At 62.9% G+C, this 221879-nt stretch carries 218 protein-coding genes, 1 tRNA gene, 10 pseudogenes and 1 riboswitch (2 of these 230 only partly in view); of the genes and pseudogenes, 110 read left to right on the top strand and 119 right to left on the bottom strand.

Features of this window, described 5'->3' with window-relative positions:
* The 3 genes in view from ACWTU8_RS14625 to ACWTU8_RS14615 are tightly spaced (each overlapping or abutting the next) and all read left to right on the top strand, a layout consistent with a single transcriptional unit that may run on beyond the window.
* On the top strand, positions 1–487 hold the 3' portion of the coding sequence (locus ACWTU8_RS14625; protein ID WP_455848715.1) for a mannitol dehydrogenase family protein. The gene continues 992 nt to the left of window position 1, outside the view; 487 of the gene's 1479 nt are visible here — the last part of the coding sequence; its start codon lies off the left edge, out of view; the stop codon is at positions 485–487.
* Positions 488–1171 carry an HAD family hydrolase gene (locus ACWTU8_RS14620; RefSeq protein ID WP_455848714.1) on the top strand — a complete coding sequence of 228 codons (684 nt, stop codon included), beginning with the start codon at positions 488–490 and terminating at the stop codon, positions 1169–1171.
* The gene (locus ACWTU8_RS14615) at positions 1168–2754 is read left to right on the top strand and encodes an FGGY-family carbohydrate kinase (RefSeq protein ID WP_455848713.1); all 1587 of its coding nucleotides are present in this window, start codon (positions 1168–1170) and stop codon (positions 2752–2754) included. Before ACWTU8_RS14620 ends, ACWTU8_RS14615 begins: the two co-directional genes overlap by 4 nt.
* 26 nt (positions 2755–2780) lie before the next feature.
* On the opposite strand, the gene ACWTU8_RS14610 is transcribed toward ACWTU8_RS14615, so the two are convergent.
* Entirely contained in the window at positions 2781–3359 is a 579-nt protein-coding gene (locus ACWTU8_RS14610; RefSeq protein WP_455848712.1) for a histidine phosphatase family protein, read from the bottom strand.
* 274 nt (positions 3360–3633) lie between these two features.
* Here ACWTU8_RS14610 and ACWTU8_RS14605 point away from each other — a divergent pair, with 274 nt between their 5' ends.
* Positions 3634–5037, top strand: a complete 1404-nt coding sequence (locus ACWTU8_RS14605; RefSeq protein ID WP_095517539.1) for an MATE family efflux transporter — start codon at positions 3634–3636, stop codon at positions 5035–5037.
* A gap of 30 nt (positions 5038–5067) precedes the next feature.
* Here ACWTU8_RS14605 and ACWTU8_RS14600 read toward each other — a convergent pair whose 3' ends face one another.
* The 4 genes from ACWTU8_RS14600 to speB form a co-directional block, all read right to left on the bottom strand.
* Positions 5068–5712 carry an amino acid ABC transporter permease gene (locus ACWTU8_RS14600; RefSeq protein ID WP_287201892.1) on the bottom strand — a complete coding sequence of 215 codons (645 nt, stop codon included), beginning with the start codon at positions 5710–5712 and terminating at the stop codon, positions 5068–5070.
* Entirely contained in the window at positions 5709–6377 is a 669-nt protein-coding gene (locus ACWTU8_RS14595) for an amino acid ABC transporter permease (RefSeq protein WP_455848711.1), read from the bottom strand. Before ACWTU8_RS14595 ends, ACWTU8_RS14600 begins: the two co-directional genes overlap by 4 nt.
* 97 nt (positions 6378–6474) lie before the next feature.
* Entirely contained in the window at positions 6475–7278 is an 804-nt protein-coding gene (locus ACWTU8_RS14590) for a transporter substrate-binding domain-containing protein (RefSeq protein ID WP_128345475.1), read from the bottom strand.
* 149 nt (positions 7279–7427) lie between these two features.
* A complete protein-coding gene (gene speB / locus ACWTU8_RS14585) occupies positions 7428–8489 on the bottom strand; it encodes an agmatinase (RefSeq protein WP_455848710.1) in 1062 nt (353 codons plus the stop codon).
* Positions 8490–8723: 234 nt separating this feature from the next.
* Between speB and gcvA the strand changes: the two genes are divergently transcribed.
* The 8 genes from gcvA (at position 8724) to ACWTU8_RS14545 (ending at position 17555) form a co-directional block, all read left to right on the top strand.
* Entirely contained in the window at positions 8724–9698 is a 975-nt protein-coding gene (gene gcvA, locus ACWTU8_RS14580; protein WP_128344525.1) for a transcriptional regulator GcvA, read from the top strand.
* A gap of 239 nt (positions 9699–9937) precedes the next feature.
* Positions 9938–11242: a nicotinate phosphoribosyltransferase gene (pncB, locus tag ACWTU8_RS14575; RefSeq protein WP_455848709.1), complete on the top strand. Its 1305-nt coding sequence runs from the start codon at positions 9938–9940 to the stop codon at positions 11240–11242.
* Positions 11243–11266: 24 nt separating this feature from the next.
* A complete protein-coding gene (locus ACWTU8_RS14570) occupies positions 11267–12706 on the top strand; it encodes a hypothetical protein (RefSeq protein WP_455848708.1) in 1440 nt (479 codons plus the stop codon).
* A 165-nt stretch (positions 12707–12871) separates the two neighbouring features.
* Positions 12872–14176, top strand: a complete 1305-nt coding sequence (locus tag ACWTU8_RS14565) for an ABC transporter substrate-binding protein (RefSeq protein ID WP_455848707.1) — start codon at positions 12872–12874, stop codon at positions 14174–14176.
* Positions 14177–14276: 100 nt separating this feature from the next.
* Positions 14277–15158: a branched-chain amino acid ABC transporter permease gene (locus ACWTU8_RS14560; protein ID WP_455848706.1), complete on the top strand. Its 882-nt coding sequence runs from the start codon at positions 14277–14279 to the stop codon at positions 15156–15158.
* On the top strand, positions 15155–16117 hold the full coding sequence (locus ACWTU8_RS14555) for a branched-chain amino acid ABC transporter permease (RefSeq protein ID WP_455848705.1): 963 nt from the start codon (positions 15155–15157) through the stop codon (positions 16115–16117). The genes ACWTU8_RS14560 and ACWTU8_RS14555 overlap by 4 nt, the downstream gene beginning before the upstream one ends.
* Positions 16114–16839 (top strand): ABC transporter ATP-binding protein, encoded by a 726-nt coding sequence (locus tag ACWTU8_RS14550; protein WP_455848704.1) that lies wholly within the window; start codon positions 16114–16116, stop codon positions 16837–16839. Before ACWTU8_RS14555 ends, ACWTU8_RS14550 begins: the two co-directional genes overlap by 4 nt.
* On the top strand, positions 16836–17555 hold the full coding sequence (locus ACWTU8_RS14545) for an ABC transporter ATP-binding protein (RefSeq protein ID WP_455848703.1): 720 nt from the start codon (positions 16836–16838) through the stop codon (positions 17553–17555). The genes ACWTU8_RS14550 and ACWTU8_RS14545 overlap by 4 nt, the downstream gene beginning before the upstream one ends.
* Here ACWTU8_RS14545 and ACWTU8_RS14540 read toward each other — a convergent pair whose 3' ends face one another.
* A complete protein-coding gene (locus tag ACWTU8_RS14540; protein ID WP_455848702.1) occupies positions 17556–18986 on the bottom strand; it encodes a sodium:proton antiporter in 1431 nt (476 codons plus the stop codon). It abuts the gene before it with no gap.
* A 41-nt stretch (positions 18987–19027) separates the two neighbouring features.
* The gene (gene pncA, locus ACWTU8_RS14535; RefSeq protein WP_029347234.1) at positions 19028–19627 is read right to left on the bottom strand and encodes a bifunctional nicotinamidase/pyrazinamidase; all 600 of its coding nucleotides are present in this window, start codon (positions 19625–19627) and stop codon (positions 19028–19030) included.
* 300 nt (positions 19628–19927) lie between these two features.
* On the opposite strand from pncA, the gene ACWTU8_RS14530 reads away from it, so the two are divergent.
* From ACWTU8_RS14530 to ACWTU8_RS14505, 6 genes are all read left to right on the top strand, one after another.
* On the top strand, positions 19928–20791 hold the full coding sequence (locus tag ACWTU8_RS14530) for an FAD binding domain-containing protein (RefSeq protein ID WP_455848701.1): 864 nt from the start codon (positions 19928–19930) through the stop codon (positions 20789–20791).
* 80 nt (positions 20792–20871) lie between these two features.
* On the top strand, positions 20872–23799 hold the full coding sequence (locus ACWTU8_RS14525; RefSeq protein ID WP_455848700.1) for a molybdopterin-dependent oxidoreductase: 2928 nt from the start codon (positions 20872–20874) through the stop codon (positions 23797–23799).
* A complete protein-coding gene (locus ACWTU8_RS14520; protein WP_455848699.1) occupies positions 23796–25337 on the top strand; it encodes a 6-hydroxynicotinate reductase in 1542 nt (513 codons plus the stop codon). Before ACWTU8_RS14525 ends, ACWTU8_RS14520 begins: the two co-directional genes overlap by 4 nt.
* Positions 25337–26218 carry a UPF0280 family protein gene (locus tag ACWTU8_RS14515; RefSeq protein ID WP_455848698.1) on the top strand — a complete coding sequence of 294 codons (882 nt, stop codon included), beginning with the start codon at positions 25337–25339 and terminating at the stop codon, positions 26216–26218. Before ACWTU8_RS14520 ends, ACWTU8_RS14515 begins: the two co-directional genes overlap by 1 nt.
* A complete protein-coding gene (locus ACWTU8_RS14510) occupies positions 26211–26795 on the top strand; it encodes an amino acid synthesis family protein (protein WP_455848697.1) in 585 nt (194 codons plus the stop codon). The genes ACWTU8_RS14515 and ACWTU8_RS14510 overlap by 8 nt, the downstream gene beginning before the upstream one ends.
* The gene (locus tag ACWTU8_RS14505) at positions 26792–27253 is read left to right on the top strand and encodes a MarR family winged helix-turn-helix transcriptional regulator (protein WP_455848696.1); all 462 of its coding nucleotides are present in this window, start codon (positions 26792–26794) and stop codon (positions 27251–27253) included. Before ACWTU8_RS14510 ends, ACWTU8_RS14505 begins: the two co-directional genes overlap by 4 nt.
* A 91-nt stretch (positions 27254–27344) precedes the next feature.
* Here ACWTU8_RS14505 and ACWTU8_RS14500 read toward each other — a convergent pair whose 3' ends face one another.
* The 4 genes from ACWTU8_RS14500 to ACWTU8_RS14485 form a co-directional block, all read right to left on the bottom strand.
* Entirely contained in the window at positions 27345–27473 is a 129-nt protein-coding gene (locus tag ACWTU8_RS14500; RefSeq protein WP_455848695.1) for a hypothetical protein, read from the bottom strand.
* Positions 27474–27817: 344 nt separating this feature from the next.
* Positions 27818–28819 carry an LLM class flavin-dependent oxidoreductase gene (locus ACWTU8_RS14495; protein WP_455848694.1) on the bottom strand — a complete coding sequence of 334 codons (1002 nt, stop codon included), beginning with the start codon at positions 28817–28819 and terminating at the stop codon, positions 27818–27820.
* A gap of 155 nt (positions 28820–28974) precedes the next feature.
* A complete protein-coding gene (locus ACWTU8_RS14490; protein ID WP_029347250.1) occupies positions 28975–30144 on the bottom strand; it encodes an AI-2E family transporter in 1170 nt (389 codons plus the stop codon).
* 222 nt (positions 30145–30366) lie between these two features.
* Positions 30367–31428: an LLM class flavin-dependent oxidoreductase gene (locus tag ACWTU8_RS14485; protein WP_455849061.1), complete on the bottom strand. Its 1062-nt coding sequence runs from the start codon at positions 31426–31428 to the stop codon at positions 30367–30369.
* Between the two features lie 231 nt (positions 31429–31659).
* On the opposite strand from ACWTU8_RS14485, the gene ACWTU8_RS14480 reads away from it, so the two are divergent.
* Positions 31660–32088 carry a DUF6481 family protein gene (locus tag ACWTU8_RS14480; protein WP_065011625.1) on the top strand — a complete coding sequence of 143 codons (429 nt, stop codon included), beginning with the start codon at positions 31660–31662 and terminating at the stop codon, positions 32086–32088.
* A gap of 190 nt (positions 32089–32278) precedes the next feature.
* Here ACWTU8_RS14480 and sugE read toward each other — a convergent pair whose 3' ends face one another.
* Both sugE and ACWTU8_RS14470 read right to left on the bottom strand, forming a co-directional pair.
* Entirely contained in the window at positions 32279–32593 is a 315-nt protein-coding gene (sugE, locus tag ACWTU8_RS14475; RefSeq protein ID WP_455848693.1) for a quaternary ammonium compound efflux SMR transporter SugE, read from the bottom strand.
* Positions 32594–32781: 188 nt separating this feature from the next.
* Positions 32782–32907, bottom strand: coding sequence for a hypothetical protein (locus ACWTU8_RS14470; RefSeq protein ID WP_082982715.1), 126 nt, complete (start codon positions 32905–32907; stop codon positions 32782–32784).
* Positions 32908–33109: 202 nt separating this feature from the next.
* On the opposite strand from ACWTU8_RS14470, the pseudogene ACWTU8_RS14465 reads away from it, so the two are divergent.
* Positions 33110–33918 (top strand): annotated as a pseudogene (locus tag ACWTU8_RS14465) (transglutaminase-like domain-containing protein).
* Between the two features lie 13 nt (positions 33919–33931).
* Here ACWTU8_RS14465 and ACWTU8_RS14460 read toward each other — a convergent pair.
* Both ACWTU8_RS14460 and ACWTU8_RS14455 read right to left on the bottom strand, forming a co-directional pair.
* A pseudogene (locus ACWTU8_RS14460) lies at positions 33932–34051 on the bottom strand (IS5/IS1182 family transposase); the annotation flags it as partial.
* 71 nt (positions 34052–34122) lie between these two features.
* Positions 34123–35709, bottom strand: a complete 1587-nt coding sequence (locus ACWTU8_RS14455; protein WP_455848692.1) for an adenylate/guanylate cyclase domain-containing protein — start codon at positions 35707–35709, stop codon at positions 34123–34125.
* A 606-nt stretch (positions 35710–36315) separates the two neighbouring features.
* Between ACWTU8_RS14455 and ACWTU8_RS14450 the strand changes: the two genes are divergently transcribed.
* Positions 36316–36720, top strand: coding sequence for a GFA family protein (locus ACWTU8_RS14450; RefSeq protein ID WP_455848691.1), 405 nt, complete (start codon positions 36316–36318; stop codon positions 36718–36720).
* A gap of 4 nt (positions 36721–36724) precedes the next feature.
* On the opposite strand, the gene ACWTU8_RS14445 is transcribed toward ACWTU8_RS14450, so the two are convergent.
* Positions 36725–37999 (bottom strand): DNA recombination protein RmuC, encoded by a 1275-nt coding sequence (locus tag ACWTU8_RS14445; protein ID WP_455848690.1) that lies wholly within the window; start codon positions 37997–37999, stop codon positions 36725–36727.
* 106 nt (positions 38000–38105) lie between these two features.
* On the opposite strand from ACWTU8_RS14445, the gene def reads away from it, so the two are divergent.
* Genes def through truA form a run of 4 tightly spaced genes read left to right on the top strand, consistent with a single transcriptional unit; the run spans position 38106 to position 40871 of the window.
* Positions 38106–38648 carry a peptide deformylase gene (def, locus tag ACWTU8_RS14440; RefSeq protein WP_455848689.1) on the top strand — a complete coding sequence of 181 codons (543 nt, stop codon included), beginning with the start codon at positions 38106–38108 and terminating at the stop codon, positions 38646–38648.
* Positions 38649–38661: 13 nt separating this feature from the next.
* On the top strand, positions 38662–39591 hold the full coding sequence (gene fmt / locus ACWTU8_RS14435; protein ID WP_455849060.1) for a methionyl-tRNA formyltransferase: 930 nt from the start codon (positions 38662–38664) through the stop codon (positions 39589–39591).
* The gene (locus ACWTU8_RS14430; RefSeq protein WP_029347266.1) at positions 39588–40097 is read left to right on the top strand and encodes a GNAT family N-acetyltransferase; all 510 of its coding nucleotides are present in this window, start codon (positions 39588–39590) and stop codon (positions 40095–40097) included. Before fmt ends, ACWTU8_RS14430 begins: the two co-directional genes overlap by 4 nt.
* Positions 40098–40115: 18 nt before the next feature.
* A complete protein-coding gene (gene truA / locus ACWTU8_RS14425) occupies positions 40116–40871 on the top strand; it encodes a tRNA pseudouridine(38-40) synthase TruA (RefSeq protein ID WP_455848688.1) in 756 nt (251 codons plus the stop codon).
* A gap of 100 nt (positions 40872–40971) precedes the next feature.
* Here the strand turns inward: truA and ACWTU8_RS14420 are convergent, their stop codons facing one another.
* The 6 genes and pseudogenes from ACWTU8_RS14420 to dapD all read right to left on the bottom strand — a co-directional run bounded on the left by ACWTU8_RS14420 (position 40972) and on the right by dapD (position 46303).
* Positions 40972–41565, bottom strand: a complete 594-nt coding sequence (locus tag ACWTU8_RS14420; RefSeq protein WP_029347269.1) for a hypothetical protein — start codon at positions 41563–41565, stop codon at positions 40972–40974.
* 2 nt (positions 41566–41567) lie between these two features.
* Positions 41568–42767: a succinyl-diaminopimelate desuccinylase gene (gene dapE, locus ACWTU8_RS14415; RefSeq protein WP_455848687.1), complete on the bottom strand. Its 1200-nt coding sequence runs from the start codon at positions 42765–42767 to the stop codon at positions 41568–41570.
* A 282-nt stretch (positions 42768–43049) separates the two neighbouring features.
* Positions 43050–44057 (bottom strand): GGDEF domain-containing protein, encoded by a 1008-nt coding sequence (locus ACWTU8_RS14410; RefSeq protein ID WP_455848686.1) that lies wholly within the window; start codon positions 44055–44057, stop codon positions 43050–43052.
* Between the two features lie 247 nt (positions 44058–44304).
* A pseudogene (locus tag ACWTU8_RS14405) lies at positions 44305–45027 on the bottom strand (hypothetical protein).
* A 21-nt stretch (positions 45028–45048) separates the two neighbouring features.
* Entirely contained in the window at positions 45049–45420 is a 372-nt protein-coding gene (locus tag ACWTU8_RS14400; protein WP_029347278.1) for a DUF805 domain-containing protein, read from the bottom strand.
* 28 nt (positions 45421–45448) lie between these two features.
* The gene (dapD, locus tag ACWTU8_RS14395) at positions 45449–46303 is read right to left on the bottom strand and encodes a 2,3,4,5-tetrahydropyridine-2,6-dicarboxylate N-succinyltransferase (RefSeq protein WP_455848685.1); all 855 of its coding nucleotides are present in this window, start codon (positions 46301–46303) and stop codon (positions 45449–45451) included.
* A gap of 143 nt (positions 46304–46446) precedes the next feature.
* Here dapD and ACWTU8_RS14390 point away from each other — a divergent pair, with 143 nt between their 5' ends.
* Positions 46447–47286 carry an LOG family protein gene (locus tag ACWTU8_RS14390; RefSeq protein ID WP_127315468.1) on the top strand — a complete coding sequence of 280 codons (840 nt, stop codon included), beginning with the start codon at positions 46447–46449 and terminating at the stop codon, positions 47284–47286.
* A 44-nt stretch (positions 47287–47330) separates the two neighbouring features.
* Here ACWTU8_RS14390 and ACWTU8_RS14385 read toward each other — a convergent pair whose 3' ends face one another.
* A complete protein-coding gene (locus ACWTU8_RS14385) occupies positions 47331–48038 on the bottom strand; it encodes a pyrimidine 5'-nucleotidase (RefSeq protein ID WP_127315467.1) in 708 nt (235 codons plus the stop codon).
* 162 nt (positions 48039–48200) lie between these two features.
* Here ACWTU8_RS14385 and ACWTU8_RS14380 point away from each other — a divergent pair, with 162 nt between their 5' ends.
* The 3 genes from ACWTU8_RS14380 to ACWTU8_RS14370 all read left to right on the top strand — a co-directional run bounded on the left by ACWTU8_RS14380 (position 48201) and on the right by ACWTU8_RS14370 (position 50717).
* Complete coding sequence (locus tag ACWTU8_RS14380; protein WP_029347283.1) at positions 48201–48962, top strand: GGDEF domain-containing protein; 762 nt, start codon at positions 48201–48203, stop codon at positions 48960–48962.
* A gap of 163 nt (positions 48963–49125) precedes the next feature.
* Positions 49126–49281 carry a hypothetical protein gene (locus tag ACWTU8_RS14375; protein ID WP_101918682.1) on the top strand — a complete coding sequence of 52 codons (156 nt, stop codon included), beginning with the start codon at positions 49126–49128 and terminating at the stop codon, positions 49279–49281.
* Positions 49278–50717, top strand: coding sequence for a GMC oxidoreductase (locus ACWTU8_RS14370; RefSeq protein WP_455848684.1), 1440 nt, complete (start codon positions 49278–49280; stop codon positions 50715–50717). The genes ACWTU8_RS14375 and ACWTU8_RS14370 overlap by 4 nt, the downstream gene beginning before the upstream one ends.
* 79 nt (positions 50718–50796) lie before the next feature.
* Here the strand turns inward: ACWTU8_RS14370 and phhA are convergent, their stop codons facing one another.
* Positions 50797–51633 carry a phenylalanine 4-monooxygenase gene (phhA, locus tag ACWTU8_RS14365; protein WP_455848683.1) on the bottom strand — a complete coding sequence of 279 codons (837 nt, stop codon included), beginning with the start codon at positions 51631–51633 and terminating at the stop codon, positions 50797–50799.
* Between the two features lie 133 nt (positions 51634–51766).
* On the opposite strand from phhA, the gene ACWTU8_RS14360 reads away from it, so the two are divergent.
* The gene (locus ACWTU8_RS14360; RefSeq protein ID WP_029347288.1) at positions 51767–52243 is read left to right on the top strand and encodes an Lrp/AsnC family transcriptional regulator; all 477 of its coding nucleotides are present in this window, start codon (positions 51767–51769) and stop codon (positions 52241–52243) included.
* Positions 52244–52301: 58 nt separating this feature from the next.
* Here ACWTU8_RS14360 and argB read toward each other — a convergent pair whose 3' ends face one another.
* A complete protein-coding gene (argB, locus tag ACWTU8_RS14355; RefSeq protein ID WP_455848682.1) occupies positions 52302–53195 on the bottom strand; it encodes an acetylglutamate kinase in 894 nt (297 codons plus the stop codon).
* A 99-nt stretch (positions 53196–53294) separates the two neighbouring features.
* Positions 53295–54791, bottom strand: coding sequence for an amidase (locus ACWTU8_RS14350; RefSeq protein WP_455848681.1), 1497 nt, complete (start codon positions 54789–54791; stop codon positions 53295–53297).
* A gap of 130 nt (positions 54792–54921) precedes the next feature.
* On the opposite strand from ACWTU8_RS14350, the gene ACWTU8_RS14345 reads away from it, so the two are divergent.
* The 4 genes from ACWTU8_RS14345 to msrB all read left to right on the top strand — a co-directional run bounded on the left by ACWTU8_RS14345 (position 54922) and on the right by msrB (position 57647).
* Positions 54922–55461 carry a sigma-70 family RNA polymerase sigma factor gene (locus tag ACWTU8_RS14345; RefSeq protein ID WP_065011610.1) on the top strand — a complete coding sequence of 180 codons (540 nt, stop codon included), beginning with the start codon at positions 54922–54924 and terminating at the stop codon, positions 55459–55461.
* Positions 55458–56156 (top strand): anti-sigma factor, encoded by a 699-nt coding sequence (locus ACWTU8_RS14340; protein WP_455848680.1) that lies wholly within the window; start codon positions 55458–55460, stop codon positions 56154–56156. The genes ACWTU8_RS14345 and ACWTU8_RS14340 overlap by 4 nt, the downstream gene beginning before the upstream one ends.
* A gap of 213 nt (positions 56157–56369) precedes the next feature.
* Positions 56370–56927, top strand: coding sequence for a fasciclin domain-containing protein (locus ACWTU8_RS14335; RefSeq protein WP_455848679.1), 558 nt, complete (start codon positions 56370–56372; stop codon positions 56925–56927).
* Positions 56928–57143: 216 nt separating this feature from the next.
* The gene (gene msrB, locus ACWTU8_RS14330) at positions 57144–57647 is read left to right on the top strand and encodes a peptide-methionine (R)-S-oxide reductase MsrB (RefSeq protein ID WP_455848678.1); all 504 of its coding nucleotides are present in this window, start codon (positions 57144–57146) and stop codon (positions 57645–57647) included.
* Positions 57648–57792: 145 nt separating this feature from the next.
* Here the strand turns inward: msrB and ACWTU8_RS14325 are convergent, their stop codons facing one another.
* Together ACWTU8_RS14325 and ACWTU8_RS14320 are read right to left on the bottom strand one after the other, a co-directional pair.
* The gene (locus ACWTU8_RS14325) at positions 57793–59385 is read right to left on the bottom strand and encodes a DHA2 family efflux MFS transporter permease subunit (RefSeq protein WP_455848677.1); all 1593 of its coding nucleotides are present in this window, start codon (positions 59383–59385) and stop codon (positions 57793–57795) included.
* Positions 59386–59407: 22 nt separating this feature from the next.
* Positions 59408–60589 carry an HlyD family secretion protein gene (locus tag ACWTU8_RS14320; RefSeq protein WP_455848676.1) on the bottom strand — a complete coding sequence of 394 codons (1182 nt, stop codon included), beginning with the start codon at positions 60587–60589 and terminating at the stop codon, positions 59408–59410.
* 161 nt (positions 60590–60750) lie between these two features.
* Between ACWTU8_RS14320 and ACWTU8_RS14315 the strand changes: the two genes are divergently transcribed.
* Positions 60751–61470 carry a TetR/AcrR family transcriptional regulator gene (locus ACWTU8_RS14315; protein ID WP_065011606.1) on the top strand — a complete coding sequence of 240 codons (720 nt, stop codon included), beginning with the start codon at positions 60751–60753 and terminating at the stop codon, positions 61468–61470.
* A 100-nt stretch (positions 61471–61570) separates the two neighbouring features.
* Here ACWTU8_RS14315 and yihA read toward each other — a convergent pair whose 3' ends face one another.
* The 5 genes from yihA to rpmH all read right to left on the bottom strand — a co-directional run bounded on the left by yihA (position 61571) and on the right by rpmH (position 65474).
* Positions 61571–62230, bottom strand: coding sequence for a ribosome biogenesis GTP-binding protein YihA/YsxC (gene yihA, locus ACWTU8_RS14310; protein WP_455848675.1), 660 nt, complete (start codon positions 62228–62230; stop codon positions 61571–61573).
* Entirely contained in the window at positions 62227–62865 is a 639-nt protein-coding gene (locus ACWTU8_RS14305) for a CatB-related O-acetyltransferase (protein ID WP_455848674.1), read from the bottom strand. The genes yihA and ACWTU8_RS14305 overlap by 4 nt, the downstream gene beginning before the upstream one ends.
* A 267-nt stretch (positions 62866–63132) precedes the next feature.
* A complete protein-coding gene (gene yidC, locus ACWTU8_RS14300) occupies positions 63133–64956 on the bottom strand; it encodes a membrane protein insertase YidC (protein ID WP_455848673.1) in 1824 nt (607 codons plus the stop codon).
* Positions 64957–64969: 13 nt separating this feature from the next.
* Complete coding sequence (gene rnpA / locus ACWTU8_RS14295; RefSeq protein ID WP_455848672.1) at positions 64970–65323, bottom strand: ribonuclease P protein component; 354 nt, start codon at positions 65321–65323, stop codon at positions 64970–64972.
* 16 nt (positions 65324–65339) lie between these two features.
* Positions 65340–65474, bottom strand: coding sequence for a 50S ribosomal protein L34 (rpmH, locus tag ACWTU8_RS14290; protein ID WP_008833937.1), 135 nt, complete (start codon positions 65472–65474; stop codon positions 65340–65342).
* A 306-nt stretch (positions 65475–65780) separates the two neighbouring features.
* On the opposite strand from rpmH, the gene ACWTU8_RS14285 reads away from it, so the two are divergent.
* On the top strand, positions 65781–67268 hold the full coding sequence (locus tag ACWTU8_RS14285; RefSeq protein ID WP_455848671.1) for an ATP-binding protein: 1488 nt from the start codon (positions 65781–65783) through the stop codon (positions 67266–67268).
* A 213-nt stretch (positions 67269–67481) separates the two neighbouring features.
* Positions 67482–67558 (top strand) — tRNA-Arg (locus ACWTU8_RS14280).
* A 309-nt stretch (positions 67559–67867) separates the two neighbouring features.
* Here the strand turns inward: ACWTU8_RS14280 and ACWTU8_RS14275 are convergent.
* From ACWTU8_RS14275 to ACWTU8_RS14225, 11 genes and pseudogenes are all read right to left on the bottom strand, one after another.
* Positions 67868–68581, bottom strand: a complete 714-nt coding sequence (locus ACWTU8_RS14275) for an SDR family oxidoreductase (RefSeq protein ID WP_455848670.1) — start codon at positions 68579–68581, stop codon at positions 67868–67870.
* 109 nt (positions 68582–68690) lie between these two features.
* Positions 68691–69725 (bottom strand): alpha/beta fold hydrolase, encoded by a 1035-nt coding sequence (locus ACWTU8_RS14270; RefSeq protein WP_455848669.1) that lies wholly within the window; start codon positions 69723–69725, stop codon positions 68691–68693.
* 29 nt (positions 69726–69754) lie between these two features.
* A complete protein-coding gene (locus ACWTU8_RS14265; protein WP_455848668.1) occupies positions 69755–70876 on the bottom strand; it encodes a redoxin domain-containing protein in 1122 nt (373 codons plus the stop codon).
* Between the two features lie 67 nt (positions 70877–70943).
* Positions 70944–71606, bottom strand: coding sequence for a VOC family protein (locus ACWTU8_RS14260; protein WP_455848667.1), 663 nt, complete (start codon positions 71604–71606; stop codon positions 70944–70946).
* 65 nt (positions 71607–71671) lie between these two features.
* Complete coding sequence (locus ACWTU8_RS14255) at positions 71672–72949, bottom strand: epoxide hydrolase family protein (protein ID WP_455848666.1); 1278 nt, start codon at positions 72947–72949, stop codon at positions 71672–71674.
* Positions 72946–73374 (bottom strand): DUF6130 family protein, encoded by a 429-nt coding sequence (locus ACWTU8_RS14250; protein ID WP_455848665.1) that lies wholly within the window; start codon positions 73372–73374, stop codon positions 72946–72948. Before ACWTU8_RS14250 ends, ACWTU8_RS14255 begins: the two co-directional genes overlap by 4 nt.
* A gap of 89 nt (positions 73375–73463) precedes the next feature.
* Positions 73464–74825, bottom strand: coding sequence for an epoxide hydrolase family protein (locus tag ACWTU8_RS14245; RefSeq protein WP_455848664.1), 1362 nt, complete (start codon positions 74823–74825; stop codon positions 73464–73466).
* A 229-nt stretch (positions 74826–75054) separates the two neighbouring features.
* Positions 75055–75441, bottom strand: coding sequence for a response regulator transcription factor (locus ACWTU8_RS14240; protein WP_455848663.1), 387 nt, complete (start codon positions 75439–75441; stop codon positions 75055–75057).
* Between the two features lie 73 nt (positions 75442–75514).
* Positions 75515–76177 (bottom strand): response regulator transcription factor, encoded by a 663-nt coding sequence (locus ACWTU8_RS14235; protein WP_455848662.1) that lies wholly within the window; start codon positions 76175–76177, stop codon positions 75515–75517.
* A gap of 13 nt (positions 76178–76190) precedes the next feature.
* On the bottom strand, positions 76191–77774 hold the full coding sequence (locus ACWTU8_RS14230; RefSeq protein ID WP_455848661.1) for a sensor histidine kinase: 1584 nt from the start codon (positions 77772–77774) through the stop codon (positions 76191–76193).
* A 679-nt stretch (positions 77775–78453) separates the two neighbouring features.
* Positions 78454–78640: pseudogene (locus tag ACWTU8_RS14225) on the bottom strand (LysR substrate-binding domain-containing protein); the annotation flags it as partial.
* A 206-nt stretch (positions 78641–78846) separates the two neighbouring features.
* Between ACWTU8_RS14225 and ACWTU8_RS14220 the strand changes: the two are divergent.
* Positions 78847–80718: an adenylate/guanylate cyclase domain-containing protein gene (locus tag ACWTU8_RS14220; RefSeq protein ID WP_455848660.1), complete on the top strand. Its 1872-nt coding sequence runs from the start codon at positions 78847–78849 to the stop codon at positions 80716–80718.
* 333 nt (positions 80719–81051) lie between these two features.
* On the opposite strand, the gene ACWTU8_RS14215 is transcribed toward ACWTU8_RS14220, so the two are convergent.
* Entirely contained in the window at positions 81052–81474 is a 423-nt protein-coding gene (locus ACWTU8_RS14215; RefSeq protein WP_128342185.1) for a RidA family protein, read from the bottom strand.
* Positions 81475–81604: 130 nt separating this feature from the next.
* A complete protein-coding gene (locus ACWTU8_RS14210; RefSeq protein WP_455848659.1) occupies positions 81605–82453 on the bottom strand; it encodes an SDR family oxidoreductase in 849 nt (282 codons plus the stop codon).
* A 97-nt stretch (positions 82454–82550) separates the two neighbouring features.
* Here ACWTU8_RS14210 and ACWTU8_RS14205 point away from each other — a divergent pair, with 97 nt between their 5' ends.
* Complete coding sequence (locus ACWTU8_RS14205) at positions 82551–83510, top strand: LysR family transcriptional regulator (protein WP_455848658.1); 960 nt, start codon at positions 82551–82553, stop codon at positions 83508–83510.
* Between the two features lie 75 nt (positions 83511–83585).
* A complete protein-coding gene (locus ACWTU8_RS14200) occupies positions 83586–84116 on the top strand; it encodes a dihydrofolate reductase family protein (protein WP_287087084.1) in 531 nt (176 codons plus the stop codon).
* Positions 84117–84163: 47 nt separating this feature from the next.
* Here ACWTU8_RS14200 and ACWTU8_RS14195 read toward each other — a convergent pair whose 3' ends face one another.
* Together ACWTU8_RS14195 and ACWTU8_RS14190 are read right to left on the bottom strand one after the other, a co-directional pair.
* Positions 84164–84901 carry an alpha/beta fold hydrolase gene (locus ACWTU8_RS14195; RefSeq protein WP_455848657.1) on the bottom strand — a complete coding sequence of 246 codons (738 nt, stop codon included), beginning with the start codon at positions 84899–84901 and terminating at the stop codon, positions 84164–84166.
* A gap of 348 nt (positions 84902–85249) precedes the next feature.
* On the bottom strand, positions 85250–85432 hold the full coding sequence (locus tag ACWTU8_RS14190; protein WP_029347328.1) for a DUF1127 domain-containing protein: 183 nt from the start codon (positions 85430–85432) through the stop codon (positions 85250–85252).
* A 196-nt stretch (positions 85433–85628) separates the two neighbouring features.
* On the opposite strand from ACWTU8_RS14190, the gene ACWTU8_RS14185 reads away from it, so the two are divergent.
* A complete protein-coding gene (locus ACWTU8_RS14185; protein WP_455848656.1) occupies positions 85629–87146 on the top strand; it encodes a winged helix-turn-helix domain-containing tetratricopeptide repeat protein in 1518 nt (505 codons plus the stop codon).
* Positions 87147–87251: 105 nt separating this feature from the next.
* Here ACWTU8_RS14185 and ACWTU8_RS14180 read toward each other — a convergent pair whose 3' ends face one another.
* Positions 87252–87644: a GFA family protein gene (locus ACWTU8_RS14180; RefSeq protein ID WP_455848655.1), complete on the bottom strand. Its 393-nt coding sequence runs from the start codon at positions 87642–87644 to the stop codon at positions 87252–87254.
* A gap of 146 nt (positions 87645–87790) precedes the next feature.
* Between ACWTU8_RS14180 and ACWTU8_RS14175 the strand changes: the two genes are divergently transcribed.
* Both ACWTU8_RS14175 and ACWTU8_RS14170 read left to right on the top strand, forming a co-directional pair.
* Complete coding sequence (locus ACWTU8_RS14175; RefSeq protein WP_455848654.1) at positions 87791–88393, top strand: ArsR/SmtB family transcription factor; 603 nt, start codon at positions 87791–87793, stop codon at positions 88391–88393.
* Positions 88347–89180 (top strand): SRPBCC family protein, encoded by an 834-nt coding sequence (locus tag ACWTU8_RS14170; RefSeq protein WP_455849059.1) that lies wholly within the window; start codon positions 88347–88349, stop codon positions 89178–89180. The genes ACWTU8_RS14175 and ACWTU8_RS14170 overlap by 47 nt, the downstream gene beginning before the upstream one ends.
* A gap of 103 nt (positions 89181–89283) precedes the next feature.
* On the opposite strand, the gene ACWTU8_RS14165 is transcribed toward ACWTU8_RS14170, so the two are convergent.
* Both ACWTU8_RS14165 and ACWTU8_RS14160 read right to left on the bottom strand, forming a co-directional pair.
* Complete coding sequence (locus ACWTU8_RS14165) at positions 89284–89646, bottom strand: LysR substrate-binding domain-containing protein (protein ID WP_455848653.1); 363 nt, start codon at positions 89644–89646, stop codon at positions 89284–89286.
* Between the two features lie 42 nt (positions 89647–89688).
* Positions 89689–90111 carry a hypothetical protein gene (locus ACWTU8_RS14160; RefSeq protein ID WP_455848652.1) on the bottom strand — a complete coding sequence of 141 codons (423 nt, stop codon included), beginning with the start codon at positions 90109–90111 and terminating at the stop codon, positions 89689–89691.
* A 92-nt stretch (positions 90112–90203) separates the two neighbouring features.
* Here ACWTU8_RS14160 and ACWTU8_RS14155 point away from each other — a divergent pair, with 92 nt between their 5' ends.
* Positions 90204–90638 (top strand): YybH family protein, encoded by a 435-nt coding sequence (locus ACWTU8_RS14155; protein WP_455849058.1) that lies wholly within the window; start codon positions 90204–90206, stop codon positions 90636–90638.
* A gap of 72 nt (positions 90639–90710) precedes the next feature.
* Here the strand turns inward: ACWTU8_RS14155 and ACWTU8_RS14150 are convergent, their stop codons facing one another.
* Positions 90711–91379, bottom strand: coding sequence for an ArsR/SmtB family transcription factor (locus ACWTU8_RS14150; RefSeq protein WP_455848651.1), 669 nt, complete (start codon positions 91377–91379; stop codon positions 90711–90713).
* A gap of 72 nt (positions 91380–91451) precedes the next feature.
* On the opposite strand from ACWTU8_RS14150, the gene ACWTU8_RS14145 reads away from it, so the two are divergent.
* From ACWTU8_RS14145 to ACWTU8_RS14120, 6 genes are all read left to right on the top strand, one after another.
* A complete protein-coding gene (locus tag ACWTU8_RS14145) occupies positions 91452–91643 on the top strand; it encodes a hypothetical protein (protein WP_455848650.1) in 192 nt (63 codons plus the stop codon).
* Between the two features lie 3 nt (positions 91644–91646).
* Positions 91647–92933, top strand: coding sequence for an MFS transporter (locus tag ACWTU8_RS14140; protein WP_455848649.1), 1287 nt, complete (start codon positions 91647–91649; stop codon positions 92931–92933).
* Between the two features lie 187 nt (positions 92934–93120).
* Complete coding sequence (locus tag ACWTU8_RS14135) at positions 93121–93576, top strand: EF-hand domain-containing protein (protein ID WP_455848648.1); 456 nt, start codon at positions 93121–93123, stop codon at positions 93574–93576.
* A gap of 105 nt (positions 93577–93681) precedes the next feature.
* Positions 93682–94269, top strand: coding sequence for a cysteine desulfurase family protein (locus tag ACWTU8_RS14130; protein WP_455848647.1), 588 nt, complete (start codon positions 93682–93684; stop codon positions 94267–94269).
* On the top strand, positions 94155–94586 hold the full coding sequence (locus tag ACWTU8_RS14125; RefSeq protein ID WP_455849057.1) for an aminotransferase class V-fold PLP-dependent enzyme: 432 nt from the start codon (positions 94155–94157) through the stop codon (positions 94584–94586). Before ACWTU8_RS14130 ends, ACWTU8_RS14125 begins: the two co-directional genes overlap by 115 nt.
* On the top strand, positions 94583–94798 hold the full coding sequence (locus tag ACWTU8_RS14120; RefSeq protein ID WP_455848646.1) for a hypothetical protein: 216 nt from the start codon (positions 94583–94585) through the stop codon (positions 94796–94798). Before ACWTU8_RS14125 ends, ACWTU8_RS14120 begins: the two co-directional genes overlap by 4 nt.
* On the opposite strand, the gene secDF is transcribed toward ACWTU8_RS14120, so the two are convergent.
* The 4 genes from secDF to ACWTU8_RS14100 all read right to left on the bottom strand — a co-directional run bounded on the left by secDF (position 94793) and on the right by ACWTU8_RS14100 (position 99864).
* Positions 94793–97348, bottom strand: a complete 2556-nt coding sequence (gene secDF, locus ACWTU8_RS14115; RefSeq protein WP_455848645.1) for a protein translocase subunit SecDF — start codon at positions 97346–97348, stop codon at positions 94793–94795. The two genes, ACWTU8_RS14120 and secDF, sit on opposite strands and share 6 nt — an antisense overlap.
* Before the next feature lie 142 nt (positions 97349–97490).
* Positions 97491–97853 (bottom strand): hypothetical protein, encoded by a 363-nt coding sequence (locus ACWTU8_RS14110; RefSeq protein WP_455848644.1) that lies wholly within the window; start codon positions 97851–97853, stop codon positions 97491–97493.
* 458 nt (positions 97854–98311) lie between these two features.
* Complete coding sequence (locus tag ACWTU8_RS14105; RefSeq protein ID WP_455848643.1) at positions 98312–98686, bottom strand: hypothetical protein; 375 nt, start codon at positions 98684–98686, stop codon at positions 98312–98314.
* A 176-nt stretch (positions 98687–98862) separates the two neighbouring features.
* Positions 98863–99864: an NAD(P)-dependent oxidoreductase gene (locus ACWTU8_RS14100; RefSeq protein ID WP_455848642.1), complete on the bottom strand. Its 1002-nt coding sequence runs from the start codon at positions 99862–99864 to the stop codon at positions 98863–98865.
* On the opposite strand from ACWTU8_RS14100, the gene ACWTU8_RS14095 reads away from it, so the two are divergent.
* Positions 99863–100186: a winged helix-turn-helix transcriptional regulator gene (locus ACWTU8_RS14095; protein WP_455848641.1), complete on the top strand. Its 324-nt coding sequence runs from the start codon at positions 99863–99865 to the stop codon at positions 100184–100186. The genes ACWTU8_RS14100 and ACWTU8_RS14095 overlap by 2 nt on opposite strands.
* A gap of 31 nt (positions 100187–100217) precedes the next feature.
* On the opposite strand, the gene ACWTU8_RS14090 is transcribed toward ACWTU8_RS14095, so the two are convergent.
* Together ACWTU8_RS14090 and ACWTU8_RS14085 are read right to left on the bottom strand one after the other, a co-directional pair.
* Positions 100218–101150 carry a polysaccharide deacetylase family protein gene (locus ACWTU8_RS14090; protein ID WP_455848640.1) on the bottom strand — a complete coding sequence of 311 codons (933 nt, stop codon included), beginning with the start codon at positions 101148–101150 and terminating at the stop codon, positions 100218–100220.
* A gap of 281 nt (positions 101151–101431) precedes the next feature.
* Entirely contained in the window at positions 101432–102571 is a 1140-nt protein-coding gene (locus ACWTU8_RS14085) for a LacI family DNA-binding transcriptional regulator (protein ID WP_455848639.1), read from the bottom strand.
* Positions 102572–103177: 606 nt separating this feature from the next.
* Here ACWTU8_RS14085 and ACWTU8_RS14080 point away from each other — a divergent pair.
* The 3 genes from ACWTU8_RS14080 (at position 103178) to ACWTU8_RS14070 (ending at position 106887) form a co-directional block, all read left to right on the top strand.
* On the top strand, positions 103178–104140 hold the full coding sequence (locus tag ACWTU8_RS14080) for a sugar-binding protein (protein ID WP_029347363.1): 963 nt from the start codon (positions 103178–103180) through the stop codon (positions 104138–104140).
* A 122-nt stretch (positions 104141–104262) separates the two neighbouring features.
* Positions 104263–105807: a sugar ABC transporter ATP-binding protein gene (locus ACWTU8_RS14075; RefSeq protein WP_455838717.1), complete on the top strand. Its 1545-nt coding sequence runs from the start codon at positions 104263–104265 to the stop codon at positions 105805–105807.
* Positions 105808–105891: 84 nt separating this feature from the next.
* A complete protein-coding gene (locus ACWTU8_RS14070; protein WP_455848638.1) occupies positions 105892–106887 on the top strand; it encodes an ABC transporter permease in 996 nt (331 codons plus the stop codon).
* 47 nt (positions 106888–106934) lie between these two features.
* Here the strand turns inward: ACWTU8_RS14070 and phnN are convergent, their stop codons facing one another.
* The 9 genes from phnN to ACWTU8_RS14025 form a co-directional block, all read right to left on the bottom strand.
* Positions 106935–107564, bottom strand: a complete 630-nt coding sequence (phnN, locus tag ACWTU8_RS14065) for a phosphonate metabolism protein/1,5-bisphosphokinase (PRPP-forming) PhnN (RefSeq protein ID WP_455848637.1) — start codon at positions 107562–107564, stop codon at positions 106935–106937.
* Entirely contained in the window at positions 107561–108700 is a 1140-nt protein-coding gene (locus ACWTU8_RS14060) for an alpha-D-ribose 1-methylphosphonate 5-triphosphate diphosphatase (RefSeq protein WP_029347370.1), read from the bottom strand. The genes phnN and ACWTU8_RS14060 overlap by 4 nt, the downstream gene beginning before the upstream one ends.
* An 81-nt stretch (positions 108701–108781) precedes the next feature.
* Positions 108782–109489, bottom strand: a complete 708-nt coding sequence (locus ACWTU8_RS14055; protein ID WP_455848636.1) for a DUF1045 domain-containing protein — start codon at positions 109487–109489, stop codon at positions 108782–108784.
* 150 nt (positions 109490–109639) lie between these two features.
* Positions 109640–110452, bottom strand: a complete 813-nt coding sequence (iolB, locus tag ACWTU8_RS14050) for a 5-deoxy-glucuronate isomerase (protein WP_455848635.1) — start codon at positions 110450–110452, stop codon at positions 109640–109642.
* A gap of 6 nt (positions 110453–110458) precedes the next feature.
* Positions 110459–110677, bottom strand: a complete 219-nt coding sequence (locus ACWTU8_RS14045; protein ID WP_455848634.1) for a DUF3329 domain-containing protein — start codon at positions 110675–110677, stop codon at positions 110459–110461.
* 47 nt (positions 110678–110724) lie between these two features.
* Positions 110725–111642, bottom strand: a complete 918-nt coding sequence (iolE, locus tag ACWTU8_RS14040) for a myo-inosose-2 dehydratase (protein ID WP_455848633.1) — start codon at positions 111640–111642, stop codon at positions 110725–110727.
* Between the two features lie 152 nt (positions 111643–111794).
* Positions 111795–113645 carry a 3D-(3,5/4)-trihydroxycyclohexane-1,2-dione acylhydrolase (decyclizing) gene (gene iolD / locus ACWTU8_RS14035; protein ID WP_455848632.1) on the bottom strand — a complete coding sequence of 617 codons (1851 nt, stop codon included), beginning with the start codon at positions 113643–113645 and terminating at the stop codon, positions 111795–111797.
* A gap of 35 nt (positions 113646–113680) precedes the next feature.
* On the bottom strand, positions 113681–115615 hold the full coding sequence (locus ACWTU8_RS14030) for a bifunctional 5-dehydro-2-deoxygluconokinase/5-dehydro-2-deoxyphosphogluconate aldolase (protein WP_455848631.1): 1935 nt from the start codon (positions 115613–115615) through the stop codon (positions 113681–113683).
* A gap of 130 nt (positions 115616–115745) precedes the next feature.
* Positions 115746–116591 (bottom strand): MurR/RpiR family transcriptional regulator, encoded by an 846-nt coding sequence (locus tag ACWTU8_RS14025; protein WP_036267530.1) that lies wholly within the window; start codon positions 116589–116591, stop codon positions 115746–115748.
* A 154-nt stretch (positions 116592–116745) separates the two neighbouring features.
* On the opposite strand from ACWTU8_RS14025, the gene ACWTU8_RS14020 reads away from it, so the two are divergent.
* Complete coding sequence (locus ACWTU8_RS14020) at positions 116746–117855, top strand: Gfo/Idh/MocA family protein (RefSeq protein ID WP_455848630.1); 1110 nt, start codon at positions 116746–116748, stop codon at positions 117853–117855.
* A 210-nt stretch (positions 117856–118065) separates the two neighbouring features.
* Here the strand turns inward: ACWTU8_RS14020 and ACWTU8_RS14015 are convergent, their stop codons facing one another.
* The 7 genes from ACWTU8_RS14015 to ACWTU8_RS13985 form a co-directional block, all read right to left on the bottom strand.
* Positions 118066–119157, bottom strand: coding sequence for a 3-deoxy-7-phosphoheptulonate synthase (locus ACWTU8_RS14015; protein ID WP_455848629.1), 1092 nt, complete (start codon positions 119155–119157; stop codon positions 118066–118068).
* 210 nt (positions 119158–119367) lie between these two features.
* Positions 119368–120162 (bottom strand): SDR family oxidoreductase, encoded by a 795-nt coding sequence (locus ACWTU8_RS14010; protein ID WP_455848628.1) that lies wholly within the window; start codon positions 120160–120162, stop codon positions 119368–119370.
* Positions 120163–120189: 27 nt separating this feature from the next.
* Positions 120190–121191, bottom strand: coding sequence for an inositol 2-dehydrogenase (gene iolG / locus ACWTU8_RS14005; RefSeq protein ID WP_455848627.1), 1002 nt, complete (start codon positions 121189–121191; stop codon positions 120190–120192).
* Between the two features lie 129 nt (positions 121192–121320).
* The gene (locus ACWTU8_RS14000; protein ID WP_029347391.1) at positions 121321–122088 is read right to left on the bottom strand and encodes an ATP-binding cassette domain-containing protein; all 768 of its coding nucleotides are present in this window, start codon (positions 122086–122088) and stop codon (positions 121321–121323) included.
* A 2-nt stretch (positions 122089–122090) separates the two neighbouring features.
* The gene (locus ACWTU8_RS13995; protein ID WP_455848626.1) at positions 122091–123167 is read right to left on the bottom strand and encodes an ABC transporter permease; all 1077 of its coding nucleotides are present in this window, start codon (positions 123165–123167) and stop codon (positions 122091–122093) included.
* A 156-nt stretch (positions 123168–123323) separates the two neighbouring features.
* On the bottom strand, positions 123324–124265 hold the full coding sequence (locus tag ACWTU8_RS13990; RefSeq protein WP_029347393.1) for a sugar ABC transporter substrate-binding protein: 942 nt from the start codon (positions 124263–124265) through the stop codon (positions 123324–123326).
* A gap of 380 nt (positions 124266–124645) precedes the next feature.
* Positions 124646–125677 (bottom strand): LacI family DNA-binding transcriptional regulator, encoded by a 1032-nt coding sequence (locus ACWTU8_RS13985; protein ID WP_455848625.1) that lies wholly within the window; start codon positions 125675–125677, stop codon positions 124646–124648.
* Positions 125678–125850: 173 nt separating this feature from the next.
* Between ACWTU8_RS13985 and ACWTU8_RS13980 the strand changes: the two genes are divergently transcribed.
* The 3 genes from ACWTU8_RS13980 to ACWTU8_RS13970 all read left to right on the top strand — a co-directional run bounded on the left by ACWTU8_RS13980 (position 125851) and on the right by ACWTU8_RS13970 (position 128572).
* Entirely contained in the window at positions 125851–126960 is a 1110-nt protein-coding gene (locus ACWTU8_RS13980; RefSeq protein WP_455848624.1) for a fatty acid desaturase family protein, read from the top strand.
* 62 nt (positions 126961–127022) lie between these two features.
* Entirely contained in the window at positions 127023–127337 is a 315-nt protein-coding gene (locus tag ACWTU8_RS13975; RefSeq protein WP_455848623.1) for a MocE family 2Fe-2S type ferredoxin, read from the top strand.
* Positions 127338–127342: 5 nt separating this feature from the next.
* Entirely contained in the window at positions 127343–128572 is a 1230-nt protein-coding gene (locus ACWTU8_RS13970; protein WP_455848622.1) for an NAD(P)/FAD-dependent oxidoreductase, read from the top strand.
* Between the two features lie 72 nt (positions 128573–128644).
* On the opposite strand, the gene ACWTU8_RS13965 is transcribed toward ACWTU8_RS13970, so the two are convergent.
* Positions 128645–129337, bottom strand: coding sequence for an SDR family oxidoreductase (locus ACWTU8_RS13965; protein WP_455848621.1), 693 nt, complete (start codon positions 129335–129337; stop codon positions 128645–128647).
* 39 nt (positions 129338–129376) lie between these two features.
* Positions 129377–129811 carry a DUF4437 domain-containing protein gene (locus tag ACWTU8_RS13960; RefSeq protein ID WP_455848620.1) on the bottom strand — a complete coding sequence of 145 codons (435 nt, stop codon included), beginning with the start codon at positions 129809–129811 and terminating at the stop codon, positions 129377–129379.
* Positions 129812–129909: 98 nt separating this feature from the next.
* Between ACWTU8_RS13960 and ACWTU8_RS13955 the strand changes: the two genes are divergently transcribed.
* A complete protein-coding gene (locus ACWTU8_RS13955; protein ID WP_455848619.1) occupies positions 129910–130893 on the top strand; it encodes an AraC family transcriptional regulator in 984 nt (327 codons plus the stop codon).
* A 157-nt stretch (positions 130894–131050) separates the two neighbouring features.
* Here ACWTU8_RS13955 and ACWTU8_RS13950 read toward each other — a convergent pair whose 3' ends face one another.
* The 5 genes from ACWTU8_RS13950 to hslV all read right to left on the bottom strand — a co-directional run bounded on the left by ACWTU8_RS13950 (position 131051) and on the right by hslV (position 135361).
* Positions 131051–132010: a DUF1402 family protein gene (locus tag ACWTU8_RS13950; RefSeq protein ID WP_455848618.1), complete on the bottom strand. Its 960-nt coding sequence runs from the start codon at positions 132008–132010 to the stop codon at positions 131051–131053.
* A gap of 255 nt (positions 132011–132265) precedes the next feature.
* Positions 132266–133579 (bottom strand): ATP-dependent protease ATPase subunit HslU, encoded by a 1314-nt coding sequence (gene hslU, locus ACWTU8_RS13945; protein ID WP_065011538.1) that lies wholly within the window; start codon positions 133577–133579, stop codon positions 132266–132268.
* A gap of 4 nt (positions 133580–133583) precedes the next feature.
* Entirely contained in the window at positions 133584–134183 is a 600-nt protein-coding gene (locus ACWTU8_RS13940; protein WP_455848617.1) for a DUF2585 domain-containing protein, read from the bottom strand.
* Positions 134184–134220: 37 nt separating this feature from the next.
* A complete protein-coding gene (locus tag ACWTU8_RS13935; protein ID WP_455848616.1) occupies positions 134221–134736 on the bottom strand; it encodes a GNAT family N-acetyltransferase in 516 nt (171 codons plus the stop codon).
* Positions 134737–134809: 73 nt separating this feature from the next.
* The gene (gene hslV / locus ACWTU8_RS13930; protein ID WP_029347417.1) at positions 134810–135361 is read right to left on the bottom strand and encodes an ATP-dependent protease subunit HslV; all 552 of its coding nucleotides are present in this window, start codon (positions 135359–135361) and stop codon (positions 134810–134812) included.
* Between the two features lie 224 nt (positions 135362–135585).
* Here hslV and hisB point away from each other — a divergent pair, with 224 nt between their 5' ends.
* The 10 genes from hisB to ACWTU8_RS13880 all read left to right on the top strand — a co-directional run bounded on the left by hisB (position 135586) and on the right by ACWTU8_RS13880 (position 141961).
* Positions 135586–136185 (top strand): imidazoleglycerol-phosphate dehydratase HisB, encoded by a 600-nt coding sequence (gene hisB, locus ACWTU8_RS13925; protein ID WP_455848615.1) that lies wholly within the window; start codon positions 135586–135588, stop codon positions 136183–136185.
* A gap of 3 nt (positions 136186–136188) precedes the next feature.
* Positions 136189–136662, top strand: coding sequence for a DUF2628 domain-containing protein (locus ACWTU8_RS13920; RefSeq protein ID WP_065011534.1), 474 nt, complete (start codon positions 136189–136191; stop codon positions 136660–136662).
* Between the two features lies 1 nt (position 136663).
* Positions 136664–137314, top strand: a complete 651-nt coding sequence (hisH, locus tag ACWTU8_RS13915) for an imidazole glycerol phosphate synthase subunit HisH (RefSeq protein WP_455848614.1) — start codon at positions 136664–136666, stop codon at positions 137312–137314.
* A 4-nt stretch (positions 137315–137318) separates the two neighbouring features.
* Positions 137319–137609, top strand: a complete 291-nt coding sequence (locus ACWTU8_RS13910; RefSeq protein WP_455848613.1) for a DUF1330 domain-containing protein — start codon at positions 137319–137321, stop codon at positions 137607–137609.
* Positions 137610–137611: 2 nt separating this feature from the next.
* Positions 137612–138361 carry a 1-(5-phosphoribosyl)-5-[(5-phosphoribosylamino)methylideneamino]imidazole-4-carboxamide isomerase gene (gene hisA, locus ACWTU8_RS13905; protein ID WP_095517448.1) on the top strand — a complete coding sequence of 250 codons (750 nt, stop codon included), beginning with the start codon at positions 137612–137614 and terminating at the stop codon, positions 138359–138361.
* Positions 138358–139194, top strand: a complete 837-nt coding sequence (locus tag ACWTU8_RS13900) for an arginase family protein (protein WP_455848612.1) — start codon at positions 138358–138360, stop codon at positions 139192–139194. Before hisA ends, ACWTU8_RS13900 begins: the two co-directional genes overlap by 4 nt.
* Positions 139194–139985: an imidazole glycerol phosphate synthase subunit HisF gene (gene hisF / locus ACWTU8_RS13895; RefSeq protein WP_455848611.1), complete on the top strand. Its 792-nt coding sequence runs from the start codon at positions 139194–139196 to the stop codon at positions 139983–139985. Before ACWTU8_RS13900 ends, hisF begins: the two co-directional genes overlap by 1 nt.
* Positions 139986–140076: 91 nt before the next feature.
* Positions 140077–140403 carry a phosphoribosyl-ATP diphosphatase gene (locus ACWTU8_RS13890; protein ID WP_029347429.1) on the top strand — a complete coding sequence of 109 codons (327 nt, stop codon included), beginning with the start codon at positions 140077–140079 and terminating at the stop codon, positions 140401–140403.
* A gap of 24 nt (positions 140404–140427) precedes the next feature.
* Positions 140428–141387 (top strand): type I pantothenate kinase, encoded by a 960-nt coding sequence (gene coaA / locus ACWTU8_RS13885; RefSeq protein ID WP_455848610.1) that lies wholly within the window; start codon positions 140428–140430, stop codon positions 141385–141387.
* An 85-nt stretch (positions 141388–141472) separates the two neighbouring features.
* Positions 141473–141961: a GtrA family protein gene (locus ACWTU8_RS13880; RefSeq protein ID WP_455848609.1), complete on the top strand. Its 489-nt coding sequence runs from the start codon at positions 141473–141475 to the stop codon at positions 141959–141961.
* 46 nt (positions 141962–142007) lie between these two features.
* On the opposite strand, the gene ACWTU8_RS13875 is transcribed toward ACWTU8_RS13880, so the two are convergent.
* From ACWTU8_RS13875 to ACWTU8_RS13860, 4 genes and pseudogenes are all read right to left on the bottom strand, one after another.
* Positions 142008–142625: an alpha-ketoglutarate-dependent dioxygenase AlkB gene (locus tag ACWTU8_RS13875; RefSeq protein ID WP_455848608.1), complete on the bottom strand. Its 618-nt coding sequence runs from the start codon at positions 142623–142625 to the stop codon at positions 142008–142010.
* 115 nt (positions 142626–142740) lie between these two features.
* Positions 142741–143210, bottom strand: a pseudogene (gene lysM / locus ACWTU8_RS13870) (peptidoglycan-binding protein LysM).
* Between the two features lie 187 nt (positions 143211–143397).
* A complete protein-coding gene (gene arfB / locus ACWTU8_RS13865) occupies positions 143398–143835 on the bottom strand; it encodes an alternative ribosome rescue aminoacyl-tRNA hydrolase ArfB (protein WP_455848607.1) in 438 nt (145 codons plus the stop codon).
* A gap of 105 nt (positions 143836–143940) precedes the next feature.
* Positions 143941–145551, bottom strand: coding sequence for a phosphoenolpyruvate carboxykinase (locus ACWTU8_RS13860; RefSeq protein ID WP_455848606.1), 1611 nt, complete (start codon positions 145549–145551; stop codon positions 143941–143943).
* Positions 145552–145897: 346 nt separating this feature from the next.
* Between ACWTU8_RS13860 and ACWTU8_RS13855 the strand changes: the two genes are divergently transcribed.
* From ACWTU8_RS13855 to ACWTU8_RS13815, 9 genes and pseudogenes are all read left to right on the top strand, one after another.
* On the top strand, positions 145898–146599 hold the full coding sequence (locus ACWTU8_RS13855; RefSeq protein ID WP_065011523.1) for a response regulator transcription factor: 702 nt from the start codon (positions 145898–145900) through the stop codon (positions 146597–146599).
* 84 nt (positions 146600–146683) lie between these two features.
* Positions 146684–148465, top strand: coding sequence for a stimulus-sensing domain-containing protein (locus tag ACWTU8_RS13850; RefSeq protein WP_455848605.1), 1782 nt, complete (start codon positions 146684–146686; stop codon positions 148463–148465).
* 115 nt (positions 148466–148580) lie between these two features.
* On the top strand, positions 148581–149042 hold the full coding sequence (locus tag ACWTU8_RS13845; protein WP_127211913.1) for an HPr kinase/phosphorylase: 462 nt from the start codon (positions 148581–148583) through the stop codon (positions 149040–149042).
* A 164-nt stretch (positions 149043–149206) separates the two neighbouring features.
* Positions 149207–149608, top strand: a complete 402-nt coding sequence (locus tag ACWTU8_RS13840; RefSeq protein WP_029347440.1) for a PTS sugar transporter subunit IIA — start codon at positions 149207–149209, stop codon at positions 149606–149608.
* Complete coding sequence (locus tag ACWTU8_RS13835) at positions 149605–149901, top strand: HPr family phosphocarrier protein (protein WP_455848604.1); 297 nt, start codon at positions 149605–149607, stop codon at positions 149899–149901. The genes ACWTU8_RS13840 and ACWTU8_RS13835 overlap by 4 nt, the downstream gene beginning before the upstream one ends.
* Before the next feature lie 252 nt (positions 149902–150153).
* Complete coding sequence (gene ahcY / locus ACWTU8_RS13830; protein WP_455848603.1) at positions 150154–151554, top strand: adenosylhomocysteinase; 1401 nt, start codon at positions 150154–150156, stop codon at positions 151552–151554.
* Between the two features lie 188 nt (positions 151555–151742).
* Positions 151743–154307 (top strand): ATP-binding protein, encoded by a 2565-nt coding sequence (locus ACWTU8_RS13825; RefSeq protein ID WP_455848602.1) that lies wholly within the window; start codon positions 151743–151745, stop codon positions 154305–154307.
* Positions 154308–154315: 8 nt separating this feature from the next.
* Positions 154316–155827, top strand: coding sequence for a tRNA (adenosine(37)-N6)-threonylcarbamoyltransferase complex ATPase subunit type 1 TsaE (gene tsaE, locus ACWTU8_RS13820; RefSeq protein ID WP_455848601.1), 1512 nt, complete (start codon positions 154316–154318; stop codon positions 155825–155827).
* Positions 155824–156546, top strand: a pseudogene (locus ACWTU8_RS13815) (nucleotidyltransferase family protein); the annotation flags it as partial. The gene tsaE and the pseudogene ACWTU8_RS13815, both read left to right, overlap by 4 nt.
* On the opposite strand, the pseudogene ACWTU8_RS13810 reads toward ACWTU8_RS13815, so the two are convergent.
* Positions 156544–156588: pseudogene (locus ACWTU8_RS13810) on the bottom strand (hypothetical protein); the annotation flags it as partial. The pseudogenes ACWTU8_RS13815 and ACWTU8_RS13810 overlap by 3 nt on opposite strands.
* A gap of 23 nt (positions 156589–156611) precedes the next feature.
* On the opposite strand from ACWTU8_RS13810, the gene addB reads away from it, so the two are divergent.
* The 5 genes and pseudogenes from addB to ACWTU8_RS13785 all read left to right on the top strand — a co-directional run.
* A complete protein-coding gene (gene addB, locus ACWTU8_RS13805) occupies positions 156612–159731 on the top strand; it encodes a double-strand break repair protein AddB (protein ID WP_455848600.1) in 3120 nt (1039 codons plus the stop codon).
* Positions 159728–163240, top strand: coding sequence for a double-strand break repair helicase AddA (gene addA / locus ACWTU8_RS13800; RefSeq protein WP_455848599.1), 3513 nt, complete (start codon positions 159728–159730; stop codon positions 163238–163240). The genes addB and addA overlap by 4 nt, the downstream gene beginning before the upstream one ends.
* A gap of 74 nt (positions 163241–163314) precedes the next feature.
* Positions 163315–163638, top strand: coding sequence for a thioredoxin (gene trxA / locus ACWTU8_RS13795; RefSeq protein ID WP_027152031.1), 324 nt, complete (start codon positions 163315–163317; stop codon positions 163636–163638).
* A 228-nt stretch (positions 163639–163866) separates the two neighbouring features.
* On the top strand, positions 163867–164148 hold the full coding sequence (locus ACWTU8_RS13790; RefSeq protein ID WP_065011517.1) for a cupin domain-containing protein: 282 nt from the start codon (positions 163867–163869) through the stop codon (positions 164146–164148).
* A 24-nt stretch (positions 164149–164172) separates the two neighbouring features.
* A pseudogene (locus ACWTU8_RS13785) lies at positions 164173–164391 on the top strand (RES domain-containing protein); the annotation flags it as partial.
* Positions 164392–164543: 152 nt separating this feature from the next.
* On the opposite strand, the gene ACWTU8_RS13780 reads toward ACWTU8_RS13785, so the two are convergent.
* From ACWTU8_RS13780 to ACWTU8_RS13760, 5 genes are all read right to left on the bottom strand, one after another.
* Entirely contained in the window at positions 164544–165869 is a 1326-nt protein-coding gene (locus ACWTU8_RS13780) for a bifunctional folylpolyglutamate synthase/dihydrofolate synthase (protein ID WP_455848598.1), read from the bottom strand.
* A gap of 123 nt (positions 165870–165992) precedes the next feature.
* Entirely contained in the window at positions 165993–166919 is a 927-nt protein-coding gene (gene accD / locus ACWTU8_RS13775) for an acetyl-CoA carboxylase, carboxyltransferase subunit beta (protein ID WP_254024134.1), read from the bottom strand.
* A 95-nt stretch (positions 166920–167014) separates the two neighbouring features.
* Complete coding sequence (gene trpA / locus ACWTU8_RS13770) at positions 167015–167854, bottom strand: tryptophan synthase subunit alpha (RefSeq protein WP_455848597.1); 840 nt, start codon at positions 167852–167854, stop codon at positions 167015–167017.
* A gap of 2 nt (positions 167855–167856) precedes the next feature.
* Positions 167857–169107: a tryptophan synthase subunit beta gene (gene trpB / locus ACWTU8_RS13765; RefSeq protein ID WP_065011514.1), complete on the bottom strand. Its 1251-nt coding sequence runs from the start codon at positions 169105–169107 to the stop codon at positions 167857–167859.
* Positions 169108–169140: 33 nt separating this feature from the next.
* The gene (locus tag ACWTU8_RS13760; protein ID WP_455848596.1) at positions 169141–169800 is read right to left on the bottom strand and encodes a phosphoribosylanthranilate isomerase; all 660 of its coding nucleotides are present in this window, start codon (positions 169798–169800) and stop codon (positions 169141–169143) included.
* Between the two features lie 141 nt (positions 169801–169941).
* Here ACWTU8_RS13760 and ACWTU8_RS13755 point away from each other — a divergent pair, with 141 nt between their 5' ends.
* A complete protein-coding gene (locus ACWTU8_RS13755) occupies positions 169942–170160 on the top strand; it encodes a hypothetical protein (protein ID WP_455848595.1) in 219 nt (72 codons plus the stop codon).
* Between the two features lie 9 nt (positions 170161–170169).
* Here the strand turns inward: ACWTU8_RS13755 and ACWTU8_RS13750 are convergent, their stop codons facing one another.
* The 4 genes from ACWTU8_RS13750 to ACWTU8_RS13735 form a co-directional block, all read right to left on the bottom strand.
* Positions 170170–170928: a M48 family metallopeptidase gene (locus tag ACWTU8_RS13750; protein ID WP_455848594.1), complete on the bottom strand. Its 759-nt coding sequence runs from the start codon at positions 170926–170928 to the stop codon at positions 170170–170172.
* Positions 170929–171028: 100 nt separating this feature from the next.
* Positions 171029–171514, bottom strand: a complete 486-nt coding sequence (locus tag ACWTU8_RS13745; RefSeq protein WP_455839681.1) for a DUF2852 domain-containing protein — start codon at positions 171512–171514, stop codon at positions 171029–171031.
* Positions 171515–171631: 117 nt separating this feature from the next.
* Positions 171632–172774 (bottom strand): benzoate/H(+) symporter BenE family transporter, encoded by a 1143-nt coding sequence (locus ACWTU8_RS13740; protein WP_455848593.1) that lies wholly within the window; start codon positions 172772–172774, stop codon positions 171632–171634.
* A gap of 4 nt (positions 172775–172778) precedes the next feature.
* Positions 172779–173555, bottom strand: coding sequence for an alpha/beta hydrolase (locus tag ACWTU8_RS13735; RefSeq protein ID WP_455848592.1), 777 nt, complete (start codon positions 173553–173555; stop codon positions 172779–172781).
* Between the two features lie 211 nt (positions 173556–173766).
* Here ACWTU8_RS13735 and infC point away from each other — a divergent pair, with 211 nt between their 5' ends.
* From infC to pheT, 8 genes are all read left to right on the top strand, one after another.
* Positions 173767–174303: a translation initiation factor IF-3 gene (gene infC, locus ACWTU8_RS13730; protein WP_455849056.1), complete on the top strand. Its 537-nt coding sequence runs from the start codon at positions 173767–173769 to the stop codon at positions 174301–174303.
* Between the two features lie 127 nt (positions 174304–174430).
* Complete coding sequence (locus tag ACWTU8_RS13725) at positions 174431–175075, top strand: methyltransferase family protein (protein ID WP_095517430.1); 645 nt, start codon at positions 174431–174433, stop codon at positions 175073–175075.
* A gap of 144 nt (positions 175076–175219) precedes the next feature.
* On the top strand, positions 175220–175876 hold the full coding sequence (locus ACWTU8_RS13720; RefSeq protein WP_455848591.1) for a methyltransferase family protein: 657 nt from the start codon (positions 175220–175222) through the stop codon (positions 175874–175876).
* A gap of 160 nt (positions 175877–176036) precedes the next feature.
* On the top strand, positions 176037–176240 hold the full coding sequence (gene rpmI, locus ACWTU8_RS13715; protein ID WP_006201248.1) for a 50S ribosomal protein L35: 204 nt from the start codon (positions 176037–176039) through the stop codon (positions 176238–176240).
* A gap of 38 nt (positions 176241–176278) precedes the next feature.
* Entirely contained in the window at positions 176279–176680 is a 402-nt protein-coding gene (rplT, locus tag ACWTU8_RS13710) for a 50S ribosomal protein L20 (RefSeq protein WP_006201247.1), read from the top strand.
* A 95-nt stretch (positions 176681–176775) separates the two neighbouring features.
* Positions 176776–177861 (top strand): phenylalanine--tRNA ligase subunit alpha, encoded by a 1086-nt coding sequence (gene pheS / locus ACWTU8_RS13705; protein WP_455848590.1) that lies wholly within the window; start codon positions 176776–176778, stop codon positions 177859–177861.
* On the top strand, positions 177858–178283 hold the full coding sequence (locus tag ACWTU8_RS13700) for a GFA family protein (RefSeq protein WP_455848589.1): 426 nt from the start codon (positions 177858–177860) through the stop codon (positions 178281–178283). Before pheS ends, ACWTU8_RS13700 begins: the two co-directional genes overlap by 4 nt.
* Positions 178280–180688 carry a phenylalanine--tRNA ligase subunit beta gene (pheT, locus tag ACWTU8_RS13695; RefSeq protein ID WP_455848588.1) on the top strand — a complete coding sequence of 803 codons (2409 nt, stop codon included), beginning with the start codon at positions 178280–178282 and terminating at the stop codon, positions 180686–180688. Before ACWTU8_RS13700 ends, pheT begins: the two co-directional genes overlap by 4 nt.
* 66 nt (positions 180689–180754) lie before the next feature.
* On the opposite strand, the gene ACWTU8_RS13690 is transcribed toward pheT, so the two are convergent.
* Positions 180755–181750 carry an aldo/keto reductase gene (locus ACWTU8_RS13690; RefSeq protein WP_455848587.1) on the bottom strand — a complete coding sequence of 332 codons (996 nt, stop codon included), beginning with the start codon at positions 181748–181750 and terminating at the stop codon, positions 180755–180757.
* Positions 181751–181846: 96 nt separating this feature from the next.
* Here ACWTU8_RS13690 and ACWTU8_RS13685 point away from each other — a divergent pair, with 96 nt between their 5' ends.
* The 5 genes and pseudogenes from ACWTU8_RS13685 to ACWTU8_RS13665 all read left to right on the top strand — a co-directional run.
* Complete coding sequence (locus ACWTU8_RS13685; protein ID WP_455848586.1) at positions 181847–182737, top strand: LysR family transcriptional regulator; 891 nt, start codon at positions 181847–181849, stop codon at positions 182735–182737.
* Positions 182738–182926: 189 nt separating this feature from the next.
* Positions 182927–183505, top strand: a complete 579-nt coding sequence (locus ACWTU8_RS13680; RefSeq protein WP_455849055.1) for a cytochrome b — start codon at positions 182927–182929, stop codon at positions 183503–183505.
* 68 nt (positions 183506–183573) lie between these two features.
* The gene (locus tag ACWTU8_RS13675; protein ID WP_455848585.1) at positions 183574–184149 is read left to right on the top strand and encodes a YceI family protein; all 576 of its coding nucleotides are present in this window, start codon (positions 183574–183576) and stop codon (positions 184147–184149) included.
* Between the two features lie 184 nt (positions 184150–184333).
* The gene (locus ACWTU8_RS13670) at positions 184334–185320 is read left to right on the top strand and encodes a Gfo/Idh/MocA family protein (RefSeq protein WP_455839671.1); all 987 of its coding nucleotides are present in this window, start codon (positions 184334–184336) and stop codon (positions 185318–185320) included.
* 40 nt (positions 185321–185360) lie between these two features.
* Positions 185361–185509, top strand: a pseudogene (locus ACWTU8_RS13665) (FAD-binding protein); the annotation flags it as partial.
* 99 nt (positions 185510–185608) lie between these two features.
* Here ACWTU8_RS13665 and ACWTU8_RS13660 read toward each other — a convergent pair.
* From ACWTU8_RS13660 to ACWTU8_RS13630, 7 genes are all read right to left on the bottom strand, one after another.
* A complete protein-coding gene (locus ACWTU8_RS13660; protein WP_455848584.1) occupies positions 185609–186550 on the bottom strand; it encodes an alpha/beta hydrolase in 942 nt (313 codons plus the stop codon).
* Positions 186551–186769: 219 nt separating this feature from the next.
* Positions 186770–187552 (bottom strand): carnitinyl-CoA dehydratase, encoded by a 783-nt coding sequence (locus ACWTU8_RS13655; protein WP_455848583.1) that lies wholly within the window; start codon positions 187550–187552, stop codon positions 186770–186772.
* Complete coding sequence (locus tag ACWTU8_RS13650; RefSeq protein ID WP_455848582.1) at positions 187545–189623, bottom strand: acetate--CoA ligase family protein; 2079 nt, start codon at positions 189621–189623, stop codon at positions 187545–187547. Before ACWTU8_RS13650 ends, ACWTU8_RS13655 begins: the two co-directional genes overlap by 8 nt.
* 3 nt (positions 189624–189626) lie before the next feature.
* Positions 189627–190790 (bottom strand): acyl-CoA dehydrogenase family protein, encoded by a 1164-nt coding sequence (locus tag ACWTU8_RS13645; protein WP_455848581.1) that lies wholly within the window; start codon positions 190788–190790, stop codon positions 189627–189629.
* A gap of 4 nt (positions 190791–190794) precedes the next feature.
* Entirely contained in the window at positions 190795–191868 is a 1074-nt protein-coding gene (locus ACWTU8_RS13640) for a 3-hydroxyacyl-CoA dehydrogenase NAD-binding domain-containing protein (protein WP_455848580.1), read from the bottom strand.
* Positions 191865–192494, bottom strand: coding sequence for an HD domain-containing protein (locus ACWTU8_RS13635; RefSeq protein ID WP_455848579.1), 630 nt, complete (start codon positions 192492–192494; stop codon positions 191865–191867). Before ACWTU8_RS13635 ends, ACWTU8_RS13640 begins: the two co-directional genes overlap by 4 nt.
* Before the next feature lie 28 nt (positions 192495–192522).
* Positions 192523–193434 carry a BKACE family enzyme gene (locus tag ACWTU8_RS13630; RefSeq protein ID WP_029347504.1) on the bottom strand — a complete coding sequence of 304 codons (912 nt, stop codon included), beginning with the start codon at positions 193432–193434 and terminating at the stop codon, positions 192523–192525.
* Between the two features lie 110 nt (positions 193435–193544).
* Between ACWTU8_RS13630 and ACWTU8_RS13625 the strand changes: the two genes are divergently transcribed.
* Positions 193545–194525, top strand: coding sequence for a GlxA family transcriptional regulator (locus ACWTU8_RS13625; protein WP_455839666.1), 981 nt, complete (start codon positions 193545–193547; stop codon positions 194523–194525).
* Positions 194526–194531: 6 nt separating this feature from the next.
* Here the strand turns inward: ACWTU8_RS13625 and ACWTU8_RS13620 are convergent, their stop codons facing one another.
* Positions 194532–194741 carry a hypothetical protein gene (locus tag ACWTU8_RS13620; RefSeq protein WP_029347507.1) on the bottom strand — a complete coding sequence of 70 codons (210 nt, stop codon included), beginning with the start codon at positions 194739–194741 and terminating at the stop codon, positions 194532–194534.
* A 184-nt stretch (positions 194742–194925) separates the two neighbouring features.
* Positions 194926–196251, bottom strand: a complete 1326-nt coding sequence (gene xylA / locus ACWTU8_RS13615; protein ID WP_455848578.1) for a xylose isomerase — start codon at positions 196249–196251, stop codon at positions 194926–194928.
* Between the two features lie 113 nt (positions 196252–196364).
* Between xylA and ACWTU8_RS13610 the strand changes: the two genes are divergently transcribed.
* Positions 196365–196727 carry a nuclear transport factor 2 family protein gene (locus ACWTU8_RS13610; RefSeq protein WP_455848577.1) on the top strand — a complete coding sequence of 121 codons (363 nt, stop codon included), beginning with the start codon at positions 196365–196367 and terminating at the stop codon, positions 196725–196727.
* Positions 196728–196762: 35 nt separating this feature from the next.
* On the opposite strand, the gene xylB is transcribed toward ACWTU8_RS13610, so the two are convergent.
* The 3 genes and pseudogenes from xylB to ACWTU8_RS13595 all read right to left on the bottom strand — a co-directional run bounded on the left by xylB (position 196763) and on the right by ACWTU8_RS13595 (position 200254).
* A complete protein-coding gene (xylB, locus tag ACWTU8_RS13605) occupies positions 196763–198217 on the bottom strand; it encodes a xylulokinase (RefSeq protein ID WP_455848576.1) in 1455 nt (484 codons plus the stop codon).
* 81 nt (positions 198218–198298) lie between these two features.
* Positions 198299–199621, bottom strand: a pseudogene (locus tag ACWTU8_RS13600) (tetratricopeptide repeat protein).
* Positions 199622–199630: 9 nt separating this feature from the next.
* Positions 199631–200254 carry a LysE family translocator gene (locus tag ACWTU8_RS13595; RefSeq protein ID WP_065011045.1) on the bottom strand — a complete coding sequence of 208 codons (624 nt, stop codon included), beginning with the start codon at positions 200252–200254 and terminating at the stop codon, positions 199631–199633.
* A gap of 206 nt (positions 200255–200460) precedes the next feature.
* Between ACWTU8_RS13595 and ACWTU8_RS13590 the strand changes: the two genes are divergently transcribed.
* From ACWTU8_RS13590 to ACWTU8_RS13560, 7 genes are all read left to right on the top strand, one after another.
* Positions 200461–201234, top strand: coding sequence for a L,D-transpeptidase (locus tag ACWTU8_RS13590; RefSeq protein WP_455848575.1), 774 nt, complete (start codon positions 200461–200463; stop codon positions 201232–201234).
* Between the two features lie 120 nt (positions 201235–201354).
* A complete protein-coding gene (locus ACWTU8_RS13585) occupies positions 201355–202521 on the top strand; it encodes a diphosphate--fructose-6-phosphate 1-phosphotransferase (RefSeq protein WP_455848574.1) in 1167 nt (388 codons plus the stop codon).
* Between the two features lie 33 nt (positions 202522–202554).
* Positions 202555–203280, top strand: a complete 726-nt coding sequence (locus tag ACWTU8_RS13580; RefSeq protein ID WP_029347519.1) for an MBL fold metallo-hydrolase — start codon at positions 202555–202557, stop codon at positions 203278–203280.
* Positions 203281–203289: 9 nt separating this feature from the next.
* Positions 203290–203514 carry a hypothetical protein gene (locus ACWTU8_RS13575; protein ID WP_455848573.1) on the top strand — a complete coding sequence of 75 codons (225 nt, stop codon included), beginning with the start codon at positions 203290–203292 and terminating at the stop codon, positions 203512–203514.
* Positions 203515–203691: 177 nt separating this feature from the next.
* On the top strand, positions 203692–205230 hold the full coding sequence (locus ACWTU8_RS13570; protein ID WP_455848572.1) for a DegQ family serine endoprotease: 1539 nt from the start codon (positions 203692–203694) through the stop codon (positions 205228–205230).
* Between the two features lie 108 nt (positions 205231–205338).
* On the top strand, positions 205339–205950 hold the full coding sequence (locus ACWTU8_RS13565; RefSeq protein ID WP_095517706.1) for a molybdopterin-dependent oxidoreductase: 612 nt from the start codon (positions 205339–205341) through the stop codon (positions 205948–205950).
* Entirely contained in the window at positions 205947–206693 is a 747-nt protein-coding gene (locus ACWTU8_RS13560; protein WP_029347524.1) for an FAD-binding oxidoreductase, read from the top strand. Before ACWTU8_RS13565 ends, ACWTU8_RS13560 begins: the two co-directional genes overlap by 4 nt.
* Positions 206694–206811: 118 nt before the next feature.
* Here ACWTU8_RS13560 and ACWTU8_RS13555 read toward each other — a convergent pair whose 3' ends face one another.
* Together ACWTU8_RS13555 and ACWTU8_RS13550 are read right to left on the bottom strand one after the other, a co-directional pair.
* On the bottom strand, positions 206812–207942 hold the full coding sequence (locus ACWTU8_RS13555) for a 2Fe-2S iron-sulfur cluster-binding protein (protein ID WP_455849054.1): 1131 nt from the start codon (positions 207940–207942) through the stop codon (positions 206812–206814).
* A gap of 23 nt (positions 207943–207965) precedes the next feature.
* On the bottom strand, positions 207966–209213 hold the full coding sequence (locus ACWTU8_RS13550) for an aromatic ring-hydroxylating oxygenase subunit alpha (protein WP_455848571.1): 1248 nt from the start codon (positions 209211–209213) through the stop codon (positions 207966–207968).
* A gap of 215 nt (positions 209214–209428) precedes the next feature.
* Positions 209429–209631, bottom strand: a riboswitch (cobalamin riboswitch).
* Between the two features lie 520 nt (positions 209632–210151).
* Between ACWTU8_RS13550 and ACWTU8_RS13545 the strand changes: the two genes are divergently transcribed.
* From ACWTU8_RS13545 to ACWTU8_RS13535, 3 genes are all read left to right on the top strand, one after another.
* Positions 210152–210358, top strand: a complete 207-nt coding sequence (locus ACWTU8_RS13545) for a DUF680 domain-containing protein (RefSeq protein WP_029347529.1) — start codon at positions 210152–210154, stop codon at positions 210356–210358.
* Positions 210359–210449: 91 nt separating this feature from the next.
* Positions 210450–210677, top strand: a complete 228-nt coding sequence (locus ACWTU8_RS13540) for a DUF680 domain-containing protein (protein WP_455848570.1) — start codon at positions 210450–210452, stop codon at positions 210675–210677.
* Between the two features lie 72 nt (positions 210678–210749).
* Complete coding sequence (locus ACWTU8_RS13535; RefSeq protein WP_455848569.1) at positions 210750–210968, top strand: DUF680 domain-containing protein; 219 nt, start codon at positions 210750–210752, stop codon at positions 210966–210968.
* Positions 210969–211064: 96 nt separating this feature from the next.
* Here ACWTU8_RS13535 and ACWTU8_RS13530 read toward each other — a convergent pair whose 3' ends face one another.
* From ACWTU8_RS13530 to ACWTU8_RS13510, 5 genes are all read right to left on the bottom strand, one after another.
* Positions 211065–212177, bottom strand: coding sequence for an ABC transporter ATP-binding protein (locus ACWTU8_RS13530; protein WP_455848568.1), 1113 nt, complete (start codon positions 212175–212177; stop codon positions 211065–211067).
* A 24-nt stretch (positions 212178–212201) separates the two neighbouring features.
* Positions 212202–213866, bottom strand: coding sequence for a beta-galactosidase BglA (bglA, locus tag ACWTU8_RS13525; RefSeq protein ID WP_455848567.1), 1665 nt, complete (start codon positions 213864–213866; stop codon positions 212202–212204).
* A 4-nt stretch (positions 213867–213870) separates the two neighbouring features.
* A complete protein-coding gene (locus tag ACWTU8_RS13520; RefSeq protein ID WP_455848566.1) occupies positions 213871–215025 on the bottom strand; it encodes a carbohydrate ABC transporter permease in 1155 nt (384 codons plus the stop codon).
* Between the two features lies 1 nt (position 215026).
* Positions 215027–216040: a carbohydrate ABC transporter permease gene (locus tag ACWTU8_RS13515; protein ID WP_065006607.1), complete on the bottom strand. Its 1014-nt coding sequence runs from the start codon at positions 216038–216040 to the stop codon at positions 215027–215029.
* 222 nt (positions 216041–216262) lie between these two features.
* Entirely contained in the window at positions 216263–217618 is a 1356-nt protein-coding gene (locus tag ACWTU8_RS13510; protein WP_455848565.1) for an ABC transporter substrate-binding protein, read from the bottom strand.
* A 363-nt stretch (positions 217619–217981) separates the two neighbouring features.
* Here ACWTU8_RS13510 and ACWTU8_RS13505 point away from each other — a divergent pair, with 363 nt between their 5' ends.
* The gene (locus tag ACWTU8_RS13505; RefSeq protein WP_455848564.1) at positions 217982–219004 is read left to right on the top strand and encodes a substrate-binding domain-containing protein; all 1023 of its coding nucleotides are present in this window, start codon (positions 217982–217984) and stop codon (positions 219002–219004) included.
* 55 nt (positions 219005–219059) lie between these two features.
* On the opposite strand, the gene ACWTU8_RS13500 is transcribed toward ACWTU8_RS13505, so the two are convergent.
* From ACWTU8_RS13500 to ACWTU8_RS13485, 4 genes are all read right to left on the bottom strand, one after another.
* The gene (locus ACWTU8_RS13500; protein WP_455848563.1) at positions 219060–219188 is read right to left on the bottom strand and encodes a hypothetical protein; all 129 of its coding nucleotides are present in this window, start codon (positions 219186–219188) and stop codon (positions 219060–219062) included.
* 102 nt (positions 219189–219290) lie between these two features.
* Entirely contained in the window at positions 219291–220130 is an 840-nt protein-coding gene (locus tag ACWTU8_RS13495; protein WP_455848562.1) for an alkaline phosphatase family protein, read from the bottom strand.
* 8 nt (positions 220131–220138) lie between these two features.
* The gene (locus tag ACWTU8_RS13490) at positions 220139–221791 is read right to left on the bottom strand and encodes an ABC transporter ATP-binding protein (RefSeq protein WP_455848561.1); all 1653 of its coding nucleotides are present in this window, start codon (positions 221789–221791) and stop codon (positions 220139–220141) included.
* Positions 221791–221879 carry the final stretch of an ABC transporter permease gene (locus ACWTU8_RS13485; RefSeq protein WP_287333039.1) on the bottom strand. It continues 736 nt past the right edge of the window, so the window shows 89 of its 825 coding nt (coding positions 737–825); its start codon lies beyond the right edge, outside the window — the gene reads right to left on this strand; the stop codon is at positions 221791–221793. Before ACWTU8_RS13485 ends, ACWTU8_RS13490 begins: the two co-directional genes overlap by 1 nt.

Here is a 221879-nt window from a genome sequence, read left to right as displayed (position 1 = left end):
CGACAGACTGGAGCATGACGAGATCATCCCGACCGTGCCGCCGGTGCCGGACACCGTGCTGGAGGACTATTATCAACTCATTGAGCACCGCTTCTCCAATCCGAAGATCGGCGACACCATCCGCAGGCTCTGCCTCGACGGCTCCAACCGGCAGCCGAAATTCATCATCCCGACCATCGCCGACCGGTTGAAGGCCGGCAAGGGCGTCGCCGGCCTGGCGCTGGAATCGGCGCTGTGGTGCCGCTACTGCTTCGGCACCACAGATAGCGGCGTCGTCATCCAACCCAATGATCCGAGCTGGGACCGGCTGCAGACGACCGCCAGGGCGGCAAAGGATACGCCTGCCGCCTGGCTGGCGATGGACGACATCTATGGCGAGGTCGGACGCTCGGCGCCGTTCGTCGAGGCCTTCGCCCATGCGCTCGAGGCGCTCTGGGCCGATGGTGCGCGTGCGACACTGATGCGTTACCTCGCCGGCAATCTCTGAATGGCGCCTGAACTGGTCATTTTCGACTGCGACGGCGTGCTGGTTGATAGCGAGGGGCTGTCCGTTTCGGCGCTGCTTAGCATGATCACGCTCGCCGGCGGCAGTGTCAGCGAGGACGCCGCCTATGAGCATTTCCTCGGCAAGAGCATGAAAAACGTCCGCGAAATCCTCGGCCGCGACTTCGGACTTGATATCACCGACCAGCACCTGAGCGAGATGCGCGTAGAGCTGATGCGCAAATTTCGCGAGGAGCTGAAACCGATCCCCGGCATCGGGCAGGTTCTGCCGAGGCTCGCCATGCCATGCTGCGTTGCTTCCTCCGGCACGCTGGACCGCATCCGCTATGCGCTCGACGTCACCGGGCTGCTCGGGCTGCTCGAGCCGCATCTGTTCAGCGCCGCCATGGTGGCGCGGGGCAAGCCGGCGCCGGACCTTTTTCTCCACGCAGCCGCCAACATGGGAGCGATCCCGCAAAATTGTCTCGTCGTCGAGGACAGCCCCGCCGGCGTCAGGGCGGCACGGGCGGCGGGCATGCGCGTCCTTGCCTTCACCGGCGGCTCGCACGCCGGCAACCCGGCACTGAAAGCGCGGCTTGCGTCGAGTGAACCGGACTTTATATTCGCTGACATGCTGCAATTGCCCGATCTGATTGCAGGCCTGGGAGCGAGAGCAAGAACACCTTGACGAAAAGTTTCGTTTGCGCGGTCGATGTCGGCACCGGGAGCGCCCGTGCGGGCATTCTCGACACCGGAGGCACCTTGCTCGGCCGCGCCGAGCACCCGATCGTCATGAACCGGCCGAAGGCCGATCACGCCGAGCACGATTCGCAGGATATCTGGTCGGCGGTCTGCATTGCCGTGCGCGCCGCCCGCGAAAAAGCCGGCGTGGCAGCGGAGGACATTCTCGGCATCTCCTTCGACGCGACCTGCTCGCTGGTGGTGCGGGGCAAGGATGGTGGCCAGCTCAGCGTCTCGGTGTCGGGCGACAGGCGCTGGGACACCATCGTCTGGCTCGATCACCGCGCCATTGCCGAGGCCGATGAATGCACCGAAAGCCGCCATACCGTGCTCGACTATATCGGCGGCGTCATGTCGCCCGAAATGGAGACGCCGAAGCTGATGTGGCTGAAGCGCAACCTGCCCGGAACATGGAACGAAGCCGGCTATCTATTCGACCTCGCCGACTTTCTCGGTTGGAAGGCGACCGGTTCGCTCGCCCGCTCGCAATGTACGCTGACCGCCAAATGGACCTATCTGGCGCATGAAGAGACCGGCTGGCGGCACGACTTCTTCGAAGCGGTCGGGCTCGGCGATCTCTTCGAGCATGGCAATCTGCCTGACAAGGCCAGCCCGGTGGGCGCCGATCTCGGCCGGCTGAGTGCGGAAGCTGCGGCTGAGCTTGGCCTGACCGAAAAATGCCGGGTCGGCGCCGGCGTCATCGACGCCTACGCCGGCGCGCTCGGCGTGCTCGGCGGCTTTGCCGGCGATGAAACCAACATCGGCCGGCATCTGGCGCTGATCGCCGGCACCTCGAGCTGCGTCATGGCGATGTCGCCCGACCCGCAACCCTTTGCCGGCGTCTGGGGCCCGTATTATGGCGCAGCGCTGCCCAGCCTTTGGCTGTCGGAAGGCGGCCAGTCGGCCACCGGCGCGCTGCTCGATCACATCATCCGCTGGCACGGCGCCGGCGGTGAGCCGGATGCCGCCATGCACGCCAGGATCGCTCGGCGCGTTGCCGAACTGCGCACCGTCGAGGGCGAGAACCTTGCCGGAAGGCTGTATGTGCTTCCGGATTTCCACGGCAACCGCTCGCCGCTCGCCGACCCGCATGCCGTCGGCGTCATCAGCGGGCTGACGCTGGATTCCTCCTTCGACAGCTTGTGCAAGCTCTATTGGCGTACCGCCGTAAGCATTGCGCTAGGCGTGCGCCATGTGCTGGAAGCCCTGAACGAGAACGGCTATCTGATCGACACGCTACATGTCACCGGCGGCCACACCAAGAACCCGCTCCTGATGGAGCTTTATGCCGACGCCACCGGCTGCACGGTGGTCGAGCCGCTGGCCGACGAGGCGGTGCTGCTCGGCACCGGCATGATCGCCGCCACCGCCGCCGGCCTTTTTCCCGATTTGAACGCCGCCTGCGTCGCCATGCAGCAAGGCGGCAAGACGCGAGAGCCCAATTCGGCGGCCGCCGGCCGGTTCGACCGCGACTATCGTGTGTTTTTGGAGATGCACCGGCAGAGGCAGGCGCTGGACGCAATCAGATAGACGCGAACAAGCCTTTAAAGCGTCTGCTATCTCTGGTTCCAGCGCCGGATAATTGGTTCGCTAATGTCGTGCTCATAGCCGAGTACGCTTGTGCTGGCGGTATCCAGCACGAACAGAGCTCCATTTTGCGGCGGCAGGCCGAGCCAGCGCGTAGCCAGCACCCGCAGGAAATGAGAGCTTGAAAACACCAGGACATGGCCGTTGACGCCACGCAGCTCGTCGATGATCCGATCCGCCCTTGCGCCGACGTCCTCTGCCGCCTCGCCATCAGGGCAGCCGTCGCGAAACAGACGCCAGCCGGGGCGTTCGATGAGGATCTGCTTTGTGGTCAGCCCCTCGTAAGCGCCGTAATCCCATTCCGCCAGATCGGCCTTCTTCACGCCGGCCGAACCGAAGCCGGCCAGCGTACAAGTCTTGAAGGCGCGCTGCGACGGGCTCGACCAGACAGCCTGGAACGAAAGGCCCTGCAACTGCTCAGCGACCCGCCCGGCGGCCTCCTCGCCGGCAGGCGTCAGCGGTATGTCGGTCAGGCCGGTGTGCTTTCCGGAGGCGCTCCATTCCGTCTCGCCATGCCGAACCAGATAGATTTCGGGAAACGCGCTCATCCGCATGCCTTTCGATGGAATCTGATATCATGCCTGCTCTTCAGGTCAGTCAGCGACGCAACCATAGCGGCTTCTGCGCTCTCTCCAAACAAGCGGGAATGAGACCGTACGCGCTGGCTCAACTCTTCCTCTGAGTCAGCCTCTTGCCATAGCTGCCCATTTCGTAGACAAGCCGGGCTGTTAATGCGGAATCCGGGCCGATCACGGCTATATTCCGCGCTGAGACGCGGCTTCCGGCCTTTTTGCCGACGCGCCGCAATCGGATAGGCGAAAAATGTCTGCGATCGAAGCCGGCGCTCGCGCGCCGGAAAATCTTTGGCGTCAGGAAATCAGGGCGACGCTGGCGCTCGCCTGGCCGATGGTGCTCACCAATCTCGGCCAGACCGCGATGACCGCCACCGACGTCATGATGATGGGGCGGCTGGGTCCGGACACGCTGGCCAGCGGTGCGCTCGGCGCCAACCTCTATTTCATGCCGCTGATCTTCGGGCTCGGCCTGATGCTGGCGACCTCGCCGATGATTGCCACGGAACTCGGCCGCCGTCGCCATTCCGTGCGCGATCTGCGCCGCACCGTGCGGCAGGGCCTGTGGCTGGCGATCCTCATCTCAATCCCGATCTGGATATTTCTCTGGTACGGCGAGGCCGTGTTGCTGGCCATGGGTCAGGAACCGGCGCTGGCACATCAGGCCGGCATCTACCTGCGCTGGCTCGAATGGGCGGTGCTGCCCTTCTACGGCTATATCGTCCTGCGCTCGTTTATCTCGGCGCTGGAGCGGCCGGGTTGGGCGCTGGTCATCGTCTTCGTTGCCGTCGCGTGCAATGTCTTCTTCAACTGGGTGTTCATGTTCGGCAATCTCGGCGCTCCTTCAATGGGCATCGCCGGCTCCGGCCTCGCCACCACGCTGTCCAGCACGCTGATGTTCGTCGGCATGGCGGCGGTGGTGATGCTTGAGCCGAAGTTTCGCCGCTACCAGCTGTTCGGGCGCTTCTGGCGGGCCGACTGGCCGCGCTTCAAGGGCCTGCTGCGGCTCGGCCTGCCGATCGCCGGCCTGCTCGCCTTCGAGGTGACGATCTTCAACGCGGCAGCCCTTCTCATGGGGCTGATCGACGCTGCCTCGCTTGCAGCGCATGCCATCGCCATCCAGATCGCCTCGATCAGCTTCATGGTGCCGCTCGGCCTCAACCAGGCGGCGACGGTGCGTGTCGGGCTCGCCCATGGCGCCGGCAATCCGGAAGGCGTTTCCCGCGCCGGCTGGACCGCCTTTGTCATCGGCGTCTCGTTCATGGCGCTGATGGGGCTGGTGATGATCCTGTGGCCGCAACTGCTGATCAGCGCCTTCATCGATCTTGGTGAACCGGCCAATGCCAGGGTGATCGGGCTTGCCGTGTCGTTCCTGGCCTTTGCCGCGCTGTTCCAGATTTTCGACGGCGCGCAGGCGGTTGCCGCCGGCATGTTGCGCGGCCTGCACGACACCAAGGTGCCGATGATCTATGCAGCGATCGGCTATTGGGGTATCGGCCTGCCGCTCGGCGTGCTGCTCGCCTTCTATTCCGGGCTCGACGGCGTCGGCATCTGGATCGGCCTGTCGTTGGGGCTGGCGGTGGTGGCGGCGCTGCTTCTGGCCCGCTGGCTGCGGCGCGACAGGATCGCGCCGCCGCTCTCCTTTGGGCATTGAAGCAGAATCCCGACGGTCGACCGGTGCGGCTCAGCGGGCCGCCGCGCGTTCAAGCCTGCGTGCATATTGCGTCAGCGGAAAACACATGACGAAGAAGATCAGCGCCACCAGCCCATAGACGGTGAAGGGTTCGAAGGTCGCATTGTTGATCGCGTTGGATGTCCTGACCAGTTCCTCGAAACCGATGATCGAGGTCAGCGCGGTCGACTTGATCAGCTGCACCAGGAAACCGACAGTCGGCGCACGGGTGATCGAGAACGCCTGCGGCAGGATGATCAGCCGGAGTTCCTGCAGATAGTGGAGGCCGAGACTGGCGCCGGCATCCCACTGGCCGCGCGGCAGCGCATCGACGCCGCCGCGCCAGATCTCGGCGAGATAGGCGCTGGCGAAAAAGGTGAGGCCAAGCGCTGCGGCGGTCCACGGTTCGATGCGCAAGCCCAGCATCGGCAGGCCGAAGAACATCAGGAAGAGCTGCATGAGCAGCGGCGTTCCCTGAAAAAGCGCGATGTAGCCCGATGCAAGCCGTCGCGCCCATTTATTCTTGGCGATCCGGAAGAACAGCACGAGCATCCCGACCACGCCGCCACCGACGAAAGCCGCCAGCGACAGAAGCACCGTCCAGCGCGCGGCGAGCACAAGGTTTCGGACAATATCCCAGAAGGTGAATTCGATCATGACACGCCGGCTCCCAGAGCGCGGCGGCCGCCGCTGACCAGCAGCCGGCGCAGCCCCATCGACAGAAGGAGATAGACGATCGTCACCACGAAATACGTCTCGAATGCGCGGAAGGTGCGCGCCTGCAGCATGTCGGCCTCGTAGGTCAGTTCGCGCACCGCGATCTGCGACACCACGGCGGACTCCAGCATCATGATGATGATCTGGCTGGTCAGCGCCGGATAGATCACCTTGAGCGCCTGCGGCAGCACGATCTTGACGAACACCTGACGTGGCCTGAGCCCAAGCGCCAGTGCTGCTTCCGTCTGCCCGCGCGGCACCGCGTCGAGCCCGGCGCCGACGATCTCGATCGTGTAGGCCGCCATGTTGAGCGTCATTGCCAGCATGGCGGCCAGCAGCGGATCGAGCCTTATGCCGATGCTGGGCAGCCCGAAGAAGATGAAGAACAGCTGCACCAGGAACGGCGTGTTGCGCATCACCTCGACATAGACGGCGATGGCCCGCTTGAGCAGTACGGGCCCGTTTCGCCGCCCTGCCGCGCCGAGGATGCTAAGCAGCGTCCCCGCCAGTGTGGTCACCGCGATCAGCAGGATCGTCGTGCCTGCACCGCGCGTGATCGCGCCCGCGGCACCGGCAAGCCAGCCGAAGTCCAGGTTATAGCCCATGAGGATAGGTCCTGACCCTTGAGCATTTTGGGGCTAAATGCGGCAAGACAAACGGAAAGCGGTGCCGGTTCCAGGAGAACCGGAGCCGCTCTGGAGGTCAATCCTTGAGGTTGTCGGGATTGAGCGGCGTCTTGAGCCAGGCCTTCGAGCTTTCGTCCAGCTTGCCGTCGGCCAGCATCTTGGCGACCGCGTCGTTGACCGCCTGCTTCAGGCGGTCCTCGTTCTTGTTGAGGCCGATATGCGAGGGCGAGGTGAGAAGCTGGAATTTCTGCTCCGGCTTCAGTGCCTCCTGGCGGGCGAGCACCTGAGCGCCGACATCGTTGCCGACGACCATCAGCTGGGTCTGGCCCGAGATGAAGGCCTGGATGACGGAATTGTAGTTGTCGAAACGGCGAATGTCGGCCGAGGCGGGTGCTGCCTCGGTAAGTGACGTATCTTCCAGCGTGCCGCGGTTAACGGCGATCGACTTGTCGGCGAGGTCGTCCTTGCCTTCGACCTTCAGCGCGGCCGGGCCGATCACGGCGATATAGTAGGGTGCGTAGGCGGCGGCGAAATCGATCACCTGCTCACGCTCCTTGGAGTAGCCGACGCTCATCAGGACATCGACGCGCTTGTCGGTAAGATACGGAATGCGGTTCTGGCCGGTCACGCTGACCAAATTGAGCTTGACCTTGAGCTGGTCAGCGATGAACTGCGCCACGTCGATGTCATAGCCCTTGATGCTCATATCGGCGCTGGCCGAGGAGAAGGGCGGAAAGTCCGAGAAAATGCCGACATTGATGGCGCCGGCCTTGGTGATGTCATCGACCGCGTCGGCATTGGCGGCCTGGGTGGCAAGACCAAAGCCGGCGAGCATCAGCACGCCGGCGATGGATGATTTGAGCTTCATATGAAGTGCCATTGTCGTTCCCCTGCTGGAAGCTTGCTTGTTTTGAAAGCGGCCGCCGGCTCCAGCGCGGCGCTCGCCTTGGAACTTCTGATCGGACCATGATCTGTAGGTCAGCGGAGCAACAAACCGGTGTCCGTCGTCGGGATCATGGTCTGAATGCGTCAGGCCCCTTTGCCTGAGATCGCCGGGCTGAAGACCATCAGGCTGAGGATCTCGAACAGCACCTGCGCGCCGGCTTGGGCCGTGTTGGTGGTCGCGTCATATTGCGGCGCCACCTCGACGACGTCGCCGCCGACGATATTGAGGCCCTTCAGGCCGCGCAGCAGTTCAAGCACCTCCCGCGTCGTCAGCCCGCCGACTTCCGGCGTGCCGGTGCCGGGCGCGAATGCCGGGTCGATGCTGTCGATGTCGAAGGACACATAGGTCGGGCCATCGCCGACGATCTGGCGCGCCTTCGCGATGATGGCGGGCATGCCGAGGCCGGTCACCTCTTCGGCATGCACGACGGTCATGCCGGATTCGTAGGTGAACTCCCACAGATACTCGGCCGAGCCGCGGATGCCGATCTGGATGGTCCGCGACGGATCCAGCACCCCGTCCAGCACCGCGTTGCGGAACGGCCCGCCATGGTGGAACTTGGTCATGTCGAACAAGCCGCTGGTGTCGCAGTGGGCGTCGATATGGATCATGCCGACCGGCACTTTTTTGCCGACAGCCTTCAGGATCGGATGGCTGATCGAGTGATCGCCGCCGACCGATAGCGGGATGACGCCGGCATCGACGATCTGGTTCGTCCGACGCTCGATGTCGTCATGGCTGGTTTCCAGCCGGTAGCGGCTCTGGAATGGCACGTCGCCGATGTCGGCCACCTTCAGCTCGTGTGTCGGCGCGCATTCCAGCACGTGGTTGTAGGGGCCGATGCGCTCGATGGCGCGCAGCGCCCTTGGCCCGAAGCGGGCGCCCGGCCGGTTGGTCACGCCAAGGTCCATCGGCACGCCGATCATCGCCACCTGCAGATCGCCGAAATCAGGATTGTCGGCGGCAATTTCCCGGTAAGGCGCGGCGAGGAAGGTCGGGATGCCGGAATAGGGCGCCAGCCGCGTGCCGCTCTTGGAGAAGATCTTGTCGGCGACGCGCCGGAATTTGGGGTCGAACATCTCGCCGCCATGGCTTTCGCCATATTTGCGGCGCAACGCTTCGAGCTTGCCGCGATCATAACCCATGTCGGTCCTCCATGGCTGGTGCGGAGCGGCCATCAAATGACGGTCGCCGTCCTGCCGGCTGCCTGCGGATTTCACGTCTTGATGCTGTTCGATTCAAAGTGTCTTGCAGCTGCTTTGAAAAATCAATTGATATTGTTAGGGTCTTTGCTGTGAGAAAATCTCACATTAAGGTTGAGCACGGTCGTATCCGGAGACCGGGTTCCACTTTCGGGATCGTGCTCCTTTGAGGCTCCGATGGCCAAGCGTCTGCCTCCCCTGAATCCGCTGCGCGCCTTCGAGGCAACGGCGCGCCATGCCTCGCTGACCAAGGCGGCGGCTGAGCTCAACGTCACCCACGGCGCCATCAGTCACCAGATCAAGGCGCTCGAACAGTCGCTTGGCGTCAAGCTGTTCGAGCGCGCCGGTCAGCGGGTGAAGCTGACGCCGCACGGGGCCGAATTGCTGCCGGCGGTGTCGACCGCCTTCGACGGCATCGCCGCCGCCACGCAGCGCATGACAAGGCCGGCGAGCACCGGCGCCCTCTCGGTATCCTGCGTGCCGGCGCTGCTGTTGCTGTGGATGATCCCGCGGCTCGGCAGCTTCACCTCGCAATATCCGGACATCAGGCTGACGCTGATCCCGTCCAATGACGCCAAGGACGTCCGCGCGCCACATATCGACGTCTGCGTGCACTATGGCGACGGCAGCTGGACCGATTGCTGGATGCGCAAATGGTCGGGTCTCGAACTGTTCCCGGTGGTCAGCCCGACGCTGATCAACAACCGTCCGATCCGCACCGTGCGCGATCTCGCCGACCACGTCTTCCTGCATGGCGACGACGGCCGCGAGTGGCACACCTGGCTGGCCGCCGCCGATGCGCTCGATCTGGAGCGCGGCCGCCGGCACCATCTCGGCGACGCGCGCATGGCGAGTGAGGCGGCCGTTCATGGTCACGGCGTGGCGCTTGGCGATACTGTGACGGCAAGCGGGCTGCTCGCCCGGGGACTGCTTGTCGCGCCGTTCAGCCTGTCGGTGCCGGCGGTCGACGATTTCTACGTCGTCTGTCGCAACGAGATGAGGTCGGCACCGATCGTGCAGCTGTTCATCGACTGGCTGTTTGCCGAGAAAGAACAGGCCGACGGCCGCGCCGATGCGCCGGTGGCGGGCCGCATCGGCATCCGCCGGAAGCGCCCGGCGCTGCGAGTGGTCGGCGCCAAGACCGCTTCCTGAGGCCGCGATAGCCGAAGCCGTATGCTTGCCGCCGGCTTTTCTTTTTGTCAGGCCAGCCCGCAAAGCGGGAGGCGCTTTCAAAAATTCAATGCTAAGAGGCATTTCGCTAAAGCAATTCCAGGAAAAGTGCGCAGCGGTTTTCTGTTCGGAATTGCGTGAAAACAAATTTAGAGCGGTTCAGCGTTTCTATCCAGAAACTGAACCGGTCTAGGAGCGAGCAGTGAAGGCGGCATCGAGACATGACCAAGACCGATATAGCGCGGCGCGTCTACAACCACACCTGGAAGCTCGACCCGATCGTCCGCAGCCTGCTCGACACCGATTTCTACAAGCTGCTGATGCTGCAGATGATCTGGGGCATGTATCCCAAGATCGACACCACCTTCTCGCTGATCAACCGCACCACTTCGGTTCGCCTTGCCGATGAGATCGACGAGGCGGAACTGCGCGATCAGCTCGACCATGCCCGCACCTTGCGCTTCTCCAAGAAAGAGATGATCTGGCTCGGCGGCAATACCTTCTATGGCCGCAAGCAGATCTTCGAACCGGAATTCCTCGCCTGGCTTGAAAATTTCCAGCTGCCGGAATACGTGCTTTCCAAGCGCGATGGCCAGTACGAGCTCACTTTCAGCGGTCCGTGGATGTACACGACGCTGTGGGAGATCCCGGCGCTCGCCATCATCAACGAATTGCGCTCGCGCGCCGCCATGCGGGCGCTCGGTCCGTTCGCGCTCGACGTGCTCTATGCCCGCGCCAAGGCCAAAATGTGGGCCAAGACGGAGCGGCTGAAAGCGCTGCCGGATATCCGCATTTCGGACTTCGGCACGCGCCGCCGCCATTCCTTCCTGTGGCAGCGCTGGTGCGTCGAAGCGCTGAAGGAAGGCATCGGCGAGGCTTTCACCGGCACCTCCAACGTGCTTTTGGCCATGGATAACGACCTCGAGGCGCTCGGCACCAATGCGCATGAATTGCCGATGGTGCTCGCCGCCCTCGCCAATTCCGAAAAGGAGTTGAAGCAGTCGCCCTACAAGGTGCTGCAGGACTGGCAGCGCTACTATGGCGGCAATCTGCTGATCGTGCTGCCCGATGCTTTCGGCACCGCTTCGTTTCTGCGCGATGCGCCGGACTGGGTCGCCGACTGGACCGGCTTTCGGCCCGACAGCGCGCCGCCGATCGAGGGCGGCGAGAAGATCCTTTCCTGGTGGCGTGAAAAGGGCAAGGACCCCAGGCAAAAGCTGCTCATCTTCTCCGACGGGCTCGAGGTCGAGACCATCGAGGAAACCTACCGCCACTTCCGCGGCAAGGTGCGCATGTCCTTCGGCTGGGGCACCAACCTGACCAATGATTTCGAAGGTTGCGCGCCGACCAACACCAACCGGCTCGACGCGATCTCGCTGGTCTGCAAGGTCACCGAGGCCAATGGCCGCCCGGCGGTCAAGCTCGCTGACAACCCAGCCAAGGCCACCGGCGACGAAAAAGAGATCGAACGCTATTTGCGCATCTTCGGGGAAAAGGATCGCGTGGAGCAGCTGGTCAAGGTGTGAGGGGCGAGGGAACTCTTGGATAGCATGAGTTCCTTCGCCGTAGAGCGCTGCCGGTTGGCAATAGCAATAGCCTTTGCGGCTTCATTGATCCTCCTCGCGCCCACCCCCGCCTTTGCCCATGCCTCCGATCGCGGCCACGTCCTGCTTCTGCCGACGGGCTACTACGTCGCCGGCGGCGCGCTTGCCGTTGCCGCCAGCTTTCTCGTCCTGGCGCTGCTGCCGTCAGACTTTCCCGCCCGCTTCTGGCGGCGGCGCCTGCCGCTTTTCGCATTCGGCAACGGCGCACGGGCAATCGTCAGCCTGATATCCTTTGCCGGCTTTGCAATTCTTATTGCGGCCGGCTTGTTCGGCAGCCGCGATCCGCTTTCCAACCCGCTGCCGCTGGCCATCTGGACGCTGCTCTGGGTCGGGCTGGTTTTGCTGCAGGGGCTGCTCGGCAATCTCTGGTCATGGCTGAACCCATGGTACGGGCCTTGGCGTGTCATTTCCCGCCTGTTCGGCAAGCGGCAGACATGGCGCCCGCCTCCGTGGCTTGGCTGCTGGCCGGCCGTCGTGCTGTTCTTCGGCTTCGCCTGGTTCGAGCTGATCGACCCGGCGCCCGACGATCCGGCGCGGCTCGCCTGGGCCGCCGGTTTCTATTGGCTGCTGAGTTTTGCCGCCATGCTGGTGTTCGGCTACCGCGACTGGAGCCGGCGAGGCGAGTTCCTGGCCGTCTTCTTCGCCATGATTGCACGATTCGCCCTCCTTGAGCGCAATGAAGTCGAGCGCAGTGAAGGCGGTCGGCTCAGTCTGTGCTGGCCGGGCGCCACGCTCAGCGATGCCGCGCCGCTGTCGCTCAGCGGCATTGCTTTCCTGCTGCTTGCGCTGTCGTCAGTCTCCTTCGATGGCCTGTCGAAAACCTTCTTTTGGCTCGGCCTGTTCGGCCTCAATCCGCTGGAGTTTCCGGGCCGCACGGCGGTGATCGGCATCGGCACCTTCGGGCTCGTGCTGACATTCGTCTTGCTTGCAGCCGCGTTCATCCTTGCCATTGTCCTTGGCCAGCGTCTTGCCGGCAGCCCGCATTCCCTCAGTCAGGCCGCAGGGCTGCTGGTCTGGTCGATCGTGCCGATCGCGCTCGCCTACCATGTCGCGCATTACCTGACGGCGCTGCTGGTCGATGGCCAATACGCCATCGCCGCTCTTTCCGACCCGTTTGCGCTGGGCTGGAACCTGCTCGGCACCGCCGGCATGCAGATCGAAGCCGGCGTGGCGGCTGGCGCCGGCTCGGCATGGTGGCTGTGGAATCTCCAGGCCGGCGTCATCATCGCCGGCCACATGCTCGCCGTGCTCGTTGCCCATGGCCTCGCCTGGCGATTGCACCCGGTTCCCGCTCGCGCCGCGCTCAGCCAGTTTCCGCTCACCGTGCTGATGATCGCCTATACGGTCTTCGGCCTGTGGTTACTTGCCACGCCTTCAGTCGGATGAGACAAAAGCCCGGCTCGATGGCGTCGATTGAATGTTGGGGAAAGCCCGCTTGCCACACCAGGGCTTTGATGATTTAGTTTGTACACATGCAATTTCGGCGCTCTTACCAGAGTGGCCCGCTTCGCTACAGCCATTGGTCAAAACTCAAAAACAAGGGGAACTGCCGTGACTGACAAGAATGGGTTTTTAGATCTCTCCAAAACCGGTCTCACCCGCCGCACGGCGCTAATGGGGTTGGCCGCAGGCGCCGGCCTTGCCGTCGCGCCTGGGTTCGTGCGTTATAGCCAGGCGCAGAGCTCGGCGCCGATAAAGATCGGCTTCCAGTCCCACCGCACCGGCATCGGCGCCGCCTATGGTCGCTGGTACGAGAGGACCACCGCCGCCGCGGTCAAGGCGATCAACGAAGCCGGCGGCATCAACGGCCGGCCGGTCGAGGTGATCATCGAGGATGACGGCACCGATCCCGGCCGCGGCGCCGAAGTGGTCGGCAAATTCGCCACCCAGCACAAGACCGACATCGTCTACGGCACGCTGTTTTCGCATGTCGTCATCGGCTCGGCGCCGGCTGCCGGCGAGGCCAAGATGCCCTATTTCGTCGTCAGCGAAGGCCACCACGTCGCCTCGACCAAGCTCAACCGCTACGTCTTCCAGCCCGGCATCACCGACGTGAAGAGCCAGATCCAGGCGATGGCGCCCTGGATCGCGGCGAATGCCGGCAAGAAGGTGACGCAGATATTCCCAGATTTCGCCTTCGGCTACGACCATCGCGACTATCTTCCGCCGGCGCTGAAGGCACAAGGCGCCGAAGTCATTGCCCAGATCGCCATCCCGCCGACGGAATCGTCCTTCACCAAATACTTCCCGCAGATCCCAGCCGAGACCGAGGTGATCTACCACGTCATGGTCGGTCCGGCGGTGCTCACCTTCGTCAAGGAACTCGGCGAGTTCTATGGCTCCAACCGGCCGCAGCTGTTCGGCTTCATCGATTCGCTCGAAGCCACCGACATCAACAGCCCCGGCCTCGAATTCCTCGACGGCAGCCATTTCTGGGAAGGCTCGCCGCGCTACGCGCAGCCCAATGATTCCGCCGCGCAGAAGGCCTATCGCGCCGCCGTGGGCATCGACGACAATGGCGCTGCCGTCGGCGATCCGAAGGATGTCTCCACCGCCGCGCACATGTTCGGCTGCTGGGAAACGCTCTATGTCGTCAAGAAGGCGATGGAGGATGCCGGCTACAAGGGTCCGGAAGACCGCGCCAAGCTGGTCGAGGCGACCGAGGCCTTGACCGAGTTCGCCGAGGGCCCCGAGCATCCGCAAGGGCCGAAGACCTTCAACGGCAAGATCCATCAGTGTTTTGGCATCCAGAACATCTCCAAGGTCGAAGGCGGCCGGCTGAGCGTCGTCCACAAGACCAAGATCGAGGACGGCCTCTATGAGCCGGAAGGGGATTACACGACCCAGGCCCTGTGAGATTAGCTGTTTTAGCCGTAGTGCGCTTCGAGCCACCCCCCTCTGTCCTGCCGGACATCTCCCCACAGAGGGGGGTGCTTCTCGCACCTGCCAGCGCATAATGGCCTTCGGACCCCACCTTCTCCTCGCCGCCCTCGAAGGCCTCGTCACCTCCGCCGTGCTGGCGCTGACGGCGCTTGGCCTGTCGCTGGTGTTCGGCGTCATGCGCGTCGTCAATGTCGCCCATGGCGAGTTCTTCATGCTCGGCGCGGTGCTTGCCTGGGCGATCTCCACGGCGATATCAGGCCATCCGGCGGTCGGCTTCCTGGCCGCCCTCGTGCTGGGGCCGCTCATCGTCGGTCTGATCGCGCTCGTCTCCGAACGGCTGGTGCTGCGCCGGCTGAATTACAATCCGGAGGCCACCATCGTCGCCACCATCGGCATGCTCTACATCATCCAGCAACTGGCGCTGACCTTCTACGGTCCGGAGGCACGGCCCGTGGAGCCGCCCTTCAGCTATCGCATCCTTTTGCCGTGGTTCGGCTACTCCGGCTACAAGCTGTCGATCATCGCCGCATCGGCGCTTCTGCTGGTCGCGACGTGGTTCGTGCTGACGCGTACGAAAATCGGCCTCGTCATGCGCGCCACGCAATATGACCGCGAGACGGCGCAGGCCTTCGGCATTCCGGTCGACCGCGTCTATGCCGGCGTCTTCGCGCTCGGCGCCATGCTGGCGGCGGTGGCCGCCGTGCTGATCGTGCCGATCAGCCAGGCGCACTATCTGATGGGACAGGACCCGCTGCTGCTGTCCTTCATCGTCGTCATCATCGGCGGGCTCGGCTCGCTGCGCGGCACCGTCGTCGCTGCCGTGCTCATCGGCTTGTCGGACGGCATCATCTCGGTGTTTTTCTCGCCGACTCTGGCCAAGATCATCGCCACGCTAGTGGTTGCCATGGTGCTGGTGTTCCGGCCGCAAGGCCTGTTCGGGACGGCATCGCGATGAAGGAGGCTTCACCGGTAAAAGCCTATGCGTTGCATGTGGGCGTCATCGCGCTGTTTTTCGCCCTAAGCTTCGTCCTGCCGGAATATCACCACGGGCTGCTCGCCCGCATCATGGTGCTGGCGGTTTTCGCCATCGGCTACAACATGCTGTTCGGCTATGTCGGGCTGCTCAGCCTCGGCCATGCCATGTTCTTTTCGGCTGGACTCTATGGCGCAGGCCTTGCCGTCATCCATCTCGGCTGGAGCGTGCCGGCCGCCTTCGCCGCCGGCCTTGCATGCGGCGCGCTTCTCGCGCTGGTGATCGGGGTGCTGGCGCTGCGTACTTCCGGCGTTGCCTTCATGATCGTGACCATGATGTTCGCGCAGGTATTTTATCTCATAATCCTCTATTTCGCGGCCTGGACCGGCGGCGATCAGGGCCTGGTCGTGCCGCAGTCGGCGCGTGTGCTTGTTTTGGGCGACACGTCGCTCGGCCTCACCGACCCGACCGTGCGCTACATGAGCGCGCTCGCCCTGTTCTCGATCGTGCTGCTGGTGGCGCTCGTTATCGTCCGCTCCAGGTATGGCCGTGTGCTGGTCGCCATTCGCGAAAACGAGGAGCGGACCAAGATGCTCGGCTACGACACGTTTTCCAACAAGCTCGCCGCGGTCGTAGTCTCCGGCACGATCTGCGCGGCTTCGGGCGCCGCCTACGCCCTGCTGTTCGGTTATGTCGGCTCGACCTTCGCCTCGGTGCAATATTCCATCCTACCGCTGCTCTGGGTGCTGCTCGGCGGTGCTGCGACCGCGCTCGGTCCGCTGATCGGCACGCTGTTCATGTACTATGTCGTCGACATCACCAGCGGCTACACCTCGGCCTATCTGCTGATCGTCGGCATCGCCCTCATCCTGCTGGTGCTGTTCTTCCCCAAGGGCATTCTCGGCACCGTCCGCCAGCGCTGGCTTGGATGGCTGCCATGATGCCGCTGCTGACAACCAAGGGCCTGTCCCGCAATTTCGGCGGCCTGCGCGCCGTCGACGGTGTCGAATTCGCCCTCATGCCGGGCGAGATTCGCGCCGTCATCGGCCCCAACGGCGCCGGCAAGACCACCTTCGTCAGCCTGGTCAGCGGCCGCATCCAGCCGTCCTCGGGCATGATCGTCTTCGACGGCGCCGACATCACCAGCCTGCCGGCCTACGCCAGGGTCCGCCTTGGCATTGCCTACACCTTCCAGATCACCAGCGTCTTTGCCAACCTCACCGCTTACGACAACGTCGCACTGCCAGTGCAGCGCACGCTGACCGGTGGCCGCTCGAAAGGTGCCGTGCATGCCGGCGTCATGGCGGCGTTGGAGCGCACCTGCCTTGCCGACCGCGCGCACATGCCGGCCGGGCAATTGTCCTATGGCCATCAGCGCCTGCTCGAAGTGGCGATGGGGCTCGCGCTAAAACCGCGCCTGCTGATTCTTGACGAGCCGACGCAGGGGCTCGCCGACAGCGAGATCGAAAATTTCATCGGGCTGGTGCGCGAGATCGCCAAAAGCGCGACTGTGCTTCTGATCGAACACAACATGCCGGTGGTCATGCAGCTTGCCGACCGCATCACCGTCTTCAACGCCGGCAAGATCCTGGCCGAAGGCACGCCCGAGCAGGTCCGTGCCAATGCCGACGTGCAGGACGCCTACCTGGGGACCGCCCCATGACTGAAACACGGTCTGAAGCACTGACCATCTCCGGGCTCGACTGCTTCTACGGCGAGGTCCAGGTGCTCTACGGCCTCGACCTCGTGTTGAACAAGGGCGAGGTGCTTTGCCTGTTTGGCCGCAACGGCGCCGGCAAGACGACGACGCTGAAGGCGATCATGGGCCTCGTTCCGTCACGCGCCGGCTCGATCAGGCTCGACGGCAAGGAGTTGACTGGCCTGCTGGCGCATGACGTGCCGAAGGCCGGCGTCGCCTATGTGCCGCAGGGCCGGCGGCTGTTCGCCGAGATGACGGTGGCTGAAAACATCGAGATCGGCCTGATGGTCCGCGGCAAGGGCAAGACGACGCGCGAAAACGTGCTCGACCTTTTTCCGCTGCTGCGCCAGCGGCTCAGACAGCGCTCCGGCACGCTGTCGGGCGGCGAGCAGCAGATGCTGGCTATGGCGCGGGCCCTGTGTCTCGAACCGCAGGTGCTTCTACTCGACGAGCCGACCGAAGGGCTGATGCCGTCGATGATCGCCAGGATCCGTGAGACGGTGTCGAAGCTGCGCAATCTAGGCGTCTCGACGATCCTGGTCGAGCAGCGGGTCGATGCCGTGCTATCCGTCGCCGACCGGGTCTCGTTCATTGAGAACGGTCGCAACCGCGAGACCGTCGATGTCGAGGAGCTCCGCGCCGATCCGTCGGCGGTCCGCCGCTATGTCGGCGTGGGTTGATCAGCCAAAGAACAGAAAACCCGCGATCAGGAATATCGGGATCAGCACCGCGCCCGACCATGCCATGTAGCCGAAGAAGCCCGGCATCTTGACGCCGCGATGTCTGGCAATCGCGTAGACCATGAAGTTCGGCGCATTGCCGATATAGGTGTTGGCGCCCATGAACACCGCGCCGGCCGAGATCGCCGCCAGCGTGGAGGCGAAGGTGGTCATCAGATGCTGCGGATCGCCGCCGGCGAGCTCGAAGAACACCAGATAGGTCGGCGCATTGTCGAGGAAGGATGACAGCGCTCCGGTCATCCAGAAATAAGCGAGGTCGTTTGGCTCGCCCGTCGGCGAGCTGACAAGCGAGACCAGCGGTGCCAGCGCGCCGTCGGGGCCGGCCCTGAGAATGGCGATAACCGGCACGATGCAGATGAAGATGCCGGCAAATAGTTTAGCCACTTCGGCGATCGGCTCCCAGTGGAAGTTGTTCGCCTGCCTGTGGCTCTTGGGCGAGACGCCGAGCGAAAGGAAGGCAAGCGCCAGGATGACGGCGTCGCGCACGAGGTTCTGCAATTCAAGGCTCACGCCGTGGACGGAGAAAGCCACGCCCGGCTTCCAGGTCGCGGAAAGCAGGATCGCGCCGATGACCCCGGCCAGCAGCGGGACGTTGGGCAGGCCGCGGATGCGCACCTTCGTGTCCGGTGTCGGATCCTTGATCTTCGGCGCGCCGGCCTCGCGGCGATGCAGGATGATGTCCATGGCCAGGAAGACGGCCAGCACCAGGCCGCCGACGAACAGTGTCTCCTGATAGAGGTTGGTGGTGGTCCAGAAGAAATCGACGCCGCGCAGAAAGCCGACGAACAGCGGCGGGTCCCCGAGCGGCGTCAGCGACCCGCCGATGTTGGACACCAGGAAAATGAAGAAGATGACGACATGGGCATTGAACGCCCGGTTGTCATTGGCGCGCAGGATCGGCCGGATCAGGATCATCGAGGCGCCGGTCGTGCCAATGACTGAGGCGAGCATCGCCCCGATCAGCAGCAATCCGACATTCACCAGCGGCGTGCCATGGATGTTGCCGGCGACGAGGATGCCGCCTGAAATGGTGAACAGCGCAAACAGAAGAATGATGAACGACATGTATTCGGTCAGCAGTGCGTGCAATACCGCCTCTGTGGCCGAAGGCATGCCGAACGCCACCGCCAGCGGCACGACCGCGAGCGCCGCCCAGAAAAAGGTGATCTTGCCGTAGTAATGCTCCCAGACATGGTGGAAGAGCAATGGTCCGGTGGCGATCGACAGAAGCAGGCCGGCAAAGGGCAGCGCCCACCACAGCGACATTGTTTGGCCCGGCAACTCGTGGGCCTCGGCTGCGAGCGCTATTCCCGGAAACAGGGTTGCGACTGCCACCACTGCGCCCGCCGTCAAAGCCGCCGCAAACCGCATAAAGCCCCCTCTGGAATTGTGTCGGATGCGATTGGTGATGTTCAAGCCAGCGTCACGCCGGCATCGCGCATCCGATTCAGCATCGTCTCGACGGACCCGTTGAGATTGATGCCGCGGCAGGCGTCGAGCCGCACTGTTGTGTGGAAGCCCTGCTTGACCGCATCGAGCGCCGAAAAGGCGACACAGAAATCGGTCGCGAGACCAACCAGGGTCAGCGTGTCGATGCCGCGCTCCCTGAGATGGCCGGCAAGACCGGTCGGCGTCGTATGGTCGTTCTCGAAGAAGGCCGAATAGCTGTCGATCGCCGGCCGGAAGCCCTTTCGGATGACCAGTTCGGCCTTGGTCCAGGCGAGGCCGGAGTGAAAGTCCGAGCCTAGGCTGCCCTGGATGCAGTGGTCCGGCCACAGCGTCTGCTGGCCGTAAGGCATCTCGATCGTCTCGAACGGCTTCTTGCCGGGATGACTGGAGGCAAAGCTCGAATGGCCGGCGGGATGCCAGTCCTGCGTCAGCACGACATGTTCGGTCCGCCGGATCAGGTCGTTGACCAGCGGCACGATCTCGTCGCCGCCGGCCACCGCCAGCGCGCCGCCCGGGCAGAAATCGTTCTGCAGGTCGATGATGACAAGCGCTTCGTCGGCCATAGAGCCTCCCTCTTGTTTGTCCGGAGGCATGACCCGAACCGGAAGTCTGCCGAAACGTGGATCGGTGTTCGAAGCCAGGTCCCACCGAAAAATGCCGCTGACGCGACCGGATGGAGAAACTCGACCAGATGGCCGGCTGCGTCAACCTCCAACGGTATAACAAATGCGTGCCGCCGCGCCGAGGCGGAGCGGCCCCAAACTCTGGCTTTGACAAATCTTGCCGGCTTGATATCATTTGCATACGAATGAATTTGACCGGCCTGAGTGCCGGAAGGATCCCTATTTCTGGGAAGGCAAAGCGTGATCCGTTACGCGAAACCCACCACCGTCGACGAGGCTCTCGCTTTGCTTGGCGAGGCTTCGTGGCGCATCCTTGCCGGCGGCACCGATTTCTACCCGGCACAAGGGGCTAAGCCTTTCCGCGAGAATGTCCTCGACATCAACGGTCTGAAGGCGCTGCGTGGTATCGCCGAAACCGAGGGCCATTGGGTCATCGGTGCGCGCACGACGTGGACTGATCTCGTCCGTCATCCGCTGCCGGCGGCTTTCGATGCGCTGAAGCAGGCGGCGCGTGAAGTCGGGTCCGTGCAGATCCAGAACGTCGCCTCCATCGCCGGCAATCTCTGCAATGCCTCCCCGGCCGCCGATGGCGTGCCGGCTCTGCTCATTCTCGACGCCGAGGTCGAACTGCGCTCGACGGCGATGGTCCGCCATCTGCCGCTGCAAAAGTTCATCCTGGGAAACCGCCGCACGGAACTGCAGCCGGGCGAAATGGTCACCGCCATCCGCGTGCCGAAGAACGCGGCCACCGGGGCGTCGGCTTTCGTAAAACTCGGCGCGCGTCGCTATCTCGTCATTTCCATAGCCATGGCGGCCGCCCGCCTGACCGTTGAGGGCGGCATCGTCGGCAATGCTGCCGTCGCCGTCGGCTCCTGCTCCATTGTCGCCAAGCGTCTCTTGGGCGTCGAAGCAGCCTTGCGGGGGCTCCCGGTCGACCACGCTCTCGCCACCGCGATCCAGTCCGCACCGATGGACGAGCTGTCGCCGATCGGCGATGTCCGCGGCAGCGCCGAATACCGGCTGGACGCCGCGCGTGAGATCGTCGTCCGCGCCGTACTAGATGCCGCGGGCCATATGCCTACGGCAAGGGTGGCGGCGGCATGAACCAAGCTCAACCTGACATGACCGAAGCTCAGCCTGGCATCAGCGGAGCTCAGCCTGGCATGAGCGGAGCTCAGCCTGGCATGAGCGAGGCTCAGCCTGGCATGAGCATGGAACGCGCCGACATCGCTTTCAAAGTCAACGGCGCCGCCGTTTCTGTCTGCGTGCCGCCGGTTCGCCGTCTCTCTTCGGTGCTGCGCGACGAATTGCACCTGACCGGCACCAAGGTCGGCTGCGACGCCGGCGACTGCGGCGCTTGCACGGTGCTTGTCGATGGCGAACCGGTCTGCGCCTGCCTCATGTCAGCGGCTTCTGCCGCTGGCACCGTGGTGACGACCGTCGAGGGTCTCGCCAACGGCAGATTATCGGCGCTGCAGGCCTCGTTCCTCGATCATGGCGCAGCGCAGTGTGGCATCTGCACACCCGGCCTGCTGGTCGCGGCGACCGCACTTCTCGACAGCAAGCCCAACCCAACCGAGGCTGAAACACAGGATGCACTGGGCGGCGTCCTCTGCCGCTGCACTGGCTACCGCAAGATCATCGCTGCGGTGATGAATGCTGGACGGTTCGCGAGCGAACTCTCGACCCACGGCGCTGCCCCCAATCCGCCTGCCGGCACCTTCTCCCCGTATAGTGACGAGGAGAAGGGACAAGCTCCAGCGCCGGCGTCCCCCTCTCCCCGTCTTTCACGGGGTGAGGGGCAGCACCAACTTAAGCGGCTGGATCTCGACCTTGACCGCAGAATGCCAATCTCAGGCCACGCCGTCGGTTCGTCGCCGATCAGGCTCGACGGCCTGCCGAAAGTCACCGGCGGTGAAAAATTCGGCGGCGATTCCTTTCCGGCCGATGCGCTGGCGGTGCTGGTGGTCCGCTCGCCGCATTATCATGCCCGCTTCGCTTTCGGCGATCTCGACGCCTGGATAAAAGCTCATCCCGGCATCGTCGGCGTCTACACCGCTGCCGACATTCCTGGAAAGAACAGCTTCGGCGTCATTGCGCCTTTTGCCGATCAGCCGGCGCTGGCCGAAGGATTTTCGCGCTTTCGCGGCGAGGCGGTGGCGCTGGTTGCCGGTGAGCGCGAGGCCATGCTCGATCTCGACCTTTCGGATTTCCCTGTTCGTTGGACTGAGTTGCCGCACGTTCTGCAGCCCTGCGAGGCGCAAGCCGGCGGCGCACAACTGATCCACGAAAATAGGCCGGCAAACCTGCTCACATCAGGCTTTGTCGAGCGCGGTGACCCCGAAGCTGCGCTTGCCGGCGCGGCTTTCACGGTTTCCGGCGCCATCGACACGTCCTACGTCGAGCACGCCTATATCGAGCCGGAAGCCGGCTATGCCTATATAGACGGCGACATGCTGGTCGTCGTCGCCTGCACGCAGGCGCCGTACATGGACCGCGACGACGTGGCAAAGGTGCTTGGCCTTGCCGTCGACAAGGTGCGCATCGTGCCAACCGCCACCGGCGGCGGCTTCGGCTCGAAACTCGATGTCTCGTTGCAGCCTCTCATCGGCCTAGTCGCCATGAAGACCGGCCGGCCGGCCGCACTCGCCTACACACGCAATGAATCGATGATCTCGACCACGAAGCGCCATCCCGCTGAGATGAAGGCGACGATCGGCGCCGATGCCGATGGCCGCATCATCGGCATGGTCTTTGCAGGCGATTTCAACACCGGCGCCTATGCGAGCTGGGGTCCGACCGTCGCCAACCGCGTACCGGTGCACGCCTCCGGTCCCTATGCGACGCCGAACTATCGCGCCGAAGGCCGCGCCATCCACACAAACGGCCCGATCTCCGGCGCATTCCGCGGCTTCGGCGTGCCGCAGGCGACGATCATCCAGGAGACGCTCTATGACGAGCTGGCCGAAAAGCTTGGGTTGGATCGGCTCGATTTTCGTTTGAAAAACTGCCTTCGGAACGGGTCCGAAACGGTTACGGGCCAGAGGCTGGAATCGGGCGTCGGCATCGCCGAGTGCCTTGAAGCGCTGCGGCCGCATTGGATGCGCGCCCTTGTCGATGCCGAGTTGTTCAACGCCGGCAGCAGCACAAAAAAACGCGGCGTCGGTGTCGCCTCTTGCTGGTATGGCTGCGGCAACACCTCGCTGCCCAATCCGTCGACCATCAGGGTCGGCATCTCCGCCTCCGGCGATGTCGTCCTGCATCAGGGTGCGGTTGACATCGGGCAAGGCTCGAACACGGTCATTGCCCAGATCTGCGCCGACGCGCTCGGCCTGCCGCTGGAAAAATTCCGGCTGAAAAGCGCCGACACAGCGATCACGCCGGACGCCGGCAAGACGTCCGCTTCGCGCCAGACCTTCGTGACCGGCAAGGCCGCCGAAAAGGCCGGCCGCGCCTTGCGCGAGACCATGCTGCGCTTTGCCAACGTGTCGGAGAAGGCGGTGATCGCTCTGGACGGCGCAAGCCTGGTCATCCGTGAAGGCGAAGCGACCCGGCATATCGATTTGTCAACGTTGAAGGCCGATGCCGATGGCTTCGTTTTCCGCGCCGAGGAAAGCTACGACCCGCCGACATTGCCGCTCGACGCCAAGGGCCAGGGCAAGCCTTACGCGGTCTACGGCTACGGCGCACAGATCGCCGAACTGGAAGTCGACCTCAAGCTCGGTACGGTGAAGCTGATCAAGATCACCGCCGCGCATGATGTCGGCAAGGCGATCAATCCGCTGCTCGCCGAAGGCCAGATCGAGGGCGGCATCGCGCAAGGCATCGGCATGGCGCTGATGGAGGAATACATCCCCGGCCGCACCGAGAATCTGCACGACTATCTCATCCCGACCATCGGCGACGTACCGCCGATCGAGACCATCCTGATCGAAATTCCGGATCCGGAAGGACCCTTTGGCGCCAAGGGTCTGGGCGAACACGTCCTGATCCCGACGGCGCCCGCGATACTCAATGCCATCCGTCATGCCACCGGTGTCCTGGTCACCAAAATTCCGGCGACGCCGAGCCGCATCCGCGCGGCGATACGGGACAAGGAGGCACCCCGATGAGCGAGCTGGCCGAACGCTTCGAAACGCATGATCCCGGCGAGAAGCAGGTGGCGGAGAAGATCCGCTGCGATGCCTGCCCGGTGATGTGCTACATATCAGACGGCCGTACCGGCGCCTGTGATCGCTACGGCAATGTCGACGGCAGGATCGTGCGGATGGATCCGCTGACCATCCTCGATCACGCGACCGAGACCGGTGGCGCGGTCGTACCGTTTATCGCCGAGGGCGAAGAATGGGACGGCGAACTGGTCAACACGGGCCGCCGCTTCGTCACCGCGATCGGCGCCGGCACCACCTACCCCGACTACAAGCCGGCCCCTTTCATCGTCAGCCAGCAGGTCGAAGGCGTCGATCTCGTCACCGTAGTCACCGAGGGCATCTTCTCCTACTGCGGCGTCAAGGTGAAGATCGATACCGACCGTCATATCGGCCCCGAAACGGCAACGGTGCGCGCCGGAGGCGAAGCGATCGGCCATGTCACGACAGGCGAATACGGTTCGCAGATGCTGTCGCTCGGCGGCGTGCATCATCTGACCGGCGGCTCGAAAGCCGAAGGCCGCGCCACCTGCGATGCGCTGCTTAATCTATGCAACCGCAAGCCGGTCGAACTTGCTATCGATGGCGGTGCCACGGTGATCGTCGAAGCCGGCAAGCCGCCGGTCATCGACGGCAAGCTCGAACACCGCATGCGCGTCGGCTGCGGCTCGGCCACGATCGGCATGTTCGCCACCCAGTGGCGCGGCCTGGTCGACGAGGTGGTGGTGGTCGACGACCACATCACCGGCGTCGTCTCCGAGCATCAGGCAGGCAAGGTGCTCGGCTGGCAGGAGACGGGGATAAAAATCATCGGCCGCCGTTCGACCCCGGGCCGCTATTTCAAGGTCTCCGAGCCCGGCCTCGGCTGGGGCGGCACCAGCATTTCCGACCCGCTGTCGATCCTAGGCGAATGGAATGGTAAGAAGGGCGCGCGACCGGGCCTGTCGCTGCTGATGGTCTCGACCACCGGCGAGCAGTTCGCCTATTACGAGCTCGACGACGAGTTGAAGCCGGTGCAGAAACCTTTCCCGGAGCGGCTGCAGAAGTCTGTCGGCCTGATCGAGGACAATTGCGAGCCGGCGCTGTGCACCGTGCTTTTCGTCGGCGGAGCTGGCGGCTCGCTGCGCGCCGGCGTCACTGAGAACCCGGTCAATCTGACCCGCTCCGTGCAGGGCCTGACGACTTATGTGACCGTTGGCGGCGCGCCGGTCTATGTCTGGCCGGGCGGCGGCATCACGCTGATGGTCGATGTCACCCGCGTGCCGGAAGGCGCCTTCGGCTATGTGCCGACGCCGGCGCTGGTGGCGCCGATCGAGTTCACCCTGCGCCGCGACGATTATATCAGGCTCGGCGGCTACGAAGCCGAGATCCGCAGCGTTGACGACATTCTGGCCAAAGGCGGCGAGTATCTCAACCCGCGCCGCGGCACGGCTGCGCCGGCCAGCAATCCGTGGCCGCCGCTGGCGCAGTTGCGCCGCGCAGCGGGCAACGGGGTCAAGTGATGAACGGCCCGCAGGCGCATTGGCTTGAGGACGGCAGGCGGCTGCATCTCAATCATGGCCCGATCGACCTGATCATTGAGGCATTTGGCGATGCGAGCGAATGCCGCGCCGCCTATGGCCAGGCGCTGGCGCGGTTTCAAACAATCCTGTCGGAACTCGTCGAAGAGCTGCCAGAACTGCGCCGCCCAGCCTCCTTGCGGCCACGTGCTTTCGCTGGCCCGACGGCGCGGCGCATGGAAGCGGCGGTCAATCCGCTGGCGGAACAATTCATCACACCCATGGCCGCCGTCGCCGGTTCGGTAGCCGACGAAATGCTTGGCGCGCTGCTGGTCGGGCGCCGGCTCGATCGCGCCTACGTCAACAATGGCGGCGACAGCGCGATCCATCTCGGCAACGGCCGGTCCATGACCGTCGCCATTGCCGGGACGGGCCATGGACTGGCAGACCGGATCACGATCCGTGCCGAAGACGGGATCCGCGGCATCGCGACAAGCGGCTGGCGCGGCCGTTCCTTTTCGCTCGGCATCGCCGACGCTGTTACCGTACTGGCGCGGACCGGTGCTGAAGCCGATGCCGCCGCGACCCTGATCGCCAACGCCGTCGACCTGCCCGGTCATCGCGCCATCGAGCGCATGCCGGCGCGCGATCTGGCGCCTGACAGCGACCTTGGCGATCGATTGGTCACCCAAGCCGTCGGCGCGCTTTCATCGGGCGAAATAGCCGCCGCGCTCGACAGTGGGATTGCTGTCGCCGAAGATTTTCGGCGACATGGCCTGATTGCCGCTTCAGCCTTGTTCCTTGCCGGTCAGGCACGGATCGCCGGTCCCATGGCGCTCGCTGCGCCCAACGAGAAATCAAGGAAGGAAATTGCCCATGTCTGAGTTTGCGATCCGCAAGATTGCGGTGCTGACGGAGGAGATATTTCATGAGGGCGGGCCGGTGGCGAAGGTACCGCGCCGCCGCGCCGCCGCCATGGCGGTGGTGAAGAACCCATTCGCCGGCCGTTACGTGGAAGACCTCCAGAGCGCCATGGACGATCTGAAGCCGCTCGGGTTGCTGCTCTCCGACAAGCTCATCGCCGCATTGGGTGGCGACGTGAAACAGATCGATGGCTACGGCAAGGGCGCCATCGTCGGTATCGCCGGCGAACTGGAGCATGGCGCACTGTGGCATGTGCCTGGCGGCTATGCCATGCGCGAGCGGCTCGGCGACGCCAAGGCGATCGTGCCATCGGCAAAGAAGGTCGGCGCCTTCGGCTCGCGGCTCGACGTGCCGCTCGGCCATATCAACGCCGCCTATGTGCGCAGTCATTTCGATGCCATGGAGATCGGCATCAGCGACGGGCCTCGTCCCGACGAGATCCTGTTCTGCCTCGCCATGACCTGCGGTCCGCGCGTGCACGACCGCATGGGCGGCCTCGCGGCAAAAGACATCAAGGCTTGGGACGGACTGCGGTGAGCGCCGAGGACGTCAAGCTCAAGCTGGTCGAGGCCGAGGAGCCAGACGAAAACGATTACCGCTTGCAGGAGCAGGTCGGGTTCATCCTGCGCAAGGCGCACCAGCGACATGTCTCGATCTTCGCCGCGCACATTGCCGACCTGACACCGCCGCAGTTCGCCGCCCTGGCCAAATTGCACGATGTCGGCGAGACCTCGCAGAACCAGCTTGGCAGCCTGATCGCCATGGATGCGGCGACGGTGAAAGGCGTCATCGACCGGCTCAAGGCGCGGGGCCTGGTCGAGCTTTCCAAGCATGAGGTCGACAAAAGGCGCCTGCTGGTCAGTCTGACTGCCGAGGGCCGCAATGCCGTCGAGCGGCTGATCCCGATCGCCCGCGAGATCACCGAGGAAACGCTGGCGCCGCTTTCCGCCAAGGAGGCCGCCATTTTCATGAAGCTTTTGGCCAAGCTGGCGTGAACACGGCCTTGGTCAGCGCTGCCCCTCACCTGCCTGCCGGCATCCTCTCCCCGTAGAACGGGGAGAGGTACTCGTCATCGACGACTTCGTCTCAAACCCCATTCTCCTTCAGGAACGGGGCGGCATTTTCCTTGGTGATCTTCTGCATCGGAAGCGTGATGGACTTTTCTCGCCGTTCAGGAACTTGATCGCGCCGCAGCCCTTCGGCACCCGGCGTCATGTAGGCGAACGTCACCGTTGGCAAGAGCTGAACGCCTTCGATCAGGGGCTGTCGACGCCGAAAAACTTGATGTCTTGCTCGCGACCGGCGTCCTTGGCGGCAAGGTAAGCTCCGTAGCTTGTGACCGTCGACGAGGACTCCTCGTTGGCGCTCCGGCCATCTCCCCACTTTGGGGGTGTTTGGACCGGGCGATCGGCAGCGTCAGCACCGCGCCCACTCACTCCCGCGACGTTGGCGACTGGCGAAAGCCGTGATGACGGCAAATTCCCAACCGGGGAGGTGTCCGGCAGGCCAGAGGGGGGCGCGAGGCATCGCTACACAACGGCTTTCCAGCCGCGCCGCTGTCAGGCCGCTTCCGACAGCGATTTGTGGGCGTCGCTCAGGATCTCGAAGGATCGCACCCGCGCTGCGTGGTCGAAAATCTGCGCGGTGACCATCAGCTCATCGGCACCGGTGCGACGGATAAACGCTTCTATGCCTTGCCTGACCGTTTCCGGGGCGCCGACGACGGCGCAGGACAGCGCCTGGCCAAGCATGGTTTTGGCCATCGGATCGAGGTCGCGCTCATATCCCTCGACCGGCGGCGGCAATCGGCCGGGCCGGCCTGTGCGCAGATTGACGAAGGCCTGCTGCAGCGAGGTGAACAGCAGCCGCGCCTCAGCGTCGGAGGGCGCCGCGAACACGTTGAGGCCGAGCATGACATAGGGCTTGTCGAGCTGTTTCGATGGCTGGAAGCGCGAGCGGTAGATCTCCAGTGCGTGGTCGAGTTCGGCCGGTGCGAAATGCGAGGCGAAGGCGTAGGGCAGGCCGAGCATGGCTGCGAGCTGTGCGCCATAGAGGCTTGAGCCCAGGATCCAGATCGGCACCTGCTCGCCCTCGCCGGGTACGGCGCGGATACGCTGACCGTCTTCGGCCGCCTGGAAATAGCCCATCAGCTCGACGACATCCTGCGGGAAACTGTCGGCGCCGGCCTCGAGATTGCGGCGCAGCGCGCGCGCCGTACCCATGTCGGTGCCCGGCGCCCGGCCGAGGCCGAGGTCGATGCGGCCGGGATGCAATGCGTTAAGCGTGCCGAACTGCTCGGCGATGACCAGCGGCGAATGGTTGGGCAGCATGATGCCGCCGGCGCCGACGCGTATCGTCCTGGTACCGCCTGCGACGTGGGCGATGACGACGGAGGTGGCGGCGCTGGCGATGCCAGGCATGTTGTGATGCTCGGCCAGCCAATAGCGCCTGTATCCCAGCCGCTCGGCATGGCGGGCGAGATCGAGTGAATTGGCGAGCGATTGCGAAGCGTTGCTGCCTTCGACGATCGGCGACAGGTCGAGAACGGAAAGAGCGGTCATGGGCGGGGATCCTATGGACGGGAGGGATGTAGGAAGCGACCGCCAAGGCAGCAAATTCAAAAAATTGAACAGACGCCGCGCGTCCAGCAGCCGCAAAGGACGCTCTGGCATTTGAGTCCGAGGGATTCCCTCCGGAACTTATCTCGGTTCCCGGGTCATACGCCCGCCGCCTTCTCGGTCTCTGAAATCTGTTCGTCCTCAACCGCCGTATGCTGCGCCGCCAGGAAATTGCCGACATGGCTGAGGCCGTCGAAATGATCGCAGAACACCTTGATGACGACCAGCAGCGGCACCGCCATCAGCGCGCCGACGAAGCCCCACAACCAGGACCAGAAGGCAATGGCGATGAGGATCGCCACGGCGTTGATCTCGAGGCGGCGGCCAACCACAGTCGGCGTCACAAACTGGCCTTCGATGACGTCGCACAAAATGACGAATGCTGGCGCCAGCAGCGCATAGGAGATCGTCTCGAAGCTGATCAGCGAGATGACGGTAACCAGCGTGATCGTAATCAGCGCACCGATATAGGGCAGGAAATTAAGCAGAGCCGCTGCCGCGCCCCAGACCTGAGCGTTGGGCACGCCGAGGGCCCACAGGCCGAGCCCGATGACCGTACCGAGGCCCGCGTTGATGACCGTGACGGTGAGCAGATAGTGCGAGATTTCACGTTCAACGTCGTAGACGACGCGCAGCGCCCGCTTCTTTTCGCTGAGACTGGGGAAGGACTGGACAATCTTCTCATAGAACATCGTGCCGGAGGCGAGCAGGAACAGCGACAGGACGAAGACAATGGTGACGCTGGTGCCGGCCGACAGCACATTGCCGGCGGCTTGCGAGAGAATGCCCGATGGCGCCATGGCCACCCTCTGAACGCCGGGCTCCTGGGAGGTCTGCGTTAGTCCCTCTATCTGACGCGAAATCTCCACGATCCTTTCGAACGGACGGCGCAGTTGCGCCAGACGTTCCGCAAGCTGCTGGCCGATCGACGAGGTGTTGTTGATGAGGTCGATGACCGGGCCGCTGAGCAAATACCCTGCGACAGCGATGACGCAGAACGACAGCAGCACCAGCAATGTCGCCGACATGGCATCGGGCAAGCCGTGCTTGCGCAGGAAGCGGACGATCGGCGTCAGCGTCAGTGCCAGCAGGAAAGCCAGAATGACCGGCATGAAGAAGGCACGGGCGAAGTAGAGCGCGAAGATCGCCATAAGGATGAAGATGCCAACGAGCAGCGAACGAATCAGATGGGTATCCGCGCGCGCCTCGGCGCGCGAATCCGGGCTATCGGCAGCGCCTGCGCCCGAAGCGGCGGGTTCGGCTTTCATTCTGGCCCTCGGCGGCACACCGCGATTGGCGTAGACCGTGGGCGGAAACGCCTTTGCGGCTTCAAAGTTCCGTTAGAGCGACGTGCGTCCACTTGGACGCACAAAGTGCGCTCTGACACTTTGAATCTACGCATCGTGCTTTCCGAAAATCGATTCCGATTTTCGGGCCGACGCGTTAGCCGGCGTTGATGATGACCTTAGCCCTACGATCTTGCCGACGAATCAGGCGGCCGGCGCTGCCACGGCAGGGATGGCCTTCGCCGTTTCCTTGCGCACGATCGGCGCGACCATGGTGCCGTAGAGTTCGATCGCCTTCATGACCTTGGCATGCGCCATGGTGCCGATCGCCATTTGCAGCAGGAAGCGATCGTTGCCGAACATCCTGTGCTGGGCAACGATTTTTTCGGCCACCTGTTCTGGATTGCCGACGAACAGCGCGCCGTTCGGGCCGCGCGACTGGTCGAAATGTGCCCTCGACGTCGGACCCCAGCCGCGCTCGCGGCCAATGCGGTTCATCACCTCGGCCTGCGGCCCATAAAAATCGTCAGCCGCTTGGTCGGTGGTCTCGGCGATGAAGCCGTGGACGTTGAGGCTGGTAGCGAGATCAGCCGGATCGTTGCCCGCCCGTTTGGCCGCTTCCCTGTAAATGTCGAACAGCGGCGCGAACCGCGCCGGCGCGCCGCCGATGATGGCCAGCGCCAGCGGCAGGCCGAGCGCACCGGCCCGCGCGGCGGATTGCGGCGTGCCGCCGATCGCGATCCAGATCGGCAATCTCTCTTGGAACGGGCGGGGGTAGACGCCGCGATCGTTGATCGAAGCGCGCAGCCTGCCCGACCAGGTCACCTTGACGCTGTCGCGTATGGCAAGCAGCAGGTCGAGCTTTTCGGCAAAGAGCTCGTCATAGTCTTCGAGATTGTAGCCGAACAGCGGAAAGGATTCGATGAACGAGCCTCGCCCAGCCATGATCTCGGCCCGACCGCTGGATAGAAGGTCGAGCGTCGCAAACTGCTGGAAGACGCGAACCGGATCGTCGGAGGATAGCACGGTGACCGCGCTGGTCAGCTTTATGCGCCGGGTGCGTTCGGCCGCCGCGGCCAGGGCTACGACCGGCGCTGAAGCCGCATAATCGGGACGGTGATGCTCGCCCAGCCCAAACACGTCGAGGCCGACCTGGTCGGCCAGCTCGATCTCCTCGATCAGGTTTCGCAGCCGCTCATGCGGACCGATGGCACCAGGGCCCGGTTCCGGGCCGACGTCGGCGAAGGTATAGAGACCGAGTTCCATCATGTGTCATCCTGGTGTTTTGTTTTTCGCGCTACAGGTAGCGACCAGTCCGCCGCGCCACCAGAGGGGCGGATGGTGAACAGTGCATGTCCGTTTCAGCCGAATTCAGCCGAAAAGGCGTCTCCCGACTGCAACAGCTCAGAATTTCATGGCTGGCATACCGTTTTGGCGCTTGAACTCTGGGTTTTCACGCGTATGTAAGCCTCGCAAATTGACTCCAGGGAAGTGGACTTGGCTATCTATAGGGAAAAGGACGTTTTCGAGCGGCGCAATGCCGCAAACGAGGCAAAGAAGGCGCTTCTCGAGCGCTTCAAGGCAAGGCCGGCAGCAGACGATCCGGCGGTGCTGGCACGACAGGCCGAACGCAAGGCAATCCTCGAAGCTCGTGCGATACGCGAGGCCGAAAAGGCTAGGCTGAAGCAGGAAAAGCTGGCGCGCGAAGCGGCCGAAAAGGCCGAGCGCGAAGCTGCTGCCGAAGCAGCGCGTATTGCTGCGGAAGAAGCGGCGCAGGCGGAAGCGAAGATCCGGGAAGCCGAAGAGAACGAGCGCATCGCTCGTTTGCTTGCCGACGAGGCCGAGCGCAAGGCCAAGCGCGACGCGCGCTATGCGGCGCGCAAGCAGCGCACCGGCAGGACGCCTCCGGGCTTTTCTGCTCGCTAGCGCTCCTACAGCGCGATAGCACCAATCAAATTCAGGGCCGCCTTGCAGCGGCCCTGAAGGCGTTTGTGCTGCGGCCTTGCAGCAAAACTAATGCATGTCGCCCAAAAGTGCGCAGCGGTTTTGGGACGACGACATGCTAAAAACAAGAACTTAAAGCGCGCCGCATGAATCTCTTCAGACGCGACGCGCCTTAGGCCGCGAGTTTCAATCCCATGATGCCGCAGACGATGAGTGCGATGCAGGCCAGCCTGATCGCGGTCGCAGGCTCGCCGAGCAGCCAGATGCCAAGCAGCGCCGTGCCGACGGTGCCGATGCCGGTCCACACCGCATAGGCCGTGCCGACCGGCAGCGTCTTCAGCGCCAATCCGAGCAAAGCGAGACTGACCGCCATCGAGACAACCGTCAGGACAGTCGGCAGCGGCCTCGAAAAGCCATCAGTGTATTTAAGGCCGATCGCCCAGCCGATCTCGAACAGACCAGCGAAGAAGAGAAGAATCCACGACATCGGAACGCTCCATTGGATTGCGGGTCGTCCCGGTCTTTTCGCAAAGCGCGAAGTCGTCTTCGCTGCATTGATATAGAAATTTAGGGTGCCCAATCAACAGCAGCGCCGGCGGCATTTCAGGACCAACCGGTGAATGTCGATTGGCACTGAAATGCCGCCGGTCATACCTCGCGTCGAAACGCCCAGGCTTACCTGTCCTTGAGTTTGGTCGCTTTGACGGGCGGCGCTTTCAGGGTCGGGGCAGCGGCGGGTTTCTTCGCGTCCTTTTTCGGCTTGCGGGCTTCTTTGCCCGCCTTCATCGCACCTTTAGCCATGATTCGTTTCCTCCGATTGTGGCAAGCGAAATGAACCAAGAGAAACGCCCGACCGCAAGAGGCATAATCTGGCGCCGGCGCCAGCCGGCTGACGTCAACCGTTCCTAATTCGCTCGTTGGTCCGTGCGATGATCTTTTTTGCACTGCGGCAACAGCCCGTGCCTTCGCCGGGTGATGATCCGGCAGGCCGGTCAGGACGACAATGCGAATCTACATCGGCTGCGAGATGAGCTTCGATTGTCCGCAGGAAACGCCGCTGATCGCGATGCTTAAAGTCCACTATTCCTGCGCGTCGGATCTCGAACGGCCGGACTTCCTGACCTCGAGCCCACCGGTGCCGATCGAGAGCTACCGGGACAGTTTCGGCAACTGGTGCAACCGTCTTGTCGCCCCGCCGGGTCGCTTCAGCTTCGGCACCGACGCGGTGATCCGCGATACCGGCACTTTCGAGATGGGCGATCTGAGGCCTGGCAGAACGAGGTGCGCGACCTGCCGTCCGATACGCTGCTGTTCCTGCTGCCCAGCCGCTATTGCGAGAGCGACGTGCTGGCAAACGAAGCGTGGCGGCTGTTCGGCCACACGCCGCTCGGCATTCCACGCCTGCAGGCGGTCTGCGACTTCGTCCACAACCACATCATCTTCAATTACGGCAATGCGCGGCCGACGCGCACGGCGGCCGAAGTCTATCGAGAGCAGAGCGGGGTCTGCCGCGACTTCGCCCATCTCGCCGTCGCCTTCTGCCGCGCCTTGAACATCCCGACGCGCTACTGCACCGGCTACATCAGCGACATCGGCCTGCCGAAACCGTGGTCGGACATGGACTTCGCCGCCTGGATGGAGGTCTATCTCGGCGGCCGCTGGCATGCCTTCGATCCGCGCAACAACGCGCCGCGCATCGGCCGCATCCTGATCGCCTCCGGCCGCGATGCAGCCGATGTGCCGCTGACCCATATTTTCGGGCCCGGCACGCTGGCCGGTTTCAAGGTCTGGACGAACGAGATCGTCGACTAGGCCGTGTGGACAGTTACCGCAACCACAAGACAATAGCCGTGAGAGTGACAACGGCGCGGTAATTGCGGGCGGGTTTCTCGAAGCGGGTTGCGACCCGGCGGAACTGCTTGAGTTTGGAGAAGGAGCACTCAATGTGCTCTGTAACTTCACACGGCATGGAAATCACTTCGTTGAAGTCTCAAATGCGGTCAGACGTTCAAAAACCTAAAAAGCGGCGGGCTTGCTTCGGATGGTTAAGGCCAGGAGCGCCTCCGAAAGTCGTTTCTTCGCTCGCTCGACCCCGTTCTCGTCGATTGCCTCAACATCGAGGAACAAGTCGAGGCCAGTCGCGTGCTCGCTGATGACCTGAGGGCGCTGGGCCAGTTCACCCAGGAGGCCCTCGACTTCGTAGGGGACAACCTCCCGGCTGATCCCCTTCATGGCAATCGGTGCTAACGGACGCGCCCGGACAAGGTCGCGGACGAGCGCGTAAGTCTCATAGCTGAGGCAGATGCCGCCGGGTTTGGCAATCGACTGCAAACGGGCCGCCAAGTTCGCTTCGGCTCCGATGATCGTGTAGTCCATCCGATCATCGGAACCGAAGTTTCCAACATTGCAATAGCCCGTGTTGATGCCCATGCGAGCTTGGAAGGGCCGTTCAACTCCGCGGTCACGCCACACCCTGTTCAACTGCTCCAGCCGACGCTGCATGTCGACAGCCATGCGCAAGCAGGCTCTCGCGTCTTCCTCGATGCCTTGCGTCTCGGGGTCTCCGAAGAACACAAGAAGCGCGTCGCCGATGAACTTGTCGACGGTGGCGCCGTGTTTGAGCGCGATCGTCGACATCTCGGTGAAGTACTCGTTGAGGAGAACCGTCAGGTCCTCGGGCTGGAGCCGTTCTACGATCGCGGTGAAATCCTTGACGTCGGAGAAAAAGATCGTGAGCTTCTTGCGCTCGGTCGCGATGGTGACGTCCTTCTGGCCGCTGAAGATGCTTTTGTAAATTTGAGGCGAGAGGTATTTGGCGATCTTCAATGAAATTGCGGCCAGGAAGTCGTTTGCCTCGGAAAGCTCTTTATTGATGCCCTGAACCAAGGCGGACTGACGACGCTGCAGGAGAATGAACGTCAGGCCCGCCGCCGCCGCGAAGCCGAAATATAGGAGCAGATATTTGAAAGCGAGGACGTTCGCAGCGATGGGCTGATTGACTGATATCTCCTGGATCCCTCGGACATCCCCAACCTTCCAGTCCGTCTTGGGGCTGTCCGGGTGTGAGTTATGGCAGGTCACACAGACTTGTCCCATTACAACCGGGGCCGCGGCGCGGACGTGCCGGTCAAACAGCGAACCCGAGACTTCGATGATCGGCTCCCTCGGGTTGGCGCGCAAAGCAAAGATTGCGTTCCGCTCGAATGCATCGAGCTGATGGGGGTCGCGACCTTTGAAAGGTAGATCCGAGACGAACCGATATTTGACGGACCCGTCGTGAGCGCTGATGCGCTTGCCGAGTTCGATCGAGAGGGTTGCTGGAATAGGGATCGCGCCAGGCACGTCCCGGTAGTTGTGCGTCGCGGTTACGGCGTCGTCTGCTTGCAGCACGCGTCCCACGACTTCGCTGCCGTAGAATCCGCGCATTTCGTCGATGATCCGGCTGATTTCGCTGGCTTGCGTGCGCAGCATCCGTTCCGATAGGTCTCGGAGGTCGAGCCAGGCTGCGACGGGCAGACCTATAAGGCCGATGACCACTGCCGCTACCAGGAGCGGTCCCATGGTGCGCTGCTGACGCGCAATCTGTTCACCCAGTCCAGCCATTGTGCAAGCGCCCGGCAGTCACTAGCATCTGAATTATAGCTCATTCCGGGCAAGGTACTAGCGTCAGTCTTGGCTCGATGAAAACACGTCAGCCCTGCAACGACCGACCGACCTTGAGCGGTTGTTGCCAAGCCCCACCCTCACAGCGGACTAGACGGGCAGTGAATCAGTGAAGGGGATGTCGCAAATGGGGCCCGGAATGCGCTCCGGGATAACGGCTCAGGGTCAGAAGTTCACCTCCGGCAAGGCTGAGACTTCTGCGGCCGGAGAGCGCTTCGGAAAAGAAAGTGTCCCGCGAAGCGTATCCTGCGGCGCCCGGCCAACTGGACTGTTCTCACGCTTGGAGAAGGAACGCTCAAAGCCACTGTCCGACTCTCCAGGGCTTTGGCCTATCGCTTTGAACGACTGGACGGCTCGTGCGTTGTGCTGCGTGTGGAGCTTCGGCGCATGGATCGATAGGCTCACAGCGGATGGAAACGATGCGGTACACCATGGCGGCGCATGGCGGGTCCCGAATGTGATCTACGCCGCGCTCGCCACATACTATGTGTCCAAACGGGCGCACCTCGCTCAAGCATTGCCGAACGGATTTTGGGAGGAATGAAAATGAAGATCGACGGCGGGTGCCATTGCGGCGCCATCACTTACGAGGCGGAAGTCGATCCGGAAAAGACCAGTATCTGCCACTGCACCGATTGCCAGCAACTGACGGGCACGGCCTTCCGCGTGACCGTGCCGGCGCCGGAGGACCACTACCGGATCACCAAGGGCACGCCGAAGATCTACATCAAGACCGCACCGAGCGGCGCCAGGCGCGCCCAGGCTTTTTGCGGCGAGTGCGGTTCGCATCTCTATGCCACGTCGGTCGGCGACGGGCCGAAAATCTACGGCATCAGGGTCGGCACGGCGCGACAGCGCGAACAACTGATCCCGAGAAAACAGATCTGGCACCGCTCGGCGCTGCACTGGCTGCCGGAATTCGCAGGCACGACGATCGTGGAGGAGCAGTAGCCTCTTAGTCGTCGCCTTCGACCACCCTTAGCCTCAGCTGGCCGGTCTTGGAGTCGGCGACGCGTGCGCCTGCTTCGGCCCTCGCGCCGGTCCCATGTGACATCCCGGCCGATCCGGCGTCTTCCTCCGTCGGCTGCGCACCGAACTCCAGCGCCTCGATCTTCTGGCCGCGCTTGGTCACCTTCGACGTCGAGACGAGGATGTCGTCGATATCCTTCGCCGACTGGCCGAAATGGCTCTGCAGCTTGCGCACCCGCTCGTCGAGGCGCGAGACATCCTCCATCAGCCGGATGACTTCGCCCTGGATCAGATGCGCCTGCTCGCGCATGCGGGCGTCCTTGAGGATCGCCTGGATGACCTGGATCGACAGCATCAGCAGCGACGGCGAGACGATGACTATTCGGGCGCGGTGCGCTTTGTGGACAATCCCCTCGAAATTCTCGTGGATCTCGGCGAACACCGATTCCGACGGAACGAACATGAAGGCGGTGTCCTGCGTCTCGCCCTGGATCAGGTATTTTTCGGAAATATCGCGGACATGCACCTCAATATCGCGCCGGAACGCTTGTGCGGCGACCTTCTGCAAATCGGCGCCTTCGGCGGCACGGATGGCATTCCAAGCTTCCAGCGGAAACTTGGCGTCGATGGCAAGTGCGGGCGCCCCATTCGGCATCTTCACCAGGCAGTCGGGCCGGCTTCCGTTCGACAGGGTCGCCTGGAATTCATAGGCGCCGTGCGGCAGGCCGTCGGCGACGATCGCCTCCATGCGCGACTGGCCGAAGGCGCCGCGCGTCTGCTTGTTGGAGAGGATCGCCTGAAGCTGAACGACCTGGCCGGCGAGCGACTGGATGTTGCCCTGCGCCGTATCGATGACCGCCAGCCGCTCCTGCAGCTTGGCGAGGCTTTCATGCGTCGACTTCGTCTGCTCGGTCATGGTCTGGCCGAGACGGCCGGTCATCGCGTCGAGGCGTTGGCCGATCGACTGTGTGAGTTCGGCCTGCCGCGCCCCGAACACTTCGGCGATGGCGCCCATGCGGCCCTGCATCTCGGCCTGGCTTTGCAAGATACCGGCCATCCGCGCCTCGGCGTCGCGGGCGTGGTCGGCGGCTTCGGCGGCAGCCACCGCACGCGCCTTGGCCGAGCGCCACAGCGCGACGACGAGCGCCACGAACAGCCCGAGGAACAGGATCGCGCCGAATGCCAATGCGTGGCCGAGCGTGATCGTGGTGGCGCCGAGCCGGGCGATCGGTTCGGACAGGATGGTGGTCAACTCGTTCATATGGGACAGCATAGATGATTCGGCCTGACGGGACAGATCAAAACGTGAACGGCGCTGCAAATGCCCCGGGTTGACGCTTTTCGTGCGAGGTCTTAGGTGAGACGCCATGTCGATCAAGCCGCTTATCATCCTTCCCGATCCCGTCCTGCGCCAGGTTTCAAAGCCGGTCGAGCGTGTCGACGGCGCTTTGCGCAAACTGGCCGACGACATGCTGGAGACCATGTATGATGCGCCGGGCATCGGTCTGGCGGCGATCCAGGTCGGCGAGCCGCTGCGCATGCTGGTGGTTGACCTCGCCAAGGAAGACGAGACGCCGGCGCCGCATGTCTTCATCAATCCCGAAATCCTCGAGAGCGCCGATCAGCGCTCGGTCTACGAGGAGGGTTGCCTGTCGATCCCGGATTACTATGCCGAGGTCGAGCGCCCCGCCGCCGTGCGGGTGAAATATCTCGATCGTGACGGCAAGCTGCAGGAGATCGAGGCCGAAGGGCTGATGGCGACCTGCCTGCAGCATGAGATCGACCATCTCAACGGCGTTCTGTTCATCGACCACATCTCGAAGCTGAAGCGCGACATGGTGGTGAAGAAGTTCAAGAAGCTCGCCAGGGACAAGGCAGGCAACAACGCGCCGGGCAAGTTGGTGGGATAGGCTCAAAATGCCCCTGCGCGTCATCTTCATGGGTACCCCCGAATTTTCCGCTCCGACGCTGCGGGCGATCGCGGAAGCCGGGCATGAGATAGAAGCAGTCTATACCCAGCCACCGCGCGCCGCCGGTCGCCGCGGGCTGGGACTGACGCGGTCGCCGGTTCAGCGCGAGGCGGAGCAACTGGGCGTCGAGGTGCGGACGCCGGTGTCGCTGAAAAGCGAGGTCGAGCAGCAGGTGTTCCGCGCCTTGCGGGCCGATGTCGCCGTGGTCGTCGCCTATGGATTGCTGTTGCCCAAACCCATTCTCGAGGCGCCGCGGCTCGGCTGCCTCAATGGTCACGCGTCGCTGTTGCCGCGCTGGCGCGGCGCCGCCCCCATCCAGCGCGCCATCATGGCCGGCGATTCCGAGACAGGCATGATGGTCATGCGGATGGAAGAAGGCCTGGACACCGGCCCGGTAGCCATGGTCGAAAAATGCGCCATCGGACCCGATATGACGGCCGGCGACCTGCACGATCGGTTGATGCTCATTGGCGCCGCGCTGATGGCGGAAGCGCTGGCACGGCTGGAACGGGATGCCCTGACATTTACCACTCAGGCGACGGCGGGGGTGACCTACGCCAAAAAAATCGATAAAGCGGAGACGCGCATGGACTGGACGCGGCCTGCGGGCGAAGTCCACAATCATATTCGCGGCCTGTCGCCCTTTCCCGGCGCATGGTGCGAGACCGAAATCGGCGGCCGTCTGGAACGGCTGAAACTGCTTCGCTCGACGCTTTCGCAAGGCGCCGGCGAGCCGGGAGGAATTCTCGACGACCGGCTGACGGTCGCCTGCGGGTCAGGCGCGATCAGGTTGGTCGAAGTTCAACGTGCGGGCGGAAGGCCCATTGCCGCGCAGGAGTTTCTGCACGGGGCCAAGCTCGGAAAAGGAATGAAGTTCTCATGAGCATGATGTCGATACGCGCGGCGACGCCGCGAGACCGCGAGGCGATTCGCCTTGTCGAGGAACACGCATTCGGCCAGCAGGCGGAGGCCGGATTGGTCGATGCGCTGGTCAGCGGCGGCGACGCCGTCGTCGAACTGGTGGCGGAAGAAGATGGACAGGTGGTCGGCCATATCCTATTTTCGCGGCTTTTCGTGCAGAACGGCGGCAAGAGCTTTTCGGCGGTGGCGCTGGCGCCCCTGGCGGTCGAGCCATCATTCCATGGCACCGGCATCGGCGGCGCGCTGATCCGCGAGGCGCATATCCGCCTGAAGGAAGCCGGCGAGGCGCTGGCGGTAGTGCTTGGCGATCCTGCCTATTATGGCCGCTTCGGCTACAGCCATGCGCGCGCCGAAAAGTTCGAAAGCGAGTACCAGGGCGAAGCGTTGCAGGCGCTGGCCTGGGGCGAGGCGCCTGAGACCGGCAGGCTGGTCTACGCTTCAGCCTTTAGCTCCGCGCTCGCCGCCTAACCTCAATCCCGCTTAGGAATGCCGCGTTTTCGCCTCGACATCGAATATGACGGCAGCCTCTATGCCGGCTGGCAGCGTCAGGCAGACCAGCCTTCGGTGCAGCAGGCGATCGAGCAGGCGATCGAGAGGTTCTGCGGCGAACAGGTCTCGCTGCGCAGCGCCGGCCGCACCGATGCCGGCGTCCATGCGACTGCTCAGGTGGCGCATGTCGATCTCGTCAAGGCATGGCCTGATGACAAGGTGCGCGATGCCGTCAATGCCCACCTGCAAACGGCCAAGGCGCGCATCGCCATCCTCAAGGCGGCCGTCGTACCGGATGGGTTCGACGCGCGGTTCTCGGCGATCGGCCGCCACTATCTCTATCGCATCGTCAACCGGCGCGCGCCGGCGGCGCTCGACAAGGGCAAGATCTGGTGGGTGCCGAAGCGTCTCGACGCCGAGGCCATGCACGAGGCGGCAAGGGTGCTGCTGGGGCGGCATGATTTCACCACGTTCCGCTCGACCCAATGCCAGGCCGACAGCCCGATCCGGACGCTCGATCGGCTGGATGTCAGTCGGCTGGGTGACGTTGTCGAAGTGCGAGCCTCGGCGCGCTCGTTCCTGCACAATCAGGTGCGCTCCATGGTCGGTTCGCTGAAGCGCGTCGGCGAAGGCGGTTGGACAACTGCCGACCTGAAGGCGGCGCTCGATGCGCGCGACCGTGCAGCCTGCGGCCAGGTGGCGCCGCCCGACGGACTTTTTCTCGTCGGTGTGGATTATCCGAAGGTCGACTAAAGCGCGTCGCGTCTGAAAGGATTCATCCGACGCGCTTTAAGTTCCTGTTTTTATGCATGTCGTTGTCCCAAAACCGCTGCGCACTTTCGGGCGACATGCATTAAGCCGGCGCGCCGATGCCGAGCAGCGCCCGCAGGCCGAACACAACGACCAGCGACGCCACGAACATGCCGGCGAAGACAGCGGTACCGACAGCTGCGCCCCTGCCGATGACGACGTTTGTCATTCGCCAGGTCAGGATCATCGACAGCGCAAACAAAAGCAGCGACGCCAATACGGCGAATTCGTTGGTGGACGGCAGGAAAAGCCCGATCAACGCTGCTGGCAGCATCATCCAGGCGATGATCGCCGACGTCCAGTTGCTGGCCACGACATAGTGAACAAAACGCCCGCCAATGCCGGCGCGCGGCGCGACAAGGGCAAGGCCGACGAGCGGCAACACCCAGGCGCCGATGTCGACCGTCGCCAGACGGATCAGCATGCTGAACCGGCCCGCGAATGCACTCGGATCGCCGATCTCGTTGGCAAGGCCGACCCAACCGACGATCAGCGCCGGTGCCGCGACGACGATGGCGAAGAAGGAATTCCAGAAACCGTCGGCCGAAAGGTCGAGCTGGCGCAGCCCGTCGGCCTTGCCGAGCATCAGTCGCCAGGCGCCGGTCAGCGATGCATAGGTTTCATCGGACGAAAGCATGATTACGATGCGCCTTGCTCGAACCAGTCTTCGATGAAGCGTTGATAGATCTGCGTCAGCGTCTCGAGCTCGGCAAGCGCGACGCGTTCATCGACCATGTGCATGGTCTTGCCGACCAGCCCGAATTCGACCACTGGACAATAGTCCTTGATGAAGCGCGCGTCGGAGGTGCCCCCGGAGGTGGAAAGCGCCGGCTTCCGGCCGATCACCGCCTTGACCGAACCACTGAGCGCTTCGATCAGACGGTCGTCGCGGGTGAGGAAGACGTGGCTCGGCCGGTCGCGCCAGACAAGCTCGTAATCGACCGGCGTCGTCTTGCCGGCCCGGTATTTCTTGCGCTTCGCCGCCTTGTCGAGGCGATTGTGGATTTCCGCCTGGATGGTCTCGGCGGTCCATGTGTCGTTGAAGCGGATGTTGAAGGTGGCCGTTGCCTTTGCCGGAATGACATTGGTGGCCGGATTGCCGACATCGATCGAGGTCACCTCCAGATTGGTCGGCTGGAAGTCCTTGGTGCCGTTGTCGAAGATGGGGTGCAGCAAGGCTTCGACCAGCGTCATCAGCCCGCGCACCGGATTGTCGGCAAGCTGCGGGTAGGCGGCGTGGCCCTGGCGGCCGTTGACGGTGATGCTGCCGGACAAGGAGCCGCGCCGGCCAATCTTGATCATGTCGCCCAACGCGTCGGGATTGGTCGGCTCGCCGACGATAGACGCATCCCATTTCTCGCCCTTGGCGGCCGCCCATTCGAGCAGCTTTGTCGTGCCGTTGATGGCCGGCCCTTCTTCGTCGCCGGTGATCAGCAGCGAGACCGAGCCTTTCAGGCCGCCTTTCGAACCGAGATGGCGCGCCACCGCGGCGATGAAACAGGCTATGCCGCCCTTCATGTCGACGGCACCGCGGCCGAACATCTCGCCTTTGGCGATCTCCGCGGCGAAAGGCGGATGCGTCCATGAGGCCTCGTCGCCGACCGGCACCACGTCGGTATGCCCGGCGAACATCAGGTGCGGACCGTTGCCGGAGCGCCGCGCATAGAGATTTTCGATATCGGGCGTGCCGTCATCCGAAAACACCGGGCGCTCGACGGAAAAGCCGAGTGGTTTCAGCATTTTTTCCAGCGTGCTCAGTGCCCCGCCCTCAATGGGCGTCACCGAGGGGCAGCGGATGAGGGCGGCGAGATTTGCAGCGGGATCGGTCGGCAACGTCATGGGCAAAAGCGATAGTCGAAAGCGCAAGGCCTGTCACGGCCAGACATAAGGGCCAGCCATCCCGCCAAGATTATGGTTTCATGCCGTATAGCCGCAGGCCTAGTGTCGCCCAAAAGCATGCCCTAGGGCTTGATCCCTGGGTGCGCAGCGGTTTTGGGACAACGACATGCATAAGAGATAAAGACTTAAAGCGCGTCGCATGAATCGCGTCATACGCGGCGCTTTAGGCGGGGATGTTGGATGGACGGAGGCGACAAAAGGCCCCAATGATCGCTGTGATCGTCAGTTCGCGGCCCGCACATGTGCCCAGTAACGGCCCTTGCCGGTGCGCTTGGCTTCATAGAGCGCGTGATCGGAACAGGTGAGAAGAATTTCAGGCTCGCCGCCGTCGGCAGGCGCGAAGGCGCTTCCAATGCTCAACCCAATGGGTATTGCGGTGCCCAGGCCAAGGTCGAAAGGTACCGAAATCTTCTCAATGGCCCGCTTTGCCAGGTAGGTGGCTTCGATCTCGGACGTGCCGGGCAGCAGGATTACGAATTCGTCACCGCCGATGCGAAAGACCACATCCCCCGGTCGGAAAGCGCGTTTCAATCGTTCGGCCACCTTGCGCAGCAGCATGTCGCCGACCGCGTGGCCGAAGCGGTCATTGACGTGCTTGAAGCCGTCGAGGTCCATGCTGAGAACGGCAAACGGCCTGCCGCCATTTGCTGCCGGCGCCGCAAGCTCGCTGCACATGCCGCGCAGTTTCTCCTGAAGGAAAATGCGGTTTGGCAGGCCGGTCAGCGCGTCCTTGATCGCCAGATCGCGATTGTCCAGTTCGGCGCGGATCATGCGGACGTTGATCGCATGATTTTGAAGCAGCACGATGATGACGCCGGCTACATAGAACGGCACTTGAAATCCGACGATAGACATTCCGGGCGCCGGAGAAAACAGCGCGCCAAGCAGGAAAGGCAGGCTTACGGCCAGCATGACGAATATGGCGTAGCGCGGGGTCGCTGCGTTGCGGGACGACACCACGCCGACGACGCCTGCGACATTCAGGGCAGCCAGCACGGCGAGCGCCACATTCCCGCTGACGACGCAGCCATAGCAGCCGAGGCCGAAAATCACCGACCATGGCCCTCCGGCGGCCATGAGGCCTGCCAGCGGCCCCGTTCCCCCGCGCTTGCGGGCCCGTTCACATTCCCGCATCAGCAGGAAGCGGGCGGCAAACAGGACGAGGTCGGCCGCGATCCAGGCGTAAGGCCACCGGTCGCCGGTGACGACCGCGGCGCTGACTGCCAGCACCAGGACGCTGATGCTGCCGAACAGGACAGCGAATTTGCGGTCGAAAGTGGTATCGAGAAGCCGTGCGCGGACAGCTTCCGGCTCCGCTCTGATCGGTGAAGAAAACCAGGCGAACAGCCGCGCGCCGGCGCTTCGCTTTCCGCGCGTTTTCGGGTTGGCCAGGGGTTCGTCGTATGCCAGTCGAGTGCTCCGTGCCGGTCGACACAGTCTCCACGGGGCATGCTGGACCAAGGTGATTAAGATTAGTTTAGGTACCTGGACGAGCCGACCGCAAGGGACCGTCGATCAGTGTGATCTTTTGCCAGATCTTCCGCGACAGGTTGGAGCTTAGGGACTCGATGTCGTTGACGCCATCGACGACCACATTGTCGTTCACCGACTGGGCGAACAGCGCGGCGACCTTGCCGGTGATCGACAGCATTTCGGAGCAATAGTCGAGATAGCGGGCGAGATCGGCACGGTCGGTTATGCGTGCCGGTGAATGCTATGTCGGCTTGAATTCGGTTGAAAGCGCTGCCGGGTCCTTGGTCAGCTGATGCATGTCGATGACGTGGATCAGCGATCGCAAGCCATGAAGCTTGCGAAACACCTGCTTGCGCTTGATGCGCTCCTCGGTTCGGATCAAGGCCAGGAAGCCGAGCACCGCGAGGATGATCATGTTGATCAACGATTCGATGCCTTGCACCGACTGGACGGCATCGTCGGTTCCCGAGATACGGCCGAGCGGCAGGATGGTGCCGACGAACAGGAACATCAGCGCACCGGCGGCAATGGCGGCGATGACGACGCCGCGCAGCCACCAGATCGGCGCCTCCAGCGCCTTCGCCGCCTTGGCCAGATCACGCGACAGCGACACAAGTTCTATGGCGACGCCACGCAAGCCTGCATGGGGAAACCGCTCGGCGACGCGTTTTTCCAGTCGTTCGGCGGTTTCGATGATCAGTTTCGAATCAAGCGTACGGTAGCGCATGGCTAGATACCCGATCGGCGCTCAGGATTCGGCCGGCGCATTGGTGCGTTTGCCGTAGCGGTTGGGTCCGGGATCACTTTTGAAAAAGGCCAAAATGATAAGGAGAATGGCGCCGACGATGAGAGAGATCAATGCGTAGTAGGTAGGCTTGCCGAAATCATGGAACCGCTTCGCCGTTAGCGCAAACGTCGACCATGTCGAGACAACCACAGCGATCCACCAGGCGAGCGCCCAGTACTGACTCGCGGCAGTGCCTAGCGGCGTTCGCGAGAACTGGTAGAGCAGAAAAAGCTGAACCAGGAGCGGTAAAAGACCCGCCAAAACATAGGCACTTGGGTTCACTCGCCCGGAAAGGCTGAAGAAAAGCCATAGAAATCGAGGTCTGTCGAGCAAGCGGGTGCGTCCGTTTTTTTGCGAAGGATCAATCGCGAAGCAGTTCATTGATCGAGGTTTTGGAACGGGTCCCGGCATCGACCCGCTTGACGATGACGGCGCAGTAAAGGCTCGGACCGGGCTCGCCATTGGGTAACGGCTTGCCGGGCATCGAGCCGGCGACAACGACGGAATTGGCCGGCACATCGCCGTAGAAGACCTCGCCGGTGGCGCGGTCGACGATCTTGGTCGACTGGCCGATGAAGACGCCCATGCCGAGCACCGAGCCCTCGCGCACAATGCAGCCTTCGACCACCTCGGAGCGTGCGCCGATGAAGCAATTGTCCTCGATGATAGTGGGGCCGGCCTGCATCGGCTCCAGCACGCCGCCGATGCCAACGCCGCCCGACAGATGCACATTCTTGCCGATCTGGGCGCAGGAGCCGACCGAGGCCCATGTGTCGACCATTGTGCCGCTGTCGACATAGGCGCCGACATTGACGAAGGACGGCATCAGCACGGCACCTGGCGCGACATAGGCGGAGCGCCGCACGATCGACGACGGCACGGCGCGGAAACCTGCCTTCTCGAAATCGATGGCACTCCAGCCGTCGAATTTCGACGGCACCTTGTCCCACCACACGGCCTGGCCCGGACCACCCTTGATGATCTCCATCGGGTTGAGCCGGAACGACAGCAGCACCGCTTTCTTCAGCCACTGGTTGACATGCCATTTGCCGTCGGCCTGGCGCTCGGCAACGCGGGCGATACCCCGGTCGAGCAGGTCCAGCGCTGACCGGATGGCGTCGCGCGTCGCGCCGCGGGTTGCCGTCGAAATCGTCTCGCGTTCCTCGAAGGCGGTTTCGATAGTCTTTTCGAGGCTCCCCAGATCGGGCTTCGACATGAATTCGCTCCATTACCAAGCTGTTAAGGGGCCGCACCTTAACCTGTTTTGAAAGTCGCCGGACCCTATGTGAAGGCTTGGTGAGGGTCAATCGCGGCTGCGTCACGGGACGGCGCAAGTGAATAATTGGACGGGCAGGTAATATGACTCCTATGGAAAAGGCGGGGTGGACGCCGCTGCCGCATTCGGACGAGGATCTGGAGCGGTCGAAAAGCGTGCCGGACACGCCGCAGACGCGTGCCGAGACCTACCGGCTGGCCTGGAACGATCCCGACTTCATGACGCGGCGCGAATTGCGCGCGGTCAGGCTGCAGCTCGAACTGTTGAAGCCGGAGATGATCCTGGCCGAGCGCGGCATCCGCTCGACCGTCATCCTGTTCGGCGGGGCGCGCATCCCCGAGCCGGACGGCGAAGCCTGGGCGGCCAAAAACGAGACGCAGAAGAAGAACCTCGAGAAAAACAGTAAATATTACGAGGAAGCACGAAAATTCGCCCGCCTCTGCTCGCAGCAGTCGGCCACCTCTTATTATCGCGAATTCGTCGTGGTGACAGGCGGCGGACCCGGCGTCATGGAAGCCGGCAACCGCGGCGCCGACGATGTTGGCGCACCGTCGATCGGCCTCAACATCGTGTTGCCGCACGAGCAGGCGCCGAATGCTTATGTGACGCCGGAGCTCTGTTTCAACTTCCACTATTTCGCTGTCCGCAAGATGCATTTCGTCATGCGCGCCAAGGCTGTCGCGGTGTTTCCGGGCGGCTTCGGCACGATGGACGAATTCTTTGAGACGCTGACCCTGATCCAGACCGGCCGCATGGAGCGCGTGCCGGTGATCCTGTTCGGCAAGGCGTTCTGGAAAAGGGCGATCGACCTCGATTTCCTCGCCGAGCAAGGCACAATCACCCCCGGCGACCAGGACATCATCGATTTCGTCGACACCGCCGACGAGGCCTGGGGGATTATCAGCCGTTTCTACACGCTTTAGGCCGCGGGGCTGCGGTATCGATCCGGCTGCGCGAAGCAACTGCCTCAAGCAGTGACGTCGACGATCGCGGTGAGGAATTCGGCAAGATCGTCGGTGACGAAATCCACATCATCTTCATTGGCCGGGTCACGTTCCCAGATCTCCGAGAAGGTCGGCTCGAAGTTGCGCGGCACGACCAGCACCGTGGTCATGCCCAGCGATTTCGGCACGGACAGGTTGCGGGCCAGATCCTCGAACATCACCGCATTGTGCCCGGTGACGGCGTGAAGTTCCGCAAATTTCTCGTAGGTCTGGCGCGCCGGCTTGGGGTTCAGCCCGGCAGCGACGATATCGAAGATGTCGTCGAAATGGTCGAGGATGCCGAGTTGGCGCGCGGTGCGTTCGGCATGCCTCCGGTCGCCATTGGTGAAGATGAACTTGCGGCCGGGAAGCTGGCGGATGGCGGTGCCGAGAACGGGATCGGGAACCAGCCAGGAATAGTCGATGTCATGAACCTTCTCGAGAAAGTCGTCGGGATCGATGCCGTGGCGCGCCATCAGACCGTTCAGCGTCGTGCCGTATTCCCGGTAGAGTTCCTTCTGCAGCTTGCGGGCATCGTCGCGTGGCAGCGTCAGCAGTTCTCCGACATAGGCAGTCATCTTTACGTCGATCTGCGAGAACAGGTTCGAATGGTGCGGATAGAGCGTGTTGTCGAGGTCGAACACCCAGTCGGTGACATGGGCAAAGCGGGCGGGATCCGGGAGCGTGGTCATGCAATCCTTATGGCACGAAACCATACTTTTGGCAGAGGCTTTATCCACAACTTATGCGCGTTGCGAGTGGCGGAAATGGCGCGATGATTCAAAATTTAGGCATCGCCGAAAGGTGGCATTCAGGGCTTGCTGGCACAGAGACGGTTCAGGGGGGAGCCAGCGATGAGCCGCATATTTCTGAAGTCCGCCGCCGTCGCTTTCGCCTCCCTCGCAGTCTCGCTTTTGTTGACGCTCATCGTCGTCCCGGCAATGGGCTTTCCGATCAACCGCACGATCTGGCTGACATCCACGGTCTGCCCGCTGGCGCTCGCCTGGATGGCCGGCGCCTACACGTTCTGGCAGGGCGAGAGGTTGAAAAGCGCCCATCGCGACCTCGCCCGCGCTCATGCCCAACTCGCCGCAGCGCATCGGCGCCTGTCGGAAAAAGCGAGCCGCGACGACATGACCGGCATGCTCAACCGCGAGAGCTTCTTTGCCGCGCTCGACGCCTCCCGGCGTAAATCCGATCGCGGTGCTTTGCTGATCATCGACGCCGACCACTTCAAGATCATCAACGACAGCTACGGCCACCTGACCGGCGACGAGGCGTTGCTCCTTATTGCAAGCGCGATCGAGCGCGGCGTGCGCAGCGGCGACGTGATCGGCCGCATCGGCGGCGAGGAATTCGGTGCGTTTCTGGTCGGCGCCACCGAACAGGAAGCCAAACGCGTCGCCGAACGCATTCGCCGTGAAGTCGAACTGATCCGCTTCCGTCCCGTCGATGAGCGGGTCATACCCCTCACCGTCAGCATCGGCGGTGTCACCTGCGGCGAGGATGCCGGCGTATCGGATCTGATGCGTGCCGCCGACCATCGCCTTTACCAGGCCAAGCATCGCGGCCGTAATCTGACCATCCTGGACAGGGACATTTCCGAAGCGGCCTGAGCGGTCTCGCTCATTAAGGAAAACCTAACGCTGTTTGCACTCAGCCAGACCGCTTACACGGCTTAAGCAAAGTGTGACGCTAGGTTTGGCACGGAATTGGCTTCTCCTGGCGAGTATGTTCAGGGAACGCCATGCGTGGATCGAAGCCATCGAGAGACGTGCCATGAGTTTCTTCACCAAGAAAATATCGCGCCGCACGATCGTGCAGGCGCTGATCGCATTGCCGGCCCTGTCGCTGTTCCGCAAGCTGCCCGATACCGATCCGGACGCGATCGTCGAGGTCAATGGTTGGATCCTCAAAAGGAGCGACCTCACTTGATCTTCGACAGCTATGAGGCATTTCGCGCTGCGAACTTCGCCGCCAAGGTCTGCATTCTCGGCTCCGGGCCGGCCGGCACCACGATCGCCAGGAAGCTTGGCGCAGCCGGCATTCCGGTTGTGGTGCTGGAGGCGGGCTCCCGCGAATTCAGCGATGACTCGCAGGATTTCTACCGGGGCGTCACGGTCGGCGACCCATATTTCGATCTCGACATCACCCGGTTGCGCCTCATGGGCGGCAGCTCCAATCACTGGGCCGGCTGGTGCCGGGTGCTCGACAGCCAGGATTTCGAGCCCAAGGCCTGGGCGCCGGATACCGGCTGGCCGATCAGCCGTGCCGACATCGAGCCTTATCTGCCCGAAGTCCAGGACATCCTGGAACTTCCCGACTTCCGGCCGGATGTGCCGATCTCGGACGACATTCGCTGGGTGCAACTGATCAAGAGCCCAGCCGTACGCTTCGGCGAAAAATTTGCCGACGAACTCGATAAGAGCAGGAACGTGGCCGTGGTGCTCAGCACCTATGCCACCGAGCTTACCGGCGACGGCAAGAGGGTGACCGGCGCCAAACTGTGGTCGAACGGCCGGGATGCCGGCTCTTTTACCGCCGACTATTTCATCGTCTGTACCGGCGGCTTGGAAAACTCGCGGCTGCTTCTGTGGTCGAACCAGCGCTCGAACGGCGGCGTGGTGCCGAAGGCGACGGCGCTCGGCCGCTACTGGATGGAGCATCCGACTTTCGAAGGCGGCAATGCCATCCTCGCCGACTATAGCGAGTTCGAGGTCGACGCCACCAACGAGGCCTTCTTCTCGCCGACGCTGGCGGCCATGGAGCGCCTTGAGATCATGAATTTCGGCATCAGGCTGATCGAGACGCCGTACCCCGGCATCAAAAGCGTCATCGCCGACCTCGCCTGCACGGTGCCGGAGATGGCGGAATGGGTATCCCATCAGCTCAGCCAGAACCTGCGCTGCGCCGCCCAGCTCTATGTCGCCTGGGAACAGGCGCCGCTGGCCTCGAACCAGATCCGGTTGTCGAAGACCGATGTCGACCATGCCGGCGTGCCGCGCATCGAACTGCACTGGAAAAAGTCGGAGCTGGAGCGCCGCACGCTCCTCGAGGGCTTGAGGCTGTTCGGCAAGACGCTCGTCCGGAAGGATCTCGGCCGGGTGCGCATCGCCGACTGGCTCACCAATGGCGGGGACTATCCGACGAACGAGGAACTGGCCGGCCACCACCACATGGGCGGCACCCGCATGGGCGCGGACGTGACCAAAAGCGTGGTGGACGCCAACTCGAAGGTGCACGGCATGGATAATCTCTATGTCGGCGGTTCCTCCGTGTTTTGCACGTCCGGCGAATGCAACCCGACGACGACAATCGTCGCACTGGCCTGCCGGCTGGGCGACCACCTCGGCAAGCTCATCGGCGTGTAGAAGCCCGGCTCAGCCGCGCTGCCGAGGGGATCGCAGACGCCCGCGCCGATCGGCTGCGAGCGTCCGAGCCTGCCCAGGCCTAAAGTTTCGCCGGGTCGAGCGCCGGCTTGCCCTTGTGTCGTCCGACGATCGCTGCCAGGCCAGCGACGTTCTGGAAGGCATCGCGCAAAACGTCGAAGGACGGCAGCACGAAATAGGCGCGCTGGAACTTGTCGATCTCATAGCTGGTGCGCATCACCGTTTCCAGATCGAAGGGGACATGGTGCGCGTCCTTGCTTTCAATCGCGAATTGAAGTTCCGCAAAGGACGACATCAGCCCGGCGCCGAAAGCCTTCAGCGGTTGGCCTGCTTCCTGGATCAGCCCGTATTCGACAGTGTACCAGTAGAGGCGGCTGATCATCTCGTCGCCGCCGAGCGCGATCAGATGCTCGGCCTTCTCGCCATACATCTGCATGAAATCGGCAAAGACCGGCTGCGTCAGCGCCGGCACATGGCCGAAGAAGTCGTGGAACATGTCCGGCTCGACGATGTAGTCGAGCTCTTGTTTCGTCCGTAGCCAGTTGGTCACCGGGAAGCGGCGGTTGGCGAGGTGGACGAAGAAGGCTGGTGCGGGAATGAGGCCCGGCACGGCGACGATTTCCCAACCTGTAAGCTTGCGCAGTTTTTCGCTGACGACACCGAAATCCGGAATCTTGTCGAGCAGGCCCAGCGTGGCGACGCCGTCGAGATAGGACCGGTGTGCCAGCTTTTGCGTCAGCTTCGTCTGGCGGTCGCACAGTGTACGCCACACCGCCTGCTCGTCAGCGGTGTAGTTGTAGCTCTGCTCCACGGTGAAATCGGGACGGCAGACCGAATAGTCGCCGCGAAGGCCTTGCGCCGCGCATTCGCGGGCATAATCGGCAACGCTCATCGTCATGGCTGTTCTCCCTGGAAATCACGATTAATCATAAAAGTTTAGCCGGGTCCGGTGAGGCAAATCCGCTTTGATGATGGCCCGAACAGGCGATTTGAGGTAAAAGCCACCACAGCAAAGCTGTAGGAGAGTGAAAGTGCCTCAGTTTGACGATTTTGAGATCAAGATGCTCGATATCTTGCAACGTGACGGACGCAAGCCGGTGTCCGAACTGGCCCAGGAGATCGGCCTTTCGACGACGCCATGCGCGCGCCGCTTCGAGGCTCTTCAGAGCGCCGGCATCATCAAGGGCTTTGCCGCTGTGCTCAGCCGCCGCGCCATCGGCCTGATGGTCGAAGTGTTCATTCAGGTGCGCCTCGTAACCCACAGCGATGGTTCGCCCGAAACCTTCATCGCCGCCGTGCAGCGCATGGACGAGGTGTCGTCCTGCTGGACGATGACCGGCGACTACGATTTCCTGCTGCATGTGATGGTGCCGTCGGTCGACGAGCTCAACGCCTTCGTCATGCATCGGCTGATGCGGCTCGACGGCGTGCGCGATGTCCACACGCAGCTCGTGCTGCAGAACATCAAGGGGCCGGGCCACGTGCCGCTTGGGCACCTCAGGCGATGAGTTTGCCCTGGCGCCTGCGCCGCCCTGGATTTCTGGCCGACAAGCTGTCAGCCTGCGCTCACGGCACGATCAGCGTGCCGGCGCCGTGTTCGGTAAACAGTTCGAGCAGCACAGAATGCGGCGTCTTGCCGTTGAGGATGACGACGCCTTCGACGCCGCGCTCGATCGCCTCGATGCAGGTCTCGACCTTGGGGATCATGCCGCCCGACACCGTGCCGTCCCTGATCAAGGCCTTGGCCTCGGCCACGGTCAGCTCATCGATCAGCTTCTTGTTCTTGTCGAGCACGCCGGGCACGTCGGTGAGGAACAGAAGGCGTGTCGCCTGGCAGGCGCCGGCGATGGCGCCGGCAAAGGTGTCGGCATTGATGTTGTAGGTATGGCCGTCGCGGCCGGGCGCCACAGGCGCCAGCACCGGGATCATTTCGGAGCGCGCCAGAAGGTCGAGCAACGTGCGGTCGACCTCAACCGGCTCGCCGACAAAGCCGAGATCGAGCACGCGCTCGATATTGGAGTCCGGGTCGATCAAGGTCTTGCGTGCCTTTTCGGCGAAAACCATGTTGCCGTCCTTGCCGCACAGGCCGATGGCCCATTCGCCCTCGGCATTGATCAGCGCCACGATTTCCTTGTTGATCGAGCCGGCCAGCACCATCTCCACGATCTCGACCGTCTTCTGGTCGGTGACGCGCAGGCCGCCCTCAAACTTCGATTCGATGCCCATCTTGCTTAGCATGGCGCCGATCTGCGGCCCGCCGCCATGGACGACGATCGGATTGACGCCCGATTGTTTCAGCAGCGCGATGTCGCGGGCGAAGGCCTTGCCGAGCGCAATATCGCCCATGGCGTGGCCGCCATATTTCACCACGACCGTCTTGTTTTCGTAGCGCTGCATGTAGGGCAGTGCCCTCGAAAGCAGCGCGGCCTGCATTTCGGCGGTGGCGGCGACGTCCGTCATCGGCATGGTTCCCAGCTTGGCATGAACGGCGGCGTCTTAGCGGGAATTGGAGCAGGGGGCAAACGGCTTTGCTGTCACATCAGGTGGAATCGGCCGCTTCTATGCTGGCATTCGCAGCGGCGCCCGCCGCGCCTGCCATCCCGAAATCTTCTCCATTTGCGCGGCGAAGGACAACAAGGTCTCCTCATCGCCGGGTCGGCCGGCGGCCTGGATGCCGAGCGGCAGGCCGGCATCGGTGACGTGAACAGGCAGCGCGATCGATGGCTGGCCGCTGACGTTCTGGATCGCCGGCCAGTGCGTGAACCACAGGCTTTTGTCCATCAACTGGCCGAACAGCGGCTTGAATTTCAGCAGACGGGCGAGGCGCAGCCTGTCGAGGACGTCCTCTATGAACGCGTCGGCGCCCTTCGGGTCCATGGCCCCGCAGGCGAGCGGCGGATGGGCGATAACCGGCATCAGCACGGCATCGTACGGCGTGGTCTCGGTGATCAGGCGGCGCGACGTGGCATGCAGCCGCTGCAGGCCGGCATAGATCTCGCCGGCCGAGACGATCTCGCCGAAGCGGCTCATCAGACGGGTGGCGCGCTCGACGTCGCCCGAAACGGAGCGGCCGACACGCAAGACCTCAATGCGCATCGCGCCGGCGACTGCCGCAGCCACCGTCCTGGCGAAATCGGCGATGAAGTCGCGACCGATATAGGGGAGATCGATCTCCTCGATCGTGTGGCCACCTTCGCGCGCCAATGCCACAGCGGTGTCCAGCGCCGTCAGCGTCTCGGCCGATATCGGCAGGCCGAGCGGCGATTTCCGGTAGACGGCCAGTTTCAGCTTGCCGGGGTCACGCACTGCTGCGGCGGCAAAAGTTCCTCTCGGGGGCGGCGCCGCATACGGTGACAGCGGATCGGGTCCATGGGTTAGGTCGAGCAGAAAGGCTGAATCACGGACCGAGCGGGCAACGGCGTGGTCGACGACCAGACCGTACCAGCTTTCGGTGACGAGCGGCGACAGCGGCACACGGCCGCGCGAGGTTTTCAGTCCGACCAGCCCGGTGCAGGCGGCGGGAACGCGGATCGAGCCGCCGCCATCCGAAGCATGTGCCACCGGCACGACACCGGCCGCGACCAGCGCCGCCGCACCTCCAGACGAGCCGCCGCTGGTATGCGCCGTATTCCACGGATTGCGGGTGATGCCGAAAGCGGCGGATTCGGTCATCAGCCTCAGCCCATGTTCGGGCGAAGTGCTGGTGGCGATCGGGACAAGGCCGGCGGCCAGATGGCGTTCGGTCATCACCGAATCGAAATCGGCAACGAAAGCCGGAATGCGGCTGCCGCCATGCGTAGGCACGCCTTTCATGGCGATGCCGAGATCCTTCAGTGCAAAGGGCACACCGGCCAGCGGCAGCTTGCGGTCGATGGTTTTCGCCCGCGTCCGCGCCGCCTCGTAAAGCGGCTCGGCGATGGCGTTGATGTCCGGGCGGGTGGCCTCGGCTCGCGCAATCGCGGCATCGACGAGCTCCTGCGGCGCGATCTCGCCCTTGCGCACCAAGCTGGCAAGCCCGGTTGCGTCGTGCTCCCACAAGACCCGTTCAACCGACATTGCCGCTCTCCCCGCTATGAGAAGGCTAGCGGTTGGGGATTTTCTTGGCAATCGAAGTCGACGACGCTCCCGGTGCACAAGAACGCTTCGGCCGTTGCAAATACATTGCAATTGCCTAATTTGGCAGCCGATGACGCCGCAGGACATCAGCAACCTGATGGTCCGGACTTCGATGAAGGACCGGGCTGCGTTCGATCTGCTGTACCGGCAGACCAGCGCGAAACTGTTCGGCGTCTGCCTTCGTGTATTGAAGGACCGGGGAGAGGCAGAAGAGGCGCTGCAGGAGGTCTTCGTCAAGATATGGACGAAGGCGGACCGTTTCGCCGTCTCGGAGCTAAGCCCGATCTCCTGGCTGGTGGCCATTGCGCGCAATCATGCGATCGATCGGATAAGGGCGCGGCGAGAGCCTGCCACCTATATCGATGCTGCGCTCGAGGTGGCCGATCCGGCACCGGGACCGGAGGCTGCGGTTGTTGCGGGCGGTGAATCGGAGCGCATCTATCGTTGTCTCGATGAATTGGAAAAGGACCGGGCGGCGGCCGTCCGGGGCGCCTATCTCCAGGGCGAAAGCTATGCCGAACTGGCCGTACGCCATGGCGTGCCGCTGAACACGATGCGGACCTGGCTGCGGCGCAGCCTGTTGAAGCTCAGGGAGTGTCTGGAAAGATGACGCTGGCGCAGGATGACGGATCGGAACCTGGGGGCGACGACCTGTTCGCCGCCGAATACGTTCTTGGTGTGCTGGACGCGGACGAACGCGAGATCGCGTCACGCCGTATCGACGCGGACGCCACTTTCGCGCGCCTTGTCGATGCCTGGGAGGCGCGTCTTTCGCCGATGGCCGCCGCCTATCCGGAGACAGAGCCGCCGATTAGGGTCAAGGAGGCATTGGATCGCCGGCTGTTCGTGGCAGAACCTCGCTCCGGCCTCTGGTCGAGCCTTGCCTTCTGGCGCGGTCTTGCTGCCGCTTCTGTCGCAGCGCTGGCGATCACCATCGCCGTGCCTTACCTCAACCCGCCGGTCGAACCGCCGCGGCTTGTCGCATCACTGACCGCTGACGGCAGCGACGTCAGATATCTTGCCGTCTATGACGCTGCCCATCGCAAGATCGGCCTGTCGCATGTCTCCGGTGAGCGTGCCGCCGGCAAGGATTTCGAACTGTGGATGATCGAGGGCAAGAATGCGCCGGTCTCGATGGGCATCATCCCGGCCGGTCAGATCGCCCATATGACCATTGCGCCGGCCGTGCAGGAAAAGCTTGCACAGGGCGCCGTGCTTGCGGTCAGCCTCGAGCCGGCCGGCGGTTCGCCGACAGGTCAGCCGACCGGCCCTGTGGTCGCTGCGGGCGATTTGAAGAGCATCTGATCGCCACCTATCTGCTTTCCAGAAGATGTCAAATCTATCGCCTGTGATGGCGTTGGCCCGTAAGAATACATCCTTGAACGGCTAACCCTTTGAAAACCCCCGCTCGAATTGCGAAAAACTAAATTTTTCCCGAACGTCGAAACTCAAACACTCATCTTCCGTATCTGCTTGCGCCCCAAAGAGGGGAACGACAAACCCGAGGAGATTGAGATCATGCGTAAATTCGCCACCCTTTTGCTTGCCGGCACGGTCGCCGTTTCCGCGCTCGCCACTGCCGCCTATGCCCAGAATCCGATGGTCGGCGGCGCCGCCATGTATGCCACCAAGAACATCGTCGAGAACGCCGTCAACTCGAAGGATCACACGACGCTGGTTGCAGCCGTCAAGGCCGGTGGTCTCGTCGACACGCTGCAGAGTGCCGGTCCCTTCACTGTGTTCGCGCCGACCAACGAGGCCTTTGCCGCCCTTCCGGCCGGCACCGTCGACACGCTGCTCAAGCCCGAAAACAAGGACAAGCTGGTCAAGATCCTGACCTGCCATGTCATCGGTGCCAAGGCGATGGCCGCCGACGTCGCCAAGATGGCCATGGACGATGGTGGCGCGCATAAGGTCAAGACGGTTGGCGGCTGCGAACTGACGCTCAAGGCCGACGACGGCAACGTCACCGCGACGGACGAGAACGGCAATGTCGCCAATGTGACGGTCGCCGATGTCGAGCAGTCGAACGGCGTTATCCACGTCATCGACAAGGTTCTCCTGCCGAAGATGTAACAAAGCGGTCGTCGCCAACGAAGATATGGCTGAGGTTCCATGCCGACTGCGCGGGTTCCGCTTGCGTGACCCGCGCAATCGACAAGCGTACAATCCGCGCCGTCCGCTGTAGGCGTGGGGCAGGTGCGGAATGCCGGTTGTCAGGAACTGGCCGTCACTAGCTTTTGATTTCCATGTGACTGTCGAATTTGGCAAATGGACAGAGGAGGAATGGTGATGATCCGGCGCGACTTTCTTTGGAGCGGTGCCGCCGCTGTGGCATTGTTGGCAGGCACGGCAGCAACGCTGCGCATGGGCCGGCCGCAGGATGCGCACGCCGCCGAAACCTTCGAGGTCACCAAGACCGAGGCCGAGTGGCGCGCCATCCTGTCCGATGCGGCCTTCAATGTGCTGCGCAAGGAAGGCACCGAATATCCCGGCACCAGTCCGCTGCTCAACGAGCACCGCAAAGGCATCTTCGCCTGTGCCGGCTGCGACCTGCCGCTCTATTCCTCTGAGACGAAGTTCGATTCCGGCACCGGCTGGCCGAGCTTCTGGCAGGAGCTTCCCAACGCCGTCGGCAAGACCGTGGACAGGTCTCTCGGCATGACCCGAACCGAGGTCCATTGCCGCCGTTGCGGTGGTCATCTCGGCCATGTCTTCGACGATGGCCCGCCGCCGACCGGCCTGCGTCATTGCATCAACGGCGTCGCCTTGACCTTCAAGCCGGCCACCGCCTGACCTAAAGCGCTCGCGTTTGACCGGCCTCACGCGACGCGCTTTAGGTTGTTGTCTTATGCATGTCGTTATCGCAAAACCGCTGCGCACTTTTGCGCGACATGCATTAGAGCGCCGCGCGTCCTTTTGGACGCGCAAAGTTGCACGATCAATGTCCGCCACCTCCGCCAGCCTGCTCTGCCGGCTTGCGGATGACCATGGTGAAGATCGCCAGCGTGGCGAACAGCGCCGTCAAGAGATAGAACACGTCCATGAAGGACAGCAGCGAAGCCTGCTGCTGGACCATAGCAGACAGTTTGGAGATCGCCGCCTTGGACGCGTCCAGGCCGGAATTCTGCTGGAAGTCGAGCGTCATGTTCTGCAGCTTGGTTTGCGCCTCGGCACTGCCCCATTGCACATGCTCGGCCAGCCTTGCGTAGTGGAATGCGTTGCGGTCGATCAGCACGGTGTTGATGACGGCAAGGCCGACGGCGCCACCGAGATTGCGGGTGAGGTTGAACAGGCCGGATGCATTCTTAAGCCGGTCAGGCGGCAGCGTTCCCAGTGCGATGTTGTTGATCGGCACCATGCACAGCATCATCGAGGCACCACGCAGGATCTGCGGCACCAAAAGCTCCCAGAAATCCCAGTCGGCGGTCAGATAGGTCATGCGCCAGGTGCCGGCAGCGAAGCCGAAGAAGCCGATCATCATCATCAGCCGCGGATCCATCTTGCGCGACAGAATGCCGGAAATGGGCGCGGTGACGAACATCGCCAGGCCGCTGACGAACAGCGCCTCACCGATCATCAGGGAATCGTAGCCGCGGATACGCCCGAGATATACCGGATAGAGATAGGTCAGACCGTAGAGACCGATGCCGATGACGAAGGAGAACAGCGAGCCGAAAGCGAAGTTGACGTTGGTGAAGGCCTTCAGGTCGACGATCGGCTCCTCGGCTGTGAAGGCGCGCCAGAAGAACAGCACGGCGCCGGCTGTCATCAGGATGGCGCAGATGAACACGGCCTGGTCCTGAAGCCAGTCGTTGTTAGGACCTTCCTCGAGCACATATTCCAGCGAACCGAGGAAAGCCGCCATGCCGGCAAGGCCCCACCAGTCGAACTTGCGGAACAGGCTGAGATTTGGCTTGTCGAAGTCGATCAGCGACCACGCCGCGGCGGTCACCAGGATGCCGGGCACCACGTTGATCAGAAACAGCCAGTGCCAGGACGTGGCATGGCTTATATAGCCGCCGACAGTCGGGCCGATGGTCGGCGCCAGCGTCGCCACCAGACCGATCATCGGCGACACCATGGCGCGGCGCGACGGCGGGAAGATGGTGAAGGCGGCAGCGAAGACGCTTGGAATCATGCCGCCGCCGATGAAGCCCTGGATGGCGCGGTAGACGATCATCTGGTCGATGTTGGTGGCGGTCGCCGCCAGCGCGCTCGCGGCGGTGAAGCCAGCCGCGGAGACGGTGAACAGCACGCGCGTCGACAGCATCCGGCTGAGAAAACCGGACAGCGGGATCATGATGACTTCGGCGATCAGATAGGCAGTCTGCACCCACGGGATTTCGTCGGAGCTGGCGCTCAAGCCCGCCTGGATCTCGGCCAGCGAGGCCGAAACGATCTGGATGTCGAGGATCGCCATAAACATGCCGAACACCATCGCCAGGAAGGCGATGATGCGGCGTGTGGAAATCGTGTCAGGCGTAGCCGGCCTCGCCGGCGGCGATCCTGCTGTCAAGGTCGCGGTTGCCATGCCAGTGCTCCCAAGCGGCCGCTCAGTTCGACGCGGCCGGCGCGGTGCGGCTGTCGACGGCCACGACGACGCTGAGGCCGGCGCGCAGCTTGCCTGTCTTCAGCACATCCGCCGGCACGTCGATGCGAACCGGGACGCGCTGCACGACCTTGGTGAAATTGCCGGTGGCGTTTTCCGGTGGCAGCAGCGAGAACACCGCGCCGGATGCCGGCGCCAGGGACGAGACGGTGCCTTCGAAATCCTGGCCGTCGATCGCGTCGACCGATATCCGGACCTTTTCGCCGGGCACCAGCCGGGCAAGCTGGGTCTCCTTGAAATTGGCGACGATGTAGAGCTTGTCCATCGGCACGATGACGGCGAGCTTCTGTCCGGGGCTGATCAGGTCGCCCTGCTCGACCGAGCGGTTGCCGACCACACCGTCATAGGGCGCGCGCAGCACGGTGAAGGACAGGTCCCGCGCGGCCTTGTCCCGGGCAAGCTGCAGCGACGCCAGCGTGCTCGCCGTCTCCGCGCGCTGCGCCTGAAGCACACCGATATTGGCCTGCGCCGCGGCGATCTGGGCGTCGGCACCTACAAGGGCGGCATTGGCCTGTTCGACCGCGGTCTGGGCATCATCCAGCTGGGCCTGGGTGCCGACATGTGTCTTGAGCAATTGGGCGGCGCGCGTTTGAACACGCGCCGCATTGGCGGCGGCGGCCTGATCGGCGGTCTTCTGCGCCTGCGCCTGCTCGAGCGATGCACGCGCCGCCTCGGTCTGGGCGTCGATACGGTCGAGCGTCTTGCTCAAGGTGGCGATCTGGGCCTCGGCTTGGGCGACCGCTATTTTGTAGTCGCCATTGTCGACGACCAGCAGCGGGTCGCCGGCCTTGACCTGCTGGTTCTCGGTCACCTTGACCTGATCGACATAGCCGGAAATTTTCGGCGAAATGAATGCCATGTCGGCCTGGACATAGGCGTCGTCGGTTGAGATCATGAAGCGCCCGTCGGTCCAGTAATCGTAGCCATACCAGGCAGCTGCGCCCAGCAAGCCAAGCGCGATGATCGGCAACAGAAGGGAGCGTGCCGAACGTTTCTTTTTCGTCGGCGCCTCGGCCGGAGGACTTATTGCCGGCTCAGTCGGTGCGTTCGGCGCTTCCGTTGCTGGCGCGATCTTGGCGTTGGGGAAGGGACGGACTTCGGCGGTTGGGGTCGCGTTCGAGGACATGGGATCTCTCTTGGCATCTCTCTGGAAACTGGGCATCTCTCTGGAAATAATCAGCAAGACTGAACCGTTCGGTTCGATGCGAACTTGACTTAGCGCGGAGAGCGGCCCATATCAAGGGTGATCGAACCGATCGGTTCGAATATTTTTCGAGGTGTGACACTATGACCGAACCCGACAAGGACCAATGCGATCTGCTGGATGGCCTGCGTCGCGGCCGCCCCGCGGCGGGACAGGACCCGGTCAAGCGCAGCCAGATCATTGAGGGCGCGCGCCGCGTCTTCATCGACAAGGGCTTCGAAGCGGCGTCGATGAACGACATCACCCGCGAGGCCGGCGTCTCCAAGGGCACGATCTATGTCTATTTCGCCAACAAGGAAGAACTGTTCGAGGCGCTGATCGAGGAAGAGCGCGGCACGATCTTCAAGAACATGTACGATATGCTCGACCGCGCCGACGACCTTCGCGAGACGCTGGTGAAGTTCGGCAAGGTGCTGTCCCTCAAGATCACCTCGGCCAAGGTCATCCAGGCGCAGCGCACGGTAATCGGCGCGTCCGACAGGATTCCCGAACTTGGCGCGCGTTTTTACGAACGCGGCCCGAAACGCGGCCACGACAAGGTCGTTGTTTTTCTCAATGCCGCCGTCGAACGCGGCCTGCTCAAGATCGACGATGTCGACCTTGCCGCCTATCAGTTCACCGAACTGTGCCTGGCAGGTCTCTTCCGCCAGTGCATATTCGCCTACCGCACCAAAGCGCCGAGCCCGGATGAAATCGACCACATCGTCAGGTCGGGCGTCGGCATGTTCCTGAAGGCTTACGGCACAGAAAGGCTTGCTACGGAAGAAAGCACCCAGACGATAGCACTAGAGGCAAAGTCCTAAAAGCGCGTCGGGTTTGACCGGCCTCACGCGACGCGCTTTAGGTTGTTGTTTTATGCATGTCGTTATCTCAAAACCGCTGCACACTTTTGCGCGACATGCATTAGCCGCCATTGGCCGCCAGCACGATCGCCGCGCGCAATTCCTCAAGGCCCTCGCTCTTTTCCGACGACGTGGCGAGAACGAACGGAAACGCGGCCGGCCGCTTCTTGATCTTCTGCAGTGTCTCTTCGATCAATCGCGGCACGCCGGCCGCCTTGATCTTGTCGGTCTTGGTCAGCACGATCTGGTAGGAGACCGCCGCCTTGTCGAGCAGCGACAGCACTTCGTCATCCTTGGCCTTGATGCCATGGCGGGCGTCGATCAGCACATAGACCCGCTTCAGCGTGACCCGGCCCTTGAGATAGTCGAAGACGAGTTTCGTCCAGTCGTCGACCTTCTCCTTGGGCGCGGTGGCGTAGCCGTAGCCCGGCATGTCGACCAGCGCCATCGGCGGCAGGTCGGTGCCTTCGCCGGAAAATCCACCCGGAACGAAATAATTGAGTTCCTGCGTCCGCCCCGGCGTGTTGGACGTGCGCGCCAGCCCCTTCTGATTGACCAGGGCGTTGATCAGGGACGATTTGCCGACATTCGAGCGGCCGGCAAAGGCGATCTCCGGCGGCCCCTCAGGCGGCAGGAACTTCATCGCTGGCACGCCGCGGATGAAGATCCACGGCCGCGTGAATAGCTCGATGCCGATCACGCTCTTGTTCAACGCGTTCAAACCGCTGCCTCCAGAAGAGAAATATCGGCGCCCCGAATGGCGTTGAGGTTGCGGCTGATCTTTTCCACCGGCCAATCCCACCACGCCGCCGCCAAAAGCCGCCGGATGGTCCTGTCGTCGAAGCGCATTTTCACCACCTTGGCCGCATTGCCGGCGACGATCGCATAGGGTGGCACGTCATGCGTCACCACCGATTTTGCCGCAACGATGGCGCCATGGCCGATCGTCACGCCGGGCAGGATCGCCGCTTCCATCCCGATCCATACATCATTGCCGAGCACTGTGTCGCCGCGCAATTCCTTCGACCAAGTCGCCGGGTCGAAACCCTCTTCCCAGCCATGACCGAAGATGTTGAACGGATAGGTCGAAAAGCCGGACATGGCATGATTGGCGCCGTTCATGATGAAGCGCGCGCCCTCGGCGATGGCGCAGAACTTGCCGATGATCAGCCGGTCGCCGATGAATGGATAATGATGCAGCACGCATCGCTCGGCGAATTTGTCCGGCCCGTCCGGATCGTCATAATAGGTGAAGTCGCCGATCTCGATGTTCGACGCCGTGACCAGTCCCTTCAGGAAACCGACGCGACTATGCATCGGGATCGGGTGCTTGATATTGGGGTTGGGTCCGATCATGGTGTGGCTCCATCGACGAAATAACAGGCAAGGTCAAAATAGCGTGATCCGCCAGGCAGCACCAACCGCGTGCGCAGCGGATCATCCTTACCTGTTCATCGACGGAGCGCTCCTGAAACGAGAGCGAGCTATAGGGATGTGCCGCGGCGGCGTCTACCGCCGGACCACTGGTTTCGCCATTTGCTGGCGGCTCGGCTTGTTTGAAAAAAAGGCCCCGGTCTGTGAACTGACCGGGGCTTTTCTGGATTCACAAAAAGCGAGCGCCTTCTATTCCGCCGGCGACGGTTTCTTCCGGAACAGCGCGACCAGATTGTCCCACAATTCGATCTTGGCGCCCTGCCGCTTCATGATCACGCCTTGCTGGATGATCGAAAGCAGGTTGTTCCAGGCCCAGTAGATGACGAGGCCGGCCGGAAAACCCGCCATCATGAAAGTGAAGACCACCGGCATCCAGGTGAAGATCATGGCCTGCGTCGGGTCCGGCGGCGTCGGGTTCATGCGCATCTGCAGGAACATGGTAACGCCCATGATCAGCGGCCAAACGCCGATCATCAACATATGCGGCAGGTCGATCGGGATGAGGCCGAACAGGTTGAAGATCGAGGTCGGATCCGGCGCCGCCAAATCCTGGATCCAGCCGAAGAACGGTGCGTGCCGCATCTCGATGGTGATGTAGAGCACCTTGTAAAGCGCGAAGAAGACCGGGATCTGCAGCGCCACCGGCCAGCAGCCGGCGAGCGGATTGATCTTCTCGGTCTTGTAGAGCTCCATCATCGCCTGTTGCTGCTTCATCTTGTCGTCCGCGTATTTCTCGCGGATCTCGAGCATCTTGGGCTGCACCTTCTTCATGTTCGCCATCGATGCGTAGGACTTGTTGGCGAGCGGGAAGAAGAGGGCCTTGACGACGACGGTGGTGGCCAGGATAGCCACGCCGAAATTGCCGAAGAATTTGTACATCGTGTCGATCAGGTAGAACATCGGCTTGGTGATCCAGATGAACCAACCCCAGTCGATCAAACGGTCGAACAGCCTGATATGGCGATCTTCCGCATAGGCGTTGACCTTGGCGACTTCCTTGGCGCCGGCGAAGATTTCGGTCTCGACCGTCGCCGACTGGCCGGCATCGACGGTGATCGGGTCGGTGAGGAAGTCGGCTTGGTAGCGCGGGCGGCCGTCCTCGAAATAAGCGTAACGCGGCTGGAACGGCTGCTTCTCGGTCGGCACCAGCGTCACCGCCCAGTATTTGTCGGTGATGCCCAGCCAGCCATCGGTCGACTTGCCCGGCGTGTACTGCTTGTCCTCCTCGACGGCCGCGTATTTGTGTTCCTGCAGGCCTTCCGTGCCGGTGACGCCGATCAGCCCTTCATGCAGCACATAGATGCTGGCAACGGCAGGCTTGTCGAAGCGGGTGACGCGGCCGTAATTCGACAGGGTGACTGGGGTTGAGCCTGAATTCTGCACCGTGTCCGAGACCGTGAACATATAGTCGCTGTCGACGGAGAAGGTGCGCTTGAAGGTCAGGCCCTTGTCGTTGGTGAAGCTCAGCGTAACCGGGGTTGCCGGCGTCAGCGTCGCATTGCCATCGACGGTCCACACGGTTTCCGGGCCTGGCACCGTGCCGGTCTTGTCGCTGCCGACAAATCCGATCTCGGCATAGTAGCCGGTGGGCAGCGCTGCCGGGTTGAGTAGTTCGATCTCGGGCGAGTTTTTGTCGACCGTCAGCGTGTAGTGCTTGAGCTTGAGGTCGTCGAGACGGGCGCCGGTGAGATTGATCGAGCCCTCCAGGCTCGGCGTGTCGATCCTGACGCGCGTCGTCGACGCCAGCGCCTGCTCGCGGCCGGCAGGCGTCGCGCCATCGGTCCCCGGTGCATTGGGTGCATTAGGAATGGCGCCTTGCTGCGGCACCGGCGTTTCGCTGCTGCCCGGACTGGCGCCTTCGGCCGCCTTCTTCTGCTCCGCAATCCGCTGCTCTTGTATACGGGCCGCCTCGCGTTGCGCCTCGCTGTAAGGCATCACGTAAAAATACTGCCAAAGCGACAGGATCAGCACCGACAGCGCGATGGTGATGAAGAAGTTCCGGTTGTTTTCCATCGAAAGCCTTGGCCTATCGTGTTCCGCGCAGTCTGCGGGAGAGTTCGGCTTTCAACTGGCCGAACGGAATAGTAAGCACATCTTCGCGCCCGACGATGACATAGTCATTGCCAGGCTCCATGTCACCCGTGGCATGCGTGCGCACGGCTTCTCTCAGCCGCCGCCGGATGCGGTTGCGGACGACTGCATTGCCGACCTTCTTGGTGACCGTGTAGCCGACGCGAGGCGCGTCTGCATCGCTGCGGCCCAGAACCTCGACGAGAAAAAGCCGCCCGCGGCGCTTCTCGCCACGCCGGACAGCCAGGAATTCCGCGCGTTTCAGAAGCCGCTTGGGATGTGCTCCCACTGGCTTGCCGGTTGCGGGCAACGATCTCGTCTTCCGTTCAGGCGCTGAGCCGCTTGCGACCGCGGTTGCGGCGGGCTGCGACGACGCCACGACCACCCTTGGTGGCCATGCGGGCACGAAAACCGTGCCGGCGTTTGCGGACGAGTTTGGACGGTTGGTAAGTACGCTTCATTTGTTTTAATACCGCGGGGTGCGGCCCTTCTTGATTCTGTCACTCTGTAACAGGAGCTTTGCCGGGCCGGCTTTGGCGCGATCGAAACCGCGCCGGGACGAATGGCCCGAGCGTGAGCGGGCTTATAGAAAGAAGGGTTTTGGAAGTCAATCCGGCGCCGACATCCGGCGCCTCAGCCGATTGGCTGAAGTGTGATGGCCGAAGTCTGGGCGGTATCATCCCGTATTGGGACGAAGGATGAAATTGGCAAAAAAGCCGCAATGGCCTAATCTTGGCTGATCAAGCGATCGTGAAGAAAAAAGCTACATGAGTGAAATCCCATCCGCGGAGGAAAGGACCGATCGGGCGACGGCGGCCGCCCGGAGGGTGCCTTTGTCGCGTGGATTGTCGACAAAGCTCCTGCTGCTTACCATCGTCTTCGTGCTCCTGGCCGAGGTCCTTATCTTTCTGCCCTGGATCGCCAGCTACCGGCTGAGTTGGCTTAAGGAGAGGCTGAGCACCGCTGCGGCCGTCTCGATCGTGCTGGTGCAGGGAGAGCCCGCCTCGCTGTCCCGCGCCGCCCAGAACGACGTGCTGATGGCGATCGGCGCCAAGGCGATCGCCGTGCGCGACGGCGGCGTCTCGCGGCTTCTGGTCGTGGCTGAGATGCCGCCGCACGTCGATGAACATATCGACATCGCCAATGTCGGCCTGGTCGAGGGCATGACCGGCGCTTTGGACACGCTGTTTTTCGGCGGCGAGCGGATGCTGCGCGTTTTCGGCCCGGTCGGCGACAGCGACAAGGAATTCGAGCTGATCATGCCCGACTACAGCCTGCGCGATGCCATGCTCATCTATTCGCGCAACGTCGCCTTCGTCTCGCTGCTGATCTCGCTGTTCACCGCCATGCTGGTCTATGCCGCAATAGACCTGATCATGATCGGCCCGATCCGGACGATGACGCGCTCGATGCTGGCCTTCTCCGAGGCGCCCGACGACCCCGGGCGGATCATCCGCCCTGCTGCCCGCGCCGACGAGATCGGCGTTGCAGAGCGCGAGCTCTCGCAGATGCAGGAGCGGCTGCAAAAGATGCTCTCCGAGCAGAAGCATCTCGCCGACCTTGGCCTCGCCGTGTCGAAGATCAACCATGATATGCGCAATATCCTGGCGTCGGCGCAGCTGATGTCGGATCGTCTGCGCCAGGTCAAGGACCCGACCGTGCAGGCCTTCGCGCCGAAACTGCTGCGGGCGCTCGATCGTGCCGTGTCCTATTCGGAAGGTGTGCTCGCCTATGGCCGCACCCAGGAGCCGCCGCCCTCGCGCCGCAGGCTTAGGCTGCGCCAACTGGTCGACGACGTCCACGGCCTGCTCGACACCGAAGGCGGCATCGAATTCGTCAATGCCGTCGATCTGGCTTTCGAGGTGGATGCCGATTCCGATCAGCTTTTTCGCGTGCTCACCAATCTTTGCCGCAACGCCGTGCAGGCGATGGCGGCGGACGCGGAAAGTGCGGTGGTGCGCCGGTTGGCAGTGTCGGCCGAGCGCGTCGGCAGCGTCAGCCGCATCACCGTCACCGACACCGGCCCCGGCCTGCCGCCGAAAGCGCGCGAGAACCTGTTCGCGGCGTTCCGCGGCTCGGCCCGCAGTGGCGGCACCGGGCTCGGCCTGGCAATCGCCTATGAATTGATCCGCGCCCATGGCGGCACGGTGGAGCTTGTCGAAAGCAGAGGCGGCCGCACCACCTTCGCGGTAACCATTCCCGACCAGCCGGTCCGGCTCGACCAGGCCCGCAACGGCCTGCGCCGCCCGGCCTGACCCGCATCAATTCCCTGATCCGGAGCAATTCCAGAGAAGTGTGTGACGGTTTTCCGTCCGGAATTGCGCAGAACAAAGAGCAGGCCAACACGCGAACAGCAAAACTTTTGCCTATCGGCTTGCTTTTCGGAAATTCAGTCGCTAGGGAACACGTCACATCGCGGCCGGTCGTTAAGGATCGGATCGTGGGCTATGCAAAGCATGGCCTGTTGCGCGCCCGTAGCTCAGCTGGATAGAGCACCAGACTACGAATCTGGGGGTCAGGAGTTCGAATCTCTTCGGGCGCGCCAATAATTGCAAGAGCTTAGCTAAAGGCTGCCATACTAAAATCAAAATTAGTATGGCAATTAGCATGGCGCGGCTTCGTGGATTTCTGCCGCCTGCATTGATGGCGCGTTTGCCGCCGATTGGGTACGGGCCCGCTCTCTGGTTGAGCCACGCTTGCTCGACCCCAGGCTGCGTCTTTGCGCGGCATCGTCGTGCGCGAAGATATGACTCGTCGCTGACATTGAGCAGCAACGAACGAACGGCGGGTTTCAGCACAAGCGGTCTTTGGACAGACGGCCGGGACGACTGGAGTTGCCAATAGCGCTATGCGATTAGCCAAGTGGTGGCGGGTCGAGGTAGATTGGCTTTCCGTTGGAGAGGCTTCGCTTAACCTCTTTGGTGAAATCATCAGCGAGCACCTCTTCCTTGTTAGCCTCAAGGCCGATCAAGGCGGCTTCCGCAGCCTGCTGCGGACTGATTTTCTTCATGTCGAATCCAAGGGTCATGTCCGTATCCATGAAGCTCACATGCAGACCGAGCACTGCCGTCTTCTGACCGCGGAGCTCGATACGCAAGGCGTTTGTGAAGCTCCAAGCCGCGGATTTCGAAGCCGAATATGCGGCAAGCACAGGCCGGGCATACCAGGTCGCGTCGGACAACACATTGATGATTGCTCCGCCGCCGTTCCTGGCAAGGATCGGAGCGAATGCCTGGCTGACGGCGATCGTTCCGAAATAGTTTGTCTCGAGAATCTCCCGCGCTCCCTCGATCATAATCGGGTCAAGAGTGCTGCTGGTCAGGCGGGCAATGCCAGCGTTGTTGATCAGCAAGGTAGTATCGCCGCATTGATTCGCGGCTTCGGCTATTGAGGCGTGATCGGTTACATCCAGTCCGACCTGTATGATGCCCGGCCTGCTCTCATCAGTGGGTTTGCGCACACCGGCATAGATCTTTCTTGCGCCGCGTTGAAGGGCTTGCTCAGCAAAGGCCAAACCCAGCCCGCGATTTGCGCCCGTTATGAACAGTACGGAGTCTTGGATAATCATGTTCGTCCTCTCTGGCGGGCTGGTTCAAATCGGCCAAAAGCCGTTCATAGTCCGCGTAGCTGAAGTAGCTCTCTCTTTGAGTCCATTGCCAGCGGCGCCTATAGGCCGATCAATGACTGTCCGCTTCGACGACAGCTTTGGCGAAGGCTTGGGGAGCTTCCTGCGGTAAATTGTGCCCGATGCCGCCATCGATCGTCCGGTGCTCATACTTGCCGGAGAATTTCCTGGCGTAGGCGCTCGGATCCGGATGTGGCGCGCCGTTGGCATCACCCTCAAGCGTGATGGTTGGCACGGTGATGACGGGAAACTCGGCAAGCCGCTTTTCGAGATCGTCATACTTCGGCTCGCCTTCGGCTAAGCCGAGCCTCCAGCGATAGTTGTGGATCACGATCGCGACATGATCCGGATTGTCGAAGGCCGCAGCGCTGCGGTCAAAGGTCGCGTTGTCGAACGTCCATTTCGGCGAAGCGATCTGCCAGATGAGTTTTGCGAACTCGTGCGTGTATTTCTCGTAGCCGGCCTGGCCGCGCTCGGTTGCGAAATAATACTGGTACCACCATTGCAGCTCCGCCTTCGGCGGCAGCGGCATCCTGTTGGCCTCCTGGCTGCCGATCAGATAGCCGCTCACGGAAACCAGCGCCTTACAGCGCTCCGGCCACAGCGCCGCGACAATGCAGGCTGTTCGAGCGCCCCAGTCGCAACCGCCGATGGTTGCCTTGTCGATCTTGAGAGCATCCATCAAGGCGATGATGTCGAGCGCGATCGCCGACTGCTGGCCGTTTCGGACCGCGCTTGAAAGAAAGCGCGTCGTGCCATAACCGCGCAGATACGGCACGATCACGCGGTATCCCTTCGACGCAAGCAAGGGCGCGACATCGACATAGGTGTGGATGTCGTATGGCCATCCGTGCAGCAGGATTACCGGGGGGCCGCCGGCAGGTCCTATATCGGCGTAGCCGACGCTCAGCACGCCGGCGTTGATCTGATTCAATGGCCCGAAAGATGTTGCTGGCTCTTCGGTTGCCTGCTGTGCTGCTGCCGGAGCGATCAGCCCGAGCTGAGTGGCTGCGACAGCCATCGCGGCGTTGCCTAAGAAGCGGCGGCGATCTTGGTCGATCCCATCCGGGACACTGAGCGAATGCATTTGGGAAACCTCTATCGTTGCGCAGGCAATCAGCCGAACGTGAATGCGAAGACCTCCACATCCGAGTCGAGAAACTCGATCTCGAACTGGCGATCGACGATGGGGTGCGGTTGGCGGATCAGTTGGTACAGGCGCTGCTCCGTCACCGTGCCTTCGCCTTTTTCGTCAATGTCAATTCCGTGAGCCGCGCCTGGCGGCTGTCCGTCGATCAGCACCCGAAATCTCACGGAAGTTCCCGTCGCTGCCGGCCCCATGACGAGATGAAGATCGCGGGCGTGAAAACGATATGCGATGCGGCCATTGGGCTTGTTCAGTACAGCGGTTTCCTTCGTTACCGTCCAACTGCCAGACAGCCCCCACTCGTTCAGACCCAATCGAGCCGGCACTTCGTAGATGCGCGGGTCCTCCAAGGTCGGTTTGCCGCCGGACGCAAAGTTCTGGGTGCGATCATACCCGAGGTAATTTTCTGGAGACTTGAGGCTGTCCCAATCGGCCGCCGCTTCGATGCCGCGGACATCTACCGAAACCGGCTCACTGTCGAATCCGCTGGCTCCAGCCTCGGCCAGCAATTCCTGAATGATCTTTTCCGATTGTTCGTATGAGCCTTCGCCAGAATGATGATGCCGAACACGTCCCCGCGAATCGACGAAATAGAGCGCCGGCCAATACGGGTTGTCAAAGGCCCGCCATATGAGATGGCCGTTGTCTACCGCGATCGGGTAATCGACTGCCAAATCCTTCGCGGCGCGACGTACGTTGTTCAAGTCTTTCTCAAAAAAGAACTCGGGTGAATGCACACCGATCACCACCAAACCTTGATAGCGATACTTCTCCTCCCACGCTCGGACATAGGGCAGCGTGCGCAGCCAGTTGATGCAGGTATAGGTCCAGAAATCGATAAGGACGACCTTGCCGCGCAAAGCCGATGCCGTCAGGGGCGGTGAGTTAATCCACTCGTCCGCACTCTCGAGAGAAGCAAGCTCGGATTGACCCGCAACAGCCCCGGCGGAAAGCCCGTGAAGGAACGGAACCTTTGCCTGTTTGGAGGTTATCGGCGCCGTCATATTCGTATCTCCTACAAAGCCTGCAATCGATGCGCCGATTGCTGTCGCGAGTACCGCGGCTACCAACAGCCTGTTAGTTTTCATCATGACGCCTCTGGGTACGATTGAAATTGGCGCGCGCACAGGAGTGGACACAACGCGCGCGCCGAATTTCTCAGAGTGGCAGCGGCTTGCCGGTTTGCTCCGCCACCATGTACTCGGCGTACCAGTCGGGCCAGTTCTCGTCGCGCTGGCCGCCGTTGCGCTTTTCGTGCTCGCCATGGGCTCCCGACGCGCGCCGCATGGCAGCAGCAAGGTCCGCTATGGAAGCGTAGTTGGTGGTGTTGGAGTCGACCCGGCCGGGGAGCCGGGTGGTGACCTCCTGCAGCAGCCACTCATTGCCATCCGGATCCTTGAAGGTCGCGTAGGAGGAATAGCTCTGCCGCTCCGGATGCCTGCCGCTAACCGCCGGCTTGCCTGGACCGGCGCGGTGGAACACTTCGCTCACCTCGACGCCGTGGCCGATGAGTTCGGCGCGCGCCGCCTCGATGTCTGGCACGACGAGGAAAAGCCCACTGGCGGAGCCGGGCGCTGCCGGCGTGATGCCGGTGCCGAAATGGATCGAGGCCGGCGAACCCGGAGGCGTGAACTGCATCGCCCGGAACGTGTCGCCGACGACGAAATCGCCGTCGAGCCTCCAGCCCAGGCCTTCGTAGAACTGCTTGGAGCGCGCGGCGTCCGAAACGGGGATGACTACGGCCTCGAGCTTCATGTCGAGGGGACGCGTTCCGGGGGTTTCGATCGGGTCTTCGCTATGCGCCAGGATAATGCTGCTCATGTCGATCTCCTTAGGTTTAACCTGTTGAGCGTTGAACGCGTCCGGGCTGGCGCCTGGTACGCGCCTCAGAAATCTTGTCGGAGCGGTCGGAACGCCGCGCGCAACTCGGCGGAAAACAGTTCGGGCTGCTCCCAGGCGGCGAAGTGGCCGCCCTTGTCGACCTCATGAAAGTAAATCAGGTTTGGATAGGCGCGCCGGGCCCATGTCTCCGGCGCGCGATAGCTCTCCCCCGGAAACACGGTGATCGCCACCGGAAGCGATATCTCGGAGGTCATCTCCGGGCCTGCAAAGGCAGGACTGCGTCCGCCGTACTCCCAGTAAATTCGCCCTGACGAGGTTGCGGTGTCCGTCAGCCAGTAGAGTGTAATGTCGTCCAGCACCTCATCGGGCGATTTTTCGGGATCGCTGCTGTCGTAGGTCCAATGCGAGAAGCCAGGGTGCCCGAGCATCCACGCCGCGAGCCCGGCGGGGGAGTCATTGATAGCGTAACCGACCGTCTGCGGGCGCGTGCCCATCATCACCGCGTACGATCTGTTCCCCATTTTTGCGCCTGCGCTGAAGGCGTCGAATGCCACGCGTTCCTTTTCGCTCAGTCCCGCAGGCGCTGGCCCGCCGGCGGCGAGCACCGCGGCAATCTCGGGTGGCACGATCGCCGGCAGATTGATGTGGATGCCGAGCAATCCTGCTGGCGCCTGGCGCGCCATCGCGCTCGAAACGGGAGAGCCCCAGTCGCCGCCCTGGGCGACGTAGCTTGTGTAGCCGAGGCGTCTCATCAGCTCGGCCCAGGCTTGCGCGATGCGGTCGGGGCCCCAACCGGTGTCCGTCGGCTTGCCAGAGAAGCCGAAGCCCGGCATCGACGGCAGGACAAGATCGAATGCATCCTCCGAGCGCCCGCCATGCGCGGTGGGATCCGTGAGCGGGCCGACGGTCTTGAGCAGTTCGAGCACCGAGCCCGGCCAGCCATGCGTCATGATCAGCGGCATGGCGTTCGCATGACGCGAGCGGACGTGAATGAAGTGAATGTCCACGCCATCGATCGTTGTCAGGAATTGAGGCAGGGCGTTGAGCTTGGCCTCGGCCTTTCGCCAGTCGTAGCCGGTGCCCCAGTATGCGACGAGCGGCTTGAGTTTCGCGAGTTGGATGCCTTGGGACTGGTCATCGACCGTCTCGCGATCCGGCCACCGTGTTTCGGTGATGCGCCCACGAAGGTCCTCGAGCGCCGCTTGCGGGATGCTGACGGTGAAGGGCCGGATCGAGCGATCTTCGGCCGCACTGGCGTTGGCCAAGGCGGAAAAGATGCAAAGCCCGAATGCCAGCACGGTCGCCAACTTGTGGAGCTTCATGGCTGAATCTCCTTGCCCGGCGAGTGGAAGGTCACCGTTTGCTTGGTGAAGACGTTGCCTTCGGCGTCCACCACCTCGATTAGGACCTTGTGCTGACCGCGCGGCATGCCCACCAGGATGATGGTGTCGCTCTGACCGTAATCCGCCCACGCCCAGGGCAGGTCGTCGACGGTGAGGTGCAGGTGCCCGACCCGCGGAGACACGCTACGCGCGGCCGGCCCACCGACAGGCAGGATGCGCAGGTTCTCCACCCGGTACGGGATGAACACCACGCCCCCGGCCAACGGACCCGGAAGCGGCGGCTCCACGATCAGCTTGGGCGCGGGCTCGTTGTCGACGGGCACGACCGTGCTCTGGGCGAACGCACCCGTGGCGAACACGGTGCAAGCCGCGAGTGCGGTGAGCGTCTGGATGAGGAGGTTCATTGCATTCTCTCCTTTGGAGATGCGCTACGGGGTTAATCGCCAGGCGGAGGGTGACGCGCACGTCCGGCGCGCCATCCCCGCTCAACACTTCACACCGTCCGTAGGGTCTTGAACGATGCACGCACGTCGTCGGTGAAGTACTTCGGCTGTTCCCATGCCGCGAAGTGGCAGCCCTTGGGCGGGCGGCCGTAATGCAGGAGCTTCGGGAACGCGCGCTCGGTCCAACTCTTCGGCGCGGTGTAGATCTCGCTGGGGTTCGCGCTCACGCCGACGGGAATGGTGATGCCTTTGGCGTCAAAAAAGCCCGCCTTCGCGGTTTGCCGGTGTTCCCAATAGAGGCGGGCCGACGAGATGGCCGTGTTGGTCAGCCAATAGAGCGTGATGTTATCGAGGATGTCGTCGCGGGTAAGGCCCTCCGGCTCCCCATCGAAGGAGCGGGCTATCAGTGCATAACTGTCCGCATCGTGATCGAGAATCCATGACGCCAGGCCGGCCGGTGAATCGACGAGCCCGTAAAGCGTCTGCGGACGAAGCGCCATCTCGTTGGCATAGCCCAGGCCGAACTTGTAGAAGAACGCGACCTGTTCGTAAGCGCGCTTTTCGTCGGACCCGAGATCGGCGGGAGGCGGACTGCCAGCGGCAAGCGCCTTCACAATCTCGGGCGGAATGGTCGCGGGCATATTGGTGTGGATGGCGATCAGCTCGGGAGGCGCCATCAGAGCCATCTGTTCGGTGATGAGGGCCCCCCAGTCGCCACCCTGCGCGACAAACCGGGTGTAGCCGAGGCGCTTCATCAGCACGGTCCACGCTTTCGCGATGCGCACCGGGTCCCAGCCGGGTTGCGTCGGTTTGGCGGAAAAGCCGTAGCCCGGCATCGACGGGATCACCACGTCGAAGGCATCGGCCGCGGTTCCACCATGCTCCGTAGGGTTCGTGAGCGGATCGACGACCTTTAGCAGCTCGATGACGGAACCGGGCCAGCCGTGCGTGATGATGACCGGCAACGCACCCTGATGCTTGGACTTCACGTGGATGAAGTGGATGTCGAGGCCGTCGATCTCGGTGATGAAATGCGGCAGCGACTTCAGATGCGCCTCGCACTTGCTCCAATCGTATTCGGTTCCCCAGTACTGGATGAGCTTCTGCATTGTGGAGAGTTGCACGCCTTGTGTGTCGCCTGCCGCCAACGTCGCCGAAGTCCGCCGGGAAGCTGCCTCGGTCACCAGCTCCCGCTCGGGCCAGCGCGTGGCAGCGATACGGCGGCGTAGCTCGTCGATCTCCTCCTGCGGGAAGCTGACGGTGAAAAGGCGGATTGAATTGGCTTCGGCCGCGGCCGCCGGCTGAGACGATGTGAAGTTGAACGCGGCAGCGCCTGCCGAAGTGGCAAGCAATACGGTGGCCGATGTGGCAAGAAAGTCGCGCCGATTTGGCGCCGGTGATGCCGTGGACATGATCAGTCTCCTTCGTTGCGCGGTGCCATTAGAGTGGTTGAACACTTTTGTTGTGCTCTCACTTCAGCGCGTGCTCCATCGGACGTAGGTTGGTCGTGACCGCGTGTTCGTTTATGGCCGTCATACCTAGGTTTATAGGCCCCTACGGGCCCGGGCGTCCTCGGATGCGCTTCGACGATTGGACTTTGCGGTCTGCCGAGCCTGATCGCGCCCAGCGATCAGCGACGCACTAGTCGCTCTCACCAGCATTGTTTTTCAATGCAACGTCCAGGCAGCGAGACAGCGTGTCGCCGTCAAAAGGCTTGCTCAAAAAGCAGACGGCGCCTCGAACCAACGCTTGAGCGTGCGCCTTTTCATCGGGAAAGGCCGTGATGAAAATGATGGGAGTGTGATGTCCACGCGTGCGCAAAATGTCGTGCAACTCGATTCCGCTCATCTCCGGCATCTGGATGTCTGAAATCAGACACGAGGTTTGAGCCAGTTGTTCCGAATGCAAGAACGCACGTGCGGATGGGAAAGCGTGGGCGACAAACCCAAGCGACCGTACAAGACTCGTAGTTCCGCTTCGAATGGATTCATCATCGTCGACGATCGAAATAACGGGGGTGTCTGGCAAGCGATTGGCCCATCAATGCGCACCGACAATGGTACGAGTCGGCTGTGTTCGAAAGTCATACATAGATATGAGGCTACGAGGACATTTCCCGGCCGATACCGAGTGCTTCGGCCATTTTGACCAGGTCCGCGAGCGATTTCGCGCGCATCTTCTTCATCGCGTGGCCGCGATGAATCTTAACCGTAATCTCGCTGAGGCCGATGTGAGCGGCGATCTGTTTGTTCATTAAGCCGGTAGCGACCAGCGCCATCACCTCCTGCTCGCGCGACGTCAGGCTGTCGAACAGGCTCTTTAAATCGAGCCGTGTGCGATCGGCATCCAGCCTGGCCCGGTCGCGGGTGATCGCGGCGGTGACGGCATCCAACATATCCTGGTCGCGAAACGGCTTGGTAATGAAGTCGACGGCGCCGGCTTTCATCGCCCGTACGGACATGGGAACATCGCCATGTGCAGTGATGAAGATGATGGGAATATGGACATCGGCCTTGGTCAACTCGGCATGAAGCTCGAAGCCGCTTAACCCGGGTAGGCGAACATCGAGAACCAGGCAGCTCGGAATCGGAGGCAGCTTGCTTTGCATGAGTTCGTTCGCCGAACGGAATAGTTCGGCGCGCAAACCGACCGAGCGGAATAACAGGCCGAGCGAGTCGCGGATACCGGCGTCGTCGTCGATCACATAGACAGCAGGCTCGACCTCTGTCGTCGGCTGTAAACTGTTCGGTGCGACTTTGATCACAGACGGATCCTCGTCATGCAGAGACAGAGCGAATTGCGCTAAAATAAAATATTGCACCCTGGGGCGTGTTCGGGGCCGCCCACAACCGACCGTCGTGGGCTTCGACGATCGATCTGCAGATCGACAGGCCCATCCCCATGCCGTCGGGCTTTGTCGTGAAGAGCGGGTTGAATATTCGATCCACGTCTTGCGGACCAATTCCTGTTCCGGTGTCCGCAACCGAAACCGTTACGTGGCCATCGTCATGCAACTTGGATTTCACGGACAGCACCCGCGCCCCGCCGACCGCGGCCATGGAATCGATGGCGTTCGTGATCAGGTTTACAAGCAACTGCTGTAGCTGGATTCGATCGCCTATTACCCGCGGCAGACGTTCATCCAGCTCGGCTTCGACCATTATCCGGTGTTTCGCCAGACCCTCTCGCACCAGGGCGAGTGTTTCCCCGATAAGGCTGTTAAGGTCGAGCGGAGCTCGCTTGCGGTCTTCTTTCTTGAAGATCGTTCTAATTCCATCGATCACCGCTGCCGCGCGATGACCACCGGCGATAATCTGCTTGAATGCCTCCTTTGCTTCCTCCAGATCGGGCATCGAGCGACCGAGAAAGCGCAGGCCGGCATCGGCGCTCGTTATCATGCCAGATAAAGGTTGTTTGACTTCATGCGCAACCGTGGCAGCGACTGCGTCGCCGGTTACCAGTCGCGCCTCGCGCTCGTGACGCTGGCCACGGACCGCTCCGAGAAGCCGCGTATAAAGGGTCGTTATCTCGTGAAGCAGAACCATAAGAACGAGACCGCTGGACAGAACTCCGAAGATGCGGACGGTATACCAGCCAAGGCTGAAGCGAGCCGGATCGGGGTAATAGCTTAAAGGCATCTCTATCGTGAATAAGAGCATCACGACCATCAACCAAAGATCGAGCATTGAGTGTCGCCGGATCCAGAGCACGACCATCGCGGCGATACTTAGCAGCGCGACGGGCGCGCCCACATAGGGCCACACCGGGCTAAGGCGAGTGGAATCGAGGGTCACGCGCGGCAACAACGCTTCGCCCGCTATGAAAAAAAACGACGCCAACAAGACCATAACTGCGGTCAGGGCGACACTGAGGATAATCTCCGCACGCACGGTACCCTGCCAAAATCGTTTGCTGGGGTTCGAGCCCTTTGAGAGGGCATAGCCTATGACGAATAGGGGAAAGCCAGCGTGCTGGAAAAAGTAGATCCATGATGTGCTCTGCATGCCGCCCACCAGGCCGCCCTTTGGCGTGAACAGACCTGGAAACGCCAGGACAAACGGGATTAGCATGAGCGCTGTAAAGAGATATCCGCTTGCAATCAGGAGCGTGGCACGTGAGCGCAAGATGGAAAACTGAGTGTACAGGAGGATTGCGGTGATCGAATCGTTCACGAACATCGCTGTCGCATAGGCCGGGACGAAGGCGTCGACCCGGCTCAGATGGATGCCCGAGAGCGGACCAACAGCGATCAACACAGAGACGACCAACAAGCCTAGCACAAAAACAAGAGCGAGCTGTTTCTGCGTCCGACTTGGCGGCAAGCTCGAGAGGACGAAAAAATCGTCCTCCGGGACTGTCACGGCTGTTCTCTCCATAGAATTACTCATCGCAGCTGCTGCAGCGCGCGGCACGAAAGTCATGACGCTTGGAATGTCACAAAGCTATTTTGCCTGAACTCACCGCCACTCTACCACTCGGGCTGCCGGGCAACAACGAACGAGGAAGGCGGCACCGGCGGTGATCGAACTTCCTGCCAACGACCCGATCTCGAACGTGCATCTTCCCGATCGGCGATTGGGTCGTGGCCCGTCAAAACCGAGCAGCGGCGGGCTGCCCTGCTACTCGTTTGGCTTTGTGCCCTGATCAACTCGAGTCCGTAGGTCCGTAGGCTCGCGCGCCAAAGATTCGTCAGCACGTGCCAATGACAGCAATGGGTCCGGCTCCGGCCGCTCGGACTTGATCGCCTAACGACTGCTTCTGGCACAAGCACGCCATTTATGAACGGCAACAGAATGCTGGCCGGACTGAAAAAAGCCGATGCGAAGCTCGAGACTTCCGAAGATCTATCAAAGGCAGGGATTTCTTAAGCTACTGATTTTAAGCACAATTTAAACACTGATAACTACGAATCTGGGGGTCCGGAGTTCGAATCTCGTCCGGCGCGCCAATTGGAATGTACATCCCAACCTAGTTAAATGGCACAAACCAAATTGCGATGAAGGGTGAAGCAGCGGTGAACTTGTTGTTGGCCCTGCCGAGCTATCCTCGCCAGCGGAGCGCTTCGACCAGGAGAGCGAACGCGGGGGAATTCTGGCGGCGGCCTGGATAATAGAGATAATAGCGGGCACCAGTCCTCCAGCACCTGCTGAAGCCGTCCTTCAGCAAGGAAGGGGCGCAGCGGGTGGTCGGGCAGGCAGGCAAGGCCCAGGCCGTTCAATGCGGCGTCGCCCTCCGCCAGTGCGGCGACGGACGGCGCCGGACGAAGCAGATGATGGCTGACGAAGGTCAGAACGGTATAGGCCACAATCGTCACGCATTTGTGAGCTGTGTTGATAGTCTATCCGGGATTATGGGTCTAATCTTGGGCCGTGCGTCGCCTTAAGTGTCAGTGGTAACAGTCCGTGGATGGCCCGCCGCTCAGGAATAATGCTGATGGAACGCAAGCTCGCGGCAATCCTGGCCGCCGATATCGTCGGCTACAGCCTGCTGATGGCTGAAAACGAGGCTTCCACCTACGCGAAGCTGCGCGCTGTTTTTGATGAGCTCATTGACCCGACCATTGCCCGCCATGGCGGGCGCATCGTCAAGACGACGGGAGACGGCTTTCTCGCCATGTTTCCCAGCGTCAACGAAGCGGTTGATGCGGCGCTGGCCATACAGGAAGGTTTCGACAAGGGCCCGTTCGAGCTGCGCATCGGCATCAATCTTGGCGATGTCATCGAAGATGACGGTGACGTATACGGCGATGGCGTCAATGTGGCCGCGCGTCTTGAGGCCATGTGCGATCCTGGGCAGATATTCGTCAGCGGCGCCGTGGTGATGGCTGCCGACCGCAACAGCGCTGACAGGTTCGTCCGCATCGGCCGCAGGCGGGCCAAGAACATTCCCGAACTTCTCAACGTCTACCGCGTAAGGCGTGCGGGCTCTCCGTGGTCGCCATGGCGGCAGGTGCCGCAGGTGCTGCGCAGCACCGCCGCCCGCTGGTCTTATGGCGCGGCCGCCATAGCCCTCATCCTCATCGGCACCCAAATCCAGCCGCTCTCCCTGGCAGCCATGGTCAGCCGCATCCCGGCGGCCTTGTCGATGGACCAGAGCCGCGCCGACCCCAGGCCGTCAGTGGCGGTCGTGCCTTTTGCCGCGATGAGCGGCAGCGGCGAGCAATCGTATTTCGCGGACGGACTGACCGAGGATGTGACGACAGCCCTTGCCCGCAATTCAGAGCTGCAGGTAATCGCGCGCGATTCCACCTACGCCGTGCACGGGCAGGATACGGACGTGCGCAAGCTCGGGGCGAAGCTCGGCGTTGATTATGTGGTTGAAGGCAGCGCCCGCCGTGAAGGCGACCAGCTTCGCGTGTCGGCGCAGCTGATCGATGTAAAGACAGGCGCGCATCTGTGGTCGCGCAGTTTTGACCGGCAGGTCGCCGACGTGTTCACCGTCCAGAGCGAGCTGACCACCGAAATCGTCGCGCAGATCGCGCCCTATATCGGCAGGAGCGAGGCGGCGGCGGCAGCGGAGCGCCCGACCGACAATCTGCAGGCCTATGACCTCGTGCTGCAGGCCCGCAACCGCTACCGGCACGGCGCCAATGACCCGCAGGACATTCTGGAAGCGCGGAGCCTCTACCAGCGCGCCGTTGAAATGGACCCGTCCTATGCGGCCGCCCGCGCAGGCCTCGCGCTGACCTATATCGCCAGCGTGGCGCAGAGCGGTGACGGCCGGGCAAACGCCCCGGAGCTCCATCTTGGGCTTAGCGAAGCTCGGCAGGCGGTCCGTCTCGACCCCAATCTTGGCCTTGGCTATCAGGTCATCAGCTTCGGGCTTGCCGTCCAGGGCGACTATTCAGGCGGCTTGCAGGCCGCACGGCGCGCTGTGGAGCTCAACCCTAACGATCCCGACAGCATGATGGCGCTTGCAAAGGCGCAGGTTCGCTTCGGGGAATATGATGATGCCGTCGCCAACGCAGAGCGGGCCCGCCGCCTTCATCCTATGGCGCCCGAGTATTATGCCTATGTGCACGGGCAGGCGCTCTACGCGGCTGACCGCCGCGATGAGGCTTCCGCTGTCATAGAGGAATGCCTGATCCGGGCGCCGCGCGATGCAAACTGCCTTCTGATTCAGGCCGCTTTGCAGGGCGGGGGCGGAGAGGTCGAGGCAGCCCAGCAGACGATGGCAAAGCTGATCGAGGCGCATCCGGAATTCTCGCTGGAAGCAGAGCGCGCCTACCGCCGGTTCGGTGACAGGCCGCTGATGGAAGAGTTCCTGCAGGACCTCGCAAAGGCCAAAGCTCCTGAAACCGCCTGAAAGTTTTTACGGAGCGACTTCAATCAAATAATGATGCCCAGTTTCATCCTTTCCGGCGGGCCAATTTTGTCATTTCCACCACACCAGCACCGAAATTGCCGCCCATTTGCCGCTGGAACTACGTCCGCGCGAGGAGCGCGGAATAGCCAGAGGCGAGAAAGCGTAGTAACGGCGGTGATCGGAATCGTTTTGCGGCCGAATGACGTATTTTGGCCCAAGGCAAAGCTCGCATATTCATCGTTGGACGGACATCGCGAGCCCGTGCTGGGGCGCGCCGCGCTGCCGTTTCCGTCGTCGGATGCAATCGCCAATACAGAACTGCAGGGCGAGCGATCAGCGCTTGTCCGCTGGATGACTGCTGGTCGTCGAAGGGATGCGGGCGATGACCTTGATCTCGAACTCGAAGCCGGCAAGCCAATTGACGCCCACTGCCGTCCAGTTCGGGTAGGGAGGTGCGCCGATCTCTTCCGCCCGGACGGCTAGCACCGTTTCGATCTGTTCGTCCGGGTTTGTGTGGAAGGTGGTGACGTCGACGACGTCGTCGAAGCTGCACCCGGCGGCGGCCAAGACCGCGCGCAGATTGGCGAAGGCCCGCCGAACCTGATCCTCGAATACCGGCTCGGGCGAGCCGTCCTCACGGCTCCCGACCTGACCCGACACAAAGAGAAGATCGCCGGAGCGAATGGCCGCGGAATATCGATGAATATCGTATAACGCGTGGCGTTTGGCCGGATAGATGGCGTCACGTGCAGGCATTTCGTGTTCCTTTCTGTCTTGATAGCGGGAGCGGACCGGCAGCGGGCCGGAGCCGGGGGAATCTATCGGGATCAACGGGCGGAGCTGCACGACGGTGCCATGCAGCTGTGGATCGGCGGGACAGGGTGGGTCATAGCCGCGCCAGCTCCTCGTCGGTGAAATCCGCCGCGACGGCGATGTCCTTCTGCCGGTCGAGCTCCTCGATGCGCCCGCCGAGAGCCTTGCGGATGCCGGCATAGGCCTCGGCACCGAGCACCAGCCGCTTCGGAAGCGGACCATTCTGATCGGCAAGCCTGATCATTGCGTCCGTCATGCCCTCGGGGTTGCCCTTGATCACCCAAGAGCCACGGAGCGCCTCGCGGATCTGACCGGCGGGTGTTCCCTCATAGGCCGCGAGCGGCTTGGTCCGCGCGAGATTGCCGCCGAACCCGGTCCGCACCGGCCCAGGTTCCACAAGGGTGAACTCGATGCCGAAGGGAGCAGCCTCCTGCGCCACGGACTCGACGAACCCCTCGATACCCCACTTGGTCGCGTGATAGAGGCTGAAAGCCGGATAGGCGATCTGGCCTCCCTCGCTCGACACCTGTAGAATCCGGCCGCCACCCTGGCTGCGCAGATGCGGCAACACCGCCCGGATGAGTGCGATCGAGCCGATGAGATTGGTGTCGATGATGTCCCGAACCTGCACATCGCCAGCCTCTTCCGCCGCGCCGAGCAGGCCATACCCAGCATTGCTGACGACGATGTCGATCCGACCGGATGCGGCGAAAGCGCGGTCGACCGCGGCGCGGACCGAGCTCTGGTCCTTGAGGTCCACTGCGACGATGCGGAGCCGTTCTGGGTAGCGTGCACGCAGGTCGGGAAGTGCGTCCTCGCTGCGGCTGGCACCGCCGACGCGGTCCCCCCTGATCAGGGCCTTCTCCGCCAGCAGCCGGCCTAGACCGGATGACACACCCGTTATGAGCCAGGTCTTTGCCATTTCCCATATCTCCAATTGATGCAGGCACGAGATAGGGCAATCGCATTGCGCGCACTAGCCGTTGAAATCGGCATGAGATGATGCAAAATCCCCATCAATGCCCCGCCCGTCGCTCAACGATCTCACCGCCTTCGTGGCCGTTGCCACACACCGCAGCTTCCGCCGCGCAGCGGACGAGATCGGCACGGCACCTTCCACATTGAGCCATGCGATGCGTGCGCTCGAGGAACGCATGGGGGTGCGCCTTCTGAACCGCACCACACGCAGCGTCTCGCCGACAGAAGCCGGGTTCCGGTTGCTCGATCGCCTTCAGCCGGCGCTCGCCTCGCTGGACGAGGCGCTCGACAGCGTCGCGGGGTTCCGGGGCAATGTCGCGGGCACGGTCCGCATCAACGCACCGCGATTGGTGGCCGGGCTTCTCGTTCGCTGGGTTCTTCCGCAGATGGCGGCGCGCCATCCGGACGTGACCGTGGACATCGTCGTCGAGGGGCGGCTCATCGATATCGTGTCCAGTGGGTTCGATGCCGGCGTGCGCCTCCTCGGATCGGTCCCCAAGGACATGATCGCCGTGCCGTTTGCACGCCCGTTGACGTTCATCTGTGTCGCCTCGCCCGGCTATCTCGATCGCTTCGGCGACCCGGGAACGCCCGAGGAATTGCAACGCCACCACTGCATCGGCCATCGTATGCCCAGCGGCAAATTCTATCGATGGGAGTTCGAACGCGCCGGCCAGGAACTCGTGATCGACGCAAACGGCTCCATCGTCCTCGATGACGAGGAACTGATGGCCGAAGCCGCAATCGAGGGTCTGGGCATCGCCTATGTGGCGGATTGGGCCGCCGAAGGGGCCATATCCGATGGCCGGCTGCGTAGGGTCCTGACCGCATGGATGCCCGCTCCGGAAGGGGTCGCGGTCTACTATCCCGGACACCGAACCGTGCCGCCGGCACTACGGGCTTTTCTCGATGTCGTGAAGGACGTGCGAAAGAAAGAACCTCAGCTGGATCAAAGAAGCAGCAATCCGGGCAATTGTAGTGCAGAAGGAGGTCCGGCATGATTTCTCGCTTCTGCAACCGATTGCATAACGCAATCAGAACCGCGCGGATGTGCCGCGCAAGGAAAGGAGGTGGGTATGGCTAAGCTCGTGTTCGGAATGAACCAGTCCCTGGACGGCTACGTCGACCATATGGCATTTGCGCCAAGCCGCACACTCTTCCGCCACTTCATCGAGGAGGCTCAGGGGCAGGCGGGCAGTGTGTATGGTCGCCAAATGTATGAGGTCATGCGTTACTGGGACGACGATCATCCTGAATGGGATGCAGAGCGACACGCCTTCGCGGCGGCGTGGCGGAACCAACCGAAATGGGTCGTCTCGCGCTCGTTGAAGTCGGTTGGCCCCAACGCCACGCTTGTTGAGGATGATCTCGAGGGCGCAATCCGCGAGCTGAAGGCCGAGCGCGACGGGGAGATCGAAGTTGCTGGCCCGGACTTGGCGCAAAGCCTCACCGAACTTGGCCTGATCGATGAGTATCGAATCTACCTGCACCCCGTCGTGCTTGGTCGCGGCAAGCCATATTTCGCCGGACCCCGGCCGCCGCTCCGCCTTATGACTAATGACCGGATCGGCGAGGATGTGATCAGGTTGACCTACGTCCCTGCTTAATCTCGCGACTCGCCGGATGGAAATCGCCGCTGAAGTCTGGTTTGGGCCTAAAGCGACGGGAATTGCGTGAGTCTCTTCTGTGTTCGCCTGATGAAGTCCATCATGAGGGAGAGTGCTGGTTCGGCATGCGTCTCGAGCAGGAAATGCCCGCCGTCGAAAATATGAGCCTCCATACGTGGCAGATCCTGCATCCAAGACAGCGTTTCGGCGATATCGAAATAGGGCTGGTGACGGCCCCACAGCATGAGCGCCGGCGGTTGCCATTTCTTGAGATAGCCGGCGATCGCATCGAAACGCGCGGCGTGGTTCTTATAATCGGCGATGGGCGCGCGGTGGGTCTCCATGCGGCCGGGAAGAGTCATCACCCTCCAGTCCTCGACCCAGGGTTCGCCTTTGATCGTGGCGGCGACCTCCTCCGGCAGACCGCCCGTATATTGCTCGCGCGTGAATTCAAAGGTCAGGTCGGGGGTTGCGGCCGCTTCGTTCTCTTTGGTCGGTTCTGACCAGAACTTCAATGCGGCGTCCCAAAGGGGCCGGAAGCCGGTACGATGTGCGTTTGCGTTCTGGATGATGGGGCCCGAAACCAGATCGGGCGCTTGCATGGCGATCTGAAGGCCCACAGCGGTGCCCCAGTCATGCACGTAGATGAAGCGACGCCCGATCACGAGGTGGGCAAGCAACTCGGAAATTGCCTCGCTGATCCCGGCGAAAGAGGGTGTCGGCGGAACGTCGGACTGGCCATGGCCCGGGAGGTCGGGCGCGATCACATAGGCGACGCGCGCCAAGCCAGGAATTACGTCGCGAAATGTTCGCGATGAGCTCGGGAAGCCGTGCAGGGGAGCAAAGCGGGGTTGGATGGACCGCCCGCAGTGACGTAAGCAAGCTCGGTTCCACCGGAGAGACGCCTTCGTCGTTGGGCGGGCGGGCTCATGGCAAGATTCCGTTTTGCTGTCTAGAACTGGAGTTCAACTCAAACGAGCGGCGCGAGTTCCCGACATTGCCGAAGAGCGTCGGCCGGTCTTCTCATGGTCGGGCTGTCCGCGCGGCGACCGGCCTGGGCGAGTACTGTTCTGAGGTGCTTTTGGCGCACCAAGGACGAGGATGACGCTATCACCGCCTTGAGCCGACGGGGATTATCGCCGCCAGAACGGCTTGGCGATCTCTGCCTCGACCTGCCGTCTCGTCAGACCGATATCGTCGATCAAATGAGGATTGTCCTTCGACATTTGCTCCAGTTCCCAGCGAAAGCGCTTCCGCTCGTCCCAGGCCGCGACAATGCTTCGCAGGGTCGCCAGGCTGTAGTGCCGACGCGACATTTCCGCTGGCGCCACGGGCGTTCCCGGCCGCGCTGCCTGATGCCGGACCGATGCAAGAGCATCGTTCATAGCAACCTCCATATGGTTTGAAGGTCCGGGGACCCTCGACCTGAAAGAGGCTGAATTCTGCAGGATACGAACAATGTCGTAATTAAGCTCTCCCAAATAGTTCTCAAAACTTCCAAACGGGCTATAAATGCGCCGCATGCAGGGATCGCGCTTTGCCTTTGGTCCGTTCGTGCTTGATTCCGGTGCGGGAACGCTGCTTCGCAACGATGTTCCCGTTGCCGTTGGCTACCGCGGGCTAAAGCTACTTGCGGCGCTCGTTGGACGGCCCGGGGAAATCCTTGAGAAGGCCGAGTTGATGGACGCGGCGTGGCCGGGCACCGCCGTCGAGGAAGGCAATCTCACCGTCCAGATCGCGCAGCTGCGCAAGCTGCTTGGTCCGGCCGGGGACGGCGGCGAATGGATCGCCACGGTTCCGCGCGTCGGCTACCGCTTCACTGGGGCCGTCGAACAGCTCGGTGGCGCGAAGCGAAAGCCTTTGCCGCTGCCCGATAAACCATCGATAGCCGTGCTGCCCTTCGTCAATCTCAGCAACGATCCCGAGCAGGAATCCTTCGCGGATGGGTTGACCGAAGATCTGATCACCGACCTGTCCAGGATCTCCGGCCTGTTCGTCATCGCACGCAACTCGGCCTTTGCCTACAAAGGAAAGGCGATGGCCGTGCGCGAGATCGCTGAGGACCTTGGCGTGCGCTATCTGCTGGAGGGGAGCGCAAGACGCGCTGCAGGGCGCGTGCGCATCAACGCCCAGCTGGTCGACGCGGTGAGTGGCGACCATCTATGGGCGGAACGCTTCGATCGCAGCCTGGAAGACATCTTTGCCGTTCAGGACGAGGTCACCGGCAAGATCGTGGAGGCGTTGCTCGGCCGGCTGCGCGGACCGCCGCCGCGCAACCGGCCCAAAAATCTCGAGGCTTACGGTCTCTGCGTGCGGGCGCGCAAGCTGATGGATGATTCGCCGCAGACGGCGCGCGAAGCGCATCTGATGCTCACCCGCGCGGTTTCGCTCGATCCGGAATATGCCGAGGCCTATCGCTGGCTTGCCATAAACCACTGGATGGGATGGGTGCATTCCGGCGGACCAACCGGAACATCCCGTAGGGTTGCTTTGGAACTGGCGCGCAAAGCCGTGGCGATCGACCCCAACGATGCCGGCTGCCGCTGGGTTTTGGCTTACCTGCTTGCCTATGAGCACAGCTTCGCCGAGGCGGATGCGGAATTCGCCAAGGCGATCGAGCTGGACCCGAACGAGGCCGATGCCTGGGCGGCATTATCCGACATCGCGGTCCTGGCCGGACGGGTCGAGGAGGGGCTTGAGCACATTCGCAAGGCATTCCGGCTGAACCCGTTTCCGGCAAGTTGGTACTATCTGGCGCTCGGCCAGGCGCAATATGCGGCCGGCGCATACGAAGCCGCTGTCGAGACACTGCGCAGGGACGAGACTTATCGTACGAGCTCGCGCCGTTTCCTGGCGGCAAGCCTTGCCCAATTGGGCCGGCTCGACGAGGCGCGCGCAGAGGTCGAACTGTTCCTCGTTGGCAACCCGCATTTCACAACCCGCCACTGGGCCACGACGGAGCCATTCCGCGACGCTGCGACGCTCGAGCATTTCGTTGATGGCTTCCGCAAGGCCGGTCTTCCGGAGTGACGCGCCGGCGTGACCGAAGGCGCTGCCCTCAAGCAGCTGGTTCGAGATGTCGATCAAAGCATACATCTCTGTCTCGTAACGGCGCCTTTGCAGCGTTCGTGCGACCTATTCCTCAAAGCGACTCGTGGCGTCACGATCACGCTCGTATCGTCTCGTGAGCGGAAACGGCGGCAACCAGGACTCGCGACGGATGATCCAGCTTTCGTATGTCGGCATCAGTTGGTCAGGGGCATCCAGGGATCCCAGGTTCACTTCGATTTCGTCTGCGGTACGACCGAAAATTGTCGAGCCGCAGCGGGGACAGAAAAACCGCCCGGCGTAGTCGCGCGTCTCGCCTTCGACCGTCACCGCATCCTGGGGGAACACCGCGGAAGCGTGGAAAAGGGCCCCATGATGCTTGCGGCAGTCGAGACAATGACAAATGCCGACCCGGTATGGGAGTTCCGACGCCACAATTCGGACGTTGCCGCACAGGCAACCGCCAGTGAATCGGTCCATGCTGCATCTCCTCCAAAATCAAGCGGTCGGAATGGCTACAACGAACGGCACTGTCATCGCAATTGCCCCGCTGCGGGTGGGGACGCGTCGTCTTCCGTAGCGGGCCTCGCCCACCCTTGCCGCCCTCTTGTCAATGTGAGGGCTGCATGCTCGATATCGAGGTCATAGATCGGTCGAGCGCGGCCGCCGCCGCGTTGGAGCCGGTCCGGAGTCAGCTCCTCTCGGAACTGCGGGAGCCCGCCTCGGCCGCTGCCCTCGCCACACGCCTCGGTCTCAAGCGGCAGAAAATCAATTACCATCTGCATGCTCTGGAGGAGCACGGGCTTGTCCCAGTTGCAGACACGCGCAAGTGGGGTGGCTTGACCGAGCGGCTCATGGTGGCGAGCGCCACAAGCTATGTCGTCTCGACGAGCGCGCTGGGTCCGGTCGGCGCCGATCCGGACCGCACCGCCGACCGCCTGTCGGCAAGCTACCTCATCGCGCTCGGCGCTCGGCTGGTGCGGGAGATCGGGGCCCTCCAGCGCGCCGCCACGGATGCCGGCAAGCACCTGGCGACCTTGGCGACCGAAATCCGCTTCCGCTCCGCCGCCGACCGCGCCTCGTTCACGCGTGAACTGGCTGAGGCCATCACCACGCTGGCGGCACGCTATCACGACGAAACAGCGCCGCAGGGACGGTCCCATCGCCTTGTCGTGACGGCGCATCCTTCACCAGCCAATCCGCAAGGAAAGGACGTTCAATGCCAGTAAAAAAGATTCCGCCGGCAATCGCTCGGTCGAGGCGCAAGTGGATGTCCCCGGTACACCGGAGGACGTCTGGAACGCGATCGCAACGGGACCTGGAATATCTCAATGGTTCGTGCCGAGCGAACTCGAAGGCCGCATCGGAGGAACCACCGTTTCGCATTTCGCTGCCGATGGAAGCATGGATTCGGTCGCCACCATCACGGCTTGGGAGCCGCCCAAGCGGTTTGTCGCAGAAGCACCGGGTCAGTCGGGAACGGTAGCGACGGAATGGACCGTCGAGGCGAAGTCCGGCGGGCTTTGCACCGTTCGCGTTGTCCATCGGTGGTTCGCGACTTCTGATGATTGGGATGATCAGTTCGAAGGCCACAGCTACGGATGGATCGCCTTCTTCCGCCTGCTCCGCCTCTACCTCACGCACTTTCGCGGGCAGCACGGCTCGGCTTTTCAGCTCTTGTTCCGGTCCTCTCAACCTTTAGCCGATGCATGGCGAAAGCTGGTTGAACCCTTGGGCCTGGCGAATGCGACTGAACAACGGCGCGTGGCTTCGGACACGCAGGCATTCGAGGGCGTCGTCGAACGAACAGGGCCGCAGGACCATCCCGAGCTGGTGGTCCGGCTGGACCAGCCCGCGCCGGGCTTCGCGCACCTCTTCGCCTTGCCGATGGGCGGGATGACATTCCTGTCCGTGCGGTTTTTCCTCTTTGGCGACGATGCAGCGAGCGTTGCAAAACGGGAGGAGCCAAGGTGGCGAACCTGGCTTGAAAAGCACTTTCCAACTCCGAGCGAGTAGCGCTCCAGCGGAAACGTAGTTGTCAGTTTCATCAACGCTGCGCGGCATTAAATCTACCCTAAAGCGCACCCGCCATGGAGCCGACGAAGCTTCCGAGCTATGATTACCGTCTTAGTGCGGGCAGGCCGCTGTGGTGCTTTTGCGCAGTATGCTCCACTCCTGCAAGCAGATCGAAGAGCCATGCCACACCCGCATCCATCATCGCGACCTTGGGAGCGACGGCGTTGAGCCGGAAGCCGGGCAACGGCAACGGGGCATCGAGGCTCAGGACGCCGAAACGCGCCGCATGCATGGTAACGAACCGCCGCGGCAGGGCCGAGATGAGATCGGTCTCGGCGATGACCGCAAGCGCGAACATGAAGTTGGGAACAGTCAACGCGATCCGTCTTGCCCGGCCTTGCTTGGCCAGCTGTTCATCCACGAAGCCATAGGGATCGCCACTGTGCGAGACCACCAGATGCTGCATGTCGCAGTATCGCTCCAGGGTCGGATCACGCGCGAACGGATGTTAAAGGCGCATGGCAATTACAAAGTCTTCTTCGTAGATGCAGCGCTTTTCGAAGCGAGGCGGGATGTCATCGGACGGAATGATCGCGATATTGATGGCGTGCGCCTCGAGATCGACAATCGCGCTTCGCCACACGCGGGCCGGAGAGGGCAAGAGCTGACGCACGCCGATGTCGATGCGTCGCGCAATCCGGCTGAGTTTGGCGAGAAGCGGGCGCAGGATCACGGCTGAGACACCGTCCGGCGCGCCGATTGCGAACCGGCGCACCGCCGTGGCGGGGTTGAAGGGTGCGGCAGTCGCCATGACGCTGCGCACGCGCGCCAGAATATCGGCGATCGGCGCGGCCAGTTCCGTCGCACGCGCCGTCGGCACGACGCCCTTGGGGGTTCTTAGGAACAGCGGACCATTGAGGAGCCGGCGCAACCGGCCGCCCGTGACTGACAGCCGATGGAGTCAGATTAAGCCGGTCCGCAGCCCGGCCCACGAGCGACTCTGCCGTTGCCCATCAGGTCTCCATCGCCGACGAGGAGATTGCGACGCTCATCAGGCAGACCGCCGAAGCCAACGCGGCGCTGATGCGCGGCGACATCGCCCGATACCGTGCGTTGATTGCGCTCACCGATGACTTCACGCTTATGTCGCCTTTCGGCGGAAAGCCGACACGCGGCGTGGAGATGACAAGCGAACGCTGGGAGGCAATGGGGCGTTTCTTCAAGAACGGCACGCTGGAACAAGAGTTGGTCCAAGCCTATGCCGCGGCCGACATGGTGGTTCTCGCGGTCATCGAGCGCGGCCGCGGCGAAGTCGGCGGTCTGCCGGCCCAGGACTGGCCGCTGCGCGTCACCTTGGTCTATCGCAGCGAAGGATCCGAATGGCGGCTCGCGCACCGGCACGCTGACCCGCTCGCTCGGGGTATCAGCCTGGAGCAGGCGGCCGCGCTGGCCCGCTGACCCGCCGCTGAGGGTCCACGCCAGACCAACGTTGCAATCTCCCAACGCTCTGACAGCTTCGCGCGTTCTGTTTCAGGCTGCCGTTTCGACCGGTAGGCCGGCGGCCTTCCATTCGGGATAGCCGTCCTCGAGCCGACGGACGAGGTAGCCCCGCTCCCGCAAGGCGGCGACCGCTTCGAACGACAGAACGCAATAAGGGCCGCGGCAATAGGCGATCACTTCCCGATCCGCCGGTAGCTCGCCCAAGCGACGCTCCAGCTCCGCCAGCGGGATGTTGAGGGCGCCTGGAAGATGCCCAACCCCAAATTCATCCTCGGGCCGCACGTCGAGAACCGTGACCCTGCCGTCATGCAGCCTCGAGACGAGGTCGTCTCGCGACACCGGTTCCATCGCATCGCGAGCCCGGAAGTAGTCGGCCATGACGCGGCCGATTTCGGCCACGTTTCGCTCGCCGACGCGGCCGAGCGCCTTGATCAGCGCCACCACCTCGGCATCGCCGGCGAGGCTATAGAGTACGTGCTTGCCGCGGCGCTGCGTCTCGACGAGGCGCGCCCGCCGCAGGATCTGCAGGTGGCGCGACGTGTTGGCGAAGCTCAGATGGGCTCGCGCGGCGAGGTCCTCGACGCTGCGCACCCCTTGCGCGAGATGCTCCAGAAGCTCGAGCCGATGCGGATGGCCGAGCGCCTGGGCCACTTCGGCAAGGCTCGCGTAGATCGCCTGTTTCGGTCCGGTGCTTGACACGGCTTCTCCTCAGTGAAACATTCAGCGGAATGATTGAATGTTCTAGCCCTTCGTAGCGAGGCGCGCAAGACCATGATCCTCCGCCAGTTTCTTCACACCGATCCAGCCGGCGTCTCGTACCTGTTCGGTTGCCACAACGAGGCCCTCCTGATCGAGGTCGAGGGCGCGCTCATCCGCTTCATGCTCGCCGAGATTCCGCCGGTACCGCCCGAGGCCGCGGCACTCCGGGCCGCCAATTTCGGCTTGGCTGCGGCGGCGGCCTGACCCATGGAGGAAGCGGCATCGGTTCCAGGCAATACGGGTTCATCCGTCAGGCTCGGCCTCCGGGAGAACTGGCCGCAATTCGCGCTGCTCGTCGTGATCAACGCCTTTGTCGGCGGCATGGTCGGGATAGAACGGACGGTCGTGCCGCTGATCGGATCGGAGGAGTTCCACGTCACATCGACGACGCTCATCGTCTCCTTCATCGTCAGCTTCGGCGTCGTCAAGGCCCTCGCCAATCTGGTCTCGGGCCAGCTTGCCGACGCGTGGGGCCGCAAGCGCGTGCTCGTTTTGGGATGGCTGGTCGGCCTGCCGGTGCCGTTCATGATCATCTGGGCGCCGACCTGGGAATGGGTGATTGCGGCCAACGCATTGCTCGGCATCAACCAGGGGCTCGCCTGGTCGATGACCGTGATCATGAAAGTCGATCTCGTCGGGCCGAAATCGCGCGGCCTTGCCGTCGGCCTCAACGAGTTCGCCGGCTATCTCGCCGTCGGGGTGACGGCGTTCCTCACTGGCTATCTGGCCGCGCAATACGGACTTCGGCCAGTGCCGATCTATCTCGGCATCGGCTATGCCGTCCTCGGTGCCGCACTGTCGATCCTGCTCGTGCGCGACACGCGCGACCACGTTCGGCTGGAGGCTTCATCCCACGCGCAGCAGGCCGCGCCGATCAGCTTTCGTGAGGTCTTCGCGCTCACCTCGTTCGGGGATCGCAACCTGTTCGCCGCCTCGCAGGCCGGTCTCGTCAACAATCTCAACGACGGCATGAGCTGGGGCATTTTCCCATTGTTCTTCGCTTCCTTCGGTCTCGGTGTCGAGCCCATCGGCATCCTCAAGGCAATCTATCCCGCGACATGGGGTATCTTGCAGATCGCCACGGGTTCCCTGAGCGATCGCTGGGGGCGCAAAGGCCTGATCGTCGCCGGCATGTGGGTTCAGGCCGCCGGTCTGTTTCTCACCGCGGCGACGCACCGGTTCGAGTGGTGGATCGTCGGCAGCCTTCTGCTCGGCCTCGGCACGGCAATGGTCTACCCGAGCTTGATCGCAGCCGTGTCCGATGCCTCGCATCCGACCTGGCGCGCCCGCTCACTCAGCGTCTATCGGTTCTGGCGGGATCTCGGCTACGCGATCGGTGCGCTCTGCGCCGGCCTCATCGCCGACAGCTTCGGGCTGCCATCGGCGATCGCATCGATCGCCGCACTGACGTTTCTCTCAGGGGTAGTCGTCGCAGTCGTGATGAGCGATGTCTCGCGCTCGTCTACAGATCCGTCCTCAAGGGAGGCAACATGACAGCGGCAGATCGCTGCCCGAGCAATTGATCCGGCGCAAATTCGCCACGCCTTTGGCTTACATTGAAGTTTGACCGCGACCGGCGGTTTGCCGGCAGTAGGGAAAGAGCTGAAAGCATCTCCGGCCGCAGAGCCGCCAGCGCCTTGGGACGAGCTCTGCCGAGCCCCATGAGAGGAAGGAGGATATTATGACGTTGATTGCACTGATGCGCGCGGCCGCGCTCGCCGCCACTGTCGCCGCCGGCGTGACGGCTACAGCCGCCGCGCAAACAACCGCAGCGGATCCGCATCATACGACGGTCGCGCAGGCGCCGTCTCCCGAGCCTGGAGGTATGGCGGGACAAGACCAAGGTGCACAGCCCGCTCAACCCGGCATGATGCCTCCCGGCATGATGGGCCAGGGCATGGGCCACGGCATGATGGGCGGCGGGATGATGCAGCCCGGCATGATGGGCGCAATGCCGATGATGCGCATGCGCGGGCACATGATGAAGATCATGTTCGCCATTGCCGACACGAACGGCGACAGCGCGCTTTCCTTCGAAGAGATCACCGCCATCCATAAGCGGATCTTCGATAAGGTCGACGCGAACAAGGACGGCAAAGTGACAACCGAAGAGGTTCAGGCATTCATGCGGGAATAGCCGCGCGCAAGCTAATTGCCGGGCACGACGGCCTCCGCGCGGCCGCGACGCTCGCCGCCGGAAAGGTGCGGGTATACCGACAAGCCGCGAACGAGGCTCCTGGGCATGACATCGATCTATCTCGACTACAACGCCAGCACGCCGATCGATCCTTCGGTCACGGCTGCCATGCGGCCATATCTGGATGAGGCTTTCGGCAATCCGTCGAGCGGCCATTGGGCGAGCATGCCGGCGAAGGCTGCACTGGAGAAGGCCCGCAGCCAGGTTGCGGCGCTGCTCGACTGCGCACCCGACGAGATCGTGTTCACAAGTGGCGGCAGCGAGGCCAACAACCTGGCGATCAAGGGCACGTTCTTCGCGCTGAGGCACAAGGGCGAGCACATCGTCACCACCACGGTCGAGCATCCGGCCATTCTCGCCCCTTGCCGGTTCCTCGAGCAGCTCGGCGCGGCAGTAACCTATGTGCCGGTCGACAGCACGGGCCGGGTCGATCCCGAGGACGTGCGTCGTGCCGTCACGCCGCGCACCATCCTGATCAGCGTCATGCACGCCAACATGAGGTTGGCACGATCCAGCCGATCGAGGAGATCGGTGCTATTGCGCGGGAGCATGGGGTCCGATTTCACACCGACGCAGCGCAGTCGGTCGGCAAGATTGCAACCAAGGTCGACACGCTTGGCGTCGATTTGCTGACCATCGCCGGCCACAAGCTTTACGCGCCGAAGGGTGTCGGTGCGCTCTATGTCCGAGGCGGGCTCGGGCTCGAGCCGCTGATCCACGGCGCCGGGCACGAACATGGCCGGCGTGCTGGCACTGAGAGCGCTCTGCTCGCGGTCGGCCTCGGCGCTGCCTGTGCGCTCGCCGGCGACCTGGAGCCGATGGCGCGCGTCCGCGTGCTGCGCGATCGCTTTTGGGACGCGCTGCAGGAGAGTTTCGGCGACCGTGTCGCACTCAACGGGCACCCTCAGCACCGCCTTCCAACACGCTCAGCGTTTCGTTCGTCGGCATGATCGGTGCCGAGGTGCTTTCGCGTCTCGAGGGCGTCGCGGCGTCGACCGGTTCGGCCTGTCATGCCGGCCGGGTCGAGCTCTCCCCAGTGCTCACGGCCATGGGCGTGCCCGAGAAGATCGGCATGGGCGCCGTTCGCTTCAGTCTCGGTCGAGCCACGACCGGCGCCGAAATCGACGCCATCGTGGATCGGCTTCGAGCCGTCACGTCATAAGGCTTGTCGCGCCGGCGGCTCTTTCGCCGCTGCGGCTTCCTCTGGACTGAGGGCACCCGGCCGGAGCTTGAACAGGATCAGGAGCGGCCCAGCGACGAAGATGGAGGAATAGGTGCCGGCGAGGATGCCGAAGATCATCGCGACCGTGAAGGACTGGATGACTTCGCCGCCCCAGATCGAAAGCGCCGCCAGCGCGAACAGCGTGGTCACGCCGGTCAGGACCGTTCGCGCCAGCGTCTGGTTCATCGACAGGTCGAGCAGCTCGGCAATCGGCATCCTTTTATAGCGGCGCAGGTTCTCGCGGACCCGGTCATAGACAACAACCGTATCGTTGATGGAGTAGCCGACAATGGTCAGGATCGCGGCTATCGAGGTCAAATTGAACTCTATGCCGGCGACGACATAGAAGCCGATCATCAGGATCACGTCGTGGAACGTCGAAATGATGGCGCCGAGCCCGAACTGCCACTCGAACCTGATCCAGATGTAGACGAGCATCGCCAGCAGTGAGGCGAGCACGCCCATTGTGCCGTTGAACGCGAGTTCTGAGGAAACCGTCGGACCGACAACCTCGATGCGGCGGAACTCGTAGTCGGTTTCGAGTGCGCTTCTTACTTTTTCCACGGCGGATTGTTCGGCAATGTCGCCGCCTCCCTGGGTGCCGATGCGGATCAGCACGTCACGGGTCGAGCCGAACTCCTGCACCTGCACCTCACCCAGTTCGAGGCCCGTCAGCCGCTGACGGATGTCGCCGATGTCGGCCTGCTGACCCTTCGCCTGCACCTCGATGCTCGAACCGCCGCGGAAGTCGATGCCGTAGTTCATGCCGACCGTGAAGAACAGCACGGCCGAAGCGATCGACAACAGAAAGGACAGCGTGAAGGCGTATTTTCGGAATGCCATGAACGGCACGCGCGTGTCGTCGGGCACCAGCCGCATGACACCGCTGGGCATGTTTTTCGGGCGCTGCCGGCGAAGCCAGAACGCGACCAGCCAGCGCGTCAGCGTGAACGCCGTGAACACGGTGGTGACGATGCCGATGGCGAGGGTGACGGCAAACCCCTTGATCGGCCCTGAGCCGAGGAAGAACAGGATGACGGCGGCGATCAGCGTCGTCACATTGGCATCGACGACGGTCGCCAGCGCCTGTTTGAACCCGGAATCCATCGACTGCACGATCGAGCGCCCTTGGCGGTTCTCTTCGCGGACGCGCTCGAAGATGATGACGTTGGAATCGACCGCCATGCCCATCGTCAGCACGATGCCGGCGATGCCAGGCAGCGTCAGCGTTGCCCCGAGCACGGATAGGACGGCGATGATCAGTGCGACGTTGGCCAGGAGCGCGATATTCGCGATCAGTCCCAGTCGCCCATAGGCGAACAGCATGAAGCCGACGACGAGGAACAAGGCGATGATCGACGCGAACTGGCCCGCCTGGATCGAATCGCTGCCGAGGCTCGGACCGACGGTGCGTTCCTCGACGATGGTGAGGTCGGCAGGCAGTGCGCCGGCGCGCAGCAGGACCGCAAGGTCGTTCGCGCTCTCCACCGTGAAACTGCCGGATATCTGTCCAGTGCCGCCCAGGATTGGTTCGCGGATCTGAGGCGCGGAGATCACCTCGTTGTCGAGGATGATGGCGAACAGGCGCCCGACATTGGCCTGAGTAGCCTGACCGAAGCGGGTGGCGCCGCGGCTGTCGAAGCGAAACGAGACCACCGGCTCGCTGGTGCGCTGGTCGAAGGTTGCCTGCGCGTCGACGAGGCTTTCGCCGGAGACGATGATCCGGTTCTCGATCAGATGCGGAACCCGCGGCTCGTCCGTCGAATACAACACCGTCGAGCCCGCCGGCGGGCGGGCGGAGATCGCCTCCTCGACCGGAATCGACTGGTCCACCATCTGGAAGGTCAGCTTCGCCGTCTGTCCGAGGATATCCTTCAGCCGCTGCGGATCCTGCAGGCCCGGCACCTGGACCATGATGCGGTCCGATCCCTGGCGCTGGATGATCGGCTCGGTTGTGCCGAGCTCGTTGACGCGCCGACCCACCACCTCGATCGATTGTGTCAGCGCCGCGGCGATCCGGTGGTCGACCCCGGCTTCGGTCAGCGTAAAGCGCAGCAGGCCCGGTTCCGGCTCGGCCATCTCCATCTCGGTCACCGAGCCGCTCATGAAAAGGCCGGTCGAGATCGGCTGCGTCAATCTTTCGAGCGCGGCCTTCGCAGCTTCGATCTGGCCTTGGTCGCGAATGCGGACCTGGATGGAATTGGCGGTGCCGGTAAGCCCGGTATAGCCGATCTGGGCATCGCGCAGCGATGTGCGGACCTCGTCGCGTGCCGCTTCGAGGCGTTCGTTGGCGAGGTCCTGCCGATCGATCTGGAGCAGGATGTGCGAGCCGCCCTGCAGGTCGAGGCCCAGCGTCAGCTGCCGCTTTGGCAGCCAATTCGGCAGCGATGCCAGGGTGGAGGCGGGAACCAGGTTTGGAGCTGCGTACAGGATACCGGCCAGGACCGTCAGCCAGATGAGAATGGTCTTCCAGCGCGAAAAATGCAGCATGTTCTTGTCCGTTCAGCCCATATCGGGCGCAAACCGCCTCCGACAAGAGCTTTGGCGTTCCGATCGGCGAGCAACTCGACGAGAGCCCGGGAACGCGATGTGAAAGTTTTGGGAGTCGGCGGCCGCGGTCGCCAGGCCAGGATCATGCCGGGAGAAACGGAGGCGCGCGCGCATCAAAGGCGCGGATCGGCGACAGTTTCGGCCGGTCCTCAGACCCTATACCAAACGGTGCGGCTGACGCGGTTTCGAGCGGCAGGCGCAAATCCGGGATAATGCAAAAGGGCTTGCCGTTTCCCGCAATGGCAGGCGTTCCCGTCTTGAAACGGGAAGTCTCAGCTGCAACACGGCGCGCAATGTCGCGGACAAGGATGGTCGCGACCGGTTTGGACGCAGCGAGCCTCATTTGCTCTTTAGCTACATCATGTCCGACCTGGTCGGCTGTTGCCGCAGGAATGGTCCAGACCAAAAAGAGCAACGACGCGAGCAGCCGCAGACCAGCGCTCACGCTGAGCAGAACGCCGGGCCTAGCCCGTCTTCGGCCGCTTCGTCTCATCTCATCGGTATGGCTCTCATACACTGCGATTGATACGCTTTCGCCTTCTTTGCCTCAGTAAGCGGCAGGCCGCACTCTTGTCTAACTACAGCACTTGCATTGCGAATTGAAGCGCACCTTTCACGGACTCAAAGGTCAAGTGTTGGCCGATGCGCTTCCTTTCCGACGAGGAGCACAAAGGAGGCGGCCGCTCCAGAGCACCACCTTCTCGATGTAGCTTGATGCCTCGAACAGGGCTCATCTGCCTAGCTTCCCTGGCTTTCTCGGGGAACGTTCAGGCTGCGCGCCGGGATGCGGCCTAACGTGCCCACGGCCGACATTCCAGCCAGACCATTTTGGAGACGCTCATGGCCGACACCTGGTGGCGCACGGGCTGGCACGCGCCGGTCGATCGGCTTGATAGCGAAGGCTTATGACACCGAGGATCTCACCAACGGCCCAAAAAAGCCGATGATGCGTGTTATTCGCTTCTGGCCAGCGTCGAGGAAGGCTATGTCCAAACCCCCAGGGAAGGACGATCCATCAGCCATCGCAAACTTCCACGCAAAGCGTGCGATCCCATGATGAACATCCACGTCACTTGTCCGTAAGATGCGGGCACCGGGATGCTTGGCCAGAACTCTTGCGATGTGCGCGAGCAGTTCTTCCGCGCCAGTCGCATGGACTGCAGGATCCGTGTATGTCGCGCCATCGCTCCAGATCGGTAACAGCAACGCCCGCCGCCGCTCGGCGCTCTCATCGGACCAAGCAGCACAATACGAATCGATGAGAAGCGTCAAAGGCATTCTATTCCCCTATGTAGATCACGGGTCTGACTCGGCTCACACTCGCCTTCTTCGTTGCCGCAACCAGCTCATCGTTAAAGGCCCGCTGGCTGACGACAAGGCGCCTAAGGCCGAAAACTGCATAGTGAAAATCCGCTCAGCCAGTCACCCTTCCCGCAATCCAGGTCGGAGAGATCTCATCTGGATTTTCCCAGAAATTGCGATAACGCTGCAAAATCATCATGTAGGTGGCCAGCTGCAATCGCCCGTTGGAAGATCGCGTCGTAACCGTCCACCACAGAGCGGTCGATCTTGCGCGCATCCATCAGCTCCAGGAGATGCTGGAATGCGCCGTAATGCGGGGAGATCGACGAGAGCGTCTCGTCGTCGCTGGCAAACCGGCCAGCATCCGTTCGCTTGATCAGGTCGGCGACAAGCCCGTCAATAACAGGCGCTATTGCGGTCCACTGCCGTCCCAACTCGCCGAGGTCGATCTCTTCGGCCTGACACACGGCGATCGCATGCAGCGTTCCAAACAGCGCGCCCCACATGAGCGCAAGCAGCGCGCTATCAAGTGCGTTCGCACGTCCCGGTTCTTCTCCGACATGCTGGACATTGCCGCCCAACGCACGAAACATCTCCTCGTTCGCGTCGAAAGCCTGCCTTGGCCCCGAGATCAGTATCGTCCCGGCATCTGTCCCAATGAAATCCGGCGTGGCCATGATCGCGCCATCGAGATAGCTGGCTCCGTGCGCAGCAAACCATTCAGCGGCTTCGCGTGCGCCATGCGGCGTTCCCGAAGTGAGTTCCACGATCAACTTGCCGCGAATGGCTGAAGCAACAGCATCGTCGCGCAGAACTGCGCTTGCCTGGTAGTCGCTTACGTTCACGATGATAATCTCAGCCGCATTGAGGGCTTCCAGGACGGACCCTGCGACAGTGGCGCCGAGCGCGGCCAGCGGTTCGGCCTTTTGTTTTGTCCTGTTCCAGACCGTCGTCCGATACCCCGACCGGAGCAGGGCGCGGGCGAGCGCTGATCCCATACGACCCGTCCCCACAACGCTGATTGAAAGCTTCATTACAACACTCCATACCAATAGGTGCCAATTTTCGTCACGGGCAGAGGTATGTTGGAGTGAGTGGCGCGCACAATACGCACCTGGAGGTAAGTGGTTACCCAACGGTAAGGAGAATATCATGAATGAGCCGACGGGCAATTGCGGCTTCGCAACCGCGATCAAGGCGATCGAAGGGAAGTGGAAAGTGGATATTCTTTGTGAACTTGGAACGGCGTCTCGCAGGTTCGGCCGATTGAGGCAGTCTATTCCGGCGATCAGTGAAAAGATGCTGACGCAGCAATTACGCGAACTGGAGGCTGACGGGCTTGTGAACCGAGAAGTCTATCCGGGATCGCCGACCAAGGTCGTCTATTCGCTGACGGAAAGCGGAGCGGCGCTCAATGCTGGAGCAGAGGCGCTGTGCCGTTGGGGTGAGCAATTCCCTTCCCGTATCGATGCTTAAGGATGCCGTTCCATGCGAGTTGGACGTTGGCTCATCGCGCTTCGCCCTCGGCCGGAAACAGCGACAGCCAATACCGGGCGATATCGTTGCGGCGCATGAAGACGGCCTCCGGCCTGGACAGAACCGTCTCGATTATGCCTTCCAATGCCGCAGCCCGGTTGGGCTGGCCGGTCCATCGCGCATGGACGGCTATCGTCATCATGCGCCCACCTTCTTCCCTGGCTTCCCTGATCAGGAAGTCCAGATAGGCTGCAACGTTGTCGACGAAGTCCTTGGGCGTCACATAGCCGGGGCTGACCAGATAGCGGCTGTCGTTCAAGGTCTTGGAATAGGGAATGATCAGAAGGCGCCTGTTATGTGCCGGCACGAAATAGGGCAGGTCGTCGTTGCACGGATCCGAATCGTACAGGAAGCCGCCTTCCTCGATCAGGAGGTCGCGGGTGTTGACGCTGGGAAAGGAACGGCTGTTCCAGCCGATCGGGCGCTCGCCGAGCAGCTCGATGAACAGCGCAACGGCGCGCTGCAGATGGTCGCGCTCCTCGTCACGGCTCAGGGTCCATTGTTCGGTCCAGCGCAGGCCATGGCCGAGCAGATCGTAACCCGATTGGCGCAGCCATGCCGTCACCTCCGGGTTGCGCCGCAGCGCCTCGGCACAGCTCGAGATCGTGGCGTGGACGCCGTGTCGCTCGAGCAGTCTGGCGATGCGCCAGATGCCGACGCGGCTGCCATACTCGAAATGCGTTTCGGTGCCGAGATCGCGGATGCCGGCCGGCGCCGACAACGGATATTCGCCCCAGCCATCGGTATGGTCGTCGCCCTCGAACAGCGAATATTCCGACCCCTCCTCGTAGCAGACCACGAGATTGACTGCGACCAGACGTCCGTCCGGCCAGATGATCTGCGGCGGCCGCCGGCCGTAACCGACGAAATCGCGCGGCGGGCCATGGCGATGCTGGAGCTTCATGGCAGTATAACTCCTGGCGGGTTGCCGATCCGGGTCAGCGAGGAAATCGGGCTCGAAGGCCGGCGCGGAACGGCGAACCAGATCAGATTTACCCTTGGATCCAGGATTTCGCCACAACCAGACTGCAGCAAACCGTATGTCAATCCGCAGAACTCGGGATACAAGAATCCCGATCCACCATGCCAGGCGACAATGTCGGGGCCATCGCCCTTTGCGGGGGCGCCTGTCTGGTTTGGAGCTGCATCAGTACGGCGTTTGCATTGACGGAAGTCAGGAGGTGCTCAGCTGGCTGTCAGTCCGTGTGTGCGCCCAGGCGCCACAGCACTGACCGATTCCCGCTCGACCAGCGGGCATTCAAGCTTGGTGATGGGATAGCGGCCGCGGCCGGGCGGTGCAGGAACTTCCAATTGCTCGATCGCCCATTGCCCCATCGCCATATGCGGCAGGATCGACGTCGTCAATGGCGGGAACAGATGCCGGGCGATTTCCTCGTCGTCATAGCCGATCACCGAAATATCCCCGGGGATGTGCAGGCCGGCTTCCTTCAACGCTTCGTAGCAGCCGATCGCGGTGCGGTCGTTCTGGCAGAAGATTGCGGTCGGCCGATCCTTGAGTGCCAGAAGCTTGACTGTCGCGGCGTAGCCGGCGCTCGCCGACCAGTCGCCCTCGACCACCAGCTCTACATCGAACGGGATGTCGGCCGTCGCCAGTGCCCGGCGGTAGCCCTTCAGCCGATCCTGCGCCGCCTGCATCCATGGCTCGCCGGTGATGGTTGCGATGCGGCGGTGGCCATGGCTGATCAAGTGGCGGGTGGAACTCTGCCCGCCGGCGATTTCGCTCGGCACCACGGCGGGAAAGGCGTAGTCGGCGGTATAGCAATTGAGCAGGATGACCGGGATATCGAGGCCGTAGAGATAGTCGGGCGCGGTGATCTCGCGCGTAAAGATGGTCATGTAGATCAGCGCCGAAATACCCCGCTTGGTCAGTGCCGCAATCGCGCGCGGCTCCATGACGGTATCACCCAAAGTCTGCGCGACCAGCACGACATTGCCGGCATTCCACGAGGCCTGGCGCGCTCCTTCGATGGCGACGACCGCTTCGGGACTGGTCGCCAGTTGATCGACCGCGAAGCCGATCACCCCGTCCAGCCCCTCGAACGAGGCGATAGGGCTGCGAAGAGCAGAGAAGGCTGGTGGCGCATAGCCGAGGCCCCGCGCGGCCCCGATCACCCGTTCGCGGGTCTGTTGCGAGAGCCTTATGCCCGGCGTGTTGTTGAGGACGAACGAAACCGTTGCCTGCGAGCAGCCGGCGGCCCTGGCGATATCGGTCATGGTAACGCGACCCTTGGGGTTCTTGGCCGATGGCTTTCGGCGCCGGGCGGCTTCAAGGGGAGGATCGCGCAGATCCGTCGGTTCGCTCATGGCATTGTGTTCCAAGTTCCCGGCTTGTCTAACCAGAGGTCGTCCTGGATGTCATAAAGACGGCAGGACGTCCGACGACGTTTCGCGTTTATAAACGAGCACTCGATTAATCATTATTATCATTCTGGTAACCGAATGGCTAGCAGTGCGGGAGAGCAATACGCGGTCCTGAAAGATCGATTTCTCGGAATTGGGCCCAACCCAAGGCCATTGGACGGCTTAACGGAAGCCTCCCTTCTCACACGGCAGGCAGCCATTCGCCGGCGGCACCGGAGGTTTCCAACCAGAGACTAATACTATTTACTAATAGGCGTGAGCATTCTAATGTCAATTTGTCATGCCCGGCTCGGGACCGAACGGGCCATGGCGGCAAGCAAGCGTGCTGCGCGGTATCGGTGGCACTCAGGCGCAGAGCAACGCCGCGCAATTACTGAAATGTCAGACAAATCCGACTATTTACGAACTGCCAATGAGTCTCTAGAGTTCAAATCGCGGCTGGAATGGTACCGTTCTTTCGCTGCCATCACCCCTTGAGGAGGGGGCGTCCAAGCCGCATTCGACAAGTTCAGATCAGCGAAAATGACTGAATCAAATGGGAGGTTGAACATGAAATCTGCGATACGAAATGCGTCCATCGCCGCCGCGGCCTTGGCCCTCGGTCTGTCCATCACTGCAATTGCCCGTGCCCAGGATAAACCGACGCTGGCCTTCGTCGTCAACGGCGCCTCCGATTTCTGGAAGGCGGCCGAAGCCGGTGTCAAGAAGGCGCAGGCCGAACTGCCCGGCTACAATCTGGAGCTCAAATATCCGGAGCAGTCGTCGGTTGCCATTCAGCAGCGGCTGATGGACGATCTGGTGACGGCCGGCGTCAAGGCCATCATGGTATCGGCCGTCGATCCCAAGACCTCGACCGACGGGCTCAACAAGATCGCCTCGGAGACGGCGCTGTTCACCACCGACAGCGACGCGCCGCAGACCAAGCGTATCGCCTATATCGGCTCATCCAACATCGATGCCGGCAAACAGGCGGCCGAGATCGCCAAAAAGGCGATGCCCGACGGCGGCAAATGCCTCGGCTTCGTCGGCTTGCTCGGCGCCGATAATGCCAAGGAGCGCATCGAGGGCATGAAGGAAGGGCTCGCCGGCACCAAGATCGAGCTGATCGACGTGCGTGGCGACGACATAGACCAGGCCCGCGCCAAGAAGAACGTCGAGGACGCGCTGGTCGCCAGCCCCGACGTCACCTGCATGGTCGGCTTCTATTCCTACAACACGCCGCGCATCTATGAAGCGCTGCGCGACGCCGGCAAGCTCGGCCAGATCACGGTTGTCGGCTTCGACGACGATCCGATCACGCTGGGCGGCGTCAAGGAAGGCACCGTTGCCGCCACCGTGGTGCAGCAGCCCTTCGAATGGGCCTACCAGGGCATGAAGCTGATGGCCGCCTATCTCGAGGGCGACAAATCGGGCATTCCGGAGAACGGCTTGATCATCATCCCGACCAAGATCATCGGCAAGGACGACGTCGACGCCTATGCCGCCAATCTGAAGGCAATGTCCGGCAATTAGGACGAAAGCAGTTGCGCCGGCTCGAGGTTCGCTTCGGGTCGGCGGCTCGCATTGACGAACCCTGCGGGGGTCGTCAGTCTGCAGATGTGGCTAGAACGGCCCACCAACTGCTGTCAGGCGTGATGAATTATTCCGACGCATCCATCGGCGTATCCACGACTGCCCCGTTCCTCAGTCTCGAGGGCGTGCGCAAGACCTATCCCGGCGTGGTCGCGCTGGATGGATTTTCGATGGAGGTCAGGCCTGGCGAGGTCATCGGCCTCGTCGGCGAAAACGGCGCCGGCAAGTCGACGCTGATGAAGATCCTCGGCGGCGTGACCACCCCCGACACCGGCACGATCACCGTCGACGGCGTCGCCCATGATAGGCTGACCGTCGAAGCCAGCATCGGTTCCGGCATTGCCTTCGTTCATCAGGAACTCAACCTGTTCGAAAACCTGGACGTTGCCGCCAACATCTTTTTCGGCCGCGAGCCGTTGCGCGCCGGTCCGCTCAGGCTGGTCGACCGCGCCAGGCTGCGCACGCTGGCGGCGCCGCTGCTCAAACGCGTGGGCGCCAATTTCTCGGCCGATACGCCGGTATCGACGCTGTCGCTTGCCCAGCAGCAGATGGTCGAAATCGCTAAGGCGCTGTCGATCGAGGCAAGGCTGGTGATCCTCGACGAACCGACATCGAGCCTGCCCCTTGCCGAAACCGACAAACTGCTCGATGTCATCAGAGCGCTGAAGGCTGAGGGGATCAGCGTCATCTTCATCTCGCACCGTCTTCACGAGGTCGAGCGGGTCGCCGATCGCGTCGTCGTGCTGAGGGACGGCAAGCTTGCCGGCACGCTGCCGAAGAGCGCCGTCAACCACGACCAGATGGTCAAGCTGATGATCGGCCGCATGCTGAAGCAGCGGGAGAAGGCCGCAGAATCGGCGCGCCCGCCCGGCACTGTCGCACTGTCGGCCAAGGCCATTCGCACCAGCGCCTATCCAGACCGGCCGGTCGATCTCGGCGTCAGGCAAGGCGAAATCCTAGGGCTGGCGGGCTTAGTCGGCTCTGGCCGCACGGAGCTGGCGCGCGTGCTTTTCGGCATTGAGACGAGCCTTGGCGGCGCGCTCCAGCTTGATGGAAAAGACCTGGTTCTCGGTTCGGCCGCCGACGCTGTTGCCAACGGGATCTTCCTCGTCCCGGAAGACCGCAAGCTGACCGGCATCCTGCTCGATCTGTCGATTGCCCAGAATATTTCGCTTCCCAATCTGCCGGCGCATGCCCGGCGGTTCCTGGTTTCTGCCGGCGCCGAAGCCGTCACCGCCGAGAAGCAGAAACGCAATCTCGGCATCAAGGCACCGTCGGTGGCGACGCGCACCGGCACGCTCTCAGGCGGCAACCAGCAAAAGGTCGTGCTGGCCAAGTGGCTTGCGATGAACCCCAAGGTGATGATCCTCGACGAGCCGACACGCGGCATCGACATCGGCGCCAAGGCCGAAATCTACGGGCTGATGCGCGCACTGGCCGATGCCGGTGTCGCCGTGCTGATGATCTCCAGCGACATGGAGGAGGTGATTGGCGTCTCTGACCGCATCGCTGTCATGCATGAGGGCCAGATCTCAGGCATTCTCGACAAGGAACAGTTCAGCCAGGAAAACGTGCTGCTGCTGGCCGTGGGCAAGCAGCCGAGATAGTTTTTTGTTTTGGTGCAGGTTCTGGTCGCAAAACCGTAGAACACTTTTGCGGAGCCTGCCTAGGCAGGGATTGGGGAGAAGACGATGAGCAAGAAAGATCTCGGCCTGCTGATCCTGATCCTTGTGGTGGGAGCGGTGGTGGCGATCATCAATCCGCGCTTTCTGCTGCCGATCAACCTCGCCAACACGTCGAACCTGATCGGCCTGTTCGGCATCCTGGCTATCGGCCAGGCCTTCGTCATCATCACCGGCGGCATCGAATTGTCGGTCGGCTCCGTGGTTGCGCTGCTCGGCGTCCTGTTCGTCGATTTCATCGCCACGCGCGACATGGCATGGCCGGTCGCGCTGCCGCTGATCCTCGTGCTTGGCGGCATGATCGGGCTGGCACATGGCTGGCTGATCACGCGGCTCAAATTGCAGCCTTTCGTGGTGACGCTGTGCGGCCTCTTGATCTATCGCGGCGTCGCGCGGTTCTACACAGCCGACGGCACCGCGGGTTTTGCTTTCGGACAGAACTTTCCGGAGCTCGAGTTCCTGACCGCGGGGCGATCCTATGGCGTGCCGAACAGCTTCATAGCGCTGATCGTCATCGCCATCGTGATGTGGGTGGTGCTGCATCGTTCGGTGTTCGGCCGCTATCTCTACGCCATCGGCAAGAATGAGGAGGCGGCGAAATATTCCGGGATACGCACCGGCCGCGTTGTCATGGCGGCCTATGTCATCTGCGGTGTGCTGACGGCGCTGTCGGCGATCTACTTCGCCATGTACACGCGCTCGATCTCGCCGGCGAGCCACGGCCAGTTCTACGAACTCTATGCCATTGCCGCGGCAGTGCTCGGCGGCTTCTCGCTGCGCGGCGGCGAAGGCTCGCTGATCGGCGTCATCCTCGGCACGGTTCTGCTGCAGGAACTCCAAAACCTCGTCAACCTGCTCGGCATCCCCTCCTCGCTCAACTTCGCGGTGATGGGCGGGGTGATCCTCATCGGCGTGCTGGTCGATCAGCAATGGGGCGTGTATCGGGAGCGGCGGCTGATGCTCGAGGCGACGCGCAAGGGCATGGCTGGTGCGTCAGCGGAATAGCGGCTCCCTCTCCCTTCTCCCACAAGGGGAGAAGGGAAGACGCAGCCTTAAATTAAGCCCGACATGTCGGAGAATGCCATGGCCTTGCGCAGCACATCGGCAAAGCGCTCGCCGGCCGCCTCACGCGGGCCGCTATTGTCGATCGAGGTGACGCCTGGCCCGGACAACGACACATTGGCGCTGCGCGCCAGGCGCGCCAGCACTTCGCCGCGCGACTCGCGGCCGCGCATCGCCAGTCGCTCGGCCAGGATTTCCGGCGATGCGGTGATCTCGACGACAGCCAGATTGGCATAGCGATCGCGCAGCGCCGGGATGATGGCGCGGGAGACATTGGCAATTGCGACGCGGCCATTGGCCACCGACCAGTCGACTTCAGCCGGGATGCCGTAACGCAGGCCATGCGCCTCCCAGGAGATGGCGAAGGCGCCGTCCGCTTCCGCCTCGACAAAGGCCGCGTCGGCGAGCGTGTCGTGGTCCTCGCTCGTCGTGTCGCTCGGTCGGGTGATGACCCGGCGCACGAACTCCAGCCGGTTCTCGTCGGCAAACAGTGCCCGGGCATAGCCGATCACCGTATCCTTGCCGGCGCCGCTCGGCCCCACGACGGCGACGAAAACGCCGTCGCGGATCGGAAACGCAGCGGCGGACAATTCACGCTCGATCGACGCTGACACCATCACGCGACCCGCCGTCCCTGCCGCCAGACCGTGCGGACCACCGGGACGTGATCGTCGAGACGGACGCGAACCAGGTCGGCGCGCCGGCCCTGCTCGATGACGCCACGGTCGGCGAGGCCGACCGCCTCGGCCGGGTTCTTCGAAACCATGGCCACCGCCTGAGGCAGGGAAATGCCGCCGACTACGTCGCCGAGGAAAAAGGCCGACTGGATCAGGCTAAAGGGAATGTAGTCGGACGACAATATGTCGAGCAAGCCTTCGCCGGCGAGCGTGCGGGCCGAAACATTACCCGAATGCGAAGCACCGCGCATGACGTTCGGCGCGCCCATCAGCACCCCGAGCCCTGCCCCCTTCGAAGCTTTTGCGGCCTCCTTGGTGGTCGGGAACTCGGCGACGCGGACACCCTGTTCGATCGCCTCGTCGACATGGCCTGTCGTGGCGTCGTCATGGCTGGCCAGCACGATGCCGCGCTGATGGCAGGCGGCAGCGATGAAGGCGCGGTTCGGCCCCGAATTCGTCGCCGACTCCGCCATCCGCTTCTCGCAAAATTGCTGGAATTCGCGATCCGTCAGCTTCAGCTTGCGCTGGTAGTAGTAGGCATAGGTTTCCAAGTCGACGAACTGGCGCTGTCCCGGCGCATGGTCCATCAGCGACGCCAGCTTGATCCTGTCATCGCCATCGAAGTGGGCGAAGGCGGCGAGGCAATCCGGCGCCGAAACCTCGCAGCGCAGATGGATGAAATGGTCGGCCCGCAGCCGGTCCTGCTGGACGCTGTCCTCGATCGCATCGGCCAGCTTGCGCATGTCGGCCGAATTCATGTCGGCGTCGTCGTCCATGCCGACGCGCAAGGCGTCGAGCACGGTGGTGATGCCGGCGGTCGCCACCTGCGCGTCATGGGCGAGAACGGCGGCGATCGGGTTCCAGCGCACCTTCGGCCGCGGCGCGTAGTGGCCTTCGAGGTGGTCGGTATGAAGCTCGACCAGCCCGGGAATGATGAAATCGCCGCCCATGTCTTCGCCGGTCCGGCCGGCGCCGGCATCGATCCCGGCGATCAAGCCGTCGCGCAGCACGATCGAGCCTTCGACGATCTCGTCGGCAAGCACGATGCGGGCATTGTTGAGAACGGTCTCGGCGGTCATTTCAGGCAATCCTTGGAGCATTTTTGCAGCCACTTGAAACCGATTGGCGTCGCAAAAAGGCGGTTAAAACAAATAGTCATCTCAGGCAGTTCTTCTGGCCGGGCGGCGCCCGAGCGCGTGATGGGAAAGCACCATGAACGGGGCGCCAGGTTCAGTTTCGACAAACAGGGTCAGTGCGTCCACCGGCACCGGCCGTTGCAAGACCTGCGCAAACAGGCTGTCGATTGCTGCGCGAAGACGGGGGCTTTCATGTGACGAGGCACGGCCGGATAGCGTCATATGGAACCGGAAGGTCTCGAAGACATAGGGATAGCCCCACTGGCAGAGATTGCGGAATTCATCCGGCTTCAGCGAATCAGGGCTGCGCCGTTCGATCTCAGCTTCGGTCAGCGGCGCGCGAAAACGGTCGAAGTCGCGCACAACGTCGTCGGCGAAGCGGTTGAGCGCCGGCAGCGGTCCTTCCGGCACCAGCGCGAAGAAGCCGTCGATCTGGCTGACGACCAGCCGTGGGATGGTTACCACCGGCGTCGCCAAGACAAAATCGTCGAGCGCCGCGCGAAGCGCGGCTTCCGTTTCGTTCGAAGCCAGCCGGAAGGGCGCCTTCAGCGTCGCATGAAAACCGTAGCGGCGCGCCGAAGCGGTGTGAAAGGCGACTTCCGCCGCCGACAGCTCGCCCACCGCCTCGACCGGCCTCGTGGCGGCGCCGAACGGGTCGCGGCCGAGCCAATTGGCGGCGATCCGCGCCAGCGGTTCGTCCTGCCGGGGAGTGAAATAGATGGCGTAGCGCATCGAAAGTCCTCGTCAACTCCCGCTGCCATAGGCGATTTGCATGACGAAATGACGAAGCTGATGATCGCCCTGATAACAAAGTTGTTCAGGCGGGTCATTAGCCGACGATTTTTTCGCCTTGGACCAGTTGCCGACCGGAAGGGAGCGCGATCAGGCCTTCATCAGCCATTCGTGCTCGGGCGCGTTGTGAAATTTCCACGTCCGCTTCGGCCCCGCCATGACGTTGAGGTAGTACAGGTCATAGCCATGGCAGGCGGCGCAAGGATGATAGCCCTTGGGCACCAGCACGACATCGCCGTCCTCGATCGCCATCGTCTCATCGAGCGATCGAGCGCCAGTCCGGTCGGCATCGGTGTAGACGCGCTGAAAGGCAAAGCCCTGCGGCGGGTTGAGGCGGTGGTAGTAGGTCTCCTCGAGATAGGACTCGGCCGGCAGATTGTCCTGGTCATGCTTGTGCGGCGGATAGCTCGAGGTGTGGCCGCCCGGCGTGATGACCTCGACCACCAGCAATGAGTCGGCCGGCTTGCCCTCCGGCAGGATGTTGGTGACATAGCGCGTGTTGGTGCCCTTGCCGCGAACCTCCTGGCCGAGATCCTTCGGCGCAATGACGCGGACCGGCAGGCCGCCGCCAAGCCCCGGCGCCGAGCAGACCGCGAGTTCGAGATCGGTGTCTGATGTCACCGACCAATCAGAGCCCTGCGGCACATAGACAGACCACGGCTTGCCCTCGAAGGGCGACATGCGTTCGCCGAGCAGGCCGAGATCCTTGCCGCCGGCCTCCGCCTTGCCCTTGCCGGTGACGAATACCAGGCAGACTTCGCGATCCGCTGTTTGCCCGGAGGCTGCTTCGCCTGGCCGCAATCGATGCAGATCGAAACCGACATAGGTCCAGCCGGCGCTTTGCGGCGTCACATGGGCGACGCGGCCATGGCCCTTATCGGCTTTGACGAGCAGTTTCGACATCTGGGGTCATTCCTTCGGTTCGGTGTCAGCCGTGTCCTTGCCTACGTCGGCCGGCTTGTAGAGATAGAAGAACTGCCAGACGGCATAGCCGGCGAAGCCGAGCGCGATCATGCCCCAGAACGGCGCGCCGGTGGCAAACTCGACCACGGCCCAGCCCAGGCAGACCGCTACGATGGCAACGCGTCGCCACAAGGGCCGGAAGAACGGATGCTCGGAGTCCTTCATCGGATCAGCCCCCGCATCGGATCAGCCCTTCGCCGGGAATACTGCATTCAAGCATTGGGGAAGCCCTGTGTTTCAACGGTGTAACCGGCAGCCGTCATCACCCGCATCAATTCCTTGTAGCCGACTTGCGCCATCTTGAACGGCGGATTCGTCTTCGGGTCCTGCTCGGCCTCGACGACGAACCAGCCTTCATAGCCGTAGTTCGCCAGCCTTTCCACGATGAGGCCAAAATTCAGCGAACCGTCTCCCGGCACCGTGAAGGCGCCGAGCGCCACGGCGTCTAGGAAGGAATGCTTCTGGCGGTCGAGTTTCTCGATCACCTCCATGCGTATGTCTTTCACATGCACATGGTTGATGCGCCGGTGATGCTTGTCGATGGCGCGCAGCACGTCACCGCCGGCAAAGGCCAGGTGACCGGCATCGAGCAGCAAGGGGATGCCTTCTCCCGAAAAGCGCATGAAGGCATCAAGCTCCGGCTCCGTCTCGACCACCGCCGCCATATGATGGTGGTAGGAGAGCGGCATGCCTTGCTCGGCGCACCATTCCCCGAACTGCGTGAGGCGCTTCGCATAGGCTTTCATCTCGTCGTCCGAAAGCCTGGGCTTGGTGGCGAGCGGCTTCGAGCGGTCGCCCTGGATGGAGCGGCCGACCTCGCCGTAGACGATGCAAGGCGCGTTCACCGCCCTGAACAGATCGATCATCGGCTGGATGCGATCCTTATTCCCCGCCATGTCTTCGTCGACCAGCGTACCGGAGAACCAGCCACCGCAAAGCGTGACGTCGGCCTCTTTCAGGATCGGCAGCATGATCTCCGGGTCACTGGGAAAACGGCGGCCCATTTCCATGCCGGTGAAACCTGCCGAACGCGACTGGCGCAAGCACTCCTCCAGCGAGACGTCATCGCTGAGTTCCGCAAGATCGTCGTTCCACCATGCAATGGGGGACATGCCCAGTTTGGCTTTCAAGTCGTCACTCCAATGTCAGTTCGCGTCCACCCTCCCCCTTGTGGGGAGGGGTCGCTGCGAAGCAGCGGGGTGGGGTGCGGCGCCCGACCCCCACCCGGACCTTCGGTCCGACCTCCCCACAAGGAGGAGATAGGGGCTCGGCAGCGCCGACATCAATCTCCAATCTTCTGCATCTGCCGCTTTTCATCATAGGCTCTGCGCGCCGCATTCACTTGCGGCCGTGTCGAGACTTCCGGCACGGCAACGTCCCACCAGCTTCCACCGGCTTCGGTCGAAACCAGCGGATCGGTGTCGATGACCAGCACTGTGGTCCTTGTATTCTTCTTCGCTTGCGCCAGCGCCGTTTCCAGCCCGGCGACCGACGAAACCTTCTCGGCGATGGCGCCGAGGCTTACCGCATGCGCCGCGAAGTCGATGTCGGGCAATATCTCGTGGCGTGCGTCCTTCAGCAGATTGTTGAAGTTGGCACCGCCGGTCGCCATCTGCAGCCGGTTGATGCAGCCATAGCCTCTGTTATCGAGCAGCACGATGGTCAGCTTGAGGCCGAGCATGACCGAGGTCGCGATCTCGGAATTGAGCATCAGATAGGAGCCGTCGCCGATCATCACGACGACCTCCTCGTCGGGCTTCGCCATTTTGACGCCGAGCCCGCCAGCGATCTCGTAGCCCATGGTCGAGAAGCCGTATTCGGCGTGGTAGGAGCCGGGCGCGCCCGCCTGCCAGAGCTTGTGTAACTCGCCGGGCAGGCCGCCGGCGGCATGAAGCAATATCACGCCGGAGCCCATGGCGCGCTGCACGGCGCCGATCACTTGCGCGTCGGACGGGTAGGCGGCATTGGTCGACGCCGTCACCTTGTCTGCATCGGCCTGCCAGTCCTTCTTGCCCCTGGCCGCATTGTCGGTCCAGGCAGCCGGCGCCTTCCAGCCGTTCAGCGCCGCGTCAAGCTCGGCGAGCCCTTCCGCCGCATCGGCGACCAGCGGCAGCGCCTGGTGTTTTCCCGCATCGAAAGGCTGGACGTTCAGGCCGATGATGGTCTTGCCGGAATTCTTGAACAGCGCCCACGAGCCGGTGGTGAAATCCTGCAGCCTGGTGCCGACGGCAAGCACGACGTCGGCTTCGTCAGCCAGCCGGTTGGCCGCCGAAGTGCCGGTGACGCCGACCGCCGCCATGTTGAGCGGATGATCGTCCGGCAGCGAGGATTTACCGCCCTGCGTCTCGCAGACCGGGATGCCGGCGCCTTGCACCAGCTTCGCCAATTCGCCGGAAGCCTGCGAATAAAGCACGCCGCCGCCGGCAATCACTAACGGCTTTCTTGCCGCCTTCAGCGCCGCCACCGCGGCCGCCAATTCCCTACGGTCCGGACGCGGTCGGCGCTGGGTCCAGACCCGTTCGGCAAAGAAGCTCTCGGGGTAATCATAGGCCTCGGCCTGCACATCCTGGCAGAGCGCCAAGGTCACCGGCCCACATTCGGCCGGATCGGTCAGCACCTGCATGGCGCGATTGAGCGCCGGGATGATCTGCTCGGGCCGGGTGATGCGGTCGAAATAGCGCGACACGGGCTTAAAGCAGTCATTGACCGTCGCCGTGCCGTCGGAGAAATCCTCGGCCTGCTGCAGGACAGGGTCGGGGATGCGATTGGCGAAGACGTCGCCGGGCAGAAACAGGACAGGCAACCTGTTTACATGCGCAAGTGCTGCCGCCGTCACCATGTTGAGCGCGCCGGGGCCGATCGAACTTGTCGTGGCCATGAAGCGGCGACGGAAATTGGCCTTGGCGTAGGCGATCGCCGCATGCGCCATCGCCTGTTCGTTGTGGGCGCGGAAGGTCGGCAATTCGTCACGCACCTGGTAGAGCGCCTCGCCGACACCGGCGACATTGCCATGGCCGAAGATCGCCCAGACGCCGCCGAAGATCGGCAATTTTTTGCCGTCGATCTCGGTCATCTGGCGGGCAAGAAAGCGGGTCAGCGCCTGCGCCATCGTCAGGCGGATTGTCTTGGTCATCTTGTTTTCCTCCGCAGTCCTAATGCCGCGCCTTCTTATGCTGCTTTGCGGCCGCGCGCGGCAAGCCATGCCTCGGTTAGTCTCTCGAAGCGCGACGCCATGTCGGCCACTGCCTCGTCGTCCGACATCTTGCCCGCAAGCCACTGTTCGGCCGCGTTGATGAAGATGGTTCGTCCGACGGCGAAGCCCTTGACGATGGGCGCTTTGGCGGTGGCAGCGAAGGCCGCTTCCAGCTCGTCCTGCGGCGCTTCGAGGCCGAGTAGCACGACCCCACGGCACCACGGATCGTTCTTCAGGATCACCGCCTCGATCTTTGCCCAAGCCCCGGCCGAAGCCTGCGGTTCGAGCTTCCACCAGTCGGGCTTGATATCGAGCGCATAGAGTTCCTCCAGCGCGCGCTGGATCGTCGTGTCGTTGAGCTCGCCGTGCTTGCCGGCGATGATCTCGATGAGAAGTTCTCTTCCCACTTTCCGCGCGGCCTCGAACAGGCTTTTGAGCTTCTGCTGCTGCTCGGTCTTCAGCGGCTCCGGGTCGTCGGGGTGATAGAAGCACAGGCACTTGATGCAATGGTCGACCGGCCACTCGATCAATTGCGAGCCGATGTCCTGCGAGAATTCAAAACGAAGCGGCCGCGATCCCGGCAGCTCGACCGGCCGGCCGAGCCAGGCGAAGGAATGGCGGGCAAATTCGAACATCGCCTCGCGGCCGTATTTCTCGTCGAGCAGCATGCCGTAGCCGGCGCGGCCGGCGGCAACCTTTGCCGCCGCCTTGACCGTCAGCACCTTGAAATCATGGATGCGCGACGGATCGGCGCCGGCTTTCGCGGCGACATCGTCAAGCTGGATACGGTGGTCGCAGGCCAGCGCCATCAGCGAGGGAATGACGCGCCGGCGCGTCGTCGCCCAATGGATATGGTTGATCGCCTCGTGCTTGCGCAACGCCAGATGCCTGCTGCCGTTCTTCAGGAAGAACTGCAATTCCTCGAAGGTCGGGTATTCCGGCGCGCAGAGCAGCCGCGACACGGCGAAGGCGCCGCAGGCATTGGCCCAGGTCGCCGCCGTCGCTAGGCTTTCCTCGCCGAGCCAGCCGCGCAGGAAGCCCGACATGAAGGCATCGCCGGCGCCGAGCACATTATAGACCTCGATCGGAAAACCCTTGCCGACAATGCCGTCTTCGAGATCGTCGCTGATCGGCCCGTCATAGACGATGCAGCCCATGGCGCCGCGCTTCAGCACGATAGTGGCCTTGGACAGCGAGCGGATCATCTTCAACGCGCTGAGGCAATCGTCAGTGCCGGAGGCGATCATGATCTCTTCTTCGGTGCCGACGATCAGGTCGCAGTCGGGCAGCACCGTCTTCAGCCGGGCGGAGACCCGGTCGGATTTCACGTAGCGCTCGAACCCTTCGGCATGGCCGGCAAGGCCCCAGAGATTGGGGCGGTAGTCGATGTCGAACACCACCTTGCCGCCCTTGGCCTTGATGGCGCGGATCGCCTTGCGCTGGGCGGCATCGCTGTTGGGCCGCGAAAAATGCGTGCCGGTGACGACGATGGCGCGCGCCGAGGCGATGAACGCTTCGTCGATGTCCTCCTCCGCCAGCGCCATGTCGGCACAGTCGCTGCGATAGAAGATCATCGGCGAGACGCCTTCGTCCTCGACCGACAGCAGCACCAGCGCGGTCAGCCGGTCCGGGTCGGTCTTGAGGCCGTCGACCGAAACCCCTTCGCGCGTCAGCTGCTCGCGGATGAAGCGGCCCATCTGCTCGTCGCCGACGCGAGTGAGCAGCGCCGAGCGCAGGCCGAGCCTCGCCGTGCCGACCGAAATGTTGGCCGGACAGCCGCCGACCGACTTGGCAAAGGAGGTGATGTCCTCCAAGCGCGAGCCGATCTGCTGGCCATAGAGATCGACCGAGGCGCGGCCAATGGTGATGACGTCGAGCGGCGCATGTTTCGCGTCCATGGCTTCGCCCATTCGAACCTCCCATCAGCCTTGTTGTCTTGGGGTACACGCGCGAGCGGCAGCGTGGCGCCAGTAATATGAAATAATAATTCCAATCCATAGTCAATATGGAACGCGCATTCCTTCGCTGAAAAGTAGCCTGTCAGGCCTTGCGCTTGCGGCCAGCGTCGCGCCGCTTCTCGCCAACCGCAACGGTCAGCGCCATGGCCAGCGCCATCGTCGCCGACAACGAGCGGAAGCCGGCGAAATCGGCCTCAGCGACCTCAAACCAGACCTTGGCGAACTGGGCGAGCGGCGAAAAGGAACTGTCTGTGATCGCCACGATCGGAACGCCTTGCTCGGAAATGACGCGCGCCTCGTCGATGGCCGCCGGGGCATAGGGTGAGAAACTGATGGCGATGACGGCATCCCTGGGCGAGGCAAAGCTGATCATCTCGGCGTTGAGGCCGGCGGCCGATTCGATCAGCTGGTTGCGGATCTTGAGCTTGCCCAGCGCATAGGCGATGTAGGAGGCGACCGGATACGAGCGGCGCTTGGCCAGCACATAGATGGTTTCCGCCTTTGCCAGCAAGGCGATCGCATCTTCGAAATGGTCTTCGTTCAACCTGCCTGAAATATCGTTGAGCGAGGTGCTCGCCGCGGCGACGAAGCCGTCGAAAATCGCCCGGTGACCGGCGCCTTCCTCGGCTTTGGCGCGCAATGCCGCCAGCCTTTCGTCATAGGACGAATTGCGCTCACGCAGGCGCTCGCGAAATACCAGCTGCAGACTGGTGAAGCCGTCGAAGCCGAGCTGCTGGGCGAAGCGGATCAGGGTCGAAGGCTGGACGCCGGCGGAGGCGGCGATGCTGGCGGCCGTGCCGAAGGCAATATCGTCGGGATTGTCGAGCGCATAGGCAGCGATCTGCGCGATACGCTTGGGCAGGCTGTGGCGCCGTTCCAGGATCGTCGTCCGCAGCGTCTCGAAATCGCGGGGCACCCGTTCGTCCATCGTCGCTCCGCCCAGGCTCATCAGTCGATGCCGTGTGTGCCCCATCATAGCGAGCCTGTGCAAGAAGGCCATAAAAAATGAGGCATGCGTTCCATTTCTGGATAAAATGGACTAATTCATCCACACAATCTTTCTGGCGACGGAGACAAGGGAAATGGTCGGAGTCGGTCTTATCGGCACGGGTTTCATGGGCAAGTGTCACGCCATCGCCTGGAACGCGGTCGGCACCGTCTTTCCCGACGTGGCCAAGCCAAGGCTGGTCCATCTCGGCGAGGTCAGTGAGGATCTTGCCAAACGTCGTGCCAGCGAATTCGGCTTCGCCAGGGCCTCCGGCGACTGGCGTGGCGTCGTCGATGATCCGGATGTCGATATCGTCTCGCTGACCACGCCCAACCAGTTCCACCCGGAAATGGCCATCGCCATCCTCGAAGCCGGCAAGCATCTGTGGTGCGAAAAGCCGATGGCGCCGAGTTTTGCCGAGGCGCAAGCCATGGCGGCGGCGGCGCAAAAGTCCGGCAAGGTGGCCGCTCTCGGCTACAACTACATCCAGAACCCGGCCATCCGCCATATCGGTGCGCTGCTCGACGAGAAAATCATCGGCGAGGTCAACCATCTGCGCGTCGAGATGGATGAGGATTTCATGGCCGACCCGGAGGCGCTGTTCTTCTGGAAGCACGAGGCGGCGTCCGGTTACGGCGCGCTCGACGATTTCGCCGTGCATCCGCTGTCGCTGGTCGCCGTGCTGTTCGGCCGCGTCGCCCGCGTGATGTGCGATATGGCAAAACCCTATGCCGATCGCCGCGTTGCGTTGGGCGGGCGCCGCGCGGTCGAGACCTACGACATCGCCAACGTGCTGATGCATCTCGAAAACGGCATTGCCGGCACGCTGCTGGTCAATCGTTCGGCCTGGGGCCGCAAGGGCCGGATCGCCATCCAGATCTTCGGCTCGAAGGGCTCGATCCTGTACGACCAGGAGCGGATGAACGAGTTCCAACTCTACCTCACATCAGACCGGCCGACCGAGCAAGGCTATCGCACTATCCTGGTGGCGCCGCATCACAAGCCCTACGACGCCTTCCTGCCGGCACCCGGCCACGGTCTCGGCTTCAACGACCTCAAGATCATCGAATGCCGGGAACTTTTGGCGCGTCTTGCCGGCAAGCCGGCGCGCATCATCGATTTCGACGAAGGACTCGAAATCGAGCGCACCGTGCATGCCATGGCGCGCTCGTTCGAGGAAAAGCGCTGGGTGGATGTGAGGTAGCGCCGGTGTTGGCTCCCCTTCTCCCCCTAGTGGGAGAAGGTCGCCGAGCGAAGCTCGGTCGGATGAGGGGTGTTGGACGGATCGCAACTTTGAAGTCGAAGAGCTTAAAATTATTCGACATTTTAAACGCAGCGTTCCGTCCAGCACCCCTCATCCGCGCCGATCCACCTTCTCCCACAAGGGGAGAAGGGGGCAGCCCGCCGGCCTGTCTCAGGCGGCTCCCGGACGGCTGGCGATCATGCCACGCCGCTCCGATCGGCGCCGCTCGACGGCGTCGGCAAGGCCGTCCAGAACGGTCTCGGTGGTTGCCCAGTCGATGCAGCCATCGGTGATGCTCTGGCCATAGACCAGCGGCTTGCCGGGCATGATGTCCTGCCGGCCGGCGACGAGGTTGCTCTCGATCATGACGCCGATGATGCGCTCATCGCCTGCTGCGACCTGGCCCGCCACGTCAGCCGCCACCGTCGGCTGGTTCTCAGGCTTCTTGTTGCTGTTGGCGTGGCTGACATCGATCATCAGCCGAGGTGCTACCCCGACCCGACCGAGCTCCGCGCAGGCGGCAGCTATGCTCGTTGCGTCATAGTTCGGCACAATGCCGCCGCGCAGGATGACGTGGCAGTCCTCGTTGCCGGTGGTCGTCGCGATGGCGCTGCGCCCGCCCTTCGTCACCGCCATGAAATGATGCGGCTGGGCGGCGGATTTCACCGCCTCGGCGGCGATCCGCAAATTGCCGTCGGTGCCGTTCTTGAAGCCGACAGGGCAGGACAGGCCGGATGCGAGTTCCCGATGGATCTGGCTCTCTGTCGTGCGCGCGCCGATCGCCCCCCAGGCAACGAGGTCGGCAATATATTGCGGAGTGGCCATGTCGAGGAATTCGGTCGCCGCCGGAAGGCCGAGATTGTTGACGGCGGAGAGCACGTTGCGAGCCAGCCTCAGTCCCTTGTCGATATTGAAGCTGCCGTCCAGGTCGGGATCGTTGATCAGGCCCTTCCAGCCGATCGTCGTGCGCGGCTTCTCGAAATACACGCGCATCACGATCTCCAGCCGGTCCGACAGGCTCTCTCGAAGCGTCGCCAGACGGCTGGCATAGTCTACGGCAGCGTCCGGATCGTGGATCGAGCAGGGGCCGACGACGACGATCAGCCGATCATCGGCGCCGGTCAGAACGGCGTGGATCGCGTTGCGTGACGCGGTAACGGTCCGCGTGGCCGTCAGCGTGCGCGGTATCTCCCGCATCACCTGGTCCGGCGTACTCAATTCCCTTATTTCCTTGACCCGAAGATCGTCGGTGGTGGTCAACACGGCTTTCTGCTCCTGATTGGGAGACCTGCCGGCTGAAACAAAAAAGCCGCCAGGTCTGGCGGCTGTTCGGATTTTGATGCTGCAATCTTCAGATCGAGCTCAATCCTCCCGCCGCCAGCGAGCTGCCGTAGCTAAAGTACCAGAACGAGGCGGTCAGGTGGATCATGCCAGCCCTATAGCCGAAGCCGGGGCGCTTGTCACGCCATGATGCTACTCTGCGCCCGCTCCGGCAACGTTCTGGTCGTAATCGACCAGCGATCCGGTCATGACGCCCGACTGCGGGCTGACCATATAGCTGATCAGCCGGGCAAGCTGGTCCGGCTTCACCAACTGGCCCATCGGCTGCGCGGCCTCGGCCTTTTCCAGCCAGTCGTCGGGTGCCGCGTGCCATTTCTTCTGCACGATGTCCTCGCCCTCGGTGTCCATCCAGCCAGGCAGCACCGCGTTGCAGCGGATGCGATTGCTGCGATAGGCGTTGGCGACATTCTTGGTCAGCGTCATGAGAGCGCCCTTGCTCGACGAATAGGGCGTCAGGAACGACTGGCCGCAATGCGCCGACATCGACAGCACGTTGACAATCGAGCCAGGCGCCTTGCGGTCGAGCAGGTGCGCCACCAGACCCTGCATCAGGAAGAAGGGGCCGCGCACATTGGTCTGGAAGATCTGGTCGAATGTTTCCTCGGAGGTCTCGACCAGTGATCCGCGGGCCGAGGTGGCGGCGGCGTTGACCAGCGCGTTGACGGTGCCGAAATGAGCGATCGCCGTTTCGACGGCGCGCTTGCAGTCGGCCACTTGGGCGACATCGGCGCTGATGAAAATCGCGTCGACGCCCGACTTCTTGAGGGTGGCGACGGCCTTGTCGCCCTTCTCCTGCGAGCGTCCGATTAGCGCCAACGCCCGGCAGCCCTCATCGGCCAGCGCCTCGGCGACGGCGAAGCCGATGCCTTGCGCGCCGCCGGTGACGATGGCGCGTGTTTCGGAATTGCGACCGGCGGAACCGTTCATCGCCTTGCTCCTGTGCTTGGTGTTGCTTCAGATGGTCTTGTCGAGGCGGACGGTCTTGCCGTCCCTGGCCGATTTCAGCGCCGCGTCCGCCAGCCGCAGCGCGACGAGCCCATCCTTGCCGCTCGGTGCGGCCATGTTGCCTGATGTCGCCGCTGCGATGAAGGCGGCGATCTCGTTGGCATAGGCGTCGAGGTAGCGGGTCATGAAAAAGTCGTGCAGCGGCGGGCGCGTATAGCCTTTCTCATTGGCCAGTTCGATCGACACCGGCCGCTGGTTCTCGGCCGCGACCATGCCTTTCGAGCCATGCACCTCGATGCGCTGGTCGTAGCCATAGGTGGCGCGTCGCGAATTGGAGATGATGCACTGCTTGCCGGAGGCGGTTTCGAGGATGACGCTGACGCTGTCGAAATCGCCGGCCTCGCCGATTTGTCTGTCGACAAGCACCGAGGCATGGGCGCTGACCGCCACCGGCTCCTCGCCGAGCAGGAAGCGCGCCATGTCGAAATCATGGATGGTCATGTCGCGGAAGATCCCGCCCGAGCGGCCGATATAGTCGAGCGGCGGCGGGCCGGGATCGCGCGACGTGATGGTCACCATCTCGACGGTGCCGATGGCACCGTCGTCGATCGCCTTGCGCACGGCGGCGAAATGCGGATCGAAACGGCGGTTGAAGCCGACCATCAAAGTGGCGCCGGCCTTGTCGACCACGGCCAAGCATTCTTCCACTCTGCCGGCGTCGAGGTCGATCGGCTTCTCGCAGAAGATCGCCTTGCCGGCCTTGGCGAACTGCTCAATCAGATCGGCATGGGTGTCGGTCGGCGTGCAGATGATGACCGCATCGATATCCCCGGCTTTTTCGATGGCCTCGATAGTGCGTACTTCCGCGCCATAGGCCGACGCCAGCTCCGTCGCCGCCTTCTCGAAGGCATCGGCAACTGCGACCAGTCTGGCCTGCGGATTGGAACCGACGGCACGGGCGTGGACCTTGCCGATGCGGCCTGCACCAAGAAGAGCGAAGCGGAGAGACATGGGATTTCCTTTGAGGATTGTTCGAACTGGAAGTGCGTCTTTACTGCACCGTTCACGGCAAGGCGCAGTAGATTTTCTTATTGCAGTTGCTCGGCGACGGGCCGATGACCCGCCGCGCCGGCATTCGCCTTAGGCCGCAAGTTCTGCCTCCCCGGTCTTGGCGCCGGTGATGTATGAGACGACGTCGTTGCCGTCGGTGTCCTGCTTGCGCAGATTGGCGACGATGCGGCCGCGTCGGAAGACGACGATGCGGTCGACCAGATCAAACACCTGGCGCATGTTGTGACTGATCAGGATCAGCGGCTCGCCATTGGCTTTCAGCGTGCGGATGATGTTTTCGACCTGCATCGTCTCCTGCACACCAAGTGCTGCCGTCGGCTCGTCCATGATGATGAGCTTGGACGCAAAAGTCGCGGTTCTGGCGATTGCCACGCACTGGCGCTGGCCGCCCGACATGTGGCGGATGGTGTTGGAAAGGTTGGGAATCTTGACCGCCGTGCGGATCAGCGCTGCCTCGGTCGCCTTACGCATGAACTTGCGATCGAGGATCGAGAACGGCCCGAGATTGAAAAGCACCTTTTCGCGGCCGAGAAACAGGTTCGACGGCACGTCGAGATCGTCGGCGAGCGCAAGGTTCTGGAACACCGTTTCGATGCCCGCCTCGCGCGCGGCGATCGGGCCGGCGAAGTTCACTTCCTTGCCGTCGAACCAGACCTTGCCGCTGGTGCGCTGCTCGACGGCCGTGATCTGGCGCACGAAGGTCGATTTGCCGGCGCCGTTGTCGCCCATGATGGCGACATGCTCGCCCTTGCGCAGTTCGAAGTTCGCGCCTTCGAGCGCATGCACGCCGCCATAGTATTTGGTCAGGTTTTCGGTCTTCAGGACGATGTCTGACATGATCAAGCCCTTATTGCCCGCAGGCGCTGGCGCCACTGATCGAGAACGACTGCGCCGATGATGATCACACCCTTGACCATCTCCTGGTAGTAGGCGTCGAGGCGCAGGAAGGTGAAGCCGGAGATGATGACGCCGAAGATCAGCGCACCGATCACCGTTCCGATGATCGAGCCGCGGCCACCAGACAGCGAGACGCCGCCGATGACCGCCATGGCGATCGCGTCCAGTTCGTACATCACGCCCATGCCGGCCTGAGCGGTGAGATTCTTGGAGCTCAGCACCACGGCAGCAAGCGAGGCGAGGATGCCGGCAATGACGAAGACGAGGATCTTGTGGTTCTGGACATTTATGCCGGACATGCGGGCGGCGTCCTCGTTGGAGCCGATGGCATAACAGTGCTTGCCGTACCTGGTGTATGACAGGATCAGCTGGAACAAAATCGCCAGCGATATGAAGATGATGACCGGCATCAGCCCCTTGCCGATGGCGGCGAAACTTTCGGTGGGAAACGAGATCGGCTGCCCCTTGGACCACCATTTGGCGACGCCGCGCGCGGTGACCATCATGCCAAGCGTGGCGATGAACGGCGGAATGCGGGTGTAGGCGACCAGCGTGCCGTTGATCAGGCCCGCCAGCAGCCCGCAGCCGATCGCGACAAGCACCGGCACGATCACCGGCAGGTCGGTCCAGCCCTGCTCGATGAACATCGCCTTGGGGTTAGGGTTGCCGTTGACCGTCGCCACCTGGGCGAAGCTCATGGCGATCATCGCCGTGGCGCCGACGACCGAACCAGAGGAAAGATCGATGCCGCCGGAAATGATCACTTGCGTCACGCCGATGGCGATGATGCCGACGATCGATACCTGCAGGATGATGATCTGCAGGCGCGCCTCGTTGAAGATCGTATCGACATTGGCGCGGGTGTTGAACAGGAAGCTGTCGCCAAGAAAGACGCGGCCTATCAGCTCGAAGGCGCCGACGAGGATGATGAGCGCCAGGAAAACGTTGAATTCGGCAGGCCATGTGCGCTTCTTCGCATCATAGCTGAGTCCGCCGACGCCATGGGTTGTCTGTGCCAAATCTTGATCCTCCATCAGCCGCAGTCGCCCTCCCGCCGGCTGTTTCGGCGATAAGGGAAAGGAGGAGCGGCGCCTTTTTGTTTTTTCGACATCGGATTCTCAAACCGGTCCGATGCTCTGCCGCGCCGCTCCCTATCGAAAAACGGGTCCTCTGCCTCAGTTCTTCTGCAGGAACTTCTCGATGTTTGCCGGCGTGACCAGCTGGAAGGGGATGTAGACCTTCTGTTCAACCGCCTCGCCCTTGGAAAGCTTGAGCGCCGCGTCCAGCGCCCCGGCACCCTGGCCGGCCGCATCCTGGAATACGGTGACGTCGAGATCGCCCGCCTGCATCGCGGCAAGCGCGTCCTGAGTGGCGTCCACGCCGCCGACGACAACCGACTTCATATCGATGTTGGCAGCCTTCATGGCCTGGATCGCACCGATGGCGCTTTCGTCATTGTTGGCGATCACGCCGTCGAACGGCTTGCCGGTCGACAGCCAGTTGGTCATCAGGTTCTGCGCTTCCTCGCGTTTCCAGTTCGACGTCTGCTTGTCGATGATCTTGATGAAGCTGCATTCCGGAGTGGCGATCACATCGTCAATGTCCTTGGTGCGCTGCACCGCGGCCTGGTTCGACAGCTCGCCCATGATCACGTAGACATTGGCCTCGGTCTTGCCGGCTTCCTTGAACAGGCGGCAGACTTCCTGGGTCTCGAGAGTGCCTGACTCAACCTCGTTCGAGGCGACGAAGGCCTGGTTGTCCGGCAGCGTGTCGACATTGACCGGCTCGCGGTTGACATAGACCAGCGGAACATTGGCCGCAGCGGCGGCGTCCGACATTGCCTGGGTGGCCGAGGTGTCGACCGGATTGACGATGATCGCGTCGACGCCCGAGGCGACAAAGTTCTTGATCTGGTCGAGCTGCTTGGCGACGTCGTTCTGCGCGTCCTCGACCTGCAGCTCCACGCCGTCCATGCCCTTGGCCTGCTCGATCATGCCGTTGCGCAGCACGGTGAGAAAATTGTCGTCGAACAGCGCCATTGACACGCCGATTTTGGCAGCGAGGGCGGACGAGCTCATCAGCGCCAAGAATGCGGCGCCCAACAGCAGTTTCTTCATTTTATCTCTCCTCCACAGAATTGGTGTCCGGCTGCACCGATCTACCCGGAATCCCCGATCTCCAGGGGAATCTCTCCCGATTGCCATCTCCGTTCCCGATGGCGATTTCCGCGCTGGCTGGAACGCCAAGTCCTCTGCTTGAACAGATGTTCCGGAACGAAAGAACCAAAATACCTATCTGGTGAAATATTTATTCCATTCCGCCTGCGGGCGTCAAGGAGATTCCGAAATCGGATGGCGGATTTTCGGACAACGCGGCTGAGCGCCGACAAGTCTTCTGCAAGAATCCATCAGGCTGATGGTTCACATCATTGCCGATGCGTCGTGGTGCCCGATCTGAACCTGGATGCATTGGCTGAGCCTAGATGTTTTGCCCGAATCTAGATGTTTTCCGGCAGATAGATGTCGAAGGGCAGGAAGGTCTGGCCCGGCGCGTTGGCAGCGCCTGCCTCGATGGCATGCGCCATCAGATCGACAAGCTCGCGGCATAGTGCTGCCAGCGGCGTAGAAATTACCATGGTCAGGATGTTGTCGGCGAGCGCCGCGCGCGACTCGGCGTTGATCTCATTGCAAACGACCACCGGCATATTTACGGGCCTCGCTGCCCTGAGCGCGGAAACCGCGCCTTCCATGCCGCCGCCGGCGACGTAGCAGCCGGCAAGATCCGGGTACCGCGCTAGAAGATCGATCATCGCATCATGGGTCACCTGGTTGGCTTCCAGGTTGACCAGCGTCTCCATCACTGTGAATTCCGGCGCATGCTCGCGGAAAAATGATCTGAAGCCGATCTCGCGTAGCTCATGGCCATGGAAGCGATGGCTGCCGACAAAAAGCGCTACCTTGCCAGGCTTCCTCGCCGCCCTGGCGATCATCCAGGCCGCGGTACGACCGACCTTGCGGTTGTCGAGGCCGACATAGCCCTCGCGGATGCCGGCGGCAAAGTCGGATAGCAGGGAGAAGACGGGTTGCCCCCTTGCCTTCAGGGTCTCGACGGCTGCCGTCAGCGTCGGATGGTCCGGACCGACAAGGGCGACCGCCCTGGATTTCGCCGCCAGCTTGCGCATCTGGGCGGCGATCTCGTCGGGGGCGAGCGAACTGGCGAAATCGATGGTTGCGACGCCGCGGAAGCGCTGCGATTGCGACACCGCCAGTTCGAGTTCCCGCGCGAAATCACTGTAGAAAACATCATTGCCCCTCAGCAGCAGAAAGCCGAGCCGATATTCAGGCAGTTCCTGGCGCATCCGCTGCCTGATCAGCCCGGCGGCGTGGTAGCCGATGCTGGTGGCGGCCTCATAGACGCGGCGCGCGGTTTCCTCGCGCACCGGCAGGCGGTTGTTCAGTACCCGGTCGACGGTGGCGACGCTGACGCCGGAGGTGCGCGCCAGATCGGTGATGGTCGGCCGTTTTGCCATGGCTGTCTCTCCGCTTGCCAAATTGGTTTACATCATTCTGATGGAAAATGATAGAAACCATCTTTGTGATATTGAGCCTATCATGGCTTGGCGTTACTTCTAGGCTTCGAGGCCTGCAACCACGGCCTGGTCATTGACCGGGCGGATTGCAGGACGCTGGTGGAGGCACTCTCATGGACGCAATGTTGGACGCAGCACCGTCCCGGCGCGACTACAGCCTGATCGGCCGCGACGCCAAGCTCGCCGTCGAGACCGGGCTGGCGGCGGCCGAATGGTATCATACCGACATCCCGCGAAAGCAGATGAAGGAGCTAATGCAGCGCTCCGACGGCCTGGCGATCCGCGACACCATCATCTGGCTCGCCGTCCTGATCCTTAGCGGCGCAGGCGGCGCCTGGTTCTGGGCCACCTGGTGGTGCGTGCCGTTCTTCTTCGTCTATGGCGTCCTTTACGGCTCTTCCACCGATTCCCGCTGGCACGAATGCGGTCACGGCACCGCGTTCAGGACGCAGTGGATGAACGACGTGACCTATCAGCTCGCCTGCTTTATGATCATGCGCAATCCGGTGACCTGGCGCTGGAGCCATACCCGGCATCACACCGATACGATCATCGTCGGCCGCGATCCAGAAATCGCGGTGATGCGCCCACCGGACCTGTTGCGCGTCGTGCTCAATTTCTTCGGCATTGTCGATGCCTGGCATGCCATGGGCGACATGGTGCGCAATGCGGCCGGCATCATCAGCCCGGCGGAAAAGACCTTCATTCCCGAGCAGGAGCAGCCAAAGGCGATCCGCATTGCCCGCATCTGGACCGCGATCTATGCCGCGACCATCGTGCTGGCAATTTATAGCGGGTCGTTCCTGCCCTTGATGCTGGTCGGTCTGCCCCGGCTTTACGGCGCCTGGCATCATGTCATGACCGGCCTGCTGCAGCATGGCGGCCTCGCCGAAAATGTCGTCGACCATCGCCTCAACAGCCGCACCGTCTACATGAACCCGATCAGCCGCTTCATCTACTGGAACATGAACTACCATGTCGAGCACCATATGTTCCCGATGGTGCCCTACCACGCGCTGCCCAGGCTGCACGAGATGATCAAGCACGACCTGCCAGTGCCGACGCAGTCGATCCTGGCCGGCTATCGCGAGATGGTGCCTGCCTTCCTGCGCCAGCTGCGCAATGAAGACTATTTCCTCAAGCGCGAACTGCCGCCGACCGCGAAGCCCTATCGCGAGGAATTTCACAACGACAACGATGCTGTCGCGGCAGCAGCGGAATGATATGCGCCCATGCCAGGCAACATGCCGGGCAAGCTGACCAAGCAAAATTCTCGGGAGGACTGATGAGCGACTGGGTCGAAGCCTGCGATGCCGGAGACATCGACGAAGAGGACTTGATGCGGTTCGACCATGGCGGCCGCACCTTCGCCATCTATCGCAGCCCCGACGACGAATATTTCGCGACGGACGGTCTTTGCACGCATGAGAAGGTGCACCTGGCCGACGGGCTGGTGATGGACGACATCGTCGAATGCCCGAAGCACAATGGCCGCTTCAGCTACAAGACCGGGGCGGCGAGGGGTGCGCCGGTCTGCGTCAATCTCAGGACTTATCCGGTCAAGCTCGACGCCGGCAAAATCCTCATTCGGATCGGGTGACGGTGATGACGAAGGGGATGGTCATCATCGGTGCCGGCGAATGCGGTGGACGGGCTGCCTTGGCGCTGCGCGATCTCGGCTATGACGGGCCGGTGACGCTGGTCGGCGACGAACCGCATCTGCCCTATGAGCGGCCGCCGCTGTCGAAAGACGCGATGGCCAGCGATGCGCCCGAGATCAAGGCGATCGCCAGCGATGAAATACTGGCCGAGAGGTCGATCCGGCATATCCATTCGGTTCAGGCGATGGCGATCGACTGCGCGGCGCACGTCGTGCACCTGTCGGACGGTTCGGTCCTGCCTTACGACAAACTCTTGCTGGCGACCGGCTCAACCCCGCGTAAGCTGCCGATGCCGGGGCTTGGCGCGCGCTGCGTCTACCTCCGGACCTTCAATGACGCGCTGGCCATTCGCGCGCATCTCAGCGCCGGAAACCGTATCGCCATAGTCGGCGGCGGCTTCATCGGTCTTGAGCTCGCCGCCGCGGCACGCAGGCTGGGGGCCACGGTCACCGTCATCGAGGCGCAGCCGCGGATCCTGATGCGCGGCGTGCCGGCCGAGATCGGCAAAATCATCCACGAGGCGCATGAAGCCGAAGGCGTCAAAATCCTGTGCGGCGACGGCATCGCGGCGATCGCCGACGACGGCGCCGGGGTGCGCATTGCGCTTGCCGGCGGAAAGGACATCGTCGCCGACCTGGCAGTGATCGGCATCGGCGCCGTGCCGGTGACCGGACTTGCCGCGGAAGCGGGGCTGACGATCGACAACGGCATAGCTGTCGATGCCGAGCTTCGCACCAGCGATCCGGACATCTTCGCCGCCGGCGATTGCTGCTCGTTTCCGCTTGCCGTCTATGGCGGCCGGCGCGTGCGGCTGGAAGCCTGGCGGAACGCGCAGGAGCATGGCGCGCTTGCGGCCAGGAACATGCTTGGCGCCGGTGAAAGCCACGCGGCGGTGCCATGGTTCTGGTCGGATCAATACGGCCTGACCTTGCAGGTATCAGGCCTGTCGGACGAGGGCAGCAAGGTTGTGCGCCGCGACCTCGACGACGGCGCCTTCATCCTGTTCCACCTCGCCGAGGACGGCAGGCTGGTCGCGGCGAGCGGCATCGGCCCAGGCAATTCGGTCGGCCGCGACATAAGGCTGGCCGAGATGCTGATCGCCAAGAGGGCAAAGCCGGCGCCTGAGGCGCTCGGCTCGCAAACGATCAAGCTGAAGTCGCTGCTGGCGGCGTGAGCCGCGGCGGGTTCCCCGAACTATTGGAAGAAATGACGGAACGCGCCCAGACGAAGGCAAGCTCTGTCTTTGTCAGGCAATCAGCAGGCCTCCATCTACAACCAGAATTCCACCTGTCGTATATGGATTGCGCATTGCGAAGATAATTGCATCCGCCAAATCTTCCGGCTGTCCAAAGCGGCGAGCGGGCAGCGAGGTTTCAGCCCACTTGGCACTATGCTCACGGCGTGCGCTGTTTATAGGCGTATCCACCAGCCCAGCCATGACCACGGTCACGCGAACGGGTGAAAGCTCCCTGGCAAGCGCCTTGCCGAAACCCGGAATGGAAGCACCTTCAGCGGCAAGAAGGGAGAACCCCACAGCGGGAGGGCGGACCGCCGCCGCGCCGCACATCATCACGATCGAGCCAGTGGGCGAAAGGCGATGCGCTGCAGCCTGCACGACTGTGAAGTAACCTCGCATCTTGTCGAAGCTGCGTTCGACATCCTCATCCGTCAGATCGGCGAGCGGCTTTGCCCGCGCCAGTTCGTCGGCGACTGCAGTGAGGACCAGATGGTCAATTGTGTCGTAATCGGCAAGGGCATTGGCGACGCCAACCGCATCGCGCATATCGGCTGCATGAAGCCGCACATGTCCCGGCATGCCTTCTGATGCGCGTTGGAGCTTCTCCATGGAGCGGGACATCATAACGACCTCCGCGCCGCGGGCCGCCACCTCCCAAGCCACGGCATGCCCGATTCCCGAGCTCGCGCCGACGACAACCACCCTCTGTCCGTCCAGGTCACGCTCCATGTTGATGTCCAGCTATCTGCTCTTGAAAAGAGTGGAATAAGGTTCGGTGTTGATAAGAAGGATCACGCACTGCTTTTCCGACATACAGGCATCGGCATGCATCTGGTCTGCCTTCTGGGTCCAATATGATCCGGGCTGCAGCTCGATGTTTCGGCCCTCACCCGTTTCCGGCACCCAGTGGCTCCAGGTGCCCTCAATGACAATGCCCTGATAGTCTGCCGTATGTGCATGTATCGGTGCTTGCCATCCCCTCGGGACTTTCAGCAGCGTTCCAGCCGGACCCACATCGCGCTTGCCCCATAAGGGGCCCAGCCGGTGGGGCTGGTCAGGCATTTCCTCATAATACGGCACCTTCTCAACAGGCAGGTATGTATTCTCCAGGGCGTAAGTCTGAGACGGCAGGATAATAACCGCGGCTACCGCCGCCACGAGCTTTGGAAAAGACACTGACATCTCCCTCAATGTTGCCACGTTGCCACGAATCTACTGGCAGCAGAGAAGAGCCTATTGTGGAATGCCGGACGAACAATGATACTGCGTCCGAGATGTATGCTCGATCATCCAATTCTGCCGATCCTGTCGTCCATCTTCTTGGACAGTTCCTGCGTGATCTCAGGCCAGCGGAAGCGAGTTACTGCCGGGCCGAGGTAACGCGGCCTTGGGGCATCGGCCTGCAATTCCAAAAGGGAATTCGCTTCCATTTCGTCGCCGACGGCAGCTGTTGGGTGCTTATCGAGGGGTCTGAACCAGAGCGGCTGGACCAGGGCGATGTCGTGCTCCTGCCACATGGCACCAAACATGTCATCGCCGACGACCCTGAGAGCGCGGTGACCGATCTCGCCCTCTTGGGGCCAAGACAGATATCCGGCACAAGCTATTCCCTCAACACCGGCGGCGGGGGTGCCCGATCCCTCATTTTCTGCTGCACCGTGGATTTCGAGGAACCGCTGGCCGATCGATTGATTGGGACCATGCCCGCAAAACTTGTGCTTCGCGAGGGACCGAACCGCACCCGATCTCTCGGCATGCTGCTGGAGGTAATGGCGGCGGAGATGGCGGAAAAAAGCGTCGGCTCGGCCACAATAATGGCCCGTCTGGCCGACGCGGCCATCAGCATCATTGTTCGCGATTGGGCCAGGGATAGCGATGATCATCGCCGAGGCTGGCTCGCTGCGCTGCGCGATCGAGGACTTGGCCCCGCCCTGCTCGGCATCCATACGAGACCGGGGGAAAACTGGTCTCTGGCCCGATTGGCGAGATCTGCGGCCATGTCGCGGTCGACCTTCGCCGAACGTTTTTCACATGTGCTTGGGGTATCCCCGGCCCGCTGTGTGCTCGAATTCCGAATGCGCGAAGCAAAACGCCTGCTCCTTGACCCGAGCCTGACGATCCCAGCCATCGCCGCGCGCCTGGGATATGCTTCCGAAGCCGCTTTCAGCCGTGCCTTCAAGCGGACCACAGGAAACCCTCCTGGGCAACTTAGGCGCTTACGAACGGCTTCCGAAGTGAGGCGCGAACCCCGAGCCTAAGTGCGGATGAAGGGCATTGCATCAAGGGCAATAGGCTCCCTGGCCGAGTGCCTCGTCCGCTTATTGGCGCATTTGCGCTCTTGTATCGGCTCTCACCAACAGCGGCTCCACCCCAGGGCGGCTGTGGTCGTCAGGTACCAAGCGTCGGATTTAACAACTAAAACAGCGCCTTCAGCTCCGGCAATTTGTCGTTGACCAGCCAGCCATAGTAATTTTCCTCGGGCAGCTTCTCCGGTTCGCCCGCGTCGCGGCGCCTGTCGTTCTCGGCCTTCAGCGCATGGGCACGCTGTTCCGGATTGCCCACATTGTACAGCGTCGATGTGATGCCGGGATTGCCCGATATGTCGAAGCCGGCAATGCTCTGGTAGGCATCGATCGATTTCCGGATCGTCGCTGCGACATAATCCAATGTCAGGTCCGGATCCATGATGGTCTTGTAGACCGCGTTCGGATCGCCGACGTCGAGCTTCGGCAGGCCGGAAACCTGGTGCACGAGATCGCTCATCTGCAACGCCGTCAGCGGATTGAGCTGACCGAGGCCAAAAGTCTGGCCGGCATAATAGGGCTGGAAGAAAGTGGCGCCGAAGCGGTCGTCGGGGAAGCTCTCACCGCCGACAGTCTTGCCGCGAAAGGACTGGTTCCAAACCTGCTCGCGGCATTCCCAGAGCGCGTAACTGTCCGATTTGCCAGCGCATTCCTGGAATTGCGGCCGCTGCACGAAATCGGTGATGTCCTCGCCTTCATAGGCGAAAGACAGCTTGCTCGACAGATAAGAGATCGCCTTGACGTAGTAGGTCTGCAGCCGGTCGTAGGCGTCGACATTGTAGGTGTGCTCGCCGACGATGGCGCCGACGATATGCATCGGGTCGATGCCATAGGTCGCCGCCGCTTGGCTGATCTTGCCGCGAAGACCGGCGTCGTGCTGCAGCAGCGCATAGACCTTGCGGTATTTTGCCTGGAAGGTGGTGTTGGTGGCTTGGGTGCGCCGGCTCGAGGCGCCCGGTATGTTGGGCTGCTCGGCATGACTGTTGCCCGGCGGCACCATCGTCGCCGCTTCGGCGGCGAACATGGCTGTCGCCAGCGTCAGCCCGAGAATGACGAGGATCAGTTTTTTCATGCGCCGCCGCCTGCAACAGCGCATGACCCCCGGAATCGATTTTCGGGGTCATGCGCAAAACCAACTGTATAGCGCCCTTTGCACGCCCAACCGATGCGCGGCGCTGTAGTTGCCGGGCAAACTAGGTAAAGCCGGAAGTGGAGTCGAGGGCCCCTGCGCCGGGGAAGACAAAAGCTGACCAGATGCTTCCATTTGGCCACACGTTTCAGAACCTGCCGGCTCCCCCGGCCCATTTCTTTTGGGATGGATTGCCTGCTACAGTATGAAACGCGACAAATCCGTGTTTCTGGACAGGTCGCCGACATGCTTTTGCACATAGGCTGCGTCGATGGTCACCGCCGTGCCGTGCCGGTCCGGCGCGTCATAGGAGATCTCGTCCAGCACCCGCTCCATGACCGTCTGCAGCCGCCTGGCGCCGATGTTCTCGACGCTGGCGTTGAGATCGACCGCAATGCCGGCCAGCGAATCGATGGCGTCGTCGGTGAAGACGAGATCGACGCCCTCGGTCTTCATCAGCGCGATGTACTGCTTGATCAGGCTGGCCTCGGTCTCGGTCAGGATGCGGACGAAATCGTCCTTCTCCAGTGCACGCAGCTCGACGCGGATCGGCAGTCGGCCCTGCAGTTCCGGCAGCAGGTCCGACGGCTTGGCGATGTGAAACGCACCCGATGCGATGAACAGGATGTGGTCGGTCTTCACCGGTCCGTATTTGGTCGCCACCGTTGTGCCTTCGACAAGCGGCAGCAGGTCGCGCTGCACGCCTTCGCGGGAAACACCGGCGCCCATGCCGCCTTCCCGCGAGGCGATCTTGTCGATCTCGTCGAGGAAGACGATGCCGTCGTTTTCGGTCGATTCGAGCGCCCTGCGCACCACCTCGTCCTGGTCGAGCAGCTTGTCGGACTCGTCGCCGACTAGCACCGTGTACGATTCCTTCACCGTCGTCTTGCGCGTCTTGGTCTTCTGGCCGCCCATCGCTTTCGACAGCATGTCGTTGATGTTCAACACGCCGATATTTGCGCCCGGCATGCCGGGAATCTCGAAGCCGGGCATGCCGCCAGTGCCGGTGTCGCTTACTTCGATCTCGATCTCCTTGTTGTCGAGCTCGCCGTCGCGCAGCTTCTTGCGGAAATTGTCACGTGTGCCCGGGCTCGCCGTCTTGCCGACGAGCGCTTCCAGCACACGTTCCTCGGCATTGATATGGGCGCGCGCTTTGACATCCTCGCGCATCTTCTCGCGCACCAGGCCGATGGCGATCTCGACCAGGTCGCGGATGATCTGCTCGACGTCGCGGCCGACATAGCCGACTTCGGTGAACTTGGTCGCCTCGACCTTGACGAACGGCGCACCGGCAAGGCGTGCCAGGCGGCGCGAGATCTCGGTCTTGCCTACGCCGGTCGGGCCGATCATCAGGATGTTCTTCGGCATCACCTCTTCACGCATCTGGCCTTCGAGCTGCTGGCGGCGCCAGCGGTTGCGCAGGGCGATGGCCACGGCGCGCTTGGCGTCCTTCTGGCCGATGATGAAGCGATCGAGTTCCGAAACGATTTCACGGGGCGAGAATGTGCTCATATTCCTAAATTCCACTTTGCCACTGCCGGATGGACTCGAACGGATGCAGCAGCATGATCACGTTGAGCGTCAGATTGTCCCGGATGAGGTAGCCGACACCGAATTCGAAGATGACGGCCAGGGTCACGATCACCCATATAGGAAGCCTGCGCGCCATCACAAATCCCAGCACCATCGCCAGCGTGTCCGCCACCGAATTGACGATGCTGTCGCCATAGTAGTCGAGGGAGATCGTGCCGGCGCGATAGCGCTCGATGATCAACGGGCTGTTCTCGAGAAGTTCCCAACCGCCCTCAATGACGACCGCAAATGCCAGCCTGAGCCCGATCGGCGAGCGCGGGAACAGAGCCCACGCCAGCGCATAGAACAGGAAGCCGTGAATGAGGTGCGAGAATGTGTACCAGTCGGAAATATGCTGGGAATTCTCCGAACTCTGCACAATGCCGTGCCACAGCTTGACATAGCCGCATGTGCAGATCGGGGTTCGGCCCATGCCGTATAGGACTCCAGCCTGGAATATGATCAGGCCGAGGACCAGCAGAAGTCCCATCCGCCAGCTGTCTTCATAGGCCGAGACGGGTTTGTCGGCGCCGGTTGTGCTCATGCTGTTACTGCCCTCTTCGGCTTTATTCGGCGTCGACTTATTCGATATCGTCCTCTTCGGCGTCGATTGCCATCAGCACGGCGTCGCCATATTCCGATTGCCTTCGATCGATAGCTCTGAAACCGGCCTTTTCATAGGCGCGGATCGCTCGTCCGTTGGATGGATCCGGGTCGATGATGACACGCGGCGCCCCTTCCTCGAACAGCTGTTCCACGAACTGCCGGACAATTGCCGAGCCGTGGCCGCGTCCGATAAGCTCAGGCCTGCCGATCGACAAATCTATGCCGAGCGTACCGAACGGCTGGTCGCTATAGGGATGGCCGTCCTCCAGATGCGGGTCGTAGCTCTGCATGTAGCCGATCGGCTCGCCATCGAGCTCGATGATCAGCGGTTCGACGGAAATGCTGTCGATGTGTTGGCGGATCTGGGCGATCTCCGTCTCGGGATCATCCCACCACTCCGCGACATGCGGCTCGGCCAGCCATGCCGCAATCATCGGCAGGTCCGCCTCCGTCACCGGCCGAAAATCGTATCTATTTTCTTGTTTGGCCATGATCTTCTCCGAACCGAAGGTCAGTGGAGCAAAAACCGGTTTCCACTTTTCGGGATCATGGCCAGCGGCCGGTTCAGCCGGCATCGAGCGTTTCGATGACGAAGTTGTTGTTGGTGTAGACGCAAATGTCGGATGCGATCTGCATCGCCTTGCGCGCGATCTCCTCGGCATCTTTGTCGGTGTCCATCAGTGCGCGCGCCGCGGCTAGCGCGTAATTGCCGCCCGAACCGATGGCCATGACGCCATGTTCGGGTTCGAGCACGTCGCCGGTGCCGGTCAGCGCCAGCGAAACCGATTTGTCGGCAACCAGCATCATCGCTTCAAGCCGGCGCAGATAGCGGTCGGTGCGCCAGTCCTTGGCGAGTTCGACGCAGGCCCGCGTCAATTGCTCCGGATATTGTTCGAGCTTGGCTTCCAGCCGCTCCAGAAGGGTGAAGGCGTCAGCGGTGGCGCCGGCGAAACCGGCAATGACATTGCCGCTTTTGCCGATGCGGCGCACCTTCTTGGCATTTCCCTTCATGATGGTCTGGCCGAGACTGACCTGGCCGTCGCCGGCAATCACCACCTTGCCGCCCTTGCGCACCGTCACGATGGTCGTGGCGTGCATGGTCAGTTCATTCGACATCTTCTGCTCCGATCAGCACCGGTCCCGAAAAGGCGATTGGCGCGTTACGACTGACTTGATCGGCCATATGTATGCATAGGTCCGATGATTGCAAACCAGCCACCCGCCAGGCTCGATATCCCCTGGCATGGTAACTGGCAATCGCCGGATCATGCTGCTAGAAGGCTCTCGTTTTCAAGCACGTGGACGCTTGGAACGTCTGAACTCTGGATAAGGATGAGGTCATGCCGCCCCGTTCCGCCAACGCCAGCCGCAAGACTGGGGAGACCGACATCTCCGTGTCGGTCCAGGTCGACGGCTCGGGAAAATCCGATATTTCGACGGGCGTCGGTTTCTTCGACCACATGCTGGACCAGCTGTCGCGCCATTCGCTGATCGACATGACAGTCAAGGCCAAGGGCGATCTGCACATAGACGACCACCACACGGTCGAGGACACCGGCATCGCGCTCGGCCAGGCGCTGACCAAGGCGTTGGGCGAGCGGCGCGGCATCATGCGCTACGCCTCGGTCGATCTCGCCATGGACGAGACGCTGACGCGCGCGGCGATCGACGTTTCCGGCCGTCCTTTCCTTGTCTGGAACGTTGCGTTCTCGTCGCCGAAGATCGGCACGTTCGACACCGAACTGGTGCGCGAATTCTTCCAGGCCCTGGCGCAGAATGCCGGCATCACGCTGCATGTAGCCAACCACTACGGCGCAAACAATCATCACATCGCCGAGACCTGCTTCAAGGCGGTGGCGCGCGCGCTGCGTTTCGCGCTTGAAAGCGACCCGCGCCAGCCGGATGCAGTTCCGTCCACCAAGGGATCTCTGAAGGGATAGGCCATGGCCGTCTATGTCGTGATGGAACCGCCGGGCCGCGGCGAAAAGCCTGATGTAACCTTTGTCCGGGATGGGTTTTCCTGGCTCGGCTTCCTCGTGTCGCCGCTGTGGTTGCTCTGGCACCGGTTGTGGATCGAGGCAGCACTGGCGTTTGTCGCCATGGCTCTCCTTTCGATGCTTGCCGAAGGGCTGAGGCTTGGGCTGGCCGGCCCGCTGCTGTCGCTGCTTGTATCGCTCTATGTCGGGCTGGAGGGTCAGGCCTTGCGGATCGCCGCACTGCGCCGTCGTGGCTGGCATGAATGGGGCGTCGTCGAGGCCAACAGGCTCGACGATGCCGATACGCGCTATGTGCTGGAAGCCGAAGCGCAAGCGGACGAGCAAGCGCCAGTGCCGCGCATCGTTCCGGACGCCGCCCATGCCCGGCCGACACATATGGGCATCGCGCTAGGGTTGAACCACACTCCCGGAAGACCCTGACATGCGGGCCGCGATCATCGACTACGGCTCGGGCAACCTGCGCTCGGCCACCAAGGCCTTCGAGCGCGCCGCGCATGAAGCCGGTATCGCCGCAGCGATCGACCTGACCGCCGATGCCGAGCGTGTCAGGACCGCCGATCGCATCGTCCTGCCCGGCGTCGGCGCATATGCCGATTGCGCGGCCGGGCTGCGCGCTGTGGCCGGCATGTGGGAAGCGGTCGAGGAGGTCGCGATCGTCAAGGGGCGACCATTCCTCGGCATCTGCGTCGGCATGCAGCTGATGTCGGAGCGGGGCCTGGAAAAGACCGTTACAAAAGGTTTTGGCTGGATCGCCGGCGACGTCAAGGAGATCACCCCGGCCGATCCTGCGCTGAAGATCCCGCAGATCGGCTGGAACACGATCGAGCTCACGCGCAAGCATCCGCTGTTTTCCGGCATTCCGACCGGCGCCAAGGGACTGCACGCCTATTTCGTTCATTCCTACCATATCGACGCGCAGAAGCCGGAGGAGGTGCTGGCGATTGCCGACTACGGTGGTCCGGTGACGGCCGCTGTTGTCAGCGGCAATCTCGCCGGCACGCAGTTTCATCCCGAAAAGAGCCAGGCGCTTGGCCTGGCGCTGATCACCAATTTTCTGCGCTGGAGGCCCTAGGATCATGAGTAAGAAAGGCTACTGGGTGGTCATGCTCACGATGACTGACCCCGACGGTTATCAGCGCTACCGTGACGCCATCGGTGACGCCATTTCGCGCTACGACGGCCGCTATCTCGTGCGCGGCGGACAGGTCACAAATCCAGAAGGATCGGAATTTGACAGGCATGTTGTGGTCGAGTTCGACTCTTATCAGACAGCGCTGAACTGTTACCAGTCGCCGGCCTATCAGACCGCACTACGGAATCGACTGGCGGCTTCGACCGGCCATTTCGCGATCGTCGAGGGCGCCTGAAAGTGATCCTGTTCCCGGCCATCGACCTCAAGGACGGCAAGTGCGTGCGCCTGAAGCACGGCGATATGGCGACCGCGACGATCTACAATGACGACCCGGCCGCGCAGGCCAGGGCCTTCGAGCAACAGGGTTTTGAATGGCTGCATGTCGTTGACCTCAACGGCGCCTTCAAGGGCCAGAGCGTCAACAGCGCGGCGGTCGGCGCCATCCTCAAGGCGACGAAAAACCCGGTGCAGCTCGGCGGCGGCATCCGCACCCTGGCGCAGGTCGAGGACTGGCTCGATCGCGGGCTGGCGCGGATCATTCTCGGCACGGTGGCCGTGCGCGATCCGGATCTGGTCAGGCAGGCCTGCAAGGCGTTCCCGGGCAAGATCGCCGTCGGCATCGACGCCAAGGGCGGCAAGGTCGCGGTCGAGGGCTGGGCCGAGGCCTCGAGCCTCGGCGTCATCGAACTGGCGAGGAAGTTCGAGGGCGCCGGCGTTGCCGCCATCATTTACACCGACATCGACCGCGACGGTGTGCTGACCGGCATAAACTGGGATGCCACCATCGATCTCGCCGAAGCAGTTTCAATCCCGGTCATCGCCTCCGGGGGGCTTGCCTCGATCGCCGACATCGTGCGCATGACCATGCCCGATGCGCAAAAACTCGAAGGTGCCATCTCCGGCCGCGCGCTTTATGACGGGCGTATCGATCCGGCCGAGGCACTGGCGATCCTGGCGGCAGGACCGGAGAAGGCGAGGGCGCGATGAAACTCTCGGTCATCCTCGCACCCTATGACAGCGGCCTTTATCATGCCGGCTGTGGCCAGGGCCCCGACGCCATCATTGCCGGCGGCCTCGTCGATGAACTTGCCTTTCGCGGCCACGATGTCGTCGTCGAGGACATCGGCGAAGTCGGCGATGCCCAGAAACGCGAAATCGCGACAGGTTTCGCGGTTTGTCGGGCAGTCGCCACCAAGGTCGACATGGCGCGCGACGATGAGCGTTTTCCCATTGTGCTCACCGGAAATTGCCTGACCGCCGCCGGTGCGGTGGCTGGCGATACCGCTGATTCGATCATCTGGATCGATCAGCATGGCGATCTCAACACGCCCGAGACGTCCGCCTACGGCTTTCTCGACGGCATGGCGCTGGCGACGACGCTGGGGCTCTGCTGGCGCCCGATGACGTCAGCGATTCCCGGCTTCCAGGCGATCGACCCGTCGCGGTGCATGCTGGTCGATGCACGCGACCTCGATCCCGATGAAAGGCGGCTTCTGGAGACGTTGCCAATCATTCGCGCCCAATGGGCCGATGCACTCGACAATGTCGGAAAGCTCAAGGCGGCCGGCGCGGCCCAAGTGCATTTGCATCTGGATCTGGATGTTCACGATCCCGATGTGCTGCAAGTGAACCGCTATGCACGGTCGGGAGGTCCAAATCCGGAGCAACTGCGGCAACTGGTTTGCGGGCTGGCCAAGTCGATCCCGATCGTCGGCGTCACCCTGTCCGCCTACGATCCTGCCTTTGACGCCAAGGGCGAGGTTCCGCCTGTCGTTGGGCAATTGCTTGGCGATTTTCTTGCCGCGCTTGCGAGGATCTGATGCTGAAAGCCCGCGTCATCCCCTGTCTCGACGTCCAGAACGGCCGCGTCGTCAAGGGCGTCAACTTCGTCGACCTGGTCGATGCCGGCGATCCGGTCGAGGCGGCCAAGGCCTATGACGCCGCCGGCGCCGACGAACTCTGCTTCCTCGACATCACCGCTTCGTCCGAAAATCGCGAAACTATCTTCGACATCGTCGCCCGCACCGCCGAACAATGCTTCATGCCGCTGACCGTCGGCGGCGGCGTGCGACAGGTCGCCGACATAAGAAAGCTGCTTTTGGCCGGCGCCGACAAGGTGTCGATCAATACGGCGGCGGTGAAGAATCCCGATTTCGTCGACGAGGCGGCTGACAAATTCGGCAACCAGTGCATCGTCATCGCCATCGATGCCAAGAAAGTATCGGGCGAAGGCGAGGCCGACCGCTGGGAGATTTTTACCCATGGCGGCCGCGAAAAGACCGGCATCGACGCGGTCGAATTCGCTCAGCAGATGGTCGATCGCGGCGCCGGCGAGATCCTGCTGACGTCGATGGACCGCGACGGCACCAAGGCCGGCTACGACATCGCGCTCACCCGCGCGGTAGCCGACGCCGTGCGTGCGCCGGTCATCGCCTCCGGCGGCGTCGGCACGCTCGATCACATGGTCGAGGGCATTCGCGACGGCCATGCCGGCGCGGTGCTGGCGGCATCGATCTTCCATTTCGGCACCTACAGCATTGCCGAAGCCAAGGCGCATATGGCCCGCGCCGGCCTGCCGATGCGACTGGACTCCCCGGGTGATCGGCTCTAAAGCATGATCCCGAACCGAAGGTCCGCGCCAGCGAAAAATGGCAACCGGTTTTCGGAAAAGATCGTGCTTAAACAAACAGATAGATGGCGCCATGGCTGAGTTTTCGCTCTCCGATCTGGAGACAATCATCAGGGAACGCGCGCATTCCGGCGATCCGGATTCGTGGACGGCAAAGCTGTTCGCACGCGGCATGGACAAGGCGGCGCAGAAGCTCGGCGAAGAGGCGGTCGAAACGGTGATCGCGGCCGTTGGCGGTGACAGACAAGCCCTCGTTTCGGAAAGCGCCGATCTCATCTATCATTGGCTCGTCGTTCTGGGCGTCGCCGGCATTCCGCTTGCCGATGTCCTGACCGAACTCGAACGCCGCACCGGTCGTTCGGGCATCGCCGAAAAGGCGTCTCGGCAGGACCGGGGCTGATCGCTGCGGAGGGTAGGAAACTCGATGGACCAGCTCGCCCCCACCGAGAAATATTCGCCCTTTCGTTTTTTCTCGGCGGAGCAATGGTCGCAGTTCCGCGCCGACACGCCGATGACGCTCGGCGAGGACGAGGTCCGTCGCCTGCGTTCGCTCAACGACCCGGTCGACCTCGAAGAGGTCAAGCGCATCTATCTTTCGCTGTCCCGGCTGTTGTCGGCACATGTCGAGGCGAGCCAACTTCTGTTCAGGCAGCGCCAGGCCTTCTTCAACGCGGTGGATGTCGTCAAGACGCCCTTCATCATCGGCATTGCCGGCTCTGTCGCGGTCGGCAAATCGACCACGGCGCGCGTGCTCAAGGAATTGCTGGCGCGCTGGCCGTCGAGCCCCAAGGTCGATCTGATCACCACAGACGGCTTCCTGCTTCCCAACGACATCCTGCGCCGCAACAATCTGATGGAACGCAAGGGCTTTCCCGACAGCTATGACGTCGGCGCATTGCTGCGTTTCCTGTCGGGCATCAAATCGGCGCAGCGCAATGTCCGCGCGCCGGTCTATTCGCACCTGACCTACGACGTTGTTCCCGGCGAGTTCCAGACCATCGACCGGCCCGATATATTGATCTTCGAAGGCATCAACGTGCTGCAGCCGGGCAAGCTGCCGAAGGACGGCAAGATTGTGCCCTTCCTGTCGGATTTCTTCGACTTCGCCATCTATATCGATGCCGAAGAGGAGCTGATCCATCAATGGTACATCGCCCGCTTCATGCGGCTGCGCGAGACCGCCTTCCGCGATCCGGACTCCTTCTTCCACCGCTATTCGCAACTTTCTCAAGCAGCGGCCCGCGCCATCGCGGAAGGCCTGTGGGCCAACATCAATCTGAAGAATTTGCGCGAGAACATCCTGCCGACGCGAGCCCGCGCCGATCTCATCCTGCGCAAGGGCGCCAATCATCTGGTCGAGGAAGTGGCGCTAAGGAAGCTGTAACGAAGCGGTTAACGGCGCCTTAGGCAGTGCCCGCTATCGTTCGATTGCCAATTCCGGAGCATTTTGTGGGGAGCCGGTGATCAATATGCCTGCATTGCCCCGGCCTGACATTTCCGCCCGGCGCGGAACACTTGCTCCGCGCCGGCTTCTCAAATTCGCCTCGGTGGGGCTCGCGGCCACAGTGCTCTACGCGCTTTGTGCTAGCCTCTTCACCAGTGCCGGGTCAACATACCTGCCGCCGGCCACAGCCTCCGTCGCCGCCTATGCGGTCGCGGCAATATTCTCCTATCTCGGCCACAAGTTCTTCACCTTCATGTCGGCCGGCTCGCATCAATTCGAAGCGCCGCGTTTCGCCGTGCTGACCGGATCCGGCCTTGCCATCGCCTATCTTCTTCCGCTGCTCCTCGTCGGGCAGTTCGGCCTGCCGGTGGCGATTCCGATACTGTTCACCTGCATTCTCATTCCGGTGGTCAACTTTGTTGTTCTCGAACGCTGGATCTTTTCCGGCCGATCAGCGGCGGGCCTGGACGGTGATCCGAAGCGGGTGCCGGTCTTGGGGAAATCCGATACTTGAAAAAGAGAGAGAGCGGCGATACGGCTCGACTTCAAAGCCCGCCGCTCTAGCCAGGATAGGTCACCCGTCTCAGCGTCAGGTTGATCCGCCCGCCGTTCTTCAGCAATGCCGAGGTCGATGGATAGATGCGGTCGACGCCGTGAAAACAGAGGCGGCCTTCGCCGCCAAGCACGACGACATCGCCGCTTTTCAGCCTGAACGATTTGGTGCCGCCTTCGCGCGTGGTCTGGCCGACCCTGAACAGGCAATCGTCGCCCAGTGAAACGGAGACGACCGGCGCGGAGAAATCGATCTCGTCGCGGTCTTGATGGAGGCCCATCTTCGCGTCCGGCGAATAGAAATTGACCAGGCAAGCCTCCGGCGGATGGGAATAGGCGGACACGTCCCGCCACAGCTCCAGCAGCACGTCCGGGATCGGCGGCCAGGGCATTCCGGTCACCGGGTGCTTCGGTTGGTAGCGATAGCCGCCCTCCTTGTCGGTGACCCAGCCGAGCGAACCGCAATTGGTCATGCGCACGCTCATCTCCTTGCCGGTGCGCGGCATGGCCGGCACAAACAAGGGAGCCTCCTGCACGACCCGTCTCACATCCTCGACCAGCGCTTCCTGCACCGCGCGGGACAGATAGCCGGGCATATGGCGGACGCCTTTGGGCAGAACGAGCATGGTCGCTTGAGCCGTTGGTCTGCAAAGAACCAGAATGCCACCATCAAATGAAAACGGCGACCCGAAAACCGCCGTTGTCGATTGGCCGTCGCCGATCTGGTCAGGCCCGATCTGGTCAGGCCTGGTCGAGATCCGGTATGCGCCGGACCTGCCCGGATAAATCTTGTCCGGATGGGTCAGCATCGGCTTGTTGGCATCGAAAATGATCGTGTTCTTCGCACCCTTGCCCTTGCCGTAGCTCTTTCGGCGATCTTCCAGAGGTTGTCGCCTTTCTTGACCGTGTAGAAGGTCGGTTCCTTGGCCGGGGCAGCGGGTGTGCCGGATTCGGGTGCGGCGACTTGCAATTCATCCGCCTGCACCTTGGACACGCCGAGCGTGTTGCCAACGGCGATGACCGCTTTTTCGAAGATCGATTGATCCTTGACCTACGCCTTTCAGGACAGCCGTATCGCCTCTGACGACGACTTCGACATTGTCTGTGCCGAGCGCGTGCGAATCGAGTTCCGTATCGGCGGTCGGCTCCGGCTCATCGTCGCCGAAGCCGAGTTTCTTGCCGACGCCCTTGACGAAATCAAACATGCCCATCTGTGGTCTCCCTTGCTGTGGCGAATACCAAACTTGCCACCTGCAACCTTGAATTGGAAACCGTCGACCCAGCCATCGATGTCGCGCCTGCCGCATCGGCCCGAAAAGTGGAGTCGATTTTCGAAAAGCACGATGTGGATACAAAATGTCAGACGTATTTTGTGCGTCCAAGGGGACGCACGTCGCTCTAATCGTCGTCCACCCGGCCGCGCAATTTCTTGATTGTGCCGCGCCCAGCCTTGGTCTTCAGCCGCCTTTCGATCGCGCCTTTCGACGGCCTCGTCTTCTTGCGCGGTGGCGGCGGCGGTTCGGCGGCCGTGGCGACCAGTTCCGCAAGCCGCGCCCGGGCGTCCGCCCGGTTCTGCTCTTGCGTGCGGAAGCGTCCGGCCTCGATGACGATGACGCCATCCTTGGTGGCGCGCTGGCCGGCCAGCTTTATGGTTCGCTCGCGGACGCGCTCCGACAGGCCCGGCGCATTCGCCGCATCGAAGCGCAATTGCACCGCCGTCGCCACCTTGTTGACGTTTTGGCCGCCAGGGCCCGACGAGCGGATGAAGTCCTCGTGCAGGTCATCCGCATGGATCACCGCATCGTCGGCAATGATGATCTTGTCGTCGGCGTTCATGCCGCAGTCATGGCGCGGCAAACGAAAAAAGAAAAGGGCCGATCCCCGGGTCGGGCCTTCCCGATCCCGGTCCCGGCCTTGAGGCACAGAGTACCCAGCAGGTAATTATTCCGCAGCTTCGCGCATGCGCGGCGCGGCGCCGAGCACAATGGCGTCGACATGAGGTTCGAATTTTTCGAAATTGATGGCGAACATGCCCACCAGCCTCGCCGCCTGCAGGTCATAGGCTGAGGTATCGGCCCATGTCGATCTCGGATCGAGAATGGCGCGGTCGACGCCCGCAACCGCCACCGGCACATCGAAGCCAAAATTCGCGTCGGTGCGGTAGTCGGCCGTCTTCAGCGAGCCGTCGAGTGCCGCGGCAAGCAGCGCTCGCGTCGCCTTGATCGGCATCCGCTTGCCGGTGCCGTACGCGCCGCCGGTCCAGCCGGTGTTGACCAGCCAGCAATCGACACCGTGATGGGCGATCAGTTCGCGCAGCAGATTGCCGTATTCCGACGGATGGCGCGGCATGAACGGTGCGCCGAAACAGGTCGAAAACGTCGCTTCGGGTTCGGTGACGCCCTTTTCGGTCCCAGCCACCTTGGCGGTGTAGCCGGAGAGGAAATGGTACATCGCCTGCGCCGGGGTCAGCCGTGCGATCGGCGGCATCACGCCGAATGCGTCGGCGGTCAGCATGATGATGTTTTTCGGGTGACCGGCGCGGCCCGTCTTGCTGGCGTTGGGGATGAAATGGAGCGGATAGGCGCAGCGCGTGTTTTCGGTGAGACTGCCGTCGTCGAAATCCGGCACGCGGCCCGCATCGAGAACCACATTCTCCAGCACCGTGCCGAAGCGTTGGGTGGTGGCGAAGATCTCCGGCTCGGCTTCTGCCGAAAGCTTTATCGTCTTGGCATAGCAGCCGCCTTCGAAATTGAAGATGCCATGCGGACCCCAGCCGTGCTCGTCGTCGCCGACCAGCGTGCGCGACGGATCGGCCGACAGTGTCGTCTTGCCGGTTCCCGAGAGGCCGAAGAAGATGGCCGCATCTCCGCCGGCGCCTTCATTGGCCGAGCAATGCATCGGCATCACGCCCTTGGCCGGCAACAGATAGTTGAGCACGGTGAACACCGACTTCTTCATTTCGCCGGCATAGGAGGTGCCGCCGATCAGCACGATCATGCGCGACAGATCGACGGCGATCACCGTTTCGGTGCAGGTGCCGTGGCGAACCGGATCGGCGCGGAACGACGGAAGGTCGATGATCGTCATGTCAGGCACAAAATGCTCGAGCTCGGCGGCTTCCGGGCGAATGAGCAGATTGCGGATGAACAAGGAATGCCAGGCAAGCTCCGTGACAACCCTGGTCGTCAGCTTCAAGTCCTCATCGGCGCCGCCGACCAGGTCCTGCACATAAAGATCCTTGTCTGCTGCATGGGCGCGAAAATCGGCGAGCAGCGTTTCGAACTGGGCCGACGACATCGCCTTGTTGTTGTCCCACCATACATGCGGCCCGGTGGTCTCGTCGCGCACGACGAATTTGTCCTTGGGCGAGCGGCCGGTGTGCTGCCCGGTCTCGGCGACCAGTGCGCCATGCGCGGTGAGCCGGGCCTCGCCGCGGCGTACCGCTTCCTCGTAAAGGGCGGCTTCGCCGAAATTATAGCGCACCGCGGCCGTGGTCTTTAGGCCGATCCGATCGATCGCCCATGCGGGATTGCGTTTGCCGGCTTCCGACATGAGGGGGTTCCTTCTTCGATTTGCAGCATCCTGGCCGGCGAATTTCCGGAGCCCCGACCAAGGAGACTGTAACGGTGACAACCAGAAAAGCCAAATGATATCAAATAATTAATCGATTTAAATATTTTGAAAGTTGTTTAAATCGTTTATATGTGCAAAAAATCAGGCGGTTGCCCAAAGGATTGGCAGTCTTTAACAGTCCAATCCATGTTGAGGTGAAATCGTGGCCGCCGGCATGCCGCTCGTGACAGCGGACGAAGCCTGTGCCACATTTTGTACCTAATTTGTCCTGCAAAAGGCCCCTTCTCGACCAAAGAAGGGACAGCTCATGAGGGAGCCACTTGAAATGGCAACAATCGCGCTTGTCGACGACGACCGCAACATTCTGACTTCGGTGTCGATCGCCCTCGAATCGGAGGGGTATCGCGTCGAAACCTACACGGATGGGGCGTCGGCGCTGGAAGGTCTGGCGGCGCGCCCGCCGAATCTCGCCATCCTCGACATCAAGATGCCGCGCATGGACGGCATGGAGCTTCTGCGCCGGATGCGCCAGAAATCCGACCTGCCGGTGATCTTCCTGACGTCCAAGGATGACGAGATCGATGAGCTTTTCGGCCTCAAGATGGGCGCCGACGACTTCATCCGTAAACCCTTCTCGCAGCGTCTTCTGGTCGAGCGGGTTCGCGCCGTGCTGCGCCGTGCCAGCGCCCGCGAGGCATCGGCCAAGACGCCGAGCCAGCAGGCCCGTTCGCTCGAGCGCGGCCAGCTTGTCATGGATCAGGAGCGTCACACCTGTACCTGGAAAGGCGAGCCGGTGACGCTTACCGTCACCGAATTCCTGATCCTGCATTCTCTGGCCCAACGTCCCGGTGTGGTAAAAAGCCGTGATGCGCTGATGGATTCGGCCTATGATGAGCAGGTCTATGTCGATGACCGCACCATCGACAGTCACATCAAGCGGCTTCGCAAGAAGTTCAAGGCCGTCGATGATGACTTCGAGATGATCGAAACCCTTTACGGAGTCGGATATCGGTTCCGCGAAGCATGAATTGATGCATGTCGCCGAAAAGTGGTCCCGGTTTTGGGACAACGACATGCTCAAAACTAAAGACTGAGCGGGGGCTGCTATTCGATGGCAGTGGACGTAGAGCGAGTGAGACGGACGGGCGCCCGGCGCCCGTCGCGGATTCTGCCGGCACTCCTGTCGAAAATCACGGTGCCAATGCGCCGCTTCCTCGGCCACCATATCTTTTCCAGCCTGACGCGGCGCATTCTCTTCCTCAACCTCGCCGGCCTGGCCGTCCTGGTCACCGGCATCCTCTACCTCAACACGTTTCGCGACGGGCTGATCGACGCCCGCGTCGAAAGCCTGATGACCCAGGGCGAGATCATCGCCGGGGCGATCGCGGCATCGGCGACGGTCGAGACCGATTCGATCAGCATCGATCCGGAAAAGCTGCTTGAACTGCAGGCCGGCGAAAGCCTGGGCCCCGGCTCCGATCAGCTCGACAATCTGGATTTTCCGATCAATCCGGAGCGCGTCGCGCCGGTGCTCAGGCGGTTGATTTCGCCGACGCGGACGCGCGCCCGCATCTACGACCGGGACGCCAATCTGCTGCTCGATTCGCGCCACCTCTATTCGCGCGGCCAGATCCTTCGCTACGATCTGCCGCCGACCGACAAGGAAGAGCCCGACCTTCTCGAACGTATTCAGAAATTCGTCTTCGACTTCTTCCGCAACACCGCGCTGCCGGTCTACCATGAACAGCCGGGCGGCAATGGCGCTGCATTTCCGGAGGTGGTCAAGGCGCTTACCGGCAGCCCGTCGACCATCGTGCGGATCTCCGAACAGGGCGAGCAGATTGTTTCGGTCGCCGTGCCGATCCAGCGCTTCCGCGCCGTCCTCGGCGTGCTGATGCTGTCGACGGAAGGCGGCGACATCGACAAGATCGTCGCGGCCGAGCGCAAGGCGATCCTGCGCGTCTTCGGCATCGCCGCCCTTGTCACCGCGATCCTGTCGATGCTGCTCGCCTCGACCATCGCCAACCCGCTGCGCCGGCTGTCGGCGGCGGCGGTCAGGGTCCGGCGCGGCGTCAAGAATCGCGAGGAAATCCCGGACTTCTCCGACCGGCAGGACGAGATCGGCAATCTGTCGATCGCCGTGCGCGACATGACCAATGCGCTCTACGCCCGCATAGAGGCGATCGAAAGTTTCGCGGCTGACGTCTCGCACGAATTGAAGAACCCGCTGACCTCGCTGCGCAGCGCGGTGGAGACCCTGCCGCTGGCCAAGAACGACACGTCGCGCGGCCGGCTGATGGAGATCATCCAGCACGACGTCAGGCGGCTGGACCGTCTCATCACCGACATTTCCGACGCCTCCCGTCTTGACGCCGAGCTCGCGCGGGAAGACGCAGGAACCGTGGATCTCAAGAAATTCATCACGGATCTGGTCGACGTTTCGCGCACGGCCACGCGCAACAAGAAGACGGTCGACATCGAATTCAAGGTCGCCAAACTGCCGCAGGGCGTAAAAGGCTATTTCGTCGCCGGCCATGATCTGAGGATCGGCCAGGTCATCACCAATCTGATCGAGAATGCCCGCTCCTTCGTTCCTGAAGAGCGCGGCCACATCGCTATATCTCTGGCGCGCGCCGGCAAGGTCAACATCATCACCGTCGACGACAATGGTCCCGGTATCAGGGCCGACAACATCGACCGCATCTTCGAACGCTTCTACACCGACCGGCCGGCCGGCGAGGCGTTCGGCCAGAACTCAGGCCTTGGCCTGTCGATCAGCAGGCAGATCGTCGAAGCCCATGGCGGCACGCTGACCGCCGAGAACATTCCGGGCACCAAACCCGGCGAGATCAAGGGCGCGCGCTTCGTCGTGACACTGCCGGCCGAAGGCTGACGCATGATCCCAAAAAGTGGCACCGGTTTCGGACAAGATCATGCGTAAACCAAAAAGCATGACTCCGAAAAGTGGGTCCGCAGCGAAAAGTGGGAACCGGGTTTCGGACAAGATCATGCCTGATCCAACTGTGCAGGCCGAGAACATTCACGGCACGGCGATCCTGATCGGCGAGCGTGGTGTCCTTATCACGGGACCGTCCGGCTCGGGCAAGACGACGCTGGCGCTCGCCCTCATCGATCATTGTCGCCAGCATGGATTGTTTTCGCGGCTGATCGGCGACGACAGGCTCCTCGCTGCCGATCACGCGGGGCGGCTGGTCTGTCGGGTGCCCGCTCCCATCGCCGGCCTCGCCGAGGTGCCCGGATTCGGTCCGCGGCCATTGTCGTTCGAGCCCGGCGGCGTGATCGATCTTCATGTCCGGCTGGTGCCGGCAACCGAGATGGCCCGCTTCCAGGACGATGTCACCGAGCCTATAGCCGGCTGCCCGGTGCCGAGTATTGATCTTGCCGAACGCAATGTTCCGGCGGCCTCGCCGGCCGTGATGGCGCGGCTGCTGATTGCGCCTTTCGTATAATCCGATTTCGAATTGTTGCTGCAATGCGTCAAAATGGCCTGTGCCTGTGCAATTTTGGGCTTGTCAACGCGCCTCGCGTCGACAAGATAGCGCTCCCGCCGCCTGAAATGGGCCGGCGAGCATGAAACGCCTATGAAGCGGCGATGGACGGGAGCCACCAAAGAATGATCGGACTCGTGCTTGTAACGCACGGTCAACTGGCCGCCGAATTCCGGCATGCCGTGGAACATGTCGTCGGGCCACAAGACAGTTTCGAGACCGTGGCGATCGGCGCCGATGACGATATGGAGCAGCGCCGCAGCGACATCGTCGATGCCGTTGCCCGTGTCGACACCGGGGCGGGCGTCATCGTTTTGACCGATATGTTCGGCGGAACGCCCTCCAATCTCGCCATTTCGGTGATGGAATCCGGTCGTACCGAAGTCATTGCCGGCATGAACCTGCCGATGCTGATCAAGCTGTCCAGCATTCGCAAGGGCGACAATATGAGCGCAGCACTGGACGAGGCGCAGGCGGCCGGCCGCAAATACATCAATGTCGCCAGCCAGCTTCTGAGCAGCAAATGAACGCGCTGTCGGCCAAGAAGAGTGACATCGTCCGGGAATTTCCAATCGTCAACCAGCGTGGCCTGCATGCCCGCGCCTCGGCGAAGTTCGTTCAGGTCGCCAGCGGCTTCGACGCCTCCGTCCAGGTCGAGAAGGACGGCGTCACGGTTGGCGGCACCTCGATCATGGGCCTCATGATGCTGGCGGCGAGCCCCGGCTATTCGATCCGCGTCACCGCCAGCGGCCCGGAGGCCGAGCAGGTGATCCACGCGCTGGAGCAACTGGTCGCCTCCCGCTTCGGCGAGGAGTCCTGACGCCCTGAGCGCCGCGCCTCATTTTGGACGCGCAAAGGACGCTTTAGCACTTTGAATTTGCGCATCGTGCTTCCGGAAACCAATTCCGGTTTCGGACCGAGGCCTCTCCGTAGACATGCACGGATAAAGATTTCTTTATATCCCATTGTCGTCAGACCGACGATCTGCTAGTCAGGCCGGCAACTCGGCGCCCTTCGACACGCCTTCCGGCGTGGGCGCATCCCGAAGACAATTCTTGATCGGAGCACTGCCATGACGGGTAGCAATGACTATGTGGTCGCCGACATCTCGCTTGCCGGCTGGGGCCGCAAGGAGATCGAGATCGCCGAAACCGAAATGCCGGGCCTGATGGCCTGCCGCGAGGAATTCGGCAAGGCGCAGCCGCTCAAGGGCGCGCGCATCACCGGCTCGCTGCACATGACCATCCAGACGGCCGTGCTGATCGAAACGCTGAAGGCGCTCGGCGCCGATATCCGCTGGGCCTCCTGCAACATCTTCTCGACCCAGGACCATGCGGCCGCGGCCATCGCCGAGGCCGGCATTCCGGTCTTCGCCGTCAAGGGCGAGACGCTCGAGGATTACTGGGTCTACACCGACAAGATCTTCCAGTGGGCCGATGGCGGCACCTCCAACATGATCCTCGACGATGGCGGCGACGCCACCATGTACATCCTGATCGGTGCGCGCGCCGAAGCCGGCGAGGATGTGCTCTCCAATCCGGGCAGCGAGGAGGAAGAAATCCTGTTTGCCCAGATCAAGAAGCGCATGGCGGCATCGCCCGGTTTCTTCACCAAGCAGAAGGAAGCGATCCGCGGCGTCACTGAAGAGACGACGACCGGCGTCAACCGGCTCTATCAGTTGCAGAAGAAGGGCCTGCTGCCGTTCCCGGCGATCAACGTCAACGATAGCGTGACCAAGTCGAAATTCGACAACAAATATGGCTGCAAGGAATCGCTGGTCGACGGCATTCGCCGCGGCACCGACACGATGATGGCCGGCAAGGTTGCGGTCGTCTGCGGCTATGGCGACGTCGGCAAGGGCTCTTCGGCGTCGCTCAAGGGCGCCGGCGCCCGCGTCAAGGTCACCGAAGTCGATCCGATCTGCGCATTGCAGGCGGCGATGGACGGTTTCGAAGTCGTCACGCTCGAAGATGCCGCCCCGACCGCCGACATCATCATCACCACCACCGGCAACAAGGATGTCGTCACCATCGACCACATGCGGGCGATGAAGGACATGGTGATCGTCGGCAATATCGGCCACTTCGACAACGAGATCCAGGTGGCGTCGCTGCGCAATCTGAAGTGGACCAACATTAAGCCGCAGGTCGACATGATCACCTTCCCGGACGGCAAGCGGATGATCCTCTTGTCGGAAGGCCGCCTGCTCAATCTCGGCAACGCGACCGGCCATCCGAGCTTCGTCATGTCGGCGTCCTTCACCAACCAGGTGCTGGCCCAGATCGAGCTGTACAGCAAGCCCGGCCAGTATCAGAACCAGGTCTATGTCCTGCCGAAGCATCTCGATGAAAAGGTCGCGCGCCTGCATCTCGACAAGCTCGGCGCCCGGCTCACCGAGTTGTCCGGCGAACAGGCTGCCTATATCGGCGTGACCCCGCAGGGACCGTTCAAGCCGGAACACTATCGCTATTAACCACAGCGGAAATTACCACTAGATATTGAGGTCGGGCGATTGACTTTTCGCCCGGCTTTATTTTTGCGCTGATTGATTCTTCACGCCGATTCGCGCAAGCGCTATGGTGCTGATTCGCGGGGTCGGGGACGAGGGCCGACGCCCGCATCAGGGCGGTCTTGCATTCAGGCGGCGAAGAGGACCAGGACATGCCGGGGGATTACCCGCCTTGCGCGGGACAGGCCGTTTCCGGCGGCCACAACGATTCGGTGACCACGGGTTCCGCTGTCAGAGGCGGGAGCCTCTTATGGCGCGCTGGCAGCCGCGTCGGAAAATTGCTTGCTTCTTCCGCGCTCGCCGGTCCGCTGCTTGGCCTTTCGGCACATGCTGGACCCGCTGCTGCGTCCAAAGCCGGGCTGTCGGTCAGCACCGTCGAGGTCATGCAACTCGCGATGTTTGTCGGCGTCATGGGCGCGGCACTTGTCTCAGCCATTTTCCTGATCCGCGAACGAGCGCGCACCTCGGCGCAGAATGTCGAACTCAGAGCCCGCTTGGCCGACGTCAACGCTGCGCTGCAACGCTCCGAGGCGCTGCTCAATCTGCGCGGCCAGCGTGTCGTCGTATGGGCCTCGGAAAACAAGAGGCCTGAGCTCGTCGGGACATTGCCGGTTGAAAGCGGCGCTCCGGAAGACCGTGCCGCCTTCCTCGCCTTCGGCCGTTGGCTGATGCCGCGCTCGGCGGCGGCGCTCGAAAATGCCGTGGCGGGGCTGCGGGAAAAGGCGAAGCCGTTCGATCTCGTCCTTGAATCGCAGGCCGGTGCGCCGCTCGAAGTGCACGGGCGCAAGGGCGCAGCACACGTGGTCGTCCGTTTCGTCTCGCTTTCAGAAACGCAGCGAAGCGAGGCCAGGCTGAAAATCGAGAACCAGCGTCTCGCCGCCGACTATGACACCATGCTCGGCCTTCTCAACGCACTCAGCATGCCAGCATGGCTGCGCACGGCGAACGGGCAGCTGAAATGGGTCAACCGCGCCTATGCCAAGGCGGTCGAGGCGGAAAACGCCGAAACGGCGGTTCGCGATGCGAAGGAATTCTTGGGTAGCCAGGCGCGCGATGCGATCGCTGCACAGCACAAGTCGCATCCCGTCTTCGAGCAGGCGCTTTCCACTGTGATCGAAGGCGACCGCCGCATGTTCGCCGTGACCGACTTCGCCGGCGCGGACGGTTCGGCGGGTCTTGCCTGCGACACCAGCGCCATCGAAACCATCCGTAACGAATATGAGCGGACCGTGCGGAGCCACGCCGACACGCTCGATCAGCTCAACACCGCCGTGGCGATTTTCGATACCGACGAAAAGCTGCGGTTTTTCAACCAGGCGTTCCAGAAACTATGGGGTCTCGACAGCGGCTTCCTGCACAGTGCTCCCGACAACGCTTTGCTGCTCGACCGGCTGCGCAGCGAAGGCAAGATCGCCGAGCAGCCCGAATGGCGGCGCTGGAAGGAAAGCCTGCTTGGCGCCTATCGCGCGGTCGAGTCGCAGGAACATTGGTGGCATCTGCCGGACGGCAAGACCATCCGCGTCGTCGCCAATCCGCAGCCTAAGGGCGGCGTGACCTGGGTGTTCGAGAACCTGACCGAGAAGATGGACCTGGAAAGCCGCTACCAGACCGCGGTGCGGGTTCAGGGCGAGACGCTCGACAATCTTGCCGAGGGCGTGGCCGTGTTCGGCCCGGACGGAAGGCTCAGATTGTCGAACCCGGCATTCGCAGCACTTTGGGGGCTGGACGCCGACGCCGCCAAGCCAAACGTTCACGTCTCCACGATCCGCGATCTGTGCGACCGGCGTGCGCCGGACAGCCCCTGGCGCGGGTTCGTTGCCGCCATCACCGGTTTCGACGACGAGCGCCGCGACCGCCACGGCCAGACCGAGCTGAACAACGGCACCGTGCTGCGCTACGCGATGATCCCGCTGCCCAACGGGCAGGTGATGATGACCTTCGTCGACGTCACCGACAGCGTCAATGTCGAGCGTGCGCTGAAGGACAAGAACGAGGCGCTGGAAAAATCCGACCAGCTCAAGAACGAGTTCGTGCAGCACGTCTCCTACGAATTGCGCTCGCCGCTGACCAACATCATCGGCTTCACCGAGCTTCTTTCGCTGCCGTCGACCGGGCCATTGAGCCAGAAGCAGCGCGAATATGTTGAGCATGTCAGCTCGTCTTCCTCGGTTCTGCTCACCATCGTCAACGACATCCTCGACCTGGCGACCGTGGATGCCGGGATCATGGAGCTCGATATCTCCGAAGTTCACGTCGATCGGACCATCGCTGCCGCTGCCGAGCTTGTCTCCGAACGGCTGGAGGAGCATGCAATCAGGCTCAAGGTCGATGCGGCCACTGCGCCGAAGACGTTCCACGGCGACGAAATCCGCATCCGCCAGATCCTCTACAATCTGCTGAGCAATGCCGCGAACTACGCTCCGGAGGCGAGCACCGTCACGCTCGCCTGCCGCTCGCTTGCCGAAGGCGTGGAATTCTCCGTTCACGACGACGGTCCCGGCATGCCGCCGGACCTGCTCGATTCTGTGTTCCGGCGTTTCGAACCGCGCACCAATGGCGGCCGCCGGCGCGGCGCCGGCCTCGGCCTGTCGATCGTCAAGAGCTTTGTCGAGTTGCATGGTGGCAGCGTCCGCATCGAGACCGGCAAGGACATGGGCACAACCGTCATTTGTGCCTTTCCCGACACGCCGTCCGGCATCCGCGCGGCGGCCGAGTAGCGCGCTCGATGGCAGGCGTGGTGCTGGAGCGTTTTCTCGCCGACGAGGCTGCGACCGCAAGGCTGGGCGAGGATCTGGCCATGTCGCTGCGCCCCGGCGACGTGCTGGCGCTCAAAGGCGATCTCGGCGCCGGCAAGTCGAGTTTGGCGCGGGCGCTGATCAGGGCAATGACCGACGATGCCGGTCTCGACGTGCCGAGCCCGACCTTCACGCTCGTCCAGAGCTATGAGGCGCGTATTCCCGTCCATCATTTCGACCTCTATCGCCTGTCCTCGGCGTCCGAACTGGACGAACTGGGTTTTGACGAGGCGCTGGCGCAAGGCGCTGCCCTGGTCGAATGGCCGGAACAGGCAGAGGCCTATTTGCCAAAGACTTCGGTGCTGATCGAACTCGTCCATCAGAACGACGGACGCCTGGCGAGATTGTCGGGACAAGGCGCTGCCTTCGAGCGTGCGGCGCGATCGCTGGCCATGCGCGATTTTCTGGAAAGAGCCGGCTGGGGTGAAGCGCAGAGACGCTATTTTATCGGCGACGCCTCGGCCCGTTCCTATGAGATCGTCTCGCTGGCCGGCCTGCCGCCCCGCGTGCTGATGAACTCGCCGCGGCTGGTGCTCGGGCCGCCGGTCCGCGACGGCAGGCCCTATGCTGTGATCGCCCACACCGCGCAATCGGTCTCGGCCTTCGTCGCCATCGACCGGGCATTGCTGGCCGGTGGCGTCAGCGCCCCGGAGGTCCACGCCCAGGACCTGGACCAGGGCTTTCTTCTGCTCGAGCATCTCGGCTCGGAGGGATTTCTCGGCCAGCAGGGTCAGCCGGTGGCGGAGCGCTACGCGGCGGCGGCCGAACTGCTCGCCATGATGCATGGCAAGGCATGGCCCGATCGCATCGAGGTCGCGCCCGGCGTCTTTCACGACGTGCCGCCTTTCGACCGCGACGCCATGATGATCGAAGCCGAATTGCTGGTCGACTGGTATGTGCCGGCGATATCAGGCGGCCCGGCAAGCGATGCCTTGCGCGCCGGCTATAACAGGGAATGGAATGCGGTCCTCAACCGGCTGGAAGGGCGCGAATACACGCTTATGCTGCGCGACTTTCATTCGCCGAACATCATCTGGCGCGGCGAGCGTACCGGTCACGATCGCCTCGGCATCGTCGATGTCCAGGACGCGCTGATCGGCCCGTCCGCCTATGATCTCGCCTCGCTGGCCATGGATGCCCGCGTTACGATCCCGCCTGAGATCGAGCGGCGGACGCTCGATGCCTATATCGCCGCGCGCCATAAGGCTGGCGCTTTCAACGAAGACGAATTCGTCGAAACCTATGCGATCATGGCGGCGCAGCGCAATTCGAAGATTCTCGGCATTTTCGTCCGGCTCGAAAAGCGCGACGGCAAGCCTTATTATCTTAAGCACCTGCCGCGCATTCGCGACTATCTTCGGCGGGCGCTGGCGCATCCAGGACTGGCTGCCCTGCGGGATTTCTATACAGCCCACGGCCTACTGGAGGAACGGTCGCTATGACGGCACGCCCCAAGATCGCAATGGTGCTTGCCGCCGGGCTGGGAAAGCGCATGCGGCCAATCACCGACACAATGCCAAAACCGCTGGTCAAGATATCAGGCAAGACATTGCTCGACTGGAGCCTGGACAGCCTGGCCCGCGCGGGCGTTGAAAAGGCCATGGTCAACGTCCATTATTTTCCCGAACAGATCGTCGCCCACGTCGCCGCGCGCCGCGCCCCGAAAGTCGCCATTTCCGATGAAAGCGAAAGACTGCTCGATTCCGCCGGCGGCATCGTCCATGCTTTGCCGGAACTGGGAGGGGCTCCCTTTTACATCGTCAACGCCGACACCTTCTGGATCGACAGCGGCGAGCCCAACCTTGCCCGCCTCGCCCTTGCGTGGGACGCGGCGAAAATGGATATTCTGTTGATGCTCGCGGATCCCCAGTCAGCAACCGGACACAGCGGCGGCACCGATTTCCTGATGTCGCCTGACGGCGCCTTGCGGCGTTCGAAAGGCGACCCGACAGGCCTGATCTATGCCGGTGCGGCGATCGTCCATCCCAGGCTTTTCAAGGATGCGCCGGCCGGGCCGCATTCGCTCAACGCCTATTTCGATGCGGCCATCTCTGCGGGTCGCCTGTTCGGCATGGTGATGCAGGGCCATTGGATCACAGTTGGCACGCCCGACGCCATTCCGCTTGCGGAAGCGGCCGTCGCCGCCGCTCTTGCTGAGTCACCCAGCGCTTTTAGCGAGTTGACCAGCGCCATCACTGAGTTGACCAGCGCCATCACTGAGTTGAAATGAGCGGCTCCCGCCGCGTTTTCTCGATCCCGCCCGGAGCGCCGTTTCTGCCGACGCTGGCCGAGGCCCTGCTGTCGGGTCGGCTCGTTCCCGGTTTCCGCTTCGACGGCGACCCGCTGGCGCTGGCCGACGCCACCATCTACGTGCCGACGCGCCGCGCCGCGCGGGCGCTGCGCGGCGTTTTCGTCGACCGTCTGGGCAGCCGCTCGGCGATCCTGCCGGTGATCCGCCCGCTCGGCGAGTTCGACGAGGACGAGGCCGCGTTCGAGGCCGACGCATCGGCCGCCATTGACCTCGCGCCGCCGATCGCCGCAATCGAGCGGCTGCTGCTGCTGGCGCCGCTGGTTCGCGCCTGGAAACGCCGCCTGCCGGCGCATGTCGCGGCACTTTTCGACGAGGAGATCGTCGTGCCGGCCTCCGCCGCCGACGCCATCTGGCTGGCGCGCGATCTGGCCCGGCTGATGGACGAGATCGAGACGGAAGGTACGGACTGGACCAAGCTCGCCGATCTGGTGACCGGCAACCTCGCCGGCTGGTGGCAAGTGACGCTCGACTTCCTGAGCATCGTCACCGAAAACTGGCCGAATCTCCTCGAAGAACGCAACCGCTCCAACCCGGCCGCGCATCGCAATGCCCTGATAAGGCTGGAAGCAGCACGGCTGAAGCGCAATCCGCCGGCCGGACCGGTGATCGCCGCCGGCTCCACGGGTTCCATTCCCGCCACCGCCGAACTGCTTGCCGTGATCGCCGGCCTGCCCAGCGGCGCCGTCGTGCTGCCCGGCCTCGACCTGATGCTGGATGAGCCGTCTTTCGCAGCGATCGCCGCACCTGGCGCCCGGCCGGCCTTGCTTGGCCACCCGCAATACGGCCTGGCAAAACTGATCGGCAAGATCGGCGTGCTACGCGGCGATGTCGGGGAGATCGCCGTTGCCGAAAGGCCGCTCGCGCTGCGCGCCGCACTTGTCGGCGAGGCGCTGCGGCCGGCCGAGACCACCGAGCTGTGGGCCGAGACGCGCGCCCGCTTTACGGCCGGCGGTATTACCGAGGCCTTTGCCGACGTGACGCTACTCGAAGCCGCCGGCGAGCGCGACGAAGCGGTGGCTATCGCCGTCTCGCTCAAACGCGCCGTCGAACAGCCCGGCCAGCGCGCCGCACTCGTCACCGGCGACCGCGCTTTGGCGCGGCGTGTCTCAGTCGAGCTCTTGCGGTTTGGTGTCGTCGCCGACGATTCGGGCGGCACCCCGCTCATCAACACGCCAGCCGCCGGCCTGCTCAGGCTGGCGCTTCAGGCCGCGTTCCGGCCCGGCGACCCGGTCGCTCTGCTGTCGCTGCTCAAGCACCCGCTGCTTGGCCTCGGCCTGAAACGCACAAGCGTCCGTCACGCGGCGGAGATCGTCGAACTGGTGGCGCTGCGCGGCGGCACCGGCCGCCCCGACGTCGCCTCGCTGCCGGTGCTATTCGAGGCCCGCCTCACCGGCCTGGGCAGCACCCGGCCGCCCTTCTGGTTTTCCCGCCTGACTGTGCGAAACATCGAGCGCGCCCGCGAATTGCTCGTTCGCCTTGCCGATGCTCTGGCGCCGCTAACCGCCTTTCGCAGTCAAGCCGAAGCCGATCTTGCCGAATTGACCCGGGCCAGCGTCGTCGCGCTCGAAAGTCTTGGCCGCACCGCGGATGGCAGCCTAAGCGAGCTCTATGCCGGGGATGCCGGCGAAAAGTTCGCCGAGCTCTTGCGCGGGCTAATCGCCGCCTCGGCGTCGCTCTCCTTCGCGGCGGACGAATGGCCCGACGTGATGGAGGCGCTGATTGCGCCCGAAACCGTCAAGCCGGCTCAAGGGACCGACAGGAACATCGCCATCTGGGGTGCGCTGGAAGGCCGGTTGCAGAGCGTCGACACGCTGGTCGTCGGCGGGCTTAACGAAGGCGTATGGCCGCGCAAGCCGGAGAGCGACCGCTTCATGTCGCGACTGATGAAGACCGGCATCGATCTCGAACCGCCCGAACGGCGCATCGGCCTGGCTGCCCATGACTTCCAGATGGCGATGGGAGTGAAGAAAGTGGTGTTGGCGCGCTCCGCCCGCTCCGGCGACGCGCCGGCGGTGCCATCGCGCTGGCTGCAGCGCCTCCTGACGTTCATAGGTAAGGACCATGCGGCGGTGCTTCGTCGGCGTGGTGATGAATTTCTGTCCTGGGCCCGTGCGCTCGATGCCGGCGAAAGGAGAGATTTCGCGCCGCGACCGCAGCCGAAGCCGCCGCAGGCTGTGCGGCCGCAACATTTCTCGGTCACCGAGATCGAGACGCTGCGGCGCGACCCTTATGCGATCTATGCCAGGAGGATCCTCGGCCTGATGCCGCTCGATCCGGTCATCCGCGACCCGGGCGCCGCCGAGCGTGGCACGCTGTTTCACGCCATCCTGCATCTCTTTTCTCGGACAGTGGCCGACCCGCTTGTGCCGGAGGCGCTGGCCGGTCTTATCGCCGCCGGCCGCGCATGCTTTGCCGAGGCGGCCCTTCCTCCCGATGTCGAGGCGGTGTGGTGGCCGCGCTTCGAAAAGCTCGCCGCCGGCATCATCGAATGGGAACGCGGCCGCGCCTTTGCCGTGACAATGCGACATGCCGAAGTGCGCGCCGAGAAAACCGGCGTCGGCCAGTCGGGCGTGACGCTGTCCGGCTACGCCGATCGTGTCGATCTCCTGGCCGGCGGCATGGCCGACATCCTGGACTACAAGACCGGCTCCTCGCCATCCAAGGCGCAGGCCCATACGCTGCTTTCGCCGCAATTGGCGCTTGAGGGCGCGCTGCTCAGGCGCAGCGCCTTCAAGGGGCTTGGCGCGCGCGAGCCGTCGCAGCTGGCCTTCATCAGGCTGAAACCGAACGGCGAGGTGTTCGAGGAATCCATCCTCGAATACAACCGCAAGCCGCGAACCGCCGCCGATCTTGCCGAGGAGGCCTGGGCACGGCTCGAAAAACTGCTGATCCACTATGCCGACCCGACGACAGGCTATCTGTCGCGCGCGCTGCCGTTCCGCGAGGGCGAGACCGATGGCGACTACGATCATCTCGCCCGCGTGCTCGAATGGTCTGCCGGCGGCGACGCCGACGACGAGGGAGGGGAGGCATGAAGAAGGCCTATCCAATCCCGACCGATACCGCCGCCAGCCAGGCCAGCGCCTCCGACCCGCAAAATTCCGCCTGGGTTTCGGCCAATGCCGGATCCGGCAAGACCCATGTGCTGGCCCAGCGCGTCATCCGGCTCTTGTTGCGCGGCACCGATCCGTCGAAGATCCTGTGCCTGACCTACACCCGCGCCGCAGCCGCCAATATGTCGAACCGGGTGTTTTCGACGCTGTCGGAATGGACGGCACTTGGCGTCGTCGAACTGGCGGCAAGGGTTGAAGCGCTGGACGGTCGCCAGCCCGATCGCGAAACCATGCGCCGCGCGCGCAGGCTGTTCGCCGAGGCGCTCGAGACACCGGGCGGGCTGAAGATCCAGACCATCCACGCCTTCTGCGAATCGGTGCTGCACCAGTTTCCGCTGGAGGCCAACATACCGGCCCATTTCGAAATGCTTGATCCGCAGATGGAGGCGTCGCTCTTCGCCGCCGCCCGCCGCGACATGATCTCGGGCACTGCCGCCGGCGATGCGGGGCTGGCCGAGGCTTTCGCCGCCATTCTGGAACGCGGCGGCGAACATGGGCTCGACGCCTTGCTGGCCGAGATTGTGCGCAAGCGCGACGGCTTGCGCGCCTTCATCAGCGCTGCCGGCGGTGATAGCTTCCGGGCGCTGTTCGACGAGTTTAGGTTTCGCCCCGGCCAGACCGCCGAAGGCCTGGCGGCGTCCGTCTGGCCGCTGCCGGGCTTCCTGCCGGACTATTTCGTCACCTTTGCCCGCGCTGCCGAAGCCGCCGATGCCCGCATCGTGCTGAACAATTTGCTGCCCTACGCCCATCTTGCCTTCGCCGAGGATGATCCGGTTCGCCGGCTGCAATTGCTGGCAAAAGCCTTCCTGCGGGCGGATGGCGAGCCTTATGAGCCGGCAAAGACGTTCAAGAAGGCGTTGCTCGACCGATTGCCGGATCTTGCCGAGCGCTATCTCTCGGCGGCCGATGCCATCCTCGAAATCTCCGACCGGCTGGCCTTGTTCAGGATGGTCGAGGGCACACGTGCCGCGCTGACCATCGCCGACTGGCTGATCGCCCGCTACGAGCGTTTGAAGCGCGCGCGCGGCTTCCTGGACTTCAACGACCTCATCACCCGAACGGTCAATCTCCTGGCGCGGCCCGATGCCGGTCCATGGGTTCAATACAAGCTCGACCAAGGCATCGACCATATCCTGCTAGACGAGGCGCAGGACACCAGTCCCGACCAATGGGAGGTGGTGAAGCGGCTGGCCGAGGAATTCTTTGCAGGGCTCGGCGCGCGCGACACGGTTCACCGCACGGTCTTTGCCGTCGGCGACGAAAAACAGTCGATCTATTCCTTTCAAGGAGCGGCGCCCGACTCCTTCGCCGACTCAAGGCTGCTGTTTGCCGGAAAGGTGCGCGACGCCAACGCCGCCTTCGCCGATCTCAAGCTGACCTGGTCGTTCCGCTCGACCGACGACGTGCTTGCGGCGGTGGACCGTGTCTTTGCCGACCCGGTCGTGCGGCGCGGCATCAGCCACGATCCCGACCCGCTGAACCACAAGGCGATCCGCACCGATGCGCCGGGCTATGTCGAGGTCTGGCCGTCGATCGGTGCCGACGTCGTTGACGAGCCCGACGACTGGACGCAGGCCGTCGACCACGCTCATGCGCCGGCGGTGCGTGTTGCCGAAAACGTCGCGGCGACCATTGCCGGCTGGATCGGCGCCGGCGAAATCATCGAAGGCCGCGGCAAGAAGCTTCGGCCAGGCGACGTGCTGGTGCTGGTGCGCAAGCGCGATCGCTTCGTCCATGCGCTGACGCGCGCACTGAAGCGCCGCGAAATCCCTGTTGCCGGCGCCGACCGGCTCAGCCTGCCCGGCCATATTGCGGTAAAGGACCTGATCGCACTCGGCCACTTTCTCGTCCAGCCTGAGGACGATCTGTCGCTTGCAGCCGTGCTGCGCAGCCCGATTTTCGATGTTTCGGAAGCGACGCTTTTCGCGCTTGCCGGCGAGCGGCCGTCCGACCTCTCGTTGATCGCCTCGCTCAGGCAGCATGCCGGTGAAAGCGCTGCCTTGGCCGCAATCGCTGCCCAACTCGACACTTGGTCCGATGAAGCCGCATTCAAGCCGGTGTTCGAATTCTATGCCGGGGCTCTCGCCCGCGACGGGCTGCGCAAGAAGATGATCGCGCGGCTCGGGCCAGAGGCCGGCGACATTCTCGACGAGTTCCTGAGCTTCTGCCTGGCCGAGGAACGGACCGGCCTGCCGGGACTGGAATCCTTCCTGTCGACGCTGGAAAATGCCGGCCCCGAGATCAAGCGTGAAATGGATCAGACCCGCGACGAGGTTCGCGTCATGACCGTGCATGCCGCCAAGGGCCTGGAGGCGCCTGTCGTGTTCCTGGTCGATGGCGGTTCCGCCCCGTTCAGCGACCAGCATCTGCCGCGACTGATGCCGTTCGAAGGCTCGGGCGACCATTGGGACGGCAAGGGCTATCTCTGGCGCTCGGCCAGCGATGTCGCCAATGGATTTTCGCGGGCCGCTTCGGTCCGCGCTCGCGAGCTGGCAGACGACGAATACCGCCGGCTGCTCTATGTCGGCATGACCCGGGCCGAGGACCGGCTGATCGTCTGCGGCTATCACGGCAAGCGGGCACCAAACGCCGGCACTTGGCATTCGATTGTCAGCCGCGCGCTGGTCGGCGCCCCCGAAAGTGCTGAGCGGCAGCACCCCGCCACCGGCGAGACCGTGCATCGGTTTCACGTGACAAAATTGCCGCCGGTCGGACATGCGGCTGCCGAAGAGGCGCGGCAGACGACACAGTTCGAGCCGTTGCCGAAGAGCCTGTTCCAGCCTTTGCCGCCCTTCGAGGATCTGCCGCGGCCGCTGTCGCCGTCCGGCGCCTCGGCGCTGATCGACGAGGCCAAGCAAGCGGTGACCGACACCGGCTCGCCGGTGCTGGACACCGAGGCGGAGCCTGGCTTTGCCGTGATGCGGGGGCTGGCGCTGCACAAGTTGCTGCAGATGCTGCCGGGCATTGCGGAGGCCGAACGCCGCGATGCCGCGGAACGCTATCTCAAGCGCGCCGGCGCGCAGTGGCCAGAAACCGAGCGCGACAAGGCCTTGGCCTCGGTGGCGACGATCCTTGCCGACAGCCGTTTCGATCAGCTGTTTGCGCCCAATTCACGCGCTGAAGTCGCGGTCATGGGCAGCCTCGAGGTCAAGGGCAAGCTGCGCTCGATCTCCGGCAAGATCGACCGGCTGGCGGTCACGCCAGGCAGGGTGTCGATCGTCGACTACAAGACCAATAGGCCGGCGCCTGCAGCCTTGGCGGACATTCCATCGGCCTATGTCCTGCAACTCGCGCTCTATCGCGCGCTGCTCCAGCCGCTTTATCCCGAGCATGAGGTCTCGGCGGCGCTGCTGTTCACTGAAGCGCCGCGATTGATCGAGCTGCCGCCGGCGGTCATGGACGACGCTCTTGCCCGACTCACGGGAGCGTGACACAACAGCTGCTTGAAGAAGGGCGCGATCACCACCACATTTGGTGCGACAATAACTCACGAAAGGATTTTCGCATGGCCACCGTCAAGGTCGACAAGAGCAATTTCCAGACCGACGTGCTTGACGCCAAGGAGCCGGTCGTCGTCGATTTCTGGGCGGAGTGGTGCGGCCCCTGCAAGATGATCGCGCCGGCGCTGGAAGACATTGCCATTGAACTCGGCAGCAAGGTCAAGATCGCCAAGCTCAACATTGACGAGAATCCCGAGCTTGCGGCGCAGTTCGGCGTGCGCTCGATCCCGACGCTGATGATTTTCAAGGGCGGCGAAATGGCCGACATGAAGGTCGGCGCCGCACCGAAGACGGCGCTGTCGCACTGGATCAACGGCAATCTCGCCTGATCCGACCCTGAATCTCTGCAATCAAGCCCGGCCTCGCGCCGGGCTTTTTTTGTTGGCGTTATTCACAGCGCCGCGCGTCCCTCTTGGACGCGCAAAGGACGCTGTAGAACTCGATCTTGCGCATGACCCCGGAAATCGAATCCGATTTTCTGGGTCATGCGCTGGTCCGCCCTGGCACTCGCCACTTGCGGCCCCATGTTCTTGTCTGGCTTAAAGCAGGAGAACGACATGACCGGATCCGCCAAGGCCACCGTCTTCATCGACAATGAGCGCGTTATCGTCACCGAATACCGCTTCGCGCCGGGCGACAACACCGGCTGGCATCGTCATGGCCATGATTACGTGATCGTGCCGCTGATGGACGGCAAGCTCAAGCTCCTGACCAAGGACGGCGAATCCTTCGCCGAAATGAAGAAGGGAGCGCCCTATTTCCGCAAGGAGGGCGTGGAGCATGACGTCATCAATGCCAATGAGGGCGAGTATGCCTTCATCGAGATCGAGCTGAAGTAACGCGGGAGCAGGCCCTCGCAACATCTTGCCGACAGCGCATGGCGGGATCAGATGCAGGCAAGCGGAGAATCAAGAACGCAGGCTTTGACGCGCCGATTGATCGCGAAGGGCTATCCAGCCATGCTTGTTCGCAGCTTTGCGGCCGGCGCTGTCGAGACGGATCTCAACCTCGTTCTATGGAAATGGGGCGATGATCCTCCGTGGCGGCTCGCGCCGATCGACGACGAAGGCAGGCTGTCGTGAGAAGCGCAATGACTTGGCAATCGCTCCCGCGTTCGAGAGCGTTCAGCTTTCGATAGAACCACCGAACCGCTCTAAGTATTTGTTTTACGCAATTCCGGACGGAAACCGCGAATTGTTCTGGCCTCTTGGTACCGGAGGTCCGGCAGAATAGATCAGGTCGGCGGTGTGCCGTTTTCGGCCAGCACCGCGCCGGCCAGATAGAGCGAGCCGCTGATCAGGATGCGCGGCGGCGGTCCGTCCCATGTGTCGCGCAGCAGCATCAGCGCATTGGCGACGGAACTCACCGGTTCGGCCGACAGGCCGGCCTCGACGGCGCGGATCGCCAGTTCGTCATTCGGCACGCTGGCCTCGCTGAGGCTCACAGGCACCGTGTAGACATGCCGCACCAGCCCCTTGAAGGCGCTGAAATAGCCGCTCTGGTCTTTGGTGTTGATCATGCCGGAAATCAGGAACAGCGGCCGCGGGTTCTTTTCCTCCTGCTCGGCAAGTGCTTCGGCGACGACCACGCCGGCGCCCGGATTGTGGCCGCCGTCGAGCCAGATGTCGGCGCCCTTCGGCGCCAGTTCCGTCAACCTGCCTTGCGGCAATTTCTGCATCCGCCCCGGCCAGGTGACATTGGCCATCGCCTTGTCGGCGACGCGATGGCTGATCTCGAAGCCCGCCGCCTTGACCGCCGCAATCGCTGCCGCCGCGTTGGCGAACTGGTGGCGCCCTGGCAGCCGCGGCGGCGACAGGTCCATCAGCCCGTCTTCGTCCTGATAGACCATCCGGCCGTTTTCCTCGAAGGCGAGGAAATCCTGGCCATAGACGAAGGCGGGACAGTCGAGCCGCTCGGCGGTTTCGATAAGCACCTGCAGCGCCGTTTCGCTTTCCTGCGCGCCGATGACCACCGGGCAACCGCCCTTGATGATGCCGGCTTTTTCGGCGGCGATCAGTTCGACACGGTCGCCGAGAAAGGATTCGTGGTCGAGCGAGACCGGCATGATCACCGACACCGCCGGCTCGCTGATGACATTGGTGGCATCGAAGCGGCCGCCAAGGCCGACCTCGATGATGACGGCATCTGCCGGATATTCGGAAAACAGCAGGAAGGTGACGGCGGTGAGGATTTCGAAGACGGTGATCTTCTGGCCTTCATTGGCTTTGGCGACGCGGGCGATGGCGTCGGCGAAGACCTTATCCTCGACCAGCCTGCCGCCGCCGTCGGCGGCCAGCCGGTAGCGCTCATGCCAGTTCACCAGATGCGGCGATGTGTGGACATGGACGCGGTGGCCGGATACTTCCAGCAGCGCCCGCGAAAACGCGGCGCAGGAGCCCTTGCCGTTGGTGCCGGCGATGTGGATGACCGGCGGCAGATGGTCCTGCGGATTGCCCAGCCGCTCCAGCAGCCGAGAAATGCGGTCGAGCGAAAGATCGAAGCCCTTCGGATGAAGCGACATCAGGCTTTCGATTTCGCGGTCGGCGGCAAGCGTGGTCATGGGAGAATCCTAGCGCATGACCCCGAAAATCGAAATCGATTTTCGGAAAGGATCATGCGCGAATCAAGATGCTACAGCGCCACAGATGGCGCGCAATCGCGGTTCGCGACGACGGATGTCGCGTCAGGCTTGCGGGCGTGCTTCCGCCGGGAGCGCCACCGGCGGCAGAATTTCCGGTTCCAGCGGCTTTTCTTCTTCCGGCAGCTTGAGCAGCATTTTCAGGAGCCGCGCGATCGTCTGGCGCATCTCCAGCCGCGACACCACCATGTCGACCATGCCGTGCTCCATCAGATACTCGGCGCGCTGGAAGCCGTCGGGCAGTTTTTCCCTGATGGTCTGCTCGATGACGCGCGGCCCGGCAAAACCGATCAGCGCGCCGGGCTCGGCGATGTGCACGTCGCCCAGCATGGCGTAAGAGGCGGTGACGCCGCCGGTGGTCGGGTTGGTCAGGACGACAATATAGGGAAGACCGGCTTCCTTCAGCCGATCGACGCCGATCGTGGTTCTCGGCAATTGCATCAGCGACAGGATGCCTTCCTGCATGCGTGCGCCGCCGGAGGCCGCGAACAGGATCAGCGGCCGCTTGCGTTGCACAGCGACCTCAAAGCCACGAACGATGGCATCGCCGGCTGCCATGCCGAGCGAGCCGCCCATGAAGGCGAAGTCCTGCACGGTCACCACCACCGGCAGGCCCTCGACGGTCCCCAGCGCATTGATGATGGCGTCCTCCAGCCCGGTCTTGGCCTTGGCCTCCTTCAGCCGGTCGGTGTAGCGCTTCTCGTCGCGGAATTTCAGTGGATCCTGCACCACCTTGGGGTTTTCGAGCATCTCGTACTTGCCGTCGTCGAAGAAGAATCTCAGCCGCTCCTTGGCCGAGATCTTCATGTGATGGCCGGAGGACGGGATGACGAACTGGTTCTGCTCCAGGTCCTTGTGGAAGACCATCTCGCCGGTCTCCGGATCCTTGATCCAGAGGTTCTCAGGCATGTCGGTGCGCCGGCCGAGCATCGAATTGATCTTCGGGCGAACGTAGTTGGTGATCCAGTTCATCGCTTCGGCTCCTGTCCTGACGAAGAGTTAGACCATGGTCTCGAAAAGGGGAAACCGGTTTTCAGTGGAGATCATGGTCAACCAGAAGATCAAGACTATTCGGCGGCAGCAAGGCGAGCGGCACGCACGCCTTGCGAAAGCCCGCTGACCAGCGTGGCGACCGCCTCGGCCGGATCGGCGGTCTTTTCGCCCTTCGGCCCCAGAACATTGGCGACCGCATTGACGATCGCGGTGCCGACGACGACGCCGTCGGCCGACGCCCCGATGATGCGTGCCTGCTCGGCGGTCTTTACGCCGAAGCCGACGCAGACCGGCAGGTCGGTATGCCCCTTGATGCGCGTGACCGCCGCCGCCACCTTGCCGGTGTCGGCAAGTGCCGAGCCGGTGATGCCGGTCATCGACACGTAGTAAACGAAGCCGGAGGTGTTCTGCAGCACCTTGGGCAGGCGCTTGTCGTCGGTGGTCGGCGTCGCCAGCCGGATGAAATTGATGCCGGCCTTGAGCGCCGGAATGCACAATTCCTCGTCCATCTCCGGCGGCAGGTCGACGACGATCAGCCCGTCTATGCCGCTGGCCAGCGCATCCCTGAGAAAGCGGTCGACGCCGTGGATGTAGATCGGATTGTAGTAGCCCATCAACACGATCGGCGTTTCATTGTCGGCGGCACGGAATTCCGACGCCATCTTCAACGTCTTGACCAGGGTCTGGCCGCCTTTCAGCGCGCGCAGGCCGGCGGCCTGGATCGCCGGGCCGTCGGCCATCGGATCGGAAAACGGCATGCCCATTTCGATGATGTCGGCGCCTGCCTTGGGCAGTGCCTTCATGATCGACAAGGCGGTGTCGTAGTCCGGGTCGCCGCTCATGAAATAGGTGACGAGCGCCGGACGGCCCTCGGCCTTCAGCTTGGCCATGCGGCGGTCGATGCGGGTGGTCATGATCAGATCTCCATGCCCAGCATATTGGCCACCGTATGCACGTCCTTGTCGCCGCGGCCGGACAAATTGACGATGACGATCTGGTCCTTGTCCATGGCGGGTACGATCTTCACCGCATGCGCGATGGCATGGGCGGATTCGAGCGCCGGGATGATGCCTTCGACGCGTGTCGTCAGCTGGAACGCCTCCAGCGCCTCGTCATCGAGGATCGGCACATAGTCGACGCGGCCACTGTCGCGCAGCCAGGAATGCTCCGGTCCGACGCCCGGATAATCGAGGCCGGCCGAGATCGAATGCCCGTCCATGATCTGCCCGTCGGCGTTCTGCAGGAGGTAGGTGCGGTTGCCGTGCAGCACGCCGGGCGCGCCGGCGCTCATCGAGGCGCAATGCTCGATGCCATCGAGGCCGCGGCCGCCGGCCTCGATGCCGATGATGCGAACCTCTTTGTCGTCGAGGAAGGGATGGAACAAGCCGATGGCGTTCGAGCCGCCGCCGACGGCGGCGATGATCGTGTCCGGCAGCCGGCCTTCCTGCTCCAGGATCTGGGCGCGCGCCTCGGTGCCGATCACCGACTGGAAGTCGCGCACCAGCTCCGGATAGGGGTGCGGGCCGGCGGCGGTGCCGATCAGGTAATAGGTGTCCTCGACATTGGTCACCCAATCCCGGAGAGCTTCGTTCATGGCGTCCTTGAGGGTGCCGTGGCCGGCGGTCACCGGCCGCACCTCGGCGCCGAGCAGCTTCATGCGGAAGACGTTCGGGCTTTGCCGGGCGACGTCGGTAGCGCCCATGTAGACGACACACGGAAAGCCGAAACGTGCCGCAACGGTGGCCGACGCCACGCCATGCTGGCCGGCGCCGGTCTCGGCGATGATACGCTTCTTGCCCATGCGCTTGGCCAGCAGAATCTGGCCGAGGCAGTTGTTGATCTTGTGCGAGCCGGTGTGGTTCAAATCCTCGCGCTTGAAGTAGACCTTCGCGCCGCCGCCCAGGCCCTTCGCCGAGGAAACCTCGCGAAGATGCCTGGTCAGGCCTTCGGCGAAATAAAGCTTGGAGGGCCGCCCGGCATAGTGGGTCGAAAGGTCCGTCAGCTCGGCCTTGAAATCCGGGTCGTCCTTAACCTCGTTCCAGTGCCGCTCCAGGTCGAGGATCAGCGGCATCAACGTTTCGGCAACGAAACGACCGCCGAAGATGCCGAACATGCCCTGCTCGTCGGGTCCGGTGCGGAAGGAATTGGGTGTCGCCGGCCTGTTCATCGCCGATCTCCTAGCTTGTGGTTTGAAGCACGGTCAGGCGGCGCGGTTGTCGCGTGCTGCCCTGACGGCCCGGAAAAACTGTTCGATCAGCGCCGGATCCTTGACGCCCGGTGCGCTTTCCACGCCCGAGGAAATGTCTAGTCCGGGCGGGTTGGCAAGCCGAAGGGCATCGCCGATATTGGCGGCGTTGAGTCCACCGGAAAGCATGTAATCGACGCCTGCGTCAAGGCCAGCCAGAACGCGCCAGTCGAAGGCAATGCCGTTGCCGCCCGGCAGTTCCGAACCCTTCGGCGGCTTGGCGTCGAACAGGAAACGGTCGGCAATGCCGACGAGGGGTCTTATCCGCTCCAGGTCGGCAGTCTCGCTGACCGGCAGCGCCTTCATCACCGGCAGGCCATAGCGGGCCTTGATCTTGGCCACCCGCTCCGGCGTTTCCGATCCATGCAGCTGCAGCATGTCCGGGCGCATTTTTTCGACGATTTCATCCAGAAACGCATCGCCGGCGTCGACCGTCACGGCAACCGCCTTGGCCTTGCCGATTGCCGCTTCGCGCAAGCGGCCGGCTTCCGCCGGCCCGAGATAGCGCGGGCTTTTGGCAAAGAAAATAAAGCCGACATGGCTGGCGCCGCCGGCCAATGCCGCGGCCAACGCCTTGTCGGTCTTCAATCCGCATATCTTGATGTCAAGCGCCATGACGCGGGGATTGGCACGAAACGGCAAAAGAGTCGAGAAAAAGCATCCTGTTTGCCGCCAGCGCGGAACGCGCTACCTATCTAGATAAGGATGCGGAACGCGCTACCTTACTTCAGACGGCACAGGCGGGAGCAAACAAGCATGGCAGACCAAACCGTCGCCCAACTCAGGCAAAAGCTCGCGCAAGCCCGCGAGGTCATCGCGCATCTGATGGACAAGGCCGCCTTCAACGGCGCCGAGGCACACCGCGCGCTCGACTATTTCCGCAACGATGCCTTCGAGAAGAATTTCTTGCCATGGCCGCGCCATACCGACGAGGGCTTGCGTCCTGAAGAGCTCAACGCTGCCAACGACGACTGATCGGGCGATTTACTCGAACATGATCGCTTGCAGCGCGCCGCCATTGCGCTTGAGCCAATCCTTGCAGCGCTCGGTGTCGGGGCAGAGCTGCTCGCACAATTTCCAGAATTTTGGGCCGTGGTTCATCTCCTTGAGATGCGCCACCTCATGCGCGACGAGGTAGTTTATGACCGGTCGCGGCGCCATCATGATGCGCCAGGAGAACGACAGGTTGCCGTCCGACGTGCACGATCCCCAGCGGCTCGACGTGTCCTTGAAGCGGATTGCCTTGGCGCGCTTGCCGACCGCCCCGGTATGCTTGACCACCAGCGCCTCGATTTCGCGCTTGGCTTCGCGCTTGAGAAAATCGGCGATGCGGCGCGGCAGGTGCACACGATCGCCATGCACGATCATCAGCGGACCGCGTTCGTCGCGCGACAGCGTGACGGTCCCGCGTTTCGAAGGCTCATGAACGATGCGATGCGGCACGCCGCGCACCGGTATCTTGATGCCCGGCCGCACCTGCGGCCGGTTGGGCACCTTGGCCAGCCGCTGCTCCAGCCAGTCCTGATGGCGATCGAGAAATTTTTCCACCTCGCCCCGCCGCAGGCCCGGCGGCACGGTGATGCGCAGACCACGGCCGCCGGAATCGATGCGCAGCGTCAGGCGCCGTGCCCGGTCGCTCTCGACGATCTTGAGCGGCAGCGTGCGGCCGGCAACACAATGCTCCCGCTCCACGACGGGGGCGGCCCTGGGTTTGGTCAGGTTGCGGAAGAAGCCGAATGACATGGCGGGACGATACGTGATTCGAGGAAAACGAATAGAACATAAAAGAAACGGCGCCGCTGACGCGACGCCGTTTCTGATTATTTATATCAGGCCAAGTGCCTTACTCGTCCAGTAGCCCTGGCGTGGATTTGCCACCGTTGCCAGTCCCCGTCGAGCCGGTCGATCCACCAGTTGTAGGAGATGTCGGCTTGTTGCGGTTCGCCATGAAGCGATCGAACTCTTCCTGGTCCTTGGCGCGACGCAATTCCCTGGCATATTCGTCGAACTCGCTCAGCATCTCGTCGAGCTTGCGGCGCTCTTCTTTGAGCCGCTCGAGTTCTTTTTCGCGCCAGTCGTCGAAAGCGACGTTGCCGGTGCGGGCGGAGCCGTGGCCCCAGCGCGCCGCTCTGTCGGAACCGCGGCGGCAGCCGGCGAAGATGCCGTCGGTCGCGCGGTTGACATCGCGCTTGAAGCCGTCAAGCCGGTCGCCCCAGATGATGTAGGCGAGCATGGCGAGGCCGAGCGGCCAGAACACCATAAAGCCGATCACCATCAGTGCGATGGTCGCCGGCGTCCAGGCCGGACGGATCAATGCAGATGTGTTCATTTTCTCCCAATCCTTCAGTTGGAGACAGCCAATCCCGGCTGCGTGGAATCGAAATGGGATGGGAAAAACGGCGATTCAAGACAGTGCCGGCCAAAACCGGACAAGCAGCTGAAATGATTATCGCTTTTTGAGGGTTTCGAGGAAAAGTACGACCAAACCGGCGATCAGCCCCCAGAATGCCGCGCCGACGCCGAAAAGCGTCAGCCCCGAGGCAGTGACGGCAAAGGTGACGGTGGCGGCCATGCGTTCGCCCTCCTCCTTCAAGGCAATCGACAGCGCGTTGGTGAGCGGCGCCATCAGCGCCAGCCCGGCCACCAGCACGATCAGGCTCTGCGGCAGCACGGCGAAGATCGCCACCAGCGAGGCGCCGAAAATGGCGAAGACGAGATAGGCAAGCGCGTAGAAGGGACCGGTCTTCCAGCGCTCGCCCGGATCGGGATGCACATCGGGGCCGGTGCAGATCGCCGCCGAGATCGCCGCCAGATTGGTGGTCGAGGCCCCGAACGGCGCCGACAGGAGCGAAAGCAGGCCGGTGACGCCGATCAGCGGGCCAGGTTCCGGGTGATAGCCCGCGGCCCTCAGCACGGCGAGGCCGGACAGGTTCTGCGAGGCCATGGTGACGAGATAAAGCGGCAGCGCCAGGCCAATGACCGCCGTGACGGTGAACTGCGGCGCAATCAGCGTCAACGTCGAAAGTTCCGGGGTCGGCAGGCCACCGACCCGGCCGGTGAGGAAGGCGGCAGCGCCGCCGCCGACCAGCACCGCCAGCACCGAGAGCGCCGGATTGAACAAGCGGATGACAAAGAAGGTGGCGATCAGCGGCAGGATCAGCCACGGGTCGACGGGAATGGCCTTCACCGCATTGATGGCGAAGGTGACGACGATGCCGGCCAGCATCCCCGACGCGACCGAGGCCGGTATCCTGGCGATCAGCTTGGTCAGAGGCCTGAACAGGCCGGTGGCAATCAGCAAAATCCCGGTGACGATGAAGGCGCCGACGGCTTCGCCGATCGAAAAGCCGCTCGATGCCGCGATCAGCGCCACCCCCGGCGTCGACCATGCGGCGATGACCGGCATCCTGGTGCGCCATGACAGCCACAGGCTCTCGATCGCCATGGCGAGGCAGATCGCCGTCACCCAGCTCGCGGTTTCGACCTGCGTCGCGCCGACCGCCTTGGCGGCGGCGATGACGATGGCCAGCGTGCCGCCGAAGCCGACAATCGCCGCGACGAAGGCGGATACCGGAATGGAAATGCGCATGTCCCTAGCCTGCCTGCCGCACCATGGCGTCGACCGCCCGCACCAGCATGTCGAGATCCTGAGGCCGCGACAGGCGGTGGTCGCCGTCGGGGATCAGCGACAGCGTGACGTCGTCGGCCGGCAGCAGGCCGACCAGTTTCAGCGCATGGCTCGGCGGCACGTCGGCATCGGCCAGCCCTTGCAATATGTGGACGGGGCAATGGGTGTCGATCGGCCCGTTCATTGTCAGGTTGTTGCGGCCGTCCTCGATCAGCGCTCGGGTGTAGATGTAAGGCTCGGCCGAATAGTCCGACGGCTCCGCGAAAAAGCCCTTCTTGGCAAGATCGCGCTTCTGCGCTTTCGTCAGCGCCGGCTCGACCAGCTCTGCGGTGAAATCCGGCGCCGGCGCCAGCAGCACCAGGCCGGCGATGCGGTTCTGGCCTTCCTTGTGCAATTCTTGGCGCAATTCCTGGATCATGCGCAGCGCGATCCATGCGCCCATCGACGAGCCGACCAGGATTTGCCTGCCTTGCGTGAAATGGCGGAAGACAGCGAGGCTTTGCGAAAGCCATTTCGAGACGGTGCCGTCGGCAAAGGCGCCGCCCGATTCGCCATGACCGGAATAGTCGTGGCGCAGGAATGCCCGGCCTTGCCCGCTCGCCCATTCCGCCAGCTTCTCGGCTTTGGTGCCCAGCATGTCCGACTTGTAGCCGCCGAGCCAGACAATGCCTGGCGCGGCACCCGCAGCGCGCCTGACAGCGATGGTGGTTCCGTCGACATCGAGAAAAACCGGTGCGGTCACGGCGAACTCCTCACGCAAGTCTTTTGACACAGCTGGCGGTTCAACGAAAAGTGCTCCGGCAAGTTTCTTCGTTTGGTACAGGCAGGAGTCAGGCAACAGGTGATTTCCTGTGAACGCTGTGCTATTGACTCCGGCCGCGCGCTCACCACATTGGCGCGTTCGCAATCTGAAATGAAAATCCTGAACGAAACGGCTCAAGGAGACCACGACCATTCGCAGACCTTTCAAAGCAACGGCGCCCACCAAGGAGGGCCCGCGCTCCAACCGTGACATCCGGGTTCCCCGGGTCCAACTTATCGACGCCGAAGGCCACAACCATGGCGATGTCTCCATCAATGACGCATTGCTGCTCGCCGAAGAGGCTGGGCTCGATCTGGTCGAGATATCGCCCAACGCGGTGCCGCCCGTCGTAAAAATTCTCGATCTCGGCAAATTGAAATACGCCAACCAGAAGAAGGCGGCCGAGGCGCGCAAGAACCAGAAGGTCATCGAGATCAAGGAGATCAAGATGCGCCCGAACATCGACAGCCATGACTACGAGACCAAGATGAAAGCGGTCCGGCGGTTTTTCGAGGAAGGTGACAAGGTCAAGCTGACATTGCGCTTTCGCGGCCGCGAGATGGCGCATATGGAACTCGGCATGCAGCTTCTGAATAAAGTTCGTGAGGAAGTGGCGTCCATCGCCAAGGTCGAAGCCGAACCGAAACTCGAAGGCCGCCAGATGATGATGGTGCTGGCGCCCCGCTAAGCGATCCCGTCGAAAGCAAAGGCCGCTTCGGCGGCCTTTTGTTTTGTTTTGTCTTCGCCATGATTTCTCCGCAAGTTCCATCGACAAGGATTCGGGCTGCCGGTCCTCGCGGCGAAAGGATTGTCCCATGGCCGCTGCGGCACGTTCTCCGATTGAACAGTCGTTTGACGAAATGGGCCGCTATCAGCGGCGCCGGCGCGTCCTGCTGGCGCTGCTGATCGGTGCTTTTTGCGCTTTGCTGATCTTCGGCGGCTCCACGCACGATGAACTAGGCCACGAACGCATAGAGGGGCAGTACGGGATCGCCCTGATACTGATCGGGATCGGCGGCCGGCTCTGGTCGATCCTCTATATCGGCGGCCGCAAGTCGGCCGAAGTGGTTGCCACCGGGCCATATTCGGTGATGCGCAACCCGCTGTATTTTTTCTCCACCGTAGCGGCCGCCGGCATCGGCGCCCAGACCGGCAGCGTGATCGTCTCGGTGGCGTCGGCGGTTTTGTGCGCGGCCGCGTTCTACATCGTCACGCTGCGCGAGGAACGGCATTTGACGACCGTGCTCGGGGCGCCGTACAAGGACTACATCGCACGGGTGCCGCGGTTTTTTCCCAATCCGCTGCTTTTTCGCGATCAGGCCGAGGTCACCTTCACACCGCGCATCTTCAATCACACGCTGCGCGACGGCTTGATGTTGCTGGCTTCCATACCGTTTTTCGAACTCATCGAGTCCGGACAGGAAAGCGGTGTAATTCCCGTCCTCTTCTGGCTGTATTAGTTGCGGATGATGGCAAAAGAGGCGACATGCATTAAATACGCCTGAATCATCCTGCAAAGGCGTCCCGCGATCGGCGGGGACGCCTGTTTTCTTGGCCAGGCGCTGCGATCGCTGGCGAAGTTCCTCGACGATCGGATTTCCGACATGCTTAATGAAGTGCAATCGGCGCGGGCCGAACAAGCGCAGGCCAAGCGTGCGCTGGGCAGGTATCAGCACGCACGAAGGATGGTGCTTGCCGCCCTCGTGGTCGTCATGTTCGCAGCGCTGCTGTTTGGCCAGTCTGCTTTTCCTCCCGAAAGCGTGCCGCACGAAACGATCGAAATGGTCGGCGTCCTGCTGATCTTGCTCGGCATTGTCGGGCGTTTGTGGTCAACGCTCTATATCGGCGGACGCAAATCCTCCGAGGTGGTTACCGGCGGACCCTATTCGATCACCCGCAATCCGCTCTATGTCTTCTCCTCGATAGCTGCCGCCGGCGTCGGCGCGCAGATGGGCTCGATCACTGCGGCGATCGGCTTCGCGGTGATTTGCGCCGCCGCCTTTCATGTCGTCATCCTGCGCGAAGAGAAGTTCCTGAAGGAGGCCTTCGGTCCTCCATTCCAGGCGTATATGGCGCGGGTGCCGCGCTTCTTTCCGAAGCTTTCGCTGTATCAGGAAGGCGGCACCGGCAGCTTCAAGCCGCGCCTGCTGCGGACGACGCTGCTCGACGGACTGGTATTCCTCGTTGCCCTGCCGTTTTTCGAATCGATCGACGGCGCCCAGCAATCGGGCATACTGCCGGTGCTGTTCCGTTTCCCATAGGCACAGGGTGTTGCGCGCCGGCCCGCTTTGACGTATAGCACCGCCGTTCCCAAAAACCGCCCGGCAGGGCATGCCGTGGCGGTTTCATTTGCTTTTCGGGCATTGGTCGGCCTGAAGCGAACAAAACGCGCGATGATGCGCACATAAACGGAGTAGCAAAATGCCCAAGATGAAGACCAAGTCAGCCGCTAAGAAGCGGTTCAAGATCACAGGTACAGGTAAAGTTCTGTCGGCTGCGGCCGGCAAGCGTCACGGCATGATCAAGCGTTCCAACAAGTTCATTCGAAATGCCCGCGGCACGATGGTTCTGGCTGAACCGGATGGCAAGAAGGTCATCAAGAATTTTCTGCCGAACGGCCTCTAAGGCATTCGGTCTGGACAACGTTTTAAGGAGATCATGACATGGCACGCGTAAAAAGAGGCGTCACTTCGCACGCCAAGCACAAGAAGGTCCTGAAAGCCGCCAAGGGTTTTTATGGCCGCCGCAAGAACACGATTCGCATCGCCAAGCAGGCGGTGGAAAAGTCGCTGCAGTACGCCTACCGCGACCGCAAGAACCGCAAGCGTTCGTTCCGCGCTCTCTGGATCCAGCGCATCAATGCCGCGACCCACGAGCATGGCCTGACCTATGGCCGCTTCATCGACGGTCTCAACAAGGCCGGCATCGAGATCGATCGCAAGATCCTGTCGGACATGGCCATCCACGAGCCGCAGGCATTTGCCGCACTTGTGGCCAAGGCCAAGGTCGCGCTCGAATACCTCAAGAACACCACGCCGAACGCTTTTGAAAGCGCTGTAGCCTAACCAGCGCCTTCCCAAGCACTTCGACACTTGATTTGGGAAACCCGCGCTGGCAGGGCTGGCGCGGGTTTTTCTTTGCCTCCAATCGGGCCTGAAACATGAGTGATATGGAAACCCTCGAAAATTCCCTGATGACCGACATCGCGTCCGCCGCCGACGAGGCCGCGATCGAAGCCGTTCGCGTCGCAGCGCTCGGCAAGAAGGGCTCGGTCTCAGAAATGCTGAAGACGCTCGGCTCGATGAGCGCAGAAGAGCGCCAGATAAAAGGCCCGGCTATCAACGGCCTCAAGAACCGCATCACCGAGGCGCTCACCACGCGCCGCGCCGAGCTGAAGGACGTGGCGATCGCGGCACGGCTCGCGGCGGAAAAGGTCGACGTCACATTGCCGGTGCGGCAATCGCCGGCCGAGCGCGGCCGCATCCATCCGATTAGCCAGGTCAGCGACGAGATTGCCGCGATCTTCGGCGACCTCGGCTTTGCCATCGCCGAAGGCCCCGATATCGAGACCGACTATTACAATTTCACCGCGCTGAATTTCCCCGAAGGCCATCCGGCGCGCGAGATGCACGACACCTTCTTCTTCCAGCCGGACGAGAAGGGCGAGCGCAAGCTTTTACGCACCCACACCTCTCCGGTGCAGATCCGCACCATGGAGGTGCAGAAGCCGCCGATCCGCATCGTCATCCCCGGAAAAACCTACCGGCAGGACTCCGATGCCACCCATTCGCCGATGTTCCATCAGGTCGAGGGACTGGTGATCGACAAGACGGCCAATGTCGCCAACATGAAATGGGTGCTGGAGGAGTTCTGCAAGGCCTTCTTCGAGGTGCCGCAGGTCAAGATGCGCTTCCGGCCGTCCTTCTTCCCGTTCACCGAACCCAGCATGGAGGTGGACATCCAGTGCGACCGTTCGCGGCCGGGCGAGGTGCGCTTCGGCGAAGGCTCCGACTGGATGGAGATCCTCGGCTGCGGCATGGTCCACCCCAACGTGCTCCGCTACGGCGGGCTCGATCCCGACGAGTATCAGGGCTTTGCCTGGGGCATGGGCATCGACCGCATCGCCATGCTGAAATACGGCATGCCGGACCTGCGCGCCTTCTTCGACGCCGATGTGCGCTGGCTGTCGCATTACGGCTTCCGGCCGCTCGACATGCCGACGCTATTCGGGGGCTTGAGCGCATGACAGCGGCCCACACCGGCGGCTGCCGTTGCGGCGCCGTGCGGTTCGAGGCTTCGGCCGAACCGCACCATGTCAGCTATTGCCATTGCGGCGATTGCCGGCGGGCCAGCGGCGCGCCGGTGTCGGTTTTCGTCGGCTTCATGACCGAGCAGGTCGCCTTCACGGGCAAGGCGCTGAAGATGTTCGAGAACGGGTCGGTGACGCGCTCCTTTTGCGGCGTCTGCGGCTCGCCGATCGCCTATGTCGACGAGCGGCTGGCCGACCATATCTATTTCGTGCTCGGCGCCATGGACATGCCGGCCTATTTCAAACCGACGCACCATGCCCATGTGCGCGAGCAACTGCCCTTCCTGCACATGCCGGACGACTTGCCGCGCCATTTGAAGACCAGCGTGCCCAGACCATCAGACGGAACACAGTCATGAAACTCACCCTCTCCTGGCTCAAGGATCATCTCGAGACCGACGCCTCGCTGGCCGAGATCGTCGAGCGGTTGACCTCGATCGGCCTCGAAGTCGAGCATGTCGACGACAGGTCGAGCCTGAAGCCGTTCGTCATCGCCAAAGTGCTGACCGCGGTGCAGCATCCCGACGCCGACCGGCTGCGCGTGCTGACGGTCGATACCGGCGACGGCAAGGCCCCGGTGCAGGTCGTCTGCGGTGCGCCCAACGCTCGCGCTGGCCTGATCGGCGCCTTTGCAGCACCCGGCACCTATATCCCCGGGATCGACGTGACGCTGGCGGTCGGCAAGATCAGGGGTGTCGAAAGTCATGGCATGATGTGCTCCGAGCGCGAGCTGGAGCTTTCCGAAGAGCATGACGGCATCATCGACCTGCCCGCCGATGCGCCTGTTGGCACCAGCTACGCCGCCTACGCGCATGTCGACGATCCGGTCATAGAGATCAATTTGACGCCGAACCGTCCGGACGCGACCAGCGTCTATGGCATCGCCCGCGATCTGGCGGCGAGCGGACTCGGCCGCCTTGTCGGCGGCGCGATCATGCCGCATGCCGGCGACGGCATGTGCCCGGTCAAGGTGAAGATCGAAGCACCGGAGCTTTGCCCGGGTTTCGCGCTCAGGCTGGTGCGCGGCGTGAAAAACGGCCCGTCGCCGAAATGGCTCCAGCAGCGGCTGATCGCCATTGGGCTGAGACCGATCAGCGCGCTGGTCGACATCACCAACTACGTCACCTTCGACCGCGGCCGGCCGCTGCATGTGTTCGACGCCAACAAGGTCGCCGGCAACCTCACCGTGCGGCGGGCCAGCGATGGCGAAAAGGTACTCGCCCTCGACGGGCGCGAATACACGCTGACGCCTGACATGTGCGTCATAGCAGACGAGGACGGCGTCGAATCGATCGCCGGCATCATGGGCGGCGAGCATTCCGGCTGCGACGAGAACACTACCGACGTGCTGATCGAATCCGCACTTTGGGATCCGATCACCACCGCGCGCACCGGCAGGACGCTAGGCATCATCAGCGATGCGCGTTACCGGTTCGAGCGCGGCGTCGACCCCGAATTCATGGTGCCCGGGGTGGAACTGGCCACTAAGCTGGTGCTGGATTTCTGCGGCGGGACGCCGACCGAAACCGAAGTCGTCGGCTATGCCGGCCATGTCGAGAAGATCGTTTCCTTCCCGTTGTCGGAAGTGAAGCGGCTGACCGGCATCGAGGTGCCCAGGGACGGGAGTCTCGCCATCCTTTCGCGCCTCGGCTTCAAACCGGAAGGCGTGGGTGATGTCATCAATGTCGCCGTGCCATCCTGGCGGCCGGATGTCGACGGCAAGGCCGACCTGGTCGAGGAAGTCATGCGCATCCATGGCATCGACAATATCGCGCCGCAGCCGCTCGGCGCGCATGATGCCGTCAATGCCAAGATCCTGACCACGCTGCAGGTCCGCACCCGCGCCGCCAAGCGGGCGCTGGCGGTGCGCGGCATGATGGAGGCGGTCACCTGGTCGTTCATTCCGGCAAAACATGCCGAACTGTTCGGCGGTGGCGAGACAGCACTCAAGCTCGCCAATCCGATCGCCGCCGACATGTCCGACATGCGGCCGTCGCTGCTGCCGGGCCTGATCGCCGCTGCCCAGCGCAATGCCGACAAGGGCATCGGCGATGTTGCGCTGTTCGAAGTATCGGGCACCTACGAGGGCGATGCGGCCGACCAGCAGCGACGCGTCGCCGCCGGCGTTCGGCGCGGCACGGCCAAGCTCGAAGGCTCCGGCCGGCATTGGGCCGGCAATGCCGGTCCGGTCGGCGTTTTCGACGCCAAGGCCGACGCGATCGCAGCACTCGAAGCCTGCGGCGCGCCGGTCGAGCGGCTGCAGATCGAGGCCGGCGGCCCGGCCTGGTATCATCCCGGCCGTTCCGGCACGATCAAGCTCGGACCTAAAGTCATCTTGGGAACGTTCGGCGAATTCCACCCTAAGACGCTGGAGGAACTGGACGTCTCCGGGCCGCTCTGCGGCTTCGAGGTCTTCGTCGACGCCGTACCCGAGCCGAAGGCCAAGGCGACGCGGACGAAACCGAAGCTGGAATTGTCTGCCTTCCAGGCGGTCAAGCGCGATTTCGCCTTCGTCGTCGACAAGGCAGTCGAAGCCGGCACGCTGACCCGTGCCGCCCTTGCTGCCGACAAGAAACTGATCACCAACGTCTCGGTTTTCGACGTGTTCGAAGGGGCATCGCTCGGCGCGGCCAAGAAATCGATCGCCATCGAAGTGTCGATCCAGCCGATCGAAAAAACGCTGACCGACGAGGATTTCGAGACGCTGGCAAAGCGCATCGTCGAGAATGTGCACAAGCAGACCGGCGGCGTGCTGCGGGCATAAAAAATTTGGATTGGAAACAAAGAAGGGGCGCCGGAGCGCCCCTTCGAATTTTCATCCAGCCGCTGTCTATCCGTTGACCAGCGCGAGCATCTCTTCGGTGTAGCGCTTGCCGGTGACCTTCTCCGGCGACAGCGCGTCGCCGATGGCCGCCGCCTCGGCTTGGCTCAGCGCGATCTGTGCCGCTGCCGCGTTCTGCTTCAGATGGCGGATCTTGCGGGCGCCGGGGATCGGCACGATGAAATCGCCCTGATGCAGCACCCAGGCGAGCGCCAGCTGCGCCGACGTCACGCCCTTCTGGACCGCCATCGTCTCCAGCGTGGCGATAACAGCCGCATTGGCTGCCATGGCGTCGGCCTGGAAGCGCGGCAGAGTGAGGCGCCAATCGCCGGCACCGAGTGCCTCTGGCTTGGCGATCGTGCCGGTCAGCAGGCCACGACCAAGCGGGCTGTAGGGAACAAAGCCGATGCCGAGTTCGCGGCAGACGGCAAACACCTCTTCTTCCGGATCGCGGCTCCACAGCGAATATTCGCTCTGCACGGTTGATATCGGATGCACGGCATGCGCCCGGCGAATGGTCGCGGCACTCGCTTCCGACAGGCCGAGCGCGCGCACCTTGCCTTCGCGCACCAGCTCGGCCATGGCGCCGACCGTATCCTCGATCGGGACATTGGGATCGACGCGATGCTGGTAGTACAGATCGATCACCTCGGTGCCTAGCCGCTTCAATGAGGCTTCGGCGACCGCTTTGACGTGTTCGGGACGGCTGTCAACGCCTGCCATGCGCTCGACGCCATTGCCTTCTTCCCGGATCTTGAAGCCGAATTTTGTCGCGATCGTCACCTGATCGCGCACCGGCTTCAACGCCTTGCCGAGCAGGATCTCGTTCTCGTAGGGGCCATACACCTCGGCTGTGTCGAAGAAATTGACACCAATATCGACGGCGCGGCGCAGCGTGGCGATCGCGTCGGCCTCCGCCTGGCCGCCATAGACGAAGCTCATCCCCATGCAGCCGAGGCCGACCGGATAGACGTCAAGTTCATTTCCAAGCTTGCGGGTTTGCATTATGCGTCTCCTTGTTGTGATGCGACGGAAATAGCGTCTTGCACCGCGTTCGATAATCGGCTCTCCTTCGCACGGGCTGTTCTAAAAAACAGATCAATGAACCGAACTCACCTCTCACAGCTTGCAGTGTTAGCAACCGTCGCCCAGTGCGGCAGCTTTCGTGGCGCGGCCAGGGAACTGGCCATTGCGCCCTCCGCAGTCAGCCATGCGGTTTCCAGCCTGGAAGCGCGTCTTGGCGTGCGGCTCCTGGCGCGCAGCACGCGCAGCGTCGCCCCGACCGAGGAAGGCGCACAGCTGCTCGAGCGGCTGAGGCCGGCGTTGTCCGAAATCGACCTCGCCCTGGAATCGGCGGTCGAGGCGCGCGACCGGCCGGCCGGCAATCTCAGGCTGACCGTGCCGCGCACCGCAGCCCACCTGGCGCTGACGCCGCGGCTCGGCGCCTTTGCATCGGCCTATCCCGACATCGTGCTGGAGATCGTCATTGAAGATCGCTTCACCGACGTGGTCGAAGGCGGCTTCGACGCCGGCGTCCGGCTCGGCGAGAGCCTGCAGCGCGACATGATCGCGGTGCGCATCGGGCCAAACCTTCGCGGCGCCGTCGTCGGCGCGCCATCCTATTTCGCGACCATGCCCAGACCACACCATCCGCACGATCTTGCCGGTCACCGTTGCATCCGCTTCCGCTTTTCCAGCGGCATCCTCTACCGCTGGGAATTCGAGAAGGACGGCGAGGAGATCGAGCTGGCGGTGCAAGGGCCGCTGATCCTCGACGAGGACCATCTGATCGCCAATGCGGCGATCGACGGCGCCGGCCTTGCCTTCTTGTTCGAGGATTATGTTCGCGATGGCATTGCCGACGGCAAGCTCATTCGCGTGCTGGAGGACTGGTGCGCGCCCTTCGACGGTTTCTTCGTCTACTATCCGAGCCGCCGCCAGATGCGGCCGTCGCTCAGGGCCTTTGTCGATTTCTTCAAGATGAGCGGGTAGGCCACCCTCCCCCTTGTGGGGAGGGTCGGCTCGCAGTCGGAGCAAAGCGGAGGCTGCGAGACGGGGTGGGGATAGCGCCCTACGAGAACCCCACCCCGCTTCGCAAAATCCGCCTGGCGGCATTTGCTGCGCGACCCTCCCCACCAGGGGGAGGTGGAAGAACGCGGCCCCGGCATTCGTTCACCGACAATGCCGGCATGGATCACAAACACTACGACCCGCTATGGCTGGTCGGCGATCGTCCTCCATTGGCTGATCGCCGCGATCTTCATCGGCCAGTTCGCGCTCGGCTTAGTCATGATGCGGGTATCCAGCCAGCGCACCGCCTTCGAGCTGATCCAACTGCACAAATCTTTCGGTTTCCTGCTGCTCGGCCTGGTGATCCTGCGCATTGCCTGGCGGCTCGGCAATGCGGTGCCTGCGCTGCCACGCTCGGTCGGACGCTTCGAGCGCCGGACAGCGCCGCTCGTCCATTTCGCGCTCTACGCGTTTCAGCTCGCGCTGCCCCTGTCCGGCTGGGCGCTGGTGTCGGTGTCGATGCTGGAGATCCCGAGCGTGCCGTTCAACCTGTTCGTCATGCCGGACCTGCCACTCGCGGAATCGGACCCGGCGGAAAGCTTCTGGACGTCGGCGCATTGGTATCTCGCCTATGCCGGCATCGGACTTGTCGCCCTGCATTTCGCCGCGGCGCTGCGCCATCATTTTTGGCTGAAGGACACGGTGCTGACGCGCATGATCACGCCTTCGTCAAATCACAACGCGGAATAGAGTGGGAGGCTCATTCGTTGGTGGGGCGAGGGCGCTAAAAAGCGTTGCCTCCAAAAAGGATCACGCCCATGGTTGCGCGCATCTTCGGATTTGCGGCGGTCGCCGCTTGCCTTGCCGTGCCTGTTTTCGCGGCGGTGGCGCTCAGCGACGCTGCCGGCAGCTACACGATCAGCCCGGCCGGTTCCAGCATCCGTTTCTCCGTCGGCAAGGCCGGCGGCGGCGGGCTCGCCGGCGCCTTCGCCCGCTTCAAGGGCAGCATCCGCATCGATAACAGCAATATCGGGCGCTCCCAGGTCAATATCACGATCTTTCCCGAAAGCGTCGGCACCGGCCAGCGCCGCGTCGACGCCTTCCTTCGCTCCGACGCGGTGTTCGACGCAGCCAACAATCCGGAAATCCAGTTCCGCTCGACCAGCGTGAAACGCACCGGCGACACGTCAGCCCTTGTCACCGGCCGGCTGACGGCGCGCGGCAAGACTTTTCCGGAAAAGTTCACAGCCGAGCTCGCCGGCCTCAAGGCAGGCACGATAAAATTCCATGTCACCGGCAAGGTGCTGCGGTCGCGCTACGGCATGGATGTCGGCACGCCGATCTATTCGAACGTCGTCGACTTCGACATGACGCTTACAGGTAGAAGGGGATAGCCTTTGCAGGACCTGAGTTCCTCTCCCGACTTCGTGGCACGAAGAACCCAAGCTCTGCGGAGGGCAGCGCCGGCACCCGAACAAGCCGCAGACGATCGCCTTGCTCCCTGCCATGCTTCGCATTGGCTTTTCCGCCGATTTCAGGCAAACCTCGACGTCTGCAATTTAAAGATGGAGAAGCCTGATGTTCCGATGGGGTGTTTTGTCGACGGCCAAGATCGGCCGCGAGCATCTTTTGCCCGCAATAGTCGAGGCGGAGAACGGCGTGCTGTCCGCGATCGCCAGCCGCGACATGTCGAGGGCCCGTGCCCTGGCCGATCGTTTCGGCGCGCCCCATGCCTTCGGTTCCTATGACGAGCTGCTCGCATCCAAGGACGTCGACGGCGTCTACATCCCGCTGCCGACCGCGCAGCATGTCGAATGGACCGCCAAGGCGATCGAGGCCGGCAAGCATGTTCTGGTCGAAAAGCCGCTGGCGCTCGATGCCAAGGACATTCCGCCGCTGATCAAGCTGCGCGACGCCAAGAACGTGCTCGTCTGCGAAGCCTTCATGGTCGTCTACCACCTGCAATGGATCAAGGTGCGCGAGCTGATCGCCAACGGCGCCATCGGCCGGCTGCGCCATGTGCAGGGCGCGTTCTCCTACTACAATGTCGATCCCAAGAACATGCGCAACCAGCTCGATCTCGGCGGCGGCGCGCTGCCCGACATCGGCGTTTACCCGACGGTATCGACTCGTTTTTCGACGGGCAAGGAGCCGCTGCGCGTCCAGGCGACGATCGAGCGCGACAAGACGTTCGGCACCGACATCTACTCCTCGATCCGCGCCGATTTCGGCGACTTCGAACTGTCGTTCTACCTGTCGACGCAGATGGCGGCGCGGCAGGTGATGGTATTCCACGGCGAGAAGGGCTTCATCGAGGTGCTTTCGCCGTTCAACGCCGGCATCTACGACCATCATCGCATCGAGCTGCACAACCAGAACCACAGCGAGGCGCAAGTGTTCCGCTTCCCCGGCATGCAGCAATACCGGCTCGAGGTCGAGGCCTTCGCGCGGGCGGCACAGGGTGGCACCGACCGCGTCTTTACGCTGGAAGAGTCGGTGCTCAACCAGAAGGTCATCGACGCCATCTTCCGCGCCGGCGAGAAGGAAGGCTGGGAGACGGTCTGACGATCCGTCAAAGCCGGGAGGAGAGCCGGGGGAGGAGAGAATGGCTGACGATGCCGATGTGATCATTGTCGGCGCCCGGCCTTGCCGGCCCTCGTCGCCGCGGCGGAACTGGCCGAGGCCGGCAAGAAGATCGTCGTCGTCGACCAGGAGCCGGGCCAGTCGCTCGGCGGCATTTTCCTCGTCGATTCGCTCATGGTACGCGGCGCTGGAAGGCACGTTTCTCGGCGGCTGCATCTTTTCCGGGCCGCAGCGCCGGCCGCGCGGCGTCACGCGGGGTGGGCTAGACCCTTACCAGATCCACTCGCCGCGTCCCAGAACCGCTACCGCGTCGACGATCCGGGTAAAGCTCGAGCGGGCGCGGCCGACCGTATGCCTGGCTCTGAGATAGCCATGCACCAGACCCGGCTCCTCCAACCAGAAGGCGTATCCCTCCGCCGCGACGATGCGGTCGCGATAGGCCTCGCCGTCCGACGACAGCGGGTCGCATTGTGCGGTGATCAGCACGGTCGGCGGCAGATTGGCAGAATCGGCGTCGGCCAGCGGCGACAGCGTGAGATCTCCGGTACGGTCTTCGCCGCCGGTCCTGATATTCGTGTAGAAATCGAGGTCGCGCACTGTCAGCATCGGCGCCTCGGCATGGGTCACGTAAGAACCTTGCGAGCGGTCGCCGCCAAGGCCGGGATAGATCAGTACCTGGCCGATCGGCCTTCGCGCATGGCCGCGTGTTGCGTGGCTGACCGCAGCGGCGAGATTGCCGCCGGCGCTATCGCCGCAAAGCAGGATCGGACGCTTGTAAATCGTCGCCGCCCATTCGAAGGCGCTGATGGCATCGTCGAAGGCGGCCGGATGAAGATGTTCCGGCGCCAGCCGGTAGTCGACCGAAAATACTTCATAGCCGGTGCGGGCGCAAAGCTCGGCGCAGACGTCGTCATGGCTGTCGAGCCCGCCGAGAATAAAACCGCCGCCGTGGAAATAAAGCACCATCGCCGCCGCTTCCGGCGCTGGGTTGCGATAGATGCGGATCGGGATCGGATGCGAGGGCGTGACAATGGCGGTGGTTTCCGCCGTAACCCCTTGCGGATAGCCGGCAGAGAACTCGCGGCACATGCGGTCGTAGATTTCGCGCTGCTGGTCGATCGTGTAGTCGATCGTATCCGGTGGATAATAGGAATTGGTCCGCTCGATGAAGGCCCAGGTCTCGGCGTCGATCAGCTTTTTGTAGTCGGTCATGGGAACTGAACGGATCGTAACGAATCCGGCTGGGCACCCTCCTCTGGCCTGCCGGCCATCTCCCACTCACGGGGGGAGATCGGATGTCGCATCGGATTTCGCCAATCTCCAGCGCGGCAGGAAGGGTGAATGGGCCGAAGCTGCCAATCTCCCCCCTTGAGGGGGAGATGCCCGGCAGGCCAGAGGGGGGTGGGAAGAAAAGCCATCATCTCCGCAGGATCATTTTCCCTTCCACACCGGGTCTCGCTTTTCCGCAAAGGCGCGAAAACCCTCGAGATTGTCCTCCGAGCCGTACAATGCGTCAACCGTCGGCAATTGGCGGCGCGTCACCCGGTTCATCGCGTCCTGGAAGGTGAGCGATTCGGCGATCCGCGCCGTCTCCTTGATCGCGGCAAAGACCAGCGGCGGACCGTCGGCCAGCAGCCGTGCGATCTCCCAGACGCGGTCTTCGAGTCTGTCCTTTGGCAGCACCTCGTTGACCAAGCCCCAGCGATGCGCCTCGGCGACATCCATCCAGCGGCCGGTGAGCAAAAGATCCATGGCGACGTGATAGGGAATGCGCTTCGGCAGCTTGATCGTCGCTGCGTCAGCCAAAGTGCCGGCACGGATTTCGGGCAGCGCAAAGGAGGAATGATCCGACGCGTAGATGAGGTCGCAGGATAGCGCCAGCTCGAAACCGCCGCCGACTGCCATGCCGTTGACGCAGGCGATGATCGGCTTGTTGAGGTCGCGCAATTCCTGCAGCCCGCCGAACCCGCCAACGCCATAGTCGCCGTCGACCGCATCGCCGCCGGCCGCGGCCTTGAGGTCCCAGCCGGCGCAGAAGAACTTGTCGCCGGCGGTCTTGACAATGGCGACCCGCAGACCCGGATCGTCGCGGAACGCCTTGAACGTTTCGCCCATCAGGCGCGAGGTCTTCAGGTCGATGGCATTGGCCTTGGGCCGGTCGAGCGTGACTTCGAGGATGGTGCCCTCGCGGCGGGTGGTGATGACGTCAGACATTCTTTTTCTCTCCAAGCACCAGCAGCGCGTCGGCGATCCAGGCGCCTTTCCCTTGCGCGCAGACGATCAGCGGATTGATGTCGAGTTCCTCGATCTCGCCGGCATTTTCCTGCACGAAGGCGGCGATGCCTGATATCGCATCGATGGCGGCCGCGACATCGGCCTTGGGCCGGCCGCGATAGCCTTCGAGCAGCGGGAACAATTTGAGCCCCCGCAATGCCGCCTCGATGTCGTCGCGTGTCGCCGGCAGCATCAGCGTGACGCTGTCGCGCAGCAGTTCGACCAGCACACCACCGGTGCCGAGCGTCATAACCGCGCCGAACATCGGGTCGCGGGTGAAGCCGACGAGCAGTTCGGCGACGCCGTCGCGCACCATGCGCTCGACATAGAGGCCGGTGCCTAGCGCATAGAGATCATGGGCGGCGGTGCTGACGGATTCGGCATCCCTGAGGTTAAGCCGCACCGCGCCGAGCTCGGATTTGTGATTGATGCCCAAAGCCTTCAGCGCAACCGGAAAACCGAGCGCCATCGAGGAGATCACCGCCTCGACCGCATTGCCGGCGCGTTCGCCCCTCGGCACGGGAAGCCCGGCCTCGATCAGCCGCGCTTTCGCCTCGGCCTCGTCAGGCGTGACATGGTCGCTGGCCGGCGCACCTGACGCGGAGGTGTCGATCGGCTGCGCCTGCGGCTCGCGCCAGGCCCAGCCGATGAAGGCGGCCGCCTGGGCGGCGTCCATTGCCTCGGAAATGCCGAACAACGGCACCATGCCGCGTGCCATCAGCCCGGCGGTGTATTCCTCGGGCAGGTTCTCCGGCAGCGAGGAGACGATCGCGCCCTGCGCCTTGTTGGACGTCAGCGCCGATTCGAAGGCGCGCAGCGTCGTCCACCAGTCGGTATCGGAGCAGCGTTCGGGGCGGGGGAAATCGAGCACCAGCATGTTGAGGTCGAAGCCGCCCGACACCATGGCGGTGAAGGTGGCGGTCATCGCCGGCTCGTTGTTCCAGATGAAGGTGTGGTAGTCGAGCGGGTTGGCCACCGCAACCAGCGGCCCCAGCGTCGATTTGACGTGGGCGCGATGCGTGTCGGTCAGCGCCGGGAAATTCACCCAGCGGCCTTCTGCGCTGTCGGCCATGACAGACGCTTCGCCGCCCGAACAGCTCATCGACGACAGCCGGTAGCCGGGCAGGGGACCGGTGACGTGCAGCAGCTTGAGCGCCTCGATGAATGCAGGGATGGAATCGACGCGGGCGATGCCGAGCCGCTTCAGGAAGGCGCCCGAGGCAGCATCCGAGCCGGCCAGCGACGCGGTATGCGAGACGGTCGCTTGCCGCGCCTGCTCGGAGCGGCCGACCTTCATGGCGATGATCGGTTTCTTCAGCTCTCGCGCTCGCGCGGCCAGCCTTTCGAAGCCGGCTACTGAATCGAAGGCCTCGATATGCAGGCCGAGCGAAGTGACGCGATCGTCCTCGATCAGGCCGAGCGCCATTTCGGAAAGGCCGGTCTGTGCCTGGTTGCCGGCAGTCATCAGAAAGGCGATCGGCAGGCCGCGCTTCTGCATAGTCATGTTGATGGCGATGTTCGACGATTGGGTGATGATGGCGACCCCGCGGCCACCCTCGGCCAGCCTGATGCCGCCATGCTGGTCGGGCCATAAAAGCGCGCCGTCGGCATAATTGATCAGGCCGTAGCAGTTCGGCCCGATGATCGGCATCTGGCCGGCCGCTGCGACTAGTTCGGCCTGCAGCCGCTCGCCGTCCTCGTCATAGGCCTCGGTCTCGAGAAAGCCGGCGGCAAAGCAGACGGCGCCGCCGGCACCGCGCTCGGCCAACGCCTTGACCACTTCGATGGTCAAATGCCGGTTGACGCCGACAAAGGCAGCGTCCGGCGCTGCAGGCAGGTCGGCCACCGAGCGATAGGCCTTGCGGCCGGCGACCTCCTCCTTGGTCGGGTGCACCGGCCAGATCTCGCCGGCAAAGCCCATCTTGATCGACTGCGCGACGACAGCGGCAGCCTGCGCGCCGCCGAAGACGGCAATCGTTCGCGGGCGCAAAAGGCGCTCAAGTTTGTGCATCGATCAGCCCCCGAACGGGCGCAACAGCGCCCGCGAGATAATGTGGCGCTGGATTTCCGAGGTGCCTTCCCAGATGCGCTCGACGCGGGCGTCGCGCCAGATGCGCTCCAGCGGCAGGTCGTCCATCAGCCCCATGCCGCCGTGGATCTGGATTGCTTCATCGGCGACGAAGGCGAGCATTTCGGTGGCCTTCAACTTGGCCATGGCCATGTCCTGATCAGTGACGGTGCCCTGATCGTACTTCCAGCCGGCTTCGAACACCATCAGGTCGGCCGCCTTCAGTTCGGTCGCCATGTCGGCGAGCTTGAACGACACGCCCTGGAACTTGCCGATCTGCTGGCCGAATTGCTGCCGCTGCGCGGCGTATTCGACGGCATGGCCAAGCGCCCGCTCGGCCCGGCCGAGACAGGTGGCGCCGACCTGCAGGCGGGTTGCGCCAAGCCATGAATTGGCGACGTCGAAGCCCTTGTGGACCTCGCCGAGCACTTGGGCTCCGGGCAAGCGGCAATCGTCGAATTCGAGGATGGCGTTGGTGTAGCCGCGATGCGAGACGTTGCGATAGCCGTCGCGCACCGTAAAACCCTTGGTGCCCTTGTCGACGAAAAAGGCGGTGATCTTCTTGCGTTTGCCGCGCGGCGTCTCCTCTTCGCCCGAGGCCATGAAGACGATGGCAAAATCGGCAAGGTCGGCATGGCTGATGAAATGCTTGGTGCCGTTCAGCACCCAGTCGTCGCCGTCCTGCACCGCGGTCGCCTTCATGCCGCGCAGATCGGAGCCGGCACCTGGCTCGGTCATCGCCAGGCAGTCCCATTTCTCGCCGCGAATGCAGGGATAAAGGTATTTCTCGCGCTGCTCCGGCGTGCCGGCCAACAGGATGTTGGAAGGCCGCGCCACGCAGGTCCAGTGCAGCGCGTAATTGGCACGGCCGAGCTCTTTTTCGTAAAGCAGCCAGGTCACCGTGTCGAGCCCGGCGCCGCCGACTTCCGTCGGCATGTTGGCGGCATAGAGACCGGCTTCGATTGCCTTGGCCTTGATCTCCTCGATCAGCTCGCGGCGCAGCACGCCGGTGCGCTCGACTTCGCTCTCATGCGGGTAGAGCTCATTCTCGACGAAGGCGCGCGTCGTCTCGACGATCAGTTTCTGTTCTTCGGAGAGGCCAAATTCCATAGTATTAGCCTTTCTTCTTTTTCTTCGGCTTTTCAGCCTTGGCTTTTTCGGCCGCCTTGGAAGCGGTGGGCTTCTTCGCCGCAAGCTTGGCGAGCTGCTTGGTATAGTCCTTGTGCAAGGCGCCGGCGCCCCAGCCCTTGCCTTTGTTCTGCTTCGACAGCGCCTCCATGATGGCGACCAGATTGTCGTCGCGGATCTTTTCGAGCTCACGGATCGACAGGCCATGCGCCTGGTCGTCCGACTGGGTGGCGATCAGGTCGACCAGTTCGTCGTTGAACTCCGGCACATCCATCAGCTTGGTCCATGGCCATTTCAGGCACGGCCCGAACTGCGCCATGAAATGGCGCATGCCGGCCTCGCCGCCGGCGACGCGATAGACCTGGAACATGCCCATCTGCGCCCAGCGCAGGCCGAAGCCATAGCGCATGATGTCGTCGAGTTCCTCGACCGTGCAGATGCCGTCCTTGATCAGCCACAGCGCCTCGCGCCATGCCGCCTCCAGCAGGCGGTCGCCGACGAAAGCCTCGATCTCCTTGCGGATCACCACCGGCTTCATGCCGATCGAGACGTACATCTCCTTGGCGACTTCGATCGCCTCGGGAAAGGTCTGTTCGCCGCCGACGATCTCGACCAGCGGCAGGAGGTAGACCGGGTTGAACGGATGGCCGACGACCAGCCGCTCCGGATGCTTCTTCATCGCCACCTGCATATCGGTCGGCTTGATGCCGGAGGTCGAGGAGCCGACGATGGCGTTGGCCGGCGCATAAAGGTCGATCTCGGCCAGCACGCGGTGTTTCAGTTCGAGCCGTTCCGGTACGCTTTCCTGGATGAAATCGGCATCGGCGACGGCATCGGCGATGGTCTTGGCAAAGGTCAGTTTGCCCTCTTTTGGGAGGCCGTTGGGCAGCATCTGTTTGTAGGCGCGGCGCGCGCCTTTCATCACTTCGCCGACCTTGCGCGAAGCTTCCGGGTCGGGATCGAAAATCGACACGTCGATGCCGTTCAAGAGCAGCCGCGCTACCCAGCCGGCGCCGATGACGCCGCCGCCGATTGCAGCTGCCTTGGTGATGATGCTCATGCGGAGGCTCCGGTTCTTGTCCTGGCTATTTCCAGGTCGATGAGAGGTACGCGCTCGCCGGCGCGGATCACGGCGGGGTCATAGGCCTTGCGGGCAAACACTTCGAGCACGAAGGGCCGGAAGAAATCGATCGGCAACGTGTCATAGCCGGGGTCGAAGCTCGACTGGTCCCAGCGCTCGCAGAACTGGTCGCAATCGTCGAAATAAGGATGGCCGGCGAAACGGTCGCGGGCATGGGGATTGCCGCCGAGATGGTGGGCGTAATAGAGGCGCTGGAAGTCGCCGTGCTTTTCCACCACCCAGGTGCACTGCTCGCGCACGAAGGGTTTTAGGATCGAAGCTGCATATTCGTCGTGATTGTAAGGTGCGTAGATGTCGCCGATGTCGTGCAGCAGCGCGCAGGCGATCCAGTCGGTGTCGGCGCCGTCGCGCCATGCGCGCGTCGCCGCCTGGAGCGAATGGCCGAGCCGGGTGATCTTGTAGCCGGACAAGCCTTCGTCGAGCTGGACAAGCGCATCAAGCAGCCGTTGCCCGGTCTTCGCCGCATAGTCGATCTCGTGCTCGGTGAGGAGCGCGTAGTCGTCGCGGTCGCCGTCCTTCATGGCGGTGAATTTCACGGTCTTCATCGGCGGCTCCTCCCTACCGATTCCCTGTTCAAAGCGGCGCGCGCTTCGTCAAATTGAGCTTCTTACGCACCTCGTCCGGGCCGATGACCCTTGCGCCCATGTTCGACACGATGCTGACCGCCCGCTCGACCAGCTGCGCATTGGTCGCCAGCACGCCCTTGTCGAGCCAGAGATTATCCTCGAGCCCGACGCGGACATTGCCGCCGGCCAGCACCGCGGCAGCGGCATAGGCCATCTGGTTGCGGCCGATGGAAAACGCCGACCAATTCCAGCTCGACGGCACATTGTTGACCATCGCCATGAAGGTGTTGAGATCATCGGGCGCGCCCCATGGCACGCCCATGCACAATTGCACGAGAGCATCCGGATCCAGCACCTTTTCCTCGACGAGCTGCTTGGCAAACCAGAGATGCCCAGTGTCGAAGGCCTCGATCTCCGGCTTGACGCCGAGCGCTGTCATCATGCCGCCCATGGCGCGCAGCATGCCGGGCGTATTGGTCATGACATAGTCGGCTTCGGCGAAATTCATCGTCCCGCAGTCGAGCGTGCAGATTTCCGGCAGGCACTGGCGCACATGTTCCACGCGGTTGGTCGCGCCGCCCATATCGGTGCCTTTCTCGTTGAGCGGTAGCGGATTCTCCGGCGAACCGAACACCATGTCGCCGCCCATGCCGGCGGTCAGGTTCAGCACCACGTCGACATCTGCAGCACGGATGCGCTCGGTTACTTCGCGATAGAGCTGCACGTCGCGCCGTGGCTTGCCGGTTTCGGGGTCGCGCACATGGCAGTGGACGATCGCCGCACCCGCTTTTGCCGCATCGATGGCCGAATCGGCAATCTGCTTGGGCGAACGGGGCACATGCGGGCTACGGTCCTGCGAGCTGCCGGACCCGGTCACGGCACAGGTAATGAAAACCTCACGGTTCATCGTTAGCGGCATGGACTTTCCTCCCAACCAGCACAGACGGCCCAATCAAACATGGGCCTGATCGAACAGACGGCAACAATGCCTGACTTGCCGGAAACTGTTTTGCGTTTTACGAAGATCGCATGATGAAAAACGAAAAGCCTTCGATCTTTCGCGCCGAACGCTCGACGCTCAAGGTAACGCTTCTGATATTTTCCGGGTCGTCGATCATGTGCGTGGCATCGGCGGTCGATCCGCTGCGCGCCGCCAACCGTATTGCCGGCGAGACGCTGTTCGATTTCAGGCTGGTTTCGGTGACCGGCGAAGCGCCGGTCACCACATGCGGCCTGCCGGTTGCGGTCAGCGGCCGCTTCGATGCGGCGGATATAACCGATATGCTTGTCGTCATCGCCGGTTTCGGTACGCAGAACTATGCCACATCCGCTCTGCTTGCCGGCTTGCGCCGGGCGGCGCGCGCCGCACGCGCCTGCGGCGGTGTCGAAGCCGGCACCTGGCTGGTGGCGCGCGCCGGCCTGCTGGAAGGACGCAGCGCCACCACGCATTGGGAGGACATGGAAGATTTTTCGTCGGCCTTTCCAGGCGTCGATGTGCGCCCCGACCGCTATGTCATCGACGGGCCGGTCTTCACCTCGGGCGGCGCTTCGCCGACCTTCGACCTGATGCTGCATCTGATCCGCACGCGGCTCGGCATGGCTGTCGCGCTCGATGTGGCAAGTGTCTTCATCTACGATCAGGCGCGCGCCGCGACCGACGCGCAGCCGCTTGTCTCGCTCGGCCGACTCGACGGCTACGATCCCAGGCTGGCGCAAGCCATCCGGCTGATGGAAGCCCATGTCGACCAGCCCTTGACCATTGCCGCGGTGGCAAAGCGCGCCGGGGTGACGGCGCGAACGCTGGAGAGCATCTTTCGCAAGTCGATCGGCGAGACACCGGGCGCCTATTATCTCAGGCTGCGGCTGGGTGCCGCGCGCCGGCTGGTGATCGACACGCGGGTGGCCATGGCCGATATTGCCGGGCGAACAGGATTCTCGTCCGCCGCGGCATTTTCCAGGGCGTTTTCAAGGGCTTTCGGCGAAGCGCCGGTCAGGCTGCGTAAGGGATAGTCGGGATTAGGCAGCGTCCTGGCGGTCGCTTTTGCCGTCGATGTGCGAGCGCATCTGTCTCGCAAGATGGGTCTCAAAGCGGCTGGCGACCGCGCGATCCCATTCGTTTGCACTGCGCGCACCGTGCTTCGGATGCGGCAGCGCCATCAGCCGGTCGATGATCGATCCGGCCTCGCCAGATGAGAGCAGGGCGTCGATTTCGCGTTCGTGCTGCATATCGTTTCGCCTCCTTCTTTCTGTTCCCGCCACGGACCACATATACGAGATTCGTGACGGCTGTTTGAAGGCAAGAGCGAGGCGATTGAGGGGCGGTGCGAGGCAAAACCTTGTCGTCAGTTCCGTCCCCGCGGAAAGCTGTTCCGGACGGCGGGTCGGTCAAGAGACCCGCCGGTGCGACACCTCAGACATACCGGTTGACGATATTCTCGAGCAGTTCCTGGCGGCCGGATCTCGGCTGCGGCTCGATCTTGTTCTTGACGACGCGTTCGGTGATCTCCTCCAGCGTCCTCTTGCCGGCAAGCATCGCCTTGGCCTCAGCCGAGTTCCAGCCGGCATAGCGCTCGGCCAGCGGTCCCGACAGCGCCTTGTCCTCGACCATGCGCGCCGCAGCCTTGAGGCCGCGTGCACAGCAATCCATGCCGCCGATATGGCCAATCAGCAGGTCCTGCGGGTCGAGCGACTGGCGCCGCAACTTGGCGTCGAAATTGGTGCCGCCGGACTTGAAGCCGCCAGCCTGCAGGACCTGGTAATAGGCCAGCGCCATCTCCGGCACATTGTTGGGGAACTGGTCGGTGTCCCAGCCCGACTGGTAGTCGTTGCGGTTCATGTCGATCGAGCCGAAGATGCCGAGCGCACTGGCCAGCGCCAGTTCATGCTCGAAGGAATGGCCGGCCAGGATGGCATGGCCCTGCTCGATGTTGAGCTTGACCTCCTTCTCCAGCCCGAAGCGTTTCAGGAAGCCGTAGACCGTGGCGACGTCATAGTCGTACTGGTGTTTTGTCGGCTCCTGCGGCTTCGGCTCGATCAGAATGGTGCCCTTGAAACCGATGCGGTGCTTGTAATCGACGACCAGGTTGAGGAAGCGGCCGGCCTGTTCCTGTTCGCGGGCAAGGTCGGTGTTGAGCAGCGTCTCATAGCCCTCGCGGCCGCCCCACAGCACATAGTTCTCGCCCTTCAACCGCTTGGTGACATCGATGCAGTGTTTCACCGTCGCTGCCGCATAGGCAAACACATCCGGGTCGGGATTGGTGGCGGCACCCGCCATGAAGCGGCGGTTGGAGAACAGGTTGGCCGTGCCCCAAAGCAGCTTGACCCCGGTCTGCTTCATCTTCGCCGCAAAGTAATCGGCGATCTCATCGAGGCGCGCGGCACTTTCGGAAAAATCTTTTCCTTCCGGCCGCACATCGGCATCGTGGAAGCAGAAGTAGGGGGCACCGAGCAGCGCAAACATGTCGAAGGCGACATCGGCCTTGAGCTTGGCCAGCTCCATCGTGTCGGTGCCGCCGGCCTTGGCGAACCATGGCCGCTCAAAGGTCTGGCCGCCGAACGGATCGCCGCCCGGCCAGGCGAACGAATGCCAGTAGGCGACGGCAAAGCGCAGATGGTCTTCCAGCCGCTTGCCGGCGACAATTTCGTCGGGATTGTAGAACCGGTAGGCCAGCGGATTGGTCGAATCCGGCCCCTCATATTTGATCTTCTGGATGTCGCCGAAAAAGCCACTGGTCATGATTGTCTGTCCTCTCGCATGGTTCTGTCCTGATTACCTCAGGCGTAATTGGTTTCGCGTTGGCGTTGGATGAAAACGGTCATGTCAAAGCCCCTCAACAAAGGAGACAGACCATGACCGACCTCAACACGATCGCCGAAAACTACATCACTGCCTGGAACGAGAGCGACGCCGTGCGCCGGCAAGCCTTGCTCAAGGCGGCCTTCACCGAGGACGTCAGCTACCGCGATCCGATCATGCAGGGCGACGGCCATGACGGCGTCGCCGCACTGATCGAAGGCGTCCAGCAGCGTTTTGCCGGCTTCCGGTTTTCGCTGAAGGGCAAGCCGGACGGATTTGGCGACACGATCCGCTTCTCGTGGAATCTCGGGCCGGAAGGCACGGATTCCGTCATCGAAGGCACCGACATCGGCGTCATCGAGAATGGCCGCCTGAAGAGCGTCACCGGCTTTCTCGACAAGGTTCCGGCACAGTGAGGTCATCTCAGGCCTCGGCGGGGGTGGGAAACCACTCACGCCGTGGCGGCCTTGATGGCTGGGTAAAGCAAGCGGTAGCGCTGATAGGCATCCGCATAGGCATTGCTTAGTGCGGCGACCGGCTCGATGGTGGCATCGGTGGCCGGCGCCGTGCACACTCTGAGCGGATCGGCGCCCGTCGCCGCGATCATGCCGAGTCGCGCCGCACCGAAGGCAGCGCCGAAATCGCCATCGGCCGGGATGTCGACGGGCAGGCCGAGCGCGGTGGCGATTGCCTTCAGCCAATAGCGCGAGCGCGAGCCGCCGCCGATCGCCGTCACCCGCGTCAGCGTCGTGCCGGCCGTGGCCAAGGCCTCGAGACTGTCGCGGAAGGCGAAAGCCACACCTTCGACTACCGCCTGGGTCAGCACAGCGCGGCTCGATTCATGCGCAAGCCCGGTGAACGCGCCGCGGATGGCCGAGTCATTGTGTGGCGTACGCTCGCCGGAGAGATAGGGCAGGAAGGACACGCCGGTCGGCGCCTTCAGCGTATCGCCGAGTTCGGCGGTCAGCTCGCCGGCGCCTTTCCCTGATATCTCCGACAGCCAGTTGAGCGAATCGGTTGCCGACAGGATGACGCCCATTTGGTGCCAGGTGTCGGGCAGCGCGTGGCAGAACGTATGCACCGCGCTTTCCGGGTTTGGCAGATAGGCAGCGTTGGCGGCAAACAGCACGCCTGACGTGCCAAGCGAGACGAAGGCCTGGCCGGCTGCGACCGTGCCCATGCCGCAGGCCGACGCCGCATTGTCGCCGGCGCCGCCGGCGATCGGGATGCCGGCCTGCATTCCCCATTTCGAGGCCAGTTCGCTGCGCAGGGCCCCGGCCTTCTCAGTGCCTTCGACCAGTGACGGCATCTGCTTCTCGTCGAGCGACGTGGCGGAAAGCAGGTCGGATGACCAGCCTCGCTTGCCGACATCGAGCCAGGACGTGCCTGCCGAGTCCGACATCTCCGAAATATGTTCGCCGGTGAGCCAGAGCCGCAGGAAATCCTTCGGTAGCAAGACCTTTGCCACTTTGGCGAAAACATCCGGCTCGTTGTTTTTCACCCAGACCAGCTTTGGCGCGGTGAAACCGGGGAAGACAATGTTGCCGGTCAGATTGCGAAAGCGCGGGTCGGCGTCGAGCTTGGCCGCCTCGGCATGGCTGCGCGTATCGTTCCACAGGATGCAGGGGCGCAGCACCTGGTCGCCGGCGTCGAGCAAGGTGGCGCCGTGCATCTGGCCGGAAAGGCCGATGCCCTTCACGGCGGCGAGTTGTCCTGGATACGAGGCGTTGAGCTCGGCAATTGCTTCCTCGCAGGCGCGGATCCAGTCGGCGGGGTTCTGCTCGGACCAGCCGGGATGCGGCCGCGACACGTCGAGTGAAGCATGGCCGGAGCCGATGACAGTCTGCCCGGCATCGATCAAAAGCGCCTTGACGCCCGACGTGCCCAGATCGAGGCCGAGATACATGGTATCCTCCCAATGTCATTAATTTTTTCGGATCTCGAAAAAATCTGACTTGGCAGTTTTTAAGACAAGATCCGCCTCCGGTCAATTCTCCGACAAATCGGCCGCGCGCCGCGAGAACAGCCTCGACAGCGGACTGTCCGGCCGTGCCAGCGCGCGTTCCGCGGCAAGCGCCGTTGCCAGCGCATGATCGCCGGAACGCAACGCCGCTTCGATCAGCGTCAGGTCGATGACGTCGCGTTGCGCGTGGCTGCCCCCGAACCGGTGGGCGATCGCCCGGATTGGCCGGATCAGGCGTAGCGTCTCGGCATAATTGCCCTCGCCGAATGCCTTGATGGCGAGCGTCAAGGGATGGCCGACATCGCGGCTGAAGGCGGCGTTGTCGTCGTTGCCGTGCATGGCCTCGCTCTGCGCCTCGAGCAAGGCGCGAACCGGCGCTTCTTGGCCGGCGCCGACGAAGGCCATCATCGCGTGGCATCGTTGAAGGCATAGTTGCCGGCGCTGGCCTTGGTCCAGTTGGCGGCGAGCGCCGCCCAGCGGGGGCCGACATCGACGCCGCCGAGATGCAGCCGCCACAGGATCGCCGAAGCGTCGACCATGTTGAGCGCCAGCGTCGAGCGCTCGCCGTAGATCGGCCCGTCATAGAGCGCCAGCACCTGTTCGGTCTCGCCGAGATCGTAGTGAAACAGCGCCAGATGCCCACCAATTGTGCACTTGCAGGAAGCTTTCCTTCGTCCAAGCTTCGGGGTTGGCTCGCATCCAAGCGATGCCGTCCTTTTGCCGGCTCTGCATTTCCATGACGTGGGCGACGGCGTGCTGTGCCCAGCCGTCGCGCGGCTCGATGTCGACTGACATGCGGCCAAGCTTTTCGGCGCGCGCATAGTCGCCCATTTCCTCCAGCCCGAACGCCTGCATGCCAAGTATGGCGTGGTATCCCGGCATGCCGCTTTGCCACGACGGCAGCGCGCGGCCGATGCGGTCGCGCAGCATGCGGGCATTGCCGGTGAAGAAATCGATCTGGTGCCCGGTCTGCAGCGCCAGCGCATCGAGCGGAAACTCGATGGCGATATCCTCGAGCAGACGGGCGGCTTCATGCCAGCCTCCTGCGGCAAGACGGCCGAGCGCAGCGACATGCGCCTGCTCACGCGGCGTCGCCGCAAGCGGCAGCGACGCCTCATAGCAAGTCCTGGCCACGGCTGTCGCCTCACGCTCGGTGGCGAGGCCGAAGAGATAGCCCTTGAACACATGCGCCATGACGAAGCCGGGATCCTCGGCGATGGCGCGATCGACCGAGCCGACCGGATCGCCGATGAAGCATTGCAGTTCGCGGACAGCCTGGCTGTAGGACGAGAACCCGGCCTCGGTCGCACCCGAAAATGTCAGGCCGAATGCATCCCTGACTGCCATGTCATGTCCTCAATTGCCCGAGCGCATCGCCACCGTGGCGATGCCGGCGCCGACCAGCAGCGTGCCGCCGGTGCGGTTGAAGATGCGGATCGCCAGGGGATTACGCACGACGTTGCGCGCCCTTGCCGCGATCAACGCGTAGCCGAAGGCATTGGCGAAAGCGAGCGCCAGGAAGGTCGTTTCAAAGATCAGCATCTGCGTCCAGAAGTCGGCGTGCCGGTCGAGGAACTGCGGCAGGAAGGCGACGAAGAAGGTGATGCTTTTCGGGTTGAGCGCGGTGACCAGCCAGGCATGCGCCATCATCTTGGCCGACGACACCGCGTCTAGGCGCGGCTCGGCCTTGAGCGTGCCACCGGCGCGAAACAGCTTTACGCCGAGATAGATCAGATAACCGGCGCCGATCACCTTCAGCAGCATGAATACGGTGGCCGACGCCGCCAGCAGCGCGCCGATGCCCAGCATCGACAGCGTCATCGCCGTGAAGTCGCCGAGCGCCACGCCGACCGCCATCGGCAGCGCAGTGCGCCAGCCCTGGCCGAGAGCATAGGACACGACCAGAAGGATGGTCGGGCCGGGAATGACAAGAAGGATCGTCGAGGCGGCGGCAAAGGCGGCCCAGTTTTCGAAGGACATGTTCGTCTCCTTGAGCTCAAAGAAAAGGATAAATCCTTGGGCTCGCAAAGATGTAAAGGGGCAGCATCGAAAATGTGCGGCGCGACGGCTCGGCCGGGAGGTTATGGCAGGGTAAGAAGTCTTCACGCTTTTTCAACCATGATTGGTGAAAATGCATTCTATCCGGCCGGACCGTGTTTCCCGCCGACAGCGTAGGGTTTGGGTAGATGCGTGAGTTGCCGCAAGGTCTGACGCCGCCGTACAATGGCGACGAAATCGAAATCGAAATTTCCGAAATCCAGCTTTCCCGCCGCGCAGTGTTGTCCGGCGCCGGTGCGCTGGCGCTGCTCGGCGTCGCCGGCTGCAGCCAGACGCTCGATTTGTCGGCGCTGCAACTCGACGGCGTCACCACCGGCGCGATCATCCCCATCCGCCCGAGCATCAGCGTCGACAAGAACATCACCAGTCCCGATGTGATGTATGCCTCCGTCACCGACGGCGGCTTCACGCTGCCGGAAGTGCCCTACCTCAAAGTCAAGCCGGAGTTCCGTCGCCAGATCGTCGTCGACCCGACCGGCGAGCAGCCCGGCACCATCGTCGTCCATTCGCAGGAGCGGCTGCTCTACCTAGTGCAGCCCGGCGGTGACGCGATCCGCTACGGCGTCGGCATCGGCAAGGAAGGCTTCCGCTGGTCCGGCCGCGCCAACATTCAGTACGGCAAGGAATGGCCGACCTGGACGCCGCCGGCCGAGATGATCGCCCGCAAGCCGGAACTGGTGAAATGGCAGGCCGGGCAACCCGGCGGCCTCGACAACCCGCTCGGCGCGCGCGCGCTGTACATCTACCAGAACGGCCACGACACCGGCTACCGCATCCATGGTTCGCCCGAATGGTGGAGCATCGGCCAGGCGATGTCGTCGGGCTGCGTTCGCCTGATCAACCAGGACATCATCGACCTCTACAGCCGCGTCTCCAGGAAGAACCCGGTCGTCGTCGTCTGACCCTCCCGGTCGTCGTCTGATCTGATAGCGTGGCCGGCGCGGCCGCTCGACTCTCCCGTTGCGTGATCTCGCAAGACAGGCGAATGTGCCTGCAAAGCCACTGCTCGGGAGACGTGAAGCATGTCCGGAACTTTTGTGATCGCGCAAGGCGGCGGTCCGACCGCCGTCATCAACCAGACGATGGTGGGCGCTGCGCTCGAAATCCGCAAGCGGCATCCCGGTGCTAAGGTCCTGGGCTCGATCCATGGCGTGCGCGGCATTCGTGACGGCAACTATATCGATCTCTCAGCGATTCCAGAGGATCGGCTGCGGCTGATTGCGGCAACGCCGAGCGCCGCGCTTGGCTCGACGCGCGACAAGCCGGATGACGCCTATTGCGAGATCATCCTCAATGGTCTGAAGAAGGCCGGCGCCGACGCGTTCATCTATATCGGCGGCAACGACACGTCGGGCACTCAGCAGATCCTGACCGATGCCGCCGGCGGCAAGATGGCTTTCGTCCATGCGCCGAAAACCATCGACAACGATCTCGAGGAGAACGACCACACGCCCGGCTTCATTTCGGCAGCCGAGTTCGTCGCCGGCGCCTTCCTCTCGGTCGACCTCGACTTCCGTGCTCTGCCGGGTATCTATGTCGGCATCGTCATGGGGCGGCATGCCGGCTTCCTCACCGCCGCCGCTGCCGCATGGCAGCTTGACCCCGACAGCGGCCCGCATCTCGTCTATGCGCCGGAGCGGCCGTTCTCGGCTGCGGCTTTCATCGACGACGTGCGCGCCACGCTCGACCGCCACAAGCGCTGCATCGTTGCCGTGTCCGAAGGCGTCAGCACCGCCGACGGCAAGGCACTGGTCGAAAGCCTTGTCCCGCCGGAGAAACTGGAGCGCGATGCGCATGGCAACGTCAAGCTGTCGGGCAGCGACCTGCCGGCCGCCCTCGAGCGCGCGCTAGCCGAAGGATTGCCGGGCAAGCGGGCGCGTGTCGATGCGCTCGGCTACATGCCGCGCGGCTATGTCGGCGCCATCAACGCCGTCGATGCGCAGGAAGCTTTCGATGCCGGCGTTTTTGCCGTCGCTGTCGCCGAACAGGGCGGCGGCTCGGTGGCGCTGCAATATGACGGCAAGAAAACCGTGCTGAAGAAGGTGCCGCTGAAAAACGTCGCCGGCAAGACCCGCCACATGCCCGACGATTTCATGCTGCCGGAGGTCAACCAGCTCTCCGATGCAGGCATGGCCTATCTGAAGCGACTGGTTCCAGAAAAATACAAGGTTGGAAAACCGTTCGTCTGATGCCGGCCCTCTTCTGATGCCGGAAATCTTGTGATGCTTGACTGGTTCAGCAAAACGAAGGTCGACGCCGTTACAACCATGCTGACCGAGCCGTTCGTGCATGATTTCGTGCGCGCCAACATCTGGCATCTTCGCGGCCGCGACGTCGACCTGCTTGTCGACACCGGTATGGGCATCCGCCCGCTGGCGCCGGAGATCGACACGCCGGCGGGCAAGCCGCTGCTCGTCGTCGCCACCCATATCCATCTCGACCATGTCGGCTCGCTGCACGAATTCCCGCTGCGGGCCGGGCCGAGACACAGCGCCGCGTATTTCAACAGCATGGATGACGCCGTCACCTACGCCCACATGTTCCACGATCTCGACGGCGCCGTCTCGAAGCTGCCGGCGCCCGGCTGGAAAGCCGCCGATTACAAGATTCCGCCGGCGCCGCTGATGCGAACACTTGACGAGGGCGACACGGTCGATCTCGGCGACCGGCAATTCCGCGTGCTGCACCTGCCCGGCCATTCGCCCGATTCGATCGCGTTGTTCGACGAGGCCGACGGCCTGTACTTCGCCGGCGACGCCATCTACGACGCGATGCTGATCGACGACCTGCCGGACTCCGACCGATCAGCCTATCGCCGGACGATGCAGCGGCTGCTCGATCTGCCGATCCGCATCGGTCATGGCGGCCACGGCCCGAGCTTCGACGCCAAACGGATGCGCGAGATCGCCAACGGCTATCTCAGGCGGACAGACGGGATCGGCGCATAAGAGGCTTCGATGGCCGGCAGGACAGAGCCGGGGAAGACATGCGAGCTCGTGATCCTTGTCGGCAATTTGTTCTTGCTTTGTGCCGGCAACTATGTTATCGATTTCCGCATGGTGCTGATCGCGCCAACAACCCGCCGCAAGGCGGGTTGTTTGTTTCAGGTCGGCGCTACTCCACTTCATCAAGGGTTCGACCCCAGCCATGCATCTGGCGAGCGGGCGACACCGACCCGATAAATTAAATCTTCGTAATATCATCTGGTAACCGCAATCGCCGCCCTAGATGCGGGGGCTGTCGATCCGGTCGGCTGCCTGCCAGGCGAGACAGGCAAGACGACCCTCGACACGCCGAATGGGCGATTCCCCAACCGGAACGCCACGGTGCCCGACCAATTTCTCGCCCGGACAACGGCCATGTCACCCATCCACATTCTTCGCAGACATCGCGTCGCCGCCTTGCTGGGCGCCGCACTGATTGTCAGCCCTTTCATCGTGCCCCTCGCCCCCAGACTGAATGGCGCTCTGGCAGAAACAGTGACCCCTCCCGTCACCGGGATGACGGTGCCGAATGGATCGTTTGCCCCGATCGTGGCGGCCGACAAACCGGCAGTGGTGACGATCACCACTGTCATGAAGGCACAGTCGGAGACCATGAGCGACGCTGCTCCGTTCGGCGACAACTCACCCTTCGACGACTATTTCCGCCAGTTCTTCGGCGACCAGGGACTGCCCGGCCCCAGGACACCGCCGCCGCAGCAGGCGCCCCGCGCAGAGGCGCTGGGTTCCGGCTTCATCGTCGCCGCCGATGGCACCATCGTCACCAACAATCACGTCATCGACGGCGCCACCTCGATCAAGGTCACTCTCGACGACGGCACCGAACTTCCCGCGGAGCTGGTTGGTCGCGACGCCAAGAACGACCTCGCCGTCCTCAAGATCAAATCCGACAAGACTTTGCCGACCGTCAAATGGGGCGACTCCGACAAGCTCATGCCGGGCGACCAGGTGCTCGCTTTCGGCAACCCGTTCGGCCTCGGCACCACGGTTACATCCGGCATCGTCTCGGCGCGCGGCCGCGATCTCCACAGCGGGCCGTTTGACGATTTCATTCAGATCGACGCACCGATCAACCACGGCAATTCAGGCGGTCCGCTGATGGATGTGAGCGGCAACGTCGTCGGCATCAACACGGCGATTTTTTCGCCGAATGGCGGCAGCGTCGGCGTCGGCTTCGCCATCCCGTCGGACCAGGCGCAAAAAGTGGTCGCCAAGCTGATGAAGGGTGGCTCCATTCAATACGGCTATCTCGGCGTCCAGATCCAGCCGGTGACGCCTGATGTGGCCAGCGCCGTCGGCCTTGGTCAACCCAGCGGTGCGCTGGTTTCCGCGGTCACCGACGGCTCGCCGGCAGCAAAAGCCGGGATCGAGACCGGCGACGTCGTCACCAGCTTCGCCGGTCAGCAGATAAAGGATCCCAAGGACCTGTCGCGTGCCGTTGCCGACGTCTCGCCTGGCGCCACGGAAAGGCTCGATGTCTGGCGCAAAGGGAAGAATGTCGAAATTTCCGTCGATGTCGGGCGCAACGGAGACGATGTGCAGACGGCATCGGTGGGCGGCGGACCAGAGGCACCGTCCGCACAGCCGGGCCTTCGTGCTCCTGCGATCGGCCTCGGTCTGATGGACGTCACCCCGGATGTCCGACAGGCGATGAACCTGGCGCCCAACCAGCGCGGCGCGCTGGTCGAGAGCGTCAATCCCGACAAGGCGGCCTCGGCTTCCGGTATCCAGCCGGGCGACATCATCGTCGCCGTCAATCAGGCGCCGGTGCGGGACGCCAGGCAGGCAGACCAGGCGATCGCGCAGGCCGGAAAGGCTGGCAAAAAGTCCGTGCTCCTGCTCGTCGAACGCGGCGACGCGCAGATGTTCGTCGCCGTGCCCTTCGCTAATGGCTGAGGCGGCGCATTGCCGCGAGGTCGCGGGCAAGATTCTGGTTGCCCGCCAGAGCATCTTCGAGAAGACTGGTGAAGGCCGACAGATGGCCTGATGCACACGGATGTTTCGATGGTCACCCGCGGCTTCTCTTCAGGACGAAAGCCCCCGACGGATGCGGATGCGCGCATTCCGCCGGGGCAGTATCTCGAGCAAGGGTTCCCGGTGCTGTCGGCCGGGCCGACGCCGCGCGTGCGCACCGAGGAGTGGTCGTTCACGCTCAAGCACGGGCCGCGGCCGGTCAAGAAGTGGAGTTGGACAGAGTTCAACGCGCTGCCGTTGACCAAGATGACCCGCGACATCCATTGCGTGACCGCATGGACCAAGTTCGACACAGCGTGGCAGGGCGTGCTGGTCGACGATATTCTGGCGGATGCCGGCATTGAGCCACTGAGCCCCTTCACTCTGGCGCTGTCCTTCGACGGCTACACCACCAACGTGCCGACGAAGGATCTCACCGCCGGCAAGGCGATGGTGGCGCTGCTTTACGAAGGCAAGCCGATCACGCCGGACCATGGCGGCCCGGCGCGGCTGCTGGTTCCGCATCTCTATTTCTGGAAATCGGCCAAATGGCTGAACGGGCTGCAGTTCACCGAGCGCGACGAGCCCGGGTTCTGGGAGTTGCGCGGCTATCACATCTATGGCGACCCGTGGCGCGAGCAGCGCTATACGGGCGATCCATGAGCGACGGGCCGGCGGCGCAGTCGCCCTGGCAGACCGTCACCATCCGACGCATCGAAAAGCGCACGCCGCGCGTCACCAGCTTTTTCCTCGAGCCGTCGCGGCCCTTCGCCTATCGTGCCGGGCAGCATGTCGATGTCAGGCTGACGGCGCCGGATGGCTATCAGGCGCGTCGCTCCTACTCGATCGCCTCGGGGCCGGAAGCCGGCGAGATGATCGAACTGGCGATCGAAAGGCTCGATGATGGCGAGGTCTCGCCGTTCTTCCACGATATCGCGGCTGTTGGCGACGAGGTCGAATTGCGCGGGCCGCTCGGCGGCCACTTCGTCTGGTACGACGGCGACGGCGGTCCGCTTCTGCTGGTCGGCGGCGGGTCCGGCGTGGTTCCGCTGATGGCGATGATCCGCCATCGCGCGGCGCGCAGGTCGGCGGTGCCCGTGGCACTGGTGTTTTCCGCACGGGTCTGGGACGAGGTGATCTTTCGCGACGAGCTGATCGGCCTCGACGATCGTCGCGACGGCTTCGATCTGGTGCTGACGCTGACCCGCGAGGCCGCCCGGCGCCCGGCGGACTATTCGCGGCGGGTCGATGCCGCGATGATAGAGCAATCGATGGTGCGGCTGCCCGCGCCGCCAAGGTTCGCCTTTGTCTGCGGCTCGAATGCCTTCGTGTCGGCCGCCGCTCAGGCGCTGATCGATGCCGGCGTTCCGGCAGGCCTCATCCGCACCGAGCGCTACGGGGTTTAATGCATGTCGCGCAAAAGTGTGCAGCGGTTTTTGCGATAATGACATGCATAGAAAACGACAACGTAAAGCGCGTCGCATAAGGCCGGCCAAACGCGACGCGCTTTAGCCGCCTCGCCGGTCAGGCGTCGATTTCGAGTGCCGTCAGTGGCTTCGAACAGCAGGCAAGGATGAAGCCGTCATCGATCTCGTGATCGAGGATGCCGCCATTGTGGCTCATCTCGACTGTGCCCGAGACCTTTTTCACCTTGCAGGTTCCACACAGGCCGAACTCGCAAGCCGCTGGGATGCGTACGCCCGAAGCGCGCGCCGTCTGCAGCACGGTCTGGCCGGCAACGCAGTCGGCATCGACATCCGAAAGCGAAAAGCGGATCGGCGTTGCGGCCTCGGCAGGTGTCTCGACCCCGCCCTCTGCCGGCCCACCCTTTGCCGGCCCACCCTTTGCCGGTGATGTGAACGGGGCCAGTATTTCCTCCACTATTGGGGCCGCAAAGCTCTCCTGATGATAGTTGGCCATGTCGAATCCGACCGCCTCAAGCATCTGCCGCACGGCGCGCATGAACGGGTCGGGACCACAGCAGAAAATTTCGCGCTCGCGAAAATCGGGCGCCAGCAGCGGCAGCCGTATCGCGTCGATCCGGCCCATATGGCCGAACCAGCCCTCGCGGCTGGAGCGCTCCTCGATCATGAAGCCAAGCGTTAGGCCCGGCATGCGGCTGCCGAGCAGTTCGAGCTCCTTGCGGAAGATGATCTCCTCGGGCTTTCGTGCGCAGTTGACGAAGCCGACATCTGTCCATGGCGCGCAGTCGTTCAGCCAGCGCAGCATTGACATCATCGGCGTCACGCCGGAGCCGGCCGAAATGAACAGATACTTGGCCGCGGGGTGGCTGTGCAGCGAAAAGTCGCCGGTCGGCCCATAGGCTTTCACGTGAACGCCGGGTTTGAGATTGTCGAACATCCAGCGTGTGCCGAGGCTGCCGGCCTGCGCTTTCACCGTCACCGCGATCGAGAACGGCCGCGACGGCGAGGACGACAGCGTATAGGTCCGCATCAGCGGGCCGTCAGTGGTCGGCAGTTCCAGTGTCACGAACTGCCCCGGTCTGTAGCGGAACCAGGTCTGGTTGTCGGAGCGGAAGGTGAAAGTCTTCACGTCAGGCGCCTCGTCGCTGACGCCGATCACTTCCAGCACCTGAAGCCTGTCGTTCCAGGGCGCCATCTCGTCGAGATGGCGGTAGAGCCCGAGATCCGTCATCGCATTCATACCCTTGACCTTTCTCAGGCGACGCTGCGCAACGCCGGCCGGCCGTCCTCGGCAAGGCGCGGCCCGATGAAGGAGGCGTACCATTCGACGAACTGGATGACGCCGCCCTCATGCAGTTCAGAATAGGGGCCGGGCTCATAGGCCGGCGACAGGATGCCGAAGGCGTTTTCCTCGACGATGCGGCGGTCCTGATCGTTGGTCTCGGTCCAGACATGGGTGAGTTCGGCGAGATCGTAATCGACGCCTTCGACCGCGTCCTTGTGGACGAGCCATTTGGTGGTGACGGCCGTTTCCGTGGCGCTGATCGGCAGCACGCGGAAGGTGACGGCATGGTCGCCGAGGATGTGGTTCCAGGTCGTCGGATAGTGATAGAGCAGCAGCGAGCCGATGCGCTCGGTCGAAACGCTGTCGGAAAGGTTCTTCTTCACCGCGCGTCTTCCCGTCATCGTGTAGCTGACGGCATCGCGCAAGAGCGGCGCGCGGGTGGCACGATACTGCCCGGCCGGATCGATGCGGAACTTGCTCGGCAAGCCCGCCGCCTCGCATTTCGCCCAGTGCGCAAGCATCTCCGGATCGCTATCGGCGCCCTGCACGCCAGTCACGGTCGGCGCTTCCGGGAATGTCTTGCACAGTTCCGGATGGTTGCCGGCGCAATGGTAGCACTCGCGGTTGTTTTCCCAGACGAGCTTCCAGTTGCCCTTCTCGACGATGGTCGATTCGAAGGCGATTTTTGCGTCGCGCAGCCGGTGCGGCAGGAGGTAAGGCTCGATCATGGCGCGCATCGGCGCGAAATCGGCGGGCTCCTTGGCCAGGCAGATGAAGATGTAGCCGCCAACGCTTTCGCAAGCCACCGGCTTCAGGCTGAACTGGCTCTTGTCGAAGCCGTCCGCCATCTGCCTTGCGAACAAAAGCCGGCCATCCAGCTCGTAGGTCCACTGGTGATAGGGGCAGACGAGCTTCGCCGCCGTGCCTTTGTCGGCGTTGCAGACGCGGCTGCCGCGATGCCGGCAGGAATTGTGGAAGGCATTGATCCTGCCTTGCTGGTCGCGGACCAGCACAACCGGATAGTCGCCTATCTGGGCAGTGATGTAGCTGCCCGGCTTCGGCAACTCGCAATCGTGGCCGATGAACAGCCAGTCGCGATACCAGATCAGCTCCATGTCGAGCTTGAAGAAATCGGCATCGGTATAGAAGGGCTGCTCGAGCGAATAGCCTGCCCTGCGGCCGTGCAAGAGCCTCAGCATGTCGTTGCGCGCTTCCATTTCCTGTCCTTATAGCCGTCGCATCGGCCCGAAATCGGAATCGATTTCGGAAAGCACGATGCGCAATTCAAAAGTCTTGGAGCGTGTTTTGTGCGTCCACATGGACGCACGTCGCTCCAAAGACTGAACTGGTGGTGATGGAGGAAGGATCGCTCGCAGACCGGCGACAGGCCAGACATGCATCATCCACCTCTTGACCGCCCACCGCGATCAGTCGTGTCTAGAAATCTCGGGCTGGTTTCCGGGCTCTGGAGTGTCCTTGCGGACTCATCGCGACACCTTCCCAGGCTTGTGGCCCAGTGGTCTCCCGTTGCGACTTGAACTCCACCACCGTTGCGGGGGCAGCGCCGGGTTCTGACCGGCTTCCCAATTCTCCGCTTCGTCGTCACCAAGCGGCACCTGAGTTGGCGTGATCTAATCATGACGGCTGGCTGACTGTCGGCATGAAAGCGACATCGTATCCATGCGGCGCGACACGGCGGCGAAACCCTGTGGGCCGGGATTTGAGGGGGGATGAATTTGCACCCGGCTGCGAGCGCTGCCGGTTCTGAAAGCACGCCGGATTTAACCATTGCAGGGCGCCTAAATGGTTAATGATTCGACAACAACTCAGCACCGGCTTTTTAAGCCGCTTCTAAAATCGAACCGAACGGTTCGTTTCTGTTGACAATGCGTGCATGACGCTGTGAACGCAGGTCCGGCAATTCGTCAAATGGTCGAATGGCGCCTTGGCATAAACCTCTGAAACAAAACACAAAATAACACTATTGGAAGCATCTGGTACAATTTCAAGGTGTAGATTCTTGGTCCACACGGAACAACTTAGTGATTGGAATCCGCCGAATGGCCTTCCCACATCGGGGCTGTCCGAACGACGCGAATTCCTCCCAAGACACGCCGCTAGACGGACGGAAAATTAAGATACTGGAGTACCAAAAATGAAAAAGATTGCTCTTACTGCCGTCGCCGTTCTGGCCATCACCGGCAGCGCCTTTGCTGGCAGCGACCATTATGGGTCCAACGGCGCCAACCAGCCGGCCGCTGCGGTCGACAACAGCTCGTATACGGCTTCCATTCAGAAGCCGGCTCACGCTGAAAAGCCCGTTGTCCAGGGCGCCGACCGCAACCTTTTCGGCAACAATTAACAGCTGATCCCAAACAGCAGAGCGGCGTTGTCTTTTCATAAAGACCGCTGCCGCCGCGCTGAGGGGATATGACAATTCAGGAGTACTAGAAATGAAGAAGATCATTCTTGCCGCCGCCGCCGCCATTCTGGCCGTCTCCGGCAGCGCTTTTGCCGGCAGCGACAATTTTGGATCGAACGGCGCCAACCAACCGGCCGCTGCGGTCGACAACAGCTCGTACACGGCTTCGATTCAGAATTCGGCTTCGGCGCAGAAGCCGGTTCAGGCTGACGAGAAGCCCGTCCACGGCAGCGACCGTAACCTCTTCGGCAACAACTAATGTCGATCCCAACAGCAGCGGCGGCATTTGCCCGCCGCGTTGGTGGAACACGAAAAATCCAGGAGTACTGAAATGACGAAGATCGTTCTTGCGACCGCCGCCGTTCTGGCCGTCGCCGGCAGCGCATTTGCCGGTAGCGACAATTATGGATCGAACGGCGCCAACCAACCGGCCGTAGCGGTCGACAGCTCGTACACGGCTTCGATCCAGAATTCGGCCTCGGCGCAGAATCCGGTTCCGGCTGACGAGAGGCCTGTCCACGGCAGCGACCGCAACCTGTTCGGCCGCTAACAGCGACCTGAACGCACAAGAGCGGCGGGCTTTGCCCGCCGCTCTTGTTTTTTGCCTTCGCCAAACTGCCTGTATCCAGCAGTTAGGCCGCCAGCCTCAGGCTGCCTTTGCTTCCGCTTTGTGGAGTGTGAAGGAATGTCCGTCGGCATCGAAAATATGCAGGTCGCCGGCATCGGCATTCAACCGCAGCGCAGCACCCCGCTTGACCTCGACATTGCCGGGCAGCTTGGTCACCAGCGGCAGTTCGGAGCGGCCGATGTCGACATAGACGAGCTGAACCTCGCCGAGTTGCTCGACATAGTCCACCGTTCCCTCGAAAAGATAATCCGTCCCGGTGGCGATCATCAGATCCTCCGGCCGCACGCCGAAGCTCACCGAAGCGCCCTTCACTGACGCTGGCGTGGCGATCGGCACCGTCGCCTTGCGCCCGCCGACATGACTGACGACGGTCGGGTCGCCTGATTTGTCGATCGTCGCCGGCAGGATGTTCATTGCCGGCGAGCCGATGAACTGGGCAACGAACAGATTGCCGGGTTTCTTGTAGAGATCCATCGGCGTGCCGACCTGCTCGATATGGCCCTCCTTGAGCACCACGATGCGGTCTGCCAGCGTCATCGCCTCCACCTGGTCGTGGGTGACGTAGATCATCGTTGTAGCCGGCATCGACTCCTTGAGCTTGGCGATCTCGATGCGGGTGGCGACGCGCAGTGCCGCGTCGAGGTTCGACAGCGGCTCGTCGAACAGGAAAACCTTCGGGTTGCGCACGATGGCGCGGCCGATGGCGACGCGCTGGCGCTGGCCGCCCGACATCGCCTTGGGCAGGCGGTCGAGATATTTTGTCAGCTGCAGGATTTCCGCGGCCTGGCGCACTCGCTTGTCGATCTCTGCCTTGCTCTCCTTGCCGATCTTCATAGAGAACGCCATGTTGTCGTAGACGGTCATGTGCGGATAGAGCGCATAGGACTGGAACACCATGGCGATGCCCCGCTTCGACGGCGGCACGTCGTTGACCACCTCGCCGTCGATCCTGAGCTCCCCGGAGGTGATTTCCTCAAGCCCGGCGATGGACCGCAGCAAGGTCGACTTGCCACAGCCGGAAGGGCCGACAAAGACGATAAACTCGCCCGACTTTATGTCGAGGTCGATGCCGTGGAGAATGTTAAGATTGCCGTATGATTTCTTCACTTGCCTTAGCGTGACATCGGCCATGATTCCCTCCAGTGAATTGCAAATTCAGTTGACACGCCCGAACCAGGCGCCGTAGCCACCGAGGCGGATAGAGCCGACGCCAGTCTGTCCCGAAAACCCGTGCCCCGGCAAGGGCTGCAGCGAGCGTCCGCCGAGATCGATTTCGGCCGGTCGGCTGCCGAGATTGAAGGCGCAGACGATCTGCTCGTTGCCCTCGCGGCGCGTGAAGGCGACCGTATCGCCCTGGCTTTCGATGAAGTCTATTTCGCCCTTGGCCAGCGCCGGATGCAAACGGCGGAAAGCGAGAAAGCGCCGGTAGTGTTCGAGCAGCGAGCTGTCGTCGCCCTGCTGCACATCGACCGCTTGCGAAAGGTGCTTGACGGGCACGGGCAGCCAGGGCCTCGCCTTGGAGAAGCCGCCATTGCCGTCGGCGCCATTCCAGACCATCGGCGTGCGGCAGCCGTCGCGGCCCTTGAACTCCGGCCAGAAGCGGATGCCGTAGGGGTCCTGCAGGTCCTCGAATTGCAATTCCGCTTCGCCAAGGCCAAGTTCCTCGCCCTGATAGATGCAGACCGAACCGCGCAGCGACATCAGCAGCGCCGAGATCACCTTGAGATAAGCGGTCTGGTCGGCCTCGCCCGCCGCCCAGCGCGAGGCAGTGCGCATCACGTCATGGTTGGAGAAGGCCCAGCACGACCAGCCGTCGCTCGCAACCTTGCCAAAGGCTTCCAGCACCGAACGCACCTTTGCCGCGCTGATCTTTTCGGGCGCCAGGAAGTCGAACGAATAGCACATGTGCACGCGCTTGCTGCCGGCGGTATAGGCCGCCACCACCTCGAGCCCGCGCTGCGAATCGCCGACTTCGCCGACCGCCGCCGTCGCCGGATATTCGTCGAGCAGCGCGCGGAAGCGTTCGAGAAAGCCGAGATTTTCGGGGCGGCTCTTGTCGTAGAGATGGTCCTGGTAGTTGTAAGGATTGACGGAAGGAGCGGTCTGGTCGTTGCGCTCTTCGGGCGGCAGCGGCGGATTGTCCTCCAGGCCCTGGCTGTGGAAGTAGAAATTGATTGTGTCGAGGCGGAAGCCGTCGACGCCGCGCTCCAGCCAGAAGTGGGTGACATCGAGCAGCGCATCCTGGACCTCGCGGCTGTGGAAGTTGAGATCGGGCTGCTCGGCCAGGAAATTATGCAGGTAATATTGCTGGCGGCTGGTGTCCCACTGCCAGGCCGATCCGCCGAAGATCGACAGCCAGTTGTTGGGTGGCGTGCCGTCGGGCTTGGCGTCGGCCCAGACATACCAGTCCGCCTTCGGGTTGGTGCGGCTCGAGCGGCTTTCCCTGAACCACGGATGGATGTCGGCGGTATGCGACAGCACCTCGTCGATCATCACCTTGAGCCCGAGCCTGTGCGCCTCGGCGGTCAGGGCATCGAAATCGGCCAGCGTGCCGAACATCGGATCGACGTCGCAATAGTCTGATACGTCGTAGCCGAAATCCTTCATCGGCGACTTGAAGAACGGCGAGATCCAGATGGCATCGACGCCGAGCGCCGCGATATAGGGCAGCCTGCGGATGATGCCCCTGAGGTCGCCGATGCCGTCGCCGTTCGAGTCCTGATAGCTGCGCGGATAGATCTGGTAGATCACGGCACCTCGCCACCAGTCGCGGTCGACGGCGAGGTCGGGGCTCAACGTTGCTTTCACAGCGGATTGCATGATCTCAACCCCCTTTGACCGAGCCGGCGAGCAGCCCGCGGACGAAATAGCGCTGCAGCGAAAAGAACACGATCAGCGGCACGACAATGGTGATGAAAGCCGATGTCGTCAGGATCTCCCAGTCGCCGCCGCGCGAGCCGAGCAACGCGTTGAGCTTGGCGGTCAGCACGATCTGGTCGCCCTCGGTGCCGAGGAAAACCATCGCGACCAGCAGATCGTTCCACACCCACAGGAACTGGAAGATGGCGAAGGAGGCCAGCACCGGGAACGACAGCGGCAGCACGATCTTGACGAAGATCTCGAAATCGCTGGCGCCGTCGATGCGCGCCGACTCCATGATTTCGCGCGGCAGGCCGGCAATGTAGCTTCTGAGGAGATAGATGGCGAAGGGCAAGCCGAAGCCGGTATGCGCCAGCCAGATGCCGAGATAGGTCTTCGACGGCACGCCGAAGAAGCTGCCGACGCCGTTGTAAAGCTTCAGCAGCGGGATCAGCGACATCTGCAGCGGCACGACCAAGAGGCCGATGATCACCGCGATGAGCAACGCCCGGCCGGGAAAGCGCATCCAGGCCAGCGCATAGGCAGCGAACGCCGCGATCAGGATCGGGATGACCGTCGCCGGAATGGTGACGGTCAGCGAATTCATGAAGGAGCGGCCGATACCTTCCGAAAACAGCACCGTACTGTAATTTTCGGTGGTGAATTTCGGTGGCGCCGACGAGGCGTAGTAGACGCGCTGGCCGCGCTCGCCCTCAAAGGGCTTCGTTGAGGTCATGACGAAACTGCCGTCGGCGTTGAGCTGCAAGGTCTCGCCGTCGCCGAGATCGGCTGTCGTGCCGGCGGGATATTGCGTCGGCGCCGACGACTTGACGCCGAAGGCGCTGATGTCGCGGGCCGGATCGTCGCCGAAGATGTTGCCCTCGAGGACGAACTTGCCGTCCTTCTCGACTTGCGCCGAGGCGGGTGGCAGCCGGCCCGCTTCCGTCTGGGTGGAACTGGCGAACGAGTTCCACCAGCCCGAGGCGATGATCTGATCCTTGTCGCGCAGCGACGAGACGAGAATGCCGAGCGTCGGCACGGTCCAGATCGCGACGAAGATGAAGACAGCGATATGGACGCCGAAACGGCTGGCAAAGGACTTTCCGGTCGCCACGGCCATCTCAATGTCCCCCCGTCTCTTTGTTCGCCTGGCGGATGTTCCAGACCATGATCGGAATGACCGCGATCATGATGATGATGGCAATGGTGGCGCCGCGGCCGAAATCGCCGCCGCCGCGGAACATCCAGTCGAACATCAGATTGGCCAGCACCTGGCTGTTCCATTGGCCGTTGGTCATGGTCAGCACGATGTCGAACACCTTCAGCACCAGGATGGTGATGGTGGTCCAGACGACGGCGATCGTGCCCCAGATCTGCGGCACCATGATCTTCCAGAAGATCTGGAACGGATTGGCGCCGTCGATGACGGCCGCTTCCAGCGTCTCTTCGGGAATACCTCGCAAGGCCGAGGACAGGATGACCATGGCAAAGCCGGTCTGGATCCAGATCAGGATGATCATCAGGAAGAAATTGTTCCAGAACGGCAGCGATATCCAGACCTGCGGCTGGCCGCCGAAATACTGGATGATGGCGTTGAGCAGGCCGATCTGCGTCTGGCCGGCGCCGCGATACTCGTAGATGAATTTCCAGATGACGCTGGCGCCGACAAACGAGATGGCCAACGGCAGGAAGATGAGGCTCTTGGCGATGGTGCCCCACCAGATCTTGTCGGTGAGGACGGCGATGATCAGCCCGAGGAAAGTGCAGGCGGCAGGCACGACCGCCAGCCACATGATGTTGTTGAGGATGGAGGTGCGGAACTCGCGGTCGCCGAACGCCCATTCATAATTGGCGAAGCCGACGAAGTTGGCGCCACCGCGATCGAGGAACGACAGCCTGAGCGTCTCCACGACCGGGTAGATCAGGTAGATGGTGAGGATGATCATGGCCGGGCCGACGAACAGCCACGGCCGGATCATCCCCTGCCGGCGCAGATTGTCGATGGCCGCAGCACCTGCAACGCCGCGCGACGGGAAGATGATGTCCACCAGCTTATTGGCGCCCCAGAAATAGGCGACGCAGCCGCCGACGCCGACGATGATGACGAATATGGCCGAGAAAATCTGAGCCGCCACGGGTCCCTCCCTCTGCGCATGATCCGCCAGTCGAGAATGGCTTTGGCGACCGGATCATGCGCCGATTCAGTTGTTTGGAACGCGACCGGATGCAAGGCGGGGTTCTAGTCTTGCTGGTCGCGCGTCAACAAAGATTGCTGCGGCGCGGGCCCCCGGTCGGATCCGGGCCACTGAGCCCCGGATCCATTCAGGATCGGCAGTCCGCACGTCAGCCGGGACCGCCTACTTGATCGCGTCCCAGCTCTTCTGGATGTCAGTGGCGACATCCTGGGCGGACTTGCCGCCGACGAGATCGATCATGCCGGTCCAGAAGGCGCCGGCGCCGATCTTGCCCGGCATCAGGTCGGACCCGTCGAAGCGGAAGGTCGAGGCTTCGGCAAGGATTTCGCCCTGCTTCTTCAGCGCGTCGCTGGCATAGGCCTCCTTGTTGACCGACTTGAACGGCGTCACGAAACCGCCCTGGGCCATCCAGATCTCATGGGCGAGCGGCATCTTCAGGAATTCGATAAAGGCGCGCGCGGCCTTGGAGTCCTTGGTGATCATGGCCAGCGTGCCGGCGCCGAGCACCGGGGTGCCGAGGTCGGGCTTGGAAGCATAAGGTGGGAAGTAGAAGAAATCGGCGTCTTGGCCGATCTCAGTGCCTTCCGGGAAGAAGGTCGGGATGAACGACGCCTGATGGTGCAAATAGCATTTCGGCGGCACCGAGAACAGGCCTTTCGGGCTGTCGCGGAAGTCGGTCGCCGCCACCGCCTTGGCGCCACCGTCGACCATCTTGTCATCGGTCGCGATCTTGCCGAAAATGTCGATGGCGTTGACCACCGCGGGATCGTTGAATGGGATCTCGTTCTTCACCCACTTGTCGTAGGTCTCGGGCGTCTGCGTGCGCAGCATGATGTCCTCGACCCAGTCGGTCGCCGGCCAGCCGGTGGCGCCGCCCGAACCGAGCCCGATGCACCATGGCGTGCCGCCGTCGGCGATGATCTTCTTTTCAAGCTCGGCGAGCTCTTCCTGCGTCCTCGGCACCTCGTAATCGGCTTCCTCGAAATTGTCCGGCGAGTACCAGACCAGCGATTTCACGTCGGCCTTGTAGGGGAAAGCGAAGAAGCCCGGCTTGCCGTCCTTGTCGTTGAAGGTGCCGAGATCGACCCATGACTGGCCGGCGCCGTAATTGTCCTTGATCCAGTTGGCGGTGTCGTCGCCGAGCGGCGTCAGCAGGCCCTTGGACGCCAGATCCTGGATTAGGCCCGGCTGCGGCAGCACCGCGATGTTGGGCGGGCTGCCGGCCTGCGTGTCGATGACGATCTGCTGCTCGTAATTTTCCGACGACGAGTATTTGATCTCAGCGCCGGTGGCCTCCGAGAAATAGTCGAGAACGGTGCGCACAAGGCCCTCGTCCTCGCCGCGCCATGGCCCGAAGATCGATAGCGTCTCGCCCTTGAGGTCAACCTTCTTGAGCTCTTCGTAGTTTGCCCAGTTGAAACGGGGGTCCTCACCCGGCTTGAACTTCAGTTCGGCTTGCGCCGGTGCGCCCAGGGCGAGCGTGACAAAAGCGGCGCTCAGCAGAAGCATTTTCGTCATAGGTATTCCCTCCCAGTGGTGACAAACACCGGACGGAACCTCCATTCCGTCCGCCGACGCCGCAGGACTGTGACTCAGTCGGAAAGGAACCGCAACCTTTCGAAGAGTCTTCCAAAGCGCTTTGGTTCTTTCCGATCACGCCACTGAATGGATCAGGAGTCAAGAGGGAGATAAGCTAATCGATTTAATTCTGCCGACATAAGGAGCAACTAAAAGCGATGCAGTAGGCTTTTTTGGCGCAGCAGCAGCAAATTTTGCTTCAAACCGGTCAGAAACAGTGCTTATGATCTTAAATGCAGCAGCGCTGCCGTGGCGGGGCCGACGATCCGTAGTTAAAAGCGCTTTGAGGCTTGGAGGCCTCCGGTGAACCTCAAACAGCTTTCCCACATGCTGGCGCTTTCGCAGACAACGGTAAGCCGTGCGCTCAACGGCTACCCGGAAGTCAACGAGGAAACGCGCCGGCGGGTGATCGACGCCGCCAAGCGCCACGGCTACCGCCCCAACCCGAGCGCGCGCCGGCTGGCGACCGGCAAGACCGGGATGATCGGTTATGTCTTGCCGACCGGGACGACCGTCGACATCGACCCGCATTTCGTCGAATTCCTGTCCGGTCTCGGCGACTACGCCCGTTTGCACGAACTCGACCTGGTGCTGTCCCCGGCCGATGCCGACGACCAGGAGACGACCTACCGGCGCATCGTCGCCAACCGGCAGGTCGACGCCGTCTACATCTCATCGCCGAGGCCGGCCGACCGGCGGGTGGCGCTGGTCAGCACGCTCGGCATCCCCTTCATCGTCCATGGCCGCAGCGAAGGGCTCGATTTCGCCTACCCCTACACCGACATCGACAATGAGGGCGCCTTCCACGAGGCGGCTCGGCTGCTCGTCCAGCTCGGTCACCGGCGGCTGGCGCTGATCAACGGCGACCACCGCGAGACCTTCGCCATTCACCGCGAGCGTGGCGTGCGCCGGGCGCTGGCGGCGAGCGGTCTGGCCCTAGGCGAAGGCCATGTCTGTTCCCTCGCCATGACCGAGGAGAACGGCTACCGCGCCGCCAGACGGCTGCTCGAGCGCAGCGATGCGCCGACCGCGATCGCCTGCTCCAGCCTGATCATGGCGCTCGGCGTCGTGCGGGCGGCGCGCGATCTCGGCCTGACCATCCCCGGCGACCTGTCGCTGATCGCCCATGACGACGTCTTCCCCTGGCTGAAGCCGGAAAATTTTTCGGTGCCGTTGTCGACGACGCGTTCGTCGATCCGTTTGGCCGGCGCGCGCGTCGCCGAGCGGCTGGCGGCGCGGATTTCCGGATTGGAGGAGGGCGCCCGCGGCGAAGTCTGGCCGGTCGATCTGGTGGTAAGGGGATCGGTCGCCGGAGCCCGGGCCTAGCGCACTGGTTTCGGCTCGACCTGACCTGAATCAACACAACCCCAAAGCGCCAGAGCTATACCATCGCAGCCTCGGCCGCCTTGGTGACCAGCAGGCCGTAGTCGAAATCTTTGTCCCTGCCCTTGGGGCCGAAATTCACGGCCGTGGCGCTTCTGTCTGCGCTGATCGGGGCAAAACGGTTCACCACTTCCGCCCAGGATTTTTCCGGAGCCTAGCCGAAGAGCGGCAACGTTGCCAAAGGCGCGCAAATTCCTTCTCGCACAAGGGGGAGAAGTGGAGACGCGCATCAGTCGAGGAACGGCTTGGCCTTCATTGTCGCGGGCACCGGCACGCCAAGGCGCGCAAGCACCGTCGGCGCAAGCTGCAGCTGGTCGAGCAGCGTATCGGCCTCCGGACCCTTGCCCTGTCCGAAATAATACAGAGCAAAATCCTGCATATCGTCGTCATGGCCGCCATGATGGCCGCGATCGGTCTGGCCGTGATCGGCGGTGACGATCACCTCGTAGCCGGCTTCCCGCCAGCGCGGCAGGAAGGTGGCCAGCATGCCGTCCATCGCATAAACGGCATGGTCCATCTCGTGGCAGTCGTGGCCGAAGCGGTGGCCCATCGAGTCCAGTGTGCAGGTATGCAGGATGCCGTAGTCGATGCCGTGGCGCCTGGTCAGCATGGTCAGCGTCGCGAACAGGTCGATGTCGCTCGGCGTCATCTGGTTGCGGGCGTTGTAGCCGGTCATCGTGTGGAAACGGCCATACGTGATCGGCCCGCCCGGCTCGTCGAATTCCATATCCTCGACCAGATCGAAAGGATAGGCCCGGAAGAATTCGGACCAGTAGGAATGGGTGACCGCGCCGGTCTTGCCACCGGCCTTGCTGACCTCGGAGAAGATATCCGGTTGCTCGACGCGAAACCGGTTCTCGTTGGTCAGGATACCATGCACCTGCGGCGCCACGCCGGTGTGGATCGAGGCATAGCAGCAGGCCGAGGTCGACGGCAGCACGGAACGCATCTTCCAGATGCGCGCTTCGCCCGATAGCACCCAGCCTTCGAGATTGCCCATCAGCCGGCGCCAGTTGCGGTAAGGCACGCCGTCGAGGATGATCAGCAGAAGTTTTGTCTTCAGCGCCACCGGGGTGTCTAATTGCCCGCGCTGGCCATGCGCCGTCCCTTGATCGCCTTTTCCAGCCAGCCGATCTCCATTTCGGGGACCGAGGACAAGAGAAGGTCGGTGTAGGCATCGAACGGCGGCGCCAGCACCTGGCTCTTAGCGCCGTAGCGCACCACCTCGCCGCGATACATCACCGCGATCGAATCGGCGATCGACTTCACCGTAGCGAGGTCGTGGGTGATGAACAGATAGGCGACGTTTTCCTCTTTCTGCAGCTCGAGCAGCAGCTTCAGGATGCCATTGGCCACGAGCGGGTCGAGCGCCGAGGTCACCTCGTCGCAGATGATCAGCTTCGGCTTGGCCGCAAGCGAGCGGGCGATGCAGACGCGCTGCTTCTGGCCGCCGGAAAGCTCGGCCGGGTAGCGGTCGATGAAACCCTTGCCCATTTCGATCTTGTCGAGCAGCTCGGCGACGCGGGCGTCACGTTGCCTTCCACGCAGACCGAAATAGAATTCGAGCGGCCGGCCGATGATGGTGCCGACGGTCTGGCGCGGGTTCATCGCCACGTCGGCCATCTGATAGATCATCTGCAACTGGCGCAGATCCTCCTTGGGCCGGTCGGCGAGCCGGTTGGGGAGCGGACGTCCATCGAAGGTGACGGTGCCCTCTTCGGGTGGCAGGAGGCCGGTGATGGCGCGCGCCAGTGTCGACTTGCCGGACCCGGACTCGCCGACCACGGCCAGCGTCTGGCCCGGATAGATGTCGACCGAGACGTTCTTCAGCACCTTGATATGGCTGCGGCCATAGGCGGCGGTGATGTTCTTGACCGACAGGAACGGCGTCGTGCCGGGCTTCTGCTCCTGGTGCTCGATCTCATGCACGGAGACCAGCGCATTGGTGTATTCCTGGCGCGGCTCCTTGATGATCTGGCGGGTGCCGCCCCATTCGACCAGCCGGCCATGGCGCAGCACCATGATCTCGTCCGAGACCTGCGCGACGACGGCAAGGTCGTGAGTGATGTAGAGCGCCGCGACATGGGTGTCGCGGATGGCGTCCTTGATCGCCGCCAGCACGTCGATCTGCGTCGTCACGTCGAGCGCCGTGGTTGGTTCGTCGAAGACAATCAGGTCGGGCTCGGAGCACAGCGCCATCGCCGTCATCACGCGCTGCAGCTGGCCGCCGGACACCTGGTGCGGAAAGCGCTCGCCGATGCTTTCGGGGTTCGGCAGGCTGAGCTTCTTGAACAGCGCGACGGCGCGTTTTTCGGCCGCGGCCCGTGTCGCCGTGCCATGCAGCAGCGTCGCCTCGACCACTTGGTCCATCAGTCTGTGCGCCGGGTTGAAGGCGGCGGCAGCCGATTGCGCGACATAGCACACCTCGCGGCCGCGCAGCTTGCGAAAGCCCTCCTTGCCGGCCTTGAGGATGTCGCGGCCGTTCAGTATGACCTCGCCGCCGGTGATGCGCACGCCGCCGCGGCCATAGCCCATCGACGCCAGGCCGATGGTCGACTTGCCGGCGCCGGACTCGCCGATCAGGCCGAGCACCTTGCCCTTCTCGAGCGTCAGCGACACATCATGGACCAGCACGATGTTCTTCGGCGGCTCGCCCGGCGGGAACACCGTGGCCTCGATGCGCAGATTGCGGATGTCGAGCAGCACGGACTTTGCTCGCTGGTCAGCCATTATCCGCGCCCTCCCTTCAGACTTGTCGTGCGGTTGAGCACCCAGTCGGCGACGAGGTTGACGGAAATCGCCAGCATCGCGATCGCCG

It is taken from the genome of Mesorhizobium sp. BHbdii, assembly GCF_053848045.1.
Note: the sequence above shows the minus strand (reverse complement) of the source record. Positions and strands in the feature narration are given on the sequence as shown.

What these genes read in the sequence shown, in the direction of transcription:
- ACWTU8_RS14620 (WP_455848714.1), top strand. Translation starts at nt 488, where the DNA reads ATGGCGCCTGAACTGGTCATTTTCGACTGCGACGGCGTGCTGGTTGAT.
- ACWTU8_RS14610 (WP_455848712.1), bottom strand. Translation starts at nt 3,359, where the DNA reads ATGAGCGCGTTTCCCGAAATCTATCTGGTTCGGCATGGCGAGACGGAA.
- ACWTU8_RS14605 (WP_095517539.1), top strand. Translation starts at nt 3,634, where the DNA reads ATGTCTGCGATCGAAGCCGGCGCTCGCGCGCCGGAAAATCTTTGGCGT.
- ACWTU8_RS14600 (WP_287201892.1), bottom strand. Translation starts at nt 5,712, where the DNA reads ATGATCGAATTCACCTTCTGGGATATTGTCCGAAACCTTGTGCTCGCC.
- ACWTU8_RS14595 (WP_455848711.1), bottom strand. Translation starts at nt 6,377, where the DNA reads ATGGGCTATAACCTGGACTTCGGCTGGCTTGCCGGTGCCGCGGGCGCG.
- ACWTU8_RS14590 (WP_128345475.1), bottom strand. Translation starts at nt 7,278, where the DNA reads ATGGCACTTCATATGAAGCTCAAATCATCCATCGCCGGCGTGCTGATG.
- speB (WP_455848710.1), bottom strand. Translation starts at nt 8,489, where the DNA reads ATGGGTTATGATCGCGGCAAGCTCGAAGCGTTGCGCCGCAAATATGGC.
- gcvA (WP_128344525.1), top strand. Translation starts at nt 8,724, where the DNA reads ATGGCCAAGCGTCTGCCTCCCCTGAATCCGCTGCGCGCCTTCGAGGCA.
- pncB (WP_455848709.1), top strand. Translation starts at nt 9,938, where the DNA reads ATGACCAAGACCGATATAGCGCGGCGCGTCTACAACCACACCTGGAAG.
- ACWTU8_RS14570 (WP_455848708.1), top strand. Translation starts at nt 11,267, where the DNA reads ATGAGTTCCTTCGCCGTAGAGCGCTGCCGGTTGGCAATAGCAATAGCC.
- ACWTU8_RS14560 (WP_455848706.1), top strand. Translation starts at nt 14,277, where the DNA reads ATGGCCTTCGGACCCCACCTTCTCCTCGCCGCCCTCGAAGGCCTCGTC.
- ACWTU8_RS14555 (WP_455848705.1), top strand. Translation starts at nt 15,155, where the DNA reads ATGAAGGAGGCTTCACCGGTAAAAGCCTATGCGTTGCATGTGGGCGTC.
- ACWTU8_RS14550 (WP_455848704.1), top strand. Translation starts at nt 16,114, where the DNA reads ATGATGCCGCTGCTGACAACCAAGGGCCTGTCCCGCAATTTCGGCGGC.
- ACWTU8_RS14545 (WP_455848703.1), top strand. Translation starts at nt 16,836, where the DNA reads ATGACTGAAACACGGTCTGAAGCACTGACCATCTCCGGGCTCGACTGC.
- ACWTU8_RS14540 (WP_455848702.1), bottom strand. Translation starts at nt 18,986, where the DNA reads ATGCGGTTTGCGGCGGCTTTGACGGCGGGCGCAGTGGTGGCAGTCGCA.
- pncA (WP_029347234.1), bottom strand. Translation starts at nt 19,627, where the DNA reads ATGGCCGACGAAGCGCTTGTCATCATCGACCTGCAGAACGATTTCTGC.
- ACWTU8_RS14525 (WP_455848700.1), top strand. Translation starts at nt 20,872, where the DNA reads ATGAGCGAGGCTCAGCCTGGCATGAGCATGGAACGCGCCGACATCGCT.
- ACWTU8_RS14520 (WP_455848699.1), top strand. Translation starts at nt 23,796, where the DNA reads ATGAGCGAGCTGGCCGAACGCTTCGAAACGCATGATCCCGGCGAGAAG.
- ACWTU8_RS14515 (WP_455848698.1), top strand. Translation starts at nt 25,337, where the DNA reads ATGAACGGCCCGCAGGCGCATTGGCTTGAGGACGGCAGGCGGCTGCAT.
- ACWTU8_RS14510 (WP_455848697.1), top strand. Translation starts at nt 26,211, where the DNA reads ATGTCTGAGTTTGCGATCCGCAAGATTGCGGTGCTGACGGAGGAGATA.
- ACWTU8_RS14500 (WP_455848695.1), bottom strand. Translation starts at nt 27,473, where the DNA reads ATGACGCCGGGTGCCGAAGGGCTGCGGCGCGATCAAGTTCCTGAACGG.
- ACWTU8_RS14495 (WP_455848694.1), bottom strand. Translation starts at nt 28,819, where the DNA reads ATGACCGCTCTTTCCGTTCTCGACCTGTCGCCGATCGTCGAAGGCAGC.
- ACWTU8_RS14490 (WP_029347250.1), bottom strand. Translation starts at nt 30,144, where the DNA reads ATGAAAGCCGAACCCGCCGCTTCGGGCGCAGGCGCTGCCGATAGCCCG.
- ACWTU8_RS14485 (WP_455849061.1), bottom strand. Translation starts at nt 31,428, where the DNA reads ATGGAACTCGGTCTCTATACCTTCGCCGACGTCGGCCCGGAACCGGGC.
- sugE (WP_455848693.1), bottom strand. Translation starts at nt 32,593, where the DNA reads ATGTCGTGGATTCTTCTCTTCTTCGCTGGTCTGTTCGAGATCGGCTGG.
- ACWTU8_RS14470 (WP_082982715.1), bottom strand. Translation starts at nt 32,907, where the DNA reads ATGGCTAAAGGTGCGATGAAGGCGGGCAAAGAAGCCCGCAAGCCGAAA.
- ACWTU8_RS14455 (WP_455848692.1), bottom strand. Translation starts at nt 35,709, where the DNA reads ATGGCTGGACTGGGTGAACAGATTGCGCGTCAGCAGCGCACCATGGGA.
- ACWTU8_RS14450 (WP_455848691.1), top strand. Translation starts at nt 36,316, where the DNA reads ATGAAGATCGACGGCGGGTGCCATTGCGGCGCCATCACTTACGAGGCG.
- ACWTU8_RS14445 (WP_455848690.1), bottom strand. Translation starts at nt 37,999, where the DNA reads ATGAACGAGTTGACCACCATCCTGTCCGAACCGATCGCCCGGCTCGGC.
- def (WP_455848689.1), top strand. Translation starts at nt 38,106, where the DNA reads ATGTCGATCAAGCCGCTTATCATCCTTCCCGATCCCGTCCTGCGCCAG.
- ACWTU8_RS14430 (WP_029347266.1), top strand. Translation starts at nt 39,588, where the DNA reads ATGAGCATGATGTCGATACGCGCGGCGACGCCGCGAGACCGCGAGGCG.
- truA (WP_455848688.1), top strand. Translation starts at nt 40,116, where the DNA reads ATGCCGCGTTTTCGCCTCGACATCGAATATGACGGCAGCCTCTATGCC.
- ACWTU8_RS14420 (WP_029347269.1), bottom strand. Translation starts at nt 41,565, where the DNA reads ATGCTTTCGTCCGATGAAACCTATGCATCGCTGACCGGCGCCTGGCGA.
- dapE (WP_455848687.1), bottom strand. Translation starts at nt 42,767, where the DNA reads ATGACGTTGCCGACCGATCCCGCTGCAAATCTCGCCGCCCTCATCCGC.
- dapD (WP_455848685.1), bottom strand. Translation starts at nt 46,303, where the DNA reads ATGTCGAAGCCCGATCTGGGGAGCCTCGAAAAGACTATCGAAACCGCC.
- ACWTU8_RS14390 (WP_127315468.1), top strand. Translation starts at nt 46,447, where the DNA reads ATGACTCCTATGGAAAAGGCGGGGTGGACGCCGCTGCCGCATTCGGAC.
- ACWTU8_RS14385 (WP_127315467.1), bottom strand. Translation starts at nt 48,038, where the DNA reads ATGACCACGCTCCCGGATCCCGCCCGCTTTGCCCATGTCACCGACTGG.
- ACWTU8_RS14380 (WP_029347283.1), top strand. Translation starts at nt 48,201, where the DNA reads ATGAGCCGCATATTTCTGAAGTCCGCCGCCGTCGCTTTCGCCTCCCTC.
- ACWTU8_RS14375 (WP_101918682.1), top strand. Translation starts at nt 49,126, where the DNA reads ATGAGTTTCTTCACCAAGAAAATATCGCGCCGCACGATCGTGCAGGCG.
- phhA (WP_455848683.1), bottom strand. Translation starts at nt 51,633, where the DNA reads ATGACGATGAGCGTTGCCGATTATGCCCGCGAATGCGCGGCGCAAGGC.
- argB (WP_455848682.1), bottom strand. Translation starts at nt 53,195, where the DNA reads ATGACGGACGTCGCCGCCACCGCCGAAATGCAGGCCGCGCTGCTTTCG.
- ACWTU8_RS14350 (WP_455848681.1), bottom strand. Translation starts at nt 54,791, where the DNA reads ATGTCGGTTGAACGGGTCTTGTGGGAGCACGACGCAACCGGGCTTGCC.
- ACWTU8_RS14345 (WP_065011610.1), top strand. Translation starts at nt 54,922, where the DNA reads ATGACGCCGCAGGACATCAGCAACCTGATGGTCCGGACTTCGATGAAG.
- ACWTU8_RS14340 (WP_455848680.1), top strand. Translation starts at nt 55,458, where the DNA reads ATGACGCTGGCGCAGGATGACGGATCGGAACCTGGGGGCGACGACCTG.
- ACWTU8_RS14335 (WP_455848679.1), top strand. Translation starts at nt 56,370, where the DNA reads ATGCGTAAATTCGCCACCCTTTTGCTTGCCGGCACGGTCGCCGTTTCC.
- msrB (WP_455848678.1), top strand. Translation starts at nt 57,144, where the DNA reads ATGATCCGGCGCGACTTTCTTTGGAGCGGTGCCGCCGCTGTGGCATTG.
- ACWTU8_RS14325 (WP_455848677.1), bottom strand. Translation starts at nt 59,385, where the DNA reads ATGGCAACCGCGACCTTGACAGCAGGATCGCCGCCGGCGAGGCCGGCT.
- ACWTU8_RS14320 (WP_455848676.1), bottom strand. Translation starts at nt 60,589, where the DNA reads ATGTCCTCGAACGCGACCCCAACCGCCGAAGTCCGTCCCTTCCCCAAC.
- ACWTU8_RS14315 (WP_065011606.1), top strand. Translation starts at nt 60,751, where the DNA reads ATGACCGAACCCGACAAGGACCAATGCGATCTGCTGGATGGCCTGCGT.
- ACWTU8_RS14305 (WP_455848674.1), bottom strand. Translation starts at nt 62,865, where the DNA reads ATGATCGGACCCAACCCCAATATCAAGCACCCGATCCCGATGCATAGT.
- yidC (WP_455848673.1), bottom strand. Translation starts at nt 64,956, where the DNA reads ATGGAAAACAACCGGAACTTCTTCATCACCATCGCGCTGTCGGTGCTG.
- rpmH (WP_008833937.1), bottom strand. Translation starts at nt 65,474, where the DNA reads ATGAAGCGTACTTACCAACCGTCCAAACTCGTCCGCAAACGCCGGCAC.
- ACWTU8_RS14285 (WP_455848671.1), top strand. Translation starts at nt 65,781, where the DNA reads ATGAGTGAAATCCCATCCGCGGAGGAAAGGACCGATCGGGCGACGGCG.
- ACWTU8_RS14275 (WP_455848670.1), bottom strand. Translation starts at nt 68,581, where the DNA reads ATGATTATCCAAGACTCCGTACTGTTCATAACGGGCGCAAATCGCGGG.
- ACWTU8_RS14270 (WP_455848669.1), bottom strand. Translation starts at nt 69,725, where the DNA reads ATGCATTCGCTCAGTGTCCCGGATGGGATCGACCAAGATCGCCGCCGC.
- ACWTU8_RS14265 (WP_455848668.1), bottom strand. Translation starts at nt 70,876, where the DNA reads ATGATGAAAACTAACAGGCTGTTGGTAGCCGCGGTACTCGCGACAGCA.
- ACWTU8_RS14260 (WP_455848667.1), bottom strand. Translation starts at nt 71,606, where the DNA reads ATGAGCAGCATTATCCTGGCGCATAGCGAAGACCCGATCGAAACCCCC.
- ACWTU8_RS14255 (WP_455848666.1), bottom strand. Translation starts at nt 72,949, where the DNA reads ATGAAGCTCCACAAGTTGGCGACCGTGCTGGCATTCGGGCTTTGCATC.
- ACWTU8_RS14250 (WP_455848665.1), bottom strand. Translation starts at nt 73,374, where the DNA reads ATGAACCTCCTCATCCAGACGCTCACCGCACTCGCGGCTTGCACCGTG.
- ACWTU8_RS14245 (WP_455848664.1), bottom strand. Translation starts at nt 74,825, where the DNA reads ATGTCCACGGCATCACCGGCGCCAAATCGGCGCGACTTTCTTGCCACA.
- ACWTU8_RS14220 (WP_455848660.1), top strand. Translation starts at nt 78,847, where the DNA reads ATGGAACGCAAGCTCGCGGCAATCCTGGCCGCCGATATCGTCGGCTAC.
- ACWTU8_RS14215 (WP_128342185.1), bottom strand. Translation starts at nt 81,474, where the DNA reads ATGCCTGCACGTGACGCCATCTATCCGGCCAAACGCCACGCGTTATAC.
- ACWTU8_RS14210 (WP_455848659.1), bottom strand. Translation starts at nt 82,453, where the DNA reads ATGGCAAAGACCTGGCTCATAACGGGTGTGTCATCCGGTCTAGGCCGG.
- ACWTU8_RS14205 (WP_455848658.1), top strand. Translation starts at nt 82,551, where the DNA reads ATGCCCCGCCCGTCGCTCAACGATCTCACCGCCTTCGTGGCCGTTGCC.
- ACWTU8_RS14200 (WP_287087084.1), top strand. Translation starts at nt 83,586, where the DNA reads ATGGCTAAGCTCGTGTTCGGAATGAACCAGTCCCTGGACGGCTACGTC.
- ACWTU8_RS14190 (WP_029347328.1), bottom strand. Translation starts at nt 85,432, where the DNA reads ATGTCGCGTCGGCACTACAGCCTGGCGACCCTGCGAAGCATTGTCGCG.
- ACWTU8_RS14185 (WP_455848656.1), top strand. Translation starts at nt 85,629, where the DNA reads ATGCGCCGCATGCAGGGATCGCGCTTTGCCTTTGGTCCGTTCGTGCTT.
- ACWTU8_RS14180 (WP_455848655.1), bottom strand. Translation starts at nt 87,644, where the DNA reads ATGGACCGATTCACTGGCGGTTGCCTGTGCGGCAACGTCCGAATTGTG.
- ACWTU8_RS14175 (WP_455848654.1), top strand. Translation starts at nt 87,791, where the DNA reads ATGCTCGATATCGAGGTCATAGATCGGTCGAGCGCGGCCGCCGCCGCG.
- ACWTU8_RS14165 (WP_455848653.1), bottom strand. Translation starts at nt 89,646, where the DNA reads ATGCAGCATCTGGTGGTCTCGCACAGTGGCGATCCCTATGGCTTCGTG.
- ACWTU8_RS14145 (WP_455848650.1), top strand. Translation starts at nt 91,452, where the DNA reads ATGATCCTCCGCCAGTTTCTTCACACCGATCCAGCCGGCGTCTCGTAC.
- ACWTU8_RS14140 (WP_455848649.1), top strand. Translation starts at nt 91,647, where the DNA reads ATGGAGGAAGCGGCATCGGTTCCAGGCAATACGGGTTCATCCGTCAGG.
- ACWTU8_RS14135 (WP_455848648.1), top strand. Translation starts at nt 93,121, where the DNA reads ATGACGTTGATTGCACTGATGCGCGCGGCCGCGCTCGCCGCCACTGTC.
- ACWTU8_RS14130 (WP_455848647.1), top strand. Translation starts at nt 93,682, where the DNA reads ATGACATCGATCTATCTCGACTACAACGCCAGCACGCCGATCGATCCT.
- ACWTU8_RS14120 (WP_455848646.1), top strand. Translation starts at nt 94,583, where the DNA reads ATGATCGGTGCCGAGGTGCTTTCGCGTCTCGAGGGCGTCGCGGCGTCG.
- secDF (WP_455848645.1), bottom strand. Translation starts at nt 97,348, where the DNA reads ATGCTGCATTTTTCGCGCTGGAAGACCATTCTCATCTGGCTGACGGTC.
- ACWTU8_RS14105 (WP_455848643.1), bottom strand. Translation starts at nt 98,686, where the DNA reads ATGCCTTTGACGCTTCTCATCGATTCGTATTGTGCTGCTTGGTCCGAT.
- ACWTU8_RS14095 (WP_455848641.1), top strand. Translation starts at nt 99,863, where the DNA reads ATGAATGAGCCGACGGGCAATTGCGGCTTCGCAACCGCGATCAAGGCG.
- ACWTU8_RS14100 (WP_455848642.1), bottom strand. Translation starts at nt 99,864, where the DNA reads ATGATATTCTCCTTACCGTTGGGTAACCACTTACCTCCAGGTGCGTAT.
- ACWTU8_RS14090 (WP_455848640.1), bottom strand. Translation starts at nt 101,150, where the DNA reads ATGAAGCTCCAGCATCGCCATGGCCCGCCGCGCGATTTCGTCGGTTAC.
- ACWTU8_RS14085 (WP_455848639.1), bottom strand. Translation starts at nt 102,571, where the DNA reads ATGAGCGAACCGACGGATCTGCGCGATCCTCCCCTTGAAGCCGCCCGG.
- ACWTU8_RS14080 (WP_029347363.1), top strand. Translation starts at nt 103,178, where the DNA reads ATGAAATCTGCGATACGAAATGCGTCCATCGCCGCCGCGGCCTTGGCC.
- ACWTU8_RS14075 (WP_455838717.1), top strand. Translation starts at nt 104,263, where the DNA reads ATGAATTATTCCGACGCATCCATCGGCGTATCCACGACTGCCCCGTTC.
- ACWTU8_RS14070 (WP_455848638.1), top strand. Translation starts at nt 105,892, where the DNA reads ATGAGCAAGAAAGATCTCGGCCTGCTGATCCTGATCCTTGTGGTGGGA.
- ACWTU8_RS14060 (WP_029347370.1), bottom strand. Translation starts at nt 108,700, where the DNA reads ATGACCGCCGAGACCGTTCTCAACAATGCCCGCATCGTGCTTGCCGAC.
- ACWTU8_RS14055 (WP_455848636.1), bottom strand. Translation starts at nt 109,489, where the DNA reads ATGCGCTACGCCATCTATTTCACTCCCCGGCAGGACGAACCGCTGGCG.
- iolB (WP_455848635.1), bottom strand. Translation starts at nt 110,452, where the DNA reads ATGTCGAAACTGCTCGTCAAAGCCGATAAGGGCCATGGCCGCGTCGCC.
- ACWTU8_RS14045 (WP_455848634.1), bottom strand. Translation starts at nt 110,677, where the DNA reads ATGAAGGACTCCGAGCATCCGTTCTTCCGGCCCTTGTGGCGACGCGTT.
- iolD (WP_455848632.1), bottom strand. Translation starts at nt 113,645, where the DNA reads ATGACCAAGACAATCCGCCTGACGATGGCGCAGGCGCTGACCCGCTTT.
- ACWTU8_RS14030 (WP_455848631.1), bottom strand. Translation starts at nt 115,615, where the DNA reads ATGGGCGAAGCCATGGACGCGAAACATGCGCCGCTCGACGTCATCACC.
- ACWTU8_RS14025 (WP_036267530.1), bottom strand. Translation starts at nt 116,591, where the DNA reads ATGGACGAACGGGTGCCCCGCGATTTCGAGACGCTGCGGACGACGATC.
- ACWTU8_RS14020 (WP_455848630.1), top strand. Translation starts at nt 116,746, where the DNA reads ATGGTCGGAGTCGGTCTTATCGGCACGGGTTTCATGGGCAAGTGTCAC.
- ACWTU8_RS14010 (WP_455848628.1), bottom strand. Translation starts at nt 120,162, where the DNA reads ATGAACGGTTCCGCCGGTCGCAATTCCGAAACACGCGCCATCGTCACC.
- iolG (WP_455848627.1), bottom strand. Translation starts at nt 121,191, where the DNA reads ATGTCTCTCCGCTTCGCTCTTCTTGGTGCAGGCCGCATCGGCAAGGTC.
- ACWTU8_RS14000 (WP_029347391.1), bottom strand. Translation starts at nt 122,088, where the DNA reads ATGTCAGACATCGTCCTGAAGACCGAAAACCTGACCAAATACTATGGC.
- ACWTU8_RS13990 (WP_029347393.1), bottom strand. Translation starts at nt 124,265, where the DNA reads ATGAAGAAACTGCTGTTGGGCGCCGCATTCTTGGCGCTGATGAGCTCG.
- ACWTU8_RS13985 (WP_455848625.1), bottom strand. Translation starts at nt 125,677, where the DNA reads ATGGCAAAACGGCCGACCATCACCGATCTGGCGCGCACCTCCGGCGTC.
- ACWTU8_RS13980 (WP_455848624.1), top strand. Translation starts at nt 125,851, where the DNA reads ATGGACGCAATGTTGGACGCAGCACCGTCCCGGCGCGACTACAGCCTG.
- ACWTU8_RS13975 (WP_455848623.1), top strand. Translation starts at nt 127,023, where the DNA reads ATGAGCGACTGGGTCGAAGCCTGCGATGCCGGAGACATCGACGAAGAG.
- ACWTU8_RS13970 (WP_455848622.1), top strand. Translation starts at nt 127,343, where the DNA reads ATGACGAAGGGGATGGTCATCATCGGTGCCGGCGAATGCGGTGGACGG.
- ACWTU8_RS13955 (WP_455848619.1), top strand. Translation starts at nt 129,910, where the DNA reads ATGTATGCTCGATCATCCAATTCTGCCGATCCTGTCGTCCATCTTCTT.
- ACWTU8_RS13950 (WP_455848618.1), bottom strand. Translation starts at nt 132,010, where the DNA reads ATGAAAAAACTGATCCTCGTCATTCTCGGGCTGACGCTGGCGACAGCC.
- hslU (WP_065011538.1), bottom strand. Translation starts at nt 133,579, where the DNA reads ATGAGCACATTCTCGCCCCGTGAAATCGTTTCGGAACTCGATCGCTTC.
- ACWTU8_RS13940 (WP_455848617.1), bottom strand. Translation starts at nt 134,183, where the DNA reads ATGAGCACAACCGGCGCCGACAAACCCGTCTCGGCCTATGAAGACAGC.
- ACWTU8_RS13935 (WP_455848616.1), bottom strand. Translation starts at nt 134,736, where the DNA reads ATGGCCAAACAAGAAAATAGATACGATTTTCGGCCGGTGACGGAGGCG.
- hslV (WP_029347417.1), bottom strand. Translation starts at nt 135,361, where the DNA reads ATGTCGAATGAACTGACCATGCACGCCACGACCATCGTGACGGTGCGC.
- hisB (WP_455848615.1), top strand. Translation starts at nt 135,586, where the DNA reads ATGCCGCCCCGTTCCGCCAACGCCAGCCGCAAGACTGGGGAGACCGAC.
- ACWTU8_RS13920 (WP_065011534.1), top strand. Translation starts at nt 136,189, where the DNA reads ATGGCCGTCTATGTCGTGATGGAACCGCCGGGCCGCGGCGAAAAGCCT.
- hisH (WP_455848614.1), top strand. Translation starts at nt 136,664, where the DNA reads ATGCGGGCCGCGATCATCGACTACGGCTCGGGCAACCTGCGCTCGGCC.
- ACWTU8_RS13910 (WP_455848613.1), top strand. Translation starts at nt 137,319, where the DNA reads ATGAGTAAGAAAGGCTACTGGGTGGTCATGCTCACGATGACTGACCCC.
- ACWTU8_RS13900 (WP_455848612.1), top strand. Translation starts at nt 138,358, where the DNA reads ATGAAACTCTCGGTCATCCTCGCACCCTATGACAGCGGCCTTTATCAT.
- hisF (WP_455848611.1), top strand. Translation starts at nt 139,194, where the DNA reads ATGCTGAAAGCCCGCGTCATCCCCTGTCTCGACGTCCAGAACGGCCGC.
- ACWTU8_RS13890 (WP_029347429.1), top strand. Translation starts at nt 140,077, where the DNA reads ATGGCTGAGTTTTCGCTCTCCGATCTGGAGACAATCATCAGGGAACGC.
- coaA (WP_455848610.1), top strand. Translation starts at nt 140,428, where the DNA reads ATGGACCAGCTCGCCCCCACCGAGAAATATTCGCCCTTTCGTTTTTTC.
- ACWTU8_RS13880 (WP_455848609.1), top strand. Translation starts at nt 141,473, where the DNA reads ATGCCTGCATTGCCCCGGCCTGACATTTCCGCCCGGCGCGGAACACTT.
- ACWTU8_RS13875 (WP_455848608.1), bottom strand. Translation starts at nt 142,625, where the DNA reads ATGCTCGTTCTGCCCAAAGGCGTCCGCCATATGCCCGGCTATCTGTCC.
- arfB (WP_455848607.1), bottom strand. Translation starts at nt 143,835, where the DNA reads ATGAACGCCGACGACAAGATCATCATTGCCGACGATGCGGTGATCCAT.
- ACWTU8_RS13860 (WP_455848606.1), bottom strand. Translation starts at nt 145,551, where the DNA reads ATGTCGGAAGCCGGCAAACGCAATCCCGCATGGGCGATCGATCGGATC.
- ACWTU8_RS13855 (WP_065011523.1), top strand. Translation starts at nt 145,898, where the DNA reads ATGGCAACAATCGCGCTTGTCGACGACGACCGCAACATTCTGACTTCG.
- ACWTU8_RS13850 (WP_455848605.1), top strand. Translation starts at nt 146,684, where the DNA reads ATGGCAGTGGACGTAGAGCGAGTGAGACGGACGGGCGCCCGGCGCCCG.
- ACWTU8_RS13845 (WP_127211913.1), top strand. Translation starts at nt 148,581, where the DNA reads ATGCCTGATCCAACTGTGCAGGCCGAGAACATTCACGGCACGGCGATC.
- ACWTU8_RS13840 (WP_029347440.1), top strand. Translation starts at nt 149,207, where the DNA reads ATGATCGGACTCGTGCTTGTAACGCACGGTCAACTGGCCGCCGAATTC.
- ACWTU8_RS13835 (WP_455848604.1), top strand. Translation starts at nt 149,605, where the DNA reads ATGAACGCGCTGTCGGCCAAGAAGAGTGACATCGTCCGGGAATTTCCA.
- ahcY (WP_455848603.1), top strand. Translation starts at nt 150,154, where the DNA reads ATGACGGGTAGCAATGACTATGTGGTCGCCGACATCTCGCTTGCCGGC.
- ACWTU8_RS13825 (WP_455848602.1), top strand. Translation starts at nt 151,743, where the DNA reads ATGCCGGGGGATTACCCGCCTTGCGCGGGACAGGCCGTTTCCGGCGGC.
- tsaE (WP_455848601.1), top strand. Translation starts at nt 154,316, where the DNA reads ATGGCAGGCGTGGTGCTGGAGCGTTTTCTCGCCGACGAGGCTGCGACC.
- addB (WP_455848600.1), top strand. Translation starts at nt 156,612, where the DNA reads ATGAGCGGCTCCCGCCGCGTTTTCTCGATCCCGCCCGGAGCGCCGTTT.
- addA (WP_455848599.1), top strand. Translation starts at nt 159,728, where the DNA reads ATGAAGAAGGCCTATCCAATCCCGACCGATACCGCCGCCAGCCAGGCC.
- trxA (WP_027152031.1), top strand. Translation starts at nt 163,315, where the DNA reads ATGGCCACCGTCAAGGTCGACAAGAGCAATTTCCAGACCGACGTGCTT.
- ACWTU8_RS13790 (WP_065011517.1), top strand. Translation starts at nt 163,867, where the DNA reads ATGACCGGATCCGCCAAGGCCACCGTCTTCATCGACAATGAGCGCGTT.
- ACWTU8_RS13780 (WP_455848598.1), bottom strand. Translation starts at nt 165,869, where the DNA reads ATGACCACGCTTGCCGCCGACCGCGAAATCGAAAGCCTGATGTCGCTT.
- accD (WP_254024134.1), bottom strand. Translation starts at nt 166,919, where the DNA reads ATGAACTGGATCACCAACTACGTTCGCCCGAAGATCAATTCGATGCTC.
- trpA (WP_455848597.1), bottom strand. Translation starts at nt 167,854, where the DNA reads ATGACCACCCGCATCGACCGCCGCATGGCCAAGCTGAAGGCCGAGGGC.
- trpB (WP_065011514.1), bottom strand. Translation starts at nt 169,107, where the DNA reads ATGAACAGGCCGGCGACACCCAATTCCTTCCGCACCGGACCCGACGAG.
- ACWTU8_RS13760 (WP_455848596.1), bottom strand. Translation starts at nt 169,800, where the DNA reads ATGGCGCTTGACATCAAGATATGCGGATTGAAGACCGACAAGGCGTTG.
- ACWTU8_RS13755 (WP_455848595.1), top strand. Translation starts at nt 169,942, where the DNA reads ATGGCAGACCAAACCGTCGCCCAACTCAGGCAAAAGCTCGCGCAAGCC.
- ACWTU8_RS13750 (WP_455848594.1), bottom strand. Translation starts at nt 170,928, where the DNA reads ATGTCATTCGGCTTCTTCCGCAACCTGACCAAACCCAGGGCCGCCCCC.
- ACWTU8_RS13745 (WP_455839681.1), bottom strand. Translation starts at nt 171,514, where the DNA reads ATGAACACATCTGCATTGATCCGTCCGGCCTGGACGCCGGCGACCATC.
- ACWTU8_RS13740 (WP_455848593.1), bottom strand. Translation starts at nt 172,774, where the DNA reads ATGCGCATTTCCATTCCGGTATCCGCCTTCGTCGCGGCGATTGTCGGC.
- ACWTU8_RS13725 (WP_095517430.1), top strand. Translation starts at nt 174,431, where the DNA reads ATGGCCGCTGCGGCACGTTCTCCGATTGAACAGTCGTTTGACGAAATG.
- ACWTU8_RS13720 (WP_455848591.1), top strand. Translation starts at nt 175,220, where the DNA reads ATGCTTAATGAAGTGCAATCGGCGCGGGCCGAACAAGCGCAGGCCAAG.
- rpmI (WP_006201248.1), top strand. Translation starts at nt 176,037, where the DNA reads ATGCCCAAGATGAAGACCAAGTCAGCCGCTAAGAAGCGGTTCAAGATC.
- rplT (WP_006201247.1), top strand. Translation starts at nt 176,279, where the DNA reads ATGGCACGCGTAAAAAGAGGCGTCACTTCGCACGCCAAGCACAAGAAG.
- pheS (WP_455848590.1), top strand. Translation starts at nt 176,776, where the DNA reads ATGAGTGATATGGAAACCCTCGAAAATTCCCTGATGACCGACATCGCG.
- ACWTU8_RS13700 (WP_455848589.1), top strand. Translation starts at nt 177,858, where the DNA reads ATGACAGCGGCCCACACCGGCGGCTGCCGTTGCGGCGCCGTGCGGTTC.
- pheT (WP_455848588.1), top strand. Translation starts at nt 178,280, where the DNA reads ATGAAACTCACCCTCTCCTGGCTCAAGGATCATCTCGAGACCGACGCC.
- ACWTU8_RS13690 (WP_455848587.1), bottom strand. Translation starts at nt 181,750, where the DNA reads ATGCAAACCCGCAAGCTTGGAAATGAACTTGACGTCTATCCGGTCGGC.
- ACWTU8_RS13685 (WP_455848586.1), top strand. Translation starts at nt 181,847, where the DNA reads ATGAACCGAACTCACCTCTCACAGCTTGCAGTGTTAGCAACCGTCGCC.
- ACWTU8_RS13680 (WP_455849055.1), top strand. Translation starts at nt 182,927, where the DNA reads ATGCCGGCATGGATCACAAACACTACGACCCGCTATGGCTGGTCGGCG.
- ACWTU8_RS13675 (WP_455848585.1), top strand. Translation starts at nt 183,574, where the DNA reads ATGGTTGCGCGCATCTTCGGATTTGCGGCGGTCGCCGCTTGCCTTGCC.
- ACWTU8_RS13670 (WP_455839671.1), top strand. Translation starts at nt 184,334, where the DNA reads ATGTTCCGATGGGGTGTTTTGTCGACGGCCAAGATCGGCCGCGAGCAT.
- ACWTU8_RS13660 (WP_455848584.1), bottom strand. Translation starts at nt 186,550, where the DNA reads ATGACCGACTACAAAAAGCTGATCGACGCCGAGACCTGGGCCTTCATC.
- ACWTU8_RS13655 (WP_455848583.1), bottom strand. Translation starts at nt 187,552, where the DNA reads ATGTCTGACGTCATCACCACCCGCCGCGAGGGCACCATCCTCGAAGTC.
- ACWTU8_RS13650 (WP_455848582.1), bottom strand. Translation starts at nt 189,623, where the DNA reads ATGCACAAACTTGAGCGCCTTTTGCGCCCGCGAACGATTGCCGTCTTC.
- ACWTU8_RS13645 (WP_455848581.1), bottom strand. Translation starts at nt 190,790, where the DNA reads ATGGAATTTGGCCTCTCCGAAGAACAGAAACTGATCGTCGAGACGACG.
- ACWTU8_RS13640 (WP_455848580.1), bottom strand. Translation starts at nt 191,868, where the DNA reads ATGAGCATCATCACCAAGGCAGCTGCAATCGGCGGCGGCGTCATCGGC.
- ACWTU8_RS13635 (WP_455848579.1), bottom strand. Translation starts at nt 192,494, where the DNA reads ATGAAGACCGTGAAATTCACCGCCATGAAGGACGGCGACCGCGACGAC.
- ACWTU8_RS13630 (WP_029347504.1), bottom strand. Translation starts at nt 193,434, where the DNA reads ATGCCGCTAACGATGAACCGTGAGGTTTTCATTACCTGTGCCGTGACC.
- ACWTU8_RS13625 (WP_455839666.1), top strand. Translation starts at nt 193,545, where the DNA reads ATGATGAAAAACGAAAAGCCTTCGATCTTTCGCGCCGAACGCTCGACG.
- ACWTU8_RS13620 (WP_029347507.1), bottom strand. Translation starts at nt 194,741, where the DNA reads ATGCAGCACGAACGCGAAATCGACGCCCTGCTCTCATCTGGCGAGGCC.
- xylA (WP_455848578.1), bottom strand. Translation starts at nt 196,251, where the DNA reads ATGACCAGTGGCTTTTTCGGCGACATCCAGAAGATCAAATATGAGGGG.
- ACWTU8_RS13610 (WP_455848577.1), top strand. Translation starts at nt 196,365, where the DNA reads ATGACCGACCTCAACACGATCGCCGAAAACTACATCACTGCCTGGAAC.
- xylB (WP_455848576.1), bottom strand. Translation starts at nt 198,217, where the DNA reads ATGTATCTCGGCCTCGATCTGGGCACGTCGGGCGTCAAGGCGCTTTTG.
- ACWTU8_RS13595 (WP_065011045.1), bottom strand. Translation starts at nt 200,254, where the DNA reads ATGTCCTTCGAAAACTGGGCCGCCTTTGCCGCCGCCTCGACGATCCTT.
- ACWTU8_RS13590 (WP_455848575.1), top strand. Translation starts at nt 200,461, where the DNA reads ATGCGTGAGTTGCCGCAAGGTCTGACGCCGCCGTACAATGGCGACGAA.
- ACWTU8_RS13585 (WP_455848574.1), top strand. Translation starts at nt 201,355, where the DNA reads ATGTCCGGAACTTTTGTGATCGCGCAAGGCGGCGGTCCGACCGCCGTC.
- ACWTU8_RS13580 (WP_029347519.1), top strand. Translation starts at nt 202,555, where the DNA reads ATGCTTGACTGGTTCAGCAAAACGAAGGTCGACGCCGTTACAACCATG.
- ACWTU8_RS13575 (WP_455848573.1), top strand. Translation starts at nt 203,290, where the DNA reads ATGGCCGGCAGGACAGAGCCGGGGAAGACATGCGAGCTCGTGATCCTT.
- ACWTU8_RS13570 (WP_455848572.1), top strand. Translation starts at nt 203,692, where the DNA reads ATGTCACCCATCCACATTCTTCGCAGACATCGCGTCGCCGCCTTGCTG.
- ACWTU8_RS13565 (WP_095517706.1), top strand. Translation starts at nt 205,339, where the DNA reads ATGGTCACCCGCGGCTTCTCTTCAGGACGAAAGCCCCCGACGGATGCG.
- ACWTU8_RS13560 (WP_029347524.1), top strand. Translation starts at nt 205,947, where the DNA reads ATGAGCGACGGGCCGGCGGCGCAGTCGCCCTGGCAGACCGTCACCATC.
- ACWTU8_RS13555 (WP_455849054.1), bottom strand. Translation starts at nt 207,942, where the DNA reads ATGACGGATCTCGGGCTCTACCGCCATCTCGACGAGATGGCGCCCTGG.
- ACWTU8_RS13550 (WP_455848571.1), bottom strand. Translation starts at nt 209,213, where the DNA reads ATGGAAGCGCGCAACGACATGCTGAGGCTCTTGCACGGCCGCAGGGCA.
- ACWTU8_RS13545 (WP_029347529.1), top strand. Translation starts at nt 210,152, where the DNA reads ATGAAAAAGATTGCTCTTACTGCCGTCGCCGTTCTGGCCATCACCGGC.
- ACWTU8_RS13540 (WP_455848570.1), top strand. Translation starts at nt 210,450, where the DNA reads ATGAAGAAGATCATTCTTGCCGCCGCCGCCGCCATTCTGGCCGTCTCC.
- ACWTU8_RS13535 (WP_455848569.1), top strand. Translation starts at nt 210,750, where the DNA reads ATGACGAAGATCGTTCTTGCGACCGCCGCCGTTCTGGCCGTCGCCGGC.
- ACWTU8_RS13530 (WP_455848568.1), bottom strand. Translation starts at nt 212,177, where the DNA reads ATGGCCGATGTCACGCTAAGGCAAGTGAAGAAATCATACGGCAATCTT.
- bglA (WP_455848567.1), bottom strand. Translation starts at nt 213,866, where the DNA reads ATGCAATCCGCTGTGAAAGCAACGTTGAGCCCCGACCTCGCCGTCGAC.
- ACWTU8_RS13520 (WP_455848566.1), bottom strand. Translation starts at nt 215,025, where the DNA reads ATGGCCGTGGCGACCGGAAAGTCCTTTGCCAGCCGTTTCGGCGTCCAT.
- ACWTU8_RS13510 (WP_455848565.1), bottom strand. Translation starts at nt 217,618, where the DNA reads ATGACGAAAATGCTTCTGCTGAGCGCCGCTTTTGTCACGCTCGCCCTG.
- ACWTU8_RS13490 (WP_455848561.1), bottom strand. Translation starts at nt 221,791, where the DNA reads ATGGCTGACCAGCGAGCAAAGTCCGTGCTGCTCGACATCCGCAATCTG.